The sequence below is a fragment of the Kribbella sp. NBC_00359 genome (assembly GCF_036097425.1).
Taxonomy (GTDB): domain Bacteria; phylum Actinomycetota; class Actinomycetes; order Propionibacteriales; family Kribbellaceae; genus Kribbella.
Genome location: NZ_CP107975.1, coordinates 8,585,903 through 8,813,539 on the forward strand (window position 1 = coordinate 8,585,903; position 227,637 = coordinate 8,813,539).

Below are 227,637 nucleotides of genomic sequence, written 5' to 3' on the forward strand. Positions count from 1 at the left end.
TTCCCGCAACCGGGACCGCGGTCCGGCAACCCGGCTGATACTGGCGCCGTGGGCGCCGCAATACCGCACGACTCTTGGTTCGCCGGCCGAGCGGATGAGCAAGAGCTCCTCGCGAGTGCTTTGGAGGCGGCGGCGAGCGGGAAACCGTGCGCCTTGGTGATCGAAGGTGAGGCCGGCGTCGGCAAGACATGTCTGGTCCGCGACGCCTGCGGCCGGCGGGCGCACGACTTTCAGGTGCTGTGGGGTAGCTGTGTGAACTTCGGAGCTGCCTCGGTTCCGTTCGCGCCCATCATCGGTGCCCTGCGGACTTGGTTGACACACCCCGGGGTGGCCCGCCTGGAGGCTCGATCGACGGCGGACGAGTTCACCCAGTTGGTGTCGGCGCTCGGGGGTGCTGAGCCGGCTGATCCAGGCAGGCTGCTGCCCCGGATTGATCAGGCGTTCAATCGGCTCGCGCAGCTGGCGCCGGTCGTTCTGGTGGTCGATGATCTTCAGTGGTCGGACCGTACATCGCTCGACGTTCTTGCGTACCTGATCACCGGCTTCCAGGATCAGCGCCTGGCGTTGTTGATGACCTGTCGAGACGAGCATCGTGGCGAAGGTCATCCCCTGCACGGCTGGCTCGCCGACATGCGCCGGATGCCGAGGTTCGACGAGATCCATCTCGACCGGTTGAGTGTCGACGGCACGGAAGAGCAGCTGGAGGGACTCCTCGGGCGACCGGTGGACATTGGATACGCGACAGATGTGCACGAGCGTTCCGGCGGCAACCCCTACCTCACCGAGCTACTGGTCCGCCATCGCGCCGATCTTGAACCGGAGTTGGCGTCACGCGCTCCCGCTGGGCTCCGCGACGCTCTGCTCGCGGCCTGGCATGGTCTCTCAGCTGGCTCCCGGCAGATCACGCGTGTACTCGCGGCCGGTGGCAGGCCTCTCGAGCTCGCCGTACTCGCGGCGGTCGGAGTCGACCGCGACATCGATCCCGACCTGGTCCCCGGATACCTGGTCGAGGCAGAGGAGCACGGCGTTGTGCGCAGAGACGACCAAGGTCGTCTGTGGTTCCGTCATCCGCTGCTCGCAGAAGTCCTGTACGAAGCCCTGCCCCCTGGTGAGGCCGCCCGGCTCCACGGTTCTTTCGTGGGGGTCCTCGAATCCCAGGCCGGCGCGGCCCCGGATCAGGCCGCGTCCGACCTTGCAGTCCACAACCACCGATCGGGACGGGCAGACGAAGCGTACCGATGGTCACTTGTCGCGGCCGACCGGGCAGCCGAGCTCCGCGCGACAACCGTGGAGTCGCTCCACCTGCAGCGGGCCTGTTCACTGTGGGGTCAGTTGTCGCCAGAGATCCGTGGTTCGCGACTCGACCACATCGATCTGCTTCGCCGGACGTCCGAGAGAAGCGCCACGGCCGGTCGATACACCGCCAGTCTCGAGTTCGCGCAACAAGCGATGGAGCTGGTCGACCGAGACTCTGAACCGCTGCTGGCCAGCGAAATCCTGCTCGCCTCACAAGACTTCACGCACCCGCAGTCGGGCATGAAGGCAGTGAACGACGATCTGATCGAGGCGCTCCGGCTGACGGACGACTACCCAGGTTCTGCTGAACGCTCCTTTGCGCTGACGGACCTGGCCTTTGCCGAATCCTGGGACTCGTCGAGCGATGCCGCAGCAGGCCGAAGTGCGTTGGCCCATGTCGAGGAGGCCCTTCGAACGGCGCGTCTGTGCGGGAATGACGTTGCGTTGGCCGCAGCACACTCCACCCGCGCGTTCACCTACCTGTCAACTGGCGCGGGCGATCCGATCCCGGACGCGATGAAAGCCGAACGTATCGGGCGACGGTGCGGTGACCCGACCAGTGTCGGAGTTGCGGTGACGTGGCATGTGAACGCCTTGCGGATCGGAGGCCAGCTTGCCGAGGCCGCGGACGTGGCCATGCAGGCTGTGGAGGAACTCCATGCCCTCGGGTCCGCCTGGGAACATTTCGTCGCCCAGCGGGCGGCCATTGTCTTGCTGATTGTCGGCCGCTGGCGCGAATGTCGCGAGGTGCTCCGGCGGGCCTTGGCGGCTCGTTGTGACGGCTTCGTGGGAGCAGCGGTGAGATTGGCGTCGGCGACGCTCGCCGTTCGGACCGGACGGCTGGCCGAAGCCAAGCTCCACCTCGCTCGTGCGCTGGAGATGGTCTCCGAGAACTACGCAGGACTTCGAGACGACCTCAGCAGGGTTCCCGCGGAAATCATGCTGGCTGAGGGCGATGCGCAAGGCGCCCTCGACTGGCTAGTCGGCCGGGATGCCGAGATCCTCGGCACCGACGACCCGGGCGAGTTCGTCGGCATTGCCCGCGCCGCCGCGACGGCCGCACGCGCCGCGCGGGATGCAGGCAATGCCGCTGCTGCAGATCGTGCGGTCGCCGTGCTGGACGACCTTATCCGCAAACTGCCGGTTGCCCCGTTCACAACTTCACCCCTCAGCCCCGCCGGCAAGGCAAGGGTCACGGCGTTGTTCGAGGCCGAGGTAGCCAGAGCCCACGACGACAGAGGCCAGGCGGCGTTGTGGCGCGTGGCCGCGGAGAGGTGCCAAGCCGGCGGTGTGCCCTTCCAGGAGGCGATCGCGCGCTTGCGTTGCGCAGAGGCAATGATCGCGGAAGGAGCACATGGGCCTGCAATCAAGGACGAGTTAAGACGGTCGCATCGGATCGCTGTCGACCTCGGGGCTGTTCCGTTGCGCCTGGAGGTCGAAGCTCTTGCCCGGATCGCTCGCATCGACCTCCGCGACCCGTCACCGCCATCGGCGATCGAGGTGGAGCGACCCGCCGGCCTGACCGCGCGGGAGCTCGAGATCCTGCGACTGCTGGTCGTGGGCCGGTCGAATGGCGAGATTGCGAAGGACCTGTTCATCAGCCCGAAGACCGTCAGCGTGCACGTCTCGAACATCCTCCGCAAGACGGCCACCTCGAGCCGACTCGAGGCGGCCGCATGGGCGGCTCGACAGCTCAACGGGTCGGACGAGCGCCGTGCCGGCGACGGCCCGTGAGCCACACGGCGGTGAGCGCGACGCCCGCGCCGCCGATGGCCGGAACCCCCGTCGCGGCCAAATACAAGCCCGCTTGCGCGTCGCCCGGGGTCGGTCGGGCGGGCGTACGGAGTCGTACTGCGGGTCGTAGCTCGGGTAGGAGTACTCGTTCACCTGTGGGTCTTGGGGCACGACGTTGCTGTGCTCACCGTTCTCGGCCGGGAGTTGAGCGAACGCCGCTGGTGCTGCGAGTGCGCCGGTGCTCGCGGCCAAAGCTATGGCTGCGAGGGCAGTTGAGATGCGGTTCATCGCTTCCTCCCCCGGATTCGCGCGACATGGTTGCCGCTCCTTTCACCGTCGGAGCCCGGGTAGGTGACGCGCATCGGGCGTACTGCCTCAGAAGGTGTCTTCGAATACCTCAGATTCGTTGGCTGGACCAAGACCTCACCGACCCGCGGCTCTGCGCCGCCGTCGTCGTCCGGCTCACCTTCGCCGGGCCGAAGCCGAACGTTCCCGCCCGCGGAGCGTCCGATCCGGACCTGTGGCTGGCCGCGGTCAGGGAGTGAAACGCGTTGGGCCATCCGTATCCGGCGGCGAGGGCCCGGCTGCGGGCCGCCGAGGCACTCCTGGCGCAAGGACGCCTAGCAGGTTCCCGTGCACGGGCAACCAGTGAGCTCGAGACCGCCAGGTTCACCGCGGAGTCCCTCGGCGCCGGCCCGCTGCGCGAGCAGATCGATCAGCTCGCCAAACTGGCGCGGATCCACCTCAACGACGCCGTCACCGAGCACGGCGCCAAGCAAGATCGCGCGGCCGGCGACGATTACGGTCTGACCGACCGCGAGCGGGACGTGCTCGCACTACTCGCCGACGGCAAGACGAACCGAGAGATCGGTGCGGCTCTCTACATGAGCCAGAAGACCGCCAGCGTCCACGTCACCCACATCCTCGCCAAGCTCGGCGTCCGCAGCCGCGTCCAGGCCGCCGCGATCGCTGTGCGCCTTGGTCTCGCAGACCGGCCGAGCGCGGGCTAGCGACACCTGCCTCCTGAACTCTCAGTCGACCGACTCGATCCTGACCCGCACCCTGCCCGCGATCCCGCACGCAGCCCGGCGGGGACCTATTCCACGCGGACGAACGCCGGCGTCGACAACAAGCTGGGCCAACGCCCGCCTTGTCCGGCAGACAAATCCTCCACCCGGCTCGGGCAGCTAAGGACCTGCGGGATCGAATCTAAGGCACTTGCGCCTTCGGATAGTGCTCGATCGCCCGATGTGGCCCAGCCGCCGCAGACCGACGGTGGGGTTGTGCGGCGACTCGCGCCGCATCGTCCCCAGGGAGGAAATCATGAACCGCAAGCACGCAGCTGCGGCACTGTCCGCACTCGCCCTTGGCGCGGTGGCACCCAACGTGGCCGAAGCATCGGCACTGGCGGCCCCGGAACCAGAGTGTGGAAACACGATCCCGGAGCCCAACTGCCCAAGCTACGACCTATGGCAACACGGGAACATGCCGACCCCGGTGTACGACTACCCCGGGTACAAATACCCGGCGTACAAGCTCGACGTGCCGACGTCGCCCAGCGACCCGGCTCACGCGTCGGCGGAGGACACAGTCGTCGACGTGCTGCCGGCTGGCGCGTCCGCACTGGGTGCAGCCGGAGTCGGTCTCGGCTTGTGGCTGTACCGGCGCCGCCGACAGCCAGCCGCCTAGGTCACGTTTCAAATGCCCGTCGCCCGAGCAACCCCAGCCCACCACCAGCCCACGACCGCGGTCACGATGCCGACCCCGGCCACCGCCACAGTCGAGCTCCGATCCGTTGGAAAACCTCCGGAGCGAACGATGAACCCCACGCACATCACCCTCTCGTCTGCGGTCGCAGCCGAACGCGTCGCCGCCGTCCGCTGGATAGCCGACTCCCACCGATGGCTCGACTGGCACCTGCAAGCCGCAGCGATCAGCGGCCGCCGTCGTCGCCAGTAGCGCGCGCCTTAGACGCGAACACACAAACGCCACACCGTGCAGCAGCCCGAGCTGGTGGCGCCGTTCAACGACGACCCGGGCACCTCGCCGGTGACCATCAACTCACGTGGAAGGAAGCGAGCCGAAATGACGCCGATCTTCATCGCCAGCCTCTACACCGCCGTCGAGAACACCCGCATCCTGGCACACTCCGCACTGCCCGACGCGCCAGTGATCGCAGACGAAACCCTCCGGCCACGCAGCCGCGCTCACACCCGCGCACGGATCGGAGCTGTGCTGCGATCCACAGCCCGCCGCGCGCTGAAGCTCGCCGACCCCATCGACCCGCACTACGACCCACAGACCGGCTGACACCCCTGCTCAGTTCGGCGCGGGAACACGACGCGAAGAAAGGGCGCGTCGATCCGAGTCAACTGGAGTCAAAGTAAGCGCGACAAGGGAGGAGTCGCTGGTGTCCGCGCTCCGGAATGGCAGGGAAGCCATCGCAGGTCTGGGCCAGCCGGCGAATGGCACAGGCACTCTCCACGTTCCTGAGTCTCAGAGGGGACAGGCAAAATGGCGCATCGCACTGTGTTCGTGGTGGCTGCTGCGACAGTGACCTTCCTAGTGGTCGGATCATTAACGTCGGCCGAGGCTGATGTCCGTACCCAGAACCTGCAGCTTCTCGACACCGGGGCAACCATCGACGTGTTCCTCAATGGCGGTGATCCCAGCCATGTCGGCGACCGGGAGGTGTTCCGCGACACACTGGTGTCGGCCAAGGACCATGGTCCCGCTGGCAAGGCCGATGGACATTGCACCGTGATCGAGCCAACGACCGCCACGACGACCTGCACGATCGTAACGACCCTGCAGCGAGGGACGCTGACCACGGAAGGAATAGGGACCTTCGTTCCCGGGGCGCAGAGCACAGCTGCAATCACGGGAGGAACTGGCGCTTACGAGGGTGCGACCGGTCACGCGACTTTCGTCGTCAACCCCGGAGGCGAGTCACCAATCAGCTTCAGTCTGGCTCCGCACTAGAGGCCAGCCTCGCGCGCGCAAGTTGGCAGTCACTCGGAGACAAACCTCAGCCGGAGGAGAAACGCTTCCGCTCGGTCTCACGCGCGGACGAGACACGCTGAGAGCAGGCATCGGTGGAGCATCGGGAGGACTGCAAGCAATGCGCGCTGGTGCAGGAAATGAAGATGATCCTCGCGAGCAACCGGCCTCCGGTCCAAAAGCTGCGCGCCGTCGAGCTAGCCGTGTACCGACGACGCAGACGAAACGGCCGGTGCATCTCGGGCCGAAAGGATGGCCCGTACTCCAGGGAACGACGTTGGGAGATCCACGGCGACCCAGAGATGATGCGCCCAAGCCCCGCGACTCGTGCGGGAAGTGCGGGCTCCCGCGCACGATCGTGAACGGCAAGCTCTACTGCGGCTGCTGTCGCTACATCCTGACCTTCAAAGAACCCGGAGAACCCGAACCTCTCCACTCTCCCCTAGCCCGGCGAATGACTGTCGCCGAATGGAGGGCTCGGCTGACCTGGGAATCCACTTAGGAATCCAGCGCTCGTTAGTGGAGGCGGCCAGAGTCGACAACGAGCGAACTCAAGTAGCCCGGAGTTCCGCGAGTTCAGGCGTGACAACCGTGTCCGGCCACCTTCTAAACCGTTTGTCAGAGACTGGAGGCACTCCGGCTCAGCTCGACCGCCGGTCGCCGCCGCGCAGCCGGTCCGTCGCACCCGATTCGGGTCGCGTGAGCGGACCTGGCTGAGGTGCTGGTGCCGCGGGATCAACGGGGTGCGAAATCGCGTCAAAAGAAGTCGCCCGGCGGGGCCAGAATCCCTTCAAACCGGAACGTCTGACGCCTGGAGAGGCTGGTTGCTAAGGCATCATTGCACCTTTCAATCCGCAGCGTCAGGGATCAAGCGCTCGACGACGGCCTTTAATCGAACGATTAAACGAGCCGACAAGCACAGCCGTATCAGGTCCTCGCGGTATTGACACGTACGTCTCACCAGCACACGCTGCGACTTAGGCGACAGTGTCGCCACTGAGTCGCAGACTGCGGCGTCGCCGGGTGGGGGTATTCGTCATGCTCAAGATCATCCGCGCGTCCTCGTGCGTCCTTTTCGCGGCGGTCAGCATCCTACTTATCCCGCAGTACGCATCGGCCGCGCCACCGGCGACACCAACGCTCACGCCAGCGCCACCGGACTTCCTGACCTGCAAGGCGGTAGGTGCCGGCACAATCTGCCAAGGCACACGCACCCTGACCATCACGTCGGAAGATACAGGCATCACCTGCGGGTCGGGATCGAGCGCGTTCACCATCCTCGACAGCTCGACCTTGGATCAGCGAGCAGTCCGCTACTACGACACCAACGGAAACCTGACGCGGCGCATCATCCATGACCACTACCGCGGCCAATGGTTCAACCCCGGCAGCGGACGCGAAGCCCCGTACATCCAGAACAACAACACCATCGACGACCTGGCCATCCCAGGTGACTTCACCAGCTCCACCCAGAGCTTCACAGGCGAGGTCATCATGCGCGCAGGCCCTGGAGCCCCCGTACTGATCGCCGTGGGTCGTCAGGTGTTCAACTCCGACGGAGAACTGCTGTCCAGCGCCGGCCGCAACGCGTTCGTGGCAGCCTTCGTCGAGGGAGACCCGACTGTCTTCAACGCAGTATGCGCCGCCCTCGCCTAACGCCCCAACATCGCATCTCTCAGTCGCATCCGACTGCGTCAACTGCAAGGGCACTCACCGAGCATGTGCAATTCGTCGCGAGAGTGACCATCGGCGTGGGGCCATTCGTGGGCCAAATGGAGTCCAAAAAGGCGTGGCAGAGTGGGCTGAGCGGGTCGAGATACGAACTCCCAAGCCTGAATGACCATTTGTGGCAACTGCCGCCGGACTCATAATCCGCAGGTCATGCCCTAGAGCGGGCGGATGTTCCATCGCAGGGGTAGCGAGGGTTGGTGTCGCCTTCGTGGGGCGGCGACGCGTCGCTGGCCAAGATCGTTGGGTCCGGTCTGCGTCATCCGCTACCGTGCGGCCAGCGTCGGATTGAGCCGTACGAGCTGAGCGGAGGTTGTCTCGTCGAGTTCGGCGACGGCTTCTCGTGACCTCACGAAGTCCGAGAACGATCGGTAGCCGAGCGCCCTCTCGCTGAAGGACGGGTCCATGCGCTTCATCTGACTCTTCACCGCGGAGCTGTGCAGCCAGTCTGCGTCGTCCTTCTCTTGTCCCAGGCGCAGCGCCCGTTCGAGGAGGCTCGTCGCCAGCTGCTGAGGATCTTCGGAGTCGGGATCGGGCTCGGTGCGCACCGCGGCGCTCGGGCGCGTGGTATGTCGCGAGCCGGAGTGGGAGGAGGTCCCGGCGGTTCCGTCGGTTTCGACCTGGGGGGTTGCCGGTTGTTCGGTCGCCGACTGCGAGGTGTCGATGGGGGCGACACCGGGCAACGCGTCGTACGTCACGAGCTCGTCGCAGGCCGCGGCGAGCGATCTGCTGGTCGATCCGGCCACCCCCACGCCCACGACGTAACGGCCAAGGCGTCGACAGCGTTGGGCCAACGCGATGTAGTCGGAGTCTCCGGCCACGATCACCACATGGGTCAGGTCCGGGAGGCGGAACATGTCTTCGACCGCGTCGACGGCCAGTCTGATGTCGGCACCGTTCTTGGCGTAGGCCGCGGCGGGAAACAGCTGCACCAGGTCCACCGCCCGACTGACCAGTTGCCCGCGGTACTCGGCGTTGACCGGGTCCGACCAGTCCGCGTAGGCGCGCGTGAGGACCAGCGTGCCGAACGACGAGGCGAAGTCGATCACTGCGCCGATGTCGACCGTCGCGCGCCTGAGCTTGTCTGCGATGTCGGACTCGGCCGACAACTCCGCCCGGTCGAACCCCCGCACCTTGTCACGCTGGAACTGGCTACGACCATGCACCTGGTCGTAGCGCGAGATCACAATATTGTCGAAGTCGATGTAGACGGCCACGCGGGTCACGCCAGGTTCGGCCATGATTCCCTCTCTCGAAGGGATGAGCTCCCGACGCCATTCTGCCCAAGAACGCGAGACAGGCCTCCATCCCACCACCCAGCTAGAAACCACACCTCGCCCTCCAGGGCCGAAGGCGACGATCAACCGACGGCTCAGCGCCGGCGGCTTAGCGCCGGGCGGTGAACGGCCGGAGGCCGCATGCGCACGTCCGCGGGGCGCGCCTGGATCTATCTGGGGCAATTCGGCCGGTGCTGCCGAAGCAGCCCGTTCGAGCAAGACCGCCAGAGGTGAGTGAGTTCCCTGCCCGCACACTTCGCGCGTGACATGACTCGTGACATGAAACTGCGTCGAACAGAGTGGATTGAGTCAGGTAGAGATGCTGCTACCCGAACCCCAGGAGCCCAAAGTTGACCGTTGTGGCAAGTGGCATGGCTCTCATAATCCCTGGGTCGCGGGTTCGAGTCCCGCCCGCCCTACTTCGCATCACCGCAGGTCACGGCCACATTCGGCTGTGGCCTGCGATCGAGCCAAACCCGCCCGTGACATGAACCGTATTAACGTCGGAGTATGGCTGCTTCGGGGAAGCCGCAGGAGCAGCAGCGTGGCAACATCACCGTGCTCCCCTCCGGGGAAGTGCGAGTGCGCGTACGCCGGCCAGGACCCGGTTACAAGGAAGCCCTTCTACCTGCAAGAGAACGTGCCATCCGGGCGGCAGGCCCAGGAGGCGGAGAAGCTCAAGACCCGTTTCCTCAACATGGCCGCCGCTTCGCCGTCCGCCGGCGGACCCGCGGCGCACGAAGGATTCGTCCCTGCTCGCTCATCGCTGGCTTTCCTCACACGGTCGGTCGGGCGTGGAGCCCGGACCGTGCGCTTCGTCGATGGAACGAACCGAGACGAATCCCTGGTCGTGCGTCAGTTGGGCTGGGTGCCCGTCACCGTGACCTCGGCCAGGCTGATCACACCGGCGCTGGTGGCCGGCGACTGCACCTTGACGTAGCGGGCCACGGTGTTGGTCGGCAGACTGGTGACCGCCCCCGGCGTCGCCCCGAGGTTCAGCTTGGTCACCGTGGAGTCGGCCATCAGCTGGGCGTAGGTCCGGCCCGACATGCTGGCGGTGGAGAGGTACACCACCGCGTTGTTCAGCTTGTCGGCCGAGGCGTCGGTCCGGTTGTGCACCGTGACGTTGCCGACCCGGGAATTGGTCAGCAGGTCGACCTGCCACCACGGCTGCGAGCTGGACGCCGTCCGGCTCACCGACCCGGCGGCGAAGACGCCGTTGGTGTTCCCGTCCACGGCCCGGGCGGCGGTGCCGACGTCGGTCGACGACTGCGTGGCCGGCCGGTTGGTGGACAGGTTCACGGCGCCGGTGGTGCCGCCGACCTGCACCTCGGCCAGGTTCAGGGTGGTGAAGATGCTCGACAGCTGCACCCGCACGTACCGGCCGGTGGCGTTGCCCGCGTTCAGGGTCAGGCTGTTGGTGGTGGACGAGAACGCCGAGAACGACATCTCCTTCACCGAGTCGTCGGCCTGCAGCGAGGACATCGACCGGCCGGTCATGTCGGTCGAGGAGATGAACACCGAGCCGCTGCCCATCCGGTTCGAGTCGGTCCGACTCCACACCGTGACCGTGGAGACGGCCGCCGCGGAACCGAGGTCGACCTGCCACCACGGCTGGGTGGAGGTGTTGGTCTGGGTCACCGAGCCGCTCGCGAACACGCCGTTGGTGTTGCCGTCCACCGCCCGGGCCGCCACCGCGGTACCGCTGGTGCTCGACTGGGTGGCGGTCTTGCCCCGGGCCAGGTTCGGACCGGTGACGGTCACCGTGGTGGTCGACACCGCGCTGTCCACCTTGCCGTCCCGCACGACCAGGCTGAAGGTCAGCGTCGCCGGTGTGGCCGGGGCGGTGAAGGTCGGCTTCTGCACCGTCCGGCTGGACAGCGTCACCGCCGGCCCACCGGTCTGGGTCCAGGTGTAGGTCAGCGGGTCGTTGTCGGCGTCGCGGCTGCCGGAGCCGTCCAGCGTCACCGTGGTACCCGTGTTGACCGTCTGCGCCGTACCGGCGTTCGCCACCGGCACCGTGTTGTTGGTGGTGACCGTGGTGGTGACGGCGGCGCTGTTGGCCTTGCCGTCCCGCACCACCAGGCTGAAGGTCAGCGTGGACGCCGAGGACGGGGCGGTGAAGGTCGGCTTCGCCGCCGTCGTACTGGACAGCGTCACCGCCGGCCCACCGGTCTGGGTCCAGGTGTAGGTCAGCGGGTCGTTGTCGGCGTCGCGGCTGCCGGAGCCGTCCAGCGTCACCGTGCTACCCGTGTTGACCGTCTGCGCCGTACCGGCGTTCGCCACCGGCACCTGGTTGACCGGGGTGGTGGTCACCGTGGTGGTCGCCGCCGCGCTGTTGGCCCGGCCGTCCCGCACCACCAGGCTGAAGGTCAGCGTGGACGCCGAGGACGGGGCGGTGAAGGTCGGCTTCGCCGCCGTCGTACTGGACAGCGTCACCGCCGGTCCACCGGTCTGGGTCCACGCGTAGGTGAGGTCGTCGCCGTCGGCGTCGGTGCCGGACCCGTTCAGGGTCACGGTCGTACCAGCCACGACCGACTGCGGCGCACCGGCGTTCGCCACCGGGAGGCGGTTGTTCGACTCCGAGAGCGGCCGCGGGGTGCAGTTGCTCACCGAGAGCGTGAAGGGCTGGACGTCGTTGTCCGTCTCGATCATGGCGCCGTCCTCGGAGCCGCTGAGCGAGATGGTGTACGCCTGGCCGGCGTTCACGCGGGTCTCCCGCCACTCGTCCGTACCGCGCTCCCACTCGACGATCAGGATCCGGCCGGTGACCACGCGGACGGTGCACCCGTCGGCCCAGGCACCCATGTACGGGTAGAGCGGAACGCCCGACTCCGAGTAGACGGTGCGCGCGTTGTCGCCGGAGCGGCCGTTGCCCTGGTAGGCCGTGCCGACCGGCCAGGTGATCACGCCGCCGTACCAGTCACCGGGGTTCTCGCCGGTGCCGGCGTAGCGCCAGCGGGCGTTGACCCAGGAGACCGGGTCGCAGGTGGTGGGGTCGGTACAGGCGGGCGGCGTCGGCGGGACCGGCGGGCCGGGCACGAAGGCGTACTCGAACGGCGAACCGCTCTGCACGCTGACGATGCTGCTGCCGCTCAGAGTGGTCGGCACGGTGTAGCTCTGGCCGGCCGACAGGTTGCCCAGCGACGCGTGCGAGTCCCCGACCGGGCCGGAGAACACGGTGGCGCTGCCCGAGGTGACGGTGATCTTCCAGTTCGCCACCTGCGGGGCCGGCGCGTAGACGTCGTGCGAGGCGGTGTAGCCGTAGCGGGCCCGGCTGGGGTCGGTCTCGGCCGGCCAGACGGCGGCGTACCCGCTGTCCGACGGACCCCACGGGCACGGGCTGCTGGTGCAGGTCCAGGTCACCCGGGCCGACTCGCCGTCGCCGGCCGGCGGGGGTGTGACCGGCTCACCCGGGGTGAACGTGTACTCGAACGCGGCGCCGCCCTGCACGCTGACGATGCTGCTGCTGCTCAGGGTGCTCGACACGGTGTAGCTCTCGCCGGCCGACAGCGCGGCCAACGACGAGTGCGAGTCCCCGACCGGGCCTGCGTACACGGCGGCGCTGCCGGAGGTGACGGTGATCTTCCAGCCGGCCACCTTCGCCGCCGGGGCGTACACGTCGTGGGAGACGGTGTAGCCGTAGCGGGCCCGGGTGGGCTCGGCCGTCGCGGGCCAGATCGCCGCGTGGCTGGTGTAGCTCGTACCCGACGGGCAGGGCGTGCCGGTGCAGTTCCAGGTGGCCAGCACCGAACCGTAGCCGGACGCCGGCGGCGTGGTCGGATCGCCCGGAGTGAAGATGACCCGGAACGCGCCATCGTCCTGCACGCTCACGATGCTGCTGTTGCTGAGCGTGCTGGACACGGTGTAGCTCTCGCCGGCCGACAGCATGGCCAGCGACGAGTGCGAGTCGTCGGCCGGGCCCGCGTAAACCGTGGCGCTGCCGGAGATGACGGTGATCTTCCAGCCGGCCACCTTGGACACCGGAGCGTAGACGTCGGCGGAGACGGTGTAGCCGTAGCGGGCCCGGACCGGCTGGGCCGCGGCCGGCCAGACGCCCGCGTTGCTGGTGTAGCTCTGGCCCGACGGGCAGGGGCTGCTGGTGCAGTTCCAGGTGGCCAGCACCGAGCCGTCACCGGAGGCCGGCGGCGGGTCGGTCGGGGCGCCGGGGGTGATCGTGTACTCGAACGACCCACCGTCCTGCACGCTCACGATGCTGCTGCTGCTCAGCGTGCTGGGCAGGGTGTAGCTGTCGCCGGCCGACAGCGCGGCCAACGACGAGTGCGAGTCGTCGGCCGGGCCGGCGTACACGGTGGCGCTGCCGGAGGTGACGGTGATCTTCCAGCCCGCCACCTTCGGCGCCGGGGCGTACACGTCGTGGGAGACGGTGTAGCCGTAGCGGGCCCGGACCGGCTCGGCCGCGGCCGGCCAGACCGCCGCGTTGCTGGTGTCCGACAGGCCCCACGGGCACGGGCTGCTGGTGCAGGACCACGTCGCCACAACGGAGGACGCAGGATCACCCTCGGCTGCCAGCGCGGGCGGGGCGATGAGGCCCAGCACCATCACGACCGCAGTCGTGAGAACGAAAAATGCGGTCGCTAAACGTTTCGGCATGCCGGCCCCCCGGATTGTGACTCTCCCCTTGCGGCGAAACCGTAGCCCATGTCGCTCTCTGGCAACCGAAAAAGAAGCAAAAAGATGCAACCACGAACGATTTGTTATGAACTTCATCACGCTACGGAAAAACCCCACTACTCATTGATGAGACCCATTACTCATTGATGAGAAATGGGAAGATCGCTTGACTGAAAGGGCTCGCGGCGGGTGCAGAGCGTAGTGGTCATCAGAGGGGGCGGCCGGCTAGCCAGGTTTGGGTGAGGTACGGCGGGGCGGTACGCCACGTGGAGACAGGAGGGGGCGTCGAGGACGGCCAGGTCGGCGCGAGCGCCTACGGTCACGCGGCCGATGTCGTCGCGGCGGAGCGAGGCGGCGCCGCCTGCGGTGGCTGACCAAACGGCTTCGGCCGGGCTCATGTGCATTTCGCGGACGGCCAGGGCGATGCAATGCGGCATCGACGAGGAGTGGCAGGAGCCCGGGTTGCAGTTGCTGGCCAGCGAGACGGTGGCGCCGGCGTCGAGCAGGCGGCGGGCGTCCGGGTAGGGCGAGCGGGTGGAGAACTCGACCGCGGGCAGCAGACCGGCCACGACCCCGGATGAGGCGAGGGCGTCGATGTCGGCGCCGGTGAGGTGGGTGCAGTGGTCGGCGGCCGCGGCACCGAGCTCGCAGGCCAACTGGACACCCGGGCCGGGGCCGAGCTGGTTGGCGTGGACGCGGAGGCCGAGGCCCGTGGCGGCGCCGGCGGTGAGGATCGCCCGGGCCTGGTCCGCGTCGAAGGCGGCGGTCTCGACGAAGACGAGACTCCCGAAGGGCAGAGGAGCGCCCTAGTTGAACGACCTGGGTCCCTCTGGTTGCGCGTGAAAGGTGCTGTGACTGGGCTGAGCGACCGACACGAAGGCGATCCCCGATCCGACTCCGAACAAGGCGCGCCCTTGGTATACGTCGAGCAGGCACGGCCGTCATGCGATGCAAACTCGCTCGAGCGACACCGCTCGACGTGCGCGAGTTATTGCCACACATCCCGCGCGTGACATGACTCGTGACACGAAATCGTGTCAAACAGAGTGGATTCAGTCAGCTAGTGCCGCGCGTCGTTAGTTGATTTACGGTTGGTGGTTGGGATGATGAGGCATGGCGAATCGTCCTGCGGCTGCGTTGGTGTTGCGTGAGGGTGACGAGGCGGGTCTGGTCGCGTTGATGCGGGCGTCGAGTGTGCGGGCTGGGTTGGCGCAGCGGGCGCGGATCGTGTTGCTGGCCTCGCAGGGGGTGTCGAACACCAGGATCGCGGAGTTGGTCGGGGTGTCGCGGCCGACGGTGATCGGGTGGCGAGATCGGTACGCCGAGCGGGGGCTGGCTGGGCTGGACGACGAGCCGCGTGCGGGCCGGCCGCGGACGGTTGATCATCGGGGCATCGTGGCCGCGACGTTGAGGCCGCCGCCGAAGAAGTACGGGGTGACGCACTGGTCGTCGCGGTTGTTGGGGCGGCATCTGGGGATCGGGGATGCCACGGTGGCCAGGGCGTGGCGTGAGTTCGGGGTGCAGCCGTGGCGGTCGGAGTCGTTTCGTTTCTCCACCGATCCCGAGCTGGTGGCCAAGGTCACCGACGTGGTCGGGCTGTATTTGGCGCCGCCGGACAACGCGGTGGTGTTGTGTGTGGACGAGAAGAGCCAGATCCAGGCGCTGGACCGCACGGCGCCGATCCTGCCGCTGCAGCCGGGGCTGGCCGAACGCCGCTCGCACGACTATGTCCGGCACGGCACCACGACCCTGTTCGCCGCGCTGGAGATCGCCACCGGCCAGGTCACCGCGGCCTGCAAACCGAGGCATCGCCACCAAGAGTTCCTGGCGTTCCTCAAGCAGGTCGCCCGTGCCCACCCCGGCCGCGAACTGCACCTGGTCATGGACAACTACGCCGCCCACAAACACCCCAAGATCAAGGCCTGGCTGGCCGACAACCCCCGCGTCAGCGTGCACTTCACCCCGACCCACGCGTCCTGGATGAACCTGGTCGAGGTGTGGTTCTCCATCATCGAACGCCAAGCCATCCACCGCGGCACCTTCCGATCCGTCAACGACCTCACCGCCAAGATCCGGGCCTTCATCACCGGCTGGAACGACCGATCCCACCCGTTCGCCTGGACCAAGACCGCAGACCAGATCCTCAACAAGGCCAACCGTCAGAAGACATCAGACGCGCGGCACTAGATGTGATGTCCAGGGAGGTTGGTCAGTCGGGTGATGGGCGGCTGGCCTGAGATGGCGGAGTGGGGTCGGTGGTGATTGTAGAAGTGGAGCCAGCCGGGGAGGGCGGTTCGGCGGTGGGTTTCTGAGGTGTAGAAGCGGGCGTAGGCCCAGCCGTCGGCCAGGGTGCGGTGGAAGCGTTCGACCTTGCCGTTGGTTTGTGGCCGGTAGGGCCGGGTGCGTTTCGGGGTGATCCCGAGCTCGGCGCAGGTGTCGCGCCAGGCGTGGGAGCGGTAGGCGGCTCCGTTGTCGGACAGGACTCGTTCGACGGTGATGCCTCGGTCGGCGAACCAGGCCACCGCACGTCGCAGGACGCCGATCGCGGTGGCGGCTTTCTCGTCGGTGCAGATCTCGACGTAGGCCACGCGTGAGTGGTCGTCGAGGACGGTGTGCAGGTAACTGACGCCGGTTCGGGCGTGCCGGTCGGGGCTCCACTGGCCGGTCCGCCGAGACGTTGCGGACTTGTTCTTGGCGCCTTGCTGTTTGCCGACGTAGCGCCAGCCGCCGCCGTCGGGGACGTTGCCGAACTTGGTGACGTCGACATGGATCAGCGAGCCGGGGTGGTCGTGTTCGTAGCGGCGCAGGGGTTCACCGGTGACGCGGTCGATGTGGGACAGCCGATTGATCCGGCACCGGACCAGTACGGCGTGCACGGTCGAGGCAGGTACGCCGAGCCGGCCGGCGATCTGGACCGGGCCGAGCCGCTGTCGCCACCGCAAACCCACGATCTGGCGCGTCAGCTGTGTGGAGGTCTTGGCCGGGCTGCACCGCGGCCGCGAGCTGCGGTCGGCCATCCCGGCGACTCCTTCGGCCCGGTAACGGTTGGCCCACTTGCGGGCCGTCTTAGCCGCGACCATGAACATCTTCGCCGCCGCGGAGTACGTCCAGCCCTGATCGACAATCAAACGTGCCAGGCGCAGCCGGGTGCGTGGAGTCAAAGTCGCGTTAACGTGGGACACGAAGGCCTCCAGGTTGGTGAAGCGGTGCACTAGACAGCTCCACTTCACAACCGGAGGCCTTCACCTGTCAGGCCGACTCACCGCCAACGAGCGGGACAACCTCCCTGGACATCACAGCTAGAGGTGCCGGACTCCGAACTGGGAGCCTGAAGTTGGCGCGTGTGGCAGGTGGCGTGGCTCTCATGATCCCTGGGTCGCGGGTTCGAGTCCCGCCCGCCCTACTACTCATCACCGCAGGTCAGAGGCACAGTCGGACCTCTGGCCCGCGGTGGGCCATCGCACTCGTTCCGTGTTGTTCGGCAGGACAAGGGCTCTGACCGTGCTCTGAGGGCTGTAGGCGGGTTGGCTTGGTCGAGTGGGCCAGGAGACGCCCGCCACGATCGGGTCGCGGGGACTGAGCCAGGTGGTGGCCCCGTTGAACTGAGCCTTGTTTACCTTGGCTTCCCGGTTGGACTGAGCCCAGTCGTTCGGCTGGGCTCAGTTCGTCTGGGCGCACTGGCTCGAGTATTAGACCTCGAACTGGCCGTGCTCCAGGAAGTACCTCGCCGCTTCCGGTGTGTCCTCGTTGAGGGCCTGCTGGGCCGCTGCACGGACCGCCGCAGTGGTGGTCGGATTGGCAAGGATTCGGAAGATGGCGACCCTGTCGTCTTCGAACTGGGCGAGGCGGCAGCCGGTCTCCAGGAAGGCGCGCAGGACAGTCGGCGTGCCGTCGTTGAGGGCCTGCTGCGCCGCCTTGGTGACGCCGCGGTCGTTGTACACGCTCGCATAGTGGAGGGTGGTAAAGACGGCGACCCTGTCGTCTTCGGCCTGGGCCGGCCAGCGGTCGGTGGTCAGGAAGTTGCGCTGGTCCTCGATAGTGCCGTTCATGGCCTTCTGCGCGGCGGCCTCGACCGCGTAGCCCGTGCTCGGGTCGCCGATGATGTGCAAGATCGTGATCCGCACATCATCGTCGGACATCTCGTCGACCGGCGTGGTCACGACGTACGTGTCCGTGGGCGCCTGGCACGCGGTCGGTGCGACGACCGGGTCGGCGGCGAACGCGGGGGTGGTTGTCAGAAGCACTGGCGTCAAGGCGATTGCCGCGACAGCCAGGGCAACGTTGGTTCGTCTCACTTGTTGACCTTCCTTGTAAGCGTTGAGAGCACGAGAACTCTTTCGGATTCCTTGCGTCGAGATCTCGGGTCGTATGACGCCCAGCCGACGAAACAGCGAGGCAATCTGTGAGCCGCGCCCGAATGTGATCTACGTCTACCGCCCGCGGCGGCCCATGCTCCACGGCCAGAGCTTGCCGGCCCAGAGCGCAAGCTGGCTTCTGAATGTCTCCGAGGTCTTGCCGAGTTGGAGCGCTCTGGTGCAGGAATGCCTCGATTGTGCTGGTCACACACGGCCGCCCGGAGATCAGATCTGCGCCGCTGATGAGCGCGGTCCAGCGGGGCCAGGCACTCTTGATTCCGGACGTGGTCAGGTGGCATTCAGGAGAGTGGTGAGGTAGGCGTCGAGGCGTCGTTCGGCGGCTTGGGTTGTCAGGTCGGGTCTGCCTGCTGCGCGCCAGGCTTGGGAGATCAGGTCGATGTCTTCGGACATGGCCAGGGCGTCACGGACGAGCCAGTACTGGCGTTCCGCCGGATCCTCCGCGAGGGTGCCGCCGGCTGCTTCGTAGGCGTTGACGAACGCCAGGCCCCGAGCAGCGCCGTGGAGTACGGCGAGGTTGGTGGCGCAGTGCGCGACGTCCAGGTCGGCCGGACCCCAGCAGGGACTTGCCCAGTCGACCACGCCCGTGAGGCCCGTGATCGGTCCGTCGAACAGGACGTTGCCGGGTTGGAAATCCCGGTGCAGGTAGCGGCCTTCGTACGACGGCGCCGGCCGGCGGATGATCTCGATCGCGGCGGACCATGCCTGAGCGTTGGCGCCGGGCGGAGTGACGACGGTGTCGGCGGTCGTCAGGGTCCCGTAAGTGGGAGGCTGTTCGATGGGCTGGATGGCGTGGATCGCCACGAGTTCACGGGCCAGCAGCGGGATACGCGCCTCCACTCCCTTGTCCTCGAGGACTGCCCGACCCGGTAGATGCGTCATCAGCAGCGACGGGTGCTCGCACTCCGCAGCGAGGGGATCGACCCCGACCAACTCGGGAGCCGTCACCTCTGTTGCCGTAAGCATCGTCAGTGCGGCAGCTTCTCTGGTCAGGGCGTCGTTGGCATTGCCCACGCCGACGTACGAACGCAGCACCAAAGTGCGGGTGTCTCCGTTCAGACTGCCGATGGTCAACCGTCGTATCTCGGCGGTGATGCCGCCAGGCAGAACATCGGCGCCGACGATCCGTTCACCGCCCGCGAGGTGACTGGCCGCCCACGCCAGAGTATTCGGCCGGACAGCGGTGTGGTCGCTCATACCACCACCCCATCATTCGGGCAGCCCTGCGCGGAAACGGTTTTCGGTTCACCCGCGGCTCCTCCGCCGAACGGACAGCGCCACCCTCAGCTGTCTGGTAGACGCGGCGGTGTTCGATGTGGGCAGCACGATCTGTTTCGACGACGTGCAATCCGACGCCGCCAGCTCGCGGAGGTCCCCCGATGCCGCTACATGCTCGAGTTCGCGGAACACCAATCCCACCGCAGACCCCGACTCAATCTCCTGATCCCGCTGCCGGTGCGCTACGACCCGCCCGAGAAGCTGCACGGCGAACCGTTCCCGCACCTGTTCGTCCGCCGCATCGCTGCACCGAACGAGGTCTTGTCGCCGTCGGAGGCAGGACGGCTCCGCGTCGCCGTCGCGGCCTCGGCCGGCGCGGTGATGGACGTGGCGTAGAGCTTGGCGGTTCAGGGGCGACGACGGAGAGCCGATTCACTTCACGCCCCCACAACTTCCGGCGCCTGTTCACCACAGAGATGGTCTCCACTTCGAGGTTGAGGTGTCCGAGCAGGGTTGCGCGATGTGCTGCTGGAGCCCAGGCGCAGTGCTGCGGACTGCCACCGGTGAGGAGTGGGCCGAGTTCGAGAACCACTTCCTGCTGCGCAAAGGTTGCCCTCGGCGACTACCACCGACCGTACGGCACGCCCTGCGTCCACGAACACGCCTGTATGAAGTGCCGCTTCCTGCGAGTCGATCCGGCTCAGCTACCGCGCGTCAGGAGATGACGGCCAATGCGACCGAACGGCTCGCCGAGGCCCACCAGCGGGTACGGCGCGGTCGCCGCGAGCTCGGTGGGGTGCGTGGAGGTGAGCGTGTCTGAACGTGGTCGATCAACCGGGACCGGGCCGACAACTGGGAGCCCTGCGACAGCGCCGCCCGCACCTCTCGCGGTTCGGGGACAGCGGCGGCTGATACCGCGTGACCTCGATTCCATACTCCGTTGCTGCGGTATCGGGGATTCGGTTGGATGCGGAGATGGCATCGGACATCAGGCTGGTTCTGCTGTGTGGGACCTCGTTCTCCGGGAAGAGTACGGTGGCGCTGTCCCTGGCGCCGAGGCTGTCTGCGAGGATCGTGAGTCTCGATGAGATCAATGAGCGCCGCGGGTTGTGGGGTGGTGACGGTATCCCAGCCGAGGAATGGATCCGGACCCATGAGCTGGCCTCTGATGAGGTCCGTGGACTCCTAACCTCAGGGACGTCCGTCATCGTCGACGACACCAGTTCGCCGCGGTTCCTGCGCGACGGCTGGCGTTCGCTGGCTGCGTCAGCGCGGGCCCGATTCAGCCTGATCTACGTCGACGTGGATCACGCGACGATTCGCCGGCGCCGGGCCGACAATCACGTGGATCCGCGCCGGCGAGATGTCGCGGACGCAGTACTGGATCAGCACCTCGCCGAATTCGAGCCGCCACAGGACGATGAGAACGCCGTACGGGTGGAGTCTGCCGACGACCTGCAGGACTTGACGATCTGAAGGCCTCAGCAGCGGCGAGCGTTGCGAGGGCGTCGGCCGAGCGGGCGCCAGGCTCGGCTCCGGGCCTTGAGCAACTGTTCGTTCAGATCCCAGAAGCATTCTGGCGACCTTGGTCGATGTCGCGCGCCATGACGTGGGACGAAACGATCGGCGTGGTGCCGAAGGCGAGTCGGCGGCGTCTGCTTGCGAGTTGCCCGTAGAAAATGCAGTCGGCTCGCGTCGATGGATCGCCTATTGTCAGGTGTCATGACCGAGACGTTCGTGACCTCCGGTCCGCTGCGGTTGTGGACCGAACGGATCGGAGACCCCGATCATCCCGCCGTCCTGCTGATCGCGGGCGCGTCGGCTCAGGGCATCACCTTTCCCGACGCGCTGGTCGACCGCCTCGTGGTTCGCGGCTTGCAGGTGATCCGGTTCGACCATCGCGACACCGGGCGCTCGAGCATCATCGACTTCGACCGGCATCCCTACGGCCTGTCCGACCTGGCCGTCGATGCTCTCGCCATCCTGGACGCCTATGAGCTGCCGTCCGCCCACGTCGCCGGGGCATCGATGGGCGGCGTGATCGCGCAGTGGCTGGCCGTGCACGAGCCGGCCCGCGTACGCTCGATGACCCTGCTCTCCACGACCCCCATGAGCCACGATCCCGGCCCGGTGTGGCAACGAGCCATGGCCGGGCAACCCGCCGACCCCGACGACCTGCCCCCGCCGACGCCGCGTTTCCTGCAGCACATGGCCGACTCGGACGGCACCCCGCCGGGCGTGGAAGCCGACATAGCCATCTTCCGGGTCATGAACGGCGACGTCCGCCCCTTCGACGAACCGGCCGCCAGAGCGATGCTCCAGCGCTGCTGGGCGAGGGCTACCGACCCGTCCGCCGCCGCCCACCACGGCCTGATCGGCCGGAAGAAGGGCCCGGACCTGCTCACCCCCCTGTCGACGATCACCGCCCCGACCACGATCGTGCACGGTGACCAGGACCCGATCTTCACGCTGGCCCACGGCGAGGCTCTGGCCGCCGCCATCCCGGATGCACACCTGCACGTCATCCCTGGCATGGGCCATGTCTACTTCTCCCCCGGCCTCCCGGAGCAACTCGCCGACCTGATCGCCGTGGATACCCCGTAACCCGGAAACGGCAGCCGCTGTGGTCGCAGCCGGCCGCTCAAGCCAACAGGTCCCAGGAGTGCCATTCAGCGCCTGGAGATCGCTCGCCGACGAGCTCCCACCGATCGACGATCCCAACAAGCAGCCTCGACCCTTCTGGCCATTCCGGCTGTCGCTGCACTCGCGACCCGATCTGTCGAGATGGGGTGTGACTGAGGCGATCACGTGTGGCACAGCACAAGCTGGACAGCTGGTGCAATTTGCTCAGGCGGGCCGGCCTGCGATCTGACAGCGAGCGACGCCGACCCCCCGGAAGTAAGAACGTCCGCGAGTCGTTGGCAGCGGCCGCGCGACCATGGATGGCGCCCTAGCAATAGTCGGCGGTGAGCGTCGGCCATCGGTCGACGGCCCAGGCCAGCCAGGTCGTCCACCCTTCTGGCGGACAAGGACTGTCCACGCCGGCGAGCTCGGCGGCATCGGGTCGTTGGAACTGAGTACGCCACGCGACAACGTCAGCCTCGGGCATTGGGAACATCTGAGGCATGGTGGCCTCGCGATGCGCGATACGGGCGAGTTGGACATCCAGGTCAACGGGCAGATAGACCACCTGGCACGGCACCCCGGCTTGGCCAGCCAGCCAGCGCAGTGCCGACCGCTCGTCTCGGCTCCAGAGCCCGAAGTCGAGGACCACGCTGGTTCCCAGCCGCAGTGTCCGCAGCGCCGCCGTGATCATCCAGCCTTCCAAGAGGTCGCGCTTGCCGTCGGCTCTCAACGAGGTGCCGAACAAGGAAAGGTGCCACTCGTCCGGAGTCAAACGCAGCGCATCGTGTGCCCTTGCCAGCTCTTGAGCCCGGGTGGTCTTGCCGGCGCCGGGCAGTCCGACCATCAAGAACAGCGTGGCGACAGACATCGTTAGGTCTCCTCGAACATGACGCGCGCGTGAGCCTCGCCGACACCGAGACCGTGTCCGGCCCAGCGCAGCAGCAGTCACCGTACTTCGAGACTCGGGCGCAGCTGATCAAGGCACCTCGAGTCCAGCTCTACGTCCGCCCAATCCGACGCTTCCCGGGGAGCCTGGCGGCGTCACGTCGTACCCGACCATCCCGTGCCTGAGTGGGGGCAGCCGAGGGCGGCGGCGTGAGGTCGATCGTGACCGGTGGGTCCCCGTACGGCGAGAGTTGGGTGACTGTTTGAGCCGGTCGGAGCTTCGGGTCGGTCTGGAACTGCCGTTCCAGGTGATCTTCGGCCGCCAGATCACCGGCGTCGGCGGCCAGCAGCAGTCGGGCGACCTCGTCGGCGTCGGAATCTGTGATCCCAGTGCCGACCTCGTCCCACAGGAGTGCCTCGTGGCCGTACCGGTGCAGGACTTCCATGATCACGTACGTCCGGATGAATCCCGGACCGGATAGGTCCGACCCCGGAGCCACGCCATAGCGCGCGGGATCGAGGCGACCGGCACGATAGCCCGTACAGACTTCCGCGGCGGTCTCGAAGGGCGAGCCTTCACCGGTCGGCAGATCGCGTACGTCGAACGAGCGACTCCCCGGCTCGAGTTCGGGATCGAACCGCTGCCACCGGGCGCCGTTCCACCATTCGGCGACGACGTGATCACCGCGGAAGTCCGGAGCGAAGTAGCCGGTGAAGCCCACCCGGGTCCGCGCCGGGGTTTCCTGCTCGCGAAGAGCGGCGACCGCGAGCAGGGAATGATCACGACAGCATCCCGCTACCCGGTCGCCGGGCGGCCGTGGATCCAGCAGCGGGCCGGGATGCCGCGCCTGATCAAGGTCCAGAATGGTCGAGACCCAACGCGAGTTGATCTCGCGGCGACGGTCATCGCGGAGCAGGTGCGCCTCGGCGCGATAATGGAGCACGACATTGCTGACGGCCGTACAGATCTCCTCGATCCCGGACAGCTCACGGAGCAGCCGACCGTGCCGGCCCGGGTCGGAGAAAGCGGAATGTCGCGCGAGTCGGTCCCGAGTCGTCATGCGACGATCCTGCCCTGATTTCTGGCGACATTTCAGGCATTTCCAGCGGCGTCACCGCCGTCAGCCGCCGGCCGACTTCCCCGGCGACAGCGAAGGCTGCGAACCGACTGGGCTCGTCGCATATCTCCCGGTCGGATTGGGGCACCGGGCGAGTTGGATTCCTCCAGGAATTCCGACTGGTGTTCAAACCAGCAGCGCCTGCGGCCGCCGCGATTTGAAAGCTCACGCATATGAGGTGCGCGATGATCTCCACCAAATTCGATGTCGCTGCTGGCCGGTGATGCTGGTGGTCAGATCATGGTGTGGCTGAGCCGGTAGGAGGTGCTGCCAGTTTCGATGAGGTTGCCGCTGAAGGTGACTCGGTCGGCGATCGCGGCACAGAGTCTGGGGCGGGTTCTGCCCCAGCCTCACCGGGCGGCTTCCGCGCGCCGTACTGCCGTGCACATATCTCGTCGCCGGGATACTAGAGACGTGAGGCGACTCGGAAGGCAGTCCTGGAAATGAAGTAGCTCGCAGACCTGCTGTCCCTCATCGGCTACTGGCGTCGACGCCCAAAGCGCGCACCGCCGCCTGTTGCGCAGGTCAGCCGCCAGGGGATCGGCGTACACGCCGTGGGGATCGTTGTTCTGACGGGCTCAGGTGAACAGCTCAGGCATCGTTGCGGCGACGTCTGAGCGGGGCGCAGGTGACTCCCATGACCTCCCTGGTGGGCTGTGGGGGCAGAATCGTCGTGTGAAGAAACCCGAGACCGACCCGGTGGTGGCGCGCAACCGTAAGGCTGCCCACGACTATCAGCTGGGCGAGTCTTGGGAGGCGGGGATTGTGCTGCAGGGCTTGGAGGTGAAGGCGCTGCGTGCCGGGCGGGCGTCTCTGGTCGGCGGGTTCGCCGCTGTCGAGGACCGGGAGATCTGGCTGTACGGCGTGCACATCCCGCAGTACTCCCAGGCCCGCTGGTTCAACGACGGCTCACGCCGCAAGCGGAAACTGCTGCTGCATCGTGCCCAGATCGACAAGATCGAGCGCAAGGTCAACGAGAGCGGGCTGACGATCGTCCCGGTGACCCTCTACTTCAAGGACGGTCGCGCGAAGGTGGAGATCGCCCTGGCCCGCGGGAAGAAGACCTGGGACAAGCGGCACACGCTCGCCGAACGCGAAGCCACCCGGGAGGCCGAGCGCGCGGTCAGCCGCCGACTGAAGGGCCGCCCGGACTGATTAGCGGCGAGGACGTCGGTTGGCTTACTGAGCCGACTGACGAAGCCCGAGTCGGTCTTGTGTCGAAGATGGCGGAGAGGCCTGACGAACCAACCACTGATCGGATTCGCCACGCCAACGCACTCTTCAGAAGCCAGTCGGTTGCAGAGCATGACAAGCGATCCACCGCTGGGCGACGAGGTTAGGCACGTGGGTTGACGGGTCAGGTGTTGTCGGGTGCGCGACGGAGATGTTCGGACGGCTGGCTGTCGCCTGGGACGACTAGCTGGGGTTGGTGCCCGGCGGCCGGTGGGCGGTCGCCGGGCGGGCGGGGCTCAGACCAGCGCGTTCTTGTAGAAGATGCTGGAGCGCCGGTGTTCCTTCTTGCCGGTGGCGAAGCCGATGAACAGGCGGACCTCGCCACCATCGGTCTTGTAGATCGCCAGGCCCTCGGGCTCGCGGTGCCAGAGGGTGAGGCCGGCCTTGGTGAGGACGGGCTTTTCCTTCACGGTGCCGGTGTTGATGTTGATGCTGCTGATCTTGGTGTTGCCGACGCCGGTGGGGTGGCCGTCGCCGGGGTACGGGTCACCCGTCAGGTAGTATATGTACGAGCCGTAGAGGGCGTAGCCCTGCGGAGTGCCGGAGATCGTCGGCTGCTTGAAGTCGACCAGCGGCGAACCGAAGCTGCGCGTCTGGAAGGCGGACAGGGGGTACACGGCGATGCGCTTGCCGGCGCTGCTCTGGTAGCGCACGATCATGCGCTGGTAGACCGGGTCGACGGAGCAGGTGTACTCGCTGGCCCCGGGGATCGGCCGGTAGGCGGCCGAGGCAGCCGGCGAGCCGAGGGTGGTGTTGGCGGCGTATGTGACGGGGGTGAGCGCGGTGCCGAACCCGTTCTCGTTCTTGGCGCACTCGATCCACAGCTCGGTGACATTACCGCGCGGCAGCGCGGCGAAGGCGACGCCGTGGCCGAAGCCATTGAGGTGCATGTACGACTTGTAGTTCCCGTGGAAGTCCATCTTGCTGATGCACAGGTTGCCGTCGGACTCGGCGGCTCCGACCCGCTTGGTTGCCACGAACAAGTACTTGTGCACCCAGTCGAAGGCGAAGCTCTGCTGGACCCGCGGACCGTGCGTCCGCGCGGACCGGAACAGGTCGTACGACGGCTGTGTGAGATCGAACCGCTTGGTGGTGGTCACCGCGGAGGCGGCCTCCGCGGTGGCGCCGAGACCGAGCGCGGCGAGCGAGGCGCCGGCTCCCGCGCGTATGAGGGCACGGCGGGAGAGGAGGAAGCCAGGGGCGTGGTTCATACGTACTCCAAGGGTTTAGGTGGGGGGATACATGACGGGCGGCAGGCGGTGGCCGTCCGTCCCGTCTGCCTTAGGCAGAAAATCAACCGGCTCGAGCGCAGCCGCACTATTTACAGCCAGCCAAGCTTCCCTCTGCTTCTCAACTGGTTCACAACTGACTTTTACTCACGAATTGCGCCAAGCCCGCCTCATGCTGATGGGCGCGGTTTCACCGAGCTTCATTCGTGAGCTTCCTTCACTGTTCGTCTTTCATTCCGCTTGACCCCCAGCCGACGAAACAGCCTGGGCAAATGTGAGCCACACCTGAACGTGATCTACGTCTCCCGCCCGCGGCGGCTGTCGACATCGCACGACATGCGGCGGGAGCATCTGCGCGGTGTGGAGGTCACGGACTTCGCGCGCGTGTGGCTGGCGGCCGAGCGGCGAGCCGCCGCATCGCGGGCGGCTAGCGGGGCAAAGCCGCCGTACGGCCTATGCCTTCAGATAGACGTCGACCTCGGCCAGTAGTTCGGACAGCGGTCGGTGCATGTCCAACTGGAGGTAGTTGTCCGAGGGACGTTGAACACGGTCCGTCGAACCGCGGAAAAACGCCTCCCCGTCCACCGGCTCGTCACCCAGGTCCACCGGCGGAATGTCCACGCCGCGACGGTGGCTTCTGAGCCGTGGCCGCCGACCGAGCCTCTCGTCGAGGAGTTTCAGATCATGAATCTGGCACTCGATGTACCTGTACCTCGCATCGTGCGCCCTGGCGATTTCCATGCCCTCGTTCAGGATCCTCGGCCAAAAGCACGGACTGTCCATGATCACAGGATGTCCCTGGCCGAGCATCTGACGAGCCAGCGCGTACATGGTCTCGTACGCCGCCGTGGCACTAGCCGCGAGATCGAAGCCCGCATCGAGAACGGCGGTCTTGATGACGTCGTAGTCAACGGCAACCGCACCAAACGTGTCTACGACGTGGGCGGCGACAGTGGACTTCCCAGAACCCGGAACGCCCGACATCTGAAGCAGGAACATCGCTCCCAAGCCTCCACTCGTCGCTGCCGCGGCGCCTCGACCACGACATCTGCATGCCTTACGGCCAGCCACCCTAACAATGCGATTGTCGTCGCGCCCGCCCATGGACATGATCGCTATTACGTGTTCGGTTGTCTGACCGCTCCTCATGGTGAGGCAAGATGGCACGCATGTCTCTGCCCTCGCCCACGTTGCATACCGCTCGTCTGCTGCTGCGTCCGTTCACCGACGCGGACGCAGATCACCTCTTCGCGTTACACAGCAACGCGTACGTGCTGCGCTATTGGGACTCGCCGCCGTGGGGCGAACGTGCGCGCGCCCAGCGCTTCATCGCGGCTTGCCGGCAGATGGCGGACGAAGGCACCGGGGCGCGGCTGGCAATGGACCGTGTTTCCGACGGTGCCTTCATCGGCTGGTGCAGTCTGACCCGGTGGAACCCGGACTACCGCAGTGCTGCGTTGGGCTACTGCCTCGGTGATGCGGCATGGGGTCAGGGATACGCGACAGAGGCCGCGCGCTCTTTGCTGCGGTGGGCATTCGACACGCTGGACCTGAATCGAGTCCAGGCCGAGGCCGATACGCGCAACCTGGCCTCTGCCCGTGTCCTGGAGAAGCTCGGATTCGTGCGTGAAGGGACGTTGCGGGAGGACTGCGTCGTGAACGGCGAGGTGTCGGACTCGTGGGTCTTTGGTCTGCTGAGGCGCGAATGGCGGCCGCCGTCCGAGCCAGGTGTAGCCCCTCTGTGACATTGGCTGTGGGTTCGCCTGGCTGGGAGTGGGGCGGTTACCCGACGAAGGCGGTCATCCGGATCGAGACGAGCAGACCTGGCAGGTCGACGTCCAGCTTGGCGACGTAGCGAGTCGGCGGCTCAGTCGGGAACCACCGCGCGTATTCCTCGTTCAGGCCGCCGAAATCGGCTGGGTCCGTGAGCAGTACACCCACCTCGAGAACGTCCTCCAGGCTGGCGCCGCCGGCCTGCAGGATGGCCTCACAATTCGTCAACGCCTGCCTTGTCTGAGCTTGGATCGTGTTCTCGACGAGACTGCCGCTGCTCGGATCGATGCCGACGATGCCCGACACGAGCACGTGGGGCCCGGCCTTGACTCCCTGGCTGTAGAGTGGCGAACTCGGCGCGTTCGCGGTCGTGATGATCTGCCGTCCCATGACGGTCCTCCTGTGTCTCCCGCATTCCCTGCGCCAGGGCAGCATCGCACGGTTCAACGTCCCAGCATGCTCAGATGCCCATACACGCTGCCCAACCCAGGCGAGCGCATGGCCTGAAAAGGTGGCCTGGTCTACGCCGCCGAGTGCGGCACGGTCGCCTTCACCGTGCCGCACTGCGGCACGTTCGTCTGGCTGCGCCTCAGGTGCCGCTGATGATGTCGAAGGCACAGTTCCAGGGCTGCCCGGACTGGCCGTCCTGCAGGCAGTTCACGATCTTGACGTCCGCGCTCTCGCGCACGACGTCCTGAGTGACGATGACCAGGGTGCCCACACCGGTGCCCACGTAGATCTTCGGGAACTTCTTCCAGGACCCGTTGGCCTGCTTGACCTCGATCCACCCCGCGACTCCGTGCGAGTCCTTCTCGGTGTCGTAGACCTGAACCTTGTCACCGTCGTCGTGGTAGCTGGTGAAGCCACCCGCGCCGAAGACAACGCCGGTGTCCGCCTGGGAGGACGGTGCGGCGACGGTGATGGCGCACGCCGCCGCTGCGATGGTGGTGATGGCCGTGAGGATTCGTCGCTTGGACAAGAGAAAGCCCCCCTCTAACTAAGAGATGAACGGCGCCCGATCTGGACTGCCCGTTCACTGACGAGTCAGGAGCATACGGGGCTTCGAGCGGTCGGCGCCGCCGCCAGGCCGTAGGTGGTCAGCCGATGGGAGCGATTCCCCAGGCGAGTTGATCCACACTGGTGAGGCCTGTCGGAATCATCGTCTCCCGGTGGCCGTCCGCGGACATCACGAACAGATCCGTGCGGCACAGGTCGGGATGGTTGCGGCTGCTCATGAACGCGATCCGGGTGCCGCTCGGCGAGTACGCCGGAACCAGACTGAACAGCGGGAACGGCGTCTCCGTCAACTGCTCGGCGTGGTTGCCCGTCGGCGAGATCACCCAGACATTGCCGCCCAGTCGGCAGCAATTGGTGGAGATGGCAATCCGACGGCTGTCCGGGGATCAGTTCGGGTGGATCGCTTGCAGGACAGGAGGACTGACATCGCGGACGTGGCTGCCGTCAGCATTCGTCACGTACACCTGGGAACTGATCCCGCCCGCGCCGAACCGGATGAAGGCGATGTGACCATCGGGCGCCACCGCGGCCAGAAGCCGGAGGACCCGGGCTTAGGGAACGCGGTCAACGGGGTCAGGTGTGTCACCGGCGCGGCAGCACCAGGAACGGTTCGGCTTCTAAGAGCGGTCCTGGTTCTACAGGCTGAAGGCGATTGAGCGCAGGATCAGGGCGGCGATGAAGACTGCTGTGAAGGCCAAGTCGATCGCCACACCGCCGACGCGCACCGGGCGCAGTACCCGCCGCACCCGGCCGATCACCGGCTCCGTCCAGGCGTGCGTCAACTCGCGGGCCCGGCTCGCCCACTGAGGTCCGTTTGCCAACACACCCGTCCAGTCCAGCACCATCCGGGCCAGCAACACCAAAATGAACGCCGACAGGGCGTACCCGACCAGGGCTCCGATCAGGCTCATGATCAACTCCTCCTTGGCGGCCACACTGGCCGTCTTGCCAGTATCAACGTTGCCGGCCACCTAGGAATGTCCCCGTCGCCATCTTCTTAGCGGACTATCAGGCAAACCAGGGCCCAGGGGCCGCCGTAGCTTCAGCGTCCGAACGCCCAGGCCACCATCAGCGGGAACTCGGCTTGCCACTCATCACAGCTCCAGTAGGCCGCCGGACGCAGTGCGGCTGAGGGTTTGGCTTTGGCGTCGGGCCGACGGTGGGTGTTCGTCGGCCATCCGTGGTGGCGGTGGTATCGAACGTCGGGTGATCCATTCGATCGACCGGTCGACCGATCAGCATCTCCTGGGAAAGGAAACAGTCATGCAATACACGCGCACATCCGGCCGCTGGCGGCGGTCGGTGAAACGGCTCGCCGCCGTGGCGGCCGTGTTGGTCCCGTTGGGTGCGGTCTCGGTCGTCACTGCTGGGCCCGCCCATGCAACTGCCTGCCGGACCAACGGTCAGGTCTATCTGACGTCGGTGGCTCCGGCGAGCGTGCGAACCGAGGACCAGCCCGTCGACGGTGGCACCGACGACTACCAGATGTTCGCGGGCGACTGGACGTCGTTCCAGGTCGGCGGCAACGGTCTCCGTTCGTACACATCGCCGGCATGGACCGTCGAGAGCAACGTCAGCGGGTCGTTCGTCTTCAACGGCCGCGTCGCCGGAGGCAACTGCGTCGCGAACGAGACGACGGTCGGCCTCGCCAGGCACACCGTCGCAGGTGAGGTCTGGACGGTCCGCGCCAGCTACATCACGGGCAACTCGGGGCGGTTCATCCAGCACCAGGCGCACTTCCGCGTCTTCTTCGTCGACCCGCCCCCGCCCGACCCGTGGTACTGGCAACCGTGCTACTACGCCGAGGCGTGCTTCTGAGCCAGTAAGTGCACCTGTGCGAGCCGGGCCGCGGAGCGGCTCCACGGGTCCGGCCGCCAGCAGTCCAGCAGTTCCGACCCAACAACGAGCTGAGGAGGGTCAGCATGTCCACGACACCCGAACACCGAACGATAGTGGCGATGTTGGCCGCTGGCAGGCCCGTTTGGTACGTCGCTGCAGTGATGAAGAGCGACCGCCACTACGTCTACACAGTTGGTGCTCAGCACGGCTATCCGGATCGTGCCGCGATGAGGCAGTCCCTCCAGCGGCTGGCCGATCACGACAGCCGAGGTCGGGTGGGGTCAGTGCTCGGCGCCGGCTCGGGCGGTCTTGGGGAGGAGGAAGCCGAGTGCGAACGCGAGTACGATCCCGCCGACGGTGGCGAGGAGCGCCGCCTGGGTGCCGTCGAGCGCGGCCAGGGCGCGGGTCGCAGGTCCGGCGTGCGCCACCTTGCCCATGAAGATGGTCCCGATCACCGCGATACCGAGCGCGATGCCCACCTGCTCGAGCGAGCCCAGCATGCCCGTGGCCGAGCCAACCTCCTCGTCCCGGACGCCGCTCAGGATGATGTCGAACAGCGGGACGAAGACCATGCCCATCCCGGCCCCGCCGATCAGGTTGGGGATCGCGAGATCCCAGTGCCCGACGTTCAGGCCGGTCAGCGCCAGTACGCCGTACAGCCCGATCAGTCCGAGCGCCATCAGCGCGAGGCCGATGTGAAGCAGCTTTCGGCCGTACTTCTGCATCGCGATCCCGGACGCCGCCGAGCCGACCAGCGCTCCGAAGGCCCAGGGCGCCATCGCCAGGCTCGCGTGGATCGGGGTGTAGCCCAGGCCGACCTGGAGGAACATTCCCAGGACGAACGTGCCGGCCATCGCACCGAAGAAGACCACCGCGAAGAACACGCCGGACAGGTACGAGCGGCTGCGCAGCAGCCGGGGCTCGATCAACGGGGTCGCGCCGCTGCGCTGCCGGCGGGACTGGTAGACACCGAACCCGGCGAGCACCGGCACCGAGGCGACCAGCAGAGCCTTCGACCACAGCGGCCAGCCGATCTCGTGACCCTGCACCAGCGGGTAGACCAGGGCGACCAGGCCGGCGCCGGCGATCAGCAGCCCGGGAATGTCCAGCGAGATGCGGCGGCCCGTGGGCTGGTTGCTCGGCAGGTACTTGGCCGCGACGACGAAGGTGAAGATGCCGACCGGGATGTTCACCAGGAAGCTCGCTCGCCAGCCGGTACCCATCAGGTCCGCGTCGAGCAGCGTGCCGCCGACGATCGGGCCGATCACCGCCGACAGACCCATCACCGGACCGAAGAACCCGAACGCCTTGGCTCGCTCGGCCGGTTCGAAGAGGTCCCGGGCCAGTCCGAAGCCCTGCGGCAACATGATCGCGGCGAACGCGCCCTGGGCGACGCGCGCGGCGATCAGCATCTCCGACGACACCGCGAGGCCGCAGAGGAACGAGGTCACGGTGAACCCGCCGACGCCGATCAGCAGCGCCTGCTTCCGGCCGACCAGGTCACCGAGGCGGCCGCCGACGAGGAGCAGGACGGCCAAAGCCATCGTGTACCCGGCCGCCATCCACTGCAGGCTCGCGTAGGACCCGCCGAGGTCGGCGCGGATGGCGGGGCCGGCGACGTTCATCACGGTCGAGTCGAGCAGGTCCATCACCGACGCGGTGATGACCGCGGAGAAGGCGAGCCAGCGGTTGCGAAGGGGCGAGGTGGTCTCGAGGACGGCTGCGCTGCTGGGGAGTTCTACGACTGCGGTCATGATCGGCTCCACGTCCAAACGGAACGAACTGTTCTGTTCCAACTCTAGCGGAACGGAGCATTCCGTTCAAGTGGTAGTCTTGGTGACATGACGAGAGCACTCAGTGGCCGGCAGGCGCAGGCGGCCCGTAACGACGAAGTGATCCTGGCCGCCGCCCGGGCAGTGTTCGTCGCCGATCCCGGCGCCCCGATCTCCGCGGTGGCGGAGCGCGCCGGCGTCGGTATCAGCGCGCTCTACCGGCGGTACGCGAGCAAGGAGGAGCTGCTCCGCAAGCTCTGCAGCGACGGGCTGGCCCGGTACATCGAGGAGTCGGAGAAGGCTCTCGCCGATGACCGTGAGCCGTGGGTTGCGTTCGGAGCGTTTCTGCATGCGCTGGTCGACGCTGACACCAACTCACTGACCCAGCGGCTGGCGGGAACGTTCACCCCGACGCCCGACCTCTGGCAGGACGCCGCCCGGGCGGCTGAGCTGAACCAGGCGATCTATGCGCGGACGAAGGAGTACCTCCGGCCGGGGATCGTGGTCGAGGATTTCGGGGTGATCCTCGAGCAGATCACGTCGATCAAGCTCGGCGACGAGGCTCGGGCGAACCAGCTCCGGCATCGGTACCTCACCCTGATGCTGGAGGCGATGCATCGGCCCGGAGAACAACCGGGCGGCGCGCCGGAACTCCCGGGACCGCCGCCTACCAATGACGAACTGACCGACCGCTGGCGGGTCTGACCGGCGGGGCGCAGGCCGTGCGCCAACTTGCCCAGTGTTGCCCGGGGCAAGTGACTGCTCAGGTTTGGTTCAGGGGGGTGGCGTAGAGGACCAGGTTCTGGGTGTAGTGGTGGGTTTTGTGGTTGTAGGGGCCGGTGCAGGTGATCAGGGCCAGGCGGGGTTTGGCGGCGCCGTGGAAGAGGTCGGGGGGTAGGGCTTCCTGGTTGTAGATGCGGCGGGCGACTATTTCGTAGCGGTGAGGGCGGCCGTCGCCGGCTGTGACGGTGACTTTGGTGCCGATCGGGACGTTCCACAACGGGGCGAAGACGCCGTTGCCTTGGCGGGCGGTGTCTACGTGGCCGACGAGGACGACGGTGCCGCCGGCTGAGCCCGGGCCGGCGCCTGGAGCCCACCACCCCACAGAGGTTGGGGACTTCGGGACCTGGAGCTGGCCGTCGGGGGCGGTTGCGACCGGGGTTACCGAGGCGTTGACGAAGCCGGGGAGGGTCAGGTGGGTTGGCGGGATCGCGGCTTCGCGTTCTGCTGCTGCGGGGGCGGCTTGCGGGACCTTGCCGGCGTCGCCGGGCGGCCCGCTGAGGACCAAGGCGGCGCCGATGACGAACGATGAGAGGCCCAGGAGGTGCCGGCGGGCTCGGATCGGTTTGCCGGCGAGGAGGAGGATCCCGAGGCCGAGCAGGACCAGACCTGTCAGCGAGCGTATCGCCTGGGTGTCGGCCATTTGGCCGCCGTCGCCGGTGGGCACCGTCGGGGACTGGGTCCCGACGTGGCAGGGACCTTTCACCATGTCCTGATGCATCTGGATCACCGGCTGGGCGCCTTTGGCCACTGACTTGACGGCGGGCTGGGTGCCGTTCGCCAGCTCGGCCGTGATCAGCGTCTCGTACTGCTGGTGCCACTCCCGTTGCAACGCCAGCCAGGCGTCGTCGTACCCAGAGGTCCCGGCCTTGGCCGCGAGGGCGTCGAGTTGTTGGCGCTGTGCCAGCGAAGGGATGGGGACCAGCCCGACCCCGAGTTGGCTTGCGGCCTCGAGCTCCTGCGCGGCCAGCTTGCGATGGTCGCGTTCCAGGATGGCGCCCGCCTGCCGCACGCACGCACTCTTGCCTTGGGTCTTGGCAGCCACACTGGCCTGGATGATCGACAGGTTGAGCTGGTGGGCAGAGTTGAGGTAGGTGACATCTTGTTGCGTCGTCGTCGCAATCGCCGCCTGCGCCGTTCCGAGCACGCTCGCCACGACAAGCAGCAGGAACGCCGACCAGCGGGCGATCGCCAACTGTCGGTGAGAAGCCGAGCCTGCGTCCTGCTGCTGAGGCACCCCTACCTCCCAGCGTGCTCAGACGTCGGCGCTTGGGCCGACACCTCCAGCGTGATTCGTCGTACCGATGACAGTAAGGCGGTGAGCAGTCCCGGTCCAGCGATCCGCGAGCCGCGGCATCATTCCACGGTGCGCAGAGCGCCTGGGGATGAGCCGGTCGCGGCCTTGATGTGGCGGCTCAGGTGGCTGACGGAGTCGTAGCCGGTGAGGTCTGCGATCGCCTGCAGCGGCAGGGTGGAGTTGCGGATGTGGCCCAGGGCGTGGCGCAGGCGGACGTGCTGGAGTGCTGCACGCGGGCTGGTGCCGCGGAGCCGGGCGAAGGACGCTCGGAGGCCGGACGACGAGATGCCGAGTTCGGCGGCAACGGTGGCGATCCGGATCCGCGCGGCGAAGCGTTCCTCGAAGATCCGTTCGGCTTGTGCGACCAGTTGCTCCGCCGCGGTCACCGGCGACGTCGCCGCAGCGCGGCGCAGGAGGAGGTCGAGTTCGGCGAGCAGCAGTGTGCAGAGCCGGTCGCTGTCGTCGGAGGGCTGAGTACTTTCGCGTACGAGCGTGTCGAAGACCCGGCCAAGACTGCGGTCGCCGTCGTCGAAGCAGATGCGTGGCCACGGCGAGTTGGCGGCGGCGTCGACCTGCAGGAAGCGGTTGGCGTAGCCGGTGCGGCTCAGCTCGGCGTGCCATGTCCGCGGAGGGGTGAGCAGTACGGTCCCCGGCGTGGCGGCGTACGTCGCGTCGCCGACCGGGCAGGTGATCCGCCCGCGCACGTAGTAGACGAGCTCCCACGAGGTGTGCGCGTGCGACGGATAGTCCTTGCCCGGCCCGGCGGTGTGGATGCCGGCGCCGAGCAGCTGAAGCGATTCGTGCATAACCACTGTCGCCTTCTGCATTGTTTCGCGAGCAGGTCGCCTCGATGCTGGCATCGATTCGTGCATCTGTGAAGGAGTGCTTGGATGGATATGACGACCGCATTGCGCGACCTCGGCGTGACCGGCGACGTACTCACGCAAGACGAGAAGGATCGTCTGGATCGCGACGGATTCCTCCCGCTGGAAGGTGTCCTCACGCCGGAGGAGGTGTCCGGGTTCAACAAGCGGCTGGCGGAGCTCACCGCCGCCGAGGGCGACCGAGCCGGCCTGGAGGTGCACCAGGAGAACGGCACCGACCGGCTCGCCGACCTGGTCAACAAGGATCCGAAGTTCGAGGTGTGCTTCAGCCACCCACGCGTGCTGGCCGCGATGAAGCATGTGCTCGGCGAGTTCAAGTTGTCGTCCCTGAACAGCCGCGCGGCACATCCGGGTCAGGGGCACCAAGGCTTGCACGCCGACTTCGGTCACCCGGTCGAGCCCGGCGCGTACGAGGTGTGCAACTCGATCTGGCTGCTCGACGACTTCACGCCCGAGAACGGCGCGACGCGCGTCGTACCCGGGTCGCACCGGCGCGGAACCATGCCCGGCGACGAGATGGCCGACCCAGCCGACGAGCACCCGGAGCAGATCCAGCTGACCGGCAAGGCTGGAACAGTCGTGGTGTTCAACAGTCACCTGTGGCACGGCGGCACCCAGAACCGCACCGACCGGCCGCGCCGGGCGATGCACTCCTACTTCGCGCTGCGTCATCTGCCACAGCAGCTCGACCAGCAGGCTTACCTCCGGGTCGAGACCTACAAGCGGCTGACTCCCGCACAGCGCTTCATCCTCGACGTCACCGGCACCGGCTGAGCACCCAGGCATTTCCAACCGGGTACCTCCGGCGTAGCGTCCCGAATAGCCGCGTGTTCCCGCTGAATGAGGCAGACATGAAATCCTCGGGACGACCACTCTTCGTCCTCGTCGCGGTGCTGGCGCTGCTCGCCCTGGCGACCGGCTGCGGCGGCTCGGACAGCGGCGGAGCGAGTCCGTCGGCGACTGCGGCGCCGCCGGCGACCAGCGGTTCGGCCACGACCAGCGGTTCGGCGGCTCCCAGCGGCGGCTCGACGGTCGAGATCAACAACTTCATGTTCACGCCGATGAGCCTGACCGTCCCGGTCGGCGCCACGGTGACCTGGAAGTTCGACGACTCGACCCAACACACCGTCACGGCCGATGACAACTCGTTCGCCTCGGCGCCGATGGGGAGCGGCCAGACCTACACGCACACGTTCACCACCGCCGGCACGGTGCCTTACCACTGCTCCATCCACCCGTCCATGACCGCCACCATCATCGTGAAGTAGGCGGACCTGCTGGGTGGCAGGATGCGCCTATGCGACTGTCTGTTCGGACCCATGGGCCGCTCGACGCTCAGGCGATGGTGTTGTTGCATGGCCTGACATCGGATGGATCGTCGTTCGACGGGGTCGTCGAGACGCTTGCTCAGAACTGGCGGGTGTATGTGCCCGACCAGCGGGGCCACGGTACGACGGGGCCGGCGGAGGCGTATGCGTTCGAGCTCCTGGCTGCGGACCTGGATGAGTTCCTAGAGGAGCGTGGACTCACTGCGCCGGTTGTGGTCGGGCACTCGATGGGTGCGGTCGCGGCGTACCTACACGCGGCCCGGCGTCCGGACCGTACCGGCCCGCTCGTGCTCGTCGAGCCACCGCCGCCGTTCCCCCAGCGCCGGCCGGTGCCGGAGCGCCCGGACGAACCGCTCGGGTACGACTGGGACGCGCGGGTCGCCCTGGTCGGGCAGGTGAACTCGCCCGATCCCGGCTGGTTCGATGAGCTTGCCGAGATCCGCGTTCCCACGCTGGTGCTCGGTGGCGGGCCGACCAGCCCTTTCCCGCAGGATCAGCTGCGCACGATGGCCGACCGGATGCCTCGCGGTTCTTTCCAGGAGATCCCGGTCGGTCACAGCGTGCATCGAGAGGCACCAACGGCTTTCTTGGCGGCCGTCACCACCTTCCTCGACACTGCGATCTGATGGTGACCTTCTCGGTAGCCGAAGTGAGCCAGGCACTGGGTGTTCCGGTGATCGGTGTCGACGTGGTCGAGACGTTCACGGCGTCGTCGGCCGAGGTTGCCCGGCTGCGCCTCCGGTTCGCGGACCGCCCGGACCTCAGCGTGATCGGCAAGCACGCGACCGGTACCGGCGCGGTCGGAGCGCGCCGCGAGGTCCGGTTCTTCGAGCAGCTCGCGCCGCGCTGGGATCATCCAGCACCTCAACTGGTAGGTGTCAGTGACGCCGGCGAGGGTGGACGCATCCTGCTGCTGAGCGAGGACCTGAACGCGGCCGGCTATCGCTTGCCAGGCGTCGGCGTCTCGGAGGCACAACTGGGCGGCACGATCGAAGCGCTGGTGGGCCTGCACGCGCGATTCTGGAACGACGTCCCGTTCGACGTGCTCGACGCCGCGCATCCCGAGCCGTCGGCGACCAGTGTGGCGCAGGCCTGGCCGCCGGAGGTGATCACGCAGCATGCGACAGCCGTGCGGGCCGAAGCTACGACCTTCTTTGCCTCGGCCAATGAGCTCGACGCTGCCGAGCGCTCACAGCTCGACGAGGTTCTCGCCGCCTGGGTGCGGCAGTTCCACGCACGTGTGGCCGACGGCCGGGCGATCACGCTGATCCACGGCGACTTCCACTTCCTCGGCAACGTCTTCTTCGCGCCGAACGACGTACGCCCGAAAGTGATCGACTGGTCGGAGGCGAAGCCGGGCCTCGGGCCGCACGATCTCGCGTACTGCCTCACCGTGGTGCCCGCCGATGACCGGCTCGCACGGGATCGGGTCCTGCTGCGGCGCTACTGGGAAGGTCTGCGCGGCGCAGGTGTCGACGACTACAGCTGGGAGCTCTGTGAGTGGGACTTCCGGTTCTCGGTGTTCTGCAATCTCTTCCAGTCGGTCTTCCAGCGCAGCGTGAAGTGGTACCGGAAGTCGCTGGCAGCGATCGACGCACTCGACGCCCGCACGGCACTGGCCGAGCCACCGCCGGTGCGCTGACCTCCCGGGCCTGAAGCCCGGGAGGTCCGCAGGTGTTGCTACGGCTGAGTGACCGTGTCGACGATCAGAGAGCCGCTGCCGACGGTCACGCCGGCGTCGGTTTGGACGGACAGCGTGCCGGTGAGCTTGCGCCCGGCACCCGGTTCCGCACTGACGGTCAGGGTCGCGGTCGGCGACCAGGACGAGCCGGATGGGTGGCTGGCGTCGACGTCGTTGCTCGTCAGCGAGCCGAGGGCCGGCTGCACGTAGGAGTCGACGAGGTCGTACGCCGTACTGCCGCTCGGCACCGAGAACCCGTCGACCTCGATCCGGTACAGCGCCGCCACCGGGTTGGTGAGCGTCACCTGCTCGACAGCCGTCGACCCACCACTGGCTCCCACCAGCACGCACGCCGGCGCGCAGCGGAAGACGAGCAGGTCGATGTCCGCGCGCAGGTCGGCCGCGTTCCCGGTCCGGACCGTGTACGACGTGACGCCCGCCGGCACCGTGACATCGAACGTCTGCGATGCCAGGTTTCCGATCGTCGGACGCTGGGTCTGCGTACTGGCCAGCGCTCCGCCACCGACGAGCCGGCCGGTGAATCCAGCGAGCTGGTTCGAGACCGTGTAGTTGCGGGTCAGCGACGTACCGATGGTCGCGGACGCGACCACGTCCGGATTCGGCGTGATCGCCGTACCGAGGACGGTTGCCGTCAGCCCGAACGGCGCCTCCTTGACGTCAGAGGTACGGCGTGCCTCCACCACGAGCTCCCAGACACCCGGCTGCGGGTTCACGAAGGTGCGGCTGTGCGGCGTTCCACCGGCGCAACCGGCGCCCGCGTCCGGGTCGTAGCAGCTCGTGCTCGCGTTGCTGTCCACCGGCAGGCCCTGCGGGGAGTACCGAAGGAAGCGGATCTGCCCGGCGCCAGCTTGGTCTCCGCCGCCGGTCATGTCCACCTTGAGCGCGCTCGCGCCGACCGGCACCCGAATGAAGTAGCTCTGGGTGGCATCCCGGCCGACCTTGCCGCTCGCCTGGAACGTGTACGCGTTGGCCGCCGTGAGGTCGTTCGGTACGAATACGGCGTTCATAGTGATCAGGTCGACGCCCGGCGTGGTCGGGTCGTCGAGCTGCAGGACCGCGGAGTGCGCGCCCGGACTGAACGGATTGACTTGTACGGCGAAGTCGACCGGCTCGTTCAACGGCAGGTTGACCTTCATCCTCGAGTTGAACGTGCCGTCGTTGCCCAGCCACCGCACTACGTGCGGCACCGCCTTGGCCGGCCCGCTGGTCCGGGTCAGGGTGTACGTGCGGTTGTACTTCACCCCAAGCGTGACGCCCTCGCGATCGTGAATGCCGACGCCGATGTTCGGGGTGGCCAATTGGTCGCTCAGCACCGTGCTGACCGGCACGGTCGCACTGATCGCGTTCGGCCGCTGCCCGGCGCGGAGCTGATCCCAGGCCGAGGTCACCGCGAACAGGCCGGCGCCCTGCTCGTACGCGCCGAGCTGTGGCTGGTACGAGGCGCTGGACCGGATCGCGCTGCGCAGCGCGGCCGCGGTCGGCCGAGTGCCGAAGGTGGCCTTGTAAGCGCTGACCAGCAACGCACCGGCGCCGGTAGCCTGCGGCGCCGCCATCGAGGTGCCGTTCAGCATCGAGTAGCCAGGTGGCAGAGCGTACGTGCCGGTCACCGGGCCACCTGGCTGCCAGAGCGGCGTGGTGGAGATCGCTGCGCCCGGCGCGACGATGTCCGGTTTGAAGCCACCGTCCTCACGCGGGCCGCGCGAGGAGAACGGGTGCAGGCCCTTGTCGTTCAGCGGGTCGGAGCCATAGTTCGACAGCCAGGTCTCCCTGGTGATGTACGACCCGACGGCGATCGAGTTGGTGGCCACGGCCGGATCGCCGACCGAGTTCGCCCCGGCGCCGCTGTTGCCGGCCGAGAGGAAGATCTGCATGTTGAACTCGTCGATCGTGCGGTTGTAGAGCAGTGCCCGCGCGTTGTTGCCGTCGTTGAGGCCCGGCAGACCGCCGATCGAGATGTTCACGACGTCGGCGCCGTTGTTCGCGGCGTACAGCACGCCGTCGATCAGGCCGCTGCTGGTGCACGAGGTGGTGGTCAGGCAGACCTTGACCGCCATCAGTTGCGCGCCCGGCGCCGCACCGCTCATCTCGCCGCCGAACAGGCCGTTGGCGGAGGTGATGCCCGCGACGTGGGTGCCGTGCTGCGCGCCGGCGATGCCGATGTTGACGACCGAGCCCGCATCCGAGGCCGGATTGTAGACCGAGCGGTCCGTCACCACGACGAACGGGACGCTCTCCTTGACTGGGGTCGCCGGGTTGTCGGTGCCGAGGTGGCCCTCGTCCCGCTTCACCTTGAAATCGATCATCGGGGTCTGGTCGGTGAAGTCGCCGTCCTGGTCGGTGTCGACGTACACCTGCTTGGTGGTGCGGTCCTGCAGTACGCCGATCGACTCGGCGGTCACGCCGTCCCGGTCGATGTCGCCGCCGAGCTCGCCCTGGGCCAGCTCGCCCGCTGCCTCACGGAGCAGACCGAGGGCGTACGGCCCGCCGGTCGCCGGTGCGGTCCAGGCCCGACCGCCGGAGGTGAAGGTGCCGGTGAAGCGTCCGGTGGTGCTGATCCAGGTCGCGTCACCCGAGGTCGGGGAGTTCGCGTTGTACCAGTCGACGACCTTCGGCAGACCCGTCGTCGTCGTCTGCAAGGCCGGTACGTCGAGGTCGATCCCGGAGTCCAGGATCGCGATCTTGGTGCCGCGGCCGTCCCACTTCGGGTTGGCCAGGGCGAACTGGGCGGCCTGGGTGTCGCCGGTGGGCAGGTACGGGTTGATCCGCGGCGTACTCGCACTGGGCGGTGTCTGCGGGATGGGCAACTGGGCGCCCTGCGGCTGTGGATCGTCCATCGGGATCAGGCCGTCGACGTCCACTGCCTCGACCGCGCTCAGCTTGGCAGCCTGCTCGGCCTTTCCGGTGGGCATCTCCACTTTGAGATAGTCGACGGCCGCGTCGGACTTCAGCACCACTCCCCCGAGAGCGCGGAGCTGATCCGCGGCGGCCGACGACCGGTCGCGCTCGGCCGCGACCAGCAGGGTCACGGTCTTCTTGCCCGCGGCCTGCGCCGCGGCGATCCTCGACCGGTCGGCGTCGCCGAGGTCCTGATCGGATTTCGGATGTGGGTTGGTCGCTGCCGCGGCGGCACGGTCGGTGCTCCCCGGTTCGGCGGAAGCCCCCGGCACTGCGGTGACGGTGGCAGTCGCCAGCCCGAGCACCGCGGCGAACACAGCCGCGAGCCGCGCCTTTCGGCGATGCGCAGGCGTCGTCGACAAGGTCATGATTTTCGGTCCCTCCCCTTGGCCCGATGAATGTAGGAAGCAGTGCACTCTGTCCCGTCAATCAGCGCAAGAGCCCAACACCTATGAACCGCCGGCGGATGCTCGATGCACCCGCCGGCGGTTCTGTCGGGCGGTCTACTGGACGACGCGGAAGCCGTTGCGTTGACCCAGTTTGGTCAGGCTCGTGATTCCCGGGATGCCGTCGAACGGCGGCGGGACCGTGGCCTTCTGCCAGAGCGCGTAGGCCTTGCGGAACTCGGTGCCGGCGTAGCCGTCGACGAACTCGGGCGGCTTGAGCCCCTGGTGCCGCAGCGCCTTCTCCACGATCAGTACGTCGCGCTCGTGCAGCCCGTCCCCACTCGGACGGAACTGGTCGCGGCGGGCGGCGTCGATGACGTTGCTGAGGTCGACGACCGGCATCTGTGGCGGGCCCATCGGCCGCCAGACCCGGACTCCGTTGATGTCCTCGCTCCAGCCGCGGTACTGGTGTCCCCAGCTGCGGGTGATGAACGAGATCGCAACTCTGTCGATCTTGCCGTGCCGCTTGATGTCGTTGCTGAAGCAGGTCCCGTCGCCGGCGCTGATGGCAACGTGCCCGTCACCTCCGTTGGTCCACCAGACGGGGACTCCGAGTGGTGGCGTACCGGTGGTGCCGTGCCTGATGTCGGCCCCGAAGTAGCCCTTCTCGGCCGACCTGTACAGCGGGCCGACGTTGAAGCACCTCCGGACGAAGACCAGACACTGGCGGAACCAATCCTGGCTCGGATTGGTCACTTGGCCCTTCGCGAAGTCGATCGCGGCCTGCCCGGTGCGGATCGCCATCTCACTGCCCCCCGTCCGGATCGACCTCGTCGGCCGACTTCACGGCATCGTCGGGCCGCGTCGCCTGACCCGGCTCCTCGCCCGGTTCCAGGGCGACCTCATCGCTGTTGCCGAGCGGCTCGGCGAACTCGCTGTCGAGCGCCGGGTCATCGGCCAGCACCCCCGCCGACTCGCCCAACGGCAGCAACGTCCTTTCGTCCAACACGTCGACAGATTGCGAACTGTCGACCACTACTTCGCTCATCGCGAACCTCCCCTTGGTTGCTGTTACTCCCACCAACCTCTCTCCACACCACCCTTGCCACATCCGAAGGAAACCCTCAGATCCGCGGCACGAACCCTTAGATTCCCAGCCGGCCTAAAAGGAGCTTCAGGTTGAAGAGCCGTTCGGCGTTCTCGAGGGACTCGGTGACCGCGGCTTGGCCGTTGCGGATCATCACCTGCTGGTACGACACCAACGCTTGAACCTGCTCGAACGAAAGGTTCAGCTCGGTGTCGAACCCGGCCACCAGGTCACCCGGATGCGTCGCGGTCTCGATGACACGACGACGTACGGCGTCCGGCAGCAGCGCGGGCAGTTGCTGGACGCGGCGGTGGCAGAGTTCGGTGCGCACGGCCTGGATCCCGACGCCAAGGACTTCGCCGAACGGTACGCCGAGCAAGCCGCCCGGCTCGTGTCACACCTGGCCGGACACTAGAGCGCGCCGGAGATGGCCTTCTTGCGGAGGTCGGCGCGATACGCCTCGAGCGCGATCAGCTCGCCGAACATCTTGTTGTAGTCGTCGGCGCGGTCGATCGGATTCGTCCGCTGCAGCTTGGACTTCAGGTCCTGGATCCGCCGCGCGCAGGTGAGCTCCTGCAACCGGGCCAGCAAGGCTTGCGCGTACTGCTCGTCGGGCTCACGCCCCAGCCGCAACGGATCCACTGCCAGCGCGCTGACCACCGCGGCCGCCGGATCGTTGCCGATGGCATCGCGTACGGCGACCACCCACGCCTCACCGGGAGGAGCGGCCGCCGGACCACCGGCCTTCGCCATCCCGGCGCGGACCGCGGCCAGCCAGGGATGCGTGAAGTCGTGGTCGTCGAGCTCGTCGAAGGCGACGCCGACCAGCAGCGGATGCTGCATCGCGATCTTCAGCGCGTCCCACTCGATCACGAACCGCTGATCCCGCGGCGACGGGATGTCCACACGCGGCGGAGGGGTCGGAGTCTCGGTCTGTACGACGACCGGCCCGCGATCACTTGAAGGTGCGGGCACGGGGGCCGGCCGGGATGCCGCCCGATAGACCTCAGAACGGACCTGGTCGACCTCCATGCCGAGCTGCCCGGCCAGTTCGCGGGTGAAGGCGTCGACCTTCGACCGGTCGCGGATGCTGATCACCAGCCGGGCCGCCTCGCGCAGCGCGTCGATCCGTGTGTCCGCACGATCCAGGTCGTACTTCGACAGCACGTTGGTGAGCACGAAGCGGTACAGCGGCACGCGCCGGCCGATCAGCTCACGGACCGCCGCGTCGCCCTTCTGCAACCGCAGATCGCACGGGTCCAGGCCGTCCGGCTCGACCGCGACGTACGTCTGTGATGCGAACGCCTGGTCACCCGCGAACGCCTTCAGCGCCGCCCGCTGGCCGGCCTCGTCACCGTCGAAGGTGAAGATCACCTCGCCGCGGAACTGGTCGTGGTCGAGCAGCAGTTGCCGCAGCACCCGCGCGTGATCCTCGCCGAACGACGTCCCACAGGTCGCGACCGCCGTCTGCACCCCGGCCAGGTGACAGGCCATCACGTCGGTGTAGCCCTCGACGACCACGGCCTGCCGGCCCTTCGCGATCTCGCGGCGGGCGACGTCGACGCCGTACAGGACCTTGGACTTCTTGTAGATCGGGGTCTCGGGGGTGTTCAGGTACTTCGCTTCGATCCGGTCGTCGTCGAACAGCCGGCGGGCGCCGAACCCGATCACGTCCGCGGACGCGTCCCGGATCGGCCACATCAGCCGGCCGCGAAACCGGTCGTACAGTCCACGCTGCCCCTCGGCGGACAGACCGGACGCGACCAGCTCGGCATTCGCGAAGCCGCGGCCGCGCAGGTGGTTGGTCAGCGCCTCGCCACCACGCGGCGCGAACCCGACACCGAAGTGGACAGCGGCGTCCTTGTCGAAGCCGCGCTTGTCCAGGAACTGCCGGCCGAGCGACGCGTCGGCGGCGCCGAAGAGCTGCTCGACGTAGTACTCCGCGGCGACCTTGTGCGCTTCGACCAACCGGGGACGCTGGTTGCCCGGACCGCGCTGGATCGGCGCGCCGGACTCGTCGTACCGCAGCTGGATGCCGACCTTCGCGGCCAGCGTCTCGACCGCCTCGTGGAAGGTGATCTGATCGATCTTCTGGATGAAGTCGATCACGTCGCCGCCCTCTTGGCAGCCGAAGCAGTAGAAGAATCCGCGCGCCGGGGTGACGTTGAACGACGGCGACTTCTCGTCGTGGAACGGGCACAGTCCCTTGAGCGAACCACCGCCGGCGTTCTTCAAGGTCACGTACGAGCCGACGATGTCGTCGATCCGGGCCCGCTCGCGCACCAGCGCGATGTCCTCGTCCTTGATCCGGCCTGCCACCCCGCGAGTCTACGACGCCGCGGCGGTGGACTTAACCTGGATGCCGTGCCGCGAACTCTTCGTCCTGGTCAACGGTCCGAGCTCTACGTCGTGGAGGTGGGCACCGGCGAGAGCCGGCTGGTGTACAGCTCGTCCACCGTGCTGTTCGAGGCGCCCAACTGGACGCCTTCCGGCGACCTCCTGGTCAACGGTGACGGTGGGCTGTTCCGGGTCGGCGACGGGCTCGAGGAGATCGACCTCGGCGGGGTGCTGGCGATCAACAACGATCACGTGGTCAGTCCGGACGGCAGCACGGTCTACGTGTCGGCCGATGACGGCCATCTGTACGCCGTCTCGCTCGACGACGGCACGCCTCGACGCGTGACCAACGACCGCGGACCGGGCTACCACCACTACCTGCACGGGGTCTCGCCGGACGGCACCACACTGGCGTACATCGGGTTGGAGCATGTCGACGGTCGCCGGATCACCAACGTGTGGACGATCCCGGCCGCCGGTGGGGACGACGTACAGGTCACCGACGACGAGCACGCGGACGACGGGTCGGAGTACAGCCCGGACGGGCAGTGGATCTACTTCAACTCCGAGCGAGCCGGGCACGCGCAGTTGTTCCGGATCCCGGCCGGCGGTGGCGAAGCCGAGCAGTTGACGTTCGACGAGCGGGTCAACTGGTTCCCGCACCCGGCACCGGACGGATCGGCGATCGCCTACGTGAGCTTCCCGCACGGAACCGAAGGGCATCCGGCGGACATCGACGACGTACGCCTCCGGCTGCTCACCGCCGACGGCGAGATCCGGGAGCTCGCGACGCTGTTCGGCGGCCAGGGCACGATGAACGTGCCGAGCTGGTCGCCGGACAGCACCCGCTTCGCGTACGTCGTCTACCCGCTCTAGACCTCGGACAGTTCGACCGAGGTGTCGGCCAGGCGGGCCGGGTCGACCTGCTTGCCGGCGCGGATCAGCTCCTGGATGGTGTCGGTCGCGCCCCACGTGTTGACGTGCATCCCGGCCAGCACGTGCCGGTCGTCGTCCAGCCAGAACGCGACATAGGCGCCGGACTTCGGGTCGCCGCGCAGCACCACCTGGTACGACGTCCCGCGCGGAACGTCGCCGGCATACTCCATGCCCAGGTCGAACTGGTCGGTGAAGAAGAACGGGATCGCGTCGTGCGCGACGTCCTGACCGAGCATCGCCTTGGCGGCCGACTTGCCGGTGTCCTTTGCGTTCTGCCAGTGCTCGACCCGGACCGGCCGCCCGAACAGCGGGTGAGCCCAGCGCACCACGTCGCCGGCGGCGTACACGTCCTCGGCCGACGTGCGCAGATCCGCACCGGTGACGATGCCCGAGCCGTTCTCCCGTGTTGCGACCTCGATGCCGGCGTCCGCGGCGAGTTCGATGTTCGGCTGGACGCCGACGCCGACAACCACCAGGTCCGCCGGAATCACCTCGCCACCCGTGACCCGCACGCCCGTCACCTTGTCGGTGCCCTCGAATCCTTCGACTCCGGTGCCGAACCGGAACTGGACCCCGTGCTGCCGGTGGAACTCGGCGAACAGCTCGCCGATCTCTTCCCCGAGTACGGCGGCCAGTGCGGTCGACTGCGGTTCGACGACGGTGACCTCGCACCCGCGTTCGCGGGCGGCCGACGCCGACTCCAGCCCGATCCAGCCCGCGCCGACCACGACCACCCGCGGCTTGGCGGCGTACGCGTCGGTCAGCGACTGGGCTTCCTCGGCCGTCCGCAGGTAGTGGACGCCTGGAAGGTCGGCCCCCGGTACGTCGATCCGCCGGACCCGGCTGCCGGTCGCGATCAGCAGCTTGCCGTAGGACACCTGCGAACCGTCGTCCACGGTGACGGAATGGGCCTTGGGGTCGATCGCGGTGACGGTCTTCCCGAGACGCAGTTCGATGTTGTTGTCGTCGTACCACTGCTGGTCGTGCAGCTGAGCCACTTCGGGCTGATCCTTGCCGAGGAGCACCCCCTTGGACAGCGGGGGTCGCTCGTACGGCAGTGAGGTCTCGCTGCCGATCAGGACGATGCCGCCGCTCCACCCTTCGGCTCGAAGCGTCGCCGCCGCGGTCGCACCCGCGAGGCTCGCACCGACGATGACAATGGGCTGCTGGTCTGCATCAGTCATGCCTCCGACTGTAGTGCTCGAGGCCTTGTCGCGCTGTCGCCGACTCATTACCGTGACGCAGGACATCATACGTCCTATGTCCCCTGGAGTCTTGTGCCCGTTTCAGCGCCCGCAACGAAGGCGATCGGCGCAACCGGATCCTGTTCTCCGCGCCGGCCCATCCGGCGGCGCGCGAGGTGATGACGGTCCGCTCGTCGTACGACGAGGCGCGGAGCTGGGGCACCTGGCAACAGGGCAAGGTCTTCTACTGGGGACCGACGGCGTACTCCGACATGCTCCGGCTCGACGGCGATCAAGCCGGCCTGCTCTACGAGGCGGGCGTCGCCACTCCGTACGAGACGATCCGGTACGCGCGGTTCAACGAGGCCTACCTGGCGACGCCGAACGGGACTCCGCCGGGCATTCCCGGACCGCCCGCGCCCGGCCCGCTGACACCTGACACCGGTCCCGCGCACAACCCGGCGTACGTGCGGGGCGGATCGACTGTTGCCCCCGGCAAGTTCGGGACCGGGCTCGCGCTCGACGGGGTGGACGACCGTGTCGAGGTCCCGTTCGACCGGTCGATCGACCTCGGGGCCGACGACTTCACGCTGATGACCTGGATCAAGTACGGCGCGACCACCGGCTCCCATGCGATCCTCTGGGCGTATCGGACCGGTTCGGGTACGACGCCTCAGGTCTGGTTGCGCGCCGAGCCGGAGAGCCACCGGATCCGGGCGCTCCTCGCGGTCGACCGCTTCAACATCACGGTGCAGTCGACGTCGGCGTACAACGACGACCAATGGCACCACGTGGTGCTGCAACGCGCCGAGGGAAAGTTGAAGCTGCTGGTCGATGGCGTCGAGGTGAACTCGGCGACCGCACCGCCCGGGTCGGTCACGGCGGGCAAGGAATTCGGTGTCCAGGGCATCCAGGTCGGACAGCGAGTCGACGGCGCCAACCGCTTCCAAGGCACAGTCGACGAGGTCCGCGTCTACCGCCGCGCACTGTCGACCACCGAACTCGACCGGATCCGCCTGACGAACAAGCCGATCCACGCCAAGCTCGGGCTCGACCTCCCGTTCAGCTCGGTCGGCTGACCAACTGCGCGTGCCAGGCCTGGGCTGAGGGGTCGGTGAGGGAGGCGACCTGGTCGACGATGACGCGGAGGCGGGCGTTGTCGTCGGCCGCGTCCGCGAAGTCAGCTCGGAAGGCGGCGTCCAGATGACGTGGCGCCGTCTTCCACAGGGCTTCGACGAGGTCTGTCAGCAACTGACGCTGGGAGGCCCGGCGGGCCTGGCGTTCGGATGAGTTGAGCACATGGAACATCCCGACACCCTTGAGCAGTCCGATCTCGACGCGGACACCGTCGGGGATCACCAGATCCGCCTCGTAGCGGATCAGCCGCGATCGCCCGAAGACCGCATGCGTCGCCTGCTCGGCCGCGGTCGCGAAGCGGCCGATCAACTGGCTGGTCAGATCCTTCAGCCCACCGAGCGCCCGCCGGCTGTCGTCGAACGGCCCACCCGGCCAGTAGTTCAGCGAGGTCAGCCGCTGCCAGCCCTCGTCCAGCTCGGCATCGGTTGCCTCCGGCAAGTACAGCCGGCGGACGATCTCCCAGTACGGCGCGCGGTCCGCGTCGACCGCGGCGAGATCGATGTGGTGGGCAACGATCCCGTCCTCGACGTCGTGCACCGAGTAGGCGACGTCGTCGGCGAAGTCCATCACCTGCGCCTCCAGGCAGCGCCGCTCGCCGACGCCCTGGCGCAACCACGTGAAGACCGCGAGATCGTCGTCGTACACCCCGAACTTGCGCTCGCCCGGGCGCCGGGGCCACGGGTACTTGGTGGCGGCGTCGAGGGTGGCGCGGCTGAGATTGAGGCCGACGCTGCGGCCGTCCGCATCGAAGGTCTTGGACTCCAGCCGGGTCAACAGGCGCAGGGTCTGTGCGTTCCCCTCGAAGCCGCCGATGTCCGCGGCGAGCTGGTCGAGCGCCCGCTCACCGTTGTGCCCGAACGGCGGATGACCGAGGTCGTGGGACAGACAGGCCGCGTCCACGATGTCCGGATCGCACCCGATGGTCGCGGCCAGTTCGCGGCCGATCTGCGCGACCTCGAGGCTGTGGGTCAGCCGGTTGCGGACGAAGTCGTCGCTACCGGCCGTCACGACCTGCGTCTTGGCCGCCAGCCGCCGCAAGGCCGCGCTGTGCAGTACGCGCGCACGATCACGCGCGAACGCGGTCCGCCCCGGCCGCTTGACCGGCTCGGCGACCCATCGCTCGGCGTCATGCTCGTCGTACCACTCATGCTGCTTCCTCATCACTGCTCACAGTAGCGGCCGGCACCGACAGTTCGGTGAACAACCGACGGCATGCATGCGACTGCGAAGGGTGGGAACTTGAAGGACACAAAGGCAAACGACGGGACGAGCCATGATGGACAGCACAACCGCCGGCCTGCCTCCGGTCGTCGATCGCGACGCCTACCAGGCAGAGGTGGACGCACTGCGGATCCGCGAGAAGGCGCACACCCACGAGGGCGACGCGATCGCGGCGGCCCGGCGGCGACTGCCCATGGTCGAGGTGGATGCCGGCCTCACGCTGACCGGACCCAACGGACCGCTCACGCTGCTCGACGCCTTCGAAGGGCGCAAGCAGCTCATCGCGTACTACTTCATGTGGCACCCCGGCCAGCCCGCGGCCGAGCAGTGCCAGGGCTGCACCTGGTGCAACGGCAACATCGGAGAACTGTCCTACCTGCACTCCCGCGACATCACGTACGCCGTCTTCTGCCAGGGGCCGTACGCCGAAAGTGTCCGCTACCGCGACTTCATGGGCTGGCTGATGCCGTGGTACTCGGCCGAGGACTCCCTCGATGAACTCCTGGTCGGGCGGAAGACCAACATGATGCACATCGTGTGTTACGTCCGCGACGACGACCGCGTGTTCGAGACCTGGTGGACCACGATCCGCGGCGTCGAGGCGATGGACAACAGCTACTCGCTGATGGACCTCACCGTGTACGGACGCCAGGAGGCACACGAAGACTCCCCCGCCGGCTGGCCACAACCGTGGGAGGTCGGCGGGTTGACCGCCGACGGCCGTCCCATCTCTCAGTGGTCACGCCTCGAAGCCGGCCGCTCTGACGACCTCACCTGAGGGGCGTGGATCGCCAGAGCGGTCTTCACGTCGAGACGCAGTAGCGAAGCCAGACAACGCCTCCTTCGAAGACCTCGGTGTCGGCGTGGCGCAGCGGCAGCCGGCCCGTGTCACACCAGGGGCGGCCGATCCCGATGAGCACGGGATGCACCAGGAGAGCGAGCTCGTCGAGCAGGCCGAGGTCGAGAAGCGCGTTGACGAGCGCGCCGTCGGAGTCGACGCGGACCGTCTGGACGCCGCGGTCGCCGAGGACGTCGAGCGCCTCGGCCAGGTCGACCTGCTCGTACCCGGTGACGAGCTCGCGGGTCGTCGCGTCCGGCGGTCGCGCGGGCGTCTGATCGGCGTACAGGGCGAGGACGTCGGACCAGTAGCCAAGCTGCCGTAGCGCCTCCCACTCCCGGACCCGCGCCCGGCTGTCGACGACCGCGAGCAGCGGGCCATCCGCCCGCGGACCCGGCCGGGCACCGGCCCGTACGGCGGTCTCCTGCGCGAGGATCGTGTCCGCGCCGACCAGCGTGACGTCCTCCTGCCACAAGGTCGCGAGCGCGTAGAACCGCGCGAGGTCGACGTCGAATCCCGACGTCACCCCGTCCAGCGAGACCGCCAGCTGAGCCACCACATGAGGCCGCATGCGCCACAAGCTACGGGCGGCCACCGACAGTTACCGAAATAGCTTGCAGAGGCTCTCTGCTCGCCGGCCGGTGCTGTTCTGCTCACCGATGCGCCGTTGTCGCGATCTCCCGACTCACCTGGGCAGCGGCGTCCCCGCGGTGGCGGTCGACTCCAGCCGGGAGCGGATGGCCTGACGAGCCGATTCGTACGCCGCGCCACCGTCGTCGTGCAGGATCGACGCGAGGTTGGCGGCCTCGTAGTACGCGTTCAGCTCGAAGGCCAACTGCTTGGCGTCGGCCTCCAGCTCACCGTTGTCGACGGCTGCCTGGACGGCGTCCTCCATCAGCCCCATCCACTCCCAGTGGACAGCGAGGAGTGCGTCGTGGACGGCCCCGGTGCGGGCGGCGTACTCGTGGGAGACCTTCTGGAAGAAGCAGCCGCCCGGGAACACCCGACGTTTGGAGTAGTCGAGCCAGTGCTCGCTCAACGCCCAGACCCGCCCGAGGCCTGGCTCGACTTCGAAGGCCGGTGTCACCACGTTGTCGGCGTAGATCCGGCGGGCCGCCCGGATCGTCGCGAGCTGCAACTCCTCCTTGGAGCCGAAGTGCGCGAACAGGCCGCTCTTGCTGATCCCCAGCTCGGTCGCGAGCCGCCCGATCGACAGTCCCTCGAGCCCGTCGACCGAGGCGATGTCGACCGACCGCCGCAGCACCGCGCGGCGGGTCTGATCACCCCGCACCAAGCGTCCGTCGACCTTCTCCACGACTACCGATCCTATTCCTGTTGACGTCCGGGCCCTGACAAACTAATAATACGACCGTTCGTATAGTTTGCCAGTCGAGGAGCGTCATGAAGAAGCTGATCAGCACCGGATTGCCGATGATCGGGTCGTTGTCACCCCGACTGGCCGGACGCCTGGCGTTCGAGCTGTGGCGCCGCCCGATGGCCCGCGGGCAGGTCCGCGACTCCGAACGCACGATCCACGAGGCCGCGCGGGTCGAGGTCGTCGACGGGGTTGTCAGCTATGCGTGGGGCGACGGCCGCCGCCCGGTCCTGCTCGTGCACGGCTGGCGCTCCCGCGCGTCCCGGTACGCCGGTTTCGTCACCAGGCTGCTCGAGCTCGGCTACAGCCCGGTCGCGTACGACGCTCCCGGTCACGGCGACTCCCCCGGGCCGATCGTCTCGATCCTCGGCCACCAGCGGATCATCCGCCGGCTGGAGGAGCGCCACGGCCCGTTCGAAGGCGTGATCGCCCACTCCCTCGGCGTCCCGTTCGCCCTGTACGCCGTCCGCGAGGGGGTGGCCGCCAAGCGGCTGGTGATGATCAGCGGTGTCGCCGACTTCGGCTACCTGGCCGACGCGTTCTGCCATGAGCTCGGACTGGGCCCGAAGGTCAACAAGGAGCTCCGGCGGCGGATCGAGCGCCGCTACTTCGACGGCGACGACCAGATCTGGACCAGATTCTCGGTGGCCACCGGCGACGTCGACCTACTCGTGATCCACAACGACGAGGACGACGTGGTGGACCCCCGGCAAGCCCGGGTGCTGCTGCGGGCCTACGGCCCGCGGGCCCACTTCCTGGCGACGAGCGGCCTCGGTCACCGCCGGATCATGATCGATCCGGAGGTGATCACCGAGGCCGTCGCCTTCCTTCAAGACCAAAGCCTGCAGAACTCAGATGTCCCTGAACGTCTCGATCTGGGCGCCTAGCGAGTTCAGCCGGGTGGCCAGGTCCTCGTAGCCGCGGTTGATCACGTACACGCTGCGCAGGACCGACGTACCCTTCGCGGCCATCATCGCGATCAGCGTGACCACGGCCGGGCGGAGCGCCGGCGGGCACATCATCTCGGTGCCGGAGAAGTGCGTCGGGCCCTCGACCATCACCCGGTGCGGGTCGAGCAGCTTGACCCGGCCGCCGAGCTTGTTCAGGTCGGTCAGGTAGATCGCGCGGTTCTCGTAGACCCAGTCGTGGATCAGCGTCTGCCCGGTCGCCTTCGCCGCGATCACCGCGAAGAACGGCAGGTTGTCGATGTTCAGGCCGGGGAACGGCATCGGGTGGATCTTGTCGATCGGCGCGTGCAGCTTGGACGGCCGGGTGGTCAGGTCGACCAGCCGGGTCCGGCCGTTCTCGGCCAGGTACTCGGCGCTGCGGCTGTAGTCGAGCCCCATCTCCTCCAGCAGCGCGAGCTCGATCTCGAGGAACTCGACCGGCGCCCGCCGGATGGTGATCTCCGAGCCGGTCACGATCGCCGCGGTGAGCAGGCTCATCGCCTCGATCGGGTCCTCGGACGGCGCATAGTCGACGTCCACGTCGATCTCGGCCTTGCCGTGCACGGTCAGCGTGGTGGTGCCGATGCCGTCGATCTGCACGCCGAGCAGATCGAGGTAGAAGCACAGGTCCTGGACCATGTAGTTCGAGCTCGCATTGCGGATCACCGTGACGCCGTCGTACCGGGCCGCGGCCATGATCGCGTTCTCGGTCACGGTGTCGCCGCGCTCGGTCAGCACGATCGGCTTGCCCGGGGTGATCGCCCGGTTCACCACGGCGTGGTACTCACCACCGGTCGCCTTCACCTCGAGGCCGAACGGCCGCAGCGCGGCCATGTGCGGCTCAACGGTCCGCGTGCCCAGGTCGCAGCCACCGGCGTACGGCAACTGGAAGGTGTCCTCGCGGTGCAGCAGCGGGCCGAGGAACATGATGATCGAGCGGGTCCGGCGCGCGGCCTCGGCGTCCATCGCGCCCAGGTCGAGGTGGGCCGGCGGGACGATCTCCAGGTCGCCGGCGTCGTTCAGCCAGGTGGTCCGGACGCCGATCGAGTTCAGCACCTCGAGCAGCCGGTTGACCTCTTCGATCCGCGCGACCTTGCGCAGGGTGGTGCGGCCCTTGTTCAGCAGGCTGGCGCAGAGCAGCGCGACCCCGGCGTTCTTGCTGGACTTCACGTCGATCGATCCGGACAACCGCAGGCCGCCGACGACACGGAGGTGGACCGGACCCCCACCGAGAGAGACAATTTCGGAGTCGAGTGCTTCGCCGATCCGGGCGAGCATCTCGAGGGTGAGGTTCTGATGACCCTTTTCGATCCTGTTCACCGCACTCTGGCTGGTGTTCAGTACTTCCGCGAGTTGCGTCTGTGTCCAGCCGCGGTGCTTGCGGGCGTCCCGGATGAGGTTTCCGATCCGGCTCAGGTAGTCATCGGTCATGCGCCGGACCTTATCTCACATGTGAGATACCTCTGCATCGACCCGCCGGTGCCAGCGTAGCCAATGTCACGTCGGCCCGCACACCGGACCCCGGTCGACCCCTCACCGTCCGTCGAACCAGCCGCCGCCTACAGTTACTCCAACTCCCGCCGCCACTCGGAGAGGACCAGCAGATGCCCGACGACACCTCCGCCGCGGTGGTGAACGAGTTCGAGGCGGAGTCCTGGCCGCTCGAGGCTGCGGCCGACAGCCTGCACCAGGTGATCGACGGGTTCCAGAACGGTGACACCCGGCCGCTGGTGATCGGCGACGGCGAGCAGCCGGTGCTGGTGGTGCTCGCGATCGCGGACCTGGCCGACTTCCGGGCCCGGGTCGCCGAACTGCTGTCCAGCCCGGTCGACGCCGGCTGGCTGCGGTACTACCTCCGCTCGAACTTCGACATGAGCTCCGAGCGACTCGTCGAGCTGCTCGGAGTCGACAGCGACCACGGGCTGTCCTCGCTGGCGAGTCAGGTGAACGTCGAGCAGGCCGCCGTACTGATGCCCGATCACCTGCGCCGGACCGAAGCCGGTGGGAACCCGCTGATGCTGATCGGCGACGGGATGATGGCGACCGCGGCGCTGGTTGCGTTCCCGGCGTTCCAGGTGCTGGTCGCGATGGAGGGCGGAGGCAAGGGCGACGACGACTCCTGCGCGCACGACGACGAGGAGAAGCCGACCACGCCGCTGGAGGTGCTGGCCGAGCGACTCGGGCCGGTGTCGACCCAGCTGGTCGCGCAGCTCAACGCCGGCCGCGAGCCCGGCCTGCCGCGGTACGAGCTGCACTTCGAGGACGACCTGATCGACCACCTGCGGGACCTGGAGGCGCGCGCGCAGAAGGCTCCGGGCGGTGGGGCGTACGACGAGCTGAACGGGCTGCTGCATCAGTTCGACCAGATGCGCAGCGGGCTGACCGAGGTCGAAGAGGAGGAGCCCGCGGAAGCGCCGTACCTCGAAGCCTCGGATCTGAAGGCCGCGCTGCCGGATCTGCGGGACAACTACCGTGCGGGCGGCGACGACCCGTACCTGATCGGCCTCGACGGCCGTCCGCTCGCCGGACTCATCACCTTCGACCTCTACGAGGAACTGCAGAAGGTATCGGTCGAGCTGGACGGGACCGACGAGGCGCCGGTGCTCCCACTCCCCCAGCCACGCTGGGAGAACGGGCCGCCGCTGCTGCCGTTCGAGGTCGCGCTCGAGACCTGCGACGCGGTGATCGAGGACATCTCCAACGGCGAGGCGTCGATGATCTTCATCGCCGACGAAGACGGCGAACCGGAACTGGTCCTCGCGCCACTCGTCTGGCTGTGGGCCTACGTCGACCACCTGGACCTGGAAGCCGCCGACGTCTGACGCCTCAGCTGATCGGGAAGAGCGGCTGCCACTCCGCGAGGGTCGCCAGCTCGTAGATGCCGGCCGGGGTGTAGGGGTCCTTCGCGAGGATGTCGCGGAGCTCGGCTTCGTCGGCGACGTCGTACACGAGGAGGGCGCCGGTCTGATCGGTGAAGGGTCCGGCGGCGACGAGCTTGCCGGCCGCCTTCAGCTCGGTGAGGTACTCGCGGTGGGCCGGACGGACCTCCATCCGGCGGTCGAACTCGGCAGGGTCGAAGCGCAACTGCACGACATAGAGGGCCATGCGGAAACCCTACAACGACCTTGAAAACAAAGGATTTGGTGCGGGAAGGGAGTCACGAGCCGCCACAGCGGCTGGTTCAGGTCAGACCCGAAAGTCGACGAGTGATCGCCCTTCCCGCCCGGTTATTCTCACCAGCCGGAGAGCGCTTACGCAAGGGGTTGGTTAAGGAAATTACTGCAGACAGTTCAGTCGGGTAACGCTTCGTGATCGACCCGCCCGACACGTCGACAAGAGTGCCGATCCACTCATACAGACGGTCACGCCAACCTGTTGTCAAGGCCCGCCCCGGCTCCACCCCGAAGGGTAGAGCCGGGCGCCGGCGGTCAGTCGAGGGCTGCGCGGCCGGCCTCGAGGCGGGCGACCGGGATGCGGAACGGGGAGCAGGAGACGTAGTCCAGGCCCACCTCGTGGAAGAAGTGGATGCTGTCCGGGTCTCCGCCGTGTTCGCCGCAGATGCCGAGCTTGAGGTCGGGCTTGCTGGCGCGGCCGCGGTCGACACCGGTGCGAACCAGCGCGCCGACGCCCTCGCGGTCGATCGACTCGAACGGCGACACCGCGAAGATGCCCTTCTCCAGGTAGCGGGAGAAGAATGCGCCCTCGACGTCGTCGCGGCTGAAGCCCCAGGTGGTCTGGGTCAGGTCGTTCGTCCCGAACGAGAAGAAGTCGGCCGCCTCGGCGATCTGGTCCGCGATCACCGCGGCCCGCGGCAGCTCGATCATCGTGCCGATCGGGATGCTCCAGTCGACACCGACGTCGGCGAGCACGCGCTCGACCTCGTCCCGGACCAGATGCAGCTCCTGGACCGCGCCGACCAGCGGGATCATGATCTCCGGCCGCGGGTCCTTGCCCTGCGCCCGCAGTTCCATCGCCGCGGACGCGATCGCCCGCACCTGCATCGCGAACAGGCCCGGGACGACCAGGCCGAGCCGGACCCCGCGCAGGCCGAGCATCGGGTTCTCCTCGTGCAGCCGCTCGACCGCGGTCAGCAGCGCGGCGTCGTGCCCGAGCTCCTCACCACGCTCGCGCGCCAGCGCGACCTTCACCGCGAGCTCCTCCATCGACGGCAGGAACTCGTGCAACGGCGGGTCGATCAACCGGATCGTCACCGGCTGCCCGTCCATCGCGGCCAGCAATTCGAGGAAGTCGCCACGCTGCAGCGGCTCGAGCTCCGTGAGCGCCGCCTCGAGATCGGCGTCGTTGTCCGCCAGGATCAACCGCTCGACCGACTCGCGCCGCTCCCCCAGGAACATGTGCTCGGTCCGGCACAGCCCGATCCCCTCGGCGCCGAAGCGCCGCGCCCGGGCCGCGTCGTCCGCGGTGTCCGCATTGGTCCGGACGCCGAGCCGCCGTACCTCGTCGGCGTGGGTGATCAACCGGTGCACCGACGCCACGAGTTCGTCCCCGGCGTCCGGGGACAGGGAGCCCTCGAAGTACTGCACGACCGGCGACGGGACGACCGGGACCTCGCCGCGGAAGATCTCGCCGGTGGTGCCGTCGATCGAGATCGTCTCGCCGGCCTCGATCACCGTTCCGTTGACCTTGATGGTGCCTTGGGCAACATTCACGTCGAGTTCCTCGGCGCCGCAGACGCAGGTCTTGCCCATGCCGCGGGCGACCACGGCCGCGTGCGAGGTCTTGCCGCCGCGGCTGGTCAGGATGCCCTGCGCGGCGATCATGCCGTGCAGGTCGTCCGGGTTCGTCTCGCGGCGGACCAGGATCACCTTCTCGCCCTTGTCCGCCGCCTCGACCGCGGCCGCGGAGGTGAACACGACCGTGCCGGAGGCCGCGCCCGGCGACGCGCCGATCGCCTTGGTGATCAGGTCCTTGTCCGCGTCCGCGTCGAACCGCGGGAACATCAGCTGCGCGAGCTGCGCACCCTTCACCCGGCGCAGCGCCTCGTCGGTGTCGATCACGCCCTCGTCGATCAGGCTGGTCGCGATCCGGAACGCCGCCGCCGCGGTCCGCTTGCCGACCCGGGTCTGCAGCATCCACAGCTTGCCGCGCTCGACGGTGAACTCGATGTCGCACAGGTCGCGGTAGTGTCCCTCGAGTTTCGCCATGATCGCCATCAGATCGTCGTACGACGTCTTGTCGATCTGCTCGAGGTCCGCGAGCGGGACCGTGTTCCGGATGCCGGCCACCACGTCCTCCCCCTGCGCGTTCTGCAGGTAGTCGCCGTACACGCCGGGCTGGCCGGTCGAGGGGTCGCGGGTGAACGCTACGCCGGTGCCGGAGTCCATGCCGAGGTTGCCGAACACCATCGAGCAGATGTTGACCGCCGTACCGAGGTCGGTGGCGATCCGCTCCTGCCGGCGGTAGAGGATCGCGCGCTCGGAGTTCCACGAGCCGAAGACAGCCTCGATCGCGAGGTCCATCTGGGTCCGCGGGTCCTGCGGGAACTCGCGGCCGGTGTGGTCGTGCACGGCCTGCTTGAACGTCTCGACCAGGCCCTTCAGGTCGTCGGCGTCCAGGTCGAGGTCGTTGCGGGTGCCCTTGGCCTGTTTGGCCGCCTCGATCGCGTCCTCGAAGACGTCGCCTTCCATGCCGAGCACGGTCTTGCCGAACATCTGGATCAGCCGCCGGTAGGCGTCCCAGGCGAACCGCGGGTTGCCGGAGTGGTGGGCGAGGCCGTTCACCGAGTCGTCGTTCAGGCCGACGTTCAGGACGGTCTCCATCATGCCGGGCATCGACACGGCCGCGCCGGACCGGACCGAGACCAGCAGCGGGTCGTCGGCCTGGCCGAGCTTCTTGCCCATCGTCTGCTGCAGCAGGTCGACGTGGTGGTCGATCTCGTCGGCCAGCTCCGGCGGCACCGTACCGGTGGCCAGGTACACGCGGCAGGCGTCGGCCGTGATGGTGAAGCCGGGCGGCACCGGCAGGCCGAGATTGGTCATCTCGGCCAGGTTCGCCCCCTTCCCGCCGAGCAGCTGTTTCATGCTCTTGTTGCCTTCGGCGAAGTCATAGACGAGTTTCGGCACGATCACTCCCTGGGTTTCAGGCGGTGCGTAGGCGCGGTGAGGTGGCCCGCTGGCCCATCGACTCCGGTGGCGGGGGCGTGCTTTCAGAGTAAGCCAAAAAACCAGTCCAGTTGAACACTGGTCTCACGATGCCGACGTGACCCTCCCCACAGGTTGAAGGCCGGAAAACCCTTCCCTGGTTGACAACGCGAGACAATCGGCCGGTTCACCGATGAAACGCCAGAACGACGCGAAACCGCTCTTTCGTCCGGAGTCATGAAGTGCGAATCGTCTCGCCGTACGGCGTTCAGCGGCGTTCACCGGCCTGTGCGCGTACGCTCGTCAGTGCCGACGGTTCGCCCGGTCATGCGGTCTGTGACCTGGCGAGGCAAGAGGGAACCCGGTGCGAATCCGGGACTGCCCCGCAGCGGTGAACGGGAACGACCGCCGTCACGAGCACTGGACGCCCAGCGTCCGGGAAGCGACGGCCAGTAGGTCCACCGGTCAGCGACCGGTCTGCCCGTGAGTCCGAAGACCTGCCGCCGGCGCGCGCACCAGCCGGTGCGCGCGGGAACGGTGGTCTCGTGGGAGGACCCGTCCGGCGTCTTTCGCGACCCCGCCGATCCCCTGGCACGCTCGCGAGGAGAGAGACGTGAACACCATCAAGACAGTGCTGGGCTACCCACGGATCGGGCCGGCCCGCGAACTCAAGAAGGCCGTCGAGAAGTACTGGTCCGGCGACAGCGACGCGGCCGAGCTGGAGACGACCGCCCGCCGGCTCCGGGCCGACACCTGGCGCGACCTGGCCGGCCGCGGCCTCGACGTACTCCCGGGCAACACCTTCTCGTACTACGACCAGATGCTCGATCACGTGCAGCTGTTCGGCATCGTCCCCGACCGCTTCCGGGGCCCGTCCAGGCTGGACACGTACTTCGCGATGGCCCGCGGCCGGGACGACGTCGCGCCCCTGGAGCTGACCAAGTGGTTCGACACCAACTACCACTACCTGGTCCCCGAGCTCACCGAGGACACCGTCTTCCAGCTCGATCCGGCCAAGCCGCTCGAGGACCTCACGGCCGCTCGCGAACTCGGCGTCGACACCCGACCGGTCCTGATCGGACCACTGACCTTCCTCTTGTTGTCGAAGTCCGTCACTCCCGGCTTCGAACCGCTCAGCCTGCTGGACCGTCTGCTGGACGCGTACGCCGATCTGCTCAGCCAACTCGAGTCCGCCGGAGCGGAGTGGGTGCAGCTGGACGAGCCGGCACTGGTCCAGGACCGCACTCCCGCCGAGCTCGACGCACTCCGTCGCGCCTATGACCGACTGGCCACTCTCACCGATCGCCCGCGCCTGCTGGTCGCGACGTACTTCGGTGATCCCGGCCCGGCGTTGCCCGTGCTGACGTCGACCGCAGTGGACGGTCTCGCGGTCGACCTGGTCTCCGCCCCTGGGCTCGTCGACCAACTCGCCGTACTGCCGAGCCTGCGGCGCAAGACGGTGGTCGCCGGAGTGGTTGACGGCCGCAACGTCTGGCGCACTCACCTGGGCGACGCGCTCTCGACCTGCACGAAGTTGCTCGGGTCGGTCGGGCAGCTGGCCGTCTCCACCTCCTGCTCACTCCAGCACGTGCCGTACGACGTGGAGGCGGAAGACGACCTGGATCCACGGGTTCGCGAGCGGCTCGCGTTCGCGCGGCAGAAGGTCGACGAGGTCGTGGTGCTCGGCCGGGCGCTGAGCGAGGGGCCGGGCGTTCTGGTCGATCTCGGCAATCCGTCCGGCGGACCGGTCGAGGAGTCCGGCCTGATCCGCGAACAATCGGTCCGCGACCGGGCTGCTGCGATTCGTCCCGCGGATCGACAGCGGCCGCCGTACGACGAACGCCGTACGGCGCAGGAGTCGATCGGGCTGCCCGCGCTCGCGACCACGACGATCGGGTCCTTCCCGCAGACCGCGGACATCCGCCGGGCTCGTGCCGATCTCCGGACCGCGCGGATCGACGCGGCGACGTACGACGAGCTGATGCGGGCCGAGATCGCGCGGGTGATCGGCCTGCAGGAGGAGCTCGGTCTCGACGTACTCGTCCACGGAGAGCCCGAGCGCAACGACATGGTCCAGTACTTCGCCGAGCAGCTGGACGGGTTCGCGACCACCAAACACGGCTGGGTGCAGTCGTACGGCAGCCGCTGCGTCCGTCCACCGATCCTGTACGGCGAGGTGTCGCGACCGGCCCCGATGACCGTGCCGTGGACGTCGTACGCGCAGTCCCTGACCGAGCGGCCGGTGAAGGGAATGCTGACCGGGCCGGTGACGATTCTGGCCTGGTCGTTCGTCCGTGACGACCAGCCGCTCGCCGTCACGGCCGACCAGGTCGCTCTGTCGCTTCGCGACGAAGTGGCCGACCTGGTCTCGGCCGGGATCAGGATCGTGCAGGTGGATGAGCCGGCGTTGCGTGAGCTGCTGCCGCTGCGCGCCGCGGAACAGAAGGCGTACCTGGACTGGGCGGTCGGTGCGTTCCGCCTCGCGACCGGTGGAGCACCGGCGGGCGTCCAGATCCACACGCATCTGTGCTACTCGGAGTTCGGCGCGGTGATCGCCGGGATCGACGGGCTCGATGCGGATGTGACCACGCTCGAGGCCGCCCGCTCACGGATGGAGATCCTCGGCGACCTCGCCGCGGCCGGCTTCCGGCGCGCGGTCGGGCCAGGCGTCTACGACATCCACGCGCCACGCGTGCCGAGCCAGGAGGAGCTGGCCGACCTGATCGGCCGGGCGCTGGCCGCGGTGCCCGGTGATCGCCTGTGGATCAACCCGGACTGTGGTCTGAAGACGCGCGGCTACGCCGAGGTCATCCCGGCGCTGCGGCACCTGGTCGAGGCGGCGCGGACGGCCCGGAGCTGACCGCAGAGCTCGGCGGGCCTGTCACTGGTTGACATTGCCGTGGGCACCTATCAGGTGCCCACGGCAACCGGCTCATAGCTTCCGGCGCGTTCGGAGGTAATCGCCGACGACGGCGGCGCCGAGGCCGTCCGCGTCGGGTGCGAGGACGCGGCCGCTGCTGCGCCGGGCGAGCAGGTCGACGAACGCGTTCAGCCGCGGATCGTCGCCGAGCCGGAACACGGTCAGCGAGGCGCCGAGCTTGGCCAGCCGGTCCACCTCGAAGATCGTCTTCCGCAGCGTGGCCGGCTCGGGCGGGTAGGAGAACTCGGCCGTCCCGTCCGGCTCGAGGTGCGCGGTCGGCTCGCCGTCGGTCACCATCAGCACGACCGGCTGCGCGTCCGGGTGCCGCCGCAGATGACGACCGGCCAGCAGCAGGGCATGGTGCGCATTGGTGCCCTGCTCCCAGGTGCCTTCCATCCCGATCAACTGCGGCAGCTCGACGACTCCGGCGTACCGGCCGAAGGTGATCAGCTGGAGCGCGTCATTGCGGTAGCGGGTCGAGATGAGCTGGTGCAGCGCGAGCGCCGTCCGCTTCATCGGCAGCCAGCGACCCTCCTGGACCATCGACCAGGACGTGTCGACCAGGAGTGCGACCGCGGCCCGAGCCCGGTGCTCGGTCTCGGCGATCTCCACGTCCGCCACATCCAGCTTGACGGACCCGCTGCGCGAGGCGGTCCGCAGTACGGCGTTCCGCACGGTCCGCGGAACGTCCCACGGCTGGGTGTCGCCGAACTCCCACTGCCGCGTGGACCCACTCAACTCACCGGCCGCGCCCGCGTTGGCGGCGTCGCGTTCACCTGAGCCCCGAGCAGTCCGCAGTACGTCGGCCAGCGCAGTCTGACCGAGTTGTCGCAGCGCCTTCGGCGACAACCGCAACGATCCGTCGGGTGCACGTTCGAGCAGCCCTTGATCGCGCAGTTGCCGCTCGAGCTCGCTCAGCCGGCGCGCATCGACCGTCGCCTCTTCGCCGAGCTGCTGGGTGAGCGCATCGAGGTCGATGTCCTCCAGCCGCGCACCCGGATACGACTGCGCGAGTTGCTCGGCCAACGCATCGAGCTCAGCGAGATCCGACATCGCCCGTGCGCCCTCGGCGAGGCCGAGTGGATCGTCCCCACTCATCCGCTCCGAACCGGACCAGTCCTCCCCCGGCCGGAGCGACTGCAGCTGAGCGTCCAGCTGCGCAAGTTGCTGAGCCAGCTGCGGACTGCCGAACGCCTGCTGCGACAGCTCCATCAGCTCGGCCCGCTGCTCGGGCGTCATCGAGTTCATCATCCGCTGCGCCGCGGCCGCCCGCTGCGCGAGTACGTCGATCAGTTCGTCGACGTTCTGTGGATTCTCCGGGAAGAACTCGCCGTGCTTGGCCATGAACTCGTCGAACAGCTGCGGCACCTCCGGCCGACCCTGCGCATGCGCCGCGAGCAACGCGTTGAGGTCGGTGAGCATCTCGTTGATCCGCTCGACGTCCTCGGGCGTGGTCTGCTGCAACGCCTCCTTCATGCCCTCGAACCGGGACCCGAGCAGCTCGCGCCCGAGCAGCTCACGGATCTGCTCGTACTTCTCCCGCGCCTCCGACGACTGCCAGTCGTAGTTGGCCAGCTCCCGGACGGCGGCCGCCGTACCGGCCGGGAGCGCGTCGAGCTGAGCCTCCCGGAAGCGGGCGTCGTCGGACGGGTTCGGGAACAGTTCGTGCCGCTCGGCCTCGAGTGCCTCGTCGAGCAGGCGCTGGACGTCCCGCAGCGTTCCGTCGAGGTTGTGCCGCCGCTGGATCTCGCGGCGGCGCTCCCACAACCTGCGGGTGAGGTCGTCCAGGCCCTGGGTGTTCCGGGTGCCGCGCCGGAGCAACTCCTCCAACGCGGACCGGGGCGACGATCCGTTCATCACGTCGCGGCCGATCTCGTCCAGCGCGTCGCGCAGGTCGGCCGGCGGCTTCAGCGGATCGGGTCCGTCGTGCCACGGCCCGTACGACCAGCCCTCCGGAATGGACGCAGTCATGTCAGATTCCGTAGATCGTCGTGTCGTCGTCGGCGTCCTTCGCCACGCGTTTCGACAGGTACAAGGCCTCCAATGCGAGCTCGACCGCGGCGGCGATCCGGCCCGGCGACTCGTCCGGCTCGACGCCGGCGCGGGCGGCGACGTCGTGCAGCACCGGCAGCTCCGGCAACGCGGCCAGCACGTCCCGGCCGGGCACCCGCTCACCCGTGGTCACAAGGTTGCCGTCGGCAATCGCATGGGCCAGCGGGCTCAGGTCGAGACCGGCGAACCGCTCCCGCGCGGTGTCCGCGACGGACCGGCGCAGCAGGTACTCGAGCAGTTCGATCTCGCGCCCTTCCTCACCGGGCTCGAACTCGAGCTTGCCGCGCAGTACGGCGGGCACCGCCTCGAGATCCACCGGCCGGGCGACGGCCGGCTCCTCACCGGTGATCGCGCTCCGGCGCAACGCGGCGGCGGCGATCGTCTCGGCCGCGGCGACCGCGAACCGCGCGGACACCCCGGACCGCTGGTCGATTGCGGTCGACTCCCGCAGGTGCCGGACGAACCGGGCCAGCACCTCCAGCAGCGGCTCGCCGACCTCGGCGGTGAACTCGGCCTCCTGCCGGATGACGTCCACCTCGGCGTCGATATCGAGCGGGTAATGGGTCCGGACCTCGGCGCCGAACCGGTCCTTCAGCGGCGTGATGATCCGGCCGCGATTGGTGTAGTCCTCCGGGTTGGCCGTTGCCACCAGCAACACGTCGAGCGGCAGCCGGAGCGTGTACCCGCGGACCTGGATGTCGCGCTCCTCCATCACGTTCAGCAGCGCGACCTGGATCCGCTCGGCCAAGTCCGGCAGCTCGTTGATCGCGACGATGCCGCGGTGCGCCCGCGGGACCAGTCCGAAGTGGATGGTCTCCGGGTCACCGAGACTGCGGCCCTCGGCAACCTTCACCGGGTCCACGTCACCGATCAGGTCGCCGACCGATGTGTCCGGGGTCGCCAGCTTCTCGGCGTACCGCAGGCTGCGGTGCAGCCACGCGACCGGAAGATCGTCGCCGAGCTCGGCGGCGCGGCGGCGCGAGGCGGGCGTGATCGGGTCGAGCGGGTGCTCGGGCAGTTCGGCGCCCTCGATCACCGGGGTCCACTCGTCCAGCAGCCCGACCAGGGTCCGCAGCAGCCGGGTCTTGCCCTGGCCGCGCTCACCCAGCAGTACGACGTCGTGCCCCGCGAGCAGGGCGCGTTCGAGTTGGGGAATCACCGTGCGGGTGAATCCGACGATGCCGGGCCAGGGATCACGCCCGGCCCGGAGCTCTTTCAGCAGGTTGTCACGAATCTCGGCCTTGATCGACCGGGGGAGATATCCGGCGGCCCGGAGGTCACCGGCCTTACGAGGAAGTTCAGCAGGTGCACTAGTCACATGTGAGACGTTAGCTCGCCCATCCCAGCAACGCCCGCGGTATTTCAGACCTTGGGCGTGACCCGGCCGGAGCTGAAGAGGTGAGTCGGGGTGAAGGTCAGCGGCACCCAGGGGTGGTTGGGCGAGGCTCTGATGACGAAATGATCGCCGTCCGCGGGCTCGGTCGGGAGCAGGTCGTACTCGGTCGCGGCCTCCTCGGCGAACGCCAGCCGGTCGCCGGTGGCGTGCTCGACGAGGACGAGGCGGTCGTCCCGGCGTACGACGTCCAGCCGCACGCTGGTCCGTTCGTACCGGCCGACGTGGCGATCGTCGGTCGGTACGTCGACGGGCTGCGGCGGCGCCGGGTGCGCGATGCCGGCGTACTCCGTGAACACCTCGGACGCCAACGGCTCGAACAGCGCCGGACCGTTGCCGGAGTTGGTCAGCAGGCAGACCGCCAGCCGCGCGGCGGGGTCGATGCGGAGGAACGCCGTCTGGGAGATCGTCGAACCGTCGTGACCGAACAGCGGCCGCCCGCCCCAGTCGTAGATGCGCCACGCCAGGCCGAGGTTCGTGAAGCCGCCGACGCCGCCGGCGAACGGCACCTGCGGCTCCTGCATGGCCGCGTACCGGTCGTCGGTCAGATGCATCAGGGCGAACTGCAGAACGTCACCGGCACTCGCCGTGATCAGCCCGGCCGCTCCGATGCTGCGGGGCAACTGCCACGTCTTCACCGGCGCTCCGTCGCTCGCGACGTGGCCGCGCGCGGCACGATGCAGGATCGCCTCCTCCGGCAGCGTGACCGTCTGCGTCAGGCCGAGCGGCTCGATCAGCCGGGCCCTCAGCGACTCGTCCCAGGTCCGGCCGTCGAGAACCTCGATGATCCGGCCGAGCACCACGTATCCCGCGTTGCAGTAGGAGTACGCCGTACCCGGCTCGAACAGCAGCTCCACGTCACCGAGGAGCGCGACATACCGCTCGACGCAGTCGTCACCGCGGCCGGTGTCGGTGAACACGTCGCCGTCGATGCCGCTGGTGTGGGTGAGCAGGTGCCGAACCGTGATCCGCGGATCAATCGGCGCCTCAGGCAACAATTTCACCACGGCGTCGTCCAGGTCCAGCCAGTCCTCGGCGGCGAGCTGGACGATCATCGTCGCGGTCCACGTCTTGGTGACCGAACCGATCTGGAACAGCGAGTCGGCAGTGGTCTCGACCCCGGTCGCCGCGTTCAGGACGCCGTACGGCGTGACCGTCGTCTCCCCGTCGTGCCAGATCCCGAGCACCGCTCCGGGGACCTCGGCCGCCACCGCCAACTCACTCAACCGCGCAGACCAGTCAGGCATGCAGCCAAACCTACTTCGCTGCCTCCTCGAGCAGTGCACGCAGGGCAGTCCAGGCTGCCGTCTCGTCTAGGCCCTGCTCGAGCAGGACCTTCGTCGCGAGGCCCGCCGAGTCCCGGTAGAACGCCAGCAACAGGTGCTCCGTGCCGACGTAGTTGTGGCCGAGGGTGACGGCCTCCCCGACGGCACCCTGCAGGACATGCGCGGTACGGCGGGTGTACGGCGGATTCTCGGCGTCCAGGGTCTTCGGCGGATCGGTCGGCGTACCGGCCGGGCTGAGGACGTCGACGGCTTCGCGGACGCGGTCCTCGGTGATGTCGTGCTGCAGCAGGACCTTCGTGGCCAGCGCCTCGGGTTGGGTGAAGAACGCGAGCAGCAGGTGCTCGGTGCCGATGAAGTCGTGGTTGCGCTCGCGGGCGACGTCGGCCGCGGCCTGTACGACGGCCTTGGTCCGCGGGGTGTAGCGATCGAACGCGGGCTTGGTCGTCCACGAGTCGGCGAACCGCTTGTGCGCGGCCTGCTTGCTCACCCCGAGCACCGCGCTGATCTCGACCCACGACTTGCCGGCGCCGCGGGCGCGGTCGACGAAGAAGCCGAGCGCGGCGTCGCCGGTGCTGGTCAGTTCGCCGATCGTCGCCGCCGCGGTGGCGAGCTGCCGCAACTCGTCGTCGCTGCCGGCGTCCGCCTTGATCGTGGTGATGAGCTGCTGCAAATCAGGTCCAGGAGTCATGCCGTCAACCCTAGGTTGACGATAGCGCAGCGTCAACCCTGGGTTGACGATCTCGGCAGGCCCCAGCGGACTCAACAACGGGAACGACTGAAAGGACGTACGGAAGGACGGGTAGTGGGAAGGTCCGGCGAGCCCCCGCAGGACCGCGGCAGGCGTGGACACAGCCGGGGATGACTACTACCACCCGTCGTTCGGTACGGTTTGGCCCGTGCAACCTCTGCCGGATGTGATCAGCGACGGGTTGCGGGTGTTGTTCTGTGGGATCAATCCCGGGCTGATGTCGGCGGAGACCGGTCATCACTTTGCTCGGCCGGGGAATCGGTTCTGGCCGGCGTTGCACCTGAGTGGGTTCACGCCGCGGCAGTTGCGACCGGCCGAGCAGGGTGAGCTGCTGACCTATCGGCTCGGGATCACCAACGTGGTCGACCGGCCGTCCGCGCGCGCCGACGAACTGACCCGCGCGGAGTACGTGGCCGGCGGGGAGAACCTGCTGAAGAAGGTGCTCCACTTCCAGCCGGAGTGGCTCGCTGTCGTCGGCGTCACGGCGTACCGGGACGCGTTCGGCGAGCGGACCGCGCAGATCGGGCGGCAGGAGCGTTTGATCGGCTCCACCCGGGTCTGGATCCTCCCGAACCCGAGTGGTCTCAACGCCCACTACACGTTGCCGAAGCTGGCCGCCGCGTTCGCCGAACTCGAGCAGGTCAGTTGAGCGCCTTCCGCAGCGCCGACACGGCCAACCCGATGGCCTTGCCTGCCTGACACCCAGGGTTCGGCAGGATGGGCTCATGCGAGCCACGGATCTGCTGCGGTCGATCGACCACCTCCCGCACGGCCAACGCCTCCGGAGCGTCGCACTCGAAGGGCGACGCCTGCGCGGGACGGCCGAGTTGCGCGAACTGCTCGGTGAGCTGAGCCGCGGTACGGCGTTCGAGCGGACCCTCGGCCTGGTTGTCGCCCAGGTGGCGGGCGAGGTCGACTACGTGACGCGCTTGCTGCGCGATCCCGTGCCGTCGGTCCAGCAGCGCGCGCTCGCCGCGGTCCGCGCCGGCGTCCCGGTCTCGGACGATGACCTCCGGATCCTGTACGACGACGCACCCGCGGAACTGCGGACGAAGCTCATGCAGGTCATCCGGAAGAACGGCCGGTCGTTTCTGGCCGCTCGCCTGATCGACGAGCATCGCGAACGCTGGGGCGACCGCGCCGCGGCGAGCCTGCTCAACTCCACCGACGACCAGACCGTCGAGCGTCTGCTCCCGGAGCTTGCCTACTGCCTGGGCAGCGGCGAGTGGCGGCGCCTGGGCGCCAAGCATCCGAAGGTGGTCCTCGCCTACGCAAGTACGACGTTGCCCACCGGCCCGGACAAGGACGAGTGGTGGCAGGGTCCGGCGTATGGCGTCGTCGGCGTACTGGACCGTGATCCGTCGCAGGCGGCCGCCCTGCTCACGACAGCGCTGCCACCCGATCAGTTGCCGATGGCAATCGTCTCGGTTCTCGGCCGACTGGTCGACGCCGACCCGGCCGGGGTACTGGCGATCCTGCTCGCACCCGATCGGGCGCCGGCACTGGGGACTGCACTTACAAGCGCGGTTCGGCGGCGGCTGCACCGCTACTCCGACGACGATCTGATCGGGCTCGGCCGGCTCCTCTGGCCTGACCTGACGCAGTTGCTCGAAGACCTTCCGCCGTCTCGACGGGCGACCGTGTTCACTGCCGTCACCAGCAGCGTCGATCTGGGGCAAACCGTTCTCTCCACGGACCTGCACGCCGTCCTGCCCCGGGTGCTCCGGTTTGCCCAGGCTCGTCGCATGCTCACGCTCGCGCCGATCGCGGAGGACCACCACGAGCGGTGGCGGATCACTGCCTTCCTCCCGTACGACGAGGCGTTCGCGCTGCTCGAGCCGGAGATCGGCCGGCCGGACGCCGACGATCGCGCGCAGATCTATCGGGCGGTCGTCGACGCGGCCGGTCACTCCCGGGAGGCCGCGGCGGTCGAGAGTGCGCTGTCGTGGGCGACGCGTGTACGGAACGATCGCGACGTCGTTCGGCAGGGGGTCTTGCGGGGAGTCGAGGAACTGCCGCCGTCGATGCTGACCAACCGGTTGGTTGCTTCGCTCCAGACGCTGTTGACCGACACGCTCGAGGCCCGTGACACGGCGTGGTACACCCGGTCGGCGCTCGGCACGATCGCGGAGACCGCCGTACGGCAAGGGGCGTTGCGGCGTGACCCGTCGTTGCTCGAGTGGGGTTTGCAGGCGCATGCCCGGATCACCGAGAACCAGGGCACGATCCAGCTGTACGGCGTGATCGACGGGCTGCCTCGCGGTCAGGAGGCCGCGGTGTACGACGTATTGCGGAAGTATGTGGACGATGCGGTGGCGCGGCGGGAGTTCCGGCTGCCGTTGGGGATCGCCCGTGCTTTCGACAAGCGTGGCTGGTCGAACGAGCACTTGCAGGCCGCGCTCGAGCAGGGCGTGTGGTCGAACCAGGAGTACACCGTCGCGGAGGCAGCGGAGCTATGGCTCTGGCCGACCGCGACCAGAGGCGAGCGGACCGAGCGGATCATCAAACGCGACGTCGGCATGGCCCGGTGGGATCCGGTGTGGCGGGCGGTCACCGAACTGCGGACCGACCTCCTGGACGCCGTACTCGCGAAGCCCGACCGGATCCGGCGGTTCGATCGGAACCACCCGGCGTGGCAGGTGTCCGACCGTGCGCTGAGCCGCTGGCTCCCGCGTCAGCAGACCCGGTACGCCGAACTCGTGGGGCGTGCCGCGCGGGACGAGCGGATGCCGGACTGGGCGCGGGCGAACGCGGTATCGATGCTCGGGAACGTACCCGGGGTCGGACGCGCCGCCCTCGAACCGTTCTTGCGGCACGAGTCCGTGCTGCTGCAGGAGGCGGCACTGGGTGCGTTGGCCTGGACCGATGCGCCGCAGGAGGCGCTGCCGGTGCTGCTGTCTCATGCGGGTGACGATCGGGCCCGGGTTGCGATCTATGCGGCGACTCGGGCGGCGCGGTTCGTGCGGCCGAGTCTGTTGCCCGGACTGCTGCATCCGGTGCTGGTTGGTGCGGATGCGAAGGTGACGTCGCGCAAGGAGGCCGCGCGGCTGCTCGGCCAACTCCATGCTCCCGGTGCCAGCGCCGTACTGGCTGATGCTTGGGCGTCGGCGCATCGTGATGTGAAGGCGGCGATCGCCAGTGCGGCCTCGCACTATCTGCTGCACGAGCCGGCGAGTTGGGCACTGTTGCAGCAGGCAGTGCATGACAGCGCGGCGACGGCGACGGTACTGACCCAGCGTGCGGCGTATGGCATGGCCTTGAAGTACCGGTCGCGCTACGCCGACCTTCTGGTGGCGATCACCAACCGGCCCGAGCCGGAGGTAGTCCGGATCGCTCTGCGCGCACTACCGCGGTGGGCGCGCTGGAACCCTTCGGTGGCGCCGGTGTGTGCGGGTGTCATGGCCGATCTGACCGCGCGTAGCACCTGGAACGACGCGACCACCTCTTTGGTCGCCATCGTCGCCAGCGATCCGCGACTCGGCCTCGACGATCTGCTCGCCGCCGTGCGGTTGCTGGTCAGGCTGGAGAGCGACCCCAACCTGCCGAACGCAACTCCCGACCGCGACCACCCGGCCCGACAGCGTCTCACCACGCTCACCAAGCGCCTGACCAACGCCTTCAACCCAAAGCCGGCCGACGTACGCCAAACCCTCAAGGCGATAGCCGCCGAGCTCCACGACGCAGGCCTCCTCCACCTCCGCCTAGAACTCCTCGTTCACTCCATCGCCTGGCCCGACCTCCCGACCGAACTCCCCACCCTCATCACTGCAGTAGCCGACCGCCCACTACTCGCCCATCACACCGCGTCCCTCCTCGGCGCCCGCCTGAGCTGGACCCACCCCCAATGGACCCCGCCCCTCCTCGAACAACCAGCCCGCAACTTGGTGCAAGGCGATTCCCTGATGGAGGGCTTACTCGCCTGGACCCTCATCGGAGAAGCCGGCCGTCGCACAAACTGGTCCCCCACCTGGCGCGACCTCCTAGTTGCCTTACGCAACCACTCTCAGCCGGACGTCCGCCAACTCGCCCTCGACCTGATCACAGCCCCCGAGGCCTAGTTCTTCTCTTCTGTCGCCTTCTCCTCGGCTTCGCGGGCGCGTTTGCGGCGTTTGCCTTCGTGCATGGCTATGACGCGGGCGATGGGGATGGCGCGGCCTTCCTCGAGGAGGTCTTCGGGGAGGGACTGTGGTGCGGGCAGTTGCGCGGCCCAGCGGTCTGCGTCGCCTAGTTGCGCGACCGCGGTGCGGACGGTGAAGTCGCGCGGGGTGACCCGGTCGAGGTCGTCCCAGCCGACCGGGAACGACACCGGCGTACCAGGTCGGACGCGCGGGCTGTAGGCGGCGACCACAGTTGCCCCGCCGGAGCGGGTCGAGTCGACGAAGACCTTCCCGTGCCGGTCCTCCTTGATGTACGCCGTGGTCGCGACGGACGGATCGAGTTTCTCCGCACGGGCGGCGATAGCGCGGGTGGCAGCCGCGGCGTCCTCGATCGACACAGAATCGTCGATCGGCACGAAGACGTGCACGCCCTTCGCGCCACTCGTCTTGACCGCACCGGACAGCCCGGCATCGGTCAACGCCTGCCGGACCAGGAACGCGGCCTGCACCGCCATCGCGAACGTCTCATCGCCCTCCGGCGGGTCGAGGTCCAGCACCAAATGCGTGACATGGTCCCAGCGGTCGGCGCGTACGAGCGTCGGGTGGTACTCGACCGCGCGCTGGTTGGCGAACCACAGCAACGTCCGACGGTCGTCGCACAACGCGTACGACACCTCGCGCTTGGACGCCTCCGCCCATACCGGCACCGTCTTCACCCAGTCCGGCGTGTACTTCGGCACGTTCTTCTGCATGAACGCCGGCTGCCCCGGCCGGATCCGGATCACCGACAGCGGCCGGTCCCGCAGCTCCACCAGGATCCGCTCGTGCACCGCGTCGAGGTAGTCGACCAGGTCCCGCTTGGTCGCCTCCGCCCCGTCGAACAGCGGCTGATCCAGGTTGGTCAGGTCGACCCCGTCACGCGTCTCATCCGGCTTGCTCGCCATTACCCGAGCTTAGAAGGCTGACCAGGGCATCGAGAACCACCGCGTCCTCTCCGGGTTCGAGCGTCTGCGGATTGAGGGCGATCGCGTCGTCGGTCAGGCGAAAGGTACCGACCGCGATCCGCGGGTCGCGGTCCCACAACGCGGCCACCAGCCCGTCCCGTGTCCACCTGCAGGTTGTCGACAATCGGACGATGGCACGGCTGTGGGGTTGGCCGGCCTCACTCGGGTAGCCGCGCTCGACGACCACTCCAGGAAGTCCTTGCAAGCCGGCGATCCAGCGGTCGACCATCCGCTCGTAGCCCGCGAGCATCGCGTCCTCGTCCTGCTCGAGCGTCCACTCGACGGCGGCGAGGAGCGCGAGCAGTTCTTCTTTGCCGACCTTCATTCCGCGCCCGATCTCCTGGGACGGCGACGCGTGGGCGCGGCATCTGTCGACAATCCACCGCTTACCTAGCACCAGCCCGCTGGCCTGCGGTCCGCGCAGCCCCTTCCCACCACTGAAGATCACCGCATCCGCACCAACCTCCGTCGTAAACCGCCACAACGAAGAAACCGGCGGAATCTGCGCCGCCGCATCCACAACCACCGGCACCCCCGCCACCCCGGCCCCACCCCCGCTCCGCGCAGCACCGTCACCACAACCGCCGGAGCCACCACCGTTCCGCCCAGCACCGTCACCACGGCCGCCGGAGCCACCGCCGAGTCCCCCGGCCGCGCCACCCGGTGCACCAGAGCTACCGCCGTTCCCCGCACCTGCACCACCAGATGCGCCGACGATGCCGCCGAGTCCCCCGGCTGCTTCACCGGCTCGACCGAGTGCGCGGACCGCACCACCGGGCGAGTTGGCGTCGCCGGGTGAGTGGCCGACTTCGTGGGCCAGGCGGACTACGTCTTCGATCGGTAGGGCACCGGCCGCGAGGTGCTCTCCCGCGAACCACAGGACGCAGGCGGGGCGTCGTACCAGCGCCTCCCGCAGTTCGGCGATCGACGGGCCGATCTCCACGATGCGGGCGCCGGTCAGGCGGGCCGAGTAGTCATAACCGTTGCGTTGGCCGGCGAACATCACCACCTCGGCGTCGGCCGGGAACGCCTGCGCGGGCTCACCGACGCACGACGCGACCGTGAGGGTGATCGCGGCCGCGGCACCGGACGTCACACACGCCGCCTCGTTCCGGGTGAGCGCGGCCAGGCGTTCGCCGACCCGGTCATGGAGTTCGGGCAGGTCGACAAAGTGCGCAGCCGCGTCCGCCATCGCCTTCACCACCGCCGGCGGCATCACCGACCCACCAAGCACGGTCAGCGTGGCGGACGCGTTGATCACCGGACGCACCCCGAAAGGATTCGTCATGCTTGGCACCTCCGAGCTGCGGCGGTCATCCTGCCTGGGCACCTCCGAGCTGGAGCGGTCATCCAGCCCGAGCCCTGCCGGGTCGGGGCGGTCATCGAGCCCGAGCTCCTCCAAGTGGAGGCGGTCATCCAGCCCGAGCTGCTCCGCGTTGGGGCAGCCATCCGGCCCGAGCCCGACCAGCTGGAGCCGGCCATCCGGCGCGGGTTGCTCCGCGTTGGGGCGATCATTCGACCCGAGCCCTTCCGGGTCGGGGCGGTCATCCAGCCCGAGCCCCTCCAAGTGGAGGCGGTCATCCAGCCCCAGCTGCTCCGCGTTGGGGCAGCCATCCGGCCCGAGCCCGACCAGCTGGAGCCGGCCATCCGGCGCGGGTTGCTCCGCGTTGGGGCCATCATCCGACCCGAGCCCTTCCGGGTCCGGGCGGTCATCCAGCCCGAGCCCCTCCAGCTGGAGGCGGCCATCTGGCGCGGGCTGGTCTGGGTTGGGGTGGTCGTCCGGCGCGGGCTGGTCTGGGTTGGGGTGGTCATGTGGTGATGAACCTTGAGAGAGGCCGGACGCCGGACAGCCTCGCCAGCCAGGCGTCCAGGTGGTCGTTGTCGGTGCCGTCGAGGTGGGTCAGCTTGTAGACCTCAGGAGCTGGTAGTGCCTCGATGAGTGAGGCGCACCAGTTGGGGTCGTCGACGGCGAGCAGCGTGCGGGCGGTGACTGCGGGGGCGTGCCGGGCAGGGTCGAAGTAGGCCAGCGTATTGTCGACAATCTGCGCCGACGAACCCGCTCGTAGGTGATCGTTGAGCTCCTCGAGTGGGTAGTGAGTGGACTTCAGCCGAGCCTCCATCGCTCGGTAGAACAGCAACTCCGCGACCCGGACAGCGCTGAACCCGGGCCGCCGTGCAGCCGTCAGCACCGCCAGATCGTCGCCACTCACGGCCACTCGCGCGGGATCCACCTCCGACAGACTCATCAGGAACTCGGCCGCCCGCAGACAGTCCGCTGCGATCCCGCGATAGATATACGACGCCGGGTCGTCGATGCCCATCGTCAACAATCCCGGGTACGCCGCCGAGAACCCTTCGTCGGCGAGTCGCTGACCACGGTGCATCAGACCGAGAACGATGTACCGGCTGCGATCGTTCGGATGGGGGACGTGGTTGACGCTCCCGTAGCGCGGGGTCTGGAGCACCGCGGGGAACGGCCCTTCGCCGGCCGGGATGCTGAGATGACCGAAGACGCGGTAGGGCCCGGTGCTGGTGAGGCGCACGGTGTAGCTGGTCGCCTCGTCGGTCGTCCGGGCCGGCACGACATCGAGCACCGGCCGGGAGGGTATCGCGGCCAGTTCCTGGTCGACCGCGGCCCAGTAGTTGTCGAAGTTCATCGGTTCACCGTTCCGGACTGAGGTGTTCGGCAAGGAAATCCTCCACGATCCGCATCACGCCGGGCAGCCCGGCGTGATGGGCGCAATGCGGGTAGGCATGCAAGGTGGTCTCACAGGTCAGCACACGATGCAGCGCGAACCCGGTCTCCGGTGGGCAGACGTCGTCCTCGAGCCCGAGGTAGAGCAGCGTCGGCGCTTGCACCTTCGGCGCGAAGTTGAGCCCGTCGTAGTACGCGACCGTCTCGCGCACACGGTCGACGTCCTTCGGGTGCACCCGCAGGTACTCGTTGATCTCCTCGTACGGATACGACCGGGTGAGCGTCGGAGCCGCCATGATCCCGCACAGGTACGGCGCTCCCGCCGCGACGCACCGGATCACCTCTGGCATCAGCGCGGCCGTGCTGATCCCGAGCCCACCGCCCTGGCTCGACCCCTGCAGTCCGATCCGCAGATTGTCGACTTCCGGACGATCGAGCAGGACCTCGACCGCACGCACTACGTCGAGATAGAACCCGCGGTACCCGTAGGTGTTGGGGTCGACGATGTTGTGCGTCAGCAGCCCCGGGTAGCCCGGGTTGAACACGGAGTTCGACCGCAACTTCCCGCGGGGGGCCACCGCGAGAGCGGCGTACCCGAGTTCGGACCACTCCTTCGGGATGGTCGGCTCGGAGATGTAGCCGGGGATCGTGACCAGAGCCGGGTACGGCGCAGGCCCGCCGCGCGGGACCGTGTACCAGCCGGCAATCCGCAGACCTCCGTAGCTCGTGTAGCGCAGATCGTAGACAATCACCTGGTCCGTGGAGAGTGCGGGCATCTCGGTCAGCACCGGGTCCAGCGGGTACGACGCGCAGTCGGCCAGGCCGGCCGCCCAGAACTCGTCGAAGTCGTCCGGCAACTCGACCTCGACGGTCGCGTTCTCGGGATCTCTCAAGAACATTCCTCTCGATGGGGTGGGTCGTGTCTGCTGGTCCCGCGCCGTCGCGAATAGGTGCTCGATGCATCGGTCGCGGAAAGCGCGGGCAACCACATCCTTTGTTAGCCGCCGGGAGGCGGTGTCCTCAGCCGCCGGGGCGGTGCCCTCACCAGTTGGAGGGGTGGTTTCAGCCGCCGGAGATGCCGAGTTCGGCGTCTGCCAGGTCGGTGGTTAGGCCGTCGGTGTCGTCGAGCCAGCCTTGGGGGAGGACGATGTGGTCGCGGGGGCTGCCCTGGCGGCCGCGGGGGGCGCCCAGTTCGGCGACGGGGAAGGGGACGGTGGGGTCCAGTTGGGCCAGCAGGTCGTCCAGTTGGGCGAGGGATTCGACCATGCCCAGGGCGGCGCGGAGTTCGCCGCCGGCGGGGAAGCCCTTCAGGTACCAGGGGACGTGTTTGCGGAAGTCGCGGAGGCCGCGGGGTTCGCCCATCAGGTCGGCCAGCAGTTCACCGTGGCGGCGCATGACGACCGCGACCTCGCCCAGCGTGGGGAGGTTGAGGGTCTCACCGCCGGCGAACGCGGCGGCGAGGTCGCGGAAGAGCCAGGGGCGGCCGAGGCAGCCGCGGCCGACGATGACGCCGGCGCAACCCGTCTCCGCGACCATCCGGAGTGCGTCGCCGGCTTCCCAGATGTCGCCGTTGCCGAGCACCGGGATGCTCACGTGCTCCACGAGCGCGGCGATCTTGGTCCAGTCGGCCTGACCCGAGTACGCCTGCGCCGCCGTACGTCCGTGCAGCCCGATCGCCGCGGCGCCCGAGTCCTCGGCGATGCGGCCCGCGTCGAGGTAGGTCTGATGGTCGAGATCGATCCCGATCCGCGTCTTCATCGTCACGGGTACGCCGTACGGCGTGGCAGCGTGGACCGCGGAGCGCAGGATCGCGCCGAGCAGGTTGCGCTTCCACGGCAGCGCGGCGCCACCGCCCTTGCGGGTCACCTTCGGGACCGGGCAGCCGAAGTTCAGGTCGATGTGCGCAACGCCGTATTCGTCACAAAGGATCTGCACCGCGCGGCCGATGTACATCGGGTCGACGCCGTACAACTGCACCGACCGGACCGTCTCACGTGAGTCGAACGTCAGCATGTCGAGCGACTTCTGGTCGCCCTCGACGATGCCGCGCGACGTGATCATCTCGCACACGTACAGCCCGGCGCCCTGCTCGGCGCACAGCCGCCGGTACGCCGCGTTCGTGATGCCGGCCATCGGCGCCAGCACCACGGGCGTGTCGATCGTGAGGTTGCCCAGCTTCAGCATGACTAGGCCTTCGTCACCAGGACCTGGCCGTTGCCGGACACCTGCGCCTTGTACGGCTGGACCGCGTTCCCCGTCGTGGTGACATCACAGGCGAGTGGCGGACCGGCCGACTTCACCACAGCAACGTCTTCCATCGTGCAGGTGACCTTCGCCGCGCCGGCGACCGTGCGGAGGACCGCGTCGACCACCTTCGGCTTCACGATCGCAACCGACTCGGAGGTGAACTTGTACGAGGCGCTGTACTGCTGGGCGTCGATCGTCAACGTCCCGCTGTACGACTTCCCGGCGTACGTGACCGTGCAGGTCAGCTCATGCTTCCCGGGCGTCTCGGCCCTCTCGATGCCCGGGCACTTCACCGTCGTGGTGGCGGCCTTGCCGGCCGTGATCTGCGCCTGCTTGGCGATCGCGAACCGGATCCGGTCGGCCAGCGGCGCGTCGTCCGCCGGCGCGCCGGTGACCTTCGGCGTCGGCCACGGCTTGGATGGCGTCGGCAGCGGGGTCAGCGACGGGCTCGAAGCGGTCGGGATCGGCGCGCTCGAGCTTCCCGCGGGCGCGGACGGCCCGGGACTGTTGCCCGCCTCGGGCTTGGAGTCCGAGCACGCGGCCAGCAAGAACACCGCGACCGCGGACAGCCCGAAAACGGCCAGCCCGAAGCGCAACCGCTCCCGCGTGAACATCATCGTCAGCAACCCACCAGGTGTTGGGCGAGGTAGCCGGTGACCTCGGTCAGGGCGACGCGCTCCTGCTTCATCGAGTCGCGCTCCCGGATCGTCACCGCCTGGTCCTCGAGCGTGTCGAAGTCGACGGTGATGCAGTACGGCGTACCGATCTCGTCCTGCCGGCGGTACCGGCGGCCGATCGCGCCCGCGTCGTCGAAGTCCACATTCCAGTTCTTCCGCAGCTCGGTGGCCAGATCGCGCGCCTTCGGGGACAGGTCCGCGTTGCGCGACAACGGCAGTACGGCGGCCTTGACCGGCGCGAGCCGTGGGTCGAACCGCAGCACCGTCCGCTTGTCCACGCCGCCCTTGGCGTTCGGCGCCTCGTCCTCGGTGTAGGCGTCGAGCAGGAACGCGAGCACGTTGCGGGTCAGGCCGGCCGCTGGCTCGATCACGTACGGCGTCCAGCGCTCGCCCTTCTCCTGGTCGAAGTACGACAGGTCGACGCCGGAGTGCTTGGAGTGGGTGGACAGGTCGAAGTCGGTCCGGTTCGCGATGCCCTCGAGCTCGTCGAACTCCTTGCCGCCGAAGTGGAACTTGTACTCGATGTCGACGGTGCGCTTCGAGTAGTGGCTCAGCTTCTCCTTCGGGTGCTCGTAGAACCGCATGTTGTCCGGGTTGAGACCGAGGCCGGTGTACCAGTCCCAGCGGGTCTTCAGCCAGTACTCGTGCCACTCCTCGTCCGAGCCCGGCGCGACGAAGAACTCCATCTCCATCTGCTCGAACTCGCGGGTGCGGAAGATGAAGTTTCCCGGGGTGATCTCGTTGCGGAAGCTCTTGCCGACCTGGGCGATGCCGAACGGCGGCTTCTTCCGGGCGGTGCCCATCACGTTCGCGAAGTTGATGAAGATGCCCTGCGCGGTCTCCGGGCGTAGGTAGTGCAGGCCCTCCTCGGACTCGACCGGGCCGAGGTAGGTCTTGAGCAGGCCGTTGAACATCCGCGGCTCGGTGAACGTGCCCTTGTTGCCGCAGTTCGGGCAGGCGATCTCGGCCAGCTTGACGTCGTCGACGTCCTTGTTCTTCCGCCGCGCGTAGTCCTCGCGCAGGTGGTCGTCGCGGAACCGCTTGTGGCACGACTGGCACTCGGTCAGCGGGTCGACGAACTCGGACAGGTGCCCGGACGCCTCCCAGACCTTGGTCGGCAGGATCACCGACGAGTCCAGGCCGACGATGTCGTCACGGCTGGTCACCATCGCCCGCCACCACTGGGTCCGGACGTTGTTCTTCAGCTCGACGCCGAGCGGCCCGTAGTCCCAGGCCGACTTGGTTCCGCCGTAGATCTCGCCGCACGGGTACACAAAGCCTCTCCGCTTACTGAGGCTGACGACGGCATCGACGGTTTCCACGGGCACTTTGAGACTCCAGAACAGGCCAGTAATGAACACACTTGCACTTCGGAAGGGTCCAGGCTATCGGTCCGAGGCGGCCGTCGTCGCATCAGTGCTACGGAAGCAACTCGGCGAGGTCCTCGTACGCGGTCGGCTCGTCGACGGCCTGGGAAAGGAGCGGTACGGCGGTCAGCTTCACCTCGTACGGCGACAACGCCCGGCGATAGCTGCCGACGTTCTCCCACTCCATGTTCAGTGCGAGCAACTCCGGATCATCGACATTCCGCCCGACCTGGGCCGCGACGAACCCCTTCTGCTTGGCCAGTACGTCGATGGCAGCCCGCACCCGGACGGCGAAGTCGGCCTGCGCGTCCTCCCCCACCCGGAACCTGATCACCACGAACACGCCCGCCACCCTAGTTCACCCGCTCCGGCCACCCGGTCCCCACCACCCGCCCAGGCCGCCGCGCCCCACTCGCCTGCGAAAGACTCGGCGGCCGCGCCTGCCCCAACGGCCGCGACGAGGCCAGCGGCCGCTGACCCGCCCACGCGTGCGCGATCGCGCGCTTCGCCTCCAACTCCGCCCGCCGCGCCGCTTCACTCCCACCGTCCCCCGGCGCCCGATCCCCGAACCGATCAAGCCCCGGCTGCCGATCCCCCAGGCGCCGCCCCAACCGACCACAAACATGCGCATACACGCTGTTCACCCCGTAACGCGCCCGCACCGCCAACAACTCGCGCCGCGGAAGTTCGCCTGGCGTCGCAGCTCCAATCTCTCGGAAGACAAGGCGAAAGTCGGCAGGCCTCTGGGGGTCGGACTGTAAGTACGCCGTCACACAGTCGCGGAGATCGCCTTTGCCGGACTCGAACCCGAGAGGGTGGTGACCGTTGGAGTTGCCGCTCGCGAGGTCGACCATCTCGCGCACGATGCGCTGCCGCAGGATGGCTTCGGGGCCGCCGGGGTTGCGGCTCGCGGCGGCGTCGATCCGGCGGTAGTCCAGGTCGAAGTCGCGGTTGCCCAGCAGCAGGTAGCCACTGGGCGGGCTCATGGGTTCTTGCCATCTTCGCGGCGGATCTCCTCCAGGATCTGCTGCGTGTCAGGACCCATGCGAGCTGCCCACTCGTCCAGGTCCATCGGGCGGCTGTCTGGGAGGGGTTGGGTGGTGTAGGTGCGGACTGTTGGGTCGTCGACTACGCCTGCGGGTGGCTCGTCGTCGCCTCGGAGGTGGCGGTACTGGGCGACGGACAGCACGACCGCCTCGGGCACGCCCGACTCGCCCCACACCACCGGCGCGCCGTCGCCGGCGCGCGCCGCGGCCACCACCGCGGCCAACTCCCCCGCCAGCCGGCCCGGCTCCAGCACCTGCGCACCCACGACGAACTTCGACTCACCGCCGAGGTCCTCGAATTCGTCGTACGTGAGCACGACAGCCTCCGGCACGCCCGCGCCGAAACTGAAGGCGCGGGTCTGGCCGGCGCGGAAGCGGGTCAGGATCGCGGAGAGGTCGGCACGGACGTCGGCAACGGAAGGCAGATCGGTCATGCCCTTGAATGTATTGGCTCGCGCTGCGGGGCGTCCGGAGTTATCCACAGCTTCGGCGGCCTGGAACAATAGAGCAATGAGTTCCCAGGGCAGTCAGCCGGTGAGTCCGCTGCGGCAGCGGATCACCAAGTTCAGCTATCCCTATATCGCCCGGCTGCACAGCATGCCGAAGCTCACCCTGCCCGGCATCACCCTGGTCCTCGCGCTGGCCGGCGTCTTCGGCCCGGTCGCCCTTGCCGTCCCCGCGCTGATTGTGCTGGCGCTGCTCCTGTCCTGGCTCGGCTTCCTGTCCTGGCCGGTCGTCACTACCGGAGCCCGCCTGATCCGGATCTTCTCGATCCTGGTGGTCCTGCTCTTCGCCGTTTCCCGCATCGCCAGCGGCTGACGCTACGGACGGCCCAGGCTGTCGTACGCCGCGTCGACGGCAGCGGATCGCAGTTCGGCGACCGGGACGTGGTCGATCATCACCGCGCAGTCGGAGAGCCCGCCGATCGCGACCATGCAGCGGACCTGGTCGGCGAAGGCCGGGGCCGGGCCGATCAGAAGGTCGGCGAGTTGCCCGCGCCATTGGATGAAACGGTCGGCGAGCTTCAGCTCGTGCAGGACCGCCAGGTCGCGGATCGCCAGCTGGATCAGCGTGCGATGACGGTACGCGAGGTCGAAGTACGAGCCCAGTAGCTCCCGTGCCTCGACGGGCGCGGCCGCCTGCTGCTCGGCGGCGTACGCCTCGAAGTCCTCGATCAGCGGCTGGACCAGGCTGTTCAGCAGGTCCTCCCGCGAGGCGAAGTGGTAGTAGAGCGCCGGCTTGGTGACACCGAGGCGGTCGGCGATGTCGCGCAGGCTCGTCTGCTGGACCCCCTGCTCGGCGAACAGCTCGATCGCGACCCGCTGGATCCGCGCCCGGGTGTCCCCGGTCCGTTGTCTCGGCACACCGCAAAGATTAGCTGACCGTCCGGTAAGTAAGCCATTGACACGGCCATAGCCGATCACTTACTTTCCGTTCAGTAAGCGAATCCAAGGGGGTTGCCGTGAAGATCCTGATCTCGGGTGCGAGCGTGGCCGGTCCGGTGCTCGCCTACTGGTTGCACCGCTACGGTTTCGAGCCGACCGTCGTCGAGCGCACCCCGGCGATGCGGCACGGTCTCGGCGGTCACGCCGTCGATCTGTTCGGCCCGGGCGCCGAGGTCGCCCGCCGGATGGGCCGCTGGGATGCGATCGAGGCGGCCCGGACCCGGATCGAGTCGATGACGATCGAGCGCTTCGGCAAGCGCCCGGTCCACGTCGACCTCAGCCGCCTGTACGCCGGCATCTCCGGAAGTCACGTGGAGATCCTCCGGGGCGAGCTCACCAAGATCCTGTACGACGCCACCCGCGCCGGCACCGAATACGTCTTCGGCGATTCGATCGCGACCCTGCACGACGACGGCTCAGGCGTCGACGTCACCTTCGAGTCCGGCGACGAGTGCCGGTTCGACCTGGTGATCGGTGCCGACGGCATGCATTCGGCCGTCCGCCGGCTCGCGTTCGGCCCGGAGGAGTCGATGCGCCGGCCACTCGGCGGCTACCTCGCGGTATTCTCGATGCCCGACGTCCTCGACCTCGGCGACGGGATGGTCGCGCACTTCTCCGTCGACCGGATCGTCGCCGGGTACGGCGTTCACCAGACCGGTCAGACCCGCGCGGGCTTCCTGTTCCGGACTCCGCACGAACTGCGCTACGACTACCGCGACAAGGACGAGCAGAAAGCCCTGCTGGCCAAGGAGTTCCGCGACTACGGCTGGAAGGCGCCACTGCTCCTCGAGCACCTACCCGCAGCCGAGGACTTCTATTTCGACTCCATCTCGCAGATCACGCTCGACACCTGGCAGCGCGGCCGGATCGGCCTGGTCGGCGACGCCGGCTTCTGCCCGGCACCGGCCGTTGGTGGCGGCACCAGCCTGGCGGTCGTCACGGCGTACATCCTGGCCGGCGAGCTCGCCGCGGCGCGCAGCGATCTCCCCTCCGGACTGCGGAACTACGAGAGGACGGTCCGGCGGATGGTCGACCTGAGCCGGGCGATCGGGCCGAAGGTGATGCGCACACTGATTCCCGGCAGCCCGACCGCGCTCAAGCTGATGCCGTTCGCGGCGGCCGCCGTACCGAAGCTGCCGACCCCGGTGCAACGGTTCATCTGGTCGCAGAACGCGGTGGGCAAGGCCCTCAGCTCGGTGCCGCTCCCCGACTACTCCGACCTGACCAGAGTGCCGCGCGCGGCTTAGTCGATCGCGTGCAATCCCAGCCCTGTCAGGCGATCGCGAAGCCACCGCAGTTCCTTGGCGATCCGCTTGGCCAGCTGCTGCTTCGTCTTGGGAGGGCGCGGCCACGCGTAGACCTCGGACTCCAAGTGATGCGTGAGCGGATGGCCACCGCCGACCAGTCTGGTCAGACAGTCCTCCAAGGCAAGAGTTGTCGCCGAGAGTGGAGGTGGCGGCGCGGTGTGGGCGGGGACGTGGGCATGCATGCGCCAGGCCGAATGCCCAGAAAGCTGGTACGCCTGAGCGACATCGTCGACCCCCGGCCCACCCCACTCGCGCACCTGCCGCAGGTACTTCGGGGTTCCGAGCTGACCGAGCGCATAGCGACCGGCCCCGTCGGACGGGTCCACCAACGTCGGCGCGACCGCCAGTTGTGCCTTCACCACGTCTACGCCGGCCCGCCACAGCGTCTCGAACGCGTCCGCCGGCTCCTCGAACTGCACCGCGAGGTGACACGTGTCCAATCCCAGTCCGACCCGCGACGTGCCGCCGTCCGGACTGGAATAGGGGCTCAGCCAGGCGGCGGCCTGGCCGATCATCTCGAGGACGCAGCCGGGTTCGGGTTCGACCGCGATCCGGATCCTTCGGCCGGTCCGTGTCTCGGTCCGGGCGAGGTGCTGCTCGACACCGTCGAGCGCCTTCCGGGCCGCGGTGTTGCGCGCCTTCGACCACGGCACGCGCCACGCGAGCGGCAGCGTCGAGATCGATCCGTACGACGCGTCCGCCGGGAGTAACTCGGCCAGGACGTCGATCAGGTCGAGGGTGTACCGGAGTCGCTCCGGCTCGGTCCAGTCCGGGCAGAACACCTTGGTGCCGACGACTTGGTCGGTGAAGTGGGAGTGCGGGATGCCGTTCAGCGTGACGACTTCCAACTGATTCCGCGTGAGCGATCGACGCAACTTGTTCAGCGAGGACGGCGAGTTCGCCAGCCGGTCGGTCAGTGGACTCGCCAGCCACAGGCCGATCCCGAGCACCGGCACGTCCAGTTCCGTCCGGACCCGCCGCGCGCAACCGTCGAGATCGGCGATCACTCCGTCGAGGTCGTCGGCCGGATGCACGGTCGCGCAGTACCCCACATGGACGGTCGACCCGTCCCGATGACGGAACCTCATCAGCACTCCTCACCCCGTGCAGCCACCGAAGGTAGTCGTGGGCGGACTCTCCGTGACCTAGCAGCACTGTAGGAGTCTGGAGCGCCGTGCGGAAGGGGTGATTTTCAGTTAGCCCGCGTGAATGTGTTCCGGCTCCGTGTTGACGAGCTCGCGGGAGCGGTCCGCGACGGCCATCGCGGCGAGGGCGGTGGTGAGCGGGACGGCCATGATGATGCCGAGGCTGCCGACGAGGCCGCGCACCACTTCCATCGCGACCAGTTCGGTCGAGACGACGTACCGGCCGGGCAGGCCTTGGATGGCGAAGACGAGCAGGATCGGCATCGCGGCGCCGGCGTACGCGAGGACGAGCGTGTTGACCACCGACGCGACGTGGGTGCGGCCGATGCGCAGGCCCGCGCCGACCAGCTCACGCCGGTTCGCGGCCGGGTTCGCGGCGGACAACTCCCAGACCGCCGCCGCCTGCGTGACGGTGACGTCGTCGAGCACTCCCAGAGCACCGATCACCATCCCGGCTACCAACAGCCCGGTCAGGTCGATATCGGGCGCGAACTGCTGGGCGGCCGACGCTCCCTCGGACGCCCACCCACTCAACTGGCAGAGCTTGGTGAAGAACCAGCCCAGGACCACGGTCAGCCCCAGCGCAGCGATCGTTCCGGACAGCGCGATCGAACTCTCCGCATTGATCCCATGCGTGAGGAACAGCGCTATCGCCATGATCACCGTGCCACCGACGACCGCGACCACTAGCGCGTTCGAGCCCTTGAGGATTGCAGGCAGGATGAACTGCGTCAGCATCACCGCGGTCACCGCGAGAGCGACCAGCGCCGCGAGGCCACGCCAGCGCGACAGCGCCACGACCGCGATCGCGAAGATCACCGTCAGCAGCAACAACGGTTTCGTCCGGTCGTGGTCGACATACTGGTACCGCTCGGCGATCGTCGTCGCGCCGGCCACCACAGCGAGCATGACCGGCTGACCGACCTTGGGCGGGATCGGGACCTGACCACCCGTCGGGACCTGGACCGGCACCGGCTTGCCCTTGTCCGCCCCGGTGGTCAGCTTGACCGTCGCCAGGTTGCACTTGTCCTTCGGGTTCGGGCAGGCCTTGAGCGCGGTGACCTCGCCGCGGGCGGTGTCGGTCTGGTACGACGTGACCTTCACGCCGCCACCCGGCCACAGCACGATCATCGCCACCACGGCGGCCGTGAGCAGCGGGATCAGTACGGCCGCGACCACGATCCGGACCCGCCGGGCGACGATCGCGTCCGAGTCCACCACCGAGGTGTCGACCACGTGGTCGCCGTATGCGTGACCATGCCCGTGCCCGTGCCCGTGCCCATGTCCGTGCCCATGGCCGGCGGGAATGTCGAGCTTGCGGCGGCGGTTGCCCCGGTGGTCGGCGCGCCGGCGCCCGACTGTACGGCTGGCCATCGGTCATCTCCCTGTTTTGACAATGACTTCCACTTAAATGAAAATGATTGTCATGAGATCTAGTACTCGTGCTGTCGTCGCCGGCGCCACCGCCCTGGCGGCCCTCACCCTGGTGGGGTGCGGTGGCTCGACCGCCAGTGGCTCTGGCGACGGCAAGCTCGACGTCGTGACTTCGTTCTACCCGCTCGAGTTCATCGCCCGCTCAGTGGGGGGCGACGCGGTGCACGTCACCACCCTGACCGCGCCGGGTGTCGAGCCGCACGATCTGGAACTCACCCCCAAGCAGGTCGGCCACGTCGCCACCGCGAACCTGGTCGTCTACGAGAAGGGCCTGCAGCCGGCCGTCGACGAGGCGATCGACCAGAACGCGAAGGACGCCGGCTTCGACGTCGCCCCGGCCGCTCAACTGGAGGCCACCGGCGCCGACTTCGAGGAGCATCAGGAGCCAGGCGGCGCGGCACCGGCCGCGCACACCGAGGACGCGCTCGACCCGCACTTCTGGCTCGACCCGGTCCGGTACGCCGAGGTCGTCAACGCGGTCACCGAGAAGCTGGTCGCCACCGACAGCGCGAACGCCGAGGGCTACCACACCCGGGCCAAGACCCTCCTGGCCGAGATCGGCAAGCTCAACACCGATTTCAAGACCGGTCTGGCCGACTGCCGGCTCAAGACCTTCGTGACGAGTCATCAGGCCTTCGCCTACCTCGCGAAGCGGTACGGTCTGACGATGGTCGGCATCGCCGGGTTCACCCCGGACGCGGAGCCGACCCCGGCCCGGATCAAGGAGGTCCAGGACATCGTGAAGGCACAGCAGGTGACCACGATCTTCTACGAGGAGCTGGTCAGCCCGAAGGTGGCCGAGACGATCGCCCGGGACGTCGGCGTGCAGACTGCCGTACTGAGCCCGATCGAGGGCCTGTCGGACGCGAATTCGCAGGAAACCTACCTGACCCTGATGCGGCAGAATCTCCAGGAGCTCCAGAAGGCGAACAGCTGCGCGTGACACCTCCAGAAACCTCCGCGAAGGCCGTTCAGGTCGCCGATCTCTCGGTCGACCTGGGCGGTCGTCTGGTGCTCCGGGGCGTCGACCTGCAGATCCGCCAGGGCGAGGTGGTCGCGGTCCTCGGAACCAACGGCTCCGGCAAGTCCACGCTGATCCGGACCATCGTCGGTCTGCTCCCGGCTGCTCGCGGAGAGGTCCGCCTCTTCGGTACGCCGGTCCCCCGCTTCCGGCAGTGGCGTCGGATCGGGTACGTCCCGCAGCGGATCACCGCGGCCGGCGGCGTACCGGCGACCGTCTACGAGGTGGTGTCGTCCGGACTGCTGTCGAAGCGGCGGATGTTCACTCCACTCGGCTCGGCCGGCAAGGAGGCGATCGATGCGGCGCTGGAGATCGTCGACATGGCCGACCGGCGCAAGGATGCGGTGGCCGAGCTGTCCGGCGGGCAGCAGCAGCGGGTCCTGATCGCGCGGGCGCTGGTGTCCGACCCGGAGCTGCTGATCCTCGACGAGCCGACCGCCGGCGTGGACCTCGCCAGCCAGCAGATCTTCGCCGACGCGATCAGGGAGCGGGTCGCCCGCGGCACCACCGTGGTGATGGTCAGCCACGACCTCGGCCCGATGGACGCGCTGATCGACCGCTCGGTCGTCCTGCGCCGCGGCCGGATCGTGTACGACGGCCCGCCCCACGCCTCCCAGACCCACGCCCACGTCCACCATTCACACAGTGATGACGACTCCGGGTGGCTGACATCGTGACCCTCTTCCAGTTGGAGTTCATGCAGCGGGCGCTGGTCGCCGGGCTGCTGACTGGTCTGTCCGCGCCGGCGATCGGTACGTATCTGGTCCAGCGGCGGCTGTCGTTGATGGGTGATGGCATCGGCCACATCGCGATCACCGGTGTCGCGCTCGGCCTGCTGACCGGCACGGCGCCTGTGTTCACCGCGGTCCTCGTGTCGATCGCCGGCGCGACCGCCATCGAGCTGGTCCGCGCTCGCGGCAAGGCCAGCGGCGACGTGGCGCTCGCACTGCTCTTCTACGGCGGTATCGCAGGCGGTGTGCTCCTTATCGGGCTTGCCGGTCAAGGCGCCGCGACTCTGAACACCTATCTGTTCGGTTCACTGACCACCGTGTCCCCCAGCGACCTGTACGTCGTCGTCGGGCTGGCCGTGACCGTCCTAGTGGTGGCGATCGGACTGGGACCGCAGTTGTTCGCGGTGTGCCAGGACGAGGAGTTCGCCCGCACTACCGGACTCCGGGTCCAACTGCTCAACCTGGTGATCGCGGTGATGGCTGCCGTGACGGTGACCGTGGCGATGCGAACGGTGGGCCTGCTACTGGTCAGCGCCCTCATGGTGGTCCCGGTGGCGACCGCGCAGCAGCTGACCCGGTCGTTCCGCAGTACGTTCGTGACCGCGTGTGGGATCGGTGTCGTCGTGTGCCTGGCCGGCATCATCACGTCGTACAACGCGAACGTGGCTCCGGGCGCGACCATCGTCGTACTGGCGCTGGCGTGCTTCGTGATCGCGGCGACGGTGGGCACGCTGCTCCGGCGGCGGTCCGGCCGAGCCCGCCCGCTCGCGGACGAGGAGCCGGAGGTCGGCGTACCGGCTCCGGAGCCGCATGTGGTGAGCTCCGGGCACCCGCACGCGCACAACCCGGCCTGTGGGCACAAGAAGGTCGAGCACGGCGATCATCTCGACTACGTCCACGACGGTCACCTGCACGCGGCCCACGGCGATCACTGGGATGAGCACTGACTTGCCGACTTCTGCGAGAATTGGGTCTGACTTGAGGACAGGAGGAATGGTGGCCATCGGAACACGCTCGACCCGTCAGCGCGCGGCGGTCGCGCTCGCGCTCGACAACCTCGACGAATTCCGGACCGCGCAGGAGATCCACCAGGAGCTCCGGACCGCGGGTGAGGCTGTCGGTCTGACCACTGTCTACCGGACCCTGCAGGCGCTCGCGGACACGCGCGAGGTCGACGTCCTGCGCACCACGGACGGCGAGACGGCGTACCGGCGCTGCTCGAAGGGTCACCACCACCACCTGGTCTGCCGCAACTGCGGCCGCACGGTCGAGGTCGAAGGCCCGGCGGTCGAGCGCTGGGCGGACAAGGTCGCGGCCGAGCACGGGTACGCCGACGTCAGCCACACGCTGGAGATCTTCGGGACCTGCGCGGACTGCCAGCAGCCCTAGCGGTCTGTGACGCAGATCACCTTTGCCTTTGAGTGCACTCGAAGGCCTACGGTTGATGACATGAACACCACGGAGTTGCTCGACCAGCCGGTCGACCGGCAGTTGCTGGGGCTGCTCGAGCTCCCCGACGACCTCCCCGAGCACCTCTCGATCGCCGAGGCCGCCGCGATCACCGGGCTCACCGCCCACACCCTGCGGTACTACGAACGGATCGGGCTGGTCCAGGTCGGTCGTGACGACGCCGGCTACCGCAGCTACGACCGGCGCGCGATGGGCCGGATCGCGTTCGTCACCCGGCTCCGGGCGTCCGACATGCCGATCGGCACGATCAGTCACTACCTGGACCTGGTCGAGCAGGGCGATCACACTGCGCCGCAGCGGCTCGCTCTGATGGAAGCGCACCGGGCCGGCATCCAGCGCCGGATGCGTGATCTGCAGGCGGCGCTCGCGGTGACCGAGTACAAGATCACCGTGTACGGCGGAAACGCCACTCCGTAATCCATCCATCGCTCAGCCGAGGACCCCTTGCGGTCCGTCGGCGGGCAGAGCCATGCCAACTTCTAGGAGATTCTGATGAAACTGGGTAGCAACGGCGCCGAGGTCAGCCGCCTCGGACTGGGTTGTATGGGAATGAGCTTCGCCTACGGCGCGACCGACGACACCGAGTCGATCGCGACGCTGCACCGGGCCCTCGACCTCGGCATCACCTTCCTCGACACCGCCGACCTGTACGGGTACGGCGCCAACGAGGAACTGGTCGGCCGGGCGATCGCCGATCGCCGGGACGAGGTGTTCCTGGCGACCAAGTTCGGCATCCTCGGTGGTCCGCTGGACGCCGCGAAGCGCGGTGTGAACGGGTCGCCCGGCTACGTCCGGTCGTCGATCGACGGTTCGCTGCGGCGGCTCGGCCTCGACCACGTCGACCTGTACTACCAGCACCGCGCGGATCCCGACGTACCGGTCGAGGAGACGGTCGGGGCGATGGCGGAACTAGTGGAGGCCGGGAAGGTCCGGTATCTCGGGTTGTCGGAGGCGTCGGCGGACACCATCCGGCGGGCGCACGCCGTGCACCCGATCACGGCAGTGCAGAGCGAGTGGTCGCTGTTCAGCCGGGACATCGAGGAGTCGGTGCTGCCGACCTGCCGTGAGCTCGGCATCGGGATCGTGCCGTACTCGCCGCTCGGCCGTGGCATGCTGACCGGCGCCGCGCCGACGAACCTCGCCGCCGACGATTTCCGGCGTACTCTGCCGCGCTTCAACGACGAGAACCTCGAGGCGAATCTCGCGCTGGTCGACGAGATCCGCGCCGTCGCCTCCCGGTACGACGCGACGCCCGGGCAGGTCGCCCTGGCCTGGGTGCTTGCTCAGGGCAATGACGTGGCGCCGATCCCCGGGACGAAGCGGCGCAAGTATCTCGAGGAGAACGCCGCGGCGCTGGAGCTCGAACTGTCGGCGGATGACCAGGCCGCGCTCGCCAAGCTGACCCCGGTGGGCGCGCGCTACGCGGACATGACCTGGGTCGACCGGAGTACTGCCGCGCTGGACTGATAAACTCACCGCAGTAAGCCTTCCGTACCGGATCTCCTTCCGGCGGGAGGCTTTTCTGCGTTCTCAGATCCTTGTGAGGAGACCTATGTTCGTACGGCGTGCCGACGCGGAGGACCGTGTCGTCCTGGAGCGATTGTGGCTGATGTTCCGGCACGACATGTCGGAGTTCCAGGGCCAACTGCCGCGGCCGGACGGGAGTTACCGGACCGAGTGGCTGGAGAAGGTGCTCACCGGGGACCCGGACTGGGCGGGGTACTTGTTCTACAGCGGCGAGAGTCCGGTCGGCTTCTGCTTCATGCGGGCGCTCTCGCAACCGGTGCGGGTGCTGAACGCGTTCTTCATGGTTCGGCCGGTACGGCGCAACGGACTAGGGCTGCGGGCAGTGCGCGAGGTCCTCGCACACCACCCCGGCCCGGTTGACGTCGCATTCCAGGAGAACAACCCGAAGGCCGTCCGGTTCTGGCACCGGGTCGCGACCGAGGTCTCCGGCGACGTGTGGACGACGGAACGCCGCCCGATCGCCGGGAAGCCCGACGCGACACCCGACGTATGGATCTCGTTTCAGAACACCACGACCGAGCGCAGCACGTCGCCGTGATGCATCTTGGTGAACGCGGCCTCCACGTCCTCGAGGGCGATCGTCTCGGAGACGAAACGGTCCAGCGGTAGCCGGCCCTGGAGGTGCAGGTCGATCAGCAGCGGGAAGTCCCGGGTCGGCAGGCAGTCGCCGTACCAGCTCGACTTCAGCGAACCGCCGCGGCCGAAGAAGTCGAGCAGCGGCATCTCCAGCGTCATGTCCGGCGTCGGTACGCCGACCAGGACGACGGTGCCGGCCAGGTCACGGGCGTAGAACGCCTGCTTCCACGTCTCCGGTCGGCCGACCGCGTCGATCACCACATCCGCACCGAACCCGCCGGTCAGCTCCTGGACCGCGGCGACGACTCCGTCGTGGTCGAGGCCCTTGGAGTTGATCGTGTGGGTGGCGCCGAGCTCCCGGGCCACGGTGAGCTTGCGGTCGTCGATGTCGATGGCAATCACCTTCGCCGCCCCGGCCAGGCGGGCTCCGACGACAGCCGCCGTACCGACTCCGCCCGAGCCGATCACGGCGACGCTGTCACCGCGGCCGACGTTGCCGGTGTTGATCGCGGCGCCGAGCCCGGCCATCACGCCACAGCCGAGCAGGCCGGCGACCTCGGGCTTGGCGGCCGGGTCGACCTTGGTGCACTGGCCGGCCGCGACCAGGGTCTTGTCGGCGAAGGCGCCGATGCCGAGGGCCGGGCTCAGCTCGGTGCCGTCGGCCAGCGTCATCTTCTGCTGGGCGTTGTGCGTGTTGAAGCAGTACCAGGGACGGCCGCGCAGGCAGGCCCGGCAGTTGCCGCAGACGGCCCGCCAGTTCAGCACGACGAAGTCGCCCGGCTGGACGTCGGTGACGCCGTCACCGACCGACTCCACGATGCCCGCCGCCTCGTGACCTAACAGGAAGGGGAAATCGTCGTTGATGCCGCCCTCGCGATAGTGGAGGTCCGTGTGACAGACGCCGCACGCCTGGACCTTCACCACCGCCTCCCCCGGATCGGGATCCGGGATCGTGATCTCCTCGATCGACACCGGTTGGCCTTTGCCCTTCGCCACCACACCACGCACCGTCTGAGCCATTCCCCGACGCTATCCGGCTCCTGGCGATCCCGTCATCCTTCGCGGGCGTGGCGGCGTGCGTAACGACAGGACGTAGTCATGTGCGTACATGCCCGCGCCCGCCTGAGCAACCACCGGCGACCCCTCGCCGAGCCGACTACCTCCTGTCCTGACGTACACCTCTGTCCACCGGTCGGGGGACAGAGCGTCCGCCGGGCGGTGCTCCCGGGGGACGGTGCCGGGACGGGAAGGTTGAGGCATGCAGACAGACAACGCAGTCCGGGTGCGGGGCCTGGTGAAGCGATACCCCGACAAGGTCGCGGTCGACGGTGTCGATCTGGACATCCATCGGGGTGAGGTGTTCGCCCTGCTCGGGCCGAACGGGGCCGGCAAGACGACGACCACGGAGATCCTGGAGGGGTATCGCCGGGCCGACGAGGGTGAGATCAGCGTGCTCGGCACCGACCCGGGGCACGGCGACCGGCAGTGGCGCAGCCGGCTCGGGATCGTGCTGCAGACGTCGCGCGACGAGGCCGAGTCCACCGTGGCCGAGCTGGTCAACCACTACGCCAATTACTTCCCCAACCCGCGCGACCCGGACGAGGTGATCGCCTCCGTCGGGCTGGAGGAGAAGCGCAAGACCCGGCCGCGCAAGCTGTCCGGCGGACAACGCCGGCGGCTCGACGTGGCGCTCGGCATGATCGGCAACCCGGAGCTGCTGTTCCTGGACGAGCCGACGACCGGCTTCGACCCCGAGGCGCGGCGGCAGTTCTGGACGCTGATCGAGGGCCTGCGGACGAGCGGTACGACGATCCTGCTGACCACCCACTACCTGGACGAGGCCGAGCACCTGGCCGACCGGGTCGGGGTCATCGCCGACGGCCGGATGCTCGAGATCGCGACGCCGGAGACGCTCGGCGGACGCGGAGCCCGGACCGCGCGGGTCTCCTGGAGCGACGCCGACGGTCCGCACGAGCTGCGCACCGACCAGCCGACGGCCGAGGTCGCCGCGCTGATGCAGCGCTTCGGCGGCGAAGTACCCGAGCTCGAAGTACGGCGCCCGAGCCTGGAAGACATCTACCTGGACCTGATCGGCAAGGTCACCGCCGCCGACCGGGCCGCTGTTGCGATCGAAGCTGGAGCACTCTGATGGCCGACACCACCACCAAGCCGCTGCCGTCGACGCTGTCGATCGGCCTGGCCCGCACCAGGCTCGAGGTCCGCGAGTTCTTCCGGGAGCGGGAGGCGCTGATCTTCACCTTCTTCTTCCCGATCATCTTCCTGGCCATCTTCTCCGCCGTCTTCGGCAGCACCGACTTCAACGGCGTCAACGCCGCGACCTACTTCACGCCCGGGATGATCGCCTCCGGCATCTTCCTCAGCAGCTTCCAGTCGCTCGCGGTCAGCATCGCGCTGGAGCGCGACGACGGCCTGCTGAAGCGGCTCCGCGGTATGCCGATGCCCCCACAGTCCTACTTCGTCGGCAAGATCGGCCTGGTCCTGATCACCTCGATCGCGCAGATCGCGTTGCTGCTGACGATCTCCGGGGTGCTGCTCGACGTCGACCTGCCGACCGACCCGGCCAAGTGGGCGAACTTCGTGTGGATCTTCGTTCTCGGTACCGCGTCGGGGTCGGCGCTGGGGATCGCGTTCAGCGTCGTACCGAGGTCCGGCAAGGCAGCGTCCGCGGTCGTCGCTCCGGTGGTCCTGCTGCTGCAGTTCATGTCCGGCGTGTACTTCGTCTACAGCAGCCTGCCGCCCTGGATGCGCGGCGTCGCCTCGGTCTTCCCGCTGAAGTGGCTGGCCCAGGGCATGCGGTCGGTGTTCCTGCCAGACGGGTTCGAGGTGAACGAGCCGGGTGGCTCGTGGCAGCTGGGCATCTGCGCGATCGTGCTCACAGTCTGGCTGATCGTGGGACTGTTCGTCGCCCAGCGCGTCTTCCGCTGGACCCGGCGGGACGCCGGCTGATGAACGAGCTCTCCGGTACGACGCCGGCCGCACCGGCCCGGCGTCGTACCGTGCCGTCCGCCTGGAACGCGCCGCGAACGTGGATCCCGGTGTGGAGGAAGATGGTGACCGTGGAGAGCTCTGGCAGTGGGGTCGACCAGCCCGTGTGGACACGGACGCTGGTCGGCTGGCACATCGTGTTCTGGGTGCTGCTGGCGATGACGCTGGCGCTGTCCTTCACCGGGGACCTGAACGCGACCCGGCAGGCGGTGTTCGTCGGGGCGGTGGTGGTTCTCGGGGCGGCGTACCAGTTCATCGGGTTGCCCGCGATGCGGTCCCACCGGGCACTTCCGTCGTACGCCTATCGACTCGTGATGATCGCCTGCCTGATGGTGCTGGTCGCGCTGCATCCGCAGTCGGTGTTCCTGATGTTCATCGCGTCGGCGCAGATCTGGCTGCTCTGCAAGAACGTGCGCGAGAGCGCGGCGCTCAGCCTGCTGCTGGTGGTCGGCGTCGGCGCCGCGCAACTGTGGAACGTCGGATGGGCCTGGGGCGCGTTCGGGGACATCCTGCCGTGGATGCTGGTCAGCCTGGTGGTGAGCCTGCTGCTCGGGATCTGGATCGAGAAGGTGATCACGCAGAGTCAGCAGCGGGCCGAACTGATCGAGCAACTCGAGTCGGCCCGGGACGAGCTCAACGAAGCGCATCACAGCGCCGGCGTGATGGCCGAGCGGGAGCGGATCGCGCGGGAGATCCACGACACGCTGGCGCAGGGGATGACGAGCATCGTGATGCTGGCCCAGACCGCTGCGGTCGAACTGCAGCGCGGCGGGACCGACGGCGCCGCGGCCCGGCTGGCGGCGATCGAGGACACCGCCCGGGAGAACCTGGCCGAGGCCCGCGCGCTGGTTGCCGCGTTCACCCCGGTCGCGTTGTCAGAGGCAACATTGTCCGAGGTGCTGCGGCGGCAGGCCGAACGGTTCGCGGCCGAGACGGGCGTCGACGTACAGGTCTCCCTGGACCTGCCGGACGAGGAGGTCGCGGCGCTGCCGCAGGCGCAGCAGGTGGTATTGCTGCGATCCGCCCAGGAGGCGCTGGCGAATGTGCGCAAGCACGCCCGCGCGACGCAGGTGCGGATCACGCTGGGATTGTCGGACGGCGGGGTGTGGATCGAGATCCGGGACGACGGGTCCGGGTTCACGCCGGCCGCGGTGTCCGGTGGCTTCGGGCTGAACGCGATGCGCGGGCGGGTCGAGGAGTCGGGTGGTTCGGTGCAGGTGGAGAGCGCGCCGGGGCGCGGTACTCGCGTTCAGGTGCTGATTCCGGCTACGGCGCAGGAGGATGCGTGATTCGGGTTCTGGTGGTCGACGACCATCCGGTGGTGCGGTCCGGGCTGATCGGCATGCTCGCGGTGACCGACGACATCGCGGTGGTCGGCGAGGCCGGTGACGGCGCGGAGGCTCTCGCGCTGGTCGAGTCGACGCGGCCTGACGTCGTACTGATGGATCTGCGGATGCCTGGGCGAGACGGGGTGTGGGCGACGGGTGGGATCGTGGCCCGGTACCCGTCGACGCGGGTGCTCGTGCTGACGACGTACGACACCGACACCGACATCCTGCACGCGGTCGAGGCCGGTGCTGCGGGGTATCTGCTGAAGGACACGCCACACGCTGAGTTGCTGGACGGGATTCGCTCCGCGGCCCGTGGTGAGACCGTCCTCGCGCCGCCGGTCGCGGCGCGCCTGATGAACCGCCTTCGTACGCCGGCCGCGCCCGCCGCGGCCCAGCCGTCGCCTCGCGAGCTCGAGGTCCTCGCGGCGGTAGCTCGTGGCCTCAGTAACGCGGAAATCGGCCGGGAGCTCTTCATCGGCGAGGCGACTGTGAAGACGCATCTCCAGCGGCTGTTCACGAAGCTGGATGTGGACGACCGGACCCGAGCCGTGACTGTCGCGATGGAGCGAGGCCTACTCCCGAATCCCCGCGCTCACTGAGACACCTCGTTGGGGATGGCGCCGCCGTACCGGCGATCGCGCTGGGCGTAGAGCTCGATCGCGCGCCACAGGTCACGGCGGTCGAAGTCCGGCCAGAGTGTGTCGAGGAAGACCATCTCGGCGTACGCGAGCTGCCAGACCAGGAAGTTGCTGGTCCGCTGCTCACCCGACGACCGCACGAAGAGGTCCACCTCGGGGATGTCCGGCGCGTACAGGTGCCGCGCGATCGTCTGCTCGGTGATGCGGTCGGGCTTGAGCTTGCCTGCGGCAACATCCCGCGCGATCGACTTCATCGCGTCGGCGATCTCCGCGCGACCGCCGTAGTTCACGCAGAACTGCAGGGTGATCGTGTCGTTGTCCTTGGTCCGCTCCTGCGCGTACTCCAACTCGTCGATCACGGTCTTCCACAACCGCGGCCGCCGCCCGGACCACACCACCCGGACCCCCATCGCGTCCAGCTCGTCGCGGCGCCGGTGGATCACCTCGCGGTTGAACCCCATCAGGAACCGCACCTCTTCCGGCGACCGCGCCCAGTTCTCCGTCGAGAACGCGTACGCCGAGATGTACTTCACCCCGATCTCGATCCCACCCTTGATCACGTCCAGCAGCGAAGCCTCACCGGCCTTGTGCCCCTCGGTCCGAGCCAGCCCCCGCTGCTTGGCCCACCGCCCGTTCCCATCCATCACGATCGCCACATGCCGAGGCACCAACTCCTTCGGCACCCCCGGCGCCCGCGCCCCCGACGGATGCGGCTCAGGCGCCACCACCGCCTTCTTCTCCCCCACCCGAGCGCTACCCCAACCCCGACGACGACCAATAGGCGACATACCCAGATCCTCCCGCACTCCCCGCCGAAGCCCCGCGCAGACCCCCGATGCAACTTCCTGCAACCTGTGGATAACTCCCCCGGACGAACACCCTCCGTATGACACCCTTACACCAACCGCACACAGATCGGAGCCCGAATGACCCGCCGACCGGCCCTCGGCCGCGCCACCGCAGCCCTCTGCGCCCTCCTAGCGCTGACGTCCTGCCAAGGCTCCCCCGAAGCCGGCCGCCCCAACACCACCCCCACGCCCCCTAGCCCAACCCCGACGCCCACCGGCCCATCCACTCCAACCTGGACACCGGAGGAACAGGCCGCGATCGCGGCCGCCAAGGCTCGCTATGCAGCTGCAACGACTGCAACAGATCAGGCATTCACGAGCCCGGCACAACTCGATCGACCAGCGCTCGAGAAAGCTGGGATCGGCGGCGAGTTGATCATTACAATCATCGACCAAGCCAGATCAATGACGCGCAGCGGTTGGTATCAGACTGGACGCACAAAGATTGCTGCCACGCAGGTCTCCACGGTGAGGCTGGGCGGGGCGCAGCCAGAGGTGAACCTGATCAACTGCGTTGACACGTCGGGACTGGTCCTCAGGTTCCAGAAAGATGGCAAGCCTGTACCTGAGGGACCGGGCAACGGCGATCGTCACAAGCTCGCATCGCGGTTGGTGTATGCCCCACCCGCGCCGGGCGGGCGGAAGGTCTGGTTCCTCATCTCGGACGAGGACAAAGGCCAATGCTGAGCCGAGCTCGACGAGCAGCTGGGATCGCGTTACTGGCCGTAGCGGGAGCGATGATTTGGGGTGTCCCTGCGTCGGCTCTCGACGAGAGACCACCGCCGCCAGGGCCGAACTACGAATGGATCTGTGTCGGGCACAAATGTCGGTGGATTGCCAAGGCCTACCAAACTCCCACTACCTCGCCCACGGATCCCGGCACCGGAGGGAAACACGACAAGGAGACCAAGCCGGTCTGCAACTTCCACGGCGCCGCGCAGGCATGTGTCGACCCGCAGCTCGGCAATTGGTCAAACAGTCATCAGTGCTACATGAAGCGTGAAGAACCTCAGCCGCCGCCCACGGATGAGCGCTGGCAAGGGCACACTGAAGGCAGTATCTGGGCATGCGTGCGGGAGCAGGGGTATGACGAGGGCAAGCACCTAGTGACAGAGTGGGTTTGGTTGCCCGGAAGGCCCGACACGGTGGTGATCGATCCGGAGACGTTGGCTTATCAGGCAATCGCCGAGATGCAACTGGCGTCGCCGTTAATCAAGACCGCACCTGGGGCTGGGCAGATCGGGCTGGTGAACATGCCGGTCTGGATGTGGGTCAACAAGACCGAGAACACCTGGGGACCGATCGAGCGGTCGGCAAGTGTGCCCGGGCTGACTGTGACGGCGACAGCCAAGGTCGTGGCGGTCAACTGGTCCATGGGCGACGGCAACACGATCCGCTGCAAGGGTCCAGGTACGCCGTACACGAAGGCGATGGGGATCAAGGACTCGCCGGACTGTGGGCATCGGTACAAGAAGACTTCTCGGGAGTTGCCGAAGTGTGTTTATCCAGTGACGGCGACTGCGCAGTGGGACATCACGTGGCAGAGCACGTTGGGTGATACGGGGCAGATTTCTCTGACGCAAGAGGCGGGTACTCAGCTGCGGATCGGGGAGGCGGTGCCGGTTCTTGTGGATCCTGATGGGGGCGAGGTCGCGGCGCCGGCGAAAGTCGGGTGCTGAAGGTGCTGGTATCGCAGCGGCGCGGGACGCGCGGCTTCGAGGGACGTGAAGGCGGCCTTGACTAGATTCGGGGAAATGCCAGGGCCTACAACGGATGCGCGGATCTACCTGCTCGATGCTGACGAGCGTCAGGTCTCGCCCGGTGTGGCTACTGTGGTCGGGCCTGACGGCATGCGGGAGGAGATACCGCTCGCGGTGTATCGCGCGGTTCAGCATGTGCTCGAGGCGATGCGGGCGGGGCGGGGTGTCAAGATCGTTCCGTTGCGGGCCGAGCTGCCGATCGACGAGGCGGCGGATGCGATCGCGATCGGGCGGGACGATCTGCGGAAGTATGTTGCCGGAGGCGCGGTTCCCTTCCGGTCGACGGAATATGTCGACTGGGTGCGGCTGGCCGATGTCATCGCGTGGGACAACGAGCGGCGCCGGAACCGGCGTTCGGTGCTCGACGAGCTGATGGGTGACGATCCCGAGGACGGGCAGCCGTCGTGACGCAGTCCGACTCGCCTGGCGGCGACCGACCCGAGCGGGCTCCTCGACGCGAACGTCTGCGCGTCCGAGGCGGTCGGGTGATAGCGGGATCGTGGTCAGCAGACCAACGACATCTTGCTGTCGCTGGGTGACCGCGAGGTCTTCGAGCCACGCTGGACCCAGAACCTCCTCGACGTGATGCGCCGGAACAGGCCGGCGGGAGTTTCCGAAGCCAGCATCGATCGGCGCATCGCCATGATGAACGGCGCTTTCCCGGAGAGGCGATGACGGAGGCTCCGCCACAGGCGTTGCAGGAGCAGATGCAGCGGATCCGAAGGACAAGCATGTTCTGGCGAGGGCTGTGCACAGCAAGTCGGATGTGCTTGTCACCGACAACCTCAAGGATTCAGACGCGCCGACGTCCGGGCCGAACGCAATGCTGGTCGTGAACCTGAACCAGTTTCTCAGCCGCAAGCTCGAGGAGGATCGGGAGCGGGTCCAGGCGGGGCTGCAGGACATGCTCAGTCGGTACAAGCGGCATCCCCGCACCATGTCCGCGCTGATCGACTCGTGCGCAGGAGCCCAAGCGCGAGTTCGGCGGAGGCTAGGCGCAGGGGCGAGGCTCGGGTTGCTGAGTCGACGGACCACCCTCGGGGTCGACGAGCACTGGCCGGAGATCCGTCACGCGCAGAGGAATCGAGCGGCTGAAGTCGAGTGGAATGTCGCCTTCCATGCCGCCACCGGTCCAGTGGACGTTCCAGTACGCGGTCGCGGTGACCTGGTAGGCGCCGGACTTCTCACAGCGCGACGTCTTCCGATACTTGTAGCCACAGGTCGGTGACGCCGGGATCTCCTTCAGCGACTTCCCCTCCGCCATCGCGCGGCTGAACGGAGTGCCAGCCCCCTTACAGGTAACAGTCTCACCGCCACCCATCGACCACTCGATCCGATCCACCGTGCCGGTCGCCTCGATCGCGACACCCTCGATGGCAGCCCGCTTGGTCTGCGGGCCGGTCGTCGTGGTGCCCGGGTCTGTCACCCACATCCAGACCGGTACGTTGACGATCCCTTCGTGCGTAGCGCTCTGAACGTACGGTGACACCCCGAGCTGCGGCGCGACGAAGTTCATAGTCGCGACAACGCGCTGAGCCGCAATCCGCGGATCGATCGTCTGGGTCTGACCCGGTTCACGGATGACCGACTCGAACCTATCAATGCCCTGCGGCCGGCCTTCAACGACCCCAAGGATCACCCAGCATCGGTAGAACTTCGTCCCCGCCGGATAGCCACTGACCAGGTTCGAGTTCACCAACGAGGTCGGCGCGTCCTGCGGCGTCAGATAGCAACCCGAAGCCGAATCAAAGAACCCGTCCGCCGTCTGACACGGCACCGCCTGCCCCTTGAACACGCATCCAGCTCCCCCAGTCTTCTTCCCCCCAGGCGTCGTCGTTCCAGAGGTTGAAGGCGGATCGCCTTCATCGCTCGCTGAGATGCGGCACTGTCCCGTCACGCGGTCCCGATCGCAGTCTGGGGTCGTGATGGTGGGCGTCGGGGAGACATTGGTCGCTCCCGCTGAAGCCGGCAAGCCGGCGAGCAAGCTGACGATCGCGATCCCGGCGGTCAGCACTGCGCCCCCTGATTCTTGCCGTTGACCACCTTCCACGCACCGTCGATCAGCCGTAGATCACGGTTGTCCAACCAGCGCGTCGGCGTGCCGGGCAACTTGACGCTCTTGCCACTCGCATCGACAGCCTGCGTCTCTGACGTGTCGTAGCAGGCCTGAACGGAGGCCGAGGTGATCGATCCTGCCGTTGGAGCGCCCAGCTTGACTGCCTTGACCCAAATGACCTTCGTGGTCCCGATCGTCCTGATCTTCCGACCCCGATATGTGGCTGCCTGATTCTGGGAGGCTCCGAGCTCGATACCGGCCGTCACCAGCGGAATGTCCTTGACCTCGGTGCCACCGCTCGCCGTCATCGCATCAATCACCTCGATGTAGTGCCGATACGCGGCGACAGCCGCCGTGCCGACTTGCTCAGACTCGCTGGCCGGCGCGCTTGTGCTAGTTGACGGCGCAGTTGACGGTGTGAACGGCGGTGGTGTTGCGGAAGAGCCGGTGTCGCAGGCCGAGAGGAGGGCGACGGTCAGGGTGATGACCGTGGCGGCTACGGCTCGGGTGGGCATGGGTTCCTCCGCGTCAAGGGTCGGTTACTGAGTGTGTAACTCTGCCATACCGGCGGTTCGTAGAGGGCGGGTTATCCACAGGTTGCGCCTTCCTGCAGCTCAGGGGTGATCGAGGCTGTCTAGGCCAACGGGTGTGCCCATGGCTGACGGAGGCTCGCGAACGGGGGCGGTGGCCGGCTGCGATGCACCAGGGCTTCGGGGCGACCACGCAGAACCTGCGGACGGATGTCTTGCTCCCGCTGGCCGACGAATGGCCTTCCAGCCGCGCTGGGTCGGCGGCGGGGCTGGGGATGCGGCGGGTGGCGCGGTTGAGGGCGGGCGGCTGGGTGACGGGGGCGGGTGAGGGTGCTGAGCGGGGCGTGTGGGGGTTTGTCAGGTTGTTAGGTCTAGGTGGGGGAGGGAGCGGAGTTGGTGGTCTTGGTGGTAGGTGAAGAAGGCGGCGGTGAGGGTGGTGGCTTCTCGGCGGGTTCGGGGGTCGGCTTGGAGGGCGGTGGGCCAGTCGCCGGTGAGGAGGGCGGCCAGGTGGGTGACGGTGGCTGGGGAGGGCATGGCTGAGGCCGGGGGGCGGCAGGAGGAGCAGACCATGCCGCCGGCTGCGGGGTTGAAGGCTCGGTGGGGGCCGGGTTCGCCGCAGCGGGCGCAGTCGCCGAAGGACGGGGCGTAGCCGGAGATCGCCAGGGAGCGGAGCAGGAAGGAGTCGAGGACCAGGCCTGGTTCGCGTTCGCCGGTGGACAGGACGCGGAGGGCGCCGGCCAGCAGCAGGTGCTGCTGGGTGGCGGGCTCCTTCTCCTCGACGACGAGGCGGTCGGCTGTCTCGAGGAGGACCGTGCCGGTGGTGTACCGCGCGTAGTCGCCGACGATCCCCTCGCCGTACGCCGCGATCGACTCGGCCTGGGTGACGACGTCGAGGGTGCGGCCGGTGGCGAGTTGCAGGTCGACGTGACTGAACGGCTCGAGCCGGGCGCCGAACCGGGACGACGTACGGCGGACTCCCTTGGCGACCGCGCGGACCTTGCCGCGCCCGCGCGTCAGCAGCGTGGCGATCCGGTCCGCCTCACCCAGCTTCTGGGTGCGCAGCACGATCGCCTCATCCCGGTAGAGCGGCACGCGGCCAGTCTCTCACCCGCGACCGACATACTCCTCGAGGCTGATCGGCCGAGCACCGGTGATGTCCTCGACGGCCGTCGAGAGGTGGCTGAGCTCGCCGCTCGCGATCGCGGCGTACGACGTCACCCACCCGGCGACCTCCCACGCCGGAGCGCCGAAGCACTCGCGAGAGCGATACGCCTCGTCCAGCGTCTCGGGCTCGTAGCGGATCTTCCGCCCCCACGCCTCCGTGAGTACGGCGGCCGCCTCGGTCAGCGTGAACGCGGCCGGGCCGGTCAGGTCGTACGTCGCGCCAGAGTGCCCCGAGTCCACCAACACCCGGGCCGCCACTGCCGCCACGTCATCCCGCGCGACCGCGGCCGTCCGCCCGTCTCCGGCCGGACCGCGAATCACCCCGTCCTCACCGGCGAACCCAGGCACGAAGTCGATATACAAGTTGTCCCGCAGGAAGGTGAAGTCGACGCCAACAGACCGGATGTGCTGCTCCGTGTGCCAGTGATCCCGGGCGAAGGTGAACGTCGCCCCCGGCGCCGCGCCGGCGAACGACGTATAGACGATCCGCCGCACTCCCGCCGCGACCGCCGCGTCGACCGTTGCCTTGTGCAACGCAACCCGATCCGCCGATTCCGTTGCGCTGAGCAACATCAAGGTGTCGACCCCGTCGAGCGCGTCCAGCAGCGCGGCATGCTCGCCGTACGCCGCCTGCGCGACCTCGGTGTCCGGCAACGACGGAGCCCGCCCGGGATCCCGGACGATCAGCCGCTGGGGTACGCCGGAATCCGCCAGCCGCCGCGCGATCCGGGACCCAAGGCCGCCGGTCGCAGCGGTGACCCCGATCACTTCCCCACCAGGTCCATTCCACCGTCGGTGTACCGCTGCCCGGACGCCGCCTCCGCCGGGAACGCCTCGTCGAGCGCGGCCAGTTCGGAAGCCGTCAGCGTGACGTCGACGGCCCCGAGATTCTCGGCCAGATACTTGCGCCGCTTCGTCCCGGGGATCGGAGCCACGTCGTTGCCCTGAGCAAGCAGCCAGGCGAGGGCCAGCTGCCCCGGCGTGACACCCTTCGAAGCCGCCAACGACCGCACCTGAGCCACCAGGTCGAGGTTGCGCTGGAAGTTCTCCCCCTGGAACCGCGGCAGCCCGCGCCGCATGTCGTCGGGCTCGAAGTCCTCCGGCGACTTGAGCTGCCCGGTCAGGAACCCTCGCCCGAGCGGGCTGAACGGCACGAACCCGATCCCGAGCTCCCGCAGCGTCGGCAGTACGACGGTCTCCGGGTCGCGCGTCCACAGCGACCACTCACTCTGCACGGCGCTGATCGGGTGCACCGCGTGCGCGGCCCGGACCGTGTCGCCGTTCACCTCGGACAACCCCAGGTACCGCACCTTGCCGGCCTGGACCTGGGAAGCCATCGCGCCGACTGTCTCCTCGATCGGCACCTGCGGGTCACGCCGGTGCAGGTACCACAGGTCGACGTGGTCCACGCCCAGCCGGCGCAACGAGGCGTCCAGCGCCTGTACGGCGTACTCCGGCGAACCGTCGACCTGGTTCGCGAGGCCGAGGCCGGCCCCAGGCTTCTTGAAGCCGAACTTGGTGGCGAGCACCACCTCGTCGCGACGGCCGGCCAGGGCGCGGCCGACGAGTTCCTCGTTCTCACCGGCGCCGTACACGTCGGCGGTGTCGAGGAAGGTGCAGCCCGCGTCGATCGCCGCGTGCAGGGTGGCGACGGACTCGGCCTCGTCGGAGGTCACGCCGTACGACTGGGACATCCCCATGCAGCCGAGGCCGAGGCAGGAAACGGTCAGATCGCCGAGTTGGGAATCACGCATAGCCCGAACCTACCGCCGTCACTCGTTGCACCGGGCAACCCCCTCCGGACGGTCACCGTCCGTGACCCGGATTGCTGTCTGGACAACAACTCTGTGACATTTCGGCCCGGCCCGGTACAGCCATCGGCCGGTTCCGTATCTTCGGGCGGGCGGGGCGAGACGCTGGGGGTGGCTGAACAGATGTTCCTACGACGGGCGCTGCGGTACCGGTGGTCCCAGGCGCTGGTGCTGGCCGGTATCAGTCTGCTGATCGGGACCTGCGCGGTGTTCGGGCCGTGGTTCGCCCGCGCCGTCGAGCAGACCGTGATGACCGAGACCCTGACCGGGCAGCGCCTGTCGGCCGCGTGGCAGCTCGAGACGAGCCCGACCCGGAGTTCCGCCGGCACCCAGTCCCGACCCGAGGACCTCGGCAAGCTGGTACCGGCCGACCTCGAGCCCCTCTTCACCAAGCCCGTGCTCGGCATTCACAGTGACGTCGTCTGGCGCGACGCGGACCCGTCGATCGTCAGCCGGCTGCTGTGGCGCGAGGGGTACTGCGACCAGATCGCCGTGGTCGCGGGCCGCTGCCCGCACGGACCGAACGAGGTGATCGCCTCGACGGTGGACCAGGCGACCTGGGGTGTCCAGCTCGGCGCGAAGATCAACGCCGTACCGGACACGTACGCCGGTGGCGGCACGCTCACCGTGGTCGGGTTGTACCGCCCGAAGGACGTCGGCGCGGACTACTGGTTCGGCCGGCCGCCGATCGGTCACTCCAAGCCGCCGGGAGACAAGGCGCCGGGCGAGACCGACTATCTGCTGACCGACCGTACGACGTTCACGCCCGACATCTGGAATCAGCACACGACACTGGACACCCGGCCGGCCCCCGGGGTGGCGAGGCTCGACGACCTCGACCGGCTGGAGGCGGCATCGACCGTCGTGAAGAGCCAAGCCACCGAGCTCGGCGCCGACAACACCTCCGGGCTGATCGGCGTGATCGACCGGATCCGCGACGAGCGTCAGCAGGCCGCGACGATCATCCCGCTCGTGATGGTCCAGGTCGCCCTGTTCGGACTGGTCGTCCTCGCCTTGGCCCTCGCCGTGGTGGTCGACCAGCGCCGGCCCGAGATCGCGGTCGCCCGCCTCCGCGGATCCACCGCACGCCGTGCCGGCCGGTCGTTGTCCGTCGAGCTGGGCGTGCCGGTGCTGGCCGGAACGCTCGCCGGTGCACCGGTCGGCTTCGCGCTCCTGCTGATCGTCCGGGCGACCTGGCTGCACCGAGGCTCCCCCATCGAGCTGCCGTGGACGGTGCCGGTCGCGCTGCTGGCGGTCGCGGTTGTTGCTCTCGGTGTCGTGGTGCTCCAGGTCCGCGGCGTCGTACGGCAGCAGATCTCTACGCTGCTGCGGCGAGTGGCGCCACACCGGCGCGGCAGGACGCTCGGCATGGTCGACCTGGCGATCATCGTGCTCGCCGTCGCGGGACTCGTCTCGGCGCTGACCGGTTCGGGCCGAGGCCCGTTGCCTGTCCTCGCGCCCGCCCTGCTGGCGCTGGCAGTCGGGCTGACATTCGCCCACTTACTCCTGCCGGTCGCGGGATTCATCAGCCGGCGAGCCTTGCGCCGGGGACGTTTGGGTCTGGCACTCGGAGCACTGCAGGTCTCGCGCCGACCGGCCGTCACCCGCATCGTCGCGGCGGTCGCGGTAGCGGCCGGGCTGGTCGCCTTCGCCGGCCAGGCTGCGTCGGTCGGCGAACACAACCGGCAGTCCCGCGCCGGCTACGAGACCGGCGCCGAGGGTGTGCTGCGCGTGAACGCCGGGAGCCTCGGCGCCTTCACCCAGGCGATCAACCGGATCGACCCGGACCGGCAGTGGTTCACACCGGTCGTCGTCGCGCGACCGCCGTCGCCCGACGCACTGCAGACGATGATGATCGAACCTGCCAGCTTCCGGCGGATCGCGTACCGCGGCGATCGGCTCACCGACGCCGAAGGGTTCAGCAGGCTCGCGGCACCGAGCGTTCCACCGATCGAGTTCCGCACTACCCAGCTGACCATCACCGCCTCCCCGGGCCCGATGACGCCGGTGCAGGCGAAGACCACGAACGGCGAGGAGCCGGCGACACAGCCGGCCGCGAAGTCCGTCCTCCTGGTGGCGAACCTCGTCAACCTGCGCAATGGTGCACGCACCGACATCACCTTCCCGCGGCTGCCGCTGATCCCGGGCCGGCAGACCGAGCTACAGGCCAAGGTCGACTGCACGGACGGCTGCCAACTGCTCCGGCTCGGCGTCACCCGCGACCTGAACGATCAGGCCGGGATCCGCGGCGAGATCCAGCTCGGCAAGCTGTCCAGCGACGACCACCCGTCGATCCCACTCGGCGACCCCGACGACTGGCAGCCCATCAAGCAACTCGAGTCCAGTCAGGACTCCATCCAAGCGGCCGGCGGCGGAGCACTCACGCTGGCGGTGACGAACCTGGGCGGCGACCAGTACCTGCAGTACGCGACCGTGCCCCAGGTGACGCCCGCCCTGGTGACGCCGGACTACCGGTACGACGCCTCCGCCACGAGCCCCGCGCTCGACGGCACCCCGATACCGCTGGCCAAGCTCGACCGGCTGGGCGGTCCGGTCAACCGTTTCCCGCTGCGCACCGCAGTCGTCGATCTGGAGACGGTACGGCGCCTGGCCGGGACCGTGGACGAAGCGTCGACCGAGTTCGAGCTCTGGCTCAACGCCGACGGGCTGGCGAAGGCCGACACGATCATCGACCAACTCGCCAAGGCCGGGTACGCGGCCGAGGTCGTGGACCGCAGGGCCGATCGGATCGCGTCGTACGGACGATCGGCGAGTGCACTGGCGTTGCAACTCACACCAGTGGTCGGGATCGCGGGCTGGGCGCTGGCGATCGTCGTACTGCTGCTCACCGTGGTGACCTCGTGGCGGTCGCGGGCCCAGGACTACGCGAGCCTGCGGATCACCGGCGTACCGGCCAACACCACCGGTAGGGCGGCGCGGTGGGAGCAGACCGGTCCGGTGGCGCTGGCGGTCCTACTGGGATCGGTGTGTGGTGTGGTCGGGGCGCAGATCGCGTTGCCGCTGATACCTCTGTTCGCTGACACCGGTGGGCCGATACCGCTGGAGCTCAGCACCAACTGGCCGGTCGCACTGCTCCTCTGGCTCGTGGGTACGGCGGTACTCGCGGCCGCGACCCTGTTGCTGGGCACCGGGGTCAACAGGCGAGCCGGCTTCGCCCGCATCCGGGAGGAAGCCCTATGACCGGCCTTGCGATCAGTACGACGGGACTCGTGCATATCTACCGTGCACACGGGCACGACGTCGCCGCGTTGTCCGGTATCGGGATCACTGTGCGTCCAGGTGAACTGGTCGGGCTGCTTGGACCATCTGGTGCGGGAAAGTCGACGCTGCTGCAGTTGTGTGGCGGTCTGCTGACCCCGAGCGCGGGCAGGTTGCAGATCGGTGAGCACAACGTGGCCACAATGACCGAAGCCGAGCTCGACCAGATGCGAGCCGGTGACGTCGGCATCGTGCTGCAAGGTGCCGGACGCAACCTCATCCCCTACCTCACACCGGTCGACAACGTGCGCTACGCACAAGGAGCCGCATCGCGCGACCGCGACCTCCCGCCACCGGAAGCCGTCCTAGAGCTCGTGGGACTTCGAGAACACGCCACCTCGCCCTTGTCCGCGCTGACGCCGGGTCAGGTCCAGCTGTGTGCGGTGGCCGTGGGCATCGCGACGTACCCAGGACTGTTGCTGGCCGACGAGCCGACCAGTCAGCTCGATCACCAGGCGCGCGACGAGGTACTCGCGGCGATCCGGACGATCAACGCGGAGACCGGGATGACGGTGCTGCTGATCACCCACGACCCCGAGGTGGCGGCGACACTGCCGCGCACGATCACCATCCGGGACGGACGCATCGCCTCGGAAGGACGCTCCGGCGAGGAGTACGCCGTGGTCGCGACGGACGGGTCGTTGCCCCTGCCACCACATGTCGCCGAACTGCTGCCGGCCGGGACGCTCGTGCAGGTCACCACCGAAGACGGCGAGATCCGGCTCACCCCGGTGGACCAGGAGGGAACGCGATGATCGAGGTCGATCAGGTGACGGTCAGCTATGGCCAGCTCGTCGCGGTGTCCGACGTGTCGTTCCGGGTCCCGCCGGGCTTCGTCCTCGCGATCAGCGGGCCCTCGGGCGCCGGCAAGAGTTCGTTGCTCTGGGCAATCGCCGGCGCGGTGCCGGTGAAATCCGGTCAGGTCGAGATCGACGGGCTGGTGATCACCGACCGGCCGTCGGCCGCCGCGCACGGCGTCGTACTCATCCCCCAGGGCAACGGCCTGGCACGCGTCCTGACCGCGCGGGAGAACCTGTCGATGCCGCTGCTCGCGGACCGCAGGCCGGCCGACGACGAGGCACTGGAGGAACTCGATCGCGCGATCGAGCAGGCACTCACCCAGGTCGGGCTCGAGGAGAGCGGCGACCACCTGGTCGAGGAGCTGTCCGGTGGTGAACAGCAACGGGTCGCGGTCGCTCGCGGCATCGCCCAGCAGGGCCGGGTGATCCTGGCCGACGAGTCCACCAGCGAACTCGACAGCACCAACCGCGAGCGCGTCCTCGAACTGCTCCGGGCCGAGGCCGACCGGGGCGCCGCCGTCGTCATCGCCACCCACGACCCCAATGTCGCGGACAGCGCCGACGGTCACGCCTTAATGGACGAAGGCCGGCTGACCTGGGTGCGGCATCTCTGACGGACGGCTGCTGACATCGGGACCGACCAGGACCGGGTCGAGCTGGATCCTGGTGACGCCGAGCGGAGCGAGCGTCTCGCGCAGGGCGGCCTCGGTGAGGCGCATCCACTCCTGGCGCGGACCGGTTGCCGCCCGCAACTTAGCGAGAGTGGTGAACGCGATGCCGACCCGGCGACCATCGGGCAGCCGCCCGGTCTGGAGTGCCGCGGCGGCACCGGTCGAATGAACAGGGACAAACCAGTCAAGGCTATGTCGAGGCTTCACACGTCGAAGTTAGATCGCCGGACCGGCTCCGATCACCGTTCCTCACACACCTCCCACAAGCTCCACACGGACTTCTCACAGACCCAGTCGGGTCGGCGTGGTCGGTGGGCCGGTCTGCAACAGAACCCGGACCAGCTCGGGGAGATCCCGAGGGGCGAAGCGGCCTTCGTGGGACCGCAGTTCGTCGAGGGTCCACCAGCGGTGGCCGTACAGGTTCTCCGCCTGGAGCTCGGCCTCGCTGAGCGTGCCACCGACGGTGAAGGACTCGGTGCGGACCAGGAAGTAGTCGTTGATGACACCGTCAAACCCGGGAGCGTGGCCCTCGGCAACGACCTCCTGGTGCCAGAGCTGCGGTGGGTCGGCGGGACAGTCCAGGCCGATCTCCTCGACGAGCTCGCGGCGCAGGCCCTCGACCGCCGACTCGCCGTCCTCGATGCCGCCGCCGGGAGTGGCCCAGAGCGGGCCGGAGTCGAACTCGAAGCGGACCAGCAGGATGCGGTCGTCGTGATCGAGGACGACGCCACGGGCGGCCGGCCGCAAGCGCGGGTAGGTCAGCTCCAGCTCGCGGTGCTCCTCGACCGGTCGGAAGCCGAAGCGGGCGTTGACCTTGCGCATCGGCGCGTTCGACAGCGCCGTCCAGGTGTGCAGGAAGCGCTGTGTGGTCCGGTGCTTGTCCAGCTGTGCGAGGTTGGCCAGCTTCAGGTGCGTGCCCAGCTTGTGCCCGCGATGCTCCCGGAGCACGAGCGTGTCGTCCTGCTGGGCGTGCTCGGCGTCGGCCCGCGGGAGGTACAGCAGCGTGTACCCGGCCGGCTGCCCGGACAGCGTGTGCGCCATCGTCACGAGCGCGAGATAGTTGCGGTCGATCCGCTGCTCACTCGCCTGCAGCTTCTCGACCGTCCACGGCACGACCTCCCGGGTCATGCCACCCGTGGGTACGTCGTGATCCATCGCCGTGTGCAGGTCGGCGTACGCCTGCTGGTGCTCCGGCGGACACACGCCCGCCCACGAGGTCAGCTGGTACCCGACCAGCGGACCCGCCTCGAGCACCAACTCGTCCAGCCGGAGCGCGTCGTACGGCAGCGGTACGACGAGTTGCTCCTCGATGTGCTCGACCGTGAAACCGAGCCGCGCGGCGAACTCGGCACCTGGCCACGGTTCCGACGGCACGCCGAGCTCGGCCTGGAAGATGGTCCGCCCGAGCTGCGCCGCCCGCGTCACCGCCCACTGCCACAGCGCCGTACCGATCCCCCGCCGCCGATGCTGCGGAGGTACGTCGATCTCGACCTCGACCGTGTCCAGGTTGTCGGTCAACCGGTACTCGAACAGCATCGCGCCGAGCACGCGATCGTCCTCGAACGCACCGACCGCGAGCCGTTGTTTCAACGGCCCCGGATTACGCAGGGAGTACCCGAGCGCCTCCCGGCCGACCACGAGCGCGGCCGTCCGGCCCGCGACCGCACCGGCCCGGAGCGCGTCGTACCACTCGTCGAACAGGGCCAGGTCGGCCGGGTCGATCTCGCGAACGCTGATCACCCGGCCGACCCAACCAAACAATCGGGTCAGTCCGCCAGTGGATAACTCAGACCGGCGCGACCTTGCCCTGGTACATGTACATGATCACGAAGTTGTCCGCGTACGGCGCGTTCTTCAGGATCGGGTCGTCGTCCGCCGGGAACTTGGCGACTCGGACCCCTTCCAGCGCCGGGTTGTTACCGTAGCGCTCCCAGAGCGGCATGATCGGGAGCAGTTCGTTGAACGCCAGCGCCGCGGCGGTGACGTTCTTCTTCTGCTCGTCGACGTTCAGGCCCTGGGCGGACTTGTCGACGACGGCCTGCAGGTCGATCGGACCCGCGGACGTCGTCTGCTTGAGCGGGAAGTTCATTCCCTTGCCGCCGGAGTTCGCCGCGGTCACGTAGTTGAACGTGTAGAGGTCCTGGACGAACGAGAAGTACGGGTGCGGGTGCGACGACGCGCCCCAGCTCTGGATCGCCATGTCGAACTTGCCGGCCAGCACGTCGGGGTTCAGCTGGGTGAAGGTGATGCCCCGCTTGGTGATGTTGAACCCGAACTTGTTCAGCTGGTCGGCCGCGTTGGTGGCGGCCGGGTTCCAGTCGGCGAACTCGGTCGGGAACTTGATGTCGTACGCCGCGGGCTTACCCGACGGCAGCTGCCACTTGTCGCCGGCCTTCTTCCAGCCCGCCGCCTGCAGCAGCTGGGTGGCCTTGGCCTCGTCCTTCTCGTAGGCCTGCAGCTTCTTCTGGTCGGCGTCGGAGATCCAGTCCGGTACGGCGATGTCGGAGAAGCCGGCCATGAACTTGCAGGCCTTGCCGGAGTCGCCGAGCGCGACGGTGCCGTTCTCGTTGCGGTCGATGATGTAGGCGATCGCCTGCCGCACGCGGACGTCGGAGAACTCCGGGTGGGTGGTGAAGTTGTACACCAGCGCCGGACCCGAGTACACCGGCGGACGGAGGATCCGGAAGCCGGTGTTCAGGAAGGTCTTCTCGCTGGCCACCGCGAAGCCGTGGGTGGCGTAGTCGACGTCCTTGTTCATCACCGTCGGGGTGATGTCCGAGGTCTCACCGTTGTACAGCAGGACCTTGCTGAAGCCGATCTTGTCGGCGAACAGGCCCTTGTCGTTCTTGACCAGGCTCATCTGGGAGTTGGTCATGGTCTTCGTGTCGTAGTTGAACGGGCCCGACACGACCGGGTTCTCCGGGCGGAACTTCTGGAAGTCGCCGTTCAGCGCCTTGCCTTCGGGGCTGTCCAGGCTGGTCTTGGCCTTGCGCATCGTCTCGGCCTTCGTGGCCCACTGACCGTAGACGGAGTCCGGCAAGATCGGCGCCCGGAGAATGTAGCGCTCGAGCACCGTCGACGGCGTGCCGATGGTGAACAGGACTGTGGTGTCGTCCTGCGCCTTGACGTCGGACAGGAACGTCCACGACTGCTGACGCATCAGCCAGTGCAGGTTGAACGTCGACACGACGTCCTTGGCGGTGATCGGAGACCCGTCACTCCAGGTCAGACCGGACCGGAGCTTCATCGTGTACGTGTTGGCCGCCTCGTCCAGCTTGCTGGACTCGGCCATCATGTATTCCCACTTCTTGTCGGCCCAGTAGTACAGACCGCCGCTGGGGTAGATCAGATCGAGGTACGGGCTCTGCTGCTGGATGCCGTCGGTGACGCCGGCGGCCAGGTTGAAGTGACCCTTGGGTGGCAACTGGTAGGGGTACGCGCCGTGGAACTCCTTGTTGCCACCCGACTTGCTGCTCTCCGCGGTCGGAGAGCTCGGTGAACACGCCTCCAGCGACCCGACGCCGGCGATGCCGACGCCGGCGATGCCGAACAGCTGGAGCACGTGCCGGCGAGAGACCGCGTTGGTCCGGTCGCTAGCGCCGGATTCGTTGGTGCCGGTGGGACTCATCCTTCGTCCTTTCCTGAACTGACCGCACGCCCGCGTGGTCAGGCACTACTACTGGTGTTACTAACCGTCCTCGCGTTTCTCCCGGCGCCTGGTCAGGACGACCCCGGCGACGACGATCAGGCCCAAGAGCAGGCCCAAACACAAGGTGAACAGGGTGATCACGAACTCCGGTGTCCCCGGCGTCAGCGTGAAGAGCAGAACCACGCTGGCCAGGACCAGGAACGCCGCCCAGCCGAGAGCCACTCGGCCGATCTCGGGCGGCATCAGCCGGCCGGTTCATCCGGCCGGATCTGGTCGGCGCCGTCGCGGGCCACCACGTGGCACGCGGCCGACTGACCAGAACGTACTTCGACCAGACCGGGCACCTCGCCGTCACACAGGCCGCCCTCGAACCGGCCGCAGCGCGGATGGAAGGCACACCCGGCCGGCAGGTGCGCCAGGCTCGGAATCTCCAGGCTGCGCAGCGAGCCGGCGCCCTTGGTCTTCGTCAGGTCGGGATCGGGCTCCGGGATCGCGTCGATCAGCGCCCGGGTGTAGGGATGCGTGGGCGCGTTGATGATCTGCCGGGTGGGTCCGAACTCGACGATCCGGCCCAGGTACATCACCGCGGTCTTCCCGTTCCAGCCGAAGTACTTCGCGATCGCCAGGTCGTGGGTGATGAAGAGGAACCCGACGCCGAGGTCGTCGCGCAGCCGGCCGAGCATCGCCAGCACGCTGATCCGGATCGAGACGTCGAGCATCGAGGTCGACTCGTCGGCGATGATGAGCTTCGGGTCCAGCGTCAGCGCCCGGGCGACCGACGCCCGCTGCCGCTGGCCGCCGGACAGCTGGTGCGGGTACTTCTGCAGGAAGTTCTCCGGTGGCGTCAGGTCGACCTTCTTCAGCAGCTCGGCGGCACGCGCGGCGGCGGCCTTCGAGCCTTTGACCACCCCGTGCTTGAGCAGCGGCGCAGTCAGCGTCTGCTGAATGGTCCGGGTCGGGTTCAGCGAGGCGTACGGATCCTGGTGAACGTACTGGACGCTGCGCCGGAAGCTGCCGAACTCCTGCCGCTTCATCGACCAGATGTCGGTGCCGTCGAAGGCCACCTGCCCGTCGGTCGGCCGGGCCAGACCGGCCGCCATCCGGGCGGCCGTGGTCTTGCCGGAGCCGCTCTCGCCGACCAGGCAGAGCACCTCGCCGGGATTCACGGACAGGTCGACGTGATCGACCGCGCGGATCGGGCCGGCCTTGGTGTCGAACACCTGGCTGACCCCCACGAGCGTCATCAGTGGCTTGCGCCCCTCGGCCGTAGCCTCCGGGGCGGTCTCCGTCGCGGTCATGCGGGCGTCTCCAAGTCGTCGCTTCGCACCCGTCGCTCGAGGTGCACCTCTCCGGAATGGATGCAGGCGACCTCGTGCGCGTCGCCCGGCTGGTCGGTCACCGCAAGCAGTGGCGGGTCTTGCGCCTTGCACTCCTCGGTGGCGAACTTGCAGCGCGGGTGGAACGTGCAGCCCCGCGGCAACGCGGCCAGACTCGGCGGGCCACCCGGGATCGACTCGAGATCCGGCAGGTCGCCGACGATCGGCGGCACGGCGTTGATCAGGGCGAGCGTGTACGGATGCCGTGGCTGGTAGAACAGGTCCCGGACGCCACCGGTCTCGACGATGCGACCGGCGTACATGGTGGCGACCCGGTCGGCGAGCTCCGCGGCCAGCGACAGGTCGTGCGAGATGAAGATCATCGAGAAGCCGAGCCGCTCCCGGACCTCGTGCAGTACGTCGACGATCGAACGCTGCGTGAGGATGTCCAGGGCCGTAGTCGGCTCGTCCAGGATCAGGACCTCTGGCTCGAGCAGCAGGCTCATCGCGATCAGCACCCGCTGCCGCATGCCGCCGGACAGTTCGTGCGGGTAGCTGTCCATCACCCGGGCCGGCTCGAGCCGGACCAGTCGCAGCAGCTCCCCGGCCCGGTCCTCGATCTCCTGTCTGCTGGCCTTGGTGTGCGCCCGCATCGTGTCGTGCATGTGCCCGCGGATCTTCAGCAACGGGTTGAAGGCGTTCATCGCGCCCTGGAAGACCATCGCCGCGTCCCGCCAGCGGAACTGCCGCAGGTCGCGGCCGTCGAGACCGAGGATGTCGATCTCGGCGCCGTCGCCGCGGTTGAACGTCACTGTTCCGGAGGCGTGGCCGAGCCGGGGCAGCAACCGCAGCAGACCGAGCCCGAAGGTCGTCTTGCCACAGCCACTCTCCCCCACCAGCGCGAGGCTTTCGCCGGGGTAGAGGTCCAGGTCGACGCCCCGGACGGCGTGCACCGTGGCGCCGGCTCCGGTCCGGTACTCGACCTTGAAGTCGCGGATCGACAGCAGTGGCTTGCCCTGGCCGCCGCGCACCGCGCGGGTCGCTCCCGCTGTGCTGGTCACCATGCTCACCGGTCCCGGAGACGCGGGTTGAGGATTTCTTCGAGCGATCTCGTCATCATCACCAATCCGAGCAGCAGGAGGACGATCGCCACGATCGGGGCCAGGATGAACGCCAGGCTCGCGTCGTTGAAGATGGCGCCGGCGATCCAGGCGCGGTTGAGCATGATGCCCCAGTTCGATCCGGTCAACGGCGCCAGACCCAGGAGGTAGAGGCCGACCAGCGCGTAGATCGCGTTGGTGACGGCGATCATGAAGTTCATCAGGATGAAGCTGGCCATGTTCGGCAGGATCTCGACGAAGATCACCCGGGGCGTGCCGAGGTCGAGCAGCCGGGCCGCCTCGACGAACTCACGTTCCTTCAGTGAGAGCACCAGCGACCGCACCGCCCGAGTCAGCACCGGCCACGCCAGAGCGCCGACCAGCAGGGCGAGCAGGATCGGCGAGTCGAGCTTGAACATCGCACCGAGCACCGCGAGCAAGACGATCGTCGGGATGGTGAGCGCGACGTCGGCGGCGGTGACCACCACCGAGTCGACCCACCCGCCGAGGTAGGCGGCCAGCGACCCGAGGACGATCGCGATGACTGTCGAGATCGCCGCGGCGAGGAATCCGATGAAGATGACGGCCCGGCCGCCGTCGATCATCTGGATCAGCACATCTTTGCCCTCGTTGTCGGTGCCGAGCAGGTGCCCGGGCGAACCCGCGGGCAGCATGATCGACTTCACGTCGGGCACCACGTCCGGGGTGAAGAACGGCCCGATCGCGGTGATCAGCACCAGCAGCGCCACGATCACGAAGCCGATGAAACCGGCCGGGCTGCGCCGCAGCCCACGGAGGATGCTGGAGAATTTCCCGATGCTCGTCGTACCGATCGCGGTGTCGGTATCGCCGATCACTGTGTCAGTCATGTCGGACATCTCGTCACCCCTTCGACTTGCCGCCGACGCGGATCCGCGGATCCAGCCGGCTGTAGAGGATGTCGGCGACCAGGTTGGCCAGCACCACCGAGATGGTGAGGACGAGGAAGATCCCCTGCAGGACCGCGTAGTCGCGGCCGTTGAGCGCGGTGAAGAGGCTGTAGCCGATGCCCTGGTAGCCGAAGATCTTCTCGACGAAGATCGCGCCGCCGACGACGAATCCGAGCGACACGGCGAGCGCGCTGAACAACGGCAGTACGGCGTTGCGGCCGACGTACCCGGTGCGGATGCGCCCGTCGGTCAGGCCGCGGGCCCGGGCAACGGTCACGTAGTCCTCGCCCAGGGTCTCCACCGTCGAGGACTTCATCACCAGCGCCCAGGACCCGACCGTAGTCAGCGTGTAGGCGAGGATCGGCAGCGTTGCGTGGTACAGCGCATCGTTCAGGAAGCTCAGACTGAACGACGGCTCCACGCCGGGCGAGAACGAGCCGCGGGCCTTGGTCAGGTCGAACAGCTGCAGCTTCACGCCGAGGAAGACCACGATCAGGATCGCGAGGATGTAGTTCGGGATCGCGTGCAGCAGCGCCCCGACCGAGGTCAACAGGTGGTCGATCCAGCTCTCCCGGCGGTAGGCCATCACCATCCCGGAGATGATGCCGATGATGAAGGCGAGGGTCGTGGCGATGCCGACGGAGAACAACGTCCAGGGCAGGTAGGTCTTGATGACCTCGGCCACCGTGGTGCCGGGTGACAGCAGCGAGTTCCCGAAGTCACCGTGCAGCATGTTGAGCATGTACTGCAGGTACTGCTGGATCAGCGGCTGGTCCGGATCGAGCGAGAACAGGCTCTGCGCCTGCGCGGCGGCGTCGGCGTAGGAGACACCGGTCTGCGCGATCTGGGTCGAGATGAAGGTGTCGACCGGGTTCCCCGGCAGCAGCCGGACCAGGAAGAACGTCAGTGTCGTGACCAGAAAGATGGTCAAGATCGCTTTGGCGAATCTTCGGACCAGCCACGCACTCGTGAAGCGTCGAACAGCCGTCGGTCTCGGTTCTTCGGCCGGACCTTCGATCAGTTTCGACGCGGGTGTCTCGACCGCACCGCTCACTGCTCACCTCCACGCGACTGCCAGGGAAAGTCGGTGGCGCAGACCCTCAGACCACAAGACTTAGTAATGCTGTCTTGCAAGGATCTGCGCATAGTGACGACAGTGTGCGCAACCCCAGTCATCGAGTCAACGTCTTGAGGCAACGTTGAGACAACGTTGCGAACTGTGACGCAACGGTATCGGGGAGTGCTGGAATCGCCCGCCTCCGACACGGGGAGACGGGCGATACCTGATGGCTCAGCGAGTGGCGCGGTTGATGGCGGACACGACCGCCTTGAGCGAGGCGGTCAGGATGTTGGCGTCCCGCCCGACGCCCCAGAAGACCTCGTCGCCGACCTCGCACTCGACGTACGCCGCGGCCAGCGCGTCGCCGCCCGCGGACAGCGCGTGCTCGTGATAGTCCAGTACGCGGATGTCGTACTTGAGCGGCTTGATAGCGTCGACGAAAGCCGAGACCGGGCCGTTGCCTTCGCCAACCAACTCGTGTGGAACGCCATTGGAATAGACCTGAACGCGCAACTGATCGCCCTGGCCCTCGCCGGATGTCGAGTTGACCGTCAACAGTGACAGCTTGCCCGGAGCCAGGTACTCGGCCGCGAAGATGTCCCACATCTGCTGCGGGCCGACCTCGCCGCCCTCGGAGTCGGTGTGCTGCTGGATCACCCGGCTGAACTCGATCTGCAGCCGGCGCGGCAGGTCGAGCCGGTGCTCGGACTTCATGATGTACGCGACGCCGCCCTTGCCGGACTGCGAGTTGACCCGGATGACCGCCTCGTACGACCGGCCGACGTCCTTCGGGTCGATCGGCAGGTACGGCGCCTCCCAGGCGATCTCGCCGACCGGCCTGCCCTCGGCCGCCGCCTGCTTGTCCAGCGCCTCCAGACCCTTCTTGATCGCGTCCTGGTGCGATCCGGAGAATGCGGTGTAGACCAGGTCACCGGCGTACGGCTGCCGCTCGGGAACGCGCATCTGCGTGCAGTACTCGACCGTGCGGCGGATCTCGTCGATGTCGGAGAAGTCGATCTGCGGGTCGATGCCCTGGCTGAACAGGTTCATCCCCAGCGTGACCAGGTCCACGTTGCCCGTCCGCTCACCGTGGCCGAACAGGCAGCCCTCGACCCGGTCCGCGCCGGCCATCAGGGCCAGCTCGGTGGCGGCCACCGCCGTCCCGCGGTCGTTGTGCGGGTGCAGGCTGATCGTGCTGTGTTCGCGCCGGGTCAGGTTGCGGCCGAACCACTCGATCTGGTCGGCGTACACGTTCGGGGTGGACATCTCGACGGTGGCCGGCAGGTTCAGGATGATCTCCCGGCCCTCGGCGGGCTGCCAGACGTCCGAGACCGCCTCGCACACCTCCAGCGCGAACTCCAGCTCGGTGCCGGTGAAGATCTCCGGGCTGTACTGGTAGCCGAACTCGCAGTCGCCCAGGATCTCGTCGGCGTACTTCATCACGGTCTCGGTGCCGCGGACCGCGATGGTGCGGCACTCGGCCTTGTCCACATTGAAGACCACCCGGCGGAACAGCGGCGCGGTCGCGTTATAGAGGTGGATGGTGGCCTTCGGCGAGCCCTGCAGTGACTGCACGGTCCGCTCGATCAGCTCGTCGCGAGCCTGGGTCAGCACCGAGATGGTCACGTCGTCGGGGATGACGTCGCCTTCGATCAGGCTGCGGACGAAGTCGAAGTCGTACTGGCTCGCGCTCGGGAAGCCGACCTCGATCTCCTTGTAGCCCATCGACACCAGCAGGTCGAACATCCGCCGCTTGCGGGCCGGCGACATCGGCTCGACCAGCGCCTGGTTACCGTCGCGGAGATCGGTGGACAGCCAGCGCGGGGTCCGGTCGACGGATTTGGTGGGCCAGGTGCGGTCCGGCAGGTCGATCGGCGGGAACGCGCGGTAGCGCTGGATCGGCATGCCGGAGGACTGCTGGACAGGCTTGGGCTGGTTCTTGGGTGCCACGGGGGTTCTCCTCGGGAGGGTGTACTGCGGGTGTCGTGAGGGACGACCGGCGTACGACGAGACTCCGCGGCGAGGGAACCGGCCTTGTCAGGCCTCGCCGCGGCAGCGAAGGAGGAGAAGCTGGTGCCGCATGATGCCAGGGAGTCTATGCACAACCCGGCTACCCCGTCGAACCCGGGGTCTCGATCACCGAGACACAGACGGTGACCGGCGTGGTGCGGAATGGTTGGCAGACATCGTCTACGGGGATCTGGTGACCCCGAGGTTGCCTTCAAGGGGACTTGAATATTTAAGCTTCAAGTATGACTGATTCCCTCAGCGACCGGATCGGCAGCCACGGACTCGGCGTCCTGGTCACGATCAAGCGGGACGGACGACCCCAACTGTCGAACGTCACCTATGTCTACGACGGCACCCGGATCCGGGTCTCACTCACCGACGACCGGGCCAAGACGAAGAACCTGCGCCGCGATCCGCGAGCCAGCCTGTACGTCGGTGACCCGCGCGGCCGCTCGTACGTCGTACTGGAAGGGAAGGCCGAGCTCAGCCCGGTCGCCGCCGATCCGCACGACGCGGTCGTCGAGGACCTTGTGGATTACTACCGGACCGCTTCGGGTGAGCATCCGAACTGGGACGAGTACCGCGCGGTCATGGTGCAGGACAAACGGCTGATGTTCTCGATGACCGTCGACCACGCGTACGGAATGCCTATGCCGAGCTGATCCGCGCGGCGGCCGTGGAACTTCTCGACGGCGAATAAACCACTCGCGGTAACCGCCTCGCTGTTGGACGCTGAGGGCGTGGAGATCACGAGACTGTCACCCGACGACGAGGCCGGGTGTGTGGAAGCCGTAGCCCTGCTGACCGCAGCGGCGAAGCTGGACTGCCCGGAGTGGTTGCTGCCGACACCGCGCAGCTACGCCGCCCATTTGAAGTACGGCTGGGACGGCGACCCAAGCCAGGCCTATCTGGCCCGCGACGACGACGGCGTGACCGTCGGACTCCTCGGCCTGCACACCCCGACGTACGACAACACCCATCTCGCGTGGCTCGAGGTCCAGGTGCATCCGGACCACCGCGGGCGCGGGATCGGCTCGGAGCTGGTCGCGTACGGCGAGCGATTGGCCCGCGAACAGGGCCGGACCTCCATCGGCACGGACAACTGGGACCTGCCGAAGGCGAACGCGTTCTCACTGCGGCACGGGTTCGAGCAGAAGGCGATCGAGGTCAACCGGCGGCAGGACATCGCCGGCCTCGACTGGTCCGTCGTACAGCGCCTGTACGACGAGGCGGTTCAGGCATCGACAGCGTACGAGCTGCTGCGGGTGGTCGGGCCGGTGCCCGAGGAACTGCTGGACGGCATGGTCGCACTGACCGAGTCGATCAACGATGCGCCGAAGGACGACCTGGACATCGAGGACGACGTGTTCACGCCGGAGCGGCTGCGCGCGTACGAAGCTGCTCAGGTCGCCCACGACCGGACCATCTATCGGGTGATCGCGCGGGAGCGTTCGACCGGCGAGCCGGCCGGGCACTCGGTCGTCGCGGTCGAGCAGGAACGTCCGCACATCGCCGAGCAGCACGACACCGCCGTCGACCGCAACCACCGCGGCCACCGCCTCGGCGCCCTGGTCAAGTGCGACATGCTGCTGTGGCTGCGCGAGCAGGAGCCCGCCGTCACCCAGCTCGACACCTGGAACGCCGAGTCCAACGCCCACATGATCGCCATCAACGAACAACTCAACTACCACATCGTCGCCCGAGCCATCGCCTACCAGAAGCCGCTCTGACGGTCTGACCCACGCGTGGGCTACACCGGCTCGACGATGGTTACCTTCATTTGGTTGGTGAGGGTGAAGCCGAGGGTGTTGTAGAGGCGGATGGCGGGCGTGTTGGTGCCGCCGGTGTGGAGGAATGCGCGCTTGCCGGTTGAGGTGATGTGGGCGGCTACGGCTCGGATCAGGCGGGTGGCCAGGCCCTGGCCCTGGTACGACGGGTGGGTGCAGACGGCGCTGATCTCGGTGTGGCCGGGGAGGTTGAAGCGGGTGCCGGCCATCGCGATCAGCTCGTCGTTGCGACGGATGCCGAGGTAGGTGCCGAGCTCGATCGTGCGGGAGCGGAAGGGGCCGGGGTCGGTCAGCGTGACCAGGGCGAGCATTTCGGGTACGTCGTCGGGACCGAGGACGACCGTCTCGGGGTCCTCGGCGGCCAGCGACTCGGGGGCGACGAACTGGACGAGGTCGAACTGGCGGTCCAACTTGAAGGTCTCGGGCACCGGCAATTCGGGGCGCATCAGAGCCGCCGTGGTGCCGGGGCCGAGGAGGGTGGCGGCGTCGGCCCAGTCCCGGTCGGTCGGGTTGTCGGGCAGGCCGAGGAACGGCGCGACCGCGGTCGGGTAGCGCCGGGCGTCGCCGCGGGTTTCGGCGAAGGTGGCGTGCGGGCCGGTCAGGGCGGCGTACACAGGGTTCAGCAGGGCGTCGGCCGGCATCGGTGGTCTCTTCCAGGAGTGAGTGTCAGAACCCCAGTTTGCGAAGATGCTTGGCGTCTGTCTGCCAGTTCTTGGCGATCTTCACGTGCAGGTCGAGGTAGACCGGCGTACCCAGCAATGCCTCGATCTGGCGGCGGGCGGAGGCGCCGACCTCGCGCAGGCGGGCGCCCTTGTGGCCGATCACGATGCCCTTCTGGCTGTCCCGCTCGAGGTAGATGTTCGCGTACACGTCGAGCAGCGGCTTGTCCTCGGGCCGGTCCTCGCGCAGGCCCATCTCTTCGATGGTGACCGCGATCGAGTGCGGCAACTCGTCCCGGACGCCCTCGAGCGCGGCCTCGCGGATCAGCTCCGCGACCAGCGTCTCCTCGGGCTCGTCGGTGATGTCGCCGTCCGGGTAGAGCGGGAAGCCCTCCGGCAGCAGCTTGATGAGCTCGTCGGTGACGACGTCGACCTGGTAGCCCGACGTGGCGGAGACCGGGATGATCGAGGCCCACTCGATCCCGGCCGACTCCCCCAGCGTGGCGATCTCGGCCAGGTGCTCGAGCATCCGGTCCGGCTCGACCAGGTCCGCCTTGGTGGCCAGCGCGACCTTCGGGGTCTTCGCGACCTTCGCCGCCTCGCTGACCAGGAACCGGTCGCCGGGGCCGATCTTGTCGCTGGCCGGCAGGCAGACTGCGATCACGTCGACCTCGGCCCAGGTGGTCTTCACCAGGTCGTTCAACCGCTCACCCAACAGGGTCCGCGGTTTGTGCAGGCCGGGTGTGTCGACCAGGATCAGCTGCGCGTCCGGCCGATGCACGATCCCCCGTACGGCGTGCCGCGTGGTCTGCGGCTTCGACGACGTGATGACGATCTTCTGGCCGACCAACGCGTTGGTCAGCGTGGACTTGCCGGCGTTGGGTCGTCCGACGAAGCAGGCGAAGCCTGACTTGAAGGGCTCAGGTGTGGACGACATCGCGGACCTCTCCGGTGCCTTGGGCAAGTACTACGGGAACGGCGGCACCGGCGAAGTGGCGTACGACGCCGACGTCGACGGACTCCGAGTCGGTGACCACCGCGGCGGCCTCCAGGCCTTTCACGCCGGACGCCAGCGCCATCGCGACCGCCAGCTGCAGGGCGGTCAGGTCGACGGTGTCGAGTGCCACCGTGCAGGCGGCGTACGTCCGGCCGTCGGAGTCGCGGACTGCGGCTCCTTCAGCGGCCCGGGTACGTGCCCGGGCGGCGCGGGCGAGCGTCACGAGTTTGGCGTCCTCGGCCGAGAGGTCTGACAAGAAAGCTCCAAAAGCAGAAGTGGTTACGCGTGCTGGTGGTTCTGGTCCTGCGGGGTGGCGGCGGACTGCCCCCGCCGTACCAGCACAGTACCGACCTGGTTGCGGCGGCCGGACGGCCGCTCCGCCGTCAGCGACAGGCCCGCGATCTCCACCTCGGCGCCGGGGATCGGCACCTTGCCGAGCAGCTTCGCCATCAGGCCGCCGACCGTGTCGACGTCGTCGTCGTCCAGCGGTACGCCGAACAGCTCACCCAGCTCGTCGATCGGGAGCCGGCTGGACACCCGGTACGCGCCGTCGGACAGCTCCTGGACCGAGTCCGGGTCCTCGTCGTACTCGTCGGTGATCTCGCCGACGATCTCCTCCAGGATGTCCTCGATCGTCACGAGTCCCGCCGTACCGCCGTACTCGTCGACGACGATCGCGAGGTGCATCCGGGCCGCCTGCATCTCACGCAGCAGCTCGTCGACCGGCTTGGAGTCCGGCACGTACATGCACGGCCGCATCACCGACTCGACCCGCTCGGTCGACTCGGCCGAGGAGTTGTCGTACACCCGGCGCATGACGTCCTTGAGGTAGGCGACGCCGAGGATGTCGTCGAGGGACTCGCCGATCACGGGGATCCGCGAGTACCCGGAGCGCAGCGCCAGCGAGGTGAGCTGGCGGAGCTTCTTGTGCCGCTCGATGTAGACCATGTCGGTCCGTGGCACCATCACCTCGCGGACGATGGTGTCGCCGAGCTCGAACACCGAGTGGATCATCTGCCGCTCGCCGGACTCGATCACCGCGGACTTCTCGGCGTAGTCGACCAGCGCACGCAGCTCGGCCTCGGTCGCGAACGGGCCCTCGGCGAACCCCTTGCCCGGGGTCAGCGCGTTGCCGATCATGATCAGCACCTTGGGCAGCGGGCCGAGCACCTTGGTCAGCGCCATCACCGGACCGGCCGAGATGATCGCGAACCGGTCCGAGTGCTGCCGGCCCAGCGTCCGCGGCGCGACGCCGATGATCACGTACGAGACCAGGACCATCACCACCGCGGTGATCAGGATGTGTTCCCAGGTGACCTCGAACACTCCGGACAGGGCCTGGGTCACGAGCACGATCGCGGTGATCTCGCAGCTCAGGCGGAGCAGCAGCAGCGAGTTCAGGTACCGGGGCGCGTCCGAGAGCAGGTCGCGGAGCCGGACCGCGCGCAGGTTGCCCAGCTCGACCTGCTCGTTCGCCCGGACCTTGGAGTACGACGACAGTGCGGCCTCGGCGCCGGCGAACAGACCGGCCAGCAGGACGAGCACCGCGGCCACAACCAGCAGAACGAGGTCGTGGGAGCTCAACGGAACGTCACTCCTGTCCTAGGGGTGTCTGACAGTGGCAACCATCAGACACCCTCCAACCGGTTTCCGGGAGCTCGCCATGCTTCCAGAAGGCGGCCCTGGACGTCCCACATCTCCGCCTTCTCGGCGGGTTCCGCGTGGTCGTAGCCGAGCAGGTGCAGGATGCCGTGCACGGTCAGGAGCTCCAGCTCGGCCCATGTGCCGTGGCCGGCCTTCGCCCCTTGCGCGGCCGCGACGGTCGGGCAGAGCGCGATGTCACCGAGATGCCCAAGCGGCGGGTCGGCGTCGTCCTCGGCACCGGGCCGCAGCTCGTCCATCGGCCACGACATCACGTCGGTCGGACCCGGCAGGTCCAGGAACTCGACGTGATACCGCGCCATCGTGTCCTCGTCGACCAGCTTGATCGACAGCTCACATTCGGGGTGCAGGCGCAGCGACGACATCACGAACCGGCTGAGCCGCATCAGTCCGTGTGCGTCGATCTCCACGCCGGACTCGTTGTTGACCTCGACGTTCATCGGTTCGGCTCAGCGCTGCCCTTCGAAGTTCTCGTACGCCGAGACGATCCGGCCGACCAGCTTGTGCCGGACCACGTCGTGCGAGGTCAGCCGGCAGAAGGTCAGGTCCTGGACGCCCTCGAGGATCTCCTGCACGACGCGCAGACCGGAGTTGGTGCCGGTCGGCAGGTCGACCTGGGTGACGTCGCCGGTGACGACCATCTTGGAGCCGAAACCGAGCCGGGTGAGGAACATCTTCATCTGCTCCGGCGAGGTGTTCTGCGCCTCGTCCAGGATGATGAAGGCGTCGTTCAGGGTCCGGCCGCGCATGTAGGCCAGCGGCGCGATCTCGATCGTGCCCGCCGTCATCAGCCGCGGGATCGACTCCGGGTCGAGCATGTCGTGCAGAGCGTCGTACAGCGGCCGCAGGTACGGGTCGATCTTCTCCGACAGCGTGCCGGGCAGGAACCCGAGCCGCTCACCGGCCTCGACGGCCGGCCGGGTCAGGATGATCCGGGTGACCTCCTTGGCCTGCAGCGCCTGGACCGCCTTGGCGACGGCCAGATAGGTCTTGCCGGTGCCGGCCGGGCCGATGCCGAACACGATCGTGTTCTTGTCGATCGCGTCGACGTACCGCTTCTGGTTCAGCGTCTTGGGCCGGATCGTGCGGCCGCGGCTGGACAGGATGTTCTGGGTCAGGACATCGGCCGGGCTCTCGACCGTGGCGGCCTTGATCATCGCGATGCTGCGCTCGACCGAGTCGGCGGTCAGCCCGTGCCCGGTCCGGATCACCGCGATCAGCTCGTCGATCAGCCGCTCGGCCAGGGCCAGCTCGGCCGGCTCGCCGTTCAGCGTGATCTCGTTGCCGCGGACCATGATGTCGGCGGCGAACTCCTTCTCGACGATGCGGAGGAACTCGTCCCGGGCTCCGAGCAGGGCCACCATGTCGATGCTGTTCGGCACGATGATCTTGTGTGACGCCTGCGTGCTGTCGGCGGCGCGGTTCGCGCGCGCCTCCGGTTCGATACTGCGTGGCCTGGACAGCCTGTTCCTCCTGATGCCGGTGAAGTAGTCACCCCATGCTAGCCGTCCGCACCGACACCCTCACTTGTTATTCACCCGGACACGCTCGGTGAGCACGCCGTACGCCTCGGGCCCATGACCCGCCGCGGCCAAACGGCACACACATGTTGTCAACCTGAGAGGTCATCGCCGCGTCTTCGTGTCGTGGCTCAACCGGCCGTGGTGTACGAAGAGTGCGTGACACATGAGTCCTCGTGGGATGCCGACGAGGCGCTGACGGCTGTCTATACCGCGCACTACACGTCGCTGGTTCGCCTCGGCGCCTTGCTGCTGCGCGACACCGGCTCGGCCGAGGAGATCGTGCAGGACGCGTTCGTCGCGATGCACGGCCGCTGGCACCGGCTGCGCGACCCCCACAAGGCGCTCGCGTACCTGCGCACCGCGGTGGTGAACCGCTGCCGCTCCCGCCAGCGTCACCTGGTGGTCGTCGATAAGCACACCCCGCGCACGCTCCCCGACGAGCCGAGCGCGGAGCAGGCGGTACTGCGAACCGCCGAGACCGACCGGGTCATCGAGGCGATGCGCACCCTGCCGGAGAAGCAGCGCACCGTGATGGTGCTGCGGTACTACGGTGAGCTCTCGGAGGCGGAGATCGCCGACACGATGGGCATCAGCCGGGGATCCGTGAAGAGCCATGCCGCGCGGGCGACCAAATCGCTCCGCCAGGTCCTGGAGCAGAGCGTATGAACGACCACCAGAACGAGCCGTTCGACGAACTGATGCGGCGGGCCCTCTCCGAGGAGGCGGACCGGATCGAACCGGCCGACGCCCTGCCGGAGATCCGCGCCCGCGCACATGCTCAGCGCCGGCCCGCGGCCCGGCGGCCCTGGCTGCTGACCGTCGGCGCGGCGGCGGTCGGCACCGCCGCGGCCATCGGCGCCTTCGCCGTCTTCAACGGCAACCAGAACTCCGCGAACGACGGCGACGCGGTCGCCGGCCCTGGCACGACCACGACCGCCACCGGAGTCCCGTCTGTAAAGTCCCCGGCCACCACGGCCGCGCCATCCGCCTTGCCGACCGCCGCCACCCTCCCACCGAGCACAGGCCCCGCGCCGACCGTCGTCCGCACAGAGCGCGGCAAGCCGGAGCAGGCCGTCAAGAGCGCGCTCGTACCGGTCTACTGGCTCGGCAACAGGACCGGGACCCAGGCCGGTGCCGACCCGACGCCGACCGTGAAGGCAAAAGCCGTCAAGCTGTACCGCACCTGGGCGAAGGTCAGCGGCCGGCCGGCCGAGCAGGCGGTCCGGATCATGACGTCGAAGGGGCCGTCCGACCCCGACTACTACACGGTCTGGCGCGGCGCCGAGGTCAACGCCGTCACCCGCACGGACGGCGTCGTGACGGTCGACTTCAAGGAGCTCCCGGCGGCGTCGCTCGACCCTGACGTCGCGGACGTGGCCGCGCAGCAGCTGATCTACACCGTCCAAGGCGCCCTCCACACCAGCACCGAGCCGGTTCAGATCACCCGCCAAGGCCGCGCCGGCGCCATGCTCTTCGGCCAGATCGACACCAGTACGCCGCTAGGTCGCGCCCAAGCCGCTGACGTCCAGGCACTCGTGTGGATCGACTCCCCGGCCGACGGCGAGACCACCGCCAGCCCCGTCACCATCCAAGGCACCGCAAACGCCTTCGAGGCGACCGTCAACTACCAGGTCACGAACCTGAAGACCCGCAAGACGTCGAAGAGCGTTGTCAACACCAAGGAAGGCCAGAAGTTCTCACCCTTCCTCATCGAACTGAAACTCACCCCCGGCCCCTACCAGATCGACGCCTACCTCATCTCCGCCGCCGACGGCACCATCTCCGACTCCGACTCCAAGTCGATCATCGTCAAGTAGTAGTCGGTCGGTGAAGGCCGTCGACCACCGTCAGGTAGCCGGTTGGTGAACGTCGTCGACCACCGTCAGGTACTCGGTTGGTGGAGGTTGTCGAACCACCGTCAGGTGGTTGGGTGGAGGTTCCCCAGCAGGCGGCGGGGCTGCTCGGTTCATCGGTCGGCATGAGACACGGTTCTTCCGCCGATGACGTCGACCGGTGTCGCCGGTTGGCGGCGCCGCCGGAGGCGGCTGAAAGAACTGTCGCCGCCGAAGGCGGTGTCCTTAGCCACCGGTGTGCTTGGCGTCAGTTGGTATGTGGATGGTGAAGGCGGCGCCGCGTTCGGGGGCGGGGGCGGCGGTTAGGGTGCCGCCGAGTCTGGTGATGAGGCCGTGGGCCAGGGCCAGGCCGATGCCGGAGCCTACTGGGCGGCGGCCGCGGTATTTCTGGTTGAGTACGCCGCGTTCGAAGGCGACGGCGTAGTCCTCAGGGGCAAGTCCGGGGCCTCCGTCGCGGACTTGGATCGCCACCACACCTGGACCAGGCTGGGTGAGTGACATCGTGAGCTGGGCGCCGGGCGGGGTGACGCGGAGGGCGTTCTCGGCCAGGCCGTCGAGGACCTGGCGGATTCGGCGGGGGTCAGTGGTGGCTACAGCCGGCATGGGCGGCAGGTCGAGGCGGAAGTGCACACCTTGGCGCTCGCAGCGCACCCGCCAGACCTCGGCGCACGCGCTCAGCGTTTCGCGCAGATCCACCTGGGCGAGATCGAGCTGGAACTGGTCGGCCCCGATCCGCGCCAGGTCCAGCAGATCGCTGACCAGCCGCTCGAGCCGTTGCGACTCCTGCTGGATCACCTGCCCAGCGTGCCGCGGATCCGTCGCCACTCCATCGGCAAGCGATTCAGCGAACCCATGGACAGCGGTCAGCGGTGTCCTGAGCTCATGCGAGACCGAGAGCAGGAACTCCCGCTGCCGCTCCTCGCTGTGCTGCAAGGCAATCGACAGCTCATTGACCGCCTGCGCCACTTCAGCGACCTCAGCCGGTCCCTCAACCGGCGCACGCAGATCCCGTCGCCCCTGACGCATTGCCGCCGCGACATCCGCCGTACGACGTAATGGCCGGCCGAGCAATCGACCGAGGAGGGCACCAGCGAGCGCCGCCACCAGCAGACCGGCGCCGAGCGCGAACAGGATGTTGCGGATCAGGATCCGCTGGGTATCCGCCGCCAGCCGCACAGGCTCGACCAGCGCGAAGCCGGAACTCTCGCCGATGCCGCGCGCTTCGACCAGATAGTCCGTGCCGTCGACGCTCACCGTGGCCGAGATCCGTTGCGTACTCCCGATGTCGTTCAGCCCCGCCGTGGTCGCGGCTTGGATGGACCGCTGGTCCGTCGGCTGGATCCGGCTCCGGGGCAGCAGAATCACCACGACGATCCCCTGCCCGCGCACCACCTGGGCAACCCGCCCGAGCCCCACCGTTCGCGACCCCGCACCCCGCTCGTCCACCTGACTGGCGATCACATCAGCTTGCGCGGACAGCGAGTCCTGCAACACGTTCTGAGCCGACCGCCGGGCCAGCCCCGCCATCACCACGCCCGCCACGAGCACGGCGATCCCGGCCACCGCCACGCAAGCGACCACGATCCGGGTCGCCAGTGATCCTCGCCCGACCTCGTCTCCTGCGGAGCGGAGATCGTGCGGCACGGACGCCATCAGTCGAGATCCGCGGCGTACCCGACGCCGCGGACGGTGCGGATGGGACTGGACGATCCGAGCTTGGCCCGGAGCTGAGCGATGTGTACGTCGACCGTCCGCGTCCCGGCCGACGCCTGGTATCCCCACACCGAGCTCAGCAACTCATCCCGCTCGAACACCCGCCCTGGCCGCCGGAACAGCTGCGCGAGCAGATCGAACTCGGTCGAGGTCAGACTCACCTCGGCGTCACCGGCCCACGCCCGCCGCCGACTCACATCCACCCGCACCGCCCCCACCGACAGCACGTCCCCGGCAGGTAACGTGCCGGCCGATCGCCGCAGTACGGTCCGCACCCGCGCGGCCAGTTCGCGCGGACTGAACGGCTTGGTGATGTAGTCGTCGGCGCCGAGCTCGAGGCCGAGCAGCCGGTCGACCTCGTCGTCGCGCGCGGTGACGAACAGGACCGGAGTCCAGTCCCCCGCCGCGCGCATCGTGCGGCAGATGTCCGTGCCGTCGCGCCCCGGCAACCCGATGTCGAGGATCACTGCGACGGGGTGCAGTCGGCGCCAAGCGGCCAGCGCGGCCTCGCCGTCGGACTCGACCTGTACGCCGAACCCGTCACGCCGCAGGTACAGCGCGATCACCTCGGCGATCGCCGCCTCGTCCTCCACGACCAGGACCAGCCCGCGAGCGGCTGCGGTCATCATCTGCTCCTGGAGTGCCTGCTCAGGGTGAGCCGTCTGCTGCCAGCTCGCCATCGATCGCGTCCAGGGTAGACCCGATCCCCGCCAACTCCTGCTCCGGCGACCCCACCTGCTGAGTGGCCGTCGGAGCAGGAGCGGGCTGTCCGGTTCCCTGCTGCCCGAACTGCTCGGCGGAGTTCCCACACGACGACAGTCCGATCACCATCGCCGCCGTACCCGCGAGCACGACCAGTATTTTGCGCATCACTTCGCGACCTGGCAGTGCTGGGACTTGAAGGTCTCGAGCTTCGTCTTCATCGTGCCGAGCTGGGTGAGCCGCTCGGACCGGCGATCGGCCCGCTTCTGGAGCTGGGCGGCGATCTTCTCGTGCCCCTTGGCCTTCTGCTTCTCGGCGCGCGCCTTCAGCCACGCGACCGAACCCTTCACGTCCGCGCCGCCGCTGATCCGCTTCGCCAGCTTGTCGCGGCGCTCGATCAGCTTCGGCAGCTTCTCGGCGCACAGCCGCTGCGACTCCTCCGGGCTGAGCGTGACCTGCTTGTACGTCGGAGTCGGCGTCGGACTCGGATCGGCCGACGCGACCGTCGTACTTCCGACCAGACCGCCCACCAGTAGGACGGCCGACGTACCCACCGCCACCGTGCCGCGCACAGACCTGCGCATCTCTGCACTCCTCGTTCTCGGTCAACCTGACAAGAACGACTCTCCCCGAACCCCGTTCGAGGACCATCGGCGCAATGTTCGGGCTCTGTAAGGATCAGTCCGCGCGGTCGATGGTCGCGGCGAGCAGGCCTGGGAAGGCCCGGTCGAATTCCGGGCGCCGGAGGCGGTTGAGGCGGCGGGTGCCCTCGTCGCGTTGCTCGATCAGGCCGGCGGCGCGCAGTACGGCGAAGTGGTGGCTGCGGGTCCCCTTCGTCACGGGCAGGTCGAAGGTGCCGCAGGCGCGGGTCCAGTCGTCGTGCCCGGCCAGGTCACGCAGGATCGACCGGCGGACCGGGTCGGCGAGCGCGTCGAGCGCCGCCTGCAACGGCACCTCGGCCGGGTCGGCGTGGCTGAGCGAGCGCGTTCGGGCGGAGTCCACAGCCATAAGAGCTCGATCCTCGTCGCACAGTAATGTTCGGTTGCTGTCTAACAGTCTAGGTCGTCTCTGGCCTGCGGACCGCGCGCGGTCAGGTCCAGCGCGAGCGCGCGAGGAGCGCGGCAGCCGCGGCGACCCCGGCCGTCGAGGTACGCAAGACGGTGTCGCCGAGCCGGACCGGCTCGACCCCGAAGGCGGTCAGCTCGTCCGGGGCAATGCCACCCTCGGGGCCGATCACGATCACGACGTCGCCGTCATCAGGTACGTCGAGGGCAGCGAGCGGGACTGTGGCTTCCTCGTGCAGCACGACGGGCAAAGCGGCGTCGGCGAGCAACTGCGCGACCTCGGCGGTGGAGGCGATCGGCGCGACCTCGGCGAACCACGACCGCCGCGACTGCTTGCTCGCCTCGAATGCCCACGCCTGCCACTTCGCGAGCGTCTTGGCGATCCGCTCCGGGTTGGCGCGGAACTGACTCCGCTCCGCGTTCCACGGCACGATCACATCGGCGCCCACCTCGGTGAGCATCTCCACCGCAAGCTCGGCCCGCTCCCCCTTGGGCACCGCCTGCACCACAACCACCCGCGGCCGCGCCGCTGGCACACTTCCGCGCTCATCCACGGCCACGGTCACACCAGCCTTGCCCGCAGCAACCACCGGCCCCTCGGCCCAGGCCCCGCGCCCATCGGTCAGCCGAACCCGCTCACCGGGCCCGATCCGCCGAACCACAGCCGCATGCCGGCCTTCGGTTCCCTCCAGGGTCAGCTCGTCGCCGTCCAGCCTCTCGGCGAAGAAGACCGCGACTCCCATCTAGTGGGCGCCGAAGGCGTCGCGGAGGCGGCCGAAGACGCCTTTGTGGGTGGCTTGGACGTGGCCTTGCGGGCGCTCCTCGCCACGGGACTCGGCGAGTTGCCGGAGCAGGTCGGCCTGGGAGTCGTCGAGCTTGGTCGGGGTCTCGACGATCACCTGGACGATCAGGTCGCCGCGCCCCGCGTGCCGCAGCCGCGGGACACCGCGGGCCGTGAGCGTCTGCGCGGTGCCGGACTGCGTGCCCGGCCGGATCTCCAGCGGGGTCGTCTCGCCTTCGAGGGTCGGCAGGTCGATCGTGGTGCCGAGCGCCGCCGCCGTCATCGGCAGCGTGACGGTGCAGTGCAGGTCGTCGCCGTTGCGGGTGAAGATGTCGTGCGGTTCGACCTCGATCTCGACGTACAGGTCGCCGGCCGGGCCACCACCGGGGCCGACCTCGCCCTGGCCGGACAGCTGCACCCGGGTGCCGCTGTCGACGCCGCCGGGGATCTTCACGGTGACGGTACGGCGGGACCGGACGCGACCGTCGCCGGAGCATTCGACGCACGGATTCGGGATGGTTGTGCCGTAGCCGCGGCAGTTCGGGCAGGGCCGCATGGTCCGCACCTCACCGAGGAACGACCGCTGCGTGTGGGTGACCTCGCCCCGGCCGTGGCAGATCTCGCAGGTGACCGGCTCGGACCCGGCCGCCGCGCCGGACCCCGAACAGGTCGGGCACAGGACGGCGGTGTCGACCTTGAGCTCCCGGGTCGTCCCGAACGCCGCCTCGGCGAGGTCGATCCGCAGCGGGATCAGCGCGTCCTGGCCACGCCGGGTCCGCGGCCGCGGCCCGCGGGTCGCCCCGCCGGTCTGGCCGAAGAAGGCGTCCATGATGTCGGTGAAGGTGAAGGCCTGACCGAACCCACCGGCCCCGCCGCCCGCGCCGGCGGTCGCGAACGGATCACCACCGAGATCGTGCATCTGCCGCTTCTGCGGGTCGCTCAGCACCTGGAACGCGCGGCCGATCTCCTGGAACTTGTGGTGCGCGTCCTCGGAGTCGTTCACGTCCGGGTGGTACTGGCGCGCCAGCTTGCGGTACGCCTTCTTGATCTCGTCCGCTGAGGCGTCACGGCTGACGCCCAGGACGGCGTAGTAATCGGTGCTCATACTCCAGACCAGGGGTTGATAGCGATAGTCATGAGTCAGCCAGGATCTGGCTGACGTAACGCGCGACGGCGCGGACGGCGCCCATCGTGCTCGGATAGTCCATGTGGGTCGGGCCGACGATGCCGAGCGTGGCCAGCGCCTCCGACTTGGACCCGTACCCGGTCGCGACCACCGAGGTGGTGGCCAGTTCCTCGTACGGGTTCTCGTGCCCGATGCGGACCGTCAGGGTCTGCGGGTTGGTCGCCTCGCCGAGCAGCTTGAGCAGGATGACGTGCTCCTCCAGCGCCTCCAGCACCGGCTTCACGTTGCGCTCGAAGTCGTCGCCGTACCGGGTCAGGTTGGCCGCGCCGCCGACCGCGATCCGCTGCTCGCCGCCCTCGTCGGTGAACGCTTCCATCAGGGTGGTCACGATCGCCGCCACCAGGTGGCGGTCGGACGGGGCGAACGTCTCGCTGACCTGGGCCAGCGACGTCGTCGCGTCGGTCAGCCGCTGACCGGCGAGCACCGTGTTCAGCCGGGACCGCAGGTCCGCGATCAGTTGCTCATCGACGTCGTGCGGTGGCTCGACGATCCGCTGCTCGACCCGGCCGGTGCTGGTGATCAGGACCAGCAGCAGCCGGCGCGGGGTCATCGTGACGACCTCGATGTGCCGGACGCTCGACCGGTTGAGCGACGGATACTGCACGATCGCGACCTGGCGGGTGATCTGCGCGAGCAGCCGGACGGTACGGCGGACGACGTCGTCCAGGTCGACCGCACCGGCCAGGAAGGACGTGATCGCCTTCTTCTCCGCCGGGGACAGCGTCTTGACCGTGCTCAGCTTGTCCACGAACAGCCGGTACCCGGCGTCGGTCGGGATCCGGCCGGCGCTGGTGTGCGGCTGGGTGATGTACCCCTCCTCCTCCAGCGCGGCCATGTCGTTGCGCACGGTCGCCGGCGACACCCCGAGGTTGTGCCGATCGACCAGCGTTTTGGAGCCGACCGGCTCGTGGGTCGCCACGTAGTCCTCGACGATGGCGCGCAGTACATCCAGCTTGCGGTCGTCCAGCACGCGCACCACCCTCTCTCGGCGTCGACCCTTGGCACTCCAGCGCTCAGAGTGCCAGTCTACCGAGCCGTAGTAGCTCGCACCGACGCGTTGCGGCGTGGGACGGGTCTCAGGCGGACTCGGGCGACGCCCCCAACGGTACGGCGGCCGGGCGGTCGACCGTGCTCGCGACGTCCACCGGCTGGTCCTGGGCGGCCGCTTCGAGGAGTGACTCGAGTACGTCGAGCACGTGGTAGGCCAGTGCGCCGTCGGCCCGGTGTGGCTCGCCGGTGCGCAGCGCACGCGCCATGTCCGCGACCCCGACTCCCCGGCCGGCTCCGGCGTACCCACCGCTGACCGGGACCTCGGTCCAGTCACGGTTCGTGGCCGTGGCGATCTCCACCGTGCCGTCGAAGCCGTTCGGGTCCGGCACCGACACACTGCCCTCGGTCCCGTGCACCTCGATCCGCGGCAACCGCGTGGCCCAGATGTCGAACGACATGAACACAGTGGTCAATGCACCCGACTCGTGCTCCAGTACGCCGGTCACGTGCGTCGGCACCTGGACCGGGAAGGTCTCGCCGGCCCGCGGACCGGTGTGGATCTTGCGCTCCTCCTTCGACCGACCGCTCCGCGCGGTGACCCGCCGTACCGGACCGAGCAGGGTGACCAGGCTGGTGATGTAGTACGGACCCATGTCGAGGACCGGACCGCCACCGGGCTGGTAGTAGAACTCCGGCGCCGGGTGCCACAGCTCGTGTCCAGGCGTGACGAAGGACGCGCTCGCGGCATGCGGTACGCCGATGTCGCCGCGGTCGATCACCGCCCGCGCGGTCTGGGTGCCGGTGCCGAGCACGGTGTCCGGCGCGCAACCGACGCGCAGGTTGTTGGCAGCGGCGTACTTCAGGAGGGGCTCGGCCGCGGCACGGTCCACGGCCAGCGGCTTCTCGCCGTACACGTGCTTGCCGGCTTCGAGCGCGGCCTGGTGCACCGGCGCGTGGGCGGCGGGGATGGTCAGGTTGAGCACGATGTCGACGTCGTCCGCGGCGTACAGCTCCTGCGGCGACAGCGCGCGGATGCCCGGGTTCTTGTCGGCGATCGCCTGGGCGCGGCTGATGTCCAGGTCGGCGACCGCGACCACGTCGACGCCCGGCAGCTTCGCCAGGTGGTCCAGGTAGGTGCCGGAGATGACTCCGGTGCCGACGATGCCGATGCCCGTCACTTGCTCGCCCACAGCAGCCCCCGCTCGATGATCGTGCGCACTTCGGGCACCTCGAGGTCGTCCAGCTTGTGGCCGACGGTGCAGACGAAGACCTTGCCCTCGCCCCAGGTCCGGGTCCAGACGGCCGGCATCACCGCGCCCTCGATCCACGGGTAGTCCGGGTGCGACTGGAACGTCGTGGTCGCGAGCACGGTGTCCGTCGGGTCGTAGTGGATGTAGTACTGCTCGGTGTGGACGTCGAAGTGGCTGATGCCCTCGACGATCGGGTGCTCGGCGACCACGTCGACGCGGTAGTCGGTGAAGCCGTGCGGGTGCGAGATGAACTGCCCGCCGACGATGAAGTTGTAGTCCGCGCTGTTCCGGAACGAGTCCGCGATGCCGCCGTGCCAGCCGGCCAGACCGGTGCCGTTCCGGATCGCCGCGTCCAGGCCCTTGACGTGCTCGGCGGGGATCTCGCTCATGGTGACGCACTGCAGCACCAGGTCGACACCGTCCAGGTTCAGGTAGCTCTCGGTCGTGTCCGAGACGGTGACCTCGTAGCCGTTCTCCCGCAGGAACGGGATGAACAGGTCGGTCGCCTCGACCGGGGAGTGACCTTCCCAGCCGCCCCGGACCACCAGTGCACGTCGTGTCGTCAAAACGTCCGCCCTTCGAAAGTTTTCGGAGCAGCGCCGAAAATTGCGAGCCGCCACCGTGACAGTAAGCCCGTCCCGGGCCGCCTTCAAGTCCGATTCCGTCACCTGGATCATCGGCAAGTACTGTCGGCGCCATGAGTGAGTGGGTCGAGGTCGGGGATCGGTGCTGGGTCCGGCGGTACGACGAATGGGACCTGAACGTCGGCCTGGTCGCGGGGACCGACGGCGCACTGCTGATCGACACCCGGGCCACGACCGAGCAGGCCGAGGAACTCCGTGACCATGTCCGGGAGGCGACCGACGTACCGGTGCGCTGGGTCGTCAACACGCACGCTCACTTCGACCACGTCGTCGGCAACAGCGTGTTCGACCAGGCCGAGGTCATCGCGCACGAGAACACCGCCGCTGCCGCCAAGCTGACGGCCACCACCTTCTCCGTCGCGAAGGTCGTCGACCTCGGTGATCGCCGGGTCGAGCTCCTGCATCTGGGCAACGGACACACCGACGGCGACGTGGTGGTCGTCGTACCGGATGTGGACGTGTTCTTCGTCGGCGATCTCGTCGAGGAGTCCGCACCTCCGTCGTACGGCGACGATTCCTTTCCACTCGAATGGCCCGAAACGCTCGACCGCGTGATCGGCCTGTTGTCGGACACCGCGAAAGTCGTTCCAGGACATGGCGCCGTCGTGGATGCGGAGTTCGTCCGCACCCAGGCCGGTGATCTGGGGACGGTCGCCAACACCATCTCAGGGCTCCATTACGCCGGCACCTCGCTCGACGACGCACTGAAGCACACCGACGACTGGCCCTGGCCGCTCGAGAAACTGCAGGTCGCGATCAAGCGTGGTTACGAGGTTCTCGGCACCCCGCGCCGACCGACGCTGCCACTGCTCGGTCCGAGCTGATGGCCTGAAGGCGCATTGTTGTAGTTGTCCGTTGACAGGACGTCACGTCGTACCGCACGTTGTTCCGAAGCGGAACGTCCTCGACGGATCGGGTGGTGGGGCCAATGACCACGACAGAGCAGACCGTTCACTCCGATGGGCGGGTCGAGCTGAGCGATCAGGACGCGATCGCGAACAGCCCGTACGCCAACGCCGAACTCGCGCCGACCCGGCTGCCCGAGCGGACCTGGACGACGTACAACTACGCCGCCCTGTGGATGGGGATGGCGCACAACATCCCGAGCTATCTGCTGGCGGCCGGCCTGGTCGCGCTCGGGATGAACTGGCTGCAGGCGTTCCTCACGATCACCCTGGGGAACCTGATCGTCCTGGTCCCGCTGCTGCTGAACAGTCATGCGGGGACGAAGTACGGCATCCCGTTCCCGGTCTTCGCGCGCGCCTTCTACGGCGTCCGCGGCGCGAACTTCCCGGCCTTGCTGCGGGCCTTCATCGCCTGCGGCTGGTTCGGCATCCAGACCTGGATCGGCGGGCAGGCCATCTACGTGATCGTCGGTGAGCTGTTCGGCAAGGGCTGGACCGACGCGTCCGCGATCGGCGGCCACCCGTGGACGATGTGGCTCAGCTTCGCGTTCTTCTGGGTGCTCCAGATGGGGCTGATCTGGCGTGGCATCGAGGGCCTCCGACGGTTCGAGAACTGGGCGGCGCCGCTGGTCACGGTCGCGTTCCTGGCGCTGATGATCGCGATCCTGGTCAAGGCCGGCGGGCTCGGCCCGATCCTGGACCAGCCGTCGAAACTCGGCTGGGGCAGTGACTTCTGGAAGATCTTCCCGCCGGCGCTGATGGGCATGATCGCGTTCTGGGCGACGCTGTCGCTGAACATGCCGGACTTCACCCGGTTCGGGAAGGGCCAGCGGCAGCAGGTCTGGGGCCAGATCATCGGCCTGCCGACGACGATGTCGTTCATCGCGCTGGTCTCGATCATCACCACGTCGGGCACGGTGCTGGTCTACGGTACGGCGATCTGGGACCCGGTCGAGCTGACCCGCCGGTTCGAGAACCCGCTGGTCGTGACGATCGGCCTGATCATGGCGATCCTCGCGACGATGTCGTGCAACGTGGCCGCCAACGTCGTCAGCCCGTCGTACGACTTCGCCAACGCGCTCCCCCGGTGGCTGAACTTCCGCACTGCGGGCCTGGTCACCGGCGTGGTCGGCATCGTGATCCAGCCGTGGCGCCTGATCTCGGATCCGTCCATCTACATCTTCGTCTGGCTCTCCTTCTACGGCGGTCTGCTCGCGTCGGTCGCGGGCGTACTGATCGCGGGGTACTGGCTGATCGACCGGACCAACCTGTTCCTCGCCGACCTCTACCTGCCCGACGGCCGCTACTGGTACTCCGCCGGCTGGAACTGGCGAGGCGTCGTCGCCACCCTGCTCGGCTCGCTGCTGGCCGTCGGCGGCGCGTACTCGAACCCTGGCGCCGGCCCGTTCCCGCAGGACGGCCTGATCCCGTTCCTCAAGCCGCTGTACGACTACTCGTGGGCGGTCGGTCTGGTCGTCGGCTTCCTCACCTACCTGGTCCTCACCATCACCGCACCGAGCCGTCAGGCCACCGCGACGCACGCCGCTCCCACGTTCTAGTCCGTCCACCGCATACGGTTGTGCGGTGGCTGATCGGTATGGGAACGACGTACTCAGTGGGGATTGGCGCAAGCCCAAGAACGGGCGGACCGTCGAGGTGGAGATCGAGAAGGGGATGGTCGTCGAGGAGCCGAGTTCGGGGTTCGTCGGTGCGATCGTGCGCTGGGAGCACGGGGTCGTCGATCTCGAGGACCGGTTCGGCAAGATCAAGACGTACCCGCTCGGTCCGGGGTTCTGGCTGGACGGCAAGCCGGTCAGCCTGAAGGCGCCGAAGAAGGCCGGGCCGGCGAAGAAGATCCGGACAGCGTCCGGCTCGGTCGCCGTCGACAACGTCCGGGCCAAGGTGGCCCGGGCCAGCCGCATCTACGTCGAGGGCCGGCACGACGCCGAACTGGTCGAGCGGGTCTGGGGCGACGACCTGCGGATCGAGGGCGTCGTGGTCGAGTACCTCGAGGGCGTCGACGACCTGCCCGGGATCGTGAACCGGTTCCAGCCCGGTCCCGGCCGCCGGCTCGGCGTCCTGGTGGACCACCTGGTCGAGGGCTCGAAGGAATCGAGGATCGCGGCCCAGGTCACCGACCGCCACGTGCTCGTGGTCGGGCACCCGTTCATCGACATCTGGGAAGCGGTCAAGCCGTCATCGGTCGGGATCAAGGCGTGGCCGAAGATCCCGCACGGGCAGGACTGGAAGAAGGGCGTGCTGCAGGCGTTCGGCTGGCCGGCCACCGATCAGGCCGACGTGGCCGCGGCCTGGAAGCACATCCTGTCGAAGGTGAACAGCTTCGCCGATCTCGACCCGGCGCTGCTCGGCCGGGTCGAGGAACTCATCGATTTCGTGACGCTGGACTGATCTCCGGCATCCGGTCCTCGATCCAGGACTGGATCCGCCGCCGTGCGCGCCGGACGTACCAGGTGACCACGCCGAGCGCCGCGGCGACCGCGAGTACCGCACCGGCCAGCACCGCGAGGACGATCCGTACGGCGGCCACGTCGACGATCCCGGCGACGACGAGGAGCACCACGCCGGCCCCAAAAGTTGCCAACGGCAACCACGGCTCGAACAGCAGCGGCCGCTGCGCCGGGCTCAGCTTCACCCCCCGCACCATCCGTTCCCAGGCGGTCTGCCGGGCCGGCTCGGTGAACCAGCGGGCGCAGCGCAGCAGCCATGACTCGGGCTGGTGCTTGCGGCCGGCCGCCGCCTTGACCCAGCCGCCGACCTGCGGCCCGAGGCCGCCGGAGACCGCCACCATCCGGTCGGCCAGACCCTTCGTGGTCGCCCGGCCCTCGACCGAACCGTTGAGTTCGTCCCGCATCGTCACCAGCGCGCCCAGGCCGGCGTCGGCCGGGAAGTCTTCGGCCAGCCGCTGGATGCATTCGGTGACGGTCTGGATCTTCCAGTCCTCGGCCTCCAGCACCTGCCGCTGGGTCTCGCGGATCCAGTCCGCGTCGGCGCCGAGCATCGCGCCGAGATGGGCGACACAGTGCAACCGGCCCATCAGCCAGTCCCACCGCCGCCAGTCCGCCGCACCGAACGCGCCGAAGTGCCCGACCTGCGTCCCGTACAGGATGCGGTCCTTGAGGTCGTTGGCGATCGAGCCTTCCGGCTGGTCGTCCAGCAGGGTCAGCGGGATGTCCGGCCCCAGCCGCAGGAACTGGAACGGCGCGCTGCGTTGCTGCGGCGTCCGCGCCGACGTGCACCGCGACACGATCTCCACCTCGAGCGCGGTGTCGATGAGCTCCCAGCCGATGGCAGCGATCAGGTCGAGGAACGTGTCACCCAGCGCACGCTGGATCTGCAACTCGTCGAAGATGTCGTTCAGCCCGATCGCGACCGCCTCGGCACCACCGGCCGGACGCAGATCGAGATCGGCCTTGGCCAGCCGCTCGTTCAGCGCGTCCCGCACCGCCTGCACCTGGAGCAGGCAGTCACTGGCCGCCTTCAACCGCCGCTCGAGTTCGGGTCGCTCGGCTTGCGGCGCGTCACTGACCCGGCCCCGCAGCGAGCGCAGGATCAGGCGTACGACGCGCTCCGCCGCACCGGTCCCCCACAACCAGCTCGGGTCCCCGTCGGCATCGTCCTGCAACGCCGCCGTCGAACCGTCCGGTCCGGGCACCCACGGATGCTTCGTCGCCAGGATCTCGTCGATCTCCGGCTCCGACAGCGCGGTCGCCGCGTCCAGCACGGTGGACTGGTCGTGGTTCGCGATCGTCACCGCCTCCCACACCCCGCCGGCCGCCCGGCCCCGCGAGTACACCGGCTGCAGCGCCGCGGCCGCCGCCTGCAGCCGGGTCCGCTCCTCTGGTTGCTTCATGCAACGATCAAAGAGCCGCTGGGTGTCCGACCAGGACGCGTCCGCCTCCAGCAGCAGCCGCTCGAGCTGCTCGACGTCGGACCGGAAGTCCACCTCGCGCGGGAACTGCACGGCCGACAGCGCGGCCACCCGCCAGCTCGGCTCCTTCGCCTCGGGCAACGCCGTCGACGCACTCCCGATCCCCGAGGACGGTACGACGTACAGCACGTACCGGGTCGCCCGTCCGGCCACCGGCCGCCGCGCGACCACGTCGAGCACCGGACCGAACGGCGCGTTGTCGAGGACGCCGCCGTCCACGAGCCAGGCGCCGGCCTCGCCGGTGGTCGGCTGCGTTCGCGGTGGGCTCGCGGCCAGCCTGGGCGTCTCCAGCACCGGCCCGAACGCGGCTGGGAACGACGCGGACGCGCGGGCCGCCCGGGCGAGCAGATTGGTGTCCTTCAGTCCGTTCTTGTCGGCGATGGAGTACGTCCGGGTCTTGCCGTCGTACGTCGCCGCGTTCTCACTGGTGAAGGCGTACAGATAGCGGTGATCCGGCACGACGAAGGCCTGTCCAGCGGCGTCCCTGGCCTCGAACTGCTGCACACCCAGCCCGGACGCCGTCACGAACAGCGTGACCGGCTCCTCTGCCGCGGACTCACCCGCGTCGGCGACCCCTTTGATCAGGGTGTCCAGCTCCTGCAGGAAGTACTTGCCGTCGAGCACCGAGGTCGCCTTCTGATCCGAGGGGACCAGCTTGCCGACCTCGAGCGAACCGAGCGCGACCCACTTCTGCCGCAGCCACGGCCCATCCTCGCCGTCGGGGTCCAGCGTCGAGCCGTTCGAGATCGCGGTCGCCAGCAACGACCCGTTCAGACCGCCGGCACTCGTCCCCGCGATCACGTCGACCACGACCCGCCGGTCCTCGTCGCCCTGCCGGCACAGATCACGCCATCGCTTGGCGAGTTGCTCGTCGTACGGCTGCGACTTCGGTGCCGTGCCGTCGCCGGACGCGCGCCGGATCAGATCCAGCTCGTGCGTCACTCCGCCCATCCAGACGGCCAGGCTGACCCCGCCGTTCAACACCAGCGCGATCCGGATCTCGTGGTCGGTCATGCAGCCCCCTCTGTGTCCTGCGTTGGATGACGCAGGGCACTGCTCAGAGATACCACGGTCATCACGTGGATTGACAGTTGTCGCAGCGGAGAGTGAACAAAAGGTTGTCGGCGTCTGCACGCAGGGTCATTCTGTTGCTGGGGGTGGTCGACATGCGCGAACTCACCGTGGGGATCGCGATGGTCGCCGTACTGCTGGCAGGGTGTTCGGACACGAATGACGGCGGTAGGCCGACACCCGGGGTGCTCACGACCCCGGACGACACCGGCGAGCCGGCGACCGAACCGACCAACCCGGAGAGCAGCCAGGCACCGCAAGAGCAGCCGGCGATCGAGCTCGCGTCCGCACCGATCGGCGGCAATGTCGACGTCGACGGCAGCAGGCAGTGCGCCGAGGTCAACTGGCTCGGGCGCAACCCGATCCCGGACGGGACCGCGATCAAGCTCGGCACGCCCGGTCTCGATCCGGGTGGTGTCTTCGACTGGGATCAGTCGTCGTGTGCGGGCGACCTCCGGCCGTGCACGAACGTCGAGTGGCAGTCGAGCAGCTTCCAGGCCTGCTACGTCGGCGTCCGCCAGATCGCGAACGGCTCCAAGGACGTCAGTCTGATCATCCCGGTCTCGGCGACCTGCGCGAGCCAGGAGGACTGCGACAGCCTGGCCAACGGCACCGGCGGCAGTCAGATCACCTTCGCCCCGGACGTCCTGGACACACCCACCACCGAGACCTCCGCCGGCGGCTGACGATGACCGTCATGATCTGGAGGCTGCTGGCGATCGCGGCGTTGGCCGTATCGGCGGTGAGTTGCACACATAAGCCGAGCGGCGGAGATACACCGAACGGCGGGGGTTTGCCGAGCAGCGCAGCTACACCGAGCAGCGCAGGTACACCGAGCAGCGCGGGTTCGCCGAGCAGCGCAGGCACACCCAACAGCGCAGGTACACCGAACAGCGCAGGTACGCCGAGCAGCGGGGCTACGCCGACGCAGGGACAGACCGTCCCGGACTCCCCCGGCGAACCGGCGCCCGAGCCGAACGTCACGGAGTCCACCGGTGCACCGGCGCCGGAGCCGACCGATCCGGAAAGCACGCAGACCAAGCAGCAGAAGCCGTCGATCAAGATCGCCAACGCGCCGATCGGAGGGGACAACCCCTCCGTCGACGGCGTCGACCACTGCGCGATCGTCAACTGGCTCGGCAAGAAGCCCATCCCGGACGGTACGACGATCACTGTCAAAGAGATCCACCTCGAGTCCGAGGGGGTCTTCACCCTGCGCCAATCGGCCTGCGGCGGCCGTCAGCCGTGTTCGGGCATCAAGTGGCAGTCGGGCGATCCCGCGCCGTGCTACGTCGGTGCCCGCCAACTCGTGAGCAGCAGCGACGAGGTACGCCTCATCATCAAGGCGAGCGCGGTCTGCGCCACCAAGGCGGACTGCCAGAGTCTCGCCGAGGGTTTCGGCGGAAGTCAGATCTCCTTCTTCCCCGAGGAGCTCGAGACGACCCCGAGCGAGACAGCCTCGAACGGGACCTCGCCGAAGGAGACGCCGTCGGCCGGGACCACGCCGGACGCGACGCCGTCGGGTGGGTGACGGATGGCCGACGAGCGGTCGCAGGCTGAGCGGTGGGTGAGTTTCGCCGCGGGCATCGTTGCGCCGGTCACGTTGATCAGCGCGCTGCTGTTCTACTTCGGCTACGTCTCGTCACGATCGCAGTACGAGTACTTCGGCATCGACGTCGACACGATCGGCCTGAGTACGCAGGACTACGTGATGCGCAGTCCGCAGCCACTCCTCGTCCCACTGCTCGGCATCACCCTGCTCGCCGTCGGCGGTCTGCTGCTGCACAAGGCGATCCATCCGACGGCTGTCGCCGTACGACGATCCGCCCGGGCGGCGGCCGCCGTACTGGTGGTCGGAGTGGCCGGCCTGCTCGCGTTTCCGCTGATCGGGCACCTTCCGTACTACGCCCTCGTCGTGCCGGCCGTGATCGGACTGGCCGCGGCCGCGCTCGCGTACCTGACCTACCTGCGTGCCAAGGTCGATCCGGAGTTCGGCACGCAGCGGGTGCTGATCGCGTTGCTCGCGGTCGTGACCGTGACCTGCGCGTTCTGGGCGACCGCGACGACAGCGCAGTACTCGGGCCGCGGACTGGCGAAGTCCGACGCTCGGCACCTGGATCGCTTCCCCGTCGTCATCCTGGACACGAAGGAGAGGCTCGCGCTGCGGTCACCGGGTCTGGAGGAGACCGCGCTCCGGGCGGGCGCGGGTCAGACGTTCCACTATCGCTATCGCGGCCTCCGGCTGCTCGTGGTCGGCCAGAACCGGATGTTCCTGGTCCCGCAGCACTGGAGCGCGTCCAATACAACCGTCGTCCTACCCCTGGACGACTCGATCCGGGTGCAGTTCCAGTTCCAGAACGACCCACCTTAAGTCTCGACGGCCCCAGGCCGCCGGGTCGATACTCGATGCAGGGTGGCACGACAAGAGGGGGAAGCGATGTCGGCTCCAGAGGATTTCGACGCGTTCAAGACCCAGATCGCCGAGCTGAAGAACGCGCTGGATGGCGTCAGCCCGGAAGAGTGGCAGGCCTACATCAAGGTCCGCAACATCCTGGCGACCACGACGGGTGGTCTCCAGCTCGAGAGCGAGTTTGCGGACGCGACGGCTTTTGCAGCGGGAGGAACTGTCTCCCACTTCAGGTTCGTGCACAAGTGCGCGATGTCGGGTCTGTTCGAGCCTGGGCTCGGATCGGGCACCAGCGGTGCCTACGACCCCGCCACCGTTCAGCGGTTCGCTGATCTCGGCGGATGACTTCGGTCCCGGACCGGCTGTCCCTGGTGTCGTCGTCAGATCGCGAGCGGAGCGTGCTCGCCGGTCGGCGGGCGGCGCTCCGCGTCGTGCTGATCGGGCGGGCGGATCTCGCTGACGCGATGAGCGCGGCGTTGACGAGCTCGGGTGTCGGTCCTGGCGGCGTGGTACGGCTTCCTTATCCGCGCAAGCGCGATGAACTGCCGGAGTTGATGACGGGTGCGGATCTTGTCGTCGCGGCCGGTGATGGCACGCTTCCGGTTCTCCATCCGTGGGTCAACACGACCGGTCTGATGCTGGACGTACCAACACTGCACGCCGAGATCGAAGGCACCCGGGCAACCATCGGTCCACTTGTGCTGCCCGGCGAAGGCCCATGCTTCTTATGCTGGCGGATGCGCGCGCTCGCCTGTGCGGATGATTTCACCGCGGCGATGGCAGACGAGGAAGCACTCGACGCCCTCCGGATCCCGGATGCCGCGCCGAGGCCTGTGCTGCCGGCACTGCTGCCGATGGTCGCCGGCAGGCTCGTGGCGGAGGTCTTCGCGCTGACGCTGGCGGTCGCCCCGCCACGGCTGGCCGGCAGCGTCCTGACACTCGACGCATCCGGCGCCGAGGAACTGCACCCGGTGCTGCCACGCCCGGACTGTCCGGCGTGCTCAGCAAAAGGCCGCCGGCCACGGCCCGCTGAGGGTCAGGCCGGCATGTTCGCCCAGCGCGCGGTCGATCCGCTGTGCGGCGTCGTCCGCAGGGTCGAGCTGATGCCGAAGGCGCCGACCGAGCCGGAGCGGCCGTTCATCGTCCGCGCCGAGCTTGCCAACTCGCACTTCCGCACCGGTGTCAACGCCTTCGTCTCGTGCTCGGGGAAAGGGTGGAGTCGTCAGCAGGCTCGACACAGCGCGGTCGGCGAAGCCCTGGAGCGGTACGCGGCAATGACCTGGCAACCGGAGCGCAGGATCAGTTCGACGTACGACGGATTGGACCGGCCCGGGCTGCATCCGCGGGACCTGGTGCTGTTCGCCGACCATCAGTACGACGTCGTGCCGTACCAGCGGTGGCGGCCGGAGACCGAGCTGGAATGGGTGCCGGCCCATTCGCTGGTGACCGGCGATGAGGTCTGGATTCCGTTGCTAGCAACGCATCTGGGCTACCTGCCGCCGACCGGGGCCGCGCTGTTCCCGGCCACGTCCACCGGCTTCGCGGCGTGGCCCGACCTGGCCGGCGCGACGCTGCGGGCGTTGCTCGAGGTAGTCGAGCGGGACGCGTTCGCGATCGCGTGGTCGCATCGACTGCCCGGGCGGTGTGTAGCGGCCGAGGACGTTCCGGACGAACAGACCCGCGCGATCGCCGCGCTGTACGCACGTCGCGGTGTCGAGGTCGTGGTGCATCTGTTGCCCTGCGACACGGTGGCGACGGTCGCACTCGCGATCATGTGGTCCGACCGGCTGCCCGCCGCGGCGATCGGCGTCAGTGCGGCACTGGATCCGGTCGCCGCCGCGCGGTCCGCGGTCCTCGAGGCCGGCCAGGTGCGGCCGATCCTGGGCAGCAGCCTCCGCGACCCCGCGGTTCGTGCCCGGGCGGCGGAACTGGCCGCGATGCCGGCCAAGGTGACAACCCTCGGAGACCACGATCTGCTGTACGCCGACCCGCGCGCGGCCGCGACCGGGATGCGGTTCCTCCGCGACGCGCCGCGGCAACCCTGGCCGGACGCCGCGCCAGTCCTTGCCCAAGGCAATGATGATGGCCTGACGGATCTGACCCGGTCGCTGGCCGCGGTGGCGCCGGACGTGCTCGCGGTGGACCTCACGCCGCCGGATGTGGCCGCTCTCGGGATCCACGTGGTGCGCGGTCTGGTCCCGGGCTTCGTCCCCATCTGGTTCGGTGCGGACCGGGCCCGGCTAGGTGGACGCCGGCTGCTCGAGATGCCAAGCCGGATAGGCTTGCGGCCCGGGCCGGCACGGCTGGACGAGTTGAACCTCGACCCGCACCCACTGGCGTGAGGCCGGCCGATGACCACCTTCCGTAACGGTCAGCCACTGGCCTGGATGTACCACCGTGGATCCACCCGCTCGGCGTTCGACACGCCGGACGCGCCGGTGCGGCGTCCCGGGCCGGGGCGGGAGGACCCGAGGGCACCGTGGTTCCCGTTGCCGCCCGGCGTACCTGTCGGTGCGTCACTGGCCGACCTGATCCGCGAGCGGGTGTCCTGCCGCGCATTCCGCGACCAGCCCATCAGCCTGGCCGAACTGGCCACACTGCTGCGGGCCGGGTACGGCATCACCGGAGTGACTGACGACGGCCCGCTGCAGATCGCCGATCGCCCGGTGCCGTCCGCCGGTGGGCTCTATCCACTCGAAATAAGTGTGTTGGTGCGTTCGGTGGCCGGCCTCCCCGCCGGGATCTACCACTACGTGCCATTCGCCGACGGCCTGGAGCAGGTCCGCGAAGAAGCAGTGCCTCCGCCGCTGGTCAGCTCACTGTTCCTGGGACAGCCTTGGGCCGCCGAAGCCACCGTCGTCCTGCTGCAGTCCGCCGTCTGCGACCGCAGCCTGAGCAGGTACGGCGACCGCGGCTACCGCTACCTACTCCTGGAGGCAGGGCACGTCGCGCAGAATATGGTGCTCGCGGCAACCGGGCTACGCCTCGGCGCCGTCAATCTCGGCGGCTTCCTCGACGACGAACTGTCCGCGCTGCTGCGCGTCGACACCGACGAAGAGATCGTGCTGTACGGCACGGCCGTCGGCCACCCGGTGCCCGGCAACCGGCTCACGCAGCGCGCCATCGACCGGCTGTAGGCCGGTCAGTCCTTGCTGTTCGCCGGCTGGCCGAGTCTGACGGCGAGAGCGGCAACCTCGCGCCGGGACGACGTACTGGTCTTGTGCAGCAGGTTCGACACGTGCACGCTGACCGTCTTCTCACTGATGAACAGGGCCTTGGCGATCTCGGCGTACGTCCGGCCCGCCACCAGGTGGGAGAGCACCTCCTGCTCGCGCCGGGTCAAGGAGTCGAAGGGAGCCGGCGGCTGCACGGGCGACGGATCGGCTGGCTCCTCGAGCCGGATCCGGGCGAGGGCGGCGAGTGTCTCGACCTGTTGCCGGAGCGGGGCCGCACCGGCTTCGACAGCGAAGCGGTACGCCGATCGCAGCGGTACGGCGACAACAGCCCGAGTGGCGCCCTCGTCGAGCAAGGCCTGCGCGCACCGCCAGGAGGCGACGGCCTCGTCCCACCGCAGTCCGGCGTCGCCACACCGGCGTACCGCTTCCGTCCAGACGACCGACGTGGGCTTGTCGGCCATGCACCGTGCGGTCTCGGCGGTGAACAACGCCTGCATCGCCGGCTGGACAAGGTCGTCGGGGCCGCTGACCTCGAAGGGCGCCGGCTGCATGCTCCTCCGCACGGCCAGGAGGTCGTCCAAGGCCGCTCGGGTTCTCCCGAGGGCTGCGCTGTCGTTGTGGTCCCGCGCCGCCTCTATCAGGTCGGCGGCTGCCCGGGCACCCCACACCAGCATCTCGTCCGCGTCCCGGGTATCGGCGAAATGGGCGACCATCGTGCGCGACAGCAGGTCGAGCGCCTGCTCGGCCTCGTCCGTTGCGAGCAGGTACTCGGCCAGGATCGTCTGTGCCGCCAACCCGGCCCGGCTCTCGAGGCCCATCAACTCCCTGGCCCGTTGCAGGTGCAGTCCCGCCACCTCCAGCTCGCCCCGCCGTACCGACAGCGAGGCTGCCCCCAGCCGGACCGTCGCGCTCGCGATCGGCAGTGCCGCCAGCGAAAGCCCTTCGCGGAGGACGACGCTGCTCTCGTGCAGGCGCCCCAGCATCAAGAGGTGATGGGACAGCAATCCAGCCGCGAAGACCGCCACCGAGAGCGCGCCCACGTCGAGCGCGACGGGGAGGAACTCTCGGAGGATCTCGACGCATTCCAGCACGCGACCCCGCCGGATCAGATAGTTGTTCCTGATCACGACAACCCGCCAGGTCAGTTCCGGGTCACCGGTCAGCTTCGCGAAACGCAGGCCCTCCGCGGTATCGGCATCGGAGCGTTCGCCGTGGACATCCCCGTTGCCGCGGACCGCATAGGCGAAGCCCAGTGCCGCAGTGGACCCGGATCGATGGGCTGCCAGGACCGCCTTTTCGGCGTACGTCCGGGACAGTTCCAGGTCGTTCATCCACCATTGACACCAGCTGAGATATGCCAGTGCGTCGGCGTACTCATGGCTGTCCGGGAACGCCCGGCTCAGGTCGACCGCATGCTCTGCCTCCGCGACCGGCCTGCCCTTGGTCCGGCCGGTGGCCCAGGCCGAGTCCGCCCAGCGCCTCAGCACCCGGCAGGCGCGGAGTGGGTCGGTTCGCTCGTCGACGAGTTCGAGCGTGCGACTCCAGGCCGCGAAGCTCGCCTCGCCGTCTCCGAGCAGATCGTTGGCCCGGGCAACGCGCTCCAACAGGTCTGCCTCACTTCCCCGGCCGGCATCGTGGTGGATCATCGGCCACAGGCGCGCCGCACGGCGTAGATGGACCGCCTCTTCATGCGGCGACCGGATCCCCTTCGCCAGATCGGCTGCTCGCAGGGAGGCGTCGAGGCAGGCCTCCAGATCACGCGCCCGCTCGTAGTGCAGCGCAAGGTCGCCCTGCCGTTGCAATTCGTCGAGACCGCTGGCGGGACGGGACTCCAGCGTCGCGGCCCAGGCGGCGTGCACGGGCTCGGCCTCACCGGGAACGAAGGTGGCGTAGAGAAGCTCGGCGAGCAGCGGGTGCCGGAACCAGCACTCGTCACGACCTTGGGCCACGCTGATGCCGGCGTTCGTCGCCTCGGCCAGCGCACCGATCAACGCCTCGCGATCGATCCCCCGCGCCGCGGCGACCTCCCGCAGGTCATCGATCGACGTCGGCCGGCCGGCGACCGCCATCAACCGCATCACCTCGCGGCCCGGGAGCGAGAGCCGATGCCAGGCAGCCAGCAGTGCCCCGGTGAGCTCCGCCGCAAGATCGGTAGGAAGTCCTTCGGCGGTGCTCGTCAGCCCCTGCACGAGCAACTCGGTGAGATACGGGTTGCCGTCGGACCGGCGTACGACCTGGTCCACCAGCCGGCGGTGCGGCGTACCACCCAGCAGGAGCGCCAGCTGCAGCTCGGTCTCGTCCCAGCTCAGCCGGTCCAACCGCACGTCGGTGACCGATGGCAGCCGACGGAGGTCGGCCAGCCACGTGTGCATCGGGTCACCAGACACCATTTCCTCGTCCCGGTAGGTGGTCAGAACCGCCAGCCGCTGACTGCGGAAGCCGGCAACCAGGTAGGCGAGCGCGTCGCGTGACGCCAGATCGGCCCATTGCACGTCGTCCACCACCAGCACCGTCGGACCATGCGAAGCGATCGCCTGGATCAGTGCGTCCACCACGGACAACAGCCGGACCGCGCTGTCGGACGTATGACCGCCCAGCGAGGGCAACAACTCGCCCGCGGCTGGGACCGCATCGAGTACCTCGGACCGCTCACGGGGCTCGGCCGACTCGGCCCAGCCCTCCAATGCGCCGATCAGCGGCACGTACGGCGCATCCACCGCGCCGAACCGCACACATCGGCCCCACAGGACCGCGACACCGTTCGCCGCGGCCTCGTCACACACTGCTCTGACCAGGCGAGTCTTGCCCACGCCGGCCTCACCGTGCACGAACACCGCACACGGCCGTCCTTCGACCGCTCCCTGGATCGCCGCCCCGAGAATCCGTCGTTCCTCGATCCGGCCGACCATTCCAGGCGAGCGCGCGACCGCAGCCCCTCCCACGGCTCCCAGTCTGACGTGGTCAGGCCGGACCGGCCACCTTCGGCGGCGTACCGGTGGACGCCTGGCGGTCGAACACCGCTCGCGCGGGTGTCATCGGATCGAACCGGATCGGGACCCGCTGACCCGCCGGCGGCACGACTCCCGGGAGCGGGTACCGCACGTCGTTGTGGATCAGCGAGGTCCCGACCACATAGCGAACCAGCAGGAAGGTGGAGGTGCTGGTCCGCAGGACCGAGACCACTTCGGCGTTCACCCGACGCCAGGTCTCGGTGTCCGGATCCTGGCTCTGGCCAATCCCGCCGTACACGCTGGCCAGGACCAGGACTCCGATCCCCAGAGCCACCCCGATCATCAGTAGCAGAACGATTCCCGACATCGGTCCGTCCTCCGCAGCTCAGGGATCGCGGCTTGCCGGGCTACGCGGCCGGCGTCTGACGACGCCGGTACATCCACATGCAGCTCACTGCCACGGCCGCACCAGCGGCTGCGGACGCGCCGGACTGCACGAACTGGAATCCGTTGCCGTCGGATGAGCTCTTCACCGTCGCCTGGCTGGGGGCCGCCTTGGTGGGGACGACCTCGTACTGCGGGTCGTACTTCGGGTAGTTGTACTCCGGGGTGCTGCCCTGCGATGCCGGGTAGCCCGACCCTTCGTCCGGCCAGTCCGGCACGGCTTGGGTCGTGGGCCTGGGCTGCGGGTCGCTCATCGTGGCCGAGGCCTCGGTTGCGGTGAAGACGACCGCGCCCATGGCGACTGCGGATACTGCGAAGGCTGAGTAGTACTTGCGGTTCATGACTTCTCCTGGGGACTGTGCGGCGTGGATCGCCGCTACCCCTTCACGATCGGTCCGCACCCCTGGCAGCCACATCCGAGGAAACCCCTCAGATCAGCACCACAAACCCTCAGATCCGGCGCGCACTCCCTAAGCGGAGTCGCGGATGATCAGCTCGGTGTCGTAGATCTCCGGGCTGTGCAGGTCCGCGCCGCCGATCTTGGCCAGCAGGATCTCGGCCAGTCGCGCGCCGAGCTGCTCGACCGGCTGGCGGACCGTGGTCAGCTTCGGCGTCGTCGTGGTCGCCAGCACCGAGTCGTCGAACCCGACCACGGCGACATCGTCCGGCACCTTCCGGCCGCGCTGCGACAGCACCCGGAGTGCCGCGGTCGCCATCAGATCGGACGCGACGAACACCCCGTCCAGGTCGGCGTGGTCGTCGAAAAGCCGGAGCGCCGCCTGCTCACCACCGTCGGCGGTGAAGTCGCCGTACGCGATCGCCGTCGGCAGACCCGCTTCCTTCATCACCTCCTGGTACCCGGTCAGCCGATCCAGCCCCGCGGTCATGTCGAGCGGACCGGTGACGGTCCCGATCTTCCGCCGGCCGATCGACAGCAGGTACTCGACGCCGGTCCGGGCGCCGGCGACATTGTCGACGTCCACACTCGCCACCGGTACGTCGACGCCGAGCGGGCGGGCGCTGAACACGATCGGCAGTGGCAACTGCGCGAGCTCCTGCAGCACGTTGTCGCGCCCGTGGTGGCTGATGATGATCGCGCCGTCGACGTGCCCGCCGCGCAGGTAGCGCAGCAGGCGCTGGTCGTCGCCCTCGGCCGGCTCGATCAGCAGCACCAGCTGGGACGAGGTCGGCGCCAGCGTCCGGCTCACGCCGGCCAGCATGCCCGCGAAGAACGGGTCGGAGAACACCCGGCTGTCCGGCTCCGGCACCACGATCGCGATCGAGTCGGTCCGGCGCGTCACCAGCGCACGGGCGGCCCGGTTCGGCACGTAGCCGAGCTGGCCGATCGCCCGCTGGACCGCGGCGACGGTGTCCGGCAGCACCTTGGGCGATCCGTTCACGACCCGCGACACGGTCGCCCGGGACACCCCGGCGAGCGCCGCGACCTGCTCCAACGTCGGAGAACCAGAGCCGTTCATGGTCCTCCCGGGGTTGGTGAGCTTGCGTTCACACCGTAGTACTTACCCGGTCGAATCCGCCTGAACGTTTTAGTTGCCTTTTCGCGTGTTGGCGGCCTTGTCGGCGAGGTCGAGGGCCTGCTTCCAGGCAGCGTTGGGGGTCTGTTTGCCATCGTCCACGCGCGCCAGGGCGGCGCTGAAGACCTGGTTGATCTCGCCGTCGCGCGGACCCTTGTGCTGTTTGAGGATCACGTTCCGGGCCCGGTTGATGAAGATCTGGCCGACGGGCGCGTTGTTGAAGTACGGGTTGACCTGCGACTTCACCTGCGGGTCGCCGTACGCGTCCAGCGTGGACGGGAACGAGCCGATCTTCTTGAACACCTTGACCTGCTGCTCCGGCGCGGTCAGCCAGGCGGCCAGCCGGGCCGCCTCGACCGGCTGCTGCGACTGCTTCGGGACGGTCAGGTACGACCCGCCCCAGTTGCCGCCACCGCCGGGGAACACGTCGGCGACGTCCCACTTGCCCTTGCCGTAGGTGCCCGCGTTGTCCTGGATCACTCCGAGCAGCCAGCCCGGGCAGGCCATCGTCGCGAACTTGTCCGTACGGAAGGCCTGGTTCCAGGCGTCGCTCCAGGCCGGCAACCGCGCGGACAGACCGTCCGCGCTGCCCTGGACCACCTGGTCCCAGGTCCGCTTCAGCAACGGGTTCTCCGCACCGAGGAAGCGGTCCTGGTTGGAGTAGTAGGCCTGGATCAGCTGGTTGCGCATCGCCTCCCAGGTGAGCACCGCCGAGTCGTACCAGGCCGAGCCGGGCACCTTCTGCTTGAACTTCCGGCCGGTGGCGAAGTACGACGGCCAGTCGGAGAACAGCTTGGCCACCTGGGCCCGGTCGGTCGGCAGCCCGGCCTTCGCGAACAGGTCGCGCCGGTAGCAGATCGCCTCCGGCCCGATGTCGGTGCCATAGCCGATGATCTTTCCGTCCTGGGTGGTGGCGCCGGCCACCTTCCAGTCCAGCCAGCGGTCCTTCAGGTCGTCGGCGCCGTACTGACGCAGGTCGACGAACTTGTCCGCCTTGGCCAGGTACTTGTAGATCCAGCTGACCTCCATCGCCTCGATGTCGGCCATCCCGGAGCCGGAGGCCAGGTTGGTCTCCAGGTTCTTGATGTGCGCGTCCACGGTCGGGGCGCGGCGCTCGACGATCTTGATGTTCGGGTGCTGGGCCTCGTACTCGCGGTAGAGGTCCTCGTAGCCGAACTCGTTGAAGGTGGCGATGGTGAGCTCGATCTTCGGCGCGTCCGCATCGTTGTCGTTGCCGGAGGCATCGGGTTTGCCCGATCCCCCGCAGGCGGACGCGAGGAGAACCGCGCTACAGGCAAGCAGCACTACGAGGGGGCGATAGCGGGCACTGGGCCGCATGGTGAAAGCTCCCTGGAACTGGACGGAGTTGAGAGCGCTCTCGGATCGCGAAAGTGTGCTGAGCTTCGAGGGTATTCACCTGGTATGTCAAGCCCCACTTCACCCAGTGACCAGGGCCAACCAGCGCGTGACCAGCCGTACGCCGGACCAGTTGCCGGCGAAGTCTCTTACGGCAGCAGGTCGCGGACCACCGCGTCAGCCAGCAACCGGCCCTTGCGGGTCAGCACGAGGCGATCCTCATCGGCCGAGGTGATCGTCGCCAGGCCGTTTCCTACGACCACGTCAACGGCGGCACGGCCGGCTTCGTCGAGGACGTCGAGCGGCAGACCGGCCGCGAGCCGGACCTCGAGGAGCACGCGCTCGACTCGGCGGGTCTCGGCGTCGAGAGTCTCCCGCGCGTACGCCGGACTGTCGCCGGCGTCGAGGCGTTCGGCGTACGCGCTCGGGTGCTTCACGTTCCACCAGCGGACACCACCGACATGACTGTGGGCGCCCGGGCCGATCCCCCACCAGGTGTCGCCGCGCCAGTAGAGCTCGTTGTGCCGGCAGCGCGCGTCCTCGGTGCGAGCCCAGTTGGACACCTCGTACCAGTTCAGGCCCTGAGCGGACAGCATCTCGTCCGCCAGCACATACTTGTCGGCCAGATCGTCGTCATCCGGCATCGGCAACTCGCCGCGCCGTACCCGACGGGCCAGTTGGGTGCCGTCCTCCACGATCAACGCGTAGGCGCTGACGTGATCCGGCTGCGCCGACAACGCGGACTCCAGCGAGGCCCGCCAGTCGTCGAGCGACTCCCCCGGCGTCCCGTAGATCAGATCCAGATTCACATGCTCGAACCCGGCCGCCGTCGCCTCCTTCACGGCTTCCAGCGCCCGGCCCGGCGTGTGCTGCCGATCGAGAATCCTGAGCACGTGCGACGACGCACTCTGCATCCCGAAGCTCACCCGGGTGAACCCCGCTTCGAGCAGCGCCTCGAGATACGCCGGGTCGACCGACTCCGGATTCGCCTCGGTCGTCACCTCGGCCCCCGGCGCCAGCCCGAACTCGTCCCGTACGGCGGCCAGCATCTTGCCGAGATCACCGGCCGGCAGCAATGTCGGCGTACCCCCGCCGAAGAACACCGTCTCGACCGGCTTGTCCAGCCCCTCCAAGACGCGCCGGGCCTGACGGACCTCGGCCACCGCGGTCTCGGCGTACGACGCCTGTGACCCACCGCCGCCGAGTTCCTTGGCGGTGTAGGTGTTGAAGTCGCAGTACCCGCACCGGGACGCACAGAACGGCACGTGGAGATAGAAACCCAGCGGCCGGGATCCGGCCTCGCGCACAGCTGATTGCGGCAACGCCCCGTCCCGGGGCGCAACCTCCCCCTCGGGCAATGTCGACGGCACCCACCCATCCTACGGACCCGCGCCCACCCGTTCCTTCCCGGCGATTTCGTCACCGGATCTCCGTCGTTCTGTAGTGGCAGGCGGTCCTGGAATAGCTACATTCGGCTCATGGACACCGAGGCTCAGCCGGTCGGGCGCCGGACCCGGAACGCGGTCGTCGTCGCGATCATGCTCGGAATGCTGCTCGCGGCCCTCGATCAGACCATCGTGGCGACCGCGTTGCCGACCATCGTCAGTGATCTGGGCGGTGCCAACCACCTGTCCTGGGTGGTCACGTCGTACCTGCTGGCCGAGACCATCATGACCGCGCTGATCGGGAAGTTCGGCGACCTGTACGGGCGCAAGCGGATGTTCCTGATCAGCGTCGTGCTGTTCCTCGCCGGCTCCGCGCTGTGCGGGATGGCCAACTCGATGCTGTGGCTCGTCGGCTCCCGGGCGATCCAGGGCCTGGGCGCCGGCGGAATCATGGTGACCGCGATGGCGGTGATCGCGGACGTCGTACCGCTGAGCGAGCGCGGCAAGTACCAGGGCGTGATGGGTTCGGTCTTCGGGGTCGCGACCGTGGCCGGCCCGCTGCTCGGTGGACTGTTCGTCGACCATCTCAGCTGGCGGTGGGCGTTCTACGTGAACATCCCGCTCGGCATCGCCGTACTGATCGTCGCCTCGATCTCGCTGCCGGCGGTGAAGGCGGCGGTCAAACCCACGATCGACTATCTCGGCATCCTGTTCATCGGGCTCGCCGCGACCGGGCTGACGCTGGTGACCACGTGGGGCGGCAACGAGCACGCCTGGACGTCCACGCTCATCATCTCGATGGCGATCGGATCGCTGCTCGCGCTCGGGCTCTTCATCCTCGTGGAACAGCGGGCCGCAGAGCCGTTGCTGCCGTTGCGGTTGTTCCGGTCCGGTGTGTTCACGGTGTGCACGGTGATGAGCTTCATCATCGGGTTCGCGATGCTCGGTGGGGTCACGTATCTGCCGACGTACCTGCAGTTCGTCCATGGCGCCTCGGCGACCGAGTCCGGCCTGCAGATGCTGCCGCTCGTCGGCGGCCTGCTCGTCGCGTCGGTCGTGGTCGGCCAGTTCATCAGCAAGACCGGCCGCTACCGGCTGTTCCCGATCGTCGGGACCGTCCTGATCGGCGTCGGTCTGTTCCTGCTGTCGCTGATGGACAACCAGACGTCGTACGTCGTGACCGCCGGGTTCATGATCGTCCTCGGAGTGGGCGTGGGACTGTGCATGCCGGTGCCGACCGTGGTTGTGCAGAGCACCGTCGACTATGCCGACCTCGGGGTCGCGACGTCCGGGGTGAGCTTCCTGCGCACGATGGGCAGTTCGTTCGGGGTCGCGGTCTTCGGGTCGATCTATGCGCATCAGCTGCCCGTTCACTTGGCCGAGGCTGTTCGCACCACCGGTGCTGACCCTCAAGTGGTCACGACTGTCGACGGTGTGCGTTCACTTCCAGACTCGGTCCGGCCGGCGGTGACAGCGGCGTACGCGGACTCCTTGCACGTCGTGTTCCTGTGGGCTGTGCCGGTGGCGGCGCTCGGTTTCCTGGTCGCGCTGATGCTGAAGGAGGTCCCGCTCCGCGAGACCGCGCGGATGGCCGCCAGCGACGTCGGCGAGAACTTCGCCGCCCCCGCGTCGTTCGACTCCGAACACGAGCTCCAGCGCCTCGCCGCCCTGGTCGTCCAGCACCACAAGCGCAACCCGGCCCCCGAGGTCCTGGCCCAGTCCGGCATCCCCTTGAACGTCGCCCAGGCCTGGATGATCATGCGCGTCTTCCGCGGCGGCGCCGACGCCGGCTCCGCCACCCTCGGCGACATCACCGGCGACCTCCGCGTCCCACCCGGCGTCTTCGAACCCATCGCCACCCAACTAGTTGCCGACGGCTACCTCTCCGAGACCCTCGGCCACTACCGCTTCACCACCCTCGGCCTGGAGATGTTCCAGCGCTTCGTCGGCGCCTTCCGCGACTGGATGCTCGACCGCCTCTCCGACTGGGACCCCGACAACTCCGAAGCCTTCTCCCACGCCGTGGACCGCATCGCCGAACAAATGATCGACCAAGGCCAATCCCTCACCACCGGCAAACACGCCGCCCTCCTGACAACCTCCAGCACCCAGTAGGTCAGTCCCTGGGTTCCTTATTCGATCGCCTGTTTCAAGCCGGCGTTGCAAACGAACAAACCTCGCACAAGTATCAATCAACGCTGTAATGTGATTTTCAGTTATGGTTTTGGCCGGGGGAATTACGGAACTGCCGGGGGGCGCAATGCCGAACCAAGCAGATATTTCGCTGCCGCAGCAGCCTGGTAGTTCTCATCATCCAGCGCCGTGGGAGTAGCCATGTCGCTGTCGTGGCGGTTCACGCAAACCGTCACCCCCAGCTTGGCTGGGATCGAGGTCGTGAACCGCCAGGTTGTGTGGGCCTCCGGCAGTTTCATCGGGCCAGACGAAGCCGACGGTCCTGGAATCGTGGTCCGAACCATAGATGGCGGCGCGTCCTGGACGGATGTCACCCCACCCGGTGGCGAACACCTGACCTTTCGCGACATCCGGGCGTTCGACCGCGACCATGCCCTCGCGCTGGCGTCAGGTTTCGCCGAAGACTCGAAAATCTATCGGACCACCGACGGCGGCATCAAATGGAATCCGGTGTTCGTCAACCAGGAACCAAAGGCGTTCTACGACGGCATCGCGTTCTTTGACCGGGACCACGGTATTGCACTGAGCGACCCCGTCGGGGGCAAATTCCGCATCCTGACCACCGACGACGGCGGTCGCAGCTGGAAAATTGCCCCCAAGAACGGAATGCCTCCGGCGCTGCCCGACGAATTCGGCCGGGCGACCGGGACCTGCCTGGTCGCCAAGGGTCCTCGGGACGCCTGGTTCGGCACCCAGCCCGTAGGGCCCGGCTCGCGGGTGTTCCACACGCGCGATCGTGGTCGCACCTGGTCGGTGGTGACCACCCCGATACCCGGCGACCCTGACTTCGGCATCGCCTCCTTGGCCTTCTGGGACACCAAGCACGGCCTGGCCCTTGGAGGTGGCGACCCCGGCACCAACAAGCCAAGCGTGGTCGCCGCGACCGCCGACGGAGGCGCGACCTGGACGCGAGTGGGATCACCGGCCGGCTTCCGTACCAACATGGCCTTGATACCGACGAACACGAGGGATACCGCTGTGGCGGTCGGCTTCTCCGGCAGCGACATCACCACCGACGGCGGGCGAACCTGGCACCAGTTCGACCAAGCCGACCTACGCGGCGTCAGCTGCAAACAAGACGCAGGTTGCTGGGCCGTAGGAAAGAACTTCCTCGCCGCCGAACTGATGCAACCGATCTCTGCGACGGGACGCCCATGAACGGGAGCGCGATGGGCCGCCGGCAGGCACTGAGAGGCGCCGGAATCGCCGCCGGCCGTCCTGCTTGACCCTGTATACGCAGGGTCATGGTGTGGTTGCGGACTTGATTTTGCCTGCGGCTACGGCGGCGGCGAGTTGCTGGTGGTCATGGTCGTTGACGTCGGCGTAGGTGACGGCGAAGTCGGCGATCGCGTGGTCGAAGGTGTCGGACTTGCCGAGGTAGCCCGCTATGGCGACCTCGTCGCCTCCTCGGCCATGCGCGCGGGCAAGAGTCCATCCGCACAGGGCGCCGTAGATGCCCAGACCGCCGACAGTCAGCTTCGACGGGTCGATCTCGCCCTTCATGTCCCAGAGCTGGCGGAAGTAGAAATCGTTTCCGTCCGGCGATGTCGACCAGCCGAGGAACGTGTCCGGCAACGCCTGGAGCAGACGCTGGCCGGCCACCACCCGATGCCCGTGATTCGGATAGCTGCTGACCCCCAGATGAGGCTCGAGAACCGATGCCTCCGCCTGCTTGACCTGCAGGAACAGCACGTCCTCCCGGCTCTTGCCCCGCAGCAGGACCACGTAACAGCGTGTGCCGACACTGCCGACACCCACCACCTTCCGCGCCATGTCGACGATCTCGAACTGGTCGAGCAGAGCCCGCCGGGCGTCGCTGACGCTCGCGCGATAGCTGTCAAAGGCCAAGCGGATGCCCGCAGCAACCCGATTCACGCCGTCGCCGGCCCCCAGTTGCCGGACGGGAACCAGCAGCGGCGGATGGCTGGCCAGCCGTACCGTCTCGCCGTCGCTCTGGCACAGCTTGGCGAAGGCGCCCAGGCTGTCGCGCGCCCGGGCTCTCGCGAAGATCTTCTCCAGCCGGTCGGGAGCAAGCTTCGGTGCCTGGATCCCGAACTCCGCCTCCAACTGGCCGGCAATGTCGGTCAACTGCTCGGACGACATGTGCAGGAACCACAGGTCCGTCGTCGCCAACCCAGCGAAGTCCAGCATGGCCTCTCGGTAACCGCGCACCGTCAACCGAGCCACCTCACGCTGCTGATGGCGTGGGAGCCCCTTCTGCCGCGCAGCGATGGCAACACTCGCCGCCAGGCGCTGCACATCCCACTCCCACGGCCCCGGCAGCGTCTCGTCGAAATCGTTCACGTCGAAGACGAGGTCCCGCTCGGGCGAGGCGAACAGCCCGAAGTTGACCAGATGCGCATCACCGCACGCCTGGACGGAGATGCCACTCGTGGGAGTCCCGGCGAGATCACTCGCCATGATCGCCGGACCGCCGCGGTAGAAGGCGAACGGCGAGGCGAGCATCCGGCCGTAACGAATCGGGACCAGGTCCTTCTCCCGGGTGGCAGCCTGTGCCTCGAGGATGTCGATGGGATCCGGCCGATCGGCCGCCGGCTCCCACTCAGCATGAGTCCGCCGCGGCACCCGCTTCCGAGCGGCCTTCCCCACCGCCCACCGAGCCTGCGAACTCAGGTCGCGCGGTCTGGCCGCGCTCTCGTCCATGACCTCAGAGTCGCAGGTCCGCTCGCCTGACGACAGGCCGAAGGCAACCACGACGTCCGCCGCCGGAACCGGTTGTCTCAGGGTGGGGTGGGTGGCGGATGCTTGGACGGTGGGTGATGGAGATGTGGCGGCAGCGATCGCTGCGAGTTTCCTTGGGGGACTGCCGGCTGAGTTGATCGAGCGCTTGCTGGCCACAGGAGATCGGATTGAGTACCCGCCGGGTAGCACTCTGTATCGGGAGAGGTCTTCGCCTCGGACCTTACTGGTCGTTAGCGGGCTGTTGCGCGTCTACATGTCGTCGCCCGAGGGGCGTCAGGTGACAGTCCGGTACGCGCGTGCTCGCGACGTACTCGGGATAGCGGTGCTGGTCGCGGGTCCGGCCGATGTCGGCGTACAGACTCTCGCCGACTCCACCCTGTTCCGGATCGACGCCGGCCTGTTGACCACCGCCGCGCGTAAAGACAGCCGCGTCGGGTGGGCGATGGCGGAGGAGCTCAGTCGCCGGCTGTACGAGAACCTGCAGCAGACCGCGGTCAATGCCTTCGGCACCGTGCGACAGCGAGTCGCCGCTCACCTGCTGGATCTGGCGTCCACCCAGCAGAGCCCGCGCGGCGAGCTCGTCGCCCAGGTGTCTCAGCAGGAGCTCGCGGATGCCGTCGGTTCGGTTCGCGAGGTGGTGGCGCGAGTACTGCGAGATTTCCGGCTGGCCCGGTTGGTCGCCACCTCGGCGGACAGCGTCCACATCCTCGACCCCACCGGGCTCCACGACCAGACCTGGAACCCGGACGACGAGTGACCTCGGTTACTCCAGCGCACTACAAAAGTCACAGACATGCCGCGACCGCGGGCGAAGACTGATGCCCTCGGCCCCGAACCCGTCGGGCCGATGAGCACCTCAGGAGTCCACATGTCCACGGAAGCGACCAGATTGCCGGCGCGCACCGGTACCGGAGACCCGGTCCGGGCGGTGTCGGTGATCAGCACCGGCAGCGTCGAGATCCACCCCGAACACGCCCACGGCACGAAGAAGCCGCTCTACTGGTGGCTGCTCACCTCGCGCCGGTGGCTGCCGCCCCGGCCGATCAATGTGTACGTCGTCGAGCACGCGAACGGACTGGTGTTGTTCGACACCGGCCAGGACCGCGCGTCGGTGACGGATCCGTCGTACTTCCCCGGCGGATTCAACGGCGTCGTGTACGACCGGCTGGCCAAGTTCCACATCGCCGAGCACGAGACGCTCGACGCGCAACTGGGCACCCTCGGGTACTCGACCGCCGATGTCGACAAGGCGGTCATCTCCCACCTGCACCAGGACCACATCGGCGGGATCCCGCAGCTCGGCGGCAGCGAGCTCCTGATCACCGCGGCGGAGTGGGCCCAACTGTCCGGGTTCTCTCCCGAGGCCCGCGGCTTCCTCCGCACACATATCGACGTACCTGGCGCGCGCTGGAAGCACATCACCTTCGCCACCGATGTGGGCGTTGCGCCTTTCACCGAGGCGTACGACGTGATGGGCGACGGATCGATCGTCCTGCTCCCCACGCCCGGTCACACGCCCGGCTCGATCTCGATGCTCGTACGCCGACGCGACCTGCCACCACTCCTGATGGTCGGCGACCTCACCTACGAGTCGAGCCTGCTCGAACGCCGCCAACTCCCAGGAGTCGGTGACCGTGGCGCACTCGCCCACACCACCGACAACGTCCTGGCCCTCGCCGAGCACCTGCCCGGCCTGGTCGTCCTTCCGGCCCACGACCCGACCGCCGCACAACGCCTCGTCGACAGCTCGCGGCGGCCCCGATGAAATTCACCAACACGATCACCATCGAACGTCCGCCGGACACGGTCTTCGCCTACCTGGCAAACCTCGAAAACCTGCCCCGGTGGAACTACGCCCTCGCCGAAACCCGGCAACTCACCCCCGGCCCGCCCGGCGTCGGCACCCGCTACCTGCAAACCCGAACGATCCCCGTCCACGCCGAGGAAACCCTGGAGATCATCGAGCTCACTCCCAACCAGCAACTCACCGTCCAAGGCACCCTCAACGCCCTCCCAGCCCACCTCACCTACACACTCCTGCCCGAAGGAACCGCAACCACCCTCAGCAACACCGTCAACCTGCAAGCCCCCCGCCCACTGAACCTCCTGGCCCCCATCGCACTCGGCCGCATCAAGCCCGCAGTGGCCGCGAACCTCGCCGTACTGAAGCAGCTCCTCGAACAGCCCTGATCGGTGGGGCGACCTACTCGTACATCTTGTCGAGGAGGTCGGCGTACTGGGTTTCTACGTACTTGCGCTTGAGCTTCAGGCTGGGCGTCATTTCGCCGGATTCTATGGTGAGGTCCCGGTCGAGGATGGTGAACTTCTTGATGGTCTCCCAGCGGTTGAGGCCGGCGTTCAGTTCGTCGACGTAGCCCTGGACCATCGCGCGGGCGGTGTCCGACGTGACGATCTCGGCGTACGGCCTGCCGCCCAGACCGTTCGAGGCGGCCCACGCGACGATGGCGTCGGGGTCCAGGGTGACCAGCGCGGAGACGAAGTTGCGCTTGTTGCCGTGGACAACGAATTGGCTGGCGTAGGGGCAGATGGTCTTGAAGCGGCCCTCGATCACCTGGGGGGCGACGTACTTGCCGCCGGAGGTCTTGAAGAGGTCCTTCTTGCGGTCGGTGATGAAGAGGAACTCGTCCTCGAAGTGCCCGATGTCGCCGGTGTGGAACCAGCCGTCGGAGTCGATCACCTCGGCGGTCTGCGCGGGCTGGTTGTGGTAGCCGCTCATCACGCCGGGCCCGTTGATCAGGATCTCGCCGTCCTCGGCGATCTTGACCTGGGTGGCGGGAAAGACCGGGCCGACGCTGCCGAGCCGGTATTGCGTCGGCCGGTTCAGCGACGAGCCGGCCGCCGTCTCCGACAGGCCGTACCCCTCGAGGATCAACAGCCCGGCGGCGTGGAACCACTCCGCCAGCTTCTTGTCCAGGGCGGCCGACCCGGACACGAAGAACCGGATCCGCCCACCGAAGCGATCCCGGATCTTCGACAGCACCAACCGATCGGCCGTGGCGAACTGCGCCGCCAGTAACCCGCCCGGCTCCTTGCCGGCCTGGCGCAGCGCGGACACGCGCGCACCTACCCCGAACGCCCAATGGAAGAGCCGAGCCTTGACCCCACCCTCGGACGCGATCATCGTCACGATCCGCGCGTGCGCCTTCTCGAAGATCCGCGGCGCCGCGGCCATGAAGGTCGGCTGGACGATCGCCGCATTGTCGACAATCTTGTCGATCCGCCCGTCCACCGCCGTCGCGAACCCGATCTGGCACTGTACGGCGACCAGCACCTGACCGAACACGTGTGACAACGGCAACCACAGGAACTGCAGGTCGTCCGGACTGAGCACCCGGATCCCCTCGACCGCCGCGCCCTCGTACGTCCACACCGAGTGCGGCAACCGCACGCCCTTGGGACGCCCGGTCGTGCCGGAGGTGTAGATCAACGTGCAGAGGTGATCCGCCTTGATCTGCGCCACCCGCTCATCGACCGCCGAGGCATGCTCGGCCAGATAGGCGTCACCCAGCGAGTCCAGCGCGGACAGGCTGATGACCCAATCCCCATCGCTGTCCAGCGGTGAGCCGTCGATCAGGACGACCTTGTGCAGCGACGGCGTCTCGGACCGGTGCTCCCGCAGCTTGTCCACCTGCCCCGCGTCCTCGGCGAACACGACCTGTACGTCGGCATCCGCGACGATGAACGCCACGTCCGACGACATCGTCGACGGATAGATCGTGGTCGTCGCGGCCGCGGCCAGTACGGCGGCCAGGTAGCAGTCGATCCACTCCATCCGGGTGCTAGACGCGATCGCGACGCGCTGCTCCGGCTCGACGCCGAGCGCGATCAGCCCGGCCGCCCGGCGGCGCGCGAGCTCGTCGGTCTCCCGCCAGGTGACGGACTTCCACTGATCCCCGGCCGGATACCGGAACGCCTCGCGCTGCGGGGTTGCGGCGACGCGGTCCAGGAACATCTGGGCCATCGTGTCCTTGCGGTTGCTGAGCAGGGCGAGCTGGCCGGAATCGGCGACAGGCTTCATAACTGGCCTCCATCGGGGGTCAAGTAACCGGAGGGTAATTGCTGCAAGGCATGCCTGACCATGGCACTCGCTTGCCCGCCTGAACCTTCTCCATTACGTTTCCGCAACATGCGCATACGGTCGGTGGCCCTCATCTCACTATCCGTTCTACTCCTCGGCTGGCTGTCGCTCGCGCCCGCCACCGCGGCGACCCCGCCGACCCGCGCCGCGGCGGTGACGCCGCCGACGGAGTTCGGCTCTGACTACGACGATCCACGCACGCCGGCGCCACCGGTCGCCGTACCGCACACCAAGCACTGCGAGGTGCAGATCGTCCGCAACCAGTTCCGGAACTTCGACCCGTACCAGTCGACCTACACTCCCCCGGCCGCGTGCCAGGGCCCGTGGTCCAAGGTCGTCCTGCGGATGCACGGCGAGGTGAAAGGCGTCCAGTACGACCGCCTCGGCCACATCACGATCGGCGGCGTCGGCGTCTTCCGCACGTCCACTCCGGAGCCGAGCACCGACGGCATCGCCTGGGACGTGCAGAAGGACGTCACCGCCTACATCCCCTTGCTCCGTACGCCACAACCGGTCGTGATGGAACTCGGCAACGTCGTCGACGACACCTACACCGGAGTCCTCGACATCACCGTAACCCTCGACTTCTACACCACCGGGCGCAACGCTCCCGCCGCCAAGACCGCGGACGCCGTACTCCCGCTGCAGGACCAACGCCGCGAGGACTCCGACCTCATCGGCACGGCGACCCTCCCACGGAACACCACGCGGTTGCTCGGTGAGATCTATGTGACCGGATCCGGCGGCGGCTGCGAGGAGTTCTGGGACACGTCCACCCCGGCCGAAACCGGATACTCGTGCCCGGACGGATCGCCGTACCGGGAGGTCGACGTCTCGATCGACGGCAAGCTGGCCGGCGTCGCCCTGCCGTACCCGTACATCTACACCGGCGGCTGGTCGAACCCGTACTCCTGGCGCCCGTCCCCGGCCCCGCGCGCGTTCGACATCAAGCCCTTGACCTATGACCTCACCCCGTTCGCCGGTCTCCTCACGGACGGCAAACCGCACGAGTTCCGCGTCCACGTGGCCGGCGTGCCGGCCGGACAGAGCGGCTGGTTCACAGTCCCGAACCTCCATGTGTGGAAGGACCCCCACCGCACCCAGACGCGCGGCGGACTCACGTCGTACGCCGTCTCGCCGCTCAGCAAGACCGATGCCGTGACCGGCGCGCCGGGCGAGGCAGGAACCGTGCGCACCAAGGCCTCGCGCACCCTGGAGATCGGCGGCTACCTCGACACGTCCGAAGGCCGGATCCGTACGACGGTCCAGCGCACGCTGACCAACGTGTCCGACCACGTCTGGGCGGCCGGCGAGTCGCGCGACTCACTCACAGCGAGCTGGCGTGACACCTCCACAACCATCAGCGGCGGCAAGGTCGACCGGACCGACCTGAGCTACGGCAAGACCGGCGTACTCACGTTCTTGCCCAACGCAACCATCCCCGGCGGGTACGACGTCGTCACCGACCTCTCGATCTACGACACGACCCGCACCACGAAGGCCGTCACCACTGAGACGTACGACGGCCGCGCGTCGTGGATCTACGGCGTACCGCGGGATCAACGGCACGCGACCGGCACCCAGACCGTCCGCTATCGCTCGATCGGTCACGGCTGCTACGACCACACACTCAGCGCGGTCAACGGCGTTTACACCAAGGACTTCTACCGCTGCTGATCAACGAGTTCAGCGCTGGGCGAGGAGTTCGGCGATCTGCACCGCGTTCAGGGCGGCGCCCTTGCGCAGGTTGTCGTTGGAGACAAACAAGACAAGCCCACGGTTGCCGGGAACGGACTGGTCCTGGCGGATGCGGCCGACGTACGACGGGTCCTGGCCCGCGGCGAGCAGTGGCGTCGGGAGGTCGGCGAGTGCGACACCGGGGGCGTCGCCGAGGATCTCGGTCGCGCGTTCCGGGGTGATCGGCTCGGCGAACTCGGCGTGGATGCTCAGCGAGTGGCCGGTGAAGACGGGCACGCGCACGCAGGTGCCGGCGACCGGGAGGTCCGGGATGTGCAGGATCTTGCGGCTCTCGTTCCGCAGCTTCTGCTCCTCGTCGGTCTCACCGGTGCCGTCGGCAACGATCGAGCCGGCCAGTGGGAGCACGTTGAACGCGATCGGACCGGCGTACACCTTGGGTTCGGGCAGGGTGATCCCCTCGGTGCCGCGGGCAAGCTTGCCGCCGGGCTCGACGAGGGCCCGCGCCTGGTCCTCGAGCTCGCTGACACCGACGCCGCCGGAACCGGAGACGGCCTGGTACGTCGAGACGACGAGCCGGGTCAGCGTCGCCTCGCGGTGCAGCGGTGCGAGCACCGGCATCGCGGCCATGGTGGTGCAGTTCGGGTTGGCGACGATGCCCTTCGGCAGGTGGTCGAGGTCACCCGGGTTCACCTCGGAGACGACGAGCGGTACGTCGGGATCCATCCGCCACGCGGACGAGTTGTCGACCACCACGGCCCCGGTCGCGGCTACCTTCGGCGCGAACTCCTTGGACGCCGTCTTCCCGTTGGAGAACAACGCGAGCTCCAGCCCGGCGAAGTCCGCCGTCGCGGAGTCCTCGACCGTGATCTCCGTGTCCCCGAACGGCAGCTTGCTCCCCGCCGACCGCGCCGACGCGAAGTACCGCACCTCGTCCACCGGGAACTTCCGCTCGACGAGCAGCTCCCGCATGACGCTACCGACTTGTCCCGTGGCTCCGAAAACTCCTACTCGCATGACTCGCAGAGTAGTAGCTCGACCGACCGGGCGCCGCGGGATTTCAGGGACCGGACCTGCGGCCCGGCACCTTGGGGCGGAGAGGTGCCGGGCTGTGGGAAGGGGACGTCCTACGCGTCGGCGACGAGGGTGCCGCCGTTGGCAACGTCGGTCTTCTCGATCTCGTTGAAGACGATGCGGACGGACTCGCGCTTGGCGCCGAGGATCGCGATGGCGGAGTCGGTGACGGCGGCAACGAACTCGCGGCGCTGGTCGAGCGTGCGGCCGGAGAGCAGTTCGACGGTGATGTTCGGCATAGGGATCTCCTGGGTGCTGACGGTCTCTGCGGTATCGGCGTTCAGGGACCGACGGTTCCATCAGTCAGAACTGAGTGTCAAGACACGGAACCTGGTACATTCTCGCCGCCGGTTCCGGCGGCGACAACCGTTGACAGGAGGTTCTGTGGAACAGAACCTAGTTCCGTGAACGCTCAGCCGCCCCTTCAGGTCAGACATGCGACCCACCCCGCTCAGGTGCCCGGCTTCGACACCGCGGCGCTGCGCTCGCACTACCTCGTCGACGACCTCTTCATGCCGGACACGATCACCGCGGTGCTCACCCACCACGACCGGATCGTGCTTGCCGGCGCCCGCCCCGCGAACGGCCCGCTGACGCTCGGCACGTGGCCTGAGCTGCGCAGCGAATACTTCCTCGAACGCCGCGAGGCCGGCATCGTCAACGTCGGCGGCCCGGGCACGGTCACTGCCGACGGCACCAAGTACGAGCTGACCACCGGAGCCTGTCTGTACGTCGGCCGCGGTGTCCATGAGGTGATTTTCGACGGACCGGACGCGGCGTACTACGTCTTCTCGGCACCGGCACACACCGACTTCCCCACCACGCAGGTGAATCCCGGTGAGGGCAACCGCCTCGAGCTCGGCGACCAGCAGACCGCGAACCGCCGTACGATCGACCAGTACATCCACGCGGACGGCGTACGCAGCTGCCAGATCGTCCTCGGCGTGACCACGCTGCACCCCGGCAGCACCTGGAACACGATGCCCGCCCACACGCACGACCGCCGGACCGAGTGCTACCTGTACTTCGGCCTCCCCGAGTCCGAGCGGATCGTCCACCTGCTCGGCGAACCCGACGAGACCAGGCACCTGCTGATCGCCGACCGCCAGGCCGTGATCTCGCCGAGCTGGTCGATCCACTCGGGCTCCGGCACCTCGGCGTACAGCTTCGTCTGGGCGATGGCAGGCGAGAACCAGGCGTTCGGCGACATGGACGGCGTCGACGTACGGGACCTGCGGTGACGGCTGAGCCGTTCAGTCTGCGCGGGCGTACGGCGCTCGTCACCGGAGCCCGGCGGGGTATCGGAGCGGCGATCGCGGCCGGGTACGCCGCGGCCGGCGCCGAGCTGATCCTGATGGCGCGGGACGCCGCGCTCGAGGACACGCTCGAAGCCATCAGGGAGAACGGCGGCGGAGAATCGGCCGTGGTGATCGCCGACTTCGCCGATCCGGCCGCCGTCGAGAAGGCCGCGACCGACCTGGCCAAGACCCGGCGCATCGACATCCTGGTCAACAACGCCGGCACGATCCGGCGCGCGCCGGCGGCCGAGACGACGACCGCGGACTGGCGGCAGGTGATCGACGTGAACCTGAACTCCACCTGGGCGGTCACCCGGCCGATCGGCGCCGCGATGGTCGAGCGCCGGAGCGGGAAGATCGTCACGATCGCGTCGCTGCTGAGTTTCCAGGGCGGGGTCACCGTTCCGGCCTACACTGCCAGCAAGCATGCGGTCGCGGGACTGACTCGGGCGCTGGCCAACGAGTGGGGGCCGGCCGGGGTACAGGTGAACGCGATCGCGCCCGGGTACATCAGTACCGACAACACCACCGACCTCCGCGCGGACCCCGTCCGCGAAGCGGCGATCCGGGACCGCATCCCGGCCGGCCGCTGGGGGCGGCCGGAGGACGTCGTCGGCGCCGCGGTCTTCCTTGCCTCGGCGGCGGCGGACTACGTCAACGGTCACGTGCTCGCGGTCGACGGCGGCTGGCTGGCCAGATAGGAGTGGCAGGATGACGGACATGAACTCGCCCTCGGCGATCGACAAGACGCTGATGGTGCTGGACGCCGTACTGGAACACTCGCGGTTCACCGACGTGGTCAACGCGACCGGCCTGGCCAAGTCGACGGTGCACCGGATCATGGCGTCGCTGGTGGAGCACGAGTTCGTCGCGCAGGCCGAGGACGGTTCGTACCATCCGGGGCCGAAGGCGCTCCGGCTGGCCGGTCACGCCCTCACCAACGTCGACCTCGCGACCGTCGCCCGCCCGGTCCTCGCCGACTTGGTCGCGCAGACACGTTGCACGGTGCATGTCGGTTTGCTCAACGGTGACGAGGCGATCTACGTCGCGCGGCTCGACGGGCCGAAGCCGTACCGGATGCCGTCCCGGGTGGGTAAGGCGTTCTGGCTGCACTGCACCGGCATCGGCAAGGCACTCCTCGCCGAGAAGGACGATGACGCGCTCGACGCGCACATCACCCGGACCGGCCTGCCTGCCCGCACTCCGCTGACGCACACCACCGGCGCCGCTCTCAAGGCCGACCTCGCGCAGGTCCGCGCCCGCGGCTACGCGCTCGACGACGAGGAGAACGAACCCGGCATCCGCTGCGTGGCCTCGGTCATCCACGACCACACCGGCACCGCGATCGCCGCGGTCAGCATCTCCACGCTGTCGCTCGAGCAGTCGATCGCCCAGGTCGCGCTGATGGCGCCGGCCGCGATCGAGGCAGCCCGCAAGATCTCCGCCGCGCTGGGCTACCGCGAACCCACCAACTGACGCGCTGCGGCCCAGCGCACGACCGGCACGAACAGCACGCCGACCACAGCGAACCACCCGCCGAGAATGATCCAGCCGGCGACGCCCAGACCGAGTGGGAGCAGTGCCATCACGGTCGGCGCCAGCATCGAACTCACTGACGTGCTGGTGTTCCACACCCCTTGGTACTGACCTTGCGCATGCTCTGCAGCCAGGTCGAAGCCCAGCAGGAACGAGCCGGACGATTGCAGCAACTCACCCGCTGTCTGAACCAGTGCAGCGATTGCCAGGACCGCGATCGCAACCGCAGCATCGCCACCGGACGCCGTGGCGAACAGCACCATTGATGCCAGCAGCAACAATCCGGCGGCCCTGGTCGCGCGGGCCGCGGTGACGGTGTCGACGATCCCGCGCGAGGCCCGGACCTGGAGTACGGCGACGCCGGCCGCGTTCACGATCAGCGGGAGCGCGGCGGCCCAGTGGGGCGCGTCGGTGTGGTCGACCACCCAGAGCGGGATCGCGACGTCGATCACCGAATAGTGGATCGAGATCCCGGCATTCAGCGCCGACACCGCGAGATACCCACGATCCTGTAGCGCAACCCAGACCGGACCGTCCACGCGAGGCTGGGGCGCTACCCGGGGAACGGCCAGTACGACCAACGCCGAGATCAGGCCGAGTACGACGTACACGCAGAACATCAGCCGGTACGACGTCGCCGTACCGAAGGACAACGCGATCGCGCCGAGCCCGGCGCCTGCGGTGACGCCGATGTTGGTCATCGAGCGCAGATACGCCCGCGCGGCAACCCGCTCGGCCGAACCCTGGGTGAGCCCGGCGATGAGGGCGAAGCGGACGGCGTTGGACCCGCGGTCGAGGATCGCGATGACGCTCGCGACGGCGAGGAGCTGCCAGAACGTGCCGATGACCAGGTAAAGCAAGGCAAGCATCGACAGCAGCAGACTGAGCACGACGAACAACGTCCGCGGACCACGCCGATCGGCCAGGTGGCCGAACGGGATGCTCGCGAGCAGGCCGAACAGTCCGGCGACGGTGAGGCCCAGACCGACCTCGGCGATCGACAGGCCGATGATGCGGTTGAAGTACAGCACGCTGATCGTCATCAGCAGGCCGTTGCCGACCCGGCTGAGCAGCGTCGCCAGGGCCAGCGGGCGCAGCGGTCCCGGCGGCGGGAGCAGTTTCCTCACCGCTCCATGGTGAGCTATGTGCGACTAAGTCGCAACAAGCAATTGTTCGCGGCGAGCGGCGGCCCAGCGGACGACCGGGACGAACAGGACGCCGATCAGGGCGAACCAGACGCCCAGGATGATCCAGCCCGGGACGCCGAGGCCGAGCGGGAGCAGGGCCAGGACGGTCGGGGCGAGCATCGTGCTGATGGACATGCTGGTGTTCCAGACGCCCTGGTACTGCCCCTGCGCGTGCTCGGCGGCGAGGTCAAAGCTGAGCAGGAACGAGCCGGACGACTGCAGGAGCTCGCCGATCACCTGGACCAGCGCGCCGAGGGCGAGCAGGCCGACCGCGATCGCGGCGTTGCCCCAGGAGGCGCCGGCGAAGAGCACCATCGATGCCAGGAGCAACAATCCGGCGGTGCGAGTGGCCCGTGCGGCGGCGGGCGGGTCGGAGATCCCCCGCGAGGACCGCACCTGGAAGAGCGCCACCACGACGGTGTTGATGATCAGCGTCAGCGCGACCGTCCAGCGGGGCGCGTCGGTGTGGTCGACCACCCAGAGCGGGATCGCGACGTCGAACACGGCGTAGTGGATCGACATCCCGGCGTTGAGCGCTGCCACTGCGAGGTACCCGCGGTCGCGCAGGGCGACCCAGACCGGTCCGTCGTCGCCACGCGGATGCGGCGCCACCCGTGGCACCGCCAGGATCACGAACGCCGCGATGGCACTGAGTACTGCGTCGAGCACGAACATCAGGCGGTACGCCGTACCCGTGTCGAAGTGCAGCGCGAAGGCACCGATTCCGGCGCCGGCCATGATGCCGATGTTGGTCACGGCACGCAGATAGGCGCGGGCCGCGACTCGGTCGGCTCCCTGCGTGACGGCAGCGATCAGCGCGGCGCGGACGGCGCCGGCTCCGCGGTCGATCACGGTAAGCACCACGGAGACGAGCAGGAACTGCCAGAAGGTGTGCACCAGCAGGTAGAGCAGCGACACCGCACAGAGAATCAGGCTGAGTAAGACGAACAGCGTGCGAGGGCCACGGCGATCGGCCAGATGCCCCAAAGGCACCGCCGACAACAGCCCGAACAACCCCGCAACGGTCAGCCCGAGTCCGACCTGAGCAATCGACAGTCCGACGATCCGGTTGAAATACAACACGCTGACCGTCATCAACAACCCGTTGCCCACCCGACTGAGCAACGTCGCCAACGCCATCGGCCGCAGCGGCCCAGGGGCGGGCAACAGTCCCCTGGCGGCCGTCTGTTGCCCGTCTGCCGGCGCGCTCACGCGCGCGCCGCGGCGCGGTGGGCGGTGGTTCGGAGTTCGTCCATCAGGTCGACGCCTGAGTCGAGCATGCCTTGCATCTTCGCTGGATCCTGGGCGCCGAACATCTCGCCGATCGTCACTTCGTGATCCGGCCGGCTCAGCACCTCGATCGGATCGCCGGCGCCGATAGTCCCAGTCCGGAGCACCTTCAGATAGGCACCCGGGCAACCGGCCTGATGGAAGCGTTTCACCCAGTGCGGCACCTGCATCCGGTGCTGGAACGTGATGCACGGGATCCGCGGCGCCCGGACCATCACCTCGACGTCGTCGCCGATCCGCCACACCTCACCGAGCAGCGCGCCGGTGATGTCGAGTCCCTCGGTGCGCAGGTTCTCCCCGAACAGGCCGGTCGGGATCTCCCGGCCCAGTTGCGCGGCCCACCAGTTCGCGTCCTCCTCGGCGTACGCGTAGATCGCGAGGTCGGGACCACCGTGGTTCTTGGTGTCGCACACCCGGTCGCCGGCCAGCCCGAGCTCACCGACCTGCACGCGTCCCGGCTGCGGTCGCTTGTCGATGGCCGTGAAGCCGGTCTCCTTCGGACCCGGGATCAGCTTCTCCACCACATTGACCGTCAGCAACCGCATACCCCGCATCCTCCCTCCCGGTGTGCCACCGGTTCCACCGATTTACCGGCGCTGCGCCGGGAGAGCGGCGATGACGAGCAGGGTGGCGGCGGTGGTGGCCGCGCCGGCCCAGGCTGCGGTGGTGTAGCCGGCCTCGTGTGGGAACACGTCGGTGGTGTACGCCGCGAGGATGAACCCACCGAGCGCGCTGCCGATCGAGAACCCGACGCTGCGCACGACCTGGTTGACGCTCATCGCACTCGCGGTCTCGGCCGCCGGGGTCGCGGCCAGGATGACGGACGGCATCGCGGCGGAGAACGCGCCGACGCCGACCCCGAGGATGCTGATCGCGATCACCGGTTCGGCCAGGTGGTCACGGGCGAGCGCGAAGAGGACGAAGGCGATCAGTACGACGGTCGTGCTTGCCGCAAGCAACGTACGCGCACCGAACCTGCTCTTCAAACCGGGCATGAGCCGCCCCGCAACGAACCCCAGTAGCGAGAACGGCACGAGCACGAGACCGGCCTCGAACGTGTTCAGCCCGAACCCGTACCCGGCCACGGCAGGTGTCTGGACGTAGCGCGTGATCAAGCTGAGCAGGAGATACATGCCGACACCGCCGGTGAGCATGACGAGGTTGGCGGCGGCAACGGCCGGGTGGCGCAGGAGCCGGATGTCGACGAGCGGCTTGTCGGTGCGGGCTTCGACGATCGTCCAGGCGGCGAGCACCAGCAATGAGACGACAAGGATCAGCACGGCGAGGACGGTGTGCTCTTGCCAGAGGCCGACCTGGCTGATCACGAGGAGCAGGGCGAGCAGACCGATGGTGAGCAGCATCGCCCCGCGCAGATCGACGCGGCTGGCCGGTCGCGCCGGCGCCTGCGGAATCACAGCGACGGCTGCGACCAGGGCAGCGGCAGTCGCGACCAGTCCCAGGCCGTACGCCGCGCGGATGCCCGCGAGATCCGTCAGCCACCCAGCCAGCGGATATCCGATCCCGATGCCGGCGGTGGAAGCGACGGACAGAAACGCAATCGTACTGACCGAGCGCCGCTCGTCGAGGTGGTCCCGGGCGATCGCCATCATCAGCGAGACCAACCCGAGCCCCGCACCCTGAGCAGCACGCCCGACCAGCAGCACGGCGAACGGCAGCGGGAGCACTGTCAGCAGGCTGCCCGCCACGACGATGCCCAGCGTCACCAGTACGACGCTCCGCCGCCGGGGTCCGGAGCCGAGCCGTCCTAGCACCGGCGTTGTCACCGCACCCGACAGCAACGCGATCGTCAGCGTCCACTGGGCTGCGGCCAGCGACACGTTGTAGTGCTGCGCGACCGCCGTGATCAACGGTGTACCAAGACTGCCCACCACGGCGACGAGCAGCCCGAGAGACACGATCACGCCAACCAGAGCACGGTCCGAGCTGGGTCTGCCGGTCGTCGTGGACATGACGTGATCGCGGGACGGCAGGTCGTTCATCGGTTGGTCTCGCTGCTGATGTGTGTGAACAGGCCCGGCCGGATCCGGGTCCGCGCCTGCTCGGCCCAGGGCTCGTCGACCGCGGGCAGGTCGAGGGCGGCGTTGGTGTTGAGGAGCATGCCGAACGCCAGGAACGCCTTCACCGTGACCGGATCCAGGCCGGCGGTGTCGGCGACGGCCTGCCACAGGCGGCCGAAGCTGGCGCGGACGGCGTCGCGGACTTCCCCGTCACCGGCGGCCGCGGCGGCGGTGCCCTGCAACTGGAGCAGCAGCGTGGTGCGGTCGGCGAGCATCTCGTTGTACTCGCGGCCCATTGCGGTCAGCGCATCGATCCCGGTCGCACCGCCCGCGGCGGCCAGCATCGCCAGCGTCATGCGCCCGAACGCGGCGTCCACACACTCCAGGAACAACTGCTTCTTCGTGCCGAACAACCGGAACACATAGGCCTGGGTGATGCCCGCTCGACGGGCGATCGTCTCGGTCGACGCGCCGTACAACCCGGCGGCGGCGAACTCGTCCTCGGCCAGCGCGAGGATCTGCTCGCGGCGCTCCTGCCCACTCATCCGTGTCGGCGACATGGCCCGAAGTTAGTAGGTAGTAACTACTTACTTCAAGCGACTGTCTGCTACGTCACGCGGCGCGGGCGCGCTCAGTCCTGGATGGCCTTGACGATCGCGATGTTGCGGGTGAGCCAGTCCTGCGGAAGGGATTCGTCGCCGCCGGCGTCCTCGAGCGTCCACAGCACGTTGAGCATCTGGCGGACGATCACCCAGTCGCGGGCCCAGTCCTCGTCCAGACCGGCCGCGTCGATCGCGGTGTAGAACCGCTGCCGGACCGCGAACCGAAGGTCGCCGGAGGCAACGACCTCGTCCCACCGGTTCCAGATCAGCGGCGCGACCTCGAAGTGCGGGTCGCCGGAGAGCGGCTTGGGGTCGATCACCAGCCAGGGTTCGCGGTCGGCGGCCAGCATGTTCTCGTAGTGCAGGTCGGTGTGGATCAGCCGGCCATCGGTGGCCGGGTCCGCCACGAAGTCCTCGGACAGCGAGATCGCCTGCTCGACGTACCGATGCGGGACCGGCGCCGACGCGGGCAACTGCCGGAGGCGTTCCAGCCAGCGCGTCAGCTCACCCGACAACGTCCGGTACTGCGGCCCCGCGGGGACATGAAGTCGCTTGTAGGTGCTGCCAACGATCTCGCACGCGTCGAGAGCGTCGACCGTGGTGAGGTCGCGCGGCTCCAACCGCTCGAGCAGCAAGGCGAACCGACGCGGGTCCGCCCGCAGCAACAGCACCGCGCCGTTCCCGCCCCAGTCCCGGAGCGCGAGATGCTCGGTCTCGGCCTCCCAGTGCGGGAACTGCACCTTGAGTACGGCGCTCTGCCCGCCGGCCGTCGTCACCGGCACGACCAGCGCGCAGTTGCCGTAGAACGCCGTACCGTCGACCCGGAGATCCCACTCGTCGAGCAGTTCCCGCGTCAGCTTCGGCAACCGGTCGAGCCAGGCGGCCCAGTCCGGACCGCGTGAGCCGACGACCAGCAGGCCTTCCGGAATGTCGACGGGCACCTACTTCTTGGCCTTCTCCCCGGTGTCCGTGGTGCGGAGCGCGGCGATGAAGGCCTCCTGCGGGACCTCGACGCGGCCGACCATCTTCATCCGCTTCTTGCCTTCCTTCTGCTTCTCCAGCAGCTTGCGCTTCCGCGTGATGTCACCGCCGTAGCACTTGGCCAGCACGTCCTTGCGCATGGCGCGGATCGATTCGCGGGCGATGATCCGGGACCCGATCGCGGCCTGGATCGGCACCTCGAACTGCTGCCTGGGGATCAGTTCCTTGAGCTTGCCGGCCAGCGCGACGCCGTACGAGTAGGCGTTGTCGCGGTGCACGATCGCCGAGAACGCGTCCACCGTCTCGCCCTGCAACAGGATGTCGACCTTGACCAGCGCCGCGGCCTGCTCACCGGTCGGCTCGTAGTCCAGCGACGCGTAACCCTTGGTCTTGGACTTCAGCTGGTCGAAGAAGTCGAAGACGATCTCGGCCAGCGGCAGCGTGTAGCGGAGCTCGACCCGGTCCTCGGACAGGTAGTCCATCCCCTGCAGGTTGCCCCGCTTGGTCTGGCACAGCTCCATGATCACGCCGATGAAGTCCTTCGGGCTGAGGATCGTCGCCTTCACCACCGGCTCGTAGATGTCGGCGATCTTGCCTTCGGGGAACTCGCTCGGGTTGGTGACGACGAACTCCTTGCCGTCCTCCATCTCGACCCGGTAGACCACGTTCGGCGCGGTCGAGATCAGGTCCAGGTCGAACTCGCGCTCGAGCCGCTCCCGGACGATCTCCATGTGCAGCAGCCCGAGGAACCCGCAGCGGAACCCGAACCCGAGCGCACCCGAGGTCTCCGGCTCGTACTGCAGGGCCGCGTCGTTCAGCTGCAGCCGCTCCAGTGCGTCGCGCAGCGTCGGGTAGTCGTCACCGTCGATCGGGAACAGGCCGGAGTACACCATCGGCTGGGGGTGCTTGTAGCCGCCGAGCGCCTCGGTCGCACCGTGGACGGCCGCCGTGACGGTGTCACCGACCCGGGACTGGCGGACGTCCTTCACGCCGGTGATCAGGTAGCCGACCTCGCCGACGCCGATACTCGGGGACTTCATCGGCTCGGGCGAGATGACGCCGACCTCGAGCATCTCGTGCACCGCGCCGGTCGACATCATCTTGATCCGGTCGCGGTGGGTCAGCTCGCCGTCGACCACCCGGACGTAGGTGACCACGCCGCGGTACGTGTCGTAGACGGAGTCGAAGATCAGCGCCCGCGGCGGTGCGTCCTTGACGCCCTTCGGCGGGTCGACCTGGGCGACGATCTCGCTCAGCAGCTCCTCGACGCCCTCGCCGGTCTTGGCCGACACCCGCAGTACGTCGGAGGGGTCGCAGCCGATGATGTGGGCCAGCTCCGCGGCGTACTTCTCCGGCTGCGCGCTGGGCAGGTCGATCTTGTTCAGCACCGGGATGATGTGCAGGTCTGCGTTCAGCGCGAGGTAGAGGTTCGCCAACGTCTGCGCCTCGATGCCCTGCGCCGCGTCGACCAGCAGCACCGCGCCCTCACACGCCTCGAGCGACCGCGACACCTCGTACGTGAAGTCGACGTGCCCGGGTGTGTCGATCATGTTCAGGATGTACGTCGTACCGTCCGGGGCGAGCAGGCCGCCCGGGGAGTCCGGGCCGGGCGCGAACGGGAGCCGGACCGCCTGCGACTTGATCGTGATGCCGCGTTCCCGCTCGATGTCCATCCGGTCCAGGTACTGGGCCCGCATCTGACGGCCTTCGACGACCCCGGTGATCTGCAGCATCCGGTCGGCCAGCGTCGATTTGCCGTGGTCGATGTGGGCGATGATGCAGAAGTTCCGGATCAGCGACGGGTCGGTGCGACCCGGCTGCGGCACGGTCGTGGGGCCTACGGGCACGGAGGGGATCCAGTTCGTCTCGGGTATTGCAGGTCAACTGGTCAATCATCCCATGCGGGACCAGCGGATTTGAAAATGCCGAGCGGCTGAGGCGCTCGGGCCCTACCGTTCGGGGGCATGGCGCACGCTGCTGGGGTCCGGTTGCCCTTCGAGGAGGTGCCCGCCGCAGTGCGGGCCTGGGTGGAGCGTGCGCTCGGGTCCGTGGTGGTCTCCGCCGCGACCCAGCAGGGCGGCTTCTCCCCCGGCGTCGCCGCCCGCCTGGTGACCGCCTCCGGCCGCCGCGCATTCGTCAAGGCCGTCGGTCCGTCGCTCAACCCGAAGACCCCGTCGTTGTTCCGCCAGGAGATCACCGCCGTCCAGGCCATCGGCCCGTTGCCGAGTGCCCCCGCGCTGTACGACGTGTACGACGACGGCGACTGGGTTGGCCTGCTCTTCGAGGACATCGAAGGCCGGCTGCCCGCGCACCCGTGGGAGCAGGCCGACGCCGACCGGGTGCTGGACGCAGTGGCCGAGCTGACCGAGGCTCTGGACCCGTCTCCGTGGCCGGACGCTCCGGTGGCGGTGGTGCGGAGTGCGGAGTTCTTGAGCCGGTGGGACAACGTGCTGGCTGACGGTCTCGACGTACCGGCCTGGTTCGACGGGCGGGTCGAGGAGTTGGCCGAGCTGGCCCGGGACGCGCTGCGGGTGATGGCCGAGGGGAAGGCGCTGGCGCACTGGGACCTGCGGGCCGACAACATCATCCTGACCGACGATCGAGTCGTATTCATTGACTGGGCCCACCCGGCACTCGCACCCCGCTGGGCCGACACAGTGATCCTGCAGGCAGACATGCGTGAATCAGTCAGTCTGCCCGTGCTGCCGAACGATGTCGCCATCACTGGGTTTCTGGCTGCCATCGCGGCCGGGCTGTGGTGGGGAGCGTTCCAGCCGCCGCCGCCCGGGTTGCCGACCATCCGTGCCTGGCAGCGTCGGCACGCGCTCATCCACCTCGACTGGGTCCGCGAGCGGCTGGCTTGACGCAGCGTTTCGGGGAGCTGTGCGTCTTTGGGGGTGTGACGAATCCAATCGTGAGCATCAGAGATCCGCTCCGATCTCTGGCGCATGACGAGGCGCGAGACGCAGTGTCGGAGCTCTACCGCCGGCACTGGGTTGGGCTGGTCCGCCTGGCCGTGCTGGTGGTGGACGACCGGCAGGCAGCGGAGGACGCCGTACAGGAGACTTTTGCCGACCTGTACCGGCATTGGCCGCTGCGGGACAACGACAAGGCGTTGGGGTGGCTGCGCACGACGCTGGTGAACCGCTGCCGCTCTCTACTGCGGCGTCGTCGGACGGCACGGCTCTACACGCCACCGCACGAGGAACCGAACGCATCAGCCGAGAGCAGCGCCATGCTCGGAGAAGACCGGCTGCAGGTCCGGCAGGCGCTCCAAGCCCTGCCCAGGCGCATGCGAGAGGTCCTGGTTCTGCGCTACTACCTCGACCTCCCCTTCGCCGAGATCGCAGAGACGCTCGGAATCAGCCAATCCAGCGCTCGCTCCACCTCGTCGCGCGGAATCGCGATCCTGACCGAGAAGCTCAAGGAGCTCCGATGACCGACACCGAAACCCGCCTCCGCGACTACCTACACGCCAAGGCCGGCACCGTGCCGGCCTCCACCCACGGCCCCGGCCTGGAGCTGGCCACGGCCGGCACCTCCACCCGCCGTGGTTGGGTACCGATAGCCCTCGCCGCAGCCGGCATCGCCGCCGTCCTGACCCTGGCTGTACCTTTCCTGCACGGCCTGGCCAAGCCGGACCAGCCGTCCGTAGCCGCCCACCCGACCCCAGGCCCGCTCCCGACCGGGGCGCCCCGGATCCCGTACACGATCACCGACCCGAGCAGCAACCCGGACAACCCGCTCGACACCTGGTGGTCCGTCCTCCACGACGGCGGCAAGACCGTCAAGAACCCGGGTCTGAAGGGCAACGTCGTCGCACGGACCGATGGCGGCTGGCTCGCCGACACCGGCTACCCCGATCCGGACAAGTCCCAGATCGTCGTCGTCTCGCCGAGCGGCCAGGTCCGGCCGATCGGACCGCTCGGGGCCGACGGCCCACGGGTCTCACCCGACGGCCGGCAGATCGCCGTCGCGGACTCGAAGTACGGCAGGACGGACAATCGAGTGGTCGTCGTCGACATCAGGACCGGCAAGGAGGTGACGAGCCTCACCGTCAAGACTCCCAACCTCGAGCTCCTCGGCTGGAACAAGGACGGCATCTGGATGCACGAGCACGCTCCGAACGCTGTGCCGGTGAAGGTATGGCAGCCCGGATCGAAGGACCTCCGGACAGTCGGGACATTCAACGACCAGATCGAGGTGACGCGCACCAGCGGCACAGTCCTGAAGACGAGCTACAGGAGCGACGGCACGTCCTGCGTCACAGCCGCCGCGCTGGGAGACAAGGAGCTCGATGTGAAGCGTGAGTACTGCTTCAAAGCCCCGGTGGCCGCGCCGTACTTGTCGCTGTCACCGGACGGAGCGACGATGACCATCAGCAACATCGGGGTCGCCGTCGACATCGCTACCGGCAAGGTCACCAAGATGCGGCTGCCGGCCAAATCGACGTGGCGGGATCGCGCGCTTTTCGAGGACCCGGCCACCATCATCGTGCCCGGCCTGGACACGCTCTCCCGGTGCGCCGTCGCGACCGGCGAGTGCAAGCAGGTCGCGGTCGCCAAGTCCAGCGGGACGATCCAGCTGGTACGGCCCTGATCCACGGACGTCGGCTCAGCACGCTGGTTGCGTGCTGAGCCGATGTTGCGTTAAGTGTCGACCCGCACGATGGTGGAGCCGGAGCCGTCCGCTCCGGCGGGGGTCGTCGGGCACAACCGGATTGGTGCGGTGCGCTGGTTCACGTTCGGCCGGGTGGTCGGCGCGGACCCCGGCCGCCGGTTCGCCTTCTCGATCCACTTCGGCCCCATCCCGATCTCCCTCTGGGCCTACGACTTCACCGCGACCGCCACCGGCTGCGAGGTCACCGAATCCTGGACCGACCACCGCCCGGCCACCCTCCGCCTCCCCTTCCGCCCCTTCTTCGGCAACCGCACCCCCGCAACGCGCACGGCATCCACACCACCCTCACCCGCCTGAAATCCACCGCCGAAGCCGCCGCGACCGCCTGAGCCCCGCGAGAGCTCGCGAGAGCTGAGTTTGGAGGAGGCGGGGGCTTGTTGGTAATCTGTCTCTTCGCGCACCCACGGGTGGTGTACAGCCGTGCGCGCGACACCTTCCTGTAATGACCGCAAACTCCTGATCGAGGCTCTGCTCACGTGGCGAACATCAAGTCCCAGATCAAGCGCAACCGCCAGAACGAGGCTGCGCGGCTTCGCAACAAGTCGGTGAAGTCGACCCTGAAGACGGCTGTTCGCCGCTTCCACGAGGCCGTCGACGCCGGCGAGGCCGACAAGGCGCAGGACACCGCTCGCAAGGCCGGCCGCTTGCTCGACAAGGCCGTCAGCAAGGGCGTCATCCACGCGAACCAGGCCGCCAACCGCAAGTCGGCCATCTTCAAGAAGGCCGCTTCTCTCTGAAGCAGCCCGCCAACGATCGGCCCGTCCCCGCGACCGGCCGATCGTTTTTGCGTACCTGAACACAGCCGACGCACCTACACAGCCGGCCAGCTACCACCGCGGGACAACGCCGGCGGACAGGTACTGCCGCGCGACAACTCCGGACACCAGCTACCACCGCGCGACTACTCGGGCCGACTGGTGCTGCCGCGCGACAACTGCCGGACACCAGCTGCGTCGGCCGACTTGCCCAGGCTTGCCCCGTCGGCATCATGCTCCCCGCCGTACATGACGCCCGTCCGCCTAGGCGTCAGCGGCGGCCGTGAGCTCGGCTTACGGTGAGGACCATGCGCTCGAGGGCGTAACCGGCGTCGCCTGAGGCGCCTTTCACGTCGGCGTCGGCCTGGGCCACCGCCTTGATCGCGGTCGCCAAACCTCCCGGGGTCCAGCCGCGGGACTGTTGCTTGAGCTGCTTCAGCTTCCACGGCGGTACGCCGACCTCCCGCGCCAGATCCGCCTCCCGCAGACCGCCGGGCGCACTCGCGAACTTCGCCAGCCCGCGCAGCCCACCCGCCATCGCACTAGTGACCAACACCGGCGCGACCCCGCAGTCCAGCGCCCACCGCAACTGCTCCAGCGCCGGCTCGGTCCGCCCCGCGATCGCCGCATCCGCGACCGCGAAGCTCGTCACCTCCGCACGACCGCCGAAGTACTGCCCGATCAACTCAGCGGTGACTGCCTGGCCACCGGCGTCCGACACCAACTGCGAACATGCCCCAGCCAACGCCCGCAGATCGTGCCCGACCGCGTCAACCAGCGCCGTCGCCGCCCGCTCGTCCAAGGTCCCGCCGTGCAACCGGATCTCACCCGCCACGAATTGCGGCAACTCCCACGCCTTCGGCGCCGTCGCAACGACTTCGTTGACCGATGCCTTCCGCAACTTGTCGAGGACGGCCTTGCCCTTCTGGCCGCCCGAGTGCACCAGCACGACGAGTACATCGTCCGACGTGGCACCGGCGTACTCGATCAGATGCGGCACCATCTCGCTCGGCAGATTCTCCAGCGCGCGCAGCACCATGACTCGCTCGGTGGCGAACAGCGACGGCCCGGTGAGCTCCGCGAACACCCCGACATCCAACGTGGACGCGTCGACGTCGGTCACCTCGATCGCGTCATCGCCGTTCGACGCCGCGCCTTTGGAGACTGCCGCGATCGCGGAACGCACCGCGCGATCCGCCAGGAACGCCTCGGCACCGGTCACCAGCAACACATCGCCCAGCTTCGGCGCAGAACCCCTACGAGCAGCCACCCCGTCAGCATCCCATGCCCCACCGACAACCCCCGCTCCGGGGAAACTCTGTGGAACCGTCGTCCCTCAACCAGTGAGGATGGTGGCATGAGTCACGCTGAGCGAGACAGTCTACGGTCGCCTGTACGGCGAGACGTCAGCGGGAGCGCGGTCACTCCTGTCGACGCGCTGATCGTCGTGGACATGCAATCCGCCTTCGTCTCGGGTGAGAACGCCGTACCCGACGCTCCTCGTCTTCTCGACCGCACGACCCAGCTGCTCGACCGTGCACGGGAGGCCAGCGCGGTCGTCGTACACCTCCAGAACGACGGCCCACCCGGCGCCGACGACGAGCCCGACACCCCTGGCTGGGAGCTGTACCTCGCCGTCAAACCCGGCCCCCGCGAGCACGTGATCCGCAAACCCCGCGACGACGGCTTCGACGCCACCTCACTCGGCCAGATCCTGATCGCCGCCGGCGTCCGCTCGGTTGCCATCTGCGGCGTCATGTCCGAGATGTGCGTCCACGCAACCGCCCGCACCGCCCTCGCCCGCGGCTACCGCCTCATCCTGCCGTACGACGCACACGGCACCTACAACATCCCGGCCGTCCCGGGCGTCAGTGAGGAGATCCCCGCCCACATCGTCTCCCGAGTCGCCGCCTGGTCCCTCGGCAACCAACCCGAGAACACCATCCCCACCACCGCCGTCACCTTCACCTCCTAAGCCCCTACGGGTCGTCGCCCCTGGTGACGAGACCAGACCGAAAGGCCATCCCCACCGCCGCGGTCACCTTCACCTCCCAGGCGCGGACGGCTCGTCGCCCGTGGTGATGAGACCAGACCGAACACCATCCCAGCCGCCGCGGGCACCTTCACCTGCTAGGTCTACGGGTCGTGGCCTGTGGTGGTGAGGGTCAGGTGGTTGTCGGGGTTGGTGACGGTCAGGGTTCCGGTGGTGTTGGTGGTGGCGGTTCGGGTGGATTGGTGGGACAGAAGGGTGAGGGTCCTGGGCGCGGGATGGCCGTAGTCGTTGTTGCGGCCGGCAGAGATGAGGGCCAGGCGGGCGTTGGTTGCCGCGATGAAGGTGGGGTCTTGCTGGGCCGAGCCGTGGTGCGGGACTTTGAGGACGTCGGCATGCAGGTCGTCGCCGGTGGCGAGGATTGCTCGTTGGGATTCGGGTTCGAGGTCGCCGGTGAGGAGTATTCGGAGGCCGGACAGTTCGACCATCATGGCGATGCTGGCGTTGTTCTCCGGGGAACCTTCGTCGGTCGACGTCGCGGAGGACGTGCCGGGCGGCGGCAGTGCCGGGACGCGCGCGGGCCAAAGGGTCGTCCAACTGATCTGACCGACGACGCGTCTCTCGTGGTAGGTCACCGTGCGCAGGCTGATGCCGTGATGCGACGCGAGGTCGACGACACGGTCGTACTCCGCGCGCGGCGAGAAGTACGGCGTCACCTCGATCTCGTCGACACGCCGATCCTTCAGTGCTCCGGCCAGCCCACCGACATGATCCGCGTGGAAGTGACTCAGCACGAGAACCGGGATGTGCTCGACCCCGAGATCACGCAGGCACCGATCCATCGCGGCCGGATCCGGGCCCGTGTCGACGACAACCGCCGTACGCTCACCTGCTCGCAGTATCAAGCCATCTCCCTGACCCACGTCGCACATCACGAAGAGCCAGTCGTCCGGCGGCCAGCCCAGTGAACCGACTGGACGCAGTGCGACGACTGCGAGGACGACCACCGCTAGGACCATGGCGATCGGGCGGGCCAGGATGCGGTGCAGTCCGAGTACGAGCGCGAGACAGAGCAGGGTCAGCACGGCGACGCCGATCGCAGTGGCCGGCCAGGCGTTCGCGGCGCCCGGGAGGTCGGCGCCTTCGCGAGCAACGAGGATGATCCACCGCGCCGGCCAACCCGCTGCCCAGCCGACGAGTCGAGCTACCTCCGTGCTCACGAGCGCGACGCCTGCCGCGGCGAACCCGAGAATGGTCGCCGGACCGACGGCGGGACCGGCCAGCAGATTGGCAGCGACCGCGACCATCGACACCTGACCCGAGAGCCACGCGACGACCGGCGTACACGCGAGTTGTGCGGCGAGCGGGCATGAGATCGCCTCAGCCAACCACCTCGGCAACCACTTGGCCAACGCGTCGCGCCAACCAGGACCGAGCAACACGATCCCCGCCGTCGCGAGCACCGACAGCGCGAACCCTGCGGATCGCGCGAGCGATGTGTCGAGGAGAAGCAGGACGATGACTGCGACCGACAGACTGCGTACGGCGCGCCGCCGCGCTCCACCACTCGTCATCGCGGCCAACGCGATCAGCCCCATCGCGGCCGCCCTGAGCACACTGGGCTGCGGCCTGGCGAGGATCACGAACACGACGACCGTCATCACACCGATCACGGTCAGCCCGCGAGCGCGTACTCCGATCAGTCGCGAGCACGGGAGGATGAACGCCAGCAGCAAGGTCAGATTGGTGCCCGATACCGCCGACAAGTGCGTGAGTCCGGTCGTCTGGAAGTCCTCTGTCAGGTCGGCGGCCAGGCCGGACAAGTCGCCCATCACGAGCGCCGGCACGAGTCCGCGTACGTCGTCCGGTTGGCCGGCGACGGACTCACGGAGGCCGGCGCGGACCTTCTCCGCCGCGCGTAACCACCAGGGCGGCTCGTCGACGATCCGTGGTGGTGAACGGACCGAGAGCATGGCAGCGACGTCCGAGCCGGCCTCGACCGCCTCGAGGCGACCATTGGCGTCGACATGTTGGCCATACCTGACCCGTTGCCACTGCGTCGTACCGATCACGAACACCGGCGTACGCACTCGGGTCACACTCCCCCGCGCTCGCACCTCCACGATCGTTGCCTTCAGCACCACATACGGCGGCCGCCGGCCACCCGGACTCTGCCGGACCGACGGATCCCCCTCCACCTTCAGCCGCACCCCCACCGTCGCGCTGTCAGCCGCCAACCCCCGCACCGGCCCAGCCCGAAGACTCGCCACCTGCAGACCAGCCGCAACCCCCATCCCCGCAACAACAACCAGCACCCCCACCACCGCCCACCCCATGCGCGCCCACACCACACCGCCAACCCGCGCCAGCACGCCTACCCGCGCCCCTCCGCCTACCCCTGCCGGTCCGCTAACCGGCACCGCTCCGCCAACCTGCGCAACTCCGCCATAGGGCACTGCTCCGCCATCCCGCTCCAGTCCCTCAGCCCGCGACGGTCCGCCGGCCCGCACCGGTTCATCAGCCCACGCCGCGCCGCCAGCCCGTCCGTGCCATAGCTGACCCAGGCGGTGCCGCGACAGTCGGCGCGAGGAGACGTGGTTGGTGGGATCTGGTTTGTGGAGGATCAGCCCGAGTGCGCAGGCGACAATTAGTGCGACGGTGGCCGTTATGAGGCCGGCAAGCGGGCGCTGTCCGACGAGCAGAACCGCCGCGAGCCAGCCCGCGCCGGCCGGCACCAACAACCGCGCGTCAAGCGGCTCACCACCCCCCGCCTGAGCGGGCGCATCATCGCTCTCCTGCACGGCAGGCCGATCACCGCTGGCCTGCGAGGCGGCTTGGTCGTAGGGCTCCGCCGAGGCCGCCGACTCTCCAGGGCCCGGTGCGGCGGGCGACTCAGCTTTCTCCGGCGAGGCATGCGGACCACGGACCTCCGCCGAGGTAGGCGACACACCAGGCTCCGGTGCAGCAGGCGGGTCACCGGCCTTCGGCGAGGCAGGCGACTCACTGGCTTGCTCGGTGGCGGGGCGCTCAGCGTCGAGTGGATCGGCGGGATGGTCGTCGGCGGCGAGCCCGTCGGGGAGGGAGTCTGCGGCGTGCCCGTCGGCGTGGGGATCGGCATGATGCCCGTTGGCGAGAGGGTCGGCGGTGGATGGCTCGGTCTGGGGATTAGCAGGGCGCCCGGTGGCGAGCGGGACGGAGGGGCGGCCGTTGGCGAGAGGGGCGGCGGTGGAGGGCTTGGCTTGCGGGGTTGGTGGGGGGTCAGATGCGGACATGGGGTTTTAGGGATTCGAATTTCTTGGGGCCTACGCCGGGGACCTCTTGGAGTTGGTCGATGGTGGTGAAGGGGCCGTTCTGGGTGCGGTAGTCGAGGATTCGCTGGGCCAGGACGGGGCCTACGCCGGGGAGGGCGTCTAGTTGGTCGAGGGTTGCGGTGTTGAGGTTGACGGGCGAGTTGGGTGGTGCGGTGGGGGCGGATGAGGTGGTCGCGCCTGGTGCGGTGGTGGGTGGTGGCGGTGCGGGTTGGCCGACGATGATTTGCTCGCCGTCGGTGACTTGGCGGGCGAGGTTGAGGGTGGTGAGGTCGACGCCGGGGAGTGGGCCGCCGGCGAGGGTGAGTACGTCGGCGACGCGGGAGCCGGTCGGAGCATGGACCAGGCCGGGGCGGCGTACTTTGCCGGCGACGTCTACGACCACCACGCCTGCCGACTGGCCGGGGATGCCGGGTGAGCCTTGGGAGGGCTGAGCAGCACGTGTCGAAGGCTGGGCGGTTGGCTGGCCGGAGCCGGGTGTTGGTTGCGCTGCGCCGGGCGAGGGGGCGCTGGTTGAGGCACCTGGTTGGGTGACGGGTGAGCCTGTGGTGGCGGTGGATGGGCGGGTGTCGGGGAGAGTCTCCGGGCGGGCGCGGAAGACGGACCAGGCGGCCCAGGACAGTCCGATGGCCAGTACGGCGGCCAGGACCATGACGTGCCGTGGGGACAGGGTCCAGCGGGCGTCTCGTAGTCGCTCGGGTCGGACCGATTCGGGGATCCATCCACCTCGCACCTCCTCATCACGCTCCTCCAGGTGTTCGTCGGGTGCGTGCTCCGGTGGGCGGGCGCTGAGACGTGCCAGCGCACGCTCACGCGCGCCCGGGGCGGGCGCTGGAGCACGACGGAAGACCTTCACGCCAGAGAAAGTACGAGTCTGTAGGCCTGCTGGAACGACGATTTCGAAGGTGTGGAAAACCCCGCCCGCGCCTGCAGCGCAGGCGGGGCGGGAGACTGAGGTCGTGCGGGGAGGGCGAGCTGGCGGCGGGCCGAGCTCGCCGGGGCAGGCCGACGTCGGGTGGGCGGAGGTGGCGGCGGCCGGGTGAGGCTGGCCGGGTGGGCTGCCGGGGTGGGGCAGGCCGAGGGTGGGCCGGGTCGGTTAGCGGGGGGCTATTACTACGGCTAGGAGGCCGGGGCCTACGTGGGCTCCTATTACGGCGCCTACTTCTCGGAGGACTATTTCTTCGGCTTGGGGGAGGCGGTCGGCCAGGCCGTCCGCCAGGGTTTGGGCTTTCTCGAGGTTGGCCAGGTGGTGGACGGCTACCTGGACGGGATTGTCGCCGGCGCGTTGGACGGCTATGTCGGCGAGGCGGGCGATGGCCCGGGAGGAGGTGCGGACCTTCTCGAGGGGGACGATGCGGCCGCCGCTGATGGTGAGGAGGGGCTTGACGGCGAGCGCCGTGCCCAGCAGCGCCTGGGCGGCGCCGATGCGGCCGCCGCGGCGCAGGTACTCCAGCGTGTCGACGTAGAAGTAGGCCGAGATCGACTTCATCCGGGCGCGGGCCGCGGCCTCGACGCTGGCCTGGTCCTCCCCCGCGGCGGCTGCGGCCGCCGCTGCGAGCACCGGGAACCCGAGGCCCATGCCGAGCGAGCGGGAATCGACCACGCGGACCGGGATCGGCGACTCCTTGGCCCCGATCATGGCGGCCTCGAACGTGCCGGACATATCACCGGAGAGGTGGATCGATACCACAGCCTCAGCCCCGTCCTTGGCGCACTGCATGTATGCGTCGGCGAACGTGTGCGGGGACGGGCGGCTGGTCGAGACCGGCGTGAAGGTCTTCAAAGCCTCGGCAACGGCGTCGGCCGAGGTGGCGCCGTCGTCGTACGACGTCCCGCCGATGACGACCTGGAGTGGTACGACGGTTAGCGGGTGGCGAAGCACCTCATGCGTGGACAAGCCAGCCGTGGAGTCGGTGACGACGTGCACGCGGGCTGACATGCAGCGAGGTTACCGGACAGTTTAGATCGTGTCTCCCGGTCCCACGTCGCCGCGCGCCAGGCGTGGGACGGGCTTTGTCGGCGCACGATGCCAGACTGCGGAGGATGAAGGAGACAGCGGCCGAAGTCAGCACGTTGCAGGAGCTTCTGGATCAGGCGTACGAGCGTTCGACGGAGCATCTGCGCAATATCATCACGGACCCGCGCCGGCTGGACGCCGACGACCTGGTGCGGGTTCTGACCGGCATGTGCACGCTCAATCTGGCCACGGTCACCGCTCGGTGCGAGCCGCGGATCAGTGCGGTCGACGGGCACTTCCTGCATGCCCGGTGGGTGTTCACGACGTCGGGCTCGGCGGCCAAAGCGCGGCACCTCAAGGCCAGACCAGCGGCCAGCCTCTCGTACGTCGACGGCGAGCGGATCGGCGTGTTCAGTCACGGCGAAGTGGATTTCCTGACACCGGAGCACCCGGACTTCGCGGAGATCGAGGCACATCTCACCAACCACTACGGCAGCTCTCCGTCGAGCTGGGGTGACGACATCGTCTACTGCCGTCTCCAACCAAGCTGGATGGTCGGCTACGCCTTCGACAAGGCAGCGGTTCTCCACGACGTGCAAAAGAACTAGAACATAAGAACCAGCGAGGTGAAGGCCTACCCCACCGCGGCCTTCACCTCGCTCTCGCAGTGCTGACTCCCCCTCGGCGTCAGCCCACTGTCGTCCCCACGTACGTCAGCGGACCGCCCCCCGCCCGTCAGCGTGCGACTTCCTCATGGCGCCGGAGTGCTGGCTCCCCCTTCTTGCCAGCTCGGCCGGCGTGGCTGTGTCAGGTCCCCGGCGAGCTACTCCCCGTACCGGTCCTGTGTGGACCGGCCTGACCGCGAGCTCGTCGAGGTCCCGGGAGGCCCCCAGCGGCCAACCCGCCGGCGGGTGACCAAACCCGCCGGTTTCCCCGTGTCAGCCGGGCTCCGGCACTCGTCCCCTGTGTCGTGTGCCTGGCCCGTTGCTGGGACCCCGCCCCGGGTGTGGTGCCCTGACGGCGCACGGCACCCGGTTCAGGCAGGACAGATCCGCATTCGGCAGCACCCCGGAGCTCTCGACAGCCGATCGGCGCCCCCACCGCCCGGCCGCCGGATGCCCTCCGCGTCGCCTTCCCCAAGCTTGACGGGAGTCCGGCGCTGCACCATGGCCTCATGATGGTTCACCGCCCTTTCCCCTGCCCGCACTGCCCGGCGTCGGTCTCTGCTTCGTGGAACCTGTCCTACGGCTGTAATTCTTGGTCCGGCAGCCATGTCAGGACGAGGCAGAAGAACCGGCAGTTACCCGGCAGCTTCAGCGGATGCGCGTCACAAAAGGGCGGCGAGTACGTCGTTCGCCAGCCGCTGGACCGCGGCCGCGGGATCAGGCTCCGGCCACCCATCGGCGACGGACGCACTGTCGCAGGACTCCTGCAGGACCGCCCACGCGGTCGGCAGCATCGGCGGGTCCATCGACCGCTGCCACGCCAGTAGCTGGCCGCACAACGAGTCACCCGCGTCCGCACGCCCGAGCGCGTGCAGCACGGCGACGGCCTCAGGCAGTACTTCGAGCAGATAGACAACCCGGCCTTCGACCAGCAGCCGGTTGACCGCATCCCGGATGCACACCCGGGCCTGCTCCACCTCACCGGCGTCACGGGCCAGACGTGACCGATAGAGCATCACCAGGTAGTCGAAGTACCCGCGGTGTCCGCGGATGTCGGCGTCTGCCTCGTCGAGCAGCGCCCGCGCCTCGTCGTACCGGCCGGCCTGGTATTCGACCATGGCCAGACAGCCGGCCACCTTGGTGCGCTCCGGATCGTCTGAGGCCTGACTGTCCCGGGCAAGCAACGCAAAGCGCCGCGCCTCGGCCAGGTTGCCCAGCTCGAGCTCCACGCGGCTGAGCGCCATGTACGCGATCTCGTCCGGATAGACGCCCGGGTTGACCAGTGCGGCCTCCCAAGCGAGCAAGAGCTCTTTGGCCTCGGTCAACCGGCCCCAACGCAGCAGAGCGAGCCCACAGGTGGCCTGCACCGTCGCGGCCCGCTGCACGTCGCCATGCTTACGAGCGTCCTCCACCAGCGCTGGGATCTCGGCCAGGATCTGGGCATCCAGCAGATGCGAGCCGGACGACACCCAACCGCTCCGTGCGAGCAACCCCATCTCGGTCTCGCCAGGGATCAGAACCCGTGCCTCGCCGTAGTTCCGGCGAGCGCCACGGATGTCACCGGTCAGGCTGGACAGCCGCCCGGCGATCGCGCGCAGTCTGCCGCTGACTTCCTGGTCCGCCACGTTGTCGGCGCACAAAGTCGCCCAGCGGATCCCGCTCTCGGCCACGCTCGCCTGGTACTGCCACGCGATCCGGAAGCCCAGCACGATCCGTGCGGCCACATCCCACTGCCCGAGCTCGGCCGCCCGCTCCAGCGCCACCTCGAACACAGCGGAGTTGGCATGCGCCGCCCGATACCGCCGATCCCGGTCCGGCGACGACCACGCGCCCTCCAGCCCGGACACGTACGTCGAACACCACGCGACCGCCCGGTCCCGGAAGTCGATCAGGTCATCGCCTTGCGACGACAGACCGGCGTACGCGTGCTCCCGGATCGTCTCCAGCAGCTTGTAGCGAGCGCCGTACAGCTGCTCGAACTCGTTCACCGGCTGCAGCAGCGACTTCTCCACCAGCTCGGCCAGCAGCATCGGTACGTCGGCCGCGTCGATCGGATCGCCCGTGCACACCCCGGCCACCGCGTCGAGCGTGAACGGCGAACCGAGCACCGACGTCCGGTAGAGCAGCTGCCGCGCCGCATCGGACAGCGCGTCGACACTCCACGCGATCGTGTCGGCCAGCGTCCGCTGGTGCGGCGCACCGAACCGCCGTGGCCCGGACAGCAAGCGGAACCTGTCGTCCAGCGCGGTCAGTATCGTCTCCACCGACAGCGACCCGGCCCGCGCGGCCGCCAGCTCGAGCGCCAGTGGCAGTCCGTCCAACCGCTGGCACAGGCGAGCCACCGTGGACGCGTTCTCCGGCGTCAGGACGAACCCGGGCCGCACCCGCCCCACCCGCCGGCAGAACATCTCCACCGCCGGACTGGCCACGATCTCGTCGAAGTCCTTGTCGTTCCCCGGTACGCCGAGCACCTGCACCCGGCGAACCACTTCGTCCGGCAGGCCGAGCGGGATCCGCGACGTGACCAGTACGCCGATGCCCGGGAAGCTGCGGACCATCCGGTTCGCGACCGTCGCGACCCCGTCGAGCACATGCTCGGCGTTGTCCTCCACGATCACCAGGTCCCCCGGCTTGCGCCCGGACAGTACGTCGTCCAGGTCCGACGTGCCCGGCGCGGTGCCGAAGGCGTCCAGGATGGCCGACGGTACGGCGGCATCGCGCTGGACCGTCGTGAGGTCGACGACGACCACCGTCGTGTCGACGCCCGAGAACCGGTCGGCCGCGGCCAGCGCAAGCTCGGTCTTGCCGACACCACCCGGACCGACGAGCGTGACGAGTCGGTTCTGGCGCAGCAGCGTCTCCAGCTCGAGGAGCTCCTGCTCACGGCCGACGAGACCATCAGGGATCGGCCTGGTGCCGCGCCAGCGCAAACCCGTCGGCGCGGGATCGGCGACCGAGACGACCGGTCGTGCGACACCGTGCCCGGCCGCGGCGAGGAAGCGATCAGTATCAGCGCTCTGCAGTCCGAGCGCGGACGCGAGCAGCCGGACCGAGTCCTTCCGGGGGCGCGCCACCCGCCCGGCCTCGATCTCGCGGATGGACCGCACGCTCAACCCGGCGCGGTCGGCCAGCTCCTCCTGGGACAGACCCGTCTGGACCCTCAGGTCGAGCAGGAGATCGGCGAAGCTCCGCCGACCGTCAGCCCGGCCACCCGCGTCCGACACAGCCCGTCACCCCTCTTGAGGCCTCACGTTCCTGTCACAACATAGCGTGACAGCGGCCCGCGCGCGGGGCGGAACCGAGGCGCGGGATGCGGCCTGGATCACACCAAATTGTTGATTGAGGCAACAAGTTGATTCAGGATGAAATAGCTGAAAGGGCAGAAACCCAGCCCGGTGTGGACTTTGCCAAAGGCTTCAAGCCGTCGCCTGAACCGAGATGGATTCATTTTCACCGGTGTAGAGAGAAAGCACCCCGGTCCAGTCGTCGATCCGTGCGCGGGTGTCCGCGCGACCGGAATCGGCATTCAGCACGCTGCCGTCACAAATGCCGCGGGTGGCGCGGATCAGGAGTTCGGTGCCGAGTCCCGCCCACTGGGCCCGAAGGGTGTCAAGCGCTGCCATGCAGGCAATTCAAGCGGAGTCGTGTTTCGCAAACGTAACGCGATCCGCAACATCACGATAAGTCACCGAGGTCCGCAAAGATGAGTTACCCGGTAGTCCGTTAACCGGGAAGCCAGGAAAGGCGGACCTGCCGGCGCGGATTGTCCACATTGGTGTCGACCAGGCAGATCGACTGCCAGGTGCCGAGCATCATCCGCCCGTCGAGCACCGGAACCGAGGCGTACGGCGGGATCAGCGCGGGCAGCACGTGGTCACGCCCGTGCCCCGGCGAGCCGTGCCGGTGCCGCCAGCCGAAGTCGGGCGGCAGCAACTGCTCGAGCACCGCGAGCAGGTCGGTGTCGCTGCCGGCTCCGGTCTCGAGGATCGCGATCCCGGCCGTGGCGTGCGGGACGAACAGGTGCAGCAGTCCGTCGCCCTGGGCCTGATGGGCCTCGGAGGCAACGAACTGCTCGCACATGCTCGTCAGGTCGAAGACGACCTCGGTACCGCCGGTGGTGACATCGATGAGCTCAGAGCGCATCTGAGCAGCGTAGTCCTGTCTAGGCCGGGACGATGTTGACCAGCTTCGGCGCACGGACGATGACCTTGCGGGTGCCGCGGCCGTCCAGGGCCTTCTGGACCGCCTCGGACGCCAGCGCCAGCTGCTCCAGGTCGGCGTCGGAGATGTCCGGCGAGACCTCCAGCCGGTCCTTCACCTTGCCGGCGATCTGGACCACGCAGGTGACCGTGTCCTGGACCAGCAGGGCCGGGTCGACCTTCGGCCAGCCGGCCTTCGCGACCGTCGGCTCGTGGCCCAGCTCCTCCCACATCTCCTCGGCCGTGTACGGCGCGACCAGGCTCAGCAGGACGGCCACCGTCTCGACCGCCTCGCGGACGGCCGGGTCGGCCGCGCCCGGGCCGGCGTCGATCGCCTTCCGGGTCGCGTTCACCAGCTCCATGATCCGGGCCACCATCACGTTGAACCGCATCGAGTCGATCAGCTCGGCGGCGTCCGCCACCGTCCGGTGGGTGATCTTGCGCAGCGCGACGTCACCGGTCGACGGGTCCGAACCGACCGGCGCCTCGACCGATCCCGCCAGCCGCCAGGCCCGCTGCAGGAACTTCAGCGAGCCGCCCGGCGACATGTCGGCCCAGTCGATGTCGTCCGACGGCGGACCGGCGAACACCATCGTCAGCCGGACCGCGTCGACGCCGTACTCGTCGAGCTGGTCGCCCAGGTTCACACCGTTGCCCAGCGACTTGCTCATCGCCTTGCCCTGGTTGATCACCTGGCCCTGGTTCAGCAGCCGGGTGAACGGCTCGACCACGGTCAGCAGGCCCATGTCGTGCAGCGCCTTGACGAAGAACCGCGCGTACAGGAGATGCAGTACGGCGTGTTCCTTGCCGCCGACGTACTGGTACACCGACATCCAGCGCTCGGCCGCGGCCGGGTCGAACGGGCCTTCGACGAACTCCGGCGACAGGTAGCGCAGGAAGTACCAGGACGAGTCGACGAAGGTGTCCATCGTGTCCGTGTCGCGCTCGGCCTTGCCACCGCACTTCGGGCAGTCGACCTCGACCCACTCGCGGTCGGCCGCCAGCGGCGAGACACCCTTCGGCTGCAGGTCCGCGCCGCGCAGGTCGGGCAGCTCCATCGGCAGCTGGTCGTCCGGGACCGGCACCTCGCCACAGGACGGGCAGTGGATGATCGGGATCGGGCAGCCCCAGTACCGCTGCCGGCTCAGCAGCCAGTCGCGCAGCCGGTAGTTGATCGTCCGCTCGCCCAGCCCCTTGCCTTCCAGCCAGTCGATGATCCGCGACTTGGCGTCGGCGACGTCCAGCCCGTCCAGGCTGATCTCGTCGTTGGCGCTGTTGATGGCCGGGCCTTCACCCGTGTACGCCTTACCGTCGAAGTCCGCCGAAGGCTCGACGGTCCGCACGATCGGCAGCTCGAACTTCTCCGCGAACTCCCAGTCCCGGGTGTCCTGGCCGGGGACCGCCATGATCGCGCCGGTGCCGTAGTCGGCCAGCACGTAGTCGGCCGCCCAGATCGGGATCCGCTGCCCGGTCACCGGGTTGATCGCGTACGAGCCCAGGAAGACGCCGGTCTTGTCCCGCTCGGTGCTCAGCCGCTCGATCTCGGTGGTCGCCTTCACGGCGGCCAGGTACTCGTCGAAGGCGGCCTGCTGGTCCGGCGTGACCAGTTCAGCGGCCAGCTTGGCGTCCGGCGCGACCACCATGAAGGTGGCGCCGAACAGCGTGTCCGGACGGGTGGTGAAGACCTTGATCGGCTCGTCGCGGCCCTCGACCTGGAAGTTCGCGAACGCGCCCTCGGACCGGCCGATCCAGTTGCGCTGCATCAGCAGGATCTCTTCCGGCCACTGCAGCAGCTCCATGTCGTCCAGCAGCCGCTGGGCGTACTCCGTGGTCTTGAAGTACCACTGGGTCAGCTCGCGCTTGGTGACCTCGTGCCCGCACCGCTCGCACCGGCCCTGGATGACCTGCTCGTTGGCCAGCACGGTCTGGTCGTGCGGGCACCAGTTCACGTACGACGCCTTGCGGTAAGCCAGCCCGCGCTCGTAGAACCGCAGGAACAGCCACTGCGTCCACCGGTAGTACTCCGGGTCGGACGTGTGCAGCCGGCGGGACCAGTCGAAGCTGATCGCGTACCGGCGGATCGACTCCGCCTGGGTCTCGATGTTGGCGTAGGTGAACGTGGCCGGGTGCTCGTTGCGCTTGATCGCCGCGTTCTCGGCGGGCAGCCCGAAGGAGTCCCAGCCGATCGGGTTCAGGACGTCGTACCCCTGCTGGAACCAGTAGCGCGACAGCACGTCGTGCAGCGCGAACACCTCGGCGTGCCCCATGTGCAGGTCGCCGGAGGGGTAGGAGAACATCGTGAGCGCGTAGCGCCGCTCGGCCGTGCCGTCGTCACGCGCCTTGAACGGGTCCAGCTTCTCCCAGACCGGGCGCCACTTGGCCTGCATGGCGTTGAAGTCGTATCCACCCCGGTCGATCGGGGCGTCATCCACCTGCTCGCTCACGGTACTACTCCCGCATTCGTGTGTTGTTGAGCCTAATGTGCCAGAAGGCGGCTCAGGACATGAAAAAGCCCCTCGCGCAGGAGGGGCTGCCGCACTGACCGGCGCATCGACGCCTCGATGCCAGTACGGCTAACTAAGGAGCAGGCTCACTCGCATACGCCGAGGATACCACCGCCCCGTCAGGACCAACGGGCGGTCAGGCCGTCCTCCGCACGGACAGCACCGAGCATGTGTCGTTCTAAACGAACTCAGTGCCGCCGGTACGCCGGTGCTCCCCCGGTGTGCGCCCGTAGTGTCGCCGGAACGCGGTGGAGAACGGGCGTACGTCGGAATAGCCGCAGGACCGGGCTACCTCGGTCACGGTGACGGCGGGATCTAGTAAGAGCTGTGCGGCGAGTTCCAGCCGCAGCCGGCGCAGGGTCGACATGATCGACGCGCCGGTCTGCTGCTGGAACAGGCGCTCGGCGTGGCGTTCGGACAGGTGTGCCACTGCCGCGACGTCCCGGACGGTGATCGGTCGGGACAGGTTGTCGCGGAGGTGCCGCTGCATAGCCTCGACGACCAAAGGACCGCGGTCACGCCGGACGGGGTCTACCGCGAGGTCCTCGCCGAGGGCGAAGGTGCGGGCGGTCTCGAGCACCAGTGCGGAGCCGAGCGCCGCCAGTGCGGTGGTGTAGCCGGACACCGGCGCGGCCGCTTCGGCGGCGAGCGCGGTGATGAGTGCCGGCAAGGAGCCTGCCCGGTCTGACACGACCGGCCCGTCGGGCCGGGTGAGCCCGGACCACCAGCCGGGGAGATCGGGGGCGACCGCTGGCCGCCGGTCAGGGCCGGGTGCGGTGGCCGCCGGCCGCACACTCTCCCCCGCCCGGCTGCCGGACGCGGCCGGGCGGAAGGTGAAGCCCCAGAAGGCGATGCCCAGTGGGGCTGTCCTGCTGGACTCGATCTCGTGGACGTCGCCGGGTCGCGCAAGGAAAACTGCGCCCGGCTGGACGTCGTATTGCGTTGAGCCGTTGTTGAAGCGGCCCTCGCCGGAGTACGCGAGGCAGACCTCGTGGAACGAGTGGCTGTGCCAGTAGTTGCGCCAGTAGTCCGGCCGGTAATGACCCCAGCTGAGGAAGTCCGCGCGGAAACCGTCGACCTCGCAGGACTCCAGCAGTCCCGCGAGGTCGACGAAACGATCCGCCGCAGCGACGTCCGCGAGGGTCAAACAGCGCTCCTACCCGTCGGGTCGACTCCTCGCAGCATCATGCCCTGCCCGAGCGACCAGTCGTGCGTCTTCACCATCGGCGGGTCCGCCGGGTCGCGGTACTGGATCAGCCAGGTCGTCCGGGCCTCGTCGCTCACGTTCACCCCGGACCCGTGCACGGTCAGATAGGTGAAGAAGAGTACGTCGCCCGCCTCGGCCGGCTGCGGTGTCGCGGTGTCGAACGGTACGTCGGTCAGGTGGTACGAGCCCTCCGGGTCATGCTCCCGCGGACCGTCCTTGTGGCTGCCCGGGATCACCCGGACGCAGCCCTTCTCGACCGGCGCGTCGTCGAAGTGGAAGATCGCCGCACCGACCCGGTGGTACGTGTGCGGGAAGAACGGGTGGTCCTGGTGCAGCGGGAACGGCGAACCGTTCTCCGGCGGCTTCACGAACAGCTTGGTGTGGTGCAGCTGCACGTTGTCGACACCCATCACCGCGGCGGCCACGTCGGTGAAGCGCGGGTCCACCAGCAGCTTGGCGAACTCGGCGTCGTAGAACTGCGCGTCATGCAGATGCTGCAGCCGGGTCGCGCCGTCGGCCAGCCCCATCGCCGACTTCCAGGTGGGGTCGTCGTGACGGTTCAGCTGCGCCAGCAGGTCGTGGCTGCGCTGCCGGTAGTACGCCGCTTCGTCCTTGCTGAGCAGGCCTTTCACCAGCACGAAACCCTCGTCGGCGTACTGCCGAGCCAGGGACGACAACTCGGGCTTGTCAGAGGTGATCGTCATCTCGAAGTTCCTCCTGATCGGGTCCTTCGAGCGTAGGAAAATCAGCGCCCGGACGGCAGGACCGGGCCGGACGCCGATGTTCGTCAAACGGACATGGTTACAGCCCGAGCTGTCCCAAGCGCACGCTGATCCGTGGATCGGTGGACACCACCGGGGCACTCGAGTGCACCCATGGATCGCCGCCGAAGTACGTCGTGAAGATGTTCTCGGCCGTCCGCGTCGCCAGCGCCTGGGACGTCAGCGTCGGGTTCGGACCGCCGAGACCGTTGGACAGCGCGGAGTTGTCGGCGATGAACAGCCCCTTCACCGCGCGCGTCTCGCCGCGCGGGTCGACGACGGAGTTGCGCTCCGACGAGCCCATCCGCATCGACGACTGGACGTGCAGGATCAGCGGCGCCCAGTCGATCCGGTGGACCTTCTTCGCGCCGGCGCCCCGAAGCAACTCGGCCGCCTTCCGCGCCATGAACTCGCGGTTCCGCAGCGTCCGCGCGGTCCGTCGGCGCTGCTTGAAGGTGACCTTCGGGATCGGCCCGTTCTCGTCTGCCGGCAGCGCCGACAGGGTGACCCGGTTCTGCGCCTCGACGTCGTCGTCGGTGATCACCAGCACGCTCAGCAGCCGATCCAGCCCGTGCGACAGGACCTCCTTCAGCTCCGGCCCCATCACACGCCCGGCCGGCCCGTCCCACGGCCCGGTCCGGCCGCGACCGTTCTTGTACTGTCCACGGATCCCGCTGTCGGACAGCGTCCCCGCGAAGGCGGCCAGCGCCGGTGGCAGGCCGACTTTCTCCAGACCGCCGTACGGCGGGTAGTCCAGCCGGGCGCTCGACCCGACACCCTTCGGGTTGCCGGTGTAGTCGTCGAAGACCCCGAACACCCAGTCGAAGAAGTGGTCGGTGTACCCGCGCCCGACCCACCCGTTCGGATTCGGCAGCCCGCTGTTCAGCCACAGCCGTGGGTTCTCCGTGCAGCCACCCGACATCACCACGACCCGGGCGTCTTCACGGTGCTCGACACCCGCCGAGCGCCAGGTGACACCGGTGGCCGTCAGCACACCGTGCCGCTTCTCGGCATGCACCTGGGTGACGAACGCGTCCGCGATCAGCTCGACCGGCTTGCCGCCGCGCGACCACACGTCCGCGGTCAGTGCCATCGGCACGTAGCTGTTGTCCGTCGAGCGCTTCGCGAATTGGTTGCGCGGGGCACCATTCGGCCGCATACAGCCTTGGAAGCAGTAGCTGCAGAACGTGCACCCGGTCGCCTTCGGATAAACGAGCAGGTCCGAGGCAGCCGTCTTTCCCGCCGTCCCGCCCGGCTGCAGGATCGCGTTCTCCTGCGGCCGGTACGCCGGCCGGTGCGTGGTCTTCGTGGTCTGCACCGGCAACCCGAGCGTCTCGGCGCCGCGGAAGAAGGTCTGCTCCTTGTGACCCATCGCCGCGGTCATCACCGGCATGGTCGCCTCGACCCATTCGAAGTACGGCACCATTTCCCCATAAGTAAAGGGAAAGCGGTGATCGACGTCGTACGCCGACTTGTCGGCGCCGTCGTACCCCTCGAAGACGCCGGGTACGCGCGCGGGTAGTTGCCGTAGAAGTGCTGCGTGGTGCCGCCGACGCCGGACAGCTGCCAGACGAACGAGTTCTGCGGCCACTCGCGGTACCAGGCCTGCTTGGACCGGTCGGACGGCCCCCAGCGCAGCGAGCTCCTTCGCCACCACCGGCCCGCCGCCGCCGGCTCCGATCACGATGACGTCGCGCATCAGTCGTGCACCTCCTGGCGCCCCTGGTAGTAGCCGATGAAGTCGTCCCAGCCCTCGACCGGGCCGTGCGGTTGGTAGCCGGTGTGGTTCCAGCCGACCGGCCGCTTCCGCAGCGTGCGGCTCACCTTGTCGTAGACGGCCGATTCGCCGTACGCCCCGAAGGTGGCGAACTCGATCAGCGCGCCACCAACGAACTTCAGCAGTCCGGACACCGAGGCCTTCAACGGCTCCGGGAACTGCACGTCGAGCAGTGCGACCAGATCCGCGTCGGTCCGCTCGATCAACTCGAACGCCTGCGCCTTCTCGGCGTACGACAGGCGGGCGAACGGCGACAGGTGCGGCCCGTTCACCGCGAGCGGGTTGACCTGCGTCGCCATCAAATTCAGCAGGCCGGCGATCGGGAACGACAGCGGCAGCGCCTCGTCACTCTGCAGGTACGCCGCCAGCGCCTGGTCGAGCGTGTGCACCTTGACCGGGAGTACGTCGAGGCCCGGCAACGCGATCCCCGAGTCCGCGAGGCCGAGCGGGTTACTCGTCGGTCTACTTCTCTCCACCGGTACGGCGCGTTGCTGTACGTTACGCCTGCTTTCAACTACAGGCGCAGAAGCGTCCGAAGAGACTGGATCGAGTCAGATCCGTAGCTCGGCGATGACCGGGCGGTGGTCGCTGCCGGTGGGCTTCATCACCCAGGCCTTGGTCGGCGTGACACCGCGCACCATGATGTGGTCGATCCGCGCCATCGGGAACTTGGCCGGCCAGGTGAACCCGAACCCTTGCCCGGCGGCCCCCTGAGCCGAGCGCAGTCCGGCGGTCAACGGGGCGAGGCTGCGGTCGTTCGCCGTACCGTTGAAGTCGCCCATCACGATCACGCCGGCCAGCTTCTCGTCGGCGATCTGCCGGCCCAGCGCCTTGATGGTGTCGTTGCGCTGGTTCGACGTGAAGCCGCTGGTGCCGACCCGCACCGACGCGAGGTGGGCGACGTACACCGCGACCTTGCCCTCCGGCGTGCTGACCTCGGCCCGCAGCGCGCGGGTCCACTTGAAGCCGACGTCGACGGACTCGCTCTGCGCCACCGGGTACTTCGACCACAGGGCGACCGTGTCCCGGGAGACCTCGTACGGATACTTCTTGGCGAACTCGGCCTTGTAGACCTTCATGTCCGCCGTGGTGATCTCCTCCAGCGCCATCACGTCCGCGTCGGCGGCGAGCAGGTCCTGGGCGGTCGTCTTCGGGTCCGGGTTGGCCGCGTCGACGTTGTGGGACAGGACCCGCAGGTCGTACGCGCCGCCACCACCCTTGCCGGGGATCAGCAGATCGCCGAACATCAGCCCCCACACCACCACGGGTACCAGCAGCGCGACGCCCGCGATGGCGGAACGTCGTACCACTGCGGCCACCGCGAGGATCGGTACGGCGACGCCGACCCAGGGCAGGAAGGTGTCGAGCAGGCTGCCCAGGTTGCCGACGGAGTTCGGGACGTAGCGGTGGAAGAGCAACGGGAGAGCGGTCAGGATCGCGAGGACGGCGATCAGCCAGCCGCGACGCCACATACTGCCCTTCCGAGGGCGTCGGGAGGCGCCGCGCCGAGGCGACGGCGTGCGGGTGGCGACTGCGGTCTGGCGGTCCGGCATGCAGTGATTGTTGCGGACACTTGGCCCGGACCAAAGTCCATGCCGGGTCGAACGGGCCGATTTCATCCGTCCGAAGGACCGATCGGACCGTAATGATGAGGATTCCGTGAGAGACCTGGTGCCGTCGTGGGCCAGCGCCGACAATGCCGGTATGCAGCCTGTGCAGACCGCTGAGCCGCTCGTCGTGAAGCGACATGGGCTCGGCACCACGAAGACCGTGCTGTACCTCGGCACGCTGGTGTTCAGCCTGATGGTGCTGCTCACGCTGGGCATCGTTGTGATCCAGCTCATCCGCGGCGCATCGATCCGCGAGCCGCTCGAGGCGGTCTGGCTGTCCTGGGGCGGCATGCCGCTGATCTTCGCGGTCGGACTGCCGATCCTGCTGCTGGTCGGCGCGATCACCGCCCTCGAGGAGCGCCGGGAGGCCGACGACGAGGACGTTCTGCTGACGGTCGACGACACCGGGATCTACCTCGGCGGCGAGCAGCCGCAGACCATCCCGTGGTCCGAGGTGCACGGCGTCTGCCGGGTCGAGCGGCACTTCGACAACGGCGACGGCGGCGAGTCCTGGCATCCGTATCTGATCGTTCTCCGGTACGACGACGACGCGTTGCCCCGCAGCTCGAAGGCGTGGGGCCCGTACCGCCCCTGGCCGGGCACCTTCGAGGTCCTCGGCCGCCCGCTCCCCTTCGACGAGCTGGCCGCGGCTGTCCGCCGATGTGCTCCAGGTGTCGAGGTCACCGACCGCGGCCACGTCCTCGACTGATCCCTCCCCGGGCTAGCGTCACAACCACGACCGCCGACCGTGGACTGTTCCCGGTCACGACGGAAGGACAGTGAGATGGCCAACCTGATCTATTCGGCGATCACCTCCCTCGACGGGTACGTCGAGGATGCCGACGGAGGGTTCGAGTGGGCGGCACCGGACGAGGAGGTGCACGCGTTCGTCAACGAGCTGGAGCGTCCGATCGCGACGTACCTGTACGGCCGGCGGATGTACGACACGATGGTCTACTGGGAGACCGCCACCAACAGCTCCGATGTGGCCCGGGAGTACGCCGAGATCTGGCGAGGGGCCGAGAAGGTCGTGTACTCACGAACACTGCCGGCGGTGACGAGCGCCAGGACACGCATCTGGCGCACCTTCGAACCCGATGCGATCCAGCGGCTGAAGGAGTCCTCGGCCTCCGATCTGAGCATCGGCGGCGCCGACCTCGCCGGCCAGGCCCTGAACGCCGGCCTCGTCGACGAGTGCCACCTGTTCCTCGCCCCGATCATGGTCGGCGGCGGCAAACACGCCTTGCCGAACGCCCTCCAGCTGCGCCTGGAACTCCTCGACGAACGCCGCTTCACCAGCGGTTTCGTCCACCTCCACTACCGCATCCTCTAACCCTTCGGACCCAGCAACCTCTCCAGGTCGGTCAGGACGTCCATCGCGCCGAGCGGGCCGAGGCCGAGGAACCAGACCTCGTCGTCGACGCGCGCCACCTGGCCGTTCGTGACCGCCGGCAAGGCTTTCCAGAGGTTGCCGTTGACAACGGTGTTCTCGGCGGTGGTGTCCGGCTTGCCGTAGCTGGAGTAGAAGATCCAGTCGCCGACGGCCTGCCCGATGTTCTCCTGCGACACCTCGACCGCGAGATCCTGCACATCCTGGATCTTCGGCCGCGGCAGCCCGATGTCCTTCAGGATCACGCCGATGAACGACAGGTTGCCGTACAGCCGGATCTCGCCCGGCCGGAACCGCACCAGCGAGATCGTCGGCGACCCGTGCACCTTGGACTTCACGTCGTCGGCGCGCTTCTGGTAGTCGTTCAAGATCCCGGTGGCCTTGTCCTCCTCGCCGACCGAGTCCGCGACCAGCAGGAAGTTCTCCTTCCACGGGAACCCGGGCCGGATGCTGAAGACCGTCGGCGCGATCGCGCTGAGCTTGTCGTACAGATCGTTCGCCCGCAGCTTGCTGCCCAGAATCAGGTCCGGCTTCAACGCGGCGATCGCCTCGAGGTTCAGCTCGCTGATCCCGCCGACGGTCTTGATCCCCTGCGCCTTGTCGGCCAGGTACGACGGAACACCGGCCTGACCGGCGGTCGTCGCCATCCCGACCGGCGTGATGCCGAGCGCGAGTACGTCGTCGAGCTCGCCGCTGTCCAGGACGACGACGCGCTCGGGCTTCTTCTCCAGCTTGGTCTCGCCCAGCGCGTGCTTCACCGTCCGCGGGAACTGCCCCGGCTGCGCGTCCGACCCGAGCTTGGCGGTCTCCTCGTCGGCAGTCTTGAACAACCGCCCGCCAGTCGCCACGTCCTTGTCACCGACCCCCGTGTCGGCACTCCCGGTGTCCTTGCCGCCACACCCCGCCAGGACCAGCAGGGCAGCCAGCACGCCAATTCCGATCAGCTTCTTCACAGCCGCTGACCCTACAACAACTTTGGTTAGGCATCCCTAACCAGGTCCAGCTGTTGCCCGGCCGTGAGCTCGACGGTCAGCTCCCCGTCCGGCAACGCGATCCGGTGCGTACCGGCCTGCGTCGCCCGCACCGTCGCCGCCGTCAGTACGCCGTCCCGCCAGCTCACGTCGAAGGTCAGGCCGCCGCGGGCACGCAGACCGTGGAACGAGCCGTCCGGCCAGTCAGCCGGCAAGGCCGGCAGCACGCGGATGACGTCGGTGTGGCTCTGCAACAGCAGTTCCGGAATGCAGCCGGTCATGCCGAAGTTCGCGTCGATCTGGAAGATGTCGCCGTCGCGGTGCAACAGGTTGTCCGAGACCAGTCGGCTCAGATAGTCCTGGATGACCGCCGACGCCTTCTCCGGCTCGAACAGCCGCGCCCAGAGCGCCACCAGCCAGGCCGCCGTCCATCCGCCGTTCGTCGCGCCCGCGGTCCGCAGCTCGAGCGAGGCACGGGCGGCCGCCGCCCAGTCCGGCGTACGTGTGGGATCGATCTCGGCGCCCGGGTAGAGACTGTACAGATGCGATTGGTGCCGGTGCTGCGGCTCGGAGGGCTGCCAGTCCGTCGGCCATTCGAGCAGCCGGCCGTCGGGCGTCGCACCGATCTTCGGCAGTCGCTCCCGTGCGGCCGCCGCCCGCGCGGCGAGGTCGGAGGTCATCCCCAAGACGCCTTCCGCTTCGGCCAGGTTGGCGAACAGCTCGCGGATCAGCCAGATGTCGTACGTCGAGGTCAGGTCGACGGACGCCTTCTCACCGGTCGGCAGGATGAAGTGGTGCTCGGGCGCGGTCGACGGGATGAACTGCAGCGTGCCGTCACCGTCTTCGACGAGCATCGACAGCACGAAGTCCGCTGCGCCCGCGATCAGTGGGTACGCACGGTCCCGCAGGAAGGCCACGTCCAGGCCGAAGCGGTAGTGCTCCATCAGGTGCGCGGTCAGCCAGACACCACAGGTCGCGCACATCGACCAGACGGGATCGTCGCCACCTTCACCCACCGGCCAGGTGGCGCGCCAGATGTCCGCGTTGTGGTGCGACACCCAGCCGGGAGCGTCGTACAGGATCCGCGCGGTCTCCGCACCCGACTCCGCCAAGCCTTCGAGGAGATCGGTGAGCGGGTCGAAGCACTCCCCCAGCCCGGTCAGGTCGGCGGGCCAGTAGTTCATCTGGGTGTTGATGTTGTTGGTCCAGTCACTGGCCCACATCGGCCGGCGGTCCTGGTTCCAGATGCCTTGCAGGTTGGCGGCCTGGGTCCCCGGCCGCGAGGACGCCATCAGCAGATAGCGACCGAAGTGGAACGTCAGGGCGACCAGGTCCGGATCGTTGCCGCCGGCAGCGACCGCCTTGATCCGCTCGTCGGTCGGCAGCTCCACCACCTCGCCCAGGTGCAGCTCGGCGCGTTCGTAGAGCCGCAGGTGATCTTCGAGGTGACGCTCCCGAAGCTTCTCGAGGGCAACCGCATCCAGCAGAGCGGTTGCCTCGCGCAACGCCACGCGCGGGTCGCGACCGGGCGGCACTGACCAGCCCTCGAAGGTGCTGGCCGCCGACACCAGAACGGTCAGACTGTTCGCGCCACGGACGGCGACGCCTGCTTCAGTCACCGACACACTGCCGCCGTCGTTCACCGCGCGGAGCGCGACACCGAAGCCGATGCCGCGCCCTTCCTCGTACCGGATCGGGTCCGGGCTCTGCCGGTACTCGATGGTGAGATCCGACGGCGCGTGCCCGACGACACCATAGGTGCCGTCGGCCACTTCCACGCGGACCGGATGCGCCCCGGCCAACCGCAGGTCGAGGTCGATCGCACCCGGCTGATCCGCGCTGATCGTCCACGCCATCACCTGGTCCGGTGCGGACACGTAGGTCTCGCGCCGGAACCGTACGCCGTCGCGGGTGTACTCGACGGCGACGATTCCGGTGCGGAGATCCAGACTCCTGCGGTACTCCTGTGGTTCCCCGGCCGAGCTGATCAAGAGGTCGGCGAGCGGCTGGTACGACTCGACCAGCGGACCCTGCAAGGCCCTGGTCCGCTCGGTCGCCGCCAGCCGATCACCATCCGCCAGCAGCAGCCGCCGTACGTCGGCCAGCACCGCCGGACCGTCCGTCACCTCGAGTTCGCGAGGACCGTCGCCCGACCAGACATCGTCGAGGTTGAGGGCGATCCGTTCCTCGCCGACCCGGCCGAACACCTTGGCACCGAGGTGACCGTTGCCCACCGGCAACGCCTCGAACCAGTCCGGCGCGGGCTGACGAAACCACAGTTCGTGCGACATCGGAGTTACTTGCTCCCGGACTTGTACTTGTCGTAGGCCTGCTGGTTGATCTCCAGGTACCGCGGCATGCCGGTGCTGTCGAGACCCTTCACGAAGGCGTCCCAGTCGGTGTCGATGTTCTTCGAGCCGGTGATGAAGGCCAACTGGTTCTGGTTCACGTAGCTGTTCAGGTTGGTCTGCAGCGTGGCCAGCTCACCACTGAGGCTCGGGTCCGGCCATACGAAGGACTGCGGGAACCACTGCGACTTGTCCTCGTGGCCCTCGTACAGCTTCGTCGCCTCGAACAGCCGGCGCTCGAGACCCGCACCGGTGTAGATGTCCTTCGGCACGACCTGCGCGTTCCGGTACGCCAGCGTGTTGTTGTACTGCGCCAGCGCGCCCCAGTTGATGTTCTTCGGCGCGTTCTGCACCGGGTTGTACATCGGCTTGGTGCTCGCGTCGAGCGCGATCTCACCGGCCTTGGGCTTGTTCCAGCCGACACCCTCCGGGCCCATCGTGGCGGTCATCTGACCCTCGTCGGTGAAGATGTAGTCCAGCATCTTGACCGCGGCGACCTGTGCCTCCTTGCTGGCCTTGTTGGTCAGCATGAAGGTGTAACCGGTGGAGGTCGGGTGGTTGTACCCGGTGTAGCTCTTGCCGTCAGGACCGGTCAGCGGCGGCACCGCGTCGTACTGCTTGTCCCGGCCGTCCTTGGAGTCGAGCTGGACGAAGATGCCCGGCCACAGCACCGGCACCGAACCGAGCACGACCGCCTTCGGGTTGTTGCCCTGGGCCTGCAGCGCCTGCGCGTTCTGGGTGAACGCGGCCTGGTCGATCAGGCCCTCCTTGTAGAGGGAGGCGATGTACTTCAGGCCTTCCTTCCACTGCGGCGAGGTCACCGGGGTGACCACCTTGTCGCCGTTCAGCGTGAGCAGCGAGCGGACACCGTTGTTCGCGCCGACCGGGTCGTAGGCGAACGCGTTCATCAGGTACGCGATCAGGCTGCTGTCCTGCGGGTCGGTCGTCATCGGGATCTCGTCGGCCTTGCCGTTGCCGTTCGGGTCCTTGGTCTTGAACGCCTCGAGCACCTTGCGCAGGTCCTCGGTCGTCTTCGGCACCTGCAGGCCGAGCTTCTTCAGCCAGGCGCTGTTGATCCACAGCTTGTCCGGGTAGGTGCAGTGGTAGCAGTCGGCCCACTCGGGGAGCGCGTAGATGTGACCGTCCGGTGCGGTCGCCATCTCCTTGTACTCCTTGTTGGAGTCCAGCACCTTCTGGATGTTCGGCGCGTTGTCCTTGATCAGGTCTTCCAGCGGTACGGCGACGCCCTGCTTGCCGAGCTTCAGCACCTCGGCCTGGGTGAACGCGTCGATCCACGGGATCAGGAAGAACAGGTCCGGGTAGTCGCCACTGGCCAGCGCGATCTGCCGCTTCTCCTTGGCCGGCCCGCCGTCGTACGTCGTGGTCTGCCAGCGGAACTGGATCTTGAACTTGTCGCTCATGATCTTGGTGACCTGGTTGGTGTCCAGGTTGGTGTTCTGGTCGGCGGGGGTGAAGGTGTCGATGACCACCTTGCCGTCGGCCGAGGTTTCGTTCGCCGCCCCCTTGGCCGACTTGTCCGAACTGCACGCCGCCAGGGCGAGCGCACCGGCCGCGGCCAGCGCAACGACCTTGCTCACGGATGAGCGCATTGCTGTGTTTCCCTTCTGGAGTGGGCTGTTTCAGCCCTTGACCGCGCCGACCATCACGCCCTTCGTGAAGTGGCGGGCGACGAACGGGTAGATGATCAGTACGGGCAGGCTCGAGATGACGATGAGCGCGTACTTGAGGACGTTGGCCAGCTGTTGCTGGTCGAGCTGCTGGGCCAGGTTCTGGGTGGTCGAGCCACCCGCGACGGTGTTCAGGATCAGCACGTTGCGCAGCACGATCTGCAACGGATAGAGGCTGGGGTCCTTGAGGTAGACGAGTGCGTCGAAGTAGCTGTTCCACTGGAAGATCGCGTACATCAGCGCGATCACCGCGATCACCGGCTTGGACAGCGGCAGCACGATCGACCAGAGGAAGCGCAGGTCGCTGGCCCCGTCGATGGTGGCCGCCTCGTACAGCTCGTCCGGGATGGTCGAGCGGAAGAACGTCCGCGCGATGATCACCTGCCAGACCCCGATCGCGCTCGGGATCACCATCGCCCACCGGGTGTTCAGCATGCCCAGGTCCTGCACCACGAGGTACGTCGGAATCAGGCCGCCCGAGAACAGCATGGTGAAGATCAGCACGCTCATGATCACGTTGCGGCCGAAGAAGGTCCGGCGGGACAACGGGTAGGCGATCGCGATCGTCAGCGTGACGCTGATCAGCGTGCCGCCGATCGCGTAGATGAACGAGTTCAGGTAGCCCTGCATGATCTGCGGGTCGCCGAAGGCCACCTTGTACGCCTTCAGGCTCGGCTCGATCGGCCAGAGCAGAACCCGGCCGCCACTCACCGCCGACGCGCTGCTGAACGAGTTGGCGATGATGTAGATCAGCGGGACGGTGACGACGATCAGCGCGATCCAGAGCATGATCTTGACGCCGATCAGGAAGATCCGGTCGGTCGTCGTCTCCTCGATCGTGGTGCGCTCCGACCGGTTGTCCGCCGTACGCCGGAAGCCCTGCAAAGTGATGCTCATGACCAGAGTCCGTTCCCTGTGATGCGCTTGGCCGCGAAGTTCACGCCGAGCAGGAGGAAGAGGTTGATCACCGAGTTGAACAGCCCGATCGCCGTCGCCATGCTGAAGTCGGCGTTCAGCAGGCCGGTCTTGTAGACGTAGGTCGCGATGATCTCCGACTGGGCCAGGTTCAGCGGGTTCTGCAGCAGGAAGGCCTTCTCGAACCCGATCGACATGATGTTGCCGACGCCGAGCACCAGGATGATCACAGCGGTCGGCATGATCCCGGGCAGGTCGACGTGCCGGATCCGTTGCAGCCGGCTGGCCCCGTCGATCCGGGCCGACTCGTGCAGTGCCGGGTCGATGCCGGACAGCGCGGCCAGGTAGATGACCGCCGAGTACCCGGTGGTCTGCCACACGTCCGACCAGACGTAGATGTGGCGGAAGTAGTTCGGGTTGCCGAGGAAGTCGACCGCGGGTACGCCGAACAGGCCGATCGCGTCGTTGACGAACCCCAGCCGCGGCGACAGCACCAGGATCGTCATCGAGACGACCACCACGGTGGAGATGAAGTACGGCGCGTAGGTGACCAGCTGGGTGACCTTCTTGAACCGGCCGTTGCGGATCTCGTTCAGCGCGATGGCCAGGACGATCGGGATCGGGAAGCTGGCCAGCACGGTGTAGGCGGCCAGGAAGAACGTGTTCTTCACCAGGGTCCAGAACACCGGGTTCTGGAAGAACAGTTCGAAGTTGCGGAACCCGACCCAGTCACTGCCCCACGGGCCCTTGATGGGGCTGTAGTCCTTGAACGCGATCACCGCGTTGGTGATCGGGATGTACTTGAAGATGACGAAGTACGCGAGCGGTACGACGATCAGCAGGTAGAGCTGCCAGTGCCGGCGCAGGCTGCGGCGGGCCGCGGTCCGGCGGCTGGTCCTGGGGATGTTCCGGGCGGTTTTCACCGCCTCCCGGGGTGCCGGTGCCGGCGGCGCCGGTTTGACCTCGAAGGTTGCGCTCACTCCGCATCCTTTCCCTCACGCGCTGGAGTGGAACCGATATCCGATAGGATCTCGGGTTTCGCTACCCCGGAGGATGACACAGAACCACCGGCAGCGGAAGACTCTCCGGCCCCGTCGATACCGGACGGTGACCGATCGGCTCAGATCCCTTCAGTACAAGGGATTTCCCGCATTGCCATGGGCAACCAAGCTTCGGAAAACGCCGAATGATCCGATGGCACGCCACCGGATCCAGGCACATACCGACTCCGCCCGGGGTCGCTCTGAGCCACCGACACCGGACCGAACCAGAATTTATTTCCTTTGTGAACTATGTTGCAGTCAACCGGGCGGAACCGGTCTATGTCAAGACCTGATCTTCCCGAGCTGCCGGTCGATCGCCGGCACGTCGAAGCGACCGCTCCGCTGCCCGGTCCACAGCTCCGCCATCACCATCAGCACCCTGAACACCACCTGCAGGGGCTCGAGCGCCGCAAGCTCCTCGTCGCTGAGCGGGCTCCGCGCGGCCCGACAATAACCGGACACCAACTCCGGCACCCGATGCACCCGCGCGACCACAAACTCCCAGACCCGGCCTCCGTGCGCAGCACGTGGTTCTAGGCGGCGTAGGCGTGGAGGCCGATCAGGAGGCCGGTGGGGTCGAGGATGTAGGAGCCTCGGCCGACGTCGGGGATGGTGAAGGGCTCGACCGCGATGGTGCCGCCGTGGGTGGTGACGAGTTTCAGGGCGGCGTCCAGGTCTTCGACGCGGATCACGGGGATGGTGCGCGGCTGACCGTCGCGGGACGGCATCAGGCCGGTATCGACGCCAGGCGCCGTACCGTGTGGTGCGACCAGGTAGTCCGGCGCCGCGAACGGCTGGAACTGCCAGCCGAAGACCTCGCTGAGGAACACATTGGTCGTCTCGAGGTCGGGGCTGTTGAGCTCGACGTAGCTGACAGGCTGGCTCATCGTCCTTCTCCAGGGGTACGGCGCAGTGGCGGCGCCTTCTCGTGACGGGCGGCCACGTCGATGGCCCAGTGCGCCAGCGCGTGGAGTGCGTCGGGATTGAGTTCGTGCCAGCGATGCCGGCCGACCAGGGTGGTCCGCACGACCTCGGCGGTCTGCAGGATCTTCAGGTGCTGCGAGACGGCGGGCCGGCTGATCGGGAACAGTTCGGCCAGTTGCCCGGTCGTCGCCGGGCCCTGGGCCAGCCGCGCCACGATCCGCCGCCGCGACCCGTCCGCCACCGCGGTCAGTACGGCGCCCACCTCGATCGTCATGCCGCCCCCATCGACCCGTAAGCCAGACCTTACGCGTAAGAATCTACTTACGCAATCAGGCGAAAACCTGACCCGACCATCACGGGGGAACGGCCGGGCCAGGCACTACCGATGGTACTCCTGATCACCAGCAGTGGTCGCGTAATTCGGAGGCGGACGCGCCGGGTCTTCGCCTACGCTGAACGCCATGCAAACCCGCTTCTGAAAGCGCACCTCCGCAGCTCGACCGCAGCATCGCCGGTGAGTCGCCGTCGTGCGTAACGTCAAGCGTTTGACCCACCCCAGGGTCGCGCTTCGTCAGGCCACGCACGCTTTCGGGAGCAACCCACGATGTCTCTGCCTGCCTACCGGTCCGCCGACCCGGCGCGGACCTATGTCGCCTACAACGGCGCCTGGGCGTTCCTCTCCGCGCTGACCTTCACGCTCAGCATGGTGTACTACGTCCGCGACGCCGGTCTGGACCCACTGCAGATGGTCCTGGTCGGGACCACCCTCGAGCTCGCCTGCTTCCTGTTCGAGATCCCGACCGGCCTCGTCGCCGACCTGTACAGCCGCCGGCTGTCCGTCATCATCGGCGTCGCCCTGATCGGCGCCGGCTTCCTGCTGCAGGGGCTGGTGCCGGCGTTCCTCGCGATCCTCGCCGCCCAGGTGCTCTGGGGCATCGGCTACACCTTCACCTCCGGCGCCGACCAGGCCTGGATCACAGACGAGATCGGGACCGAGCGCGCCGCGACGGTGTTCGTCCGCAGCCAGCAGATCAGCCTGGCCGCGCAGATCGCCGGCACGGTCGCGGCCGGCGCGCTCGGCCTGATCAACCTGCCGCTCCCGATGACGCTGTCCGGCGTCGGGATGATCCTGCTCGCCCTGACCCTGGCTGTCTTCATGCGGGAGCAGAACTTCCACCGGACGCCGCCCGAGGAACGCGAGACCTTCCGGCAGATGGCCGAGACGTTCAAGCACGGACTCGCGGTCGCCCGGCGGCGTCCCGTCGTACGGACGCTGGTGGTGATCAGCCTGATCTCAGGCCTGTCCAGCGAGGCGTTCGACCGGCTGTGGTCGGTGAAGATCCTGAATTTCGAGTTCCCGACCGTGTTCGGCACGTCGGATCCGGCGTTCTGGTTCACAGTCCTGGCCCTGATCGGCACGCTGCTGTCCTTGGTCAGCTCGGTCGCGCTGAACCGGCTGTCGCCGGACCGCATGAGCGCCACCCATCCGAACGGCGTACTCGCGCTGCTCGCCAGTTTGCAGGTGGTCGGAGTGATCGCGTTCGCGCTGCTCGGTCACCTCTGGCTGGCCCTGGGTGCGATGTGGCTCAACACGATCGCCGGCACCCTTGCCTACCCGATCGAGTCCGCCTGGCTCAACCGGCACGTCGACTCCCGGTCCCGCGCGACCGTGATCTCGATGGTGTCCCAGGCGAACGCCATCGGCCAGGTCGTCGGCGGTCCGCCACTGGGTGCTCTGGCCGGCCGTACGTCGCTCCGCACCGCACTGCTCGCATCGGGTCTGATCCTGACTCCGATCCCGGCGCTCTACCTCCGGTTGCGCGAGGTACGCCGTACCCCGGAGAAGCAGACCGACCCGGTGTGACCCGCCCACGCCGGGCCGGGTTCAGTCGTCGATGCGGACCTTGACCTCGACCTGGCGGCGGTCGTACGACGATTTGATCAGGCTGGCGATCGTGGTGACGAAGAGGGTGCCGACGATGAAGCCGAGCGACGTCAGGATGCCGATGTGCGGCAGGTGGATCGCGCCGAGGTCGTCGATGTGTGAGCCGTGCAGCGCCTCGATGATCAGCTTCACGCCGATGAACGCGAGGATCACCGAGAGGCCGACGTTCAGGTAGATGATCCGCTCCAGCAGGCCACCGATCAGGAAGTACAGCTGGCGCAGGCCCATCAGGGCGAAGGCGTTCGCGGTCAGCACGATGTAGGCGTCCTGGGTGAGCCCGAAGATCGCCGGGATCGAGTCGAGCGCGAAGATCACGTTCGCCATCCCGATCGCCGCGATCACGATCACCAGCGGCGTCACCAGCCGGCGGCCGTCGATCCGGGTGGTCAGCTTGGGGCCGTCGTAGTCGTGCGACAGCGGCAGGATCCGGCGCAGCGCGCGCAGGGCGACGTTCTCCTGGAAGTCGGCCTCGTCGTTCTCGCCCTCGAGCGCCAGCCGGACCGCGGTATAGACCAGGAACGCGCCGAAGATGTAGAAGACCCAACTGGCCGCCGAGATCGCCGCCGCGCCGGCCAGGATGAAGATCGCCCGCAGGATCATCGACACCACGATGCCGATGTAGAGCACCTTGTCCTGCGCCAGGCTCGGTACGGCGAACCGGGCCATGATGATCACGAACACGAAGAGGTTGTCGACACTCAGGCTGTACTCGGTGATGTACCCGGCGACGAACTCACCGCCGCTCTGCCCCGGACTGAATACGAACAGCCCGACCGCGAACAGCCCGGCCAGGCCGACGTAGAACAGCACCCAGCGGGTCGCGTCCTTGATCGTCACCGTGCGGTTGCGCCGGGCGATCACGACCAGGTCGAAGGCGACGATCGCGAGCAGCCCGATGATCGTGAGAATCCACACGGCAGGGGACATGGCTGAAACCACGATAAACCTCCGGACGACGGCGTACAGCTCGGTCCGGAGGTCTCTTCCACCCGGAATCTCCGGGCCGGCAGCACCGGTTCGGCCGCCCGGGCCTCCCGTGATGACGACACTGCCGTAGTCGGGCCGGCGGTAGCCGTGGCCCGAGAGGAATACTCCCCTCCACAAACGCACCGAGTCTATCCGGATCCGATGATTCCCACCGTGCACCAGGTCACAATCGGCGTGCTCACCTGACCGTATACCGCATACAGACTCCACCGCCAGAGGGGCAACCCTCGCAGCCTCCCGCCCTCCTCCGTTGCAGGCTGCGGGGGATGAAGTTGTGGTGAAAAAGTTTCTGGATTGGCTGAGGGGTGGGAGATTTCTGATCTTCGGAGTACAAAGACGTGCTGTAGGTCTTACCGCCCCTAGACCTGGAGGAAATCGTCATGGCCGGACTCAACGGCGAAGTCTCATGGTTCTGTTGCGGAAACGCATGGGGACCCTGCGCGAGCACCGGGCACGGTGCGTGCGGCACGTGTAATTCGGGGAACTTCCAGCACGCGTGGCCGAACACCTCGGACGCGTGCTTCGCCATCACTCACCCCGACACCTGCGGGGTCACCGGGATGTCCCGGCGTACCTGCGGCTTCCGGCACTCCACGACCAACCGGTGCAACGGCGCACGGGTGGTCACGTCGATCGCGGACTGTGGTCCGCAGACCGACCTGTTCTGTGGCGAACGCGCCTGCTGCGGCGGGACGTGTTCCTCCAACCGGATCCTCGACCTGACGCCGGCCGCGTTCTCCGCGATCGCGAGCCTCAGCGCGGGTCTGATCCCCGGTGCGATCGACGTCGGCTGAGAGGAGAGCTGAGATGACTTCCACGATGGACCGCCGTTCGCTGCTCACCCGCGCCGCACTCGGTGCCACGGGCCTGGTCGCCGCGACGGCGATGGGCTCACTCGCCCCGGAGACCGCGTTCGCCGCGGCCTCGCAGTTCCCCGAACCCGGACAACCGGACCCGAACTTCGCCGAAGGCCTGATCACCGGCCGGAACTCCGATCTCCTGCAGGTCAAGGGATCCGACGGCCGGCTGCACCGGATCCAGCTGACCGGCGTGACCAGTGTCTGGAAGCTCCGGCCGACCACGATCGACCAGGCCCGGATCGGCGACGGCTTGTACGCGCGCGGCGTACTGATGCCGGACGGCACCCTGGCCGCCGAGTCGGTCTGGATCAACATCGTCAACCTCACCGTGAGCATCACCTCGATCGGGCGCTCGGCACTGCAACTCGACCACCACGGCGAGAAGGTCGTCGGGTACGTGCAGCCCGGGTTCACCGCGGCCGCCTACAACGGAACCCCCGCGGTGTCGGACCTGTCGATGCTCAAGGTCGGCCGGCACGCCCAGGTGATCGGCGCCTGGCGACCGGGGACCAACGCGATCGACATCGCGACGATCTACACATCGAACTGAGCGGGAGGCCGCGATGTTCGCACAGCAGGTGGCGGCAGCCCAGCCGCTACTGATCGGATTACTCCTGCTCTGGTCGTCGTACGGCAAGTTCACCGGCGCGGAGCAGGCACGTCGTACGGCGTTGCCGCGCTTGGTCGGCGAGTCACGCGCGGTCCCGGCGTACCGCTTGGTCGGTGTCGCCGAGGCCGTGATCGGTACGGCGCTGTTGGTGTCGCCGGCGTGGACCGTCGAGGCGATCGCCGCGGTTGCGCTTGCCGTCGGCTTCACCGGGTACCTGGTCTACGCCAAGATCGTCGTCCCCGAGGCGTCCTGCGGCTGCATCGGCACGTCGGCCAAACCCGTTGGCCGGCGGGCGATCGGGCGCGCTTTGTTGCTACTAGCAACTGCCCTGGCGGCGACTACCGCTAGCGCCGGCTGGTGGTCGGCCGGGCCCGCGACGGCCGTGCTGGTGCTGGAGGCTGCGGTGTTCGTGATGGTGTCCGCCGAGCTGGATCGGTATTGGCTACTGCCGTTGCGCCGGCTGCGGGTGCGGGTCTCGCATCCACTGGCCGGTACGGCGACTGACGGCGTACCGCTGGCGGCCACGCAACGGCGGCTGCTGCTCAGCCCGGCGTATCGCGCGGTCGACGGGTTGCTGCGGTCCGATATCCGCGACTACTGGGACGACGAGGACTGGCGGTTCGTCAGCTACACCGCCAGGTACGACGGCCGCTCGGCGACCGCCGTGTTCGCCGTACCGCATCACGACTCCACGCCGGAATCCGTCCGGGTCGCCGTCGTCGACGAGACGTCGGGTCAGACCCTCTACCGTCCCACGGTGCTCGCCACCGCCTAGGACACAAGCGAAGCCCTCGCGGAGCAGCTGCTGCGCGAGGGCTTCGTGCTGCTCGAGTGTTGACACCGAGCGGTGCCGGTGGTGTGATGCGACCTATTGTTCGGAAACTTTCCTATTGGTTAGGGGTCCCCTTCAGCTCCTCCCCCCGGAGCTCCCTTAGCCCCGGCCGCCGGGTCACCCCACCACCTGGGGGTGACCCGGCGTCGGCTTGCCGCGGGGTTGTCAGCTCCTCAGCGCAGAGCGTGCCTGTCCGCCCAGGCGGAGATCTCGATGCCGATCTCCTTGGGACGGTCCTCCGGCGCATGGTGACCGGCCTCGCCACCATGGACGATCTCGAGCGCGGCAACGTTCGTGGCGCACCACTCGGCCAACTCCTTGCCGATCAGCAACGTCGGTGAGCCCTCGAAGGTGATCAGCAGCTTGGGTACGTCGGAGCTGCGGCCGAGCCAGTCGTCGTACCGGTTGATGCGCGTGATGAGTTCGGCCGGTTCGCCGCCGAGCGGCAACTGGCGAGCCCAGGCGAGGATCGGCCGGCGGGACTCGGGTGTCGGGTACGGCGCCAGGTACGTCTGCAGATCCGCGTCGCCGACTGGCGTGAGGACGCCGCCGGTGAAGGCTTGGCGGACGAAGAGGTTCTGCTCGAGAACGAGATCCTCACCGGCTCCGGGCGTACGGATCAGCTGGGATCGCTCCCGGGCCTGCGGCGTCACGTCCTCCCAGGCCATCGGCTTGACGATGCTTTCCAGGAAGGCGATCCCCAGGACGCGTTCCGGATGCCGCGACGCCCAGTCGAAGGCGAGCGCGCCACCCCAGTCGTGGCCGACCAGGATGACCCGATCGAGACCGAGCGCGTCGAACCACGCGTCCAGGTAGCGCGCGTGATCGGCGAAGGTGTAGTCGAGCGCGGGCTTGCCGGAGCGGCCCATGCCGATGAGGTCGGGGGTGAGCAGTCGCCCGCTGCCGACGTACGGCAGAACGTTGCGCCAGATGTGGGACGAGGCGGGATTCCCGTGCAGGAAGACGATCGGCGTGCCGCTGCCGGTGTCGTCGTAGTGGATGGTCGAGTCGAGTACTTCGCTATCGGGCATGGTCGTCCCTTTCAGAGTTCGGTGTCGAGCAGCTCGGTGAGATCCGCGACGAAGCTCTTCGTGCGCGCGCCGCGGCGACCACCGAGCGGCGCCAGGAGCTTGTCGAGCAGTGCGGCGACTTCCGCGATGGCGGCCTGGATGGTCTCGCGCCCCTTGTCGGTCAGCTCGAGGCGCATCGTGCGGGTGTCGGCGGTGTCGCGGGTGCGCTGGATCAGGCCGTCGGCGTCGAGACTGCGAGCCAGCTTGGAGACATACAGCGCCTCGAGCCCGGTGTGGTCGGCCAACTCCCGCTGACTCGGCACCTGCCCGGCCCGCTCCATCCCATACAGGGACGCCAGCATCACGTACTGCGCGTGCGTCAACCCAACCGGCGCGAGCGCCCGATCAACCGCCACCCGCCACTTCATGGACAACCGCCACACCAAATGCCCCGGCGTCGACTCACTCGTCTTACTCACACCAAATACTGTACATGGCTACTAAGTACATGGCTACTATCTGACCGACGGCCACCCTACTTGGGGGCGTGTGGGATCACGAGTCGCGGCCGAAGTCGGCGTACGACGGATGCCCGGTGGTCAGGGCTTGTTGGGCCAGGGCCAGGCGGCGGGTCATGGAGGGGCGGAGGTGCGGGGTTGCCTCGGTGAGGGTGAGGAACTGCGCGGTGCGGACCTCGGTGGGGTCGAGGGTGAGCTCGTCGCCGTCGAGGATGCCGCCGTCGAAGATGAACGCGAGGGCGTCGGTCCAGGGACCCAGGACGGGGACCCAGTCGACGACGAGGAGGGCGCCGATCTCGCGGTCGAGGCCGATCTCCTCCTTCACCTCGCGACGACAGGCGTCGTACGGCGATTCGTCGTACTCGGCGATGCCGCCGGGGATGTCGAGGGTCGGCTTGTAGGTGGGTTCGAGGAAGAGGATGCGGCCGGCGTGATCGCGGATCAGGGCGCCTCCGGCGACGGTCTTGCGCGGGAGGCGGGCCGCGATCCCGGGGTTGAACTCCTTCTCGGGCTCACCTTCGGCGACGAGATCATCCTGTCGGTTCACGCGCCTAGTCTCGTACAACCACTGCGAGGAGGCTGGAATGCTACGAGGACGTTCGGCGAAAAGGCCACTACGCCAACGGCTGAGGTCGTCGCTCTACACCTGATCGAGTACGCGCGTCATTCAGATCGTGTCGCCGCGCTCGGGATCCGGGGTGACACGATCGCTGCGGTAGAAGTCGACCTTCTCCAGCACGCGGAACGACGCCGCGTTCCAGTCCCGCACGGTCGCCCAGAGCCGTTGGCGTCCCGTGTTCGCCGCCGCCTCGACGACGGCCCGGGCGGCTTCGGTGGCGAACCCGTGACCGTGCGCACGTTGGGCGAGCTCGTACGCGATCTCCGGTTCGTCGAACGATGCGCGGCCGACGATCAGTCCGCAGTACCCGATGAACTCGCCGTTGTCCCGCCGCTCGATCGGAAGCAGCCCCAGCCCGGGCTCGGCCGCCAACGGGTTGTCCGCCAGCCAGCCGCGGATCTCCTCGACCGTCGGGCGTCCGTCCGCGTCGATCCGGCGCAGCGCACGCGGATCCCGCTCGGCCCAGAGCCCGCGATACTCCTCCGCGTCCGCTGGGCGCCACCTGCGCAGCCGCAGCCGTTCGGTCTCCAGCTCCGCCGGGAACGCTCCGAAGCTCGACACCACCTCAACCTAGCCCAGCTGGCCTCACCAATCTGACGCGGATCCAATCGATCAGTTTTCAAGAAGCGGGAGCAGTGGCGGGTCCGTAGCGTGGGGATTGTTCACACCGGAGCTCACAGATAGGACCCTCCAATGGCTGCCACGCGGAAGACCACCACGACCTCGAAGCAGAAGTCGTACGACGGCTTCACCGCCGACGAGCGGGATGCGATGAAGGAGCGCGCCAAGGAACTCAAGGCCGCCCGCAGCAAGGCGGACGACGAGACCGCCGTACTGGAGAAGATCGCCGAGATGAGCGATGCGGACCGCGCGATCGCCGAACGCATCCACGCCATCGTCAAGGCCAACGCCCCCGAACTCAGCCCGAAGCTGTGGTACGGCCAGCCCGCCTACGCCAAAGCCGGCAAGGTCGTCTGCTTCTTCCAGCCGGCCGACAAGTTCGGCACCCGCTACGCCACCCTCGGCTTCAACGACTCCGCCCACCTCGACGACGGCACCATGTGGCCTACCGCCTACGCCCTCACCAAGCTCACCCCCGCCACCGAGAAGCAACTCACCACCCTCGTCAAGAAGGCCGTCAGCTGAGCCGGTTGACCCGGTGTGCCTGGTAACCATGGGACGCTACGAAGCCGTTCTGCCAGCGTGGAGTGCCCATGACTTACGGCCCGCCGCCCGGACCGACACCGCCGCGGCACGGCGCCCGCCGTGATCGGTTGGATCTTGTCCTTCATCGCCCTGATCCTCGGCCTGATCATGCTCTTCAACACCCTCACCGATTGACGACACGTGCGGACGGACCCGGTCGTCTAGCTTGGGCGGTCTTCGTCCAGACGCCGAACCACTGTTCTGCGTCGAACTCCTTGAAGCGCTCGACTTCGGCAAAGCCCAGGCGCTCGGCCAGCCGAACCGAGGGTTCGTTGGCGGACTGGGTACAGAGCACGACGGGCTCGCCGGGCAGAACCTCCGTCACCCACTCCAGTGCAGCGCCTACCGCCTCAGTCGCATAGCCGCGACCCCAGAACTGAGGGAGGAACGTGTAGCCGACCTCCACTTCCCCACCGTCCGCCCGGACGTGCCCGGGCCCGGTGGGGTCGCGCCGGTTGATGGTGACGGCGCCGATGAAGCTGTCCTCGGTTTGGACGGCGAAGGTCCCGACGTACCTGCCCGGCACTTCAGGGACAGCCGCCTCGAGTTCCGACCGTGTCCGCGCTCCGCCGAGATAGCGCCGTACGTCGTTCGACGCGAACAGGTCGATGAAGCCGGGACGGTCGCGGGCCTCGGTCTCGCGCAGCAGCAACCGCGCTGTCCGGATCGGCGTCGGCGGCCAGGGAAGGTCTACCAGCTCGGTCACGCCGTAGACCTTAGGCGCCGACTTCCTCTGGCCGCGCCGTACCCCTCGGGGGACCCCGGCGTCACTTGCCGCCGAAGGTCTCCAACAGCTCCTGACGCTCGGCATCGGTGAGGTTCGTGTCGATGAGCTTGCTGTGCATACCGTGGAATCGTTCGCCCACTCGGTCGAGATCGCCGTTCTCGGTGACCGCGAAGAGGGCAGAGGTCCCTGGGGTCACCTCGGTGCGGATCTTCTGGAGTTGGTCCTTGGTGATGCCGGTGTCCTGGGTCATTTTGCTGATCGCGCCGATCGCGGCCCCGGCAACGCCACCGATCACGGGCACGAAGAAGAGGGCGCCGAGGAGGACTCCCCAGAACGCTCCCCACCCGGTCCCGCGCCACGTCTCTTCGTGCGCTTGCTTGGTGGTCGGGTGCGAATCCTCTTTCGGCCACGAGACGATCGCGTGGTCGAGGATCTTCACCAGTCCGTCCCGCTCGCAGCCCTTGAGGACATCGGCGGCGTGCGCGGCTCCATCCGGCCCATCGAACTTCCACACCGTAAAGGCGGTCATGGTGCACTCCTTGCCTTGATCAACCTGGCGCCCCTCGACTCGGGCACCCAGTTCCTGCCTTGTTCTCGTCCAACCCGGCCGCTCACTCGCAGCCGAGGTGCGCACCCACGGCACCGCTCCCATGGTGTCCGCCAGAACGCACGGCAACGTCACCCCGCCAGGATGAATCTGACAACCACCGCCCTCGTCGGTTCAGCGGATGCCAGAGGCCAACTCTCGGTAGGTGGTGACGAGTTCGGACCAGCGGGACTCGGTCTCGGCGGACTCCTGGTGGGCGATGTAGGCGGCGAGATTCTCGGCGTGGATCTGCCAGCCGGCGCCGAAGTACTCGATCTTGTCGAGGGGCAGGCCGCGGATCTCGATGGTCAGGACGGTCTGTGCACCGGCGGCGGTGAGGGTGGCTTCGACGGTTTGCTCGAAGGGTGGTGGGCCGTTGCCTCGTCGCGCGGACTCGTCCGACTCCCGGGTGGTGATCCGGAGTCGCTGCGGTGGTTCGCAGGTGTCGACGTGCCCGATGCTGTTCAGGTCGGCGGACTCGAGGTAGAGGGTGAAGGCCCCACCGGGGCGCAGGTCACCTTCGACCTTGCCGTACCACCGGGCCAGTCGCTCGGGGTCGGTGATGGACGACCACAGGTCGTCGATGTCGGTGTCGTAGCGGTCCTCGACGCGTAGGACGCCCGTACCGTCGGCCACTCCCAGGCGGCCCAGAACGCGACTGCCCGGACCTGCATTGCTCGTCATCTGTTACTCCCTTCGCTTACCCCTGGCGATCTCGGTGTGGAGGGCGTCCAGCCGCTGCTCCCAGAGACTGCGATAACGCCCCAGCCATTCGTCGAGCTCGGCCAACGGCTCGGACCGCAAGCTGTAGACCCGCCGCTGCGCCTCCCGCCGACTGTCCACCAGCCCGGCCTCGCGCAACACCCGCAGATGCCGCGAAACCCCAGGCCGGGCAATCGGCAGGAGCGCCGCCAACTCCCCCGCGGTAGCCGGCCCCGAGGCCAAGGCCTCTACCAAGGTCCGTCGCCCGTCATCAGCCAACGCCCGCAAAACAGCTTCCACGCCTTGAATGTATCCACTGGTGTACGTAACCGTCAAGGTACATAAGTAGCCGGTTGTGCCTCTGACAGCTGCGGACTCACTCGGGGCACGCAAGAGGCCGGTCTCCCGATGGGAGACCGGCCTGGTTGACCTGCGGTCGTGATGTGCTGCTCGTTCGGTCGCCTCAGGGCTGGAACAGTTTCCATTGGCCCTCGGAGACGACCTCGACGGCGCCGTCGACCACCTTGATGGCGGTCTGGTCGTCGATCGCGTATGTCGGCGCCGGAATCCGGGCCGCCCACTTCTCCGCGTTGGCCAAGGAAGCGTCGAGATGATGCTCGTGCTCCAGGTGCGGGATCACCGCGAAGTCGACGAGTCCCGCTCCCTGTCCCGTGACCAGGATTCTGTCGACGTCACCCTGGGGCGTAGCGAAGACGATGTCCTCCGACTTCAACGGTCCATCAGTCCCGCGAGGCGGTTCGGTGAAGGTCTCGACGAAGGTGGAGGCAGCAGCGATGCTCCCGGCGCTCACCCCCACGTAGACCGCCTCGGAGCGCAGCGTGGGCAGGAGATCGGTCAGACCGGAGCGCCGCATCCAGTTGGCGAGAAACAAGGGGTCGCCGCCCCATACCAGCAGCGCGTCGGCGTCCCGGACCGTTGGCACCCAGGCAGCCTCCTCGATGCTCGGCAGCACCGACAACTCGAGGAGCCCCAACGACTTCCAACCCAATTCAGCCAGCGGCGATGGCCCCTTGCCGGACATCGCCCGCCACGCCATGCCAGGCCCGCCCGGGAAGGGGTAGATGGCGGTGGGGATGAAGAGGGCGTTGGACTCAGCGATCGGTTTGCCCAGCAGGTCGACCAGTGCGTCGTGGATGCTGCTGTTCGTGATCCCGCCCGATGTGAGGAGAGCTCGCATGTTCCTACCTTCCTGAGTTGCCATCTCGTGATGCCTGAAGTCGGCGGGGCCGTGCGTACTCCGTCAACGCGTCTCCGCGGATCAGATCTCCGGGTCGTACATCAACTCGCGAACATCCTGCGCACAGCGGCAGGCGACCGCGAACTTCGCGGCCCACTCCAGCGCCGCCTCCCGGGCCGGTACGTCGACGATCGCGAAGCCGCCGATGAGTTCCTTGCTCTCCGGGTACGGGCCGTCGGTGACCACGCCGTCCATGCCCACCACGGCGGGCTTCATGTCGCTGTAGTCCAGCCCGCCGGCGAAGATGAACACGCCGGCGTCCTTGGCCTCCTGGACCACCGCGTGAGCGGCCTTGCCCACCTCGGGGACGTCCTCCTCGCGGATGTGGTCCATCGAACCGTTCTCGAACGAGATCAGGTACCGCGCCATCTGATCACCCCTTGTCCCGGCGGCCACCTCCGGCCGCCTCTCACCCCTGCAACGAACGACCCACCCCGGATCCGACAGGCCGCCAGCAGAAATTTCTCACGCCCCGTGGATCCGCCGCCGGCTCGAGCATGAGCTCAACCGGCTGGCGTAACTGAGGACCATACGCCGAACCACTGCTCAGCGCCGTACTTCTCGAACCGCTCCACCTCGGTGAACCCCAGCTTCGCCGCGAGGCGCATCGAACGCTCGTTAGCGGTCTGGGTGTACAGCACCACCGGCTCACTGGGAAGCGCACCGGCAAACCAGTCGAGTGCGGCCGCGCACGCTTCACCGGCGTACCCGCATCCCCACGCCTCCGGCAGGAACATGTAGCCGAGCGCAACCTCCCCGGCATCCGGACGGACGTCCCCCGGACGCTCTGCATCGCGCCGATCGAGCGTGACCATGCCGATCATCGCTCCGTCGAGATCGACCACGAAAAGACCAGGCCGCCGCCCGGGCACCTCAGGCACCGCGCGCTCGAGCTCATCACGCGCTCGAGCGCCACCGATATAGGTGCCCACTTCCGGCGAAACGAACAGTTCGATAACCGCCGCACGGTCCCGCGCCTCAGGCTCCCGGAGCACCAGCCGCGCGGTCCTGATCGGCGCCGGCGGCCAGCCAACGGCTCCAAGCTCACCCATGGCGCGCAACCTACCAACGCATCAGCCCCGCTCGGCGCACCGGGCAACGCACGCTCATGTCGAGATCAGTACGGCTGAGCTTGATGCCGGACTGTCGCTAGCATCGTCGGCATGGCGACGCGGCTTGTTCAAATCAACATGAAGGCTCGGGACGATTCTGCGCTGGGCGGTTTCTGGGCGGAGGCGCTCGGCTGGGGGGTCTCCAGCGAGGGACCCGGCGTGACCAACCTCGAACCCGAGGGCTTCGTCTACCCCGACCCCGTCGCCGTCTGTCTCGACCTTGTCGCCTCCCCGGAACCCAAGACGGTAAAGAATCGCGTGCACGTCGACCTCGCCACCACCTCGGCGGCCCATCAGGCGGAGCTGGTGGCGCGCTTGAAGGATCTCGGCGCAACACCCGCCGACGTGGGCCAGGGCGACGTCCCATGGACGGTCATGGCCGACCCGGAGGGCAACGAGTTCTGCGTGCTGGACTGGCACGACCCGATCCGAGACACCGGACCGATCGCCACGGTCGTGGTCGACTGCGCGGATCCGCGAGCTATGGCCCGCTTCTGGGGCAACGCCATGGACTGGACCCTGCACAAGGTGACCGACCACAACGCAGTACTGCGCTCTGCCAAGGGCGTCGGCCCATACCTGCAGTTCCTCCGCACACCCGACGTAAAGACCGTGTGGAATCGAGTCCATCTCGACCTCCGCCCCTACCCAGGTGACGACCTGGAGGCCGAGGCGGCCAGACTACGGACTCTCGGCGCCACGGCCATCGACCTAGGCCAGAGCGATATCCCGTGGAAGGTCCTCGCCGACCCGGAAGGCAACGAGTTCTGCCTCCTCACCCCAGGCTGACCCAACCCTCGTCATCCGCCCGCGAGCCCGGACTTTGCAATGCACCCCAGCCGGCACGCCCACGAGTAACTCGGCACGTCCGGATCTGCCCCGTTTCGGGCAGGCGAGGGTGTCGGCCAGTTGACCCACGTGGACCCCAACGGCTCCTGCACGTAGGCCCGGGCAGCCCGTACTTTGCGACGGCAGCCAGGCGCCGCGTTGCGGGGGCGCAGTCGGTCGCCGTTGCACCTCCGTTGCGTTGACACGGCCGCCCGGCCCCGGCAGGATCGATGCACGGCGTGGCCGACGCCCAGCCTCCTGAGGACCTGCCCCAGCCGGGCCTCGAGAAGGCGAAGGGGATTCTGCCCTCAAGGCTGCTGCCGTCCAGGCCTGTTTCGAGTGCCGCTTCGCTGGGGGAATGGGGCACGTCGAGGAGGCTTGTCATGACCAAAGAGGGCAGTTTCAAGCGCGCAGTACGTCAGCGGGCACAAGCGACCGGATTGCGGTACACCGAGGCTCGCGCCGCCCTGGAGAAGGGCCGCACGTCGCCGTTTGCGCGCACGCGCCCTGTCGAGTTCGCGGAACTGAGGGCGCACCTCGAGACGCGATACGGCATTCGCATCACCTCGATCGCGCCCATCGACGACGACCCCGAGACGCGGCCAAGCGGGTCCTGGGTCGGCCACTACCCCTGGACGCTGGTCGTCAAGCGAGAGGACGGCTCGCCCTGGATCGCTCGAGTCTTCTCGTCGGCAGCGGACACGGTCGGCCGCGTCGAGGGCGATGCGGAGATCCTGCGGTTCCTGGCCTTACAGGACTTCCCTGCCGAGCGGCCCGCGCATGACGATCCGGTGTCGGTGCTCGAAGGGAGCGGCGTGATCGTGACCGAGTACGTCGAGGGCGGACGTCCGACCCAGTCGCCGGCCGTGCTCCACGAGCTGGCGAGCCTGCTCGGCCGCCTGCACAAACTGCCTGCGGCCGGTGGTGCGGTCGCGCGGGACGGAGGGTCGGAGGAGCACGACGGCGCCTTCTTCGCGGGGCGACCGAAGCAGGATCTCGCGGCGGCGATGAGCTTTCTGGTGAGCGTCGAGGACGCTGTCGCTCCCGAGGGTCGCGAGATGTTCGAGTGGCTCCGTGACAAGGTCGAGCACGCCGACGACGCGGAGGGCCTGCCCGAGGCGTTCACCCACGGGAACTACCACGCATGGGCGGCCGTCGGCAGCCCGGGCGACCTCGCCATCGTCGGCTGGGCAGGGTCCGGACGCGGGCCCCGCCTGCCCGCCCTCGCCTGGTTGCTGACGACCGCGGGGGAAGGCGACGGGGAGGGCATCGACGCGGTCGCGCGCGGGTATCGCGAGCACATCCAGCTCACCGGCGACGAGCTCGAGCGGCTGCCCGGCGTACTGGCCATGCGACCGCTCTGGCTGGCGTGCCTCGACTACCGGGAGTCGGCGCGCAGCGGGTCCACCCCCAAGATGGACGAGGGCTGGATCGGCTGGATCGCGCGCCCCGAGCACGCCGAGCGACTAGCTGCCCGGGCGATCGCGTCGTTGCGAGGCTGAGTCGCGCGCTGCTCGCGCTCTGCGTCACAAGCCTCGCGGCGTGGGGCCAACACTGCCGCGAGCTCGGGTCGATCGCGGACCAGAGCGGTCGTGGCGAGCTCCTAGGCCGTCCCACGACCCGGTTGGCCTGGCCAACCGGGTCGTGACGACCGATTGTGACGGCACCCGTCCCGGCGAGCCACTGTGGCCACTGGGTCATGCCGCTGTCAGCTCGGGCGGCAGCCGTGGGCGATCAACGCCGCACCTGGACCGAGCCGCGCAGACCGGCCGGCACATCAGTAGCCGTAGCCAACGCTCAGAACGCGGCTACTGGCCGGGATGGGGCCGGAGCTTGAAGATCAGGATGCCGAGGTACTTGTTCATCCACGCCTGCTTGTGGGGGTAGCGGCGTCGGGCGTCCTCGGATAGTTGAGGCTCGATCGCGGTCTCGATCCACAGCCCTGCCGCACTGAACACGTTGATCAGGTCAGAGATGGTGTAGGGCCGCTTGGTGAGGGTGATCTGGTGGTTCCAGCCGCTGAGGTAGGAGAACGGGGCGGTGGAGAAATACTCTTCGCCCAAGGAGGTCTCATTCTGTTCGGCCCGTTCGACGGCATATCGGATCGGTTGCGTCTTGGTCAGCAGGATGAATCCATCGTCGGCCAGCATCGCGCGCGCTGCCTGCAGGGTGCGGACCGGATCCTTCGCGTAGCCGAAAGACTGCAGGAACAAGATCCGGTCGAACGTGCGACCGGCAAGCCCGGGCACCGAATCCAGCTCGGAGAGATCGCCTCGGATGAACTCCAAGCCAGGCGGCTGGGCACTAAGGAAGTTGCCACTGACATCGACACCTACGGAGGCGGTCGCACCGTCTCCAACCAGCTCCGCGAGCTTGCCACCGTTGCCGCAACCGACATCGAGCACCGACCGTCCGGTGACATCACCCAGAAGGTCTCGCTGCGCAGGCCACTCGACAAGCCGATCCAACGAGTCCTCCCTGGTTCGGGCCCGCTCGTAGTCCGGAGCGAGTTCTAGCCACGCCTCGCTCGGATCCCCAGGACTGCCCATGTGAGAACTCGTCGCCTCCTGTGAGTCGTCTGACACCGCCACGAGACACAACATAGTCGTCCCTTTGGACTTCCGCCCGTCCACAGGACGATCGTGGCTCTGGCGCCCCTGTACCGCTCAGCCCGACGAATAAGACCAGTCTTGACACGCAGGGCGTCCAGTAGGGGGATCGGCCCAATCGTTCTGCGGACATGCCGCGTTTGGTGGTGGCTGTTGGCATGCGGGTGCGTCGTCGAGATCCAGGGCGGGGCGTCAATAACCGGTTGCCTAGTTGCGGGTGCTCTCCCACACTTCGGTCGCGTGGATGATGGTGAACTTGACGTGCTGCTGAGGAACGAACGCTACCCGCGGTCTGCTGGGTACTCGGCTCGGTGGATGGTCGACGGTGGGATGGGGCCGAACCCTGTGTGGCAGGCGGAGGCCTTGACTAATCTCATGCAACTCGAGTCCGGCATGCGGATACTCGACATGGGATGTGGCAGCGCTCTGAGCTCGATCTTCCTGGCCAGGGAGTTCGGTGTCAAAGTGTGGGCGACCGACCTGTGGGTCAAGCCCGACGAGAACCTGCGTCGCGCGGCCGAGGCACACGTAGACGAC

General features: G+C 68.1%; 217 protein-coding genes, 2 pseudogenes and 1 riboswitch (1 of these 220 running past the window's edge). Of the genes and pseudogenes, 88 read left to right on the top strand and 131 right to left on the bottom strand.

The window, feature by feature from the left end:
* Positions 1-48: 48 nt before the first annotated feature.
* Positions 49-501 (top strand): annotated as a pseudogene (locus tag OG876_RS44200) (AAA family ATPase); the annotation flags it as partial.
* 381 nt (positions 502-882) lie between these two features.
* Here the strand turns inward: OG876_RS44200 and OG876_RS41410 are convergent.
* The gene (locus OG876_RS41410) at positions 883-1,068 is read right to left on the bottom strand and encodes a hypothetical protein (RefSeq protein ID WP_328522207.1); all 186 of its coding nucleotides are present in this window, start codon (positions 1,066-1,068) and stop codon (positions 883-885) included.
* A gap of 69 nt (positions 1,069-1,137) precedes the next feature.
* Here OG876_RS41410 and OG876_RS41415 point away from each other — a divergent pair, with 69 nt between their 5' ends.
* The 7 genes from OG876_RS41415 (at position 1,138) to OG876_RS41445 (ending at position 7,686) form a co-directional block, all read left to right on the top strand.
* Entirely contained in the window at positions 1,138-3,030 is a 1,893-nt protein-coding gene (locus OG876_RS41415; protein WP_328522208.1) for a LuxR C-terminal-related transcriptional regulator, read from the top strand.
* Positions 3,031-3,581: 551 nt separating this feature from the next.
* Positions 3,582-4,040, top strand: coding sequence for a helix-turn-helix transcriptional regulator (locus tag OG876_RS41420; RefSeq protein WP_328522209.1), 459 nt, complete (start codon positions 3,582-3,584; stop codon positions 4,038-4,040).
* A 313-nt stretch (positions 4,041-4,353) separates the two neighbouring features.
* Positions 4,354-4,719 (top strand): hypothetical protein, encoded by a 366-nt coding sequence (locus OG876_RS41425; protein ID WP_328522210.1) that lies wholly within the window; start codon positions 4,354-4,356, stop codon positions 4,717-4,719.
* Positions 4,720-4,848: 129 nt separating this feature from the next.
* Positions 4,849-4,989 (top strand): hypothetical protein, encoded by a 141-nt coding sequence (locus OG876_RS41430; protein WP_328522211.1) that lies wholly within the window; start codon positions 4,849-4,851, stop codon positions 4,987-4,989.
* Positions 4,990-5,025: 36 nt separating this feature from the next.
* Positions 5,026-5,340, top strand: a complete 315-nt coding sequence (locus OG876_RS41435) for a hypothetical protein (RefSeq protein WP_328522212.1) — start codon at positions 5,026-5,028, stop codon at positions 5,338-5,340.
* 204 nt (positions 5,341-5,544) lie between these two features.
* Positions 5,545-6,012 (top strand): allene oxide cyclase barrel-like domain-containing protein, encoded by a 468-nt coding sequence (locus OG876_RS41440; protein WP_328522213.1) that lies wholly within the window; start codon positions 5,545-5,547, stop codon positions 6,010-6,012.
* A 1,056-nt stretch (positions 6,013-7,068) separates the two neighbouring features.
* A complete protein-coding gene (locus tag OG876_RS41445; RefSeq protein WP_328522214.1) occupies positions 7,069-7,686 on the top strand; it encodes a hypothetical protein in 618 nt (205 codons plus the stop codon).
* Positions 7,687-8,024: 338 nt separating this feature from the next.
* Here OG876_RS41445 and OG876_RS41450 read toward each other — a convergent pair whose 3' ends face one another.
* The 3 genes and pseudogenes from OG876_RS41450 to OG876_RS41460 form a co-directional block, all read right to left on the bottom strand.
* Positions 8,025-9,122 carry an NYN domain-containing protein gene (locus OG876_RS41450; protein WP_328522215.1) on the bottom strand — a complete coding sequence of 366 codons (1,098 nt, stop codon included), beginning with the start codon at positions 9,120-9,122 and terminating at the stop codon, positions 8,025-8,027.
* 768 nt (positions 9,123-9,890) lie between these two features.
* Positions 9,891-13,649, bottom strand: coding sequence for a PKD domain-containing protein (locus OG876_RS41455; RefSeq protein WP_328522216.1), 3,759 nt, complete (start codon positions 13,647-13,649; stop codon positions 9,891-9,893).
* Between the two features lie 229 nt (positions 13,650-13,878).
* Positions 13,879-14,449, bottom strand: a pseudogene (locus OG876_RS41460) (amidohydrolase family protein); the annotation flags it as partial.
* A gap of 334 nt (positions 14,450-14,783) precedes the next feature.
* On the opposite strand from OG876_RS41460, the gene OG876_RS41465 reads away from it, so the two are divergent.
* Positions 14,784-15,857: an IS630 family transposase gene (locus tag OG876_RS41465; RefSeq protein WP_442914044.1), complete on the top strand. Its 1,074-nt coding sequence runs from the start codon at positions 14,784-14,786 to the stop codon at positions 15,855-15,857.
* On the opposite strand, the gene OG876_RS41470 is transcribed toward OG876_RS41465, so the two are convergent.
* From OG876_RS41470 to OG876_RS41480, 3 genes are all read right to left on the bottom strand, one after another.
* Positions 15,854-16,852, bottom strand: coding sequence for an IS481 family transposase (locus OG876_RS41470; RefSeq protein WP_328527019.1), 999 nt, complete (start codon positions 16,850-16,852; stop codon positions 15,854-15,856). The genes OG876_RS41465 and OG876_RS41470 overlap by 4 nt on opposite strands.
* A gap of 507 nt (positions 16,853-17,359) precedes the next feature.
* A complete protein-coding gene (locus OG876_RS41475) occupies positions 17,360-17,830 on the bottom strand; it encodes an ALF repeat-containing protein (RefSeq protein WP_328522217.1) in 471 nt (156 codons plus the stop codon).
* A 483-nt stretch (positions 17,831-18,313) separates the two neighbouring features.
* Positions 18,314-19,240, bottom strand: coding sequence for a phosphotransferase family protein (locus OG876_RS41480; RefSeq protein WP_328522218.1), 927 nt, complete (start codon positions 19,238-19,240; stop codon positions 18,314-18,316).
* A 192-nt stretch (positions 19,241-19,432) separates the two neighbouring features.
* On the opposite strand from OG876_RS41480, the gene OG876_RS41485 reads away from it, so the two are divergent.
* The 3 genes from OG876_RS41485 (at position 19,433) to OG876_RS41495 (ending at position 21,865) form a co-directional block, all read left to right on the top strand.
* Entirely contained in the window at positions 19,433-19,657 is a 225-nt protein-coding gene (locus OG876_RS41485; RefSeq protein WP_328522219.1) for a hypothetical protein, read from the top strand.
* 579 nt (positions 19,658-20,236) lie between these two features.
* Positions 20,237-20,737: an AAA family ATPase gene (locus OG876_RS41490; protein ID WP_328522220.1), complete on the top strand. Its 501-nt coding sequence runs from the start codon at positions 20,237-20,239 to the stop codon at positions 20,735-20,737.
* Between the two features lie 246 nt (positions 20,738-20,983).
* Positions 20,984-21,865 carry an alpha/beta fold hydrolase gene (locus OG876_RS41495; RefSeq protein WP_328522221.1) on the top strand — a complete coding sequence of 294 codons (882 nt, stop codon included), beginning with the start codon at positions 20,984-20,986 and terminating at the stop codon, positions 21,863-21,865.
* Positions 21,866-22,211: 346 nt separating this feature from the next.
* On the opposite strand, the gene OG876_RS41500 is transcribed toward OG876_RS41495, so the two are convergent.
* Entirely contained in the window at positions 22,212-22,754 is a 543-nt protein-coding gene (locus OG876_RS41500) for an AAA family ATPase (RefSeq protein ID WP_328522222.1), read from the bottom strand.
* 130 nt (positions 22,755-22,884) lie between these two features.
* Entirely contained in the window at positions 22,885-23,832 is a 948-nt protein-coding gene (locus OG876_RS41505; RefSeq protein ID WP_328522223.1) for a transglutaminase-like domain-containing protein, read from the bottom strand.
* 732 nt (positions 23,833-24,564) lie between these two features.
* Between OG876_RS41505 and smpB the strand changes: the two genes are divergently transcribed.
* Positions 24,565-25,044 carry an SsrA-binding protein SmpB gene (gene smpB / locus OG876_RS41510; RefSeq protein WP_328522224.1) on the top strand — a complete coding sequence of 160 codons (480 nt, stop codon included), beginning with the start codon at positions 24,565-24,567 and terminating at the stop codon, positions 25,042-25,044.
* 314 nt (positions 25,045-25,358) lie between these two features.
* Here the strand turns inward: smpB and OG876_RS41515 are convergent, their stop codons facing one another.
* Positions 25,359-26,333 (bottom strand): hypothetical protein, encoded by a 975-nt coding sequence (locus OG876_RS41515; protein WP_328522225.1) that lies wholly within the window; start codon positions 26,331-26,333, stop codon positions 25,359-25,361.
* Positions 26,334-26,804: 471 nt separating this feature from the next.
* Positions 26,805-27,350, bottom strand: coding sequence for an AAA family ATPase (locus OG876_RS41520; protein WP_328522226.1), 546 nt, complete (start codon positions 27,348-27,350; stop codon positions 26,805-26,807).
* A 170-nt stretch (positions 27,351-27,520) separates the two neighbouring features.
* Between OG876_RS41520 and OG876_RS41525 the strand changes: the two genes are divergently transcribed.
* Positions 27,521-28,096 (top strand): GNAT family N-acetyltransferase, encoded by a 576-nt coding sequence (locus OG876_RS41525; protein ID WP_328522227.1) that lies wholly within the window; start codon positions 27,521-27,523, stop codon positions 28,094-28,096.
* Between the two features lie 37 nt (positions 28,097-28,133).
* On the opposite strand, the gene OG876_RS41530 is transcribed toward OG876_RS41525, so the two are convergent.
* The 4 genes from OG876_RS41530 to OG876_RS41545 all read right to left on the bottom strand — a co-directional run bounded on the left by OG876_RS41530 (position 28,134) and on the right by OG876_RS41545 (position 30,052).
* A complete protein-coding gene (locus OG876_RS41530; protein WP_328522228.1) occupies positions 28,134-28,514 on the bottom strand; it encodes a RidA family protein in 381 nt (126 codons plus the stop codon).
* Positions 28,515-28,713: 199 nt separating this feature from the next.
* Positions 28,714-29,103, bottom strand: a complete 390-nt coding sequence (locus OG876_RS41535; protein WP_328522229.1) for a hypothetical protein — start codon at positions 29,101-29,103, stop codon at positions 28,714-28,716.
* 118 nt (positions 29,104-29,221) lie between these two features.
* Entirely contained in the window at positions 29,222-29,464 is a 243-nt protein-coding gene (locus OG876_RS41540; protein ID WP_328522230.1) for a TolB family protein, read from the bottom strand.
* A 312-nt stretch (positions 29,465-29,776) separates the two neighbouring features.
* Positions 29,777-30,052 (bottom strand): YggT family protein, encoded by a 276-nt coding sequence (locus tag OG876_RS41545; protein WP_328522231.1) that lies wholly within the window; start codon positions 30,050-30,052, stop codon positions 29,777-29,779.
* Between the two features lie 352 nt (positions 30,053-30,404).
* On the opposite strand from OG876_RS41545, the gene OG876_RS41550 reads away from it, so the two are divergent.
* Positions 30,405-30,959 carry a hypothetical protein gene (locus tag OG876_RS41550; protein ID WP_328522232.1) on the top strand — a complete coding sequence of 185 codons (555 nt, stop codon included), beginning with the start codon at positions 30,405-30,407 and terminating at the stop codon, positions 30,957-30,959.
* 302 nt (positions 30,960-31,261) lie between these two features.
* Here OG876_RS41550 and OG876_RS41555 read toward each other — a convergent pair whose 3' ends face one another.
* The gene (locus tag OG876_RS41555; RefSeq protein WP_328522233.1) at positions 31,262-32,734 is read right to left on the bottom strand and encodes an MFS transporter; all 1,473 of its coding nucleotides are present in this window, start codon (positions 32,732-32,734) and stop codon (positions 31,262-31,264) included.
* An 87-nt stretch (positions 32,735-32,821) separates the two neighbouring features.
* Here OG876_RS41555 and OG876_RS41560 point away from each other — a divergent pair, with 87 nt between their 5' ends.
* Positions 32,822-33,457: a TetR/AcrR family transcriptional regulator gene (locus OG876_RS41560; protein ID WP_328522234.1), complete on the top strand. Its 636-nt coding sequence runs from the start codon at positions 32,822-32,824 to the stop codon at positions 33,455-33,457.
* A 58-nt stretch (positions 33,458-33,515) separates the two neighbouring features.
* Here OG876_RS41560 and OG876_RS41565 read toward each other — a convergent pair whose 3' ends face one another.
* Both OG876_RS41565 and OG876_RS41570 read right to left on the bottom strand, forming a co-directional pair.
* Positions 33,516-34,769 (bottom strand): DUF4142 domain-containing protein, encoded by a 1,254-nt coding sequence (locus OG876_RS41565; RefSeq protein ID WP_328522235.1) that lies wholly within the window; start codon positions 34,767-34,769, stop codon positions 33,516-33,518.
* A 119-nt stretch (positions 34,770-34,888) separates the two neighbouring features.
* Positions 34,889-35,635: an AraC family transcriptional regulator gene (locus tag OG876_RS41570; protein ID WP_328522236.1), complete on the bottom strand. Its 747-nt coding sequence runs from the start codon at positions 35,633-35,635 to the stop codon at positions 34,889-34,891.
* Between the two features lie 84 nt (positions 35,636-35,719).
* Here OG876_RS41570 and OG876_RS41575 point away from each other — a divergent pair, with 84 nt between their 5' ends.
* The 4 genes from OG876_RS41575 (at position 35,720) to OG876_RS41590 (ending at position 38,683) form a co-directional block, all read left to right on the top strand.
* A complete protein-coding gene (locus OG876_RS41575) occupies positions 35,720-36,487 on the top strand; it encodes a phytanoyl-CoA dioxygenase family protein (protein ID WP_328522237.1) in 768 nt (255 codons plus the stop codon).
* Positions 36,488-36,564: 77 nt separating this feature from the next.
* A complete protein-coding gene (locus OG876_RS41580) occupies positions 36,565-36,981 on the top strand; it encodes a cupredoxin domain-containing protein (RefSeq protein WP_328522238.1) in 417 nt (138 codons plus the stop codon).
* A gap of 29 nt (positions 36,982-37,010) precedes the next feature.
* Positions 37,011-37,667, top strand: a complete 657-nt coding sequence (locus OG876_RS41585) for an alpha/beta fold hydrolase (RefSeq protein ID WP_328522239.1) — start codon at positions 37,011-37,013, stop codon at positions 37,665-37,667.
* A complete protein-coding gene (locus OG876_RS41590) occupies positions 37,667-38,683 on the top strand; it encodes a phosphotransferase family protein (RefSeq protein WP_328522240.1) in 1,017 nt (338 codons plus the stop codon). The genes OG876_RS41585 and OG876_RS41590 overlap by 1 nt, the downstream gene beginning before the upstream one ends.
* Positions 38,684-38,721: 38 nt before the next feature.
* On the opposite strand, the gene OG876_RS41595 is transcribed toward OG876_RS41590, so the two are convergent.
* The 4 genes from OG876_RS41595 to OG876_RS41610 all read right to left on the bottom strand — a co-directional run bounded on the left by OG876_RS41595 (position 38,722) and on the right by OG876_RS41610 (position 43,337).
* A complete protein-coding gene (locus OG876_RS41595) occupies positions 38,722-42,006 on the bottom strand; it encodes a S8 family serine peptidase (protein WP_328522241.1) in 3,285 nt (1,094 codons plus the stop codon).
* 135 nt (positions 42,007-42,141) lie between these two features.
* The gene (locus OG876_RS41600) at positions 42,142-42,828 is read right to left on the bottom strand and encodes a hypothetical protein (protein WP_328522242.1); all 687 of its coding nucleotides are present in this window, start codon (positions 42,826-42,828) and stop codon (positions 42,142-42,144) included.
* Between the two features lies 1 nt (position 42,829).
* Complete coding sequence (locus OG876_RS41605; protein WP_328522243.1) at positions 42,830-43,072, bottom strand: hypothetical protein; 243 nt, start codon at positions 43,070-43,072, stop codon at positions 42,830-42,832.
* A gap of 97 nt (positions 43,073-43,169) precedes the next feature.
* On the bottom strand, positions 43,170-43,337 hold the full coding sequence (locus OG876_RS41610; protein ID WP_328522244.1) for a hypothetical protein: 168 nt from the start codon (positions 43,335-43,337) through the stop codon (positions 43,170-43,172).
* 12 nt (positions 43,338-43,349) lie between these two features.
* Here OG876_RS41610 and OG876_RS41615 point away from each other — a divergent pair, with 12 nt between their 5' ends.
* Positions 43,350-43,526 carry a hypothetical protein gene (locus OG876_RS41615; protein WP_328522245.1) on the top strand — a complete coding sequence of 59 codons (177 nt, stop codon included), beginning with the start codon at positions 43,350-43,352 and terminating at the stop codon, positions 43,524-43,526.
* Here OG876_RS41615 and dnaG read toward each other — a convergent pair.
* Entirely contained in the window at positions 43,523-45,430 is a 1,908-nt protein-coding gene (gene dnaG, locus OG876_RS41620; protein ID WP_328522246.1) for a DNA primase, read from the bottom strand. The genes OG876_RS41615 and dnaG overlap by 4 nt on opposite strands.
* A gap of 45 nt (positions 45,431-45,475) precedes the next feature.
* Here dnaG and OG876_RS41625 point away from each other — a divergent pair, with 45 nt between their 5' ends.
* Positions 45,476-46,324: a TolB family protein gene (locus OG876_RS41625; protein ID WP_328522247.1), complete on the top strand. Its 849-nt coding sequence runs from the start codon at positions 45,476-45,478 to the stop codon at positions 46,322-46,324.
* On the opposite strand, the gene OG876_RS41630 is transcribed toward OG876_RS41625, so the two are convergent.
* Entirely contained in the window at positions 46,321-47,568 is a 1,248-nt protein-coding gene (locus OG876_RS41630) for an NAD(P)/FAD-dependent oxidoreductase (RefSeq protein ID WP_328522248.1), read from the bottom strand. The genes OG876_RS41625 and OG876_RS41630 overlap by 4 nt on opposite strands.
* Positions 47,569-47,747: 179 nt before the next feature.
* Here OG876_RS41630 and OG876_RS41635 point away from each other — a divergent pair, with 179 nt between their 5' ends.
* Positions 47,748-48,647: a LamG domain-containing protein gene (locus tag OG876_RS41635; RefSeq protein WP_328522249.1), complete on the top strand. Its 900-nt coding sequence runs from the start codon at positions 47,748-47,750 to the stop codon at positions 48,645-48,647.
* On the opposite strand, the gene OG876_RS41640 is transcribed toward OG876_RS41635, so the two are convergent.
* A complete protein-coding gene (locus tag OG876_RS41640; RefSeq protein ID WP_328522250.1) occupies positions 48,631-49,866 on the bottom strand; it encodes a deoxyguanosinetriphosphate triphosphohydrolase in 1,236 nt (411 codons plus the stop codon). The two genes, OG876_RS41635 and OG876_RS41640, sit on opposite strands and share 17 nt — an antisense overlap.
* 112 nt (positions 49,867-49,978) lie before the next feature.
* Here OG876_RS41640 and OG876_RS41645 point away from each other — a divergent pair, with 112 nt between their 5' ends.
* A complete protein-coding gene (locus OG876_RS41645; RefSeq protein ID WP_328522251.1) occupies positions 49,979-50,704 on the top strand; it encodes a DUF899 family protein in 726 nt (241 codons plus the stop codon).
* 25 nt (positions 50,705-50,729) lie between these two features.
* Here OG876_RS41645 and OG876_RS41650 read toward each other — a convergent pair whose 3' ends face one another.
* Entirely contained in the window at positions 50,730-51,335 is a 606-nt protein-coding gene (locus OG876_RS41650; protein WP_328522252.1) for a dihydrofolate reductase family protein, read from the bottom strand.
* 114 nt (positions 51,336-51,449) lie between these two features.
* Positions 51,450-52,079, bottom strand: a complete 630-nt coding sequence (locus OG876_RS41655) for a TetR/AcrR family transcriptional regulator (RefSeq protein ID WP_328522253.1) — start codon at positions 52,077-52,079, stop codon at positions 51,450-51,452.
* Positions 52,080-52,165: 86 nt separating this feature from the next.
* Here OG876_RS41655 and OG876_RS41660 point away from each other — a divergent pair, with 86 nt between their 5' ends.
* Positions 52,166-53,026: an alpha/beta hydrolase gene (locus OG876_RS41660; protein ID WP_328522254.1), complete on the top strand. Its 861-nt coding sequence runs from the start codon at positions 52,166-52,168 to the stop codon at positions 53,024-53,026.
* Here OG876_RS41660 and OG876_RS41665 read toward each other — a convergent pair.
* Positions 52,991-54,517 (bottom strand): helix-turn-helix domain-containing protein, encoded by a 1,527-nt coding sequence (locus OG876_RS41665; RefSeq protein WP_328522255.1) that lies wholly within the window; start codon positions 54,515-54,517, stop codon positions 52,991-52,993. The genes OG876_RS41660 and OG876_RS41665 overlap by 36 nt on opposite strands.
* Positions 54,518-54,690: 173 nt before the next feature.
* On the opposite strand from OG876_RS41665, the gene OG876_RS41670 reads away from it, so the two are divergent.
* Entirely contained in the window at positions 54,691-55,908 is a 1,218-nt protein-coding gene (locus OG876_RS41670; protein WP_328522256.1) for a hypothetical protein, read from the top strand.
* 4 nt (positions 55,909-55,912) lie between these two features.
* Here OG876_RS41670 and OG876_RS41675 read toward each other — a convergent pair whose 3' ends face one another.
* Together OG876_RS41675 and ppdK are read right to left on the bottom strand one after the other, a co-directional pair.
* The gene (locus tag OG876_RS41675) at positions 55,913-56,191 is read right to left on the bottom strand and encodes a YciI family protein (RefSeq protein ID WP_328522257.1); all 279 of its coding nucleotides are present in this window, start codon (positions 56,189-56,191) and stop codon (positions 55,913-55,915) included.
* A 323-nt stretch (positions 56,192-56,514) separates the two neighbouring features.
* Positions 56,515-59,172 (bottom strand): pyruvate, phosphate dikinase, encoded by a 2,658-nt coding sequence (gene ppdK, locus OG876_RS41680; protein WP_328527020.1) that lies wholly within the window; start codon positions 59,170-59,172, stop codon positions 56,515-56,517.
* A gap of 311 nt (positions 59,173-59,483) precedes the next feature.
* Positions 59,484-59,706: riboswitch (cobalamin riboswitch) on the top strand.
* A gap of 94 nt (positions 59,707-59,800) precedes the next feature.
* Here ppdK and metE point away from each other — a divergent pair.
* Positions 59,801-62,047 (top strand): 5-methyltetrahydropteroyltriglutamate--homocysteine S-methyltransferase, encoded by a 2,247-nt coding sequence (metE, locus tag OG876_RS41685; RefSeq protein WP_328522258.1) that lies wholly within the window; start codon positions 59,801-59,803, stop codon positions 62,045-62,047.
* A gap of 72 nt (positions 62,048-62,119) precedes the next feature.
* Here the strand turns inward: metE and OG876_RS41690 are convergent, their stop codons facing one another.
* Genes OG876_RS41690 through OG876_RS41705 form a run of 4 tightly spaced genes read right to left on the bottom strand, consistent with a single transcriptional unit; the run spans position 62,120 to position 67,526 of the window.
* Positions 62,120-64,078 (bottom strand): vWA domain-containing protein, encoded by a 1,959-nt coding sequence (locus OG876_RS41690; protein WP_328522259.1) that lies wholly within the window; start codon positions 64,076-64,078, stop codon positions 62,120-62,122.
* Between the two features lies 1 nt (position 64,079).
* Complete coding sequence (locus tag OG876_RS41695; RefSeq protein WP_328522260.1) at positions 64,080-65,477, bottom strand: ATP-binding protein; 1,398 nt, start codon at positions 65,475-65,477, stop codon at positions 64,080-64,082.
* 44 nt (positions 65,478-65,521) lie between these two features.
* Complete coding sequence (locus OG876_RS41700) at positions 65,522-66,799, bottom strand: serine hydrolase domain-containing protein (RefSeq protein WP_328522261.1); 1,278 nt, start codon at positions 66,797-66,799, stop codon at positions 65,522-65,524.
* A 10-nt stretch (positions 66,800-66,809) separates the two neighbouring features.
* A complete protein-coding gene (locus OG876_RS41705; RefSeq protein ID WP_328522262.1) occupies positions 66,810-67,526 on the bottom strand; it encodes a Clp protease N-terminal domain-containing protein in 717 nt (238 codons plus the stop codon).
* Positions 67,527-67,734: 208 nt separating this feature from the next.
* Here OG876_RS41705 and mug point away from each other — a divergent pair, with 208 nt between their 5' ends.
* Positions 67,735-68,235, top strand: a complete 501-nt coding sequence (gene mug, locus OG876_RS41710; RefSeq protein ID WP_328522263.1) for a G/U mismatch-specific DNA glycosylase — start codon at positions 67,735-67,737, stop codon at positions 68,233-68,235.
* 76 nt (positions 68,236-68,311) lie between these two features.
* Entirely contained in the window at positions 68,312-71,644 is a 3,333-nt protein-coding gene (locus OG876_RS41715; protein WP_328522264.1) for a hypothetical protein, read from the top strand.
* On the opposite strand, the gene ligD is transcribed toward OG876_RS41715, so the two are convergent.
* Positions 71,641-72,627, bottom strand: a complete 987-nt coding sequence (ligD, locus tag OG876_RS41720; protein ID WP_328522265.1) for a non-homologous end-joining DNA ligase — start codon at positions 72,625-72,627, stop codon at positions 71,641-71,643. The two genes, OG876_RS41715 and ligD, sit on opposite strands and share 4 nt — an antisense overlap.
* Positions 72,608-73,975: a hypothetical protein gene (locus tag OG876_RS41725; protein WP_328522266.1), complete on the bottom strand. Its 1,368-nt coding sequence runs from the start codon at positions 73,973-73,975 to the stop codon at positions 72,608-72,610. Before OG876_RS41725 ends, ligD begins: the two co-directional genes overlap by 20 nt.
* Positions 73,976-74,089: 114 nt before the next feature.
* Here OG876_RS41725 and OG876_RS41730 point away from each other — a divergent pair, with 114 nt between their 5' ends.
* Positions 74,090-74,506: a hypothetical protein gene (locus tag OG876_RS41730; RefSeq protein WP_328522267.1), complete on the top strand. Its 417-nt coding sequence runs from the start codon at positions 74,090-74,092 to the stop codon at positions 74,504-74,506.
* Here the strand turns inward: OG876_RS41730 and OG876_RS41735 are convergent.
* From OG876_RS41735 to OG876_RS41770, 8 genes are all read right to left on the bottom strand, one after another.
* Positions 74,496-75,344, bottom strand: coding sequence for an acetylxylan esterase (locus OG876_RS41735; RefSeq protein ID WP_328522268.1), 849 nt, complete (start codon positions 75,342-75,344; stop codon positions 74,496-74,498). The two genes, OG876_RS41730 and OG876_RS41735, sit on opposite strands and share 11 nt — an antisense overlap.
* Before the next feature lie 4 nt (positions 75,345-75,348).
* Complete coding sequence (locus tag OG876_RS41740) at positions 75,349-76,275, bottom strand: acetylxylan esterase (RefSeq protein ID WP_328522269.1); 927 nt, start codon at positions 76,273-76,275, stop codon at positions 75,349-75,351.
* Positions 76,276-76,444: 169 nt separating this feature from the next.
* Complete coding sequence (dusB, locus tag OG876_RS41745; protein WP_328522270.1) at positions 76,445-77,566, bottom strand: tRNA dihydrouridine synthase DusB; 1,122 nt, start codon at positions 77,564-77,566, stop codon at positions 76,445-76,447.
* Positions 77,567-77,568: 2 nt separating this feature from the next.
* Positions 77,569-78,246: a hypothetical protein gene (locus OG876_RS41750; protein WP_328522271.1), complete on the bottom strand. Its 678-nt coding sequence runs from the start codon at positions 78,244-78,246 to the stop codon at positions 77,569-77,571.
* A gap of 2 nt (positions 78,247-78,248) precedes the next feature.
* Positions 78,249-79,634: a glycine--tRNA ligase gene (locus OG876_RS41755; protein ID WP_328522272.1), complete on the bottom strand. Its 1,386-nt coding sequence runs from the start codon at positions 79,632-79,634 to the stop codon at positions 78,249-78,251.
* Positions 79,635-79,725: 91 nt separating this feature from the next.
* Positions 79,726-80,016, bottom strand: coding sequence for an antibiotic biosynthesis monooxygenase family protein (locus OG876_RS41760; protein ID WP_328522273.1), 291 nt, complete (start codon positions 80,014-80,016; stop codon positions 79,726-79,728).
* A 10-nt stretch (positions 80,017-80,026) separates the two neighbouring features.
* On the bottom strand, positions 80,027-80,659 hold the full coding sequence (locus tag OG876_RS41765) for a hypothetical protein (protein ID WP_328522274.1): 633 nt from the start codon (positions 80,657-80,659) through the stop codon (positions 80,027-80,029).
* Positions 80,656-81,153, bottom strand: a complete 498-nt coding sequence (locus tag OG876_RS41770) for a hypothetical protein (protein ID WP_328522275.1) — start codon at positions 81,151-81,153, stop codon at positions 80,656-80,658. The genes OG876_RS41765 and OG876_RS41770 overlap by 4 nt, the downstream gene beginning before the upstream one ends.
* A gap of 76 nt (positions 81,154-81,229) precedes the next feature.
* On the opposite strand from OG876_RS41770, the gene OG876_RS41775 reads away from it, so the two are divergent.
* Entirely contained in the window at positions 81,230-81,538 is a 309-nt protein-coding gene (locus OG876_RS41775; protein ID WP_328522276.1) for a DUF6703 family protein, read from the top strand.
* A gap of 2 nt (positions 81,539-81,540) precedes the next feature.
* Here the strand turns inward: OG876_RS41775 and OG876_RS41780 are convergent, their stop codons facing one another.
* The gene (locus tag OG876_RS41780) at positions 81,541-82,083 is read right to left on the bottom strand and encodes a TetR/AcrR family transcriptional regulator (RefSeq protein WP_328522277.1); all 543 of its coding nucleotides are present in this window, start codon (positions 82,081-82,083) and stop codon (positions 81,541-81,543) included.
* A 98-nt stretch (positions 82,084-82,181) separates the two neighbouring features.
* On the opposite strand from OG876_RS41780, the gene OG876_RS41785 reads away from it, so the two are divergent.
* A complete protein-coding gene (locus OG876_RS41785; protein WP_328522278.1) occupies positions 82,182-83,411 on the top strand; it encodes an FAD-dependent monooxygenase in 1,230 nt (409 codons plus the stop codon).
* On the opposite strand, the gene eboE is transcribed toward OG876_RS41785, so the two are convergent.
* Together eboE and OG876_RS41795 are read right to left on the bottom strand one after the other, a co-directional pair.
* Positions 83,408-84,559 (bottom strand): metabolite traffic protein EboE, encoded by a 1,152-nt coding sequence (gene eboE, locus OG876_RS41790; RefSeq protein ID WP_328522279.1) that lies wholly within the window; start codon positions 84,557-84,559, stop codon positions 83,408-83,410. The genes OG876_RS41785 and eboE overlap by 4 nt on opposite strands.
* Positions 84,560-84,667: 108 nt before the next feature.
* Complete coding sequence (locus tag OG876_RS41795) at positions 84,668-85,990, bottom strand: YibE/F family protein (protein WP_328522280.1); 1,323 nt, start codon at positions 85,988-85,990, stop codon at positions 84,668-84,670.
* A gap of 52 nt (positions 85,991-86,042) precedes the next feature.
* Between OG876_RS41795 and OG876_RS41800 the strand changes: the two genes are divergently transcribed.
* The 7 genes from OG876_RS41800 to OG876_RS41830 all read left to right on the top strand — a co-directional run bounded on the left by OG876_RS41800 (position 86,043) and on the right by OG876_RS41830 (position 91,337).
* Complete coding sequence (locus OG876_RS41800) at positions 86,043-86,993, top strand: metal ABC transporter substrate-binding protein (RefSeq protein WP_328522281.1); 951 nt, start codon at positions 86,043-86,045, stop codon at positions 86,991-86,993.
* Entirely contained in the window at positions 86,990-87,748 is a 759-nt protein-coding gene (locus OG876_RS41805) for a metal ABC transporter ATP-binding protein (protein WP_328522282.1), read from the top strand. The genes OG876_RS41800 and OG876_RS41805 overlap by 4 nt, the downstream gene beginning before the upstream one ends.
* Positions 87,745-88,749 (top strand): metal ABC transporter permease, encoded by a 1,005-nt coding sequence (locus tag OG876_RS41810; RefSeq protein WP_328527021.1) that lies wholly within the window; start codon positions 87,745-87,747, stop codon positions 88,747-88,749. The genes OG876_RS41805 and OG876_RS41810 overlap by 4 nt, the downstream gene beginning before the upstream one ends.
* Positions 88,750-88,798: 49 nt before the next feature.
* Positions 88,799-89,191 carry a Fur family transcriptional regulator gene (locus OG876_RS41815; protein ID WP_328522283.1) on the top strand — a complete coding sequence of 131 codons (393 nt, stop codon included), beginning with the start codon at positions 88,799-88,801 and terminating at the stop codon, positions 89,189-89,191.
* Between the two features lie 60 nt (positions 89,192-89,251).
* The gene (locus OG876_RS41820) at positions 89,252-89,689 is read left to right on the top strand and encodes a MerR family transcriptional regulator (protein WP_328522284.1); all 438 of its coding nucleotides are present in this window, start codon (positions 89,252-89,254) and stop codon (positions 89,687-89,689) included.
* A 75-nt stretch (positions 89,690-89,764) separates the two neighbouring features.
* Complete coding sequence (locus OG876_RS41825) at positions 89,765-90,739, top strand: aldo/keto reductase (RefSeq protein WP_328522285.1); 975 nt, start codon at positions 89,765-89,767, stop codon at positions 90,737-90,739.
* Positions 90,740-90,824: 85 nt separating this feature from the next.
* Complete coding sequence (locus OG876_RS41830; protein WP_328522286.1) at positions 90,825-91,337, top strand: GNAT family N-acetyltransferase; 513 nt, start codon at positions 90,825-90,827, stop codon at positions 91,335-91,337.
* On the opposite strand, the gene OG876_RS41835 is transcribed toward OG876_RS41830, so the two are convergent.
* A complete protein-coding gene (locus OG876_RS41835) occupies positions 91,301-92,395 on the bottom strand; it encodes an S-(hydroxymethyl)mycothiol dehydrogenase (RefSeq protein WP_328522287.1) in 1,095 nt (364 codons plus the stop codon). The genes OG876_RS41830 and OG876_RS41835 overlap by 37 nt on opposite strands.
* A gap of 238 nt (positions 92,396-92,633) precedes the next feature.
* Between OG876_RS41835 and OG876_RS41840 the strand changes: the two genes are divergently transcribed.
* Genes OG876_RS41840 through OG876_RS41855 form a run of 4 tightly spaced genes read left to right on the top strand, consistent with a single transcriptional unit; the run spans position 92,634 to position 96,311 of the window.
* Positions 92,634-93,524, top strand: a complete 891-nt coding sequence (locus OG876_RS41840; protein WP_328522288.1) for an ABC transporter ATP-binding protein — start codon at positions 92,634-92,636, stop codon at positions 93,522-93,524.
* Positions 93,524-94,342, top strand: a complete 819-nt coding sequence (locus OG876_RS41845) for an ABC transporter permease (RefSeq protein ID WP_328522289.1) — start codon at positions 93,524-93,526, stop codon at positions 94,340-94,342. Before OG876_RS41840 ends, OG876_RS41845 begins: the two co-directional genes overlap by 1 nt.
* Positions 94,342-95,670, top strand: coding sequence for a sensor histidine kinase (locus OG876_RS41850; RefSeq protein WP_328522290.1), 1,329 nt, complete (start codon positions 94,342-94,344; stop codon positions 95,668-95,670). Before OG876_RS41845 ends, OG876_RS41850 begins: the two co-directional genes overlap by 1 nt.
* On the top strand, positions 95,667-96,311 hold the full coding sequence (locus OG876_RS41855) for a response regulator transcription factor (protein WP_328522291.1): 645 nt from the start codon (positions 95,667-95,669) through the stop codon (positions 96,309-96,311). The genes OG876_RS41850 and OG876_RS41855 overlap by 4 nt, the downstream gene beginning before the upstream one ends.
* Here OG876_RS41855 and OG876_RS41860 read toward each other — a convergent pair.
* Positions 96,305-97,138, bottom strand: coding sequence for an isoprenyl transferase (locus OG876_RS41860; protein ID WP_328522292.1), 834 nt, complete (start codon positions 97,136-97,138; stop codon positions 96,305-96,307). The genes OG876_RS41855 and OG876_RS41860 overlap by 7 nt on opposite strands.
* 797 nt (positions 97,139-97,935) lie before the next feature.
* Here OG876_RS41860 and OG876_RS41865 point away from each other — a divergent pair.
* Together OG876_RS41865 and OG876_RS41870 are read left to right on the top strand one after the other, a co-directional pair.
* Positions 97,936-98,877, top strand: a complete 942-nt coding sequence (locus OG876_RS41865; RefSeq protein ID WP_328522293.1) for a hypothetical protein — start codon at positions 97,936-97,938, stop codon at positions 98,875-98,877.
* Positions 98,878-98,952: 75 nt separating this feature from the next.
* Positions 98,953-99,366: a hypothetical protein gene (locus tag OG876_RS41870; protein ID WP_328522294.1), complete on the top strand. Its 414-nt coding sequence runs from the start codon at positions 98,953-98,955 to the stop codon at positions 99,364-99,366.
* A gap of 583 nt (positions 99,367-99,949) precedes the next feature.
* Here OG876_RS41870 and OG876_RS41875 read toward each other — a convergent pair.
* The 5 genes from OG876_RS41875 to OG876_RS41895 all read right to left on the bottom strand — a co-directional run bounded on the left by OG876_RS41875 (position 99,950) and on the right by OG876_RS41895 (position 104,462).
* A complete protein-coding gene (locus tag OG876_RS41875) occupies positions 99,950-100,753 on the bottom strand; it encodes a hypothetical protein (protein WP_328522295.1) in 804 nt (267 codons plus the stop codon).
* A gap of 212 nt (positions 100,754-100,965) precedes the next feature.
* A complete protein-coding gene (locus OG876_RS41880; RefSeq protein WP_328522296.1) occupies positions 100,966-101,529 on the bottom strand; it encodes a hypothetical protein in 564 nt (187 codons plus the stop codon).
* Between the two features lie 372 nt (positions 101,530-101,901).
* A complete protein-coding gene (recO, locus tag OG876_RS41885) occupies positions 101,902-102,636 on the bottom strand; it encodes a DNA repair protein RecO (protein ID WP_328522297.1) in 735 nt (244 codons plus the stop codon).
* A 12-nt stretch (positions 102,637-102,648) separates the two neighbouring features.
* Entirely contained in the window at positions 102,649-103,476 is an 828-nt protein-coding gene (locus OG876_RS41890; protein ID WP_328522298.1) for an SDR family oxidoreductase, read from the bottom strand.
* On the bottom strand, positions 103,473-104,462 hold the full coding sequence (locus OG876_RS41895) for an aldo/keto reductase (RefSeq protein WP_328522299.1): 990 nt from the start codon (positions 104,460-104,462) through the stop codon (positions 103,473-103,475). The genes OG876_RS41890 and OG876_RS41895 overlap by 4 nt, the downstream gene beginning before the upstream one ends.
* Positions 104,463-104,642: 180 nt before the next feature.
* On the opposite strand from OG876_RS41895, the gene OG876_RS41900 reads away from it, so the two are divergent.
* The 3 genes from OG876_RS41900 to OG876_RS41910 are packed head-to-tail and all read left to right on the top strand — an operon-like array spanning position 104,643 to position 109,212.
* Entirely contained in the window at positions 104,643-107,720 is a 3,078-nt protein-coding gene (locus OG876_RS41900; protein WP_328522300.1) for an FtsX-like permease family protein, read from the top strand.
* Positions 107,717-108,553: an ABC transporter ATP-binding protein gene (locus tag OG876_RS41905; protein WP_328522301.1), complete on the top strand. Its 837-nt coding sequence runs from the start codon at positions 107,717-107,719 to the stop codon at positions 108,551-108,553. The genes OG876_RS41900 and OG876_RS41905 overlap by 4 nt, the downstream gene beginning before the upstream one ends.
* Positions 108,550-109,212 carry an ABC transporter ATP-binding protein gene (locus tag OG876_RS41910; RefSeq protein WP_328522302.1) on the top strand — a complete coding sequence of 221 codons (663 nt, stop codon included), beginning with the start codon at positions 108,550-108,552 and terminating at the stop codon, positions 109,210-109,212. Before OG876_RS41905 ends, OG876_RS41910 begins: the two co-directional genes overlap by 4 nt.
* Here OG876_RS41910 and OG876_RS41915 read toward each other — a convergent pair.
* The 9 genes from OG876_RS41915 to leuA all read right to left on the bottom strand — a co-directional run bounded on the left by OG876_RS41915 (position 109,171) and on the right by leuA (position 119,228).
* Positions 109,171-109,476: an SAV_915 family protein gene (locus OG876_RS41915; RefSeq protein ID WP_328522303.1), complete on the bottom strand. Its 306-nt coding sequence runs from the start codon at positions 109,474-109,476 to the stop codon at positions 109,171-109,173. The genes OG876_RS41910 and OG876_RS41915 overlap by 42 nt on opposite strands.
* A 75-nt stretch (positions 109,477-109,551) precedes the next feature.
* Positions 109,552-111,009 (bottom strand): GNAT family N-acetyltransferase, encoded by a 1,458-nt coding sequence (locus OG876_RS41920; protein WP_328522304.1) that lies wholly within the window; start codon positions 111,007-111,009, stop codon positions 109,552-109,554.
* Between the two features lie 46 nt (positions 111,010-111,055).
* Positions 111,056-112,897: an ABC transporter substrate-binding protein gene (locus tag OG876_RS41925; protein ID WP_328522305.1), complete on the bottom strand. Its 1,842-nt coding sequence runs from the start codon at positions 112,895-112,897 to the stop codon at positions 111,056-111,058.
* A 60-nt stretch (positions 112,898-112,957) separates the two neighbouring features.
* Positions 112,958-113,161, bottom strand: coding sequence for a hypothetical protein (locus tag OG876_RS41930; RefSeq protein WP_328522306.1), 204 nt, complete (start codon positions 113,159-113,161; stop codon positions 112,958-112,960).
* Complete coding sequence (locus OG876_RS41935; protein ID WP_328522307.1) at positions 113,161-114,216, bottom strand: ABC transporter ATP-binding protein; 1,056 nt, start codon at positions 114,214-114,216, stop codon at positions 113,161-113,163. Before OG876_RS41935 ends, OG876_RS41930 begins: the two co-directional genes overlap by 1 nt.
* Positions 114,213-115,298 carry an ABC transporter ATP-binding protein gene (locus OG876_RS41940; RefSeq protein WP_328522308.1) on the bottom strand — a complete coding sequence of 362 codons (1,086 nt, stop codon included), beginning with the start codon at positions 115,296-115,298 and terminating at the stop codon, positions 114,213-114,215. Before OG876_RS41940 ends, OG876_RS41935 begins: the two co-directional genes overlap by 4 nt.
* Positions 115,299-115,300: 2 nt before the next feature.
* Positions 115,301-116,203 (bottom strand): ABC transporter permease, encoded by a 903-nt coding sequence (locus OG876_RS41945; protein WP_328522309.1) that lies wholly within the window; start codon positions 116,201-116,203, stop codon positions 115,301-115,303.
* A 13-nt stretch (positions 116,204-116,216) separates the two neighbouring features.
* A complete protein-coding gene (locus OG876_RS41950) occupies positions 116,217-117,194 on the bottom strand; it encodes an ABC transporter permease (RefSeq protein WP_328522310.1) in 978 nt (325 codons plus the stop codon).
* Between the two features lie 360 nt (positions 117,195-117,554).
* Positions 117,555-119,228, bottom strand: coding sequence for a 2-isopropylmalate synthase (gene leuA / locus OG876_RS41955; RefSeq protein ID WP_328527022.1), 1,674 nt, complete (start codon positions 119,226-119,228; stop codon positions 117,555-117,557).
* 347 nt (positions 119,229-119,575) lie between these two features.
* On the opposite strand from leuA, the gene OG876_RS41960 reads away from it, so the two are divergent.
* Together OG876_RS41960 and OG876_RS41965 are read left to right on the top strand one after the other, a co-directional pair.
* Positions 119,576-119,995, top strand: a complete 420-nt coding sequence (locus OG876_RS41960) for a PPOX class F420-dependent oxidoreductase (protein WP_328522311.1) — start codon at positions 119,576-119,578, stop codon at positions 119,993-119,995.
* A 78-nt stretch (positions 119,996-120,073) separates the two neighbouring features.
* Positions 120,074-121,063, top strand: coding sequence for a GNAT family N-acetyltransferase (locus OG876_RS41965; RefSeq protein WP_328522312.1), 990 nt, complete (start codon positions 120,074-120,076; stop codon positions 121,061-121,063).
* A 20-nt stretch (positions 121,064-121,083) separates the two neighbouring features.
* Here OG876_RS41965 and OG876_RS41970 read toward each other — a convergent pair whose 3' ends face one another.
* Genes OG876_RS41970 through OG876_RS41995 form a run of 6 tightly spaced genes read right to left on the bottom strand, consistent with a single transcriptional unit; the run spans position 121,084 to position 125,802 of the window.
* Positions 121,084-121,761 carry a GNAT family N-acetyltransferase gene (locus OG876_RS41970; RefSeq protein ID WP_328522313.1) on the bottom strand — a complete coding sequence of 226 codons (678 nt, stop codon included), beginning with the start codon at positions 121,759-121,761 and terminating at the stop codon, positions 121,084-121,086.
* A gap of 25 nt (positions 121,762-121,786) precedes the next feature.
* The gene (gene era / locus OG876_RS41975) at positions 121,787-122,716 is read right to left on the bottom strand and encodes a GTPase Era (RefSeq protein ID WP_328522314.1); all 930 of its coding nucleotides are present in this window, start codon (positions 122,714-122,716) and stop codon (positions 121,787-121,789) included.
* A complete protein-coding gene (locus OG876_RS41980) occupies positions 122,700-123,032 on the bottom strand; it encodes a cytidine deaminase (protein WP_328522315.1) in 333 nt (110 codons plus the stop codon). Before OG876_RS41980 ends, era begins: the two co-directional genes overlap by 17 nt.
* 23 nt (positions 123,033-123,055) lie before the next feature.
* Positions 123,056-124,360 carry a hemolysin family protein gene (locus tag OG876_RS41985; protein WP_328522316.1) on the bottom strand — a complete coding sequence of 435 codons (1,305 nt, stop codon included), beginning with the start codon at positions 124,358-124,360 and terminating at the stop codon, positions 123,056-123,058.
* A 44-nt stretch (positions 124,361-124,404) separates the two neighbouring features.
* On the bottom strand, positions 124,405-124,878 hold the full coding sequence (gene ybeY / locus OG876_RS41990; protein ID WP_328522317.1) for an rRNA maturation RNase YbeY: 474 nt from the start codon (positions 124,876-124,878) through the stop codon (positions 124,405-124,407).
* A gap of 9 nt (positions 124,879-124,887) precedes the next feature.
* Complete coding sequence (locus tag OG876_RS41995; RefSeq protein WP_328527023.1) at positions 124,888-125,802, bottom strand: PhoH family protein; 915 nt, start codon at positions 125,800-125,802, stop codon at positions 124,888-124,890.
* Between OG876_RS41995 and OG876_RS42000 the strand changes: the two genes are divergently transcribed.
* The 3 genes from OG876_RS42000 (at position 125,801) to OG876_RS42010 (ending at position 127,778) form a co-directional block, all read left to right on the top strand.
* The gene (locus tag OG876_RS42000; protein ID WP_328522318.1) at positions 125,801-125,929 is read left to right on the top strand and encodes a hypothetical protein; all 129 of its coding nucleotides are present in this window, start codon (positions 125,801-125,803) and stop codon (positions 125,927-125,929) included. The genes OG876_RS41995 and OG876_RS42000 overlap by 2 nt on opposite strands.
* Positions 125,930-126,117: 188 nt before the next feature.
* Positions 126,118-126,627: a SigE family RNA polymerase sigma factor gene (locus tag OG876_RS42005; RefSeq protein WP_328522319.1), complete on the top strand. Its 510-nt coding sequence runs from the start codon at positions 126,118-126,120 to the stop codon at positions 126,625-126,627.
* Positions 126,624-127,778, top strand: coding sequence for a Gmad2 immunoglobulin-like domain-containing protein (locus OG876_RS42010; protein WP_328522320.1), 1,155 nt, complete (start codon positions 126,624-126,626; stop codon positions 127,776-127,778). The genes OG876_RS42005 and OG876_RS42010 overlap by 4 nt, the downstream gene beginning before the upstream one ends.
* 261 nt (positions 127,779-128,039) lie before the next feature.
* Here OG876_RS42010 and OG876_RS42015 read toward each other — a convergent pair whose 3' ends face one another.
* The 10 genes from OG876_RS42015 to OG876_RS42060 all read right to left on the bottom strand — a co-directional run bounded on the left by OG876_RS42015 (position 128,040) and on the right by OG876_RS42060 (position 136,066).
* Positions 128,040-129,467, bottom strand: a complete 1,428-nt coding sequence (locus tag OG876_RS42015) for a sensor histidine kinase (protein WP_328522321.1) — start codon at positions 129,465-129,467, stop codon at positions 128,040-128,042.
* The gene (locus OG876_RS42020; protein ID WP_328522322.1) at positions 129,467-130,207 is read right to left on the bottom strand and encodes a response regulator transcription factor; all 741 of its coding nucleotides are present in this window, start codon (positions 130,205-130,207) and stop codon (positions 129,467-129,469) included. Before OG876_RS42020 ends, OG876_RS42015 begins: the two co-directional genes overlap by 1 nt.
* A complete protein-coding gene (locus OG876_RS42025) occupies positions 130,176-130,397 on the bottom strand; it encodes a hypothetical protein (protein ID WP_328522323.1) in 222 nt (73 codons plus the stop codon). Before OG876_RS42025 ends, OG876_RS42020 begins: the two co-directional genes overlap by 32 nt.
* Positions 130,397-130,813 (bottom strand): hypothetical protein, encoded by a 417-nt coding sequence (locus OG876_RS42030; RefSeq protein WP_328522324.1) that lies wholly within the window; start codon positions 130,811-130,813, stop codon positions 130,397-130,399. The genes OG876_RS42025 and OG876_RS42030 overlap by 1 nt, the downstream gene beginning before the upstream one ends.
* Before the next feature lie 94 nt (positions 130,814-130,907).
* Complete coding sequence (locus OG876_RS42035; RefSeq protein WP_328522325.1) at positions 130,908-131,237, bottom strand: ArsR/SmtB family transcription factor; 330 nt, start codon at positions 131,235-131,237, stop codon at positions 130,908-130,910.
* An 82-nt stretch (positions 131,238-131,319) separates the two neighbouring features.
* Complete coding sequence (locus OG876_RS42040; protein WP_328522326.1) at positions 131,320-132,036, bottom strand: 16S rRNA (uracil(1498)-N(3))-methyltransferase; 717 nt, start codon at positions 132,034-132,036, stop codon at positions 131,320-131,322.
* Positions 132,037-133,179: a molecular chaperone DnaJ gene (gene dnaJ, locus OG876_RS42045; protein ID WP_328522327.1), complete on the bottom strand. Its 1,143-nt coding sequence runs from the start codon at positions 133,177-133,179 to the stop codon at positions 132,037-132,039.
* Between the two features lie 28 nt (positions 133,180-133,207).
* Entirely contained in the window at positions 133,208-134,230 is a 1,023-nt protein-coding gene (gene hrcA / locus OG876_RS42050; RefSeq protein WP_328522328.1) for a heat-inducible transcriptional repressor HrcA, read from the bottom strand.
* 106 nt (positions 134,231-134,336) lie between these two features.
* Positions 134,337-135,440, bottom strand: a complete 1,104-nt coding sequence (locus tag OG876_RS42055; protein ID WP_328522329.1) for a Gfo/Idh/MocA family protein — start codon at positions 135,438-135,440, stop codon at positions 134,337-134,339.
* Positions 135,425-136,066 carry a ThuA domain-containing protein gene (locus OG876_RS42060; RefSeq protein WP_328522330.1) on the bottom strand — a complete coding sequence of 214 codons (642 nt, stop codon included), beginning with the start codon at positions 136,064-136,066 and terminating at the stop codon, positions 135,425-135,427. The genes OG876_RS42055 and OG876_RS42060 overlap by 16 nt, the downstream gene beginning before the upstream one ends.
* A 131-nt stretch (positions 136,067-136,197) precedes the next feature.
* Between OG876_RS42060 and OG876_RS42065 the strand changes: the two genes are divergently transcribed.
* The 3 genes from OG876_RS42065 to OG876_RS42075 all read left to right on the top strand — a co-directional run bounded on the left by OG876_RS42065 (position 136,198) and on the right by OG876_RS42075 (position 139,458).
* Complete coding sequence (locus OG876_RS42065) at positions 136,198-136,968, top strand: MBL fold metallo-hydrolase (protein ID WP_328522331.1); 771 nt, start codon at positions 136,198-136,200, stop codon at positions 136,966-136,968.
* Between the two features lie 104 nt (positions 136,969-137,072).
* Positions 137,073-138,608 (top strand): NCS1 family nucleobase:cation symporter-1, encoded by a 1,536-nt coding sequence (locus OG876_RS42070; protein WP_328522332.1) that lies wholly within the window; start codon positions 137,073-137,075, stop codon positions 138,606-138,608.
* Between the two features lie 25 nt (positions 138,609-138,633).
* Positions 138,634-139,458: a DUF3097 domain-containing protein gene (locus tag OG876_RS42075; RefSeq protein WP_328522333.1), complete on the top strand. Its 825-nt coding sequence runs from the start codon at positions 138,634-138,636 to the stop codon at positions 139,456-139,458.
* Here the strand turns inward: OG876_RS42075 and OG876_RS42080 are convergent.
* Positions 139,433-142,012, bottom strand: coding sequence for a DUF3376 domain-containing protein (locus OG876_RS42080; RefSeq protein ID WP_328522334.1), 2,580 nt, complete (start codon positions 142,010-142,012; stop codon positions 139,433-139,435). The two genes, OG876_RS42075 and OG876_RS42080, sit on opposite strands and share 26 nt — an antisense overlap.
* Positions 142,013-142,164: 152 nt before the next feature.
* Between OG876_RS42080 and OG876_RS42085 the strand changes: the two genes are divergently transcribed.
* The 6 genes from OG876_RS42085 to OG876_RS42110 all read left to right on the top strand — a co-directional run bounded on the left by OG876_RS42085 (position 142,165) and on the right by OG876_RS42110 (position 147,613).
* Positions 142,165-142,755 (top strand): hypothetical protein, encoded by a 591-nt coding sequence (locus OG876_RS42085; protein ID WP_328522335.1) that lies wholly within the window; start codon positions 142,165-142,167, stop codon positions 142,753-142,755.
* Positions 142,756-142,766: 11 nt separating this feature from the next.
* Entirely contained in the window at positions 142,767-143,600 is an 834-nt protein-coding gene (locus OG876_RS42090; RefSeq protein WP_328522336.1) for a hypothetical protein, read from the top strand.
* A 3-nt stretch (positions 143,601-143,603) separates the two neighbouring features.
* Positions 143,604-144,440, top strand: coding sequence for a hypothetical protein (locus OG876_RS42095; protein WP_328522337.1), 837 nt, complete (start codon positions 143,604-143,606; stop codon positions 144,438-144,440).
* 66 nt (positions 144,441-144,506) lie between these two features.
* Positions 144,507-144,821 (top strand): hypothetical protein, encoded by a 315-nt coding sequence (locus tag OG876_RS42100; RefSeq protein ID WP_328522338.1) that lies wholly within the window; start codon positions 144,507-144,509, stop codon positions 144,819-144,821.
* Positions 144,818-146,818, top strand: a complete 2,001-nt coding sequence (locus OG876_RS42105; RefSeq protein WP_328522339.1) for a TOMM precursor leader peptide-binding protein — start codon at positions 144,818-144,820, stop codon at positions 146,816-146,818. The genes OG876_RS42100 and OG876_RS42105 overlap by 4 nt, the downstream gene beginning before the upstream one ends.
* A 9-nt stretch (positions 146,819-146,827) precedes the next feature.
* Entirely contained in the window at positions 146,828-147,613 is a 786-nt protein-coding gene (locus OG876_RS42110; RefSeq protein WP_328522340.1) for a SagB/ThcOx family dehydrogenase, read from the top strand.
* 5 nt (positions 147,614-147,618) lie between these two features.
* Here the strand turns inward: OG876_RS42110 and OG876_RS42115 are convergent, their stop codons facing one another.
* The 6 genes from OG876_RS42115 to hemW form a co-directional block, all read right to left on the bottom strand.
* Positions 147,619-150,594 carry a helix-turn-helix transcriptional regulator gene (locus tag OG876_RS42115; RefSeq protein WP_328522341.1) on the bottom strand — a complete coding sequence of 992 codons (2,976 nt, stop codon included), beginning with the start codon at positions 150,592-150,594 and terminating at the stop codon, positions 147,619-147,621.
* 19 nt (positions 150,595-150,613) lie between these two features.
* Positions 150,614-150,970, bottom strand: coding sequence for a hypothetical protein (locus OG876_RS42120; RefSeq protein ID WP_328522342.1), 357 nt, complete (start codon positions 150,968-150,970; stop codon positions 150,614-150,616).
* Positions 150,971-151,010: 40 nt separating this feature from the next.
* Entirely contained in the window at positions 151,011-151,388 is a 378-nt protein-coding gene (locus OG876_RS42125) for a hypothetical protein (RefSeq protein ID WP_328522343.1), read from the bottom strand.
* A gap of 129 nt (positions 151,389-151,517) precedes the next feature.
* Complete coding sequence (locus OG876_RS42130) at positions 151,518-152,525, bottom strand: LacI family DNA-binding transcriptional regulator (RefSeq protein ID WP_328522344.1); 1,008 nt, start codon at positions 152,523-152,525, stop codon at positions 151,518-151,520.
* A 69-nt stretch (positions 152,526-152,594) separates the two neighbouring features.
* Complete coding sequence (locus OG876_RS42135; RefSeq protein ID WP_328522345.1) at positions 152,595-153,920, bottom strand: ABC transporter substrate-binding protein; 1,326 nt, start codon at positions 153,918-153,920, stop codon at positions 152,595-152,597.
* Between the two features lie 167 nt (positions 153,921-154,087).
* The gene (hemW, locus tag OG876_RS42140; protein WP_328522346.1) at positions 154,088-155,308 is read right to left on the bottom strand and encodes a radical SAM family heme chaperone HemW; all 1,221 of its coding nucleotides are present in this window, start codon (positions 155,306-155,308) and stop codon (positions 154,088-154,090) included.
* A 108-nt stretch (positions 155,309-155,416) separates the two neighbouring features.
* Between hemW and OG876_RS42145 the strand changes: the two genes are divergently transcribed.
* A complete protein-coding gene (locus tag OG876_RS42145) occupies positions 155,417-157,438 on the top strand; it encodes an MDR family MFS transporter (protein ID WP_328522347.1) in 2,022 nt (673 codons plus the stop codon).
* Positions 157,439-157,657: 219 nt separating this feature from the next.
* Positions 157,658-158,674: a WD40/YVTN/BNR-like repeat-containing protein gene (locus tag OG876_RS42150; protein ID WP_328522348.1), complete on the top strand. Its 1,017-nt coding sequence runs from the start codon at positions 157,658-157,660 to the stop codon at positions 158,672-158,674.
* A gap of 84 nt (positions 158,675-158,758) precedes the next feature.
* On the opposite strand, the gene OG876_RS42155 is transcribed toward OG876_RS42150, so the two are convergent.
* Positions 158,759-160,180: a DUF2252 domain-containing protein gene (locus OG876_RS42155; protein WP_328522349.1), complete on the bottom strand. Its 1,422-nt coding sequence runs from the start codon at positions 160,178-160,180 to the stop codon at positions 158,759-158,761.
* Here OG876_RS42155 and OG876_RS42160 point away from each other — a divergent pair.
* The 3 genes from OG876_RS42160 to OG876_RS42170 all read left to right on the top strand — a co-directional run bounded on the left by OG876_RS42160 (position 160,179) and on the right by OG876_RS42170 (position 162,409).
* Positions 160,179-160,976, top strand: coding sequence for a Crp/Fnr family transcriptional regulator (locus OG876_RS42160; protein WP_328522350.1), 798 nt, complete (start codon positions 160,179-160,181; stop codon positions 160,974-160,976). The two genes, OG876_RS42155 and OG876_RS42160, sit on opposite strands and share 2 nt — an antisense overlap.
* A 111-nt stretch (positions 160,977-161,087) precedes the next feature.
* The gene (locus OG876_RS42165; protein WP_328522351.1) at positions 161,088-161,984 is read left to right on the top strand and encodes an MBL fold metallo-hydrolase; all 897 of its coding nucleotides are present in this window, start codon (positions 161,088-161,090) and stop codon (positions 161,982-161,984) included.
* Entirely contained in the window at positions 161,981-162,409 is a 429-nt protein-coding gene (locus OG876_RS42170; RefSeq protein ID WP_328522352.1) for an SRPBCC family protein, read from the top strand. Before OG876_RS42165 ends, OG876_RS42170 begins: the two co-directional genes overlap by 4 nt.
* Positions 162,410-162,422: 13 nt before the next feature.
* On the opposite strand, the gene OG876_RS42175 is transcribed toward OG876_RS42170, so the two are convergent.
* Positions 162,423-164,258: an AMP-dependent synthetase/ligase gene (locus tag OG876_RS42175; RefSeq protein WP_328522353.1), complete on the bottom strand. Its 1,836-nt coding sequence runs from the start codon at positions 164,256-164,258 to the stop codon at positions 162,423-162,425.
* 108 nt (positions 164,259-164,366) lie between these two features.
* On the opposite strand from OG876_RS42175, the gene OG876_RS42180 reads away from it, so the two are divergent.
* On the top strand, positions 164,367-165,995 hold the full coding sequence (locus OG876_RS42180; protein ID WP_328522354.1) for a peptide-N4-asparagine amidase: 1,629 nt from the start codon (positions 164,367-164,369) through the stop codon (positions 165,993-165,995).
* A gap of 9 nt (positions 165,996-166,004) precedes the next feature.
* Here OG876_RS42180 and OG876_RS42185 read toward each other — a convergent pair whose 3' ends face one another.
* Positions 166,005-167,039, bottom strand: a complete 1,035-nt coding sequence (locus OG876_RS42185) for an aspartate-semialdehyde dehydrogenase (protein ID WP_328527024.1) — start codon at positions 167,037-167,039, stop codon at positions 166,005-166,007.
* A 101-nt stretch (positions 167,040-167,140) separates the two neighbouring features.
* Positions 167,141-167,326, bottom strand: a complete 186-nt coding sequence (locus OG876_RS42190; RefSeq protein WP_328527025.1) for a tautomerase family protein — start codon at positions 167,324-167,326, stop codon at positions 167,141-167,143.
* Positions 167,327-167,542: 216 nt separating this feature from the next.
* Between OG876_RS42190 and kduI the strand changes: the two genes are divergently transcribed.
* The 3 genes from kduI to OG876_RS42205 are packed head-to-tail and all read left to right on the top strand — an operon-like array spanning position 167,543 to position 169,861.
* Complete coding sequence (kduI, locus tag OG876_RS42195; protein ID WP_328522355.1) at positions 167,543-168,328, top strand: 5-dehydro-4-deoxy-D-glucuronate isomerase; 786 nt, start codon at positions 167,543-167,545, stop codon at positions 168,326-168,328.
* A complete protein-coding gene (locus OG876_RS42200; RefSeq protein ID WP_328522356.1) occupies positions 168,325-169,086 on the top strand; it encodes an SDR family oxidoreductase in 762 nt (253 codons plus the stop codon). The genes kduI and OG876_RS42200 overlap by 4 nt, the downstream gene beginning before the upstream one ends.
* A gap of 10 nt (positions 169,087-169,096) precedes the next feature.
* Positions 169,097-169,861, top strand: coding sequence for an IclR family transcriptional regulator (locus OG876_RS42205; protein WP_328522357.1), 765 nt, complete (start codon positions 169,097-169,099; stop codon positions 169,859-169,861).
* On the opposite strand, the gene OG876_RS42210 is transcribed toward OG876_RS42205, so the two are convergent.
* The 7 genes from OG876_RS42210 to lepA all read right to left on the bottom strand — a co-directional run bounded on the left by OG876_RS42210 (position 169,840) and on the right by lepA (position 177,846).
* A complete protein-coding gene (locus tag OG876_RS42210; protein WP_328522358.1) occupies positions 169,840-171,048 on the bottom strand; it encodes an MFS transporter in 1,209 nt (402 codons plus the stop codon). The genes OG876_RS42205 and OG876_RS42210 overlap by 22 nt on opposite strands.
* Before the next feature lie 24 nt (positions 171,049-171,072).
* A complete protein-coding gene (locus OG876_RS42215) occupies positions 171,073-172,320 on the bottom strand; it encodes an MFS transporter (protein ID WP_328522359.1) in 1,248 nt (415 codons plus the stop codon).
* The gene (locus OG876_RS42220) at positions 172,317-172,943 is read right to left on the bottom strand and encodes an MOSC domain-containing protein (RefSeq protein ID WP_328522360.1); all 627 of its coding nucleotides are present in this window, start codon (positions 172,941-172,943) and stop codon (positions 172,317-172,319) included. Before OG876_RS42220 ends, OG876_RS42215 begins: the two co-directional genes overlap by 4 nt.
* Before the next feature lie 42 nt (positions 172,944-172,985).
* The gene (locus OG876_RS42225) at positions 172,986-174,398 is read right to left on the bottom strand and encodes an MFS transporter (RefSeq protein ID WP_328522361.1); all 1,413 of its coding nucleotides are present in this window, start codon (positions 174,396-174,398) and stop codon (positions 172,986-172,988) included.
* Complete coding sequence (locus OG876_RS42230) at positions 174,395-174,976, bottom strand: TetR/AcrR family transcriptional regulator (protein ID WP_328522362.1); 582 nt, start codon at positions 174,974-174,976, stop codon at positions 174,395-174,397. Before OG876_RS42230 ends, OG876_RS42225 begins: the two co-directional genes overlap by 4 nt.
* Before the next feature lie 71 nt (positions 174,977-175,047).
* Positions 175,048-175,959: an aminoglycoside phosphotransferase family protein gene (locus OG876_RS42235; RefSeq protein ID WP_328522363.1), complete on the bottom strand. Its 912-nt coding sequence runs from the start codon at positions 175,957-175,959 to the stop codon at positions 175,048-175,050.
* Positions 175,960-177,846: a translation elongation factor 4 gene (lepA, locus tag OG876_RS42240; RefSeq protein ID WP_328522364.1), complete on the bottom strand. Its 1,887-nt coding sequence runs from the start codon at positions 177,844-177,846 to the stop codon at positions 175,960-175,962.
* A gap of 117 nt (positions 177,847-177,963) precedes the next feature.
* Between lepA and OG876_RS42245 the strand changes: the two genes are divergently transcribed.
* The 5 genes from OG876_RS42245 to rpsT all read left to right on the top strand — a co-directional run bounded on the left by OG876_RS42245 (position 177,964) and on the right by rpsT (position 181,416).
* A complete protein-coding gene (locus OG876_RS42245) occupies positions 177,964-178,863 on the top strand; it encodes a hypothetical protein (RefSeq protein WP_328522365.1) in 900 nt (299 codons plus the stop codon).
* Between the two features lie 50 nt (positions 178,864-178,913).
* The gene (locus OG876_RS42250; protein ID WP_328522366.1) at positions 178,914-179,438 is read left to right on the top strand and encodes a sigma-70 family RNA polymerase sigma factor; all 525 of its coding nucleotides are present in this window, start codon (positions 178,914-178,916) and stop codon (positions 179,436-179,438) included.
* Positions 179,435-180,598, top strand: a complete 1,164-nt coding sequence (locus tag OG876_RS42255) for a hypothetical protein (protein ID WP_328522367.1) — start codon at positions 179,435-179,437, stop codon at positions 180,596-180,598. The genes OG876_RS42250 and OG876_RS42255 overlap by 4 nt, the downstream gene beginning before the upstream one ends.
* A 54-nt stretch (positions 180,599-180,652) precedes the next feature.
* Positions 180,653-180,976, top strand: a complete 324-nt coding sequence (locus OG876_RS42260; protein ID WP_328522368.1) for a hypothetical protein — start codon at positions 180,653-180,655, stop codon at positions 180,974-180,976.
* Positions 180,977-181,155: 179 nt separating this feature from the next.
* Positions 181,156-181,416: a 30S ribosomal protein S20 gene (rpsT, locus tag OG876_RS42265; RefSeq protein WP_328522369.1), complete on the top strand. Its 261-nt coding sequence runs from the start codon at positions 181,156-181,158 to the stop codon at positions 181,414-181,416.
* Positions 181,417-181,705: 289 nt separating this feature from the next.
* Here rpsT and holA read toward each other — a convergent pair whose 3' ends face one another.
* Positions 181,706-182,704, bottom strand: coding sequence for a DNA polymerase III subunit delta (gene holA, locus OG876_RS42270; protein WP_328522370.1), 999 nt, complete (start codon positions 182,702-182,704; stop codon positions 181,706-181,708).
* A gap of 87 nt (positions 182,705-182,791) precedes the next feature.
* On the opposite strand from holA, the gene OG876_RS42275 reads away from it, so the two are divergent.
* Positions 182,792-183,409, top strand: coding sequence for a cysteine hydrolase family protein (locus tag OG876_RS42275; RefSeq protein ID WP_328522371.1), 618 nt, complete (start codon positions 182,792-182,794; stop codon positions 183,407-183,409).
* A 161-nt stretch (positions 183,410-183,570) separates the two neighbouring features.
* On the opposite strand, the gene OG876_RS42280 is transcribed toward OG876_RS42275, so the two are convergent.
* From OG876_RS42280 to OG876_RS42290, 3 genes are all read right to left on the bottom strand, one after another.
* The gene (locus OG876_RS42280) at positions 183,571-185,661 is read right to left on the bottom strand and encodes a ComEC/Rec2 family competence protein (RefSeq protein WP_328522372.1); all 2,091 of its coding nucleotides are present in this window, start codon (positions 185,659-185,661) and stop codon (positions 183,571-183,573) included.
* A gap of 1,021 nt (positions 185,662-186,682) precedes the next feature.
* Positions 186,683-187,588 carry a ComEA family DNA-binding protein gene (locus OG876_RS42285; RefSeq protein ID WP_328522373.1) on the bottom strand — a complete coding sequence of 302 codons (906 nt, stop codon included), beginning with the start codon at positions 187,586-187,588 and terminating at the stop codon, positions 186,683-186,685.
* Between the two features lie 240 nt (positions 187,589-187,828).
* Complete coding sequence (locus OG876_RS42290) at positions 187,829-188,671, bottom strand: DegV family protein (protein ID WP_328522374.1); 843 nt, start codon at positions 188,669-188,671, stop codon at positions 187,829-187,831.
* Positions 188,672-188,775: 104 nt separating this feature from the next.
* On the opposite strand from OG876_RS42290, the gene OG876_RS42295 reads away from it, so the two are divergent.
* Positions 188,776-189,297, top strand: coding sequence for a pyridoxamine 5'-phosphate oxidase family protein (locus tag OG876_RS42295; RefSeq protein ID WP_328522375.1), 522 nt, complete (start codon positions 188,776-188,778; stop codon positions 189,295-189,297).
* 719 nt (positions 189,298-190,016) lie between these two features.
* Here OG876_RS42295 and OG876_RS42300 read toward each other — a convergent pair.
* From OG876_RS42300 to OG876_RS42340, 9 genes are all read right to left on the bottom strand, one after another.
* A complete protein-coding gene (locus tag OG876_RS42300) occupies positions 190,017-192,578 on the bottom strand; it encodes an ATP-binding protein (RefSeq protein WP_328522376.1) in 2,562 nt (853 codons plus the stop codon).
* Positions 192,579-192,770: 192 nt separating this feature from the next.
* Positions 192,771-192,977, bottom strand: coding sequence for a hypothetical protein (locus tag OG876_RS42305; RefSeq protein ID WP_328522377.1), 207 nt, complete (start codon positions 192,975-192,977; stop codon positions 192,771-192,773).
* A 100-nt stretch (positions 192,978-193,077) separates the two neighbouring features.
* Positions 193,078-193,497: a YjbQ family protein gene (locus OG876_RS42310; protein ID WP_328522378.1), complete on the bottom strand. Its 420-nt coding sequence runs from the start codon at positions 193,495-193,497 to the stop codon at positions 193,078-193,080.
* A gap of 19 nt (positions 193,498-193,516) precedes the next feature.
* Entirely contained in the window at positions 193,517-195,997 is a 2,481-nt protein-coding gene (gene leuS, locus OG876_RS42315) for a leucine--tRNA ligase (protein ID WP_442914064.1), read from the bottom strand.
* Between the two features lie 238 nt (positions 195,998-196,235).
* Positions 196,236-197,204: an AraC family transcriptional regulator gene (locus OG876_RS42320; protein WP_328522379.1), complete on the bottom strand. Its 969-nt coding sequence runs from the start codon at positions 197,202-197,204 to the stop codon at positions 196,236-196,238.
* Positions 197,201-197,968 (bottom strand): phytanoyl-CoA dioxygenase family protein, encoded by a 768-nt coding sequence (locus tag OG876_RS42325; RefSeq protein ID WP_328522380.1) that lies wholly within the window; start codon positions 197,966-197,968, stop codon positions 197,201-197,203. Before OG876_RS42325 ends, OG876_RS42320 begins: the two co-directional genes overlap by 4 nt.
* Positions 197,969-198,065: 97 nt before the next feature.
* On the bottom strand, positions 198,066-199,724 hold the full coding sequence (locus OG876_RS42330) for a GMC oxidoreductase (protein ID WP_328522381.1): 1,659 nt from the start codon (positions 199,722-199,724) through the stop codon (positions 198,066-198,068).
* A complete protein-coding gene (locus tag OG876_RS42335; RefSeq protein ID WP_328522382.1) occupies positions 199,724-200,278 on the bottom strand; it encodes a hypothetical protein in 555 nt (184 codons plus the stop codon). The genes OG876_RS42330 and OG876_RS42335 overlap by 1 nt, the downstream gene beginning before the upstream one ends.
* Positions 200,279-200,353: 75 nt before the next feature.
* The gene (locus OG876_RS42340; protein WP_328522383.1) at positions 200,354-201,274 is read right to left on the bottom strand and encodes an endonuclease/exonuclease/phosphatase family protein; all 921 of its coding nucleotides are present in this window, start codon (positions 201,272-201,274) and stop codon (positions 200,354-200,356) included.
* Positions 201,275-201,461: 187 nt separating this feature from the next.
* Here OG876_RS42340 and OG876_RS42345 point away from each other — a divergent pair, with 187 nt between their 5' ends.
* Positions 201,462-202,121, top strand: a complete 660-nt coding sequence (locus OG876_RS42345) for a hypothetical protein (protein ID WP_328522384.1) — start codon at positions 201,462-201,464, stop codon at positions 202,119-202,121.
* A gap of 75 nt (positions 202,122-202,196) precedes the next feature.
* Positions 202,197-202,745 (top strand): dihydrofolate reductase family protein, encoded by a 549-nt coding sequence (locus tag OG876_RS42350; RefSeq protein WP_328522385.1) that lies wholly within the window; start codon positions 202,197-202,199, stop codon positions 202,743-202,745.
* Here OG876_RS42350 and OG876_RS42355 read toward each other — a convergent pair.
* From OG876_RS42355 to OG876_RS42390, 8 genes are all read right to left on the bottom strand, one after another.
* Positions 202,742-203,755 carry an ABC transporter substrate-binding protein gene (locus tag OG876_RS42355; RefSeq protein ID WP_328522386.1) on the bottom strand — a complete coding sequence of 338 codons (1,014 nt, stop codon included), beginning with the start codon at positions 203,753-203,755 and terminating at the stop codon, positions 202,742-202,744. The genes OG876_RS42350 and OG876_RS42355 overlap by 4 nt on opposite strands.
* A gap of 26 nt (positions 203,756-203,781) precedes the next feature.
* A complete protein-coding gene (locus OG876_RS42360) occupies positions 203,782-206,064 on the bottom strand; it encodes a glycoside hydrolase family 95 protein (protein WP_328522387.1) in 2,283 nt (760 codons plus the stop codon).
* Positions 206,065-206,069: 5 nt separating this feature from the next.
* A complete protein-coding gene (locus OG876_RS42365; protein WP_328522388.1) occupies positions 206,070-207,731 on the bottom strand; it encodes an ABC transporter substrate-binding protein in 1,662 nt (553 codons plus the stop codon).
* Between the two features lie 30 nt (positions 207,732-207,761).
* The gene (locus OG876_RS42370; RefSeq protein ID WP_328522389.1) at positions 207,762-208,706 is read right to left on the bottom strand and encodes a carbohydrate ABC transporter permease; all 945 of its coding nucleotides are present in this window, start codon (positions 208,704-208,706) and stop codon (positions 207,762-207,764) included.
* Positions 208,703-209,704 (bottom strand): ABC transporter permease, encoded by a 1,002-nt coding sequence (locus tag OG876_RS42375; protein WP_328522390.1) that lies wholly within the window; start codon positions 209,702-209,704, stop codon positions 208,703-208,705. Before OG876_RS42375 ends, OG876_RS42370 begins: the two co-directional genes overlap by 4 nt.
* 345 nt (positions 209,705-210,049) lie before the next feature.
* Positions 210,050-210,241, bottom strand: coding sequence for a hypothetical protein (locus OG876_RS42380; RefSeq protein ID WP_328522391.1), 192 nt, complete (start codon positions 210,239-210,241; stop codon positions 210,050-210,052).
* Positions 210,242-210,300: 59 nt separating this feature from the next.
* A complete protein-coding gene (locus OG876_RS42385) occupies positions 210,301-210,654 on the bottom strand; it encodes a VOC family protein (protein WP_328522392.1) in 354 nt (117 codons plus the stop codon).
* Positions 210,651-210,965, bottom strand: coding sequence for an ArsR/SmtB family transcription factor (locus OG876_RS42390; RefSeq protein ID WP_328522393.1), 315 nt, complete (start codon positions 210,963-210,965; stop codon positions 210,651-210,653). Before OG876_RS42390 ends, OG876_RS42385 begins: the two co-directional genes overlap by 4 nt.
* A gap of 330 nt (positions 210,966-211,295) precedes the next feature.
* On the opposite strand from OG876_RS42390, the gene OG876_RS42395 reads away from it, so the two are divergent.
* The gene (locus tag OG876_RS42395) at positions 211,296-212,555 is read left to right on the top strand and encodes an MFS transporter (protein ID WP_328522394.1); all 1,260 of its coding nucleotides are present in this window, start codon (positions 211,296-211,298) and stop codon (positions 212,553-212,555) included.
* A 21-nt stretch (positions 212,556-212,576) separates the two neighbouring features.
* On the opposite strand, the gene OG876_RS42400 is transcribed toward OG876_RS42395, so the two are convergent.
* Positions 212,577-213,563, bottom strand: coding sequence for a TerC/Alx family metal homeostasis membrane protein (locus tag OG876_RS42400; RefSeq protein WP_328522395.1), 987 nt, complete (start codon positions 213,561-213,563; stop codon positions 212,577-212,579).
* A 620-nt stretch (positions 213,564-214,183) separates the two neighbouring features.
* Between OG876_RS42400 and OG876_RS42405 the strand changes: the two genes are divergently transcribed.
* Genes OG876_RS42405 through OG876_RS42415 form a run of 3 tightly spaced genes read left to right on the top strand, consistent with a single transcriptional unit; the run spans position 214,184 to position 215,868 of the window.
* The gene (locus OG876_RS42405; protein WP_328522396.1) at positions 214,184-214,417 is read left to right on the top strand and encodes a hypothetical protein; all 234 of its coding nucleotides are present in this window, start codon (positions 214,184-214,186) and stop codon (positions 214,415-214,417) included.
* Positions 214,418-214,430: 13 nt separating this feature from the next.
* Complete coding sequence (locus OG876_RS42410; protein WP_328522397.1) at positions 214,431-215,033, top strand: cell wall protein; 603 nt, start codon at positions 214,431-214,433, stop codon at positions 215,031-215,033.
* A gap of 13 nt (positions 215,034-215,046) precedes the next feature.
* Positions 215,047-215,868, top strand: a complete 822-nt coding sequence (locus OG876_RS42415) for a MauE/DoxX family redox-associated membrane protein (protein ID WP_328522398.1) — start codon at positions 215,047-215,049, stop codon at positions 215,866-215,868.
* Positions 215,869-216,098: 230 nt separating this feature from the next.
* On the opposite strand, the gene OG876_RS42420 is transcribed toward OG876_RS42415, so the two are convergent.
* From OG876_RS42420 to OG876_RS42435, 4 genes are all read right to left on the bottom strand, one after another.
* Positions 216,099-216,956, bottom strand: coding sequence for a haloalkane dehalogenase (locus tag OG876_RS42420; RefSeq protein ID WP_328522399.1), 858 nt, complete (start codon positions 216,954-216,956; stop codon positions 216,099-216,101).
* Between the two features lie 11 nt (positions 216,957-216,967).
* Positions 216,968-217,414 carry a MarR family winged helix-turn-helix transcriptional regulator gene (locus OG876_RS42425; RefSeq protein WP_328522400.1) on the bottom strand — a complete coding sequence of 149 codons (447 nt, stop codon included), beginning with the start codon at positions 217,412-217,414 and terminating at the stop codon, positions 216,968-216,970.
* A 76-nt stretch (positions 217,415-217,490) separates the two neighbouring features.
* Positions 217,491-218,000, bottom strand: a complete 510-nt coding sequence (locus OG876_RS42430) for an NUDIX hydrolase (protein WP_328522401.1) — start codon at positions 217,998-218,000, stop codon at positions 217,491-217,493.
* A 120-nt stretch (positions 218,001-218,120) separates the two neighbouring features.
* Entirely contained in the window at positions 218,121-218,633 is a 513-nt protein-coding gene (locus OG876_RS42435) for a GNAT family N-acetyltransferase (protein WP_328522402.1), read from the bottom strand.
* Between the two features lie 132 nt (positions 218,634-218,765).
* Here OG876_RS42435 and OG876_RS42440 point away from each other — a divergent pair, with 132 nt between their 5' ends.
* Complete coding sequence (locus OG876_RS42440; protein ID WP_328522403.1) at positions 218,766-219,218, top strand: iron chaperone; 453 nt, start codon at positions 218,766-218,768, stop codon at positions 219,216-219,218.
* A 184-nt stretch (positions 219,219-219,402) separates the two neighbouring features.
* On the opposite strand, the gene OG876_RS42445 is transcribed toward OG876_RS42440, so the two are convergent.
* The 7 genes from OG876_RS42445 to OG876_RS42475 form a co-directional block, all read right to left on the bottom strand.
* Entirely contained in the window at positions 219,403-219,984 is a 582-nt protein-coding gene (locus tag OG876_RS42445) for a GNAT family N-acetyltransferase (protein WP_328522404.1), read from the bottom strand.
* A 61-nt stretch (positions 219,985-220,045) separates the two neighbouring features.
* On the bottom strand, positions 220,046-220,534 hold the full coding sequence (locus OG876_RS42450) for a DUF1269 domain-containing protein (protein ID WP_328522405.1): 489 nt from the start codon (positions 220,532-220,534) through the stop codon (positions 220,046-220,048).
* A 192-nt stretch (positions 220,535-220,726) separates the two neighbouring features.
* The gene (locus OG876_RS42455; RefSeq protein ID WP_328522406.1) at positions 220,727-221,275 is read right to left on the bottom strand and encodes an SRPBCC domain-containing protein; all 549 of its coding nucleotides are present in this window, start codon (positions 221,273-221,275) and stop codon (positions 220,727-220,729) included.
* Positions 221,276-221,278: 3 nt separating this feature from the next.
* Positions 221,279-221,593: an ArsR/SmtB family transcription factor gene (locus OG876_RS42460; RefSeq protein WP_328522407.1), complete on the bottom strand. Its 315-nt coding sequence runs from the start codon at positions 221,591-221,593 to the stop codon at positions 221,279-221,281.
* 163 nt (positions 221,594-221,756) lie between these two features.
* Positions 221,757-222,491, bottom strand: a complete 735-nt coding sequence (locus OG876_RS42465) for a Type 1 glutamine amidotransferase-like domain-containing protein (protein WP_328522408.1) — start codon at positions 222,489-222,491, stop codon at positions 221,757-221,759.
* Positions 222,492-222,572: 81 nt separating this feature from the next.
* Positions 222,573-222,920 (bottom strand): YciI family protein, encoded by a 348-nt coding sequence (locus OG876_RS42470; protein ID WP_328522409.1) that lies wholly within the window; start codon positions 222,918-222,920, stop codon positions 222,573-222,575.
* A gap of 134 nt (positions 222,921-223,054) precedes the next feature.
* On the bottom strand, positions 223,055-223,603 hold the full coding sequence (locus OG876_RS42475; protein ID WP_328522410.1) for a GNAT family N-acetyltransferase: 549 nt from the start codon (positions 223,601-223,603) through the stop codon (positions 223,055-223,057).
* A gap of 111 nt (positions 223,604-223,714) precedes the next feature.
* On the opposite strand from OG876_RS42475, the gene OG876_RS42480 reads away from it, so the two are divergent.
* Positions 223,715-224,452 (top strand): VOC family protein, encoded by a 738-nt coding sequence (locus tag OG876_RS42480; RefSeq protein ID WP_328522411.1) that lies wholly within the window; start codon positions 223,715-223,717, stop codon positions 224,450-224,452.
* 422 nt (positions 224,453-224,874) lie between these two features.
* Positions 224,875-225,993, top strand: a complete 1,119-nt coding sequence (locus OG876_RS42485) for a phosphotransferase enzyme family protein (protein ID WP_328522412.1) — start codon at positions 224,875-224,877, stop codon at positions 225,991-225,993.
* Between the two features lie 306 nt (positions 225,994-226,299).
* Here OG876_RS42485 and OG876_RS42490 read toward each other — a convergent pair whose 3' ends face one another.
* Positions 226,300-226,959 (bottom strand): class I SAM-dependent methyltransferase, encoded by a 660-nt coding sequence (locus OG876_RS42490; RefSeq protein WP_328522413.1) that lies wholly within the window; start codon positions 226,957-226,959, stop codon positions 226,300-226,302.
* Between the two features lie 402 nt (positions 226,960-227,361).
* On the opposite strand from OG876_RS42490, the gene OG876_RS42495 reads away from it, so the two are divergent.
* Positions 227,362-227,637, top strand: partial view of an SAM-dependent methyltransferase gene (locus OG876_RS42495; RefSeq protein WP_442914208.1) — the 5' portion only. 462 nt of this gene lie beyond the right edge of the window; 276 of the gene's 738 nt are visible here — the first part of the coding sequence; it begins with the start codon at positions 227,362-227,364; its stop codon lies beyond the right edge, outside the window.

Coding starts and splice junctions, on each gene's coding strand:
- OG876_RS41410 (WP_328522207.1), bottom strand. CDS start 1,068: ATGACGGAACCACAGACGACCTTGGTCGTCTCTGCGCACAACGCCGTG.
- OG876_RS41425 (WP_328522210.1), top strand. CDS start 4,354: ATGAACCGCAAGCACGCAGCTGCGGCACTGTCCGCACTCGCCCTTGGC.
- OG876_RS41430 (WP_328522211.1), top strand. CDS start 4,849: ATGAACCCCACGCACATCACCCTCTCGTCTGCGGTCGCAGCCGAACGC.
- OG876_RS41440 (WP_328522213.1), top strand. CDS start 5,545: ATGGCGCATCGCACTGTGTTCGTGGTGGCTGCTGCGACAGTGACCTTC.
- OG876_RS41445 (WP_328522214.1), top strand. CDS start 7,069: ATGCTCAAGATCATCCGCGCGTCCTCGTGCGTCCTTTTCGCGGCGGTC.
- OG876_RS41455 (WP_328522216.1), bottom strand. CDS start 13,649: ATGCCGAAACGTTTAGCGACCGCATTTTTCGTTCTCACGACTGCGGTC.
- OG876_RS41465 (WP_442914044.1), top strand. CDS start 14,784: ATGGCGAATCGTCCTGCGGCTGCGTTGGTGTTGCGTGAGGGTGACGAG.
- OG876_RS41480 (WP_328522218.1), bottom strand. CDS start 19,240: ATGAGCGACCACACCGCTGTCCGGCCGAATACTCTGGCGTGGGCGGCC.
- OG876_RS41485 (WP_328522219.1), top strand. CDS start 19,433: ATGCTCGAGTTCGCGGAACACCAATCCCACCGCAGACCCCGACTCAAT.
- OG876_RS41490 (WP_328522220.1), top strand. CDS start 20,237: ATGGCATCGGACATCAGGCTGGTTCTGCTGTGTGGGACCTCGTTCTCC.
- OG876_RS41495 (WP_328522221.1), top strand. CDS start 20,984: ATGACCGAGACGTTCGTGACCTCCGGTCCGCTGCGGTTGTGGACCGAA.
- OG876_RS41500 (WP_328522222.1), bottom strand. CDS start 22,754: ATGTCTGTCGCCACGCTGTTCTTGATGGTCGGACTGCCCGGCGCCGGC.
- OG876_RS41505 (WP_328522223.1), bottom strand. CDS start 23,832: ATGACGACTCGGGACCGACTCGCGCGACATTCCGCTTTCTCCGACCCG.
- OG876_RS41515 (WP_328522225.1), bottom strand. CDS start 26,333: ATGAACCACGCCCCTGGCTTCCTCCTCTCCCGCCGTGCCCTCATACGC.
- OG876_RS41520 (WP_328522226.1), bottom strand. CDS start 27,350: ATGTTCCTGCTTCAGATGTCGGGCGTTCCGGGTTCTGGGAAGTCCACT.
- OG876_RS41525 (WP_328522227.1), top strand. CDS start 27,521: ATGTCTCTGCCCTCGCCCACGTTGCATACCGCTCGTCTGCTGCTGCGT.
- OG876_RS41530 (WP_328522228.1), bottom strand. CDS start 28,514: ATGGGACGGCAGATCATCACGACCGCGAACGCGCCGAGTTCGCCACTC.
- OG876_RS41545 (WP_328522231.1), bottom strand. CDS start 30,052: ATGAGCCTGATCGGAGCCCTGGTCGGGTACGCCCTGTCGGCGTTCATT.
- OG876_RS41550 (WP_328522232.1), top strand. CDS start 30,405: ATGCAATACACGCGCACATCCGGCCGCTGGCGGCGGTCGGTGAAACGG.
- OG876_RS41555 (WP_328522233.1), bottom strand. CDS start 32,734: ATGACCGCAGTCGTAGAACTCCCCAGCAGCGCAGCCGTCCTCGAGACC.
- OG876_RS41560 (WP_328522234.1), top strand. CDS start 32,822: ATGACGAGAGCACTCAGTGGCCGGCAGGCGCAGGCGGCCCGTAACGAC.
- OG876_RS41570 (WP_328522236.1), bottom strand. CDS start 35,635: ATGCACGAATCGCTTCAGCTGCTCGGCGCCGGCATCCACACCGCCGGG.
- OG876_RS41575 (WP_328522237.1), top strand. CDS start 35,720: ATGGATATGACGACCGCATTGCGCGACCTCGGCGTGACCGGCGACGTA.
- OG876_RS41580 (WP_328522238.1), top strand. CDS start 36,565: ATGAAATCCTCGGGACGACCACTCTTCGTCCTCGTCGCGGTGCTGGCG.
- OG876_RS41585 (WP_328522239.1), top strand. CDS start 37,011: ATGCGACTGTCTGTTCGGACCCATGGGCCGCTCGACGCTCAGGCGATG.
- OG876_RS41590 (WP_328522240.1), top strand. CDS start 37,667: ATGGTGACCTTCTCGGTAGCCGAAGTGAGCCAGGCACTGGGTGTTCCG.
- OG876_RS41595 (WP_328522241.1), bottom strand. CDS start 42,006: ATGACCTTGTCGACGACGCCTGCGCATCGCCGAAAGGCGCGGCTCGCG.
- OG876_RS41600 (WP_328522242.1), bottom strand. CDS start 42,828: ATGGCGATCCGCACCGGGCAGGCCGCGATCGACTTCGCGAAGGGCCAA.
- OG876_RS41605 (WP_328522243.1), bottom strand. CDS start 43,072: ATGAGCGAAGTAGTGGTCGACAGTTCGCAATCTGTCGACGTGTTGGAC.
- OG876_RS41615 (WP_328522245.1), top strand. CDS start 43,350: ATGCGTCGCGGTCTCGATGACACGACGACGTACGGCGTCCGGCAGCAG.
- OG876_RS41630 (WP_328522248.1), bottom strand. CDS start 47,568: ATGACTGATGCAGACCAGCAGCCCATTGTCATCGTCGGTGCGAGCCTC.
- OG876_RS41635 (WP_328522249.1), top strand. CDS start 47,748: ATGACGGTCCGCTCGTCGTACGACGAGGCGCGGAGCTGGGGCACCTGG.
- OG876_RS41640 (WP_328522250.1), bottom strand. CDS start 49,866: ATGAGGAAGCAGCATGAGTGGTACGACGAGCATGACGCCGAGCGATGG.
- OG876_RS41645 (WP_328522251.1), top strand. CDS start 49,979: ATGATGGACAGCACAACCGCCGGCCTGCCTCCGGTCGTCGATCGCGAC.
- OG876_RS41650 (WP_328522252.1), bottom strand. CDS start 51,335: ATGCGGCCTCATGTGGTGGCTCAGCTGGCGGTCTCGCTGGACGGGGTG.
- OG876_RS41660 (WP_328522254.1), top strand. CDS start 52,166: ATGAAGAAGCTGATCAGCACCGGATTGCCGATGATCGGGTCGTTGTCA.
- OG876_RS41665 (WP_328522255.1), bottom strand. CDS start 54,517: ATGACCGATGACTACCTGAGCCGGATCGGAAACCTCATCCGGGACGCC.
- OG876_RS41670 (WP_328522256.1), top strand. CDS start 54,691: ATGCCCGACGACACCTCCGCCGCGGTGGTGAACGAGTTCGAGGCGGAG.
- OG876_RS41675 (WP_328522257.1), bottom strand. CDS start 56,191: ATGGCCCTCTATGTCGTGCAGTTGCGCTTCGACCCTGCCGAGTTCGAC.
- OG876_RS41690 (WP_328522259.1), bottom strand. CDS start 64,078: ATGACTGCGTCCATTCCGGAGGGCTGGTCGTACGGGCCGTGGCACGAC.
- OG876_RS41700 (WP_328522261.1), bottom strand. CDS start 66,799: ATGCCTGACTGGTCTGCGCGGTTGAGTGAGTTGGCGGTGGCGGCCGAG.
- OG876_RS41705 (WP_328522262.1), bottom strand. CDS start 67,526: ATGACTCCTGGACCTGATTTGCAGCAGCTCATCACCACGATCAAGGCG.
- OG876_RS41715 (WP_328522264.1), top strand. CDS start 68,312: ATGCGAGCCACGGATCTGCTGCGGTCGATCGACCACCTCCCGCACGGC.
- ligD (WP_328522265.1), bottom strand. CDS start 72,627: ATGGCGAGCAAGCCGGATGAGACGCGTGACGGGGTCGACCTGACCAAC.
- OG876_RS41725 (WP_328522266.1), bottom strand. CDS start 73,975: ATGACGAATCCTTTCGGGGTGCGTCCGGTGATCAACGCGTCCGCCACG.
- OG876_RS41735 (WP_328522268.1), bottom strand. CDS start 75,344: ATGAACTTCGACAACTACTGGGCCGCGGTCGACCAGGAACTGGCCGCG.
- dusB (WP_328522270.1), bottom strand. CDS start 77,566: ATGCTGAAGCTGGGCAACCTCACGATCGACACGCCCGTGGTGCTGGCG.
- OG876_RS41750 (WP_328522271.1), bottom strand. CDS start 78,246: ATGATGTTCACGCGGGAGCGGTTGCGCTTCGGGCTGGCCGTTTTCGGG.
- OG876_RS41765 (WP_328522274.1), bottom strand. CDS start 80,659: ATGAGCCCGCCCAGTGGCTACCTGCTGCTGGGCAACCGCGACTTCGAC.
- OG876_RS41770 (WP_328522275.1), bottom strand. CDS start 81,153: ATGACCGATCTGCCTTCCGTTGCCGACGTCCGTGCCGACCTCTCCGCG.
- OG876_RS41775 (WP_328522276.1), top strand. CDS start 81,230: ATGAGTTCCCAGGGCAGTCAGCCGGTGAGTCCGCTGCGGCAGCGGATC.
- eboE (WP_328522279.1), bottom strand. CDS start 84,559: ATGAGGTTCCGTCATCGGGACGGGTCGACCGTCCATGTGGGGTACTGC.
- OG876_RS41795 (WP_328522280.1), bottom strand. CDS start 85,990: ATGGCCAGCCGTACAGTCGGGCGCCGGCGCGCCGACCACCGGGGCAAC.
- OG876_RS41800 (WP_328522281.1), top strand. CDS start 86,043: ATGAGATCTAGTACTCGTGCTGTCGTCGCCGGCGCCACCGCCCTGGCG.
- OG876_RS41820 (WP_328522284.1), top strand. CDS start 89,252: ATGAACACCACGGAGTTGCTCGACCAGCCGGTCGACCGGCAGTTGCTG.
- OG876_RS41825 (WP_328522285.1), top strand. CDS start 89,765: ATGAAACTGGGTAGCAACGGCGCCGAGGTCAGCCGCCTCGGACTGGGT.
- OG876_RS41830 (WP_328522286.1), top strand. CDS start 90,825: ATGTTCGTACGGCGTGCCGACGCGGAGGACCGTGTCGTCCTGGAGCGA.
- OG876_RS41835 (WP_328522287.1), bottom strand. CDS start 92,395: ATGGCTCAGACGGTGCGTGGTGTGGTGGCGAAGGGCAAAGGCCAACCG.
- OG876_RS41840 (WP_328522288.1), top strand. CDS start 92,634: ATGCAGACAGACAACGCAGTCCGGGTGCGGGGCCTGGTGAAGCGATAC.
- OG876_RS41845 (WP_328522289.1), top strand. CDS start 93,524: ATGGCCGACACCACCACCAAGCCGCTGCCGTCGACGCTGTCGATCGGC.
- OG876_RS41850 (WP_328522290.1), top strand. CDS start 94,342: ATGAACGAGCTCTCCGGTACGACGCCGGCCGCACCGGCCCGGCGTCGT.
- OG876_RS41860 (WP_328522292.1), bottom strand. CDS start 97,138: ATGTCGCCTATTGGTCGTCGTCGGGGTTGGGGTAGCGCTCGGGTGGGG.
- OG876_RS41865 (WP_328522293.1), top strand. CDS start 97,936: ATGATTTGGGGTGTCCCTGCGTCGGCTCTCGACGAGAGACCACCGCCG.
- OG876_RS41870 (WP_328522294.1), top strand. CDS start 98,953: ATGCCAGGGCCTACAACGGATGCGCGGATCTACCTGCTCGATGCTGAC.
- OG876_RS41880 (WP_328522296.1), bottom strand. CDS start 101,529: ATGCCCACCCGAGCCGTAGCCGCCACGGTCATCACCCTGACCGTCGCC.
- OG876_RS41895 (WP_328522299.1), bottom strand. CDS start 104,462: ATGCGTGATTCCCAACTCGGCGATCTGACCGTTTCCTGCCTCGGCCTC.
- OG876_RS41900 (WP_328522300.1), top strand. CDS start 104,643: ATGTTCCTACGACGGGCGCTGCGGTACCGGTGGTCCCAGGCGCTGGTG.
- OG876_RS41905 (WP_328522301.1), top strand. CDS start 107,717: ATGACCGGCCTTGCGATCAGTACGACGGGACTCGTGCATATCTACCGT.
- OG876_RS41910 (WP_328522302.1), top strand. CDS start 108,550: ATGATCGAGGTCGATCAGGTGACGGTCAGCTATGGCCAGCTCGTCGCG.
- OG876_RS41925 (WP_328522305.1), bottom strand. CDS start 112,897: ATGAGTCCCACCGGCACCAACGAATCCGGCGCTAGCGACCGGACCAAC.
- OG876_RS41930 (WP_328522306.1), bottom strand. CDS start 113,161: ATGCCGCCCGAGATCGGCCGAGTGGCTCTCGGCTGGGCGGCGTTCCTG.
- OG876_RS41935 (WP_328522307.1), bottom strand. CDS start 114,216: ATGACCGCGACGGAGACCGCCCCGGAGGCTACGGCCGAGGGGCGCAAG.
- OG876_RS41940 (WP_328522308.1), bottom strand. CDS start 115,298: ATGGTGACCAGCACAGCGGGAGCGACCCGCGCGGTGCGCGGCGGCCAG.
- OG876_RS41945 (WP_328522309.1), bottom strand. CDS start 116,203: ATGACTGACACAGTGATCGGCGATACCGACACCGCGATCGGTACGACG.
- leuA (WP_328527022.1), bottom strand. CDS start 119,228: ATGCCGATCCAGCGCTACCGCGCGTTCCCGCCGATCGACCTGCCGGAC.
- OG876_RS41960 (WP_328522311.1), top strand. CDS start 119,576: ATGACTGATTCCCTCAGCGACCGGATCGGCAGCCACGGACTCGGCGTC.
- OG876_RS41970 (WP_328522313.1), bottom strand. CDS start 121,761: ATGCCGGCCGACGCCCTGCTGAACCCTGTGTACGCCGCCCTGACCGGC.
- era (WP_328522314.1), bottom strand. CDS start 122,716: ATGTCGTCCACACCTGAGCCCTTCAAGTCAGGCTTCGCCTGCTTCGTC.
- ybeY (WP_328522317.1), bottom strand. CDS start 124,878: ATGAACGTCGAGGTCAACAACGAGTCCGGCGTGGAGATCGACGCACAC.
- OG876_RS42000 (WP_328522318.1), top strand. CDS start 125,801: ATGTCGATGCTGTTCGGCACGATGATCTTGTGTGACGCCTGCGTGCTG.
- OG876_RS41995 (WP_328527023.1), bottom strand. CDS start 125,802: ATGGTGGCCCTGCTCGGAGCCCGGGACGAGTTCCTCCGCATCGTCGAG.
- OG876_RS42010 (WP_328522320.1), top strand. CDS start 126,624: ATGAACGACCACCAGAACGAGCCGTTCGACGAACTGATGCGGCGGGCC.
- OG876_RS42015 (WP_328522321.1), bottom strand. CDS start 129,467: ATGGCGTCCGTGCCGCACGATCTCCGCTCCGCAGGAGACGAGGTCGGG.
- OG876_RS42020 (WP_328522322.1), bottom strand. CDS start 130,207: ATGGCGAGCTGGCAGCAGACGGCTCACCCTGAGCAGGCACTCCAGGAG.
- OG876_RS42025 (WP_328522323.1), bottom strand. CDS start 130,397: ATGCGCAAAATACTGGTCGTGCTCGCGGGTACGGCGGCGATGGTGATC.
- OG876_RS42030 (WP_328522324.1), bottom strand. CDS start 130,813: ATGCGCAGGTCTGTGCGCGGCACGGTGGCGGTGGGTACGTCGGCCGTC.
- OG876_RS42035 (WP_328522325.1), bottom strand. CDS start 131,237: ATGGCTGTGGACTCCGCCCGAACGCGCTCGCTCAGCCACGCCGACCCG.
- OG876_RS42040 (WP_328522326.1), bottom strand. CDS start 132,036: ATGGGAGTCGCGGTCTTCTTCGCCGAGAGGCTGGACGGCGACGAGCTG.
- dnaJ (WP_328522327.1), bottom strand. CDS start 133,179: ATGAGCACCGATTACTACGCCGTCCTGGGCGTCAGCCGTGACGCCTCA.
- OG876_RS42065 (WP_328522331.1), top strand. CDS start 136,198: ATGAGTGAGTGGGTCGAGGTCGGGGATCGGTGCTGGGTCCGGCGGTAC.
- OG876_RS42070 (WP_328522332.1), top strand. CDS start 137,073: ATGACCACGACAGAGCAGACCGTTCACTCCGATGGGCGGGTCGAGCTG.
- OG876_RS42080 (WP_328522334.1), bottom strand. CDS start 142,012: ATGACCGACCACGAGATCCGGATCGCGCTGGTGTTGAACGGCGGGGTC.
- OG876_RS42085 (WP_328522335.1), top strand. CDS start 142,165: ATGCGCGAACTCACCGTGGGGATCGCGATGGTCGCCGTACTGCTGGCA.
- OG876_RS42090 (WP_328522336.1), top strand. CDS start 142,767: ATGATCTGGAGGCTGCTGGCGATCGCGGCGTTGGCCGTATCGGCGGTG.
- OG876_RS42095 (WP_328522337.1), top strand. CDS start 143,604: ATGGCCGACGAGCGGTCGCAGGCTGAGCGGTGGGTGAGTTTCGCCGCG.
- OG876_RS42100 (WP_328522338.1), top strand. CDS start 144,507: ATGTCGGCTCCAGAGGATTTCGACGCGTTCAAGACCCAGATCGCCGAG.
- OG876_RS42105 (WP_328522339.1), top strand. CDS start 144,818: ATGACTTCGGTCCCGGACCGGCTGTCCCTGGTGTCGTCGTCAGATCGC.
- OG876_RS42110 (WP_328522340.1), top strand. CDS start 146,828: ATGACCACCTTCCGTAACGGTCAGCCACTGGCCTGGATGTACCACCGT.
- OG876_RS42120 (WP_328522342.1), bottom strand. CDS start 150,970: ATGTCGGGAATCGTTCTGCTACTGATGATCGGGGTGGCTCTGGGGATC.
- OG876_RS42125 (WP_328522343.1), bottom strand. CDS start 151,388: ATGAACCGCAAGTACTACTCAGCCTTCGCAGTATCCGCAGTCGCCATG.
- OG876_RS42130 (WP_328522344.1), bottom strand. CDS start 152,525: ATGAACGGCTCTGGTTCTCCGACGTTGGAGCAGGTCGCGGCGCTCGCC.
- OG876_RS42135 (WP_328522345.1), bottom strand. CDS start 153,920: ATGCGGCCCAGTGCCCGCTATCGCCCCCTCGTAGTGCTGCTTGCCTGT.
- OG876_RS42145 (WP_328522347.1), top strand. CDS start 155,417: ATGGACACCGAGGCTCAGCCGGTCGGGCGCCGGACCCGGAACGCGGTC.
- OG876_RS42150 (WP_328522348.1), top strand. CDS start 157,658: ATGTCGCTGTCGTGGCGGTTCACGCAAACCGTCACCCCCAGCTTGGCT.
- OG876_RS42160 (WP_328522350.1), top strand. CDS start 160,179: ATGACCTCAGAGTCGCAGGTCCGCTCGCCTGACGACAGGCCGAAGGCA.
- OG876_RS42155 (WP_328522349.1), bottom strand. CDS start 160,180: ATGGACGAGAGCGCGGCCAGACCGCGCGACCTGAGTTCGCAGGCTCGG.
- OG876_RS42165 (WP_328522351.1), top strand. CDS start 161,088: ATGTCCACGGAAGCGACCAGATTGCCGGCGCGCACCGGTACCGGAGAC.
- OG876_RS42170 (WP_328522352.1), top strand. CDS start 161,981: ATGAAATTCACCAACACGATCACCATCGAACGTCCGCCGGACACGGTC.
- OG876_RS42175 (WP_328522353.1), bottom strand. CDS start 164,258: ATGAAGCCTGTCGCCGATTCCGGCCAGCTCGCCCTGCTCAGCAACCGC.
- OG876_RS42180 (WP_328522354.1), top strand. CDS start 164,367: ATGCGCATACGGTCGGTGGCCCTCATCTCACTATCCGTTCTACTCCTC.
- OG876_RS42190 (WP_328527025.1), bottom strand. CDS start 167,326: ATGCCGAACATCACCGTCGAACTGCTCTCCGGCCGCACGCTCGACCAG.
- OG876_RS42205 (WP_328522357.1), top strand. CDS start 169,097: ATGACGGACATGAACTCGCCCTCGGCGATCGACAAGACGCTGATGGTG.
- OG876_RS42220 (WP_328522360.1), bottom strand. CDS start 172,943: ATGCGGTTGCTGACGGTCAATGTGGTGGAGAAGCTGATCCCGGGTCCG.
- OG876_RS42225 (WP_328522361.1), bottom strand. CDS start 174,398: ATGAACGACCTGCCGTCCCGCGATCACGTCATGTCCACGACGACCGGC.
- OG876_RS42230 (WP_328522362.1), bottom strand. CDS start 174,976: ATGTCGCCGACACGGATGAGTGGGCAGGAGCGCCGCGAGCAGATCCTC.
- OG876_RS42245 (WP_328522365.1), top strand. CDS start 177,964: ATGGCGCACGCTGCTGGGGTCCGGTTGCCCTTCGAGGAGGTGCCCGCC.
- OG876_RS42255 (WP_328522367.1), top strand. CDS start 179,435: ATGACCGACACCGAAACCCGCCTCCGCGACTACCTACACGCCAAGGCC.
- OG876_RS42275 (WP_328522371.1), top strand. CDS start 182,792: ATGAGTCACGCTGAGCGAGACAGTCTACGGTCGCCTGTACGGCGAGAC.
- OG876_RS42290 (WP_328522374.1), bottom strand. CDS start 188,671: ATGTCAGCCCGCGTGCACGTCGTCACCGACTCCACGGCTGGCTTGTCC.
- OG876_RS42295 (WP_328522375.1), top strand. CDS start 188,776: ATGAAGGAGACAGCGGCCGAAGTCAGCACGTTGCAGGAGCTTCTGGAT.
- OG876_RS42305 (WP_328522377.1), bottom strand. CDS start 192,977: ATGGCAGCGCTTGACACCCTTCGGGCCCAGTGGGCGGGACTCGGCACC.
- OG876_RS42310 (WP_328522378.1), bottom strand. CDS start 193,497: ATGCGCTCTGAGCTCATCGATGTCACCACCGGCGGTACCGAGGTCGTC.
- OG876_RS42325 (WP_328522380.1), bottom strand. CDS start 197,968: ATGACGATCACCTCTGACAAGCCCGAGTTGTCGTCCCTGGCTCGGCAG.
- OG876_RS42330 (WP_328522381.1), bottom strand. CDS start 199,724: ATGCGCGACGTCATCGTGATCGGAGCCGGCGGCGGCGGGCCGGTGGTG.
- OG876_RS42340 (WP_328522383.1), bottom strand. CDS start 201,274: ATGTGGCGTCGCGGCTGGCTGATCGCCGTCCTCGCGATCCTGACCGCT.
- OG876_RS42350 (WP_328522385.1), top strand. CDS start 202,197: ATGGCCAACCTGATCTATTCGGCGATCACCTCCCTCGACGGGTACGTC.
- OG876_RS42360 (WP_328522387.1), bottom strand. CDS start 206,064: ATGTCGCACGAACTGTGGTTTCGTCAGCCCGCGCCGGACTGGTTCGAG.
- OG876_RS42365 (WP_328522388.1), bottom strand. CDS start 207,731: ATGCGCTCATCCGTGAGCAAGGTCGTTGCGCTGGCCGCGGCCGGTGCG.
- OG876_RS42370 (WP_328522389.1), bottom strand. CDS start 208,706: ATGAGCATCACTTTGCAGGGCTTCCGGCGTACGGCGGACAACCGGTCG.
- OG876_RS42385 (WP_328522392.1), bottom strand. CDS start 210,654: ATGAGCCAGCCTGTCAGCTACGTCGAGCTCAACAGCCCCGACCTCGAG.
- OG876_RS42390 (WP_328522393.1), bottom strand. CDS start 210,965: ATGACGATCGAGGTGGGCGCCGTACTGACCGCGGTGGCGGACGGGTCG.
- OG876_RS42395 (WP_328522394.1), top strand. CDS start 211,296: ATGTCTCTGCCTGCCTACCGGTCCGCCGACCCGGCGCGGACCTATGTC.
- OG876_RS42400 (WP_328522395.1), bottom strand. CDS start 213,563: ATGTCCCCTGCCGTGTGGATTCTCACGATCATCGGGCTGCTCGCGATC.
- OG876_RS42405 (WP_328522396.1), top strand. CDS start 214,184: ATGTCCCGGCGTACCTGCGGCTTCCGGCACTCCACGACCAACCGGTGC.
- OG876_RS42410 (WP_328522397.1), top strand. CDS start 214,431: ATGACTTCCACGATGGACCGCCGTTCGCTGCTCACCCGCGCCGCACTC.
- OG876_RS42415 (WP_328522398.1), top strand. CDS start 215,047: ATGTTCGCACAGCAGGTGGCGGCAGCCCAGCCGCTACTGATCGGATTA.
- OG876_RS42420 (WP_328522399.1), bottom strand. CDS start 216,956: ATGCCCGATAGCGAAGTACTCGACTCGACCATCCACTACGACGACACC.
- OG876_RS42440 (WP_328522403.1), top strand. CDS start 218,766: ATGGCTGCCACGCGGAAGACCACCACGACCTCGAAGCAGAAGTCGTAC.
- OG876_RS42450 (WP_328522405.1), bottom strand. CDS start 220,534: ATGACCGCCTTTACGGTGTGGAAGTTCGATGGGCCGGATGGAGCCGCG.
- OG876_RS42455 (WP_328522406.1), bottom strand. CDS start 221,275: ATGACGAGCAATGCAGGTCCGGGCAGTCGCGTTCTGGGCCGCCTGGGA.
- OG876_RS42465 (WP_328522408.1), bottom strand. CDS start 222,491: ATGCGAGCTCTCCTCACATCGGGCGGGATCACGAACAGCAGCATCCAC.
- OG876_RS42470 (WP_328522409.1), bottom strand. CDS start 222,920: ATGGCGCGGTACCTGATCTCGTTCGAGAACGGTTCGATGGACCACATC.
- OG876_RS42475 (WP_328522410.1), bottom strand. CDS start 223,603: ATGGGTGAGCTTGGAGCCGTTGGCTGGCCGCCGGCGCCGATCAGGACC.
- OG876_RS42480 (WP_328522411.1), top strand. CDS start 223,715: ATGGCGACGCGGCTTGTTCAAATCAACATGAAGGCTCGGGACGATTCT.
- OG876_RS42485 (WP_328522412.1), top strand. CDS start 224,875: ATGACCAAAGAGGGCAGTTTCAAGCGCGCAGTACGTCAGCGGGCACAA.